Source organism: Natrinema ejinorense (assembly GCF_002494345.1).
GTDB classification, from domain to species: Archaea; Halobacteriota; Halobacteria; order Halobacteriales; family Natrialbaceae; genus Natrinema; species Natrinema longum.
In genome coordinates this window covers 442104-672789 of sequence record NZ_NXNI01000001.1, presented here as the reverse complement: position 1 = coordinate 672789, position 230686 = coordinate 442104, and the positions used below count along the sequence as shown (strand labels likewise).

At 63.2% G+C, this 230686-nt stretch carries 217 protein-coding genes, 4 tRNA genes and 6 pseudogenes (1 of these 227 running past the window's edge); 120 read left to right on the top strand and 107 right to left on the bottom strand.

Annotation, left to right across the window (positions count from 1 at the left end):
- The 11 genes from nuoL to CP557_RS03440 form a co-directional block, all read right to left on the bottom strand.
- A protein-coding gene (gene nuoL, locus CP557_RS03490; RefSeq protein ID WP_211290170.1) for an NADH-quinone oxidoreductase subunit L crosses the window boundary here: on the bottom strand, positions 1-1633 show its 5' portion. The gene continues 416 nt to the left of window position 1, outside the view; only the first 1633 of its 2049 coding nucleotides appear in the window; it begins with the start codon at positions 1631-1633; its stop codon lies beyond the left edge, outside the window.
- A 1-nt stretch (position 1634) separates the two neighbouring features.
- Positions 1635-1940: an NADH-quinone oxidoreductase subunit NuoK gene (gene nuoK / locus CP557_RS03485; protein WP_097378626.1), complete on the bottom strand. Its 306-nt coding sequence runs from the start codon at positions 1938-1940 to the stop codon at positions 1635-1637.
- Positions 1937-2374 (bottom strand): hypothetical protein, encoded by a 438-nt coding sequence (locus tag CP557_RS03480; RefSeq protein WP_097378625.1) that lies wholly within the window; start codon positions 2372-2374, stop codon positions 1937-1939. Before CP557_RS03480 ends, nuoK begins: the two co-directional genes overlap by 4 nt.
- The gene (locus CP557_RS03475; RefSeq protein WP_097378624.1) at positions 2371-2646 is read right to left on the bottom strand and encodes an NADH-quinone oxidoreductase subunit J; all 276 of its coding nucleotides are present in this window, start codon (positions 2644-2646) and stop codon (positions 2371-2373) included. Before CP557_RS03475 ends, CP557_RS03480 begins: the two co-directional genes overlap by 4 nt.
- 39 nt (positions 2647-2685) lie before the next feature.
- Positions 2686-3147 carry a NuoI/complex I 23 kDa subunit family protein gene (locus CP557_RS03470; RefSeq protein ID WP_008009959.1) on the bottom strand — a complete coding sequence of 154 codons (462 nt, stop codon included), beginning with the start codon at positions 3145-3147 and terminating at the stop codon, positions 2686-2688.
- Positions 3144-4223: a complex I subunit 1/NuoH family protein gene (locus CP557_RS03465; protein WP_097378623.1), complete on the bottom strand. Its 1080-nt coding sequence runs from the start codon at positions 4221-4223 to the stop codon at positions 3144-3146. The genes CP557_RS03470 and CP557_RS03465 overlap by 4 nt, the downstream gene beginning before the upstream one ends.
- 1 nt (position 4224) lies before the next feature.
- Complete coding sequence (locus CP557_RS03460; RefSeq protein WP_097378622.1) at positions 4225-5886, bottom strand: NADH-quinone oxidoreductase subunit D; 1662 nt, start codon at positions 5884-5886, stop codon at positions 4225-4227.
- On the bottom strand, positions 5883-6590 hold the full coding sequence (locus tag CP557_RS03455; protein ID WP_097378621.1) for an NADH-quinone oxidoreductase subunit B: 708 nt from the start codon (positions 6588-6590) through the stop codon (positions 5883-5885). Before CP557_RS03455 ends, CP557_RS03460 begins: the two co-directional genes overlap by 4 nt.
- Positions 6587-6991, bottom strand: a complete 405-nt coding sequence (locus tag CP557_RS03450; protein ID WP_097378620.1) for an NADH-quinone oxidoreductase subunit A — start codon at positions 6989-6991, stop codon at positions 6587-6589. Before CP557_RS03450 ends, CP557_RS03455 begins: the two co-directional genes overlap by 4 nt.
- Before the next feature lie 258 nt (positions 6992-7249).
- Complete coding sequence (locus tag CP557_RS03445; protein ID WP_097378619.1) at positions 7250-7888, bottom strand: AIR carboxylase family protein; 639 nt, start codon at positions 7886-7888, stop codon at positions 7250-7252.
- 74 nt (positions 7889-7962) lie between these two features.
- Entirely contained in the window at positions 7963-9177 is a 1215-nt protein-coding gene (locus CP557_RS03440) for a 5-(carboxyamino)imidazole ribonucleotide synthase (protein ID WP_097378618.1), read from the bottom strand.
- Between the two features lie 194 nt (positions 9178-9371).
- Between CP557_RS03440 and CP557_RS03435 the strand changes: the two genes are divergently transcribed.
- From CP557_RS03435 to CP557_RS22070, 10 genes and pseudogenes are all read left to right on the top strand, one after another.
- Positions 9372-10157: a DUF4097 family beta strand repeat-containing protein gene (locus CP557_RS03435; protein WP_097378617.1), complete on the top strand. Its 786-nt coding sequence runs from the start codon at positions 9372-9374 to the stop codon at positions 10155-10157.
- Between the two features lie 128 nt (positions 10158-10285).
- Entirely contained in the window at positions 10286-10720 is a 435-nt protein-coding gene (gene ribH / locus CP557_RS03430) for a 6,7-dimethyl-8-ribityllumazine synthase (protein ID WP_097378616.1), read from the top strand.
- Entirely contained in the window at positions 10717-11862 is a 1146-nt protein-coding gene (locus CP557_RS03425; RefSeq protein WP_097378615.1) for a pyridoxal phosphate-dependent aminotransferase, read from the top strand. Before ribH ends, CP557_RS03425 begins: the two co-directional genes overlap by 4 nt.
- A gap of 87 nt (positions 11863-11949) precedes the next feature.
- A complete protein-coding gene (locus CP557_RS03420) occupies positions 11950-12699 on the top strand; it encodes an HNH endonuclease (protein ID WP_097378614.1) in 750 nt (249 codons plus the stop codon).
- 165 nt (positions 12700-12864) lie between these two features.
- A tRNA-Gln gene (locus tag CP557_RS03415) sits at positions 12865-12967 on the top strand.
- 453 nt (positions 12968-13420) lie between these two features.
- A complete protein-coding gene (locus tag CP557_RS03410; protein WP_097378613.1) occupies positions 13421-13732 on the top strand; it encodes a hypothetical protein in 312 nt (103 codons plus the stop codon).
- A gap of 166 nt (positions 13733-13898) precedes the next feature.
- The gene (locus CP557_RS03405; RefSeq protein ID WP_097378612.1) at positions 13899-14360 is read left to right on the top strand and encodes a DUF7342 family protein; all 462 of its coding nucleotides are present in this window, start codon (positions 13899-13901) and stop codon (positions 14358-14360) included.
- Between the two features lie 177 nt (positions 14361-14537).
- Positions 14538-15068 (top strand): hypothetical protein, encoded by a 531-nt coding sequence (locus CP557_RS03400; protein ID WP_097378611.1) that lies wholly within the window; start codon positions 14538-14540, stop codon positions 15066-15068.
- A gap of 209 nt (positions 15069-15277) precedes the next feature.
- A pseudogene (locus CP557_RS23460) lies at positions 15278-15496 on the top strand (hypothetical protein); the annotation flags it as partial.
- A 274-nt stretch (positions 15497-15770) separates the two neighbouring features.
- Positions 15771-16238, top strand: a complete 468-nt coding sequence (locus tag CP557_RS22070; RefSeq protein WP_143825025.1) for a hypothetical protein — start codon at positions 15771-15773, stop codon at positions 16236-16238.
- A gap of 78 nt (positions 16239-16316) precedes the next feature.
- Here the strand turns inward: CP557_RS22070 and CP557_RS03390 are convergent, their stop codons facing one another.
- From CP557_RS03390 to CP557_RS03370, 5 genes are all read right to left on the bottom strand, one after another.
- Positions 16317-17174 (bottom strand): phospholipase D-like domain-containing protein, encoded by an 858-nt coding sequence (locus CP557_RS03390; RefSeq protein WP_097378610.1) that lies wholly within the window; start codon positions 17172-17174, stop codon positions 16317-16319.
- Positions 17175-17225: 51 nt separating this feature from the next.
- The gene (locus tag CP557_RS03385) at positions 17226-19298 is read right to left on the bottom strand and encodes a hypothetical protein (RefSeq protein ID WP_097378609.1); all 2073 of its coding nucleotides are present in this window, start codon (positions 19296-19298) and stop codon (positions 17226-17228) included.
- A gap of 73 nt (positions 19299-19371) precedes the next feature.
- Positions 19372-23238, bottom strand: a complete 3867-nt coding sequence (locus CP557_RS03380; RefSeq protein WP_097378608.1) for a DEAD/DEAH box helicase family protein — start codon at positions 23236-23238, stop codon at positions 19372-19374.
- A gap of 69 nt (positions 23239-23307) precedes the next feature.
- Positions 23308-25533: a DrmE family protein gene (locus CP557_RS03375; protein WP_097378607.1), complete on the bottom strand. Its 2226-nt coding sequence runs from the start codon at positions 25531-25533 to the stop codon at positions 23308-23310.
- Between the two features lie 52 nt (positions 25534-25585).
- Positions 25586-26545, bottom strand: coding sequence for a DNA cytosine methyltransferase (locus CP557_RS03370; protein ID WP_097378606.1), 960 nt, complete (start codon positions 26543-26545; stop codon positions 25586-25588).
- Positions 26546-26818: 273 nt separating this feature from the next.
- Here CP557_RS03370 and CP557_RS03365 point away from each other — a divergent pair, with 273 nt between their 5' ends.
- Complete coding sequence (locus tag CP557_RS03365) at positions 26819-27661, top strand: DUF2797 domain-containing protein (RefSeq protein WP_245852882.1); 843 nt, start codon at positions 26819-26821, stop codon at positions 27659-27661.
- Positions 27662-27703: 42 nt separating this feature from the next.
- The gene (locus tag CP557_RS03360) at positions 27704-30367 is read left to right on the top strand and encodes a Piwi domain-containing protein (RefSeq protein ID WP_097378604.1); all 2664 of its coding nucleotides are present in this window, start codon (positions 27704-27706) and stop codon (positions 30365-30367) included.
- Positions 30368-30558: 191 nt separating this feature from the next.
- On the opposite strand, the gene CP557_RS03355 is transcribed toward CP557_RS03360, so the two are convergent.
- From CP557_RS03355 to CP557_RS22060, 9 genes and pseudogenes are all read right to left on the bottom strand, one after another.
- On the bottom strand, positions 30559-30999 hold the full coding sequence (locus tag CP557_RS03355; RefSeq protein WP_143825024.1) for a competence protein CoiA family protein: 441 nt from the start codon (positions 30997-30999) through the stop codon (positions 30559-30561).
- Positions 31000-31088: 89 nt separating this feature from the next.
- Positions 31089-31349 (bottom strand): helix-turn-helix domain-containing protein, encoded by a 261-nt coding sequence (locus CP557_RS03350; RefSeq protein ID WP_097378602.1) that lies wholly within the window; start codon positions 31347-31349, stop codon positions 31089-31091.
- Positions 31350-31595: 246 nt separating this feature from the next.
- Entirely contained in the window at positions 31596-32036 is a 441-nt protein-coding gene (locus CP557_RS03345) for a hypothetical protein (protein WP_143825023.1), read from the bottom strand.
- A gap of 320 nt (positions 32037-32356) precedes the next feature.
- Complete coding sequence (locus tag CP557_RS03340; protein ID WP_097378600.1) at positions 32357-33514, bottom strand: hypothetical protein; 1158 nt, start codon at positions 33512-33514, stop codon at positions 32357-32359.
- Positions 33515-33854: 340 nt separating this feature from the next.
- Entirely contained in the window at positions 33855-35459 is a 1605-nt protein-coding gene (locus CP557_RS03335) for a tyrosine-type recombinase/integrase (RefSeq protein WP_097378599.1), read from the bottom strand.
- A 56-nt stretch (positions 35460-35515) separates the two neighbouring features.
- Positions 35516-36067 (bottom strand): annotated as a pseudogene (locus tag CP557_RS03330) (IS6 family transposase); the annotation flags it as partial.
- Positions 36068-36100: 33 nt separating this feature from the next.
- Entirely contained in the window at positions 36101-36931 is an 831-nt protein-coding gene (locus CP557_RS03325; protein WP_097378597.1) for an IS5 family transposase, read from the bottom strand.
- A gap of 78 nt (positions 36932-37009) precedes the next feature.
- Positions 37010-37099, bottom strand: a pseudogene (locus tag CP557_RS23565) (IS6 family transposase); the annotation flags it as partial.
- Between the two features lie 129 nt (positions 37100-37228).
- On the bottom strand, positions 37229-37660 hold the full coding sequence (locus CP557_RS22060) for a hypothetical protein (RefSeq protein ID WP_143825022.1): 432 nt from the start codon (positions 37658-37660) through the stop codon (positions 37229-37231).
- Positions 37661-38133: 473 nt separating this feature from the next.
- Here CP557_RS22060 and glmM point away from each other — a divergent pair, with 473 nt between their 5' ends.
- From glmM to CP557_RS03290, 5 genes are all read left to right on the top strand, one after another.
- Entirely contained in the window at positions 38134-39471 is a 1338-nt protein-coding gene (gene glmM, locus CP557_RS03310; RefSeq protein WP_097378594.1) for a phosphoglucosamine mutase, read from the top strand.
- 251 nt (positions 39472-39722) lie between these two features.
- Positions 39723-41408 carry an alkaline phosphatase family protein gene (locus CP557_RS03305; protein ID WP_097378593.1) on the top strand — a complete coding sequence of 562 codons (1686 nt, stop codon included), beginning with the start codon at positions 39723-39725 and terminating at the stop codon, positions 41406-41408.
- A gap of 107 nt (positions 41409-41515) precedes the next feature.
- The gene (locus tag CP557_RS03300) at positions 41516-42178 is read left to right on the top strand and encodes a helix-turn-helix domain-containing protein (RefSeq protein WP_097378592.1); all 663 of its coding nucleotides are present in this window, start codon (positions 41516-41518) and stop codon (positions 42176-42178) included.
- 427 nt (positions 42179-42605) lie between these two features.
- The gene (locus tag CP557_RS03295) at positions 42606-44126 is read left to right on the top strand and encodes a right-handed parallel beta-helix repeat-containing protein (RefSeq protein ID WP_245852880.1); all 1521 of its coding nucleotides are present in this window, start codon (positions 42606-42608) and stop codon (positions 44124-44126) included.
- Positions 44127-44307: 181 nt separating this feature from the next.
- Positions 44308-45930, top strand: a complete 1623-nt coding sequence (locus tag CP557_RS03290) for a flippase (protein ID WP_097378591.1) — start codon at positions 44308-44310, stop codon at positions 45928-45930.
- A gap of 196 nt (positions 45931-46126) precedes the next feature.
- Here the strand turns inward: CP557_RS03290 and CP557_RS03285 are convergent, their stop codons facing one another.
- Both CP557_RS03285 and CP557_RS03280 read right to left on the bottom strand, forming a co-directional pair.
- The gene (locus tag CP557_RS03285) at positions 46127-47185 is read right to left on the bottom strand and encodes a glycosyltransferase family 2 protein (RefSeq protein WP_097378590.1); all 1059 of its coding nucleotides are present in this window, start codon (positions 47183-47185) and stop codon (positions 46127-46129) included.
- A 70-nt stretch (positions 47186-47255) separates the two neighbouring features.
- Positions 47256-48521, bottom strand: coding sequence for a polysaccharide deacetylase family protein (locus CP557_RS03280; RefSeq protein ID WP_097378589.1), 1266 nt, complete (start codon positions 48519-48521; stop codon positions 47256-47258).
- A gap of 179 nt (positions 48522-48700) precedes the next feature.
- Here CP557_RS03280 and CP557_RS03275 point away from each other — a divergent pair, with 179 nt between their 5' ends.
- On the top strand, positions 48701-49675 hold the full coding sequence (locus CP557_RS03275; RefSeq protein ID WP_097378588.1) for a glycosyltransferase family 2 protein: 975 nt from the start codon (positions 48701-48703) through the stop codon (positions 49673-49675).
- A gap of 148 nt (positions 49676-49823) precedes the next feature.
- A complete protein-coding gene (locus CP557_RS03270) occupies positions 49824-51023 on the top strand; it encodes a PKD domain-containing protein (protein WP_097378587.1) in 1200 nt (399 codons plus the stop codon).
- 182 nt (positions 51024-51205) lie between these two features.
- On the opposite strand, the gene CP557_RS03265 is transcribed toward CP557_RS03270, so the two are convergent.
- Complete coding sequence (locus CP557_RS03265) at positions 51206-52534, bottom strand: polysaccharide deacetylase family protein (RefSeq protein WP_097378586.1); 1329 nt, start codon at positions 52532-52534, stop codon at positions 51206-51208.
- A 223-nt stretch (positions 52535-52757) separates the two neighbouring features.
- On the opposite strand from CP557_RS03265, the gene CP557_RS03260 reads away from it, so the two are divergent.
- Both CP557_RS03260 and CP557_RS03255 read left to right on the top strand, forming a co-directional pair.
- Positions 52758-54461: an asparagine synthetase B family protein gene (locus CP557_RS03260; protein WP_097378585.1), complete on the top strand. Its 1704-nt coding sequence runs from the start codon at positions 52758-52760 to the stop codon at positions 54459-54461.
- A gap of 320 nt (positions 54462-54781) precedes the next feature.
- The gene (locus tag CP557_RS03255; RefSeq protein ID WP_097381511.1) at positions 54782-55177 is read left to right on the top strand and encodes a hypothetical protein; all 396 of its coding nucleotides are present in this window, start codon (positions 54782-54784) and stop codon (positions 55175-55177) included.
- Between the two features lie 66 nt (positions 55178-55243).
- Here CP557_RS03255 and CP557_RS03250 read toward each other — a convergent pair whose 3' ends face one another.
- A complete protein-coding gene (locus CP557_RS03250; RefSeq protein ID WP_097381510.1) occupies positions 55244-55855 on the bottom strand; it encodes a DUF7344 domain-containing protein in 612 nt (203 codons plus the stop codon).
- A 387-nt stretch (positions 55856-56242) separates the two neighbouring features.
- Here CP557_RS03250 and CP557_RS03245 point away from each other — a divergent pair, with 387 nt between their 5' ends.
- Both CP557_RS03245 and CP557_RS03240 read left to right on the top strand, forming a co-directional pair.
- Positions 56243-57232 (top strand): DUF1616 domain-containing protein, encoded by a 990-nt coding sequence (locus tag CP557_RS03245; RefSeq protein WP_097378584.1) that lies wholly within the window; start codon positions 56243-56245, stop codon positions 57230-57232.
- The gene (locus CP557_RS03240) at positions 57233-57811 is read left to right on the top strand and encodes a metal-dependent hydrolase (RefSeq protein ID WP_097378583.1); all 579 of its coding nucleotides are present in this window, start codon (positions 57233-57235) and stop codon (positions 57809-57811) included.
- Between the two features lie 411 nt (positions 57812-58222).
- On the opposite strand, the gene CP557_RS03235 is transcribed toward CP557_RS03240, so the two are convergent.
- The 4 genes from CP557_RS03235 to CP557_RS03220 all read right to left on the bottom strand — a co-directional run bounded on the left by CP557_RS03235 (position 58223) and on the right by CP557_RS03220 (position 63742).
- Entirely contained in the window at positions 58223-60199 is a 1977-nt protein-coding gene (locus CP557_RS03235; protein ID WP_097378582.1) for a hypothetical protein, read from the bottom strand.
- The gene (locus CP557_RS03230; RefSeq protein WP_097378581.1) at positions 60189-61151 is read right to left on the bottom strand and encodes a glycosyltransferase; all 963 of its coding nucleotides are present in this window, start codon (positions 61149-61151) and stop codon (positions 60189-60191) included. The genes CP557_RS03235 and CP557_RS03230 overlap by 11 nt, the downstream gene beginning before the upstream one ends.
- On the bottom strand, positions 61151-62221 hold the full coding sequence (locus CP557_RS03225; RefSeq protein ID WP_097378580.1) for a DUF354 domain-containing protein: 1071 nt from the start codon (positions 62219-62221) through the stop codon (positions 61151-61153). Before CP557_RS03225 ends, CP557_RS03230 begins: the two co-directional genes overlap by 1 nt.
- A gap of 117 nt (positions 62222-62338) precedes the next feature.
- Positions 62339-63742, bottom strand: coding sequence for a nucleotide sugar dehydrogenase (locus CP557_RS03220; RefSeq protein WP_097378579.1), 1404 nt, complete (start codon positions 63740-63742; stop codon positions 62339-62341).
- Between the two features lie 350 nt (positions 63743-64092).
- Here CP557_RS03220 and CP557_RS03215 point away from each other — a divergent pair, with 350 nt between their 5' ends.
- The 3 genes from CP557_RS03215 (at position 64093) to glmS (ending at position 67227) form a co-directional block, all read left to right on the top strand.
- Positions 64093-64740 carry a helix-turn-helix transcriptional regulator gene (locus CP557_RS03215; protein WP_097378578.1) on the top strand — a complete coding sequence of 216 codons (648 nt, stop codon included), beginning with the start codon at positions 64093-64095 and terminating at the stop codon, positions 64738-64740.
- Between the two features lie 532 nt (positions 64741-65272).
- Positions 65273-65416: a hypothetical protein gene (locus CP557_RS22400; RefSeq protein WP_169924331.1), complete on the top strand. Its 144-nt coding sequence runs from the start codon at positions 65273-65275 to the stop codon at positions 65414-65416.
- Entirely contained in the window at positions 65416-67227 is a 1812-nt protein-coding gene (glmS, locus tag CP557_RS03210) for a glutamine--fructose-6-phosphate transaminase (isomerizing) (protein WP_097378577.1), read from the top strand. Before CP557_RS22400 ends, glmS begins: the two co-directional genes overlap by 1 nt.
- 672 nt (positions 67228-67899) lie before the next feature.
- Here glmS and CP557_RS03205 read toward each other — a convergent pair.
- Positions 67900-68844 carry a carboxypeptidase regulatory-like domain-containing protein gene (locus tag CP557_RS03205; RefSeq protein WP_097378576.1) on the bottom strand — a complete coding sequence of 315 codons (945 nt, stop codon included), beginning with the start codon at positions 68842-68844 and terminating at the stop codon, positions 67900-67902.
- Positions 68845-68873: 29 nt separating this feature from the next.
- The gene (locus CP557_RS03200; protein WP_097378575.1) at positions 68874-69083 is read right to left on the bottom strand and encodes a hypothetical protein; all 210 of its coding nucleotides are present in this window, start codon (positions 69081-69083) and stop codon (positions 68874-68876) included.
- 560 nt (positions 69084-69643) lie between these two features.
- On the opposite strand from CP557_RS03200, the gene CP557_RS03195 reads away from it, so the two are divergent.
- The 3 genes from CP557_RS03195 to CP557_RS03185 all read left to right on the top strand — a co-directional run bounded on the left by CP557_RS03195 (position 69644) and on the right by CP557_RS03185 (position 73876).
- Positions 69644-70105, top strand: coding sequence for an SPW repeat protein (locus CP557_RS03195; protein WP_097381509.1), 462 nt, complete (start codon positions 69644-69646; stop codon positions 70103-70105).
- Positions 70106-70294: 189 nt separating this feature from the next.
- Entirely contained in the window at positions 70295-73159 is a 2865-nt protein-coding gene (locus CP557_RS03190; RefSeq protein WP_097378574.1) for a leucine--tRNA ligase, read from the top strand.
- A gap of 114 nt (positions 73160-73273) precedes the next feature.
- Positions 73274-73876, top strand: a complete 603-nt coding sequence (locus CP557_RS03185; protein ID WP_097378573.1) for a DUF420 domain-containing protein — start codon at positions 73274-73276, stop codon at positions 73874-73876.
- A gap of 10 nt (positions 73877-73886) precedes the next feature.
- Here the strand turns inward: CP557_RS03185 and CP557_RS03180 are convergent, their stop codons facing one another.
- The 12 genes from CP557_RS03180 to CP557_RS03125 form a co-directional block, all read right to left on the bottom strand.
- Positions 73887-75029 carry a Gfo/Idh/MocA family protein gene (locus CP557_RS03180; RefSeq protein ID WP_097378572.1) on the bottom strand — a complete coding sequence of 381 codons (1143 nt, stop codon included), beginning with the start codon at positions 75027-75029 and terminating at the stop codon, positions 73887-73889.
- A gap of 112 nt (positions 75030-75141) precedes the next feature.
- Positions 75142-76218 (bottom strand): methionine synthase, encoded by a 1077-nt coding sequence (locus CP557_RS03175; protein ID WP_097378571.1) that lies wholly within the window; start codon positions 76216-76218, stop codon positions 75142-75144.
- Positions 76215-77219 (bottom strand): 5-methyltetrahydropteroyltriglutamate--homocysteine methyltransferase, encoded by a 1005-nt coding sequence (locus CP557_RS03170; protein WP_097378570.1) that lies wholly within the window; start codon positions 77217-77219, stop codon positions 76215-76217. The genes CP557_RS03175 and CP557_RS03170 overlap by 4 nt, the downstream gene beginning before the upstream one ends.
- Before the next feature lie 224 nt (positions 77220-77443).
- Positions 77444-78655: an outer membrane protein assembly factor BamB family protein gene (locus CP557_RS03165; protein WP_097378569.1), complete on the bottom strand. Its 1212-nt coding sequence runs from the start codon at positions 78653-78655 to the stop codon at positions 77444-77446.
- A gap of 69 nt (positions 78656-78724) precedes the next feature.
- Positions 78725-79297 carry a HemK2/MTQ2 family protein methyltransferase gene (locus tag CP557_RS03160; protein WP_097378568.1) on the bottom strand — a complete coding sequence of 191 codons (573 nt, stop codon included), beginning with the start codon at positions 79295-79297 and terminating at the stop codon, positions 78725-78727.
- Entirely contained in the window at positions 79298-80461 is a 1164-nt protein-coding gene (locus tag CP557_RS03155; RefSeq protein ID WP_097378567.1) for a mechanosensitive ion channel family protein, read from the bottom strand.
- Positions 80462-80577: 116 nt separating this feature from the next.
- The gene (locus CP557_RS03150; RefSeq protein WP_097378566.1) at positions 80578-81417 is read right to left on the bottom strand and encodes a 16S ribosomal RNA methyltransferase A; all 840 of its coding nucleotides are present in this window, start codon (positions 81415-81417) and stop codon (positions 80578-80580) included.
- A 139-nt stretch (positions 81418-81556) separates the two neighbouring features.
- Positions 81557-82153, bottom strand: a complete 597-nt coding sequence (locus CP557_RS03145; RefSeq protein WP_097378565.1) for a DUF655 domain-containing protein — start codon at positions 82151-82153, stop codon at positions 81557-81559.
- 202 nt (positions 82154-82355) lie between these two features.
- Positions 82356-82712 carry an RNA polymerase Rpb4 family protein gene (locus CP557_RS03140; protein WP_097378564.1) on the bottom strand — a complete coding sequence of 119 codons (357 nt, stop codon included), beginning with the start codon at positions 82710-82712 and terminating at the stop codon, positions 82356-82358.
- 7 nt (positions 82713-82719) lie between these two features.
- On the bottom strand, positions 82720-83028 hold the full coding sequence (locus tag CP557_RS03135; protein ID WP_006179483.1) for a 50S ribosomal protein L21e: 309 nt from the start codon (positions 83026-83028) through the stop codon (positions 82720-82722).
- 148 nt (positions 83029-83176) lie between these two features.
- On the bottom strand, positions 83177-84538 hold the full coding sequence (locus CP557_RS03130; protein ID WP_097378563.1) for an MBL fold metallo-hydrolase: 1362 nt from the start codon (positions 84536-84538) through the stop codon (positions 83177-83179).
- A gap of 92 nt (positions 84539-84630) precedes the next feature.
- Positions 84631-85626, bottom strand: coding sequence for a hypothetical protein (locus CP557_RS03125; protein ID WP_097378562.1), 996 nt, complete (start codon positions 85624-85626; stop codon positions 84631-84633).
- A 142-nt stretch (positions 85627-85768) separates the two neighbouring features.
- On the opposite strand from CP557_RS03125, the gene CP557_RS03120 reads away from it, so the two are divergent.
- Positions 85769-86446, top strand: coding sequence for an MBL fold metallo-hydrolase (locus tag CP557_RS03120; RefSeq protein ID WP_245852878.1), 678 nt, complete (start codon positions 85769-85771; stop codon positions 86444-86446).
- A 111-nt stretch (positions 86447-86557) separates the two neighbouring features.
- Positions 86558-86992: a hypothetical protein gene (locus CP557_RS03115; RefSeq protein ID WP_097378560.1), complete on the top strand. Its 435-nt coding sequence runs from the start codon at positions 86558-86560 to the stop codon at positions 86990-86992.
- Positions 86993-87055: 63 nt separating this feature from the next.
- Here CP557_RS03115 and CP557_RS03110 read toward each other — a convergent pair whose 3' ends face one another.
- From CP557_RS03110 to CP557_RS03090, 5 genes are all read right to left on the bottom strand, one after another.
- The gene (locus tag CP557_RS03110; protein WP_097378559.1) at positions 87056-87982 is read right to left on the bottom strand and encodes a hypothetical protein; all 927 of its coding nucleotides are present in this window, start codon (positions 87980-87982) and stop codon (positions 87056-87058) included.
- Positions 87979-89046 carry a glycosyltransferase family 4 protein gene (locus tag CP557_RS03105; RefSeq protein WP_097378558.1) on the bottom strand — a complete coding sequence of 356 codons (1068 nt, stop codon included), beginning with the start codon at positions 89044-89046 and terminating at the stop codon, positions 87979-87981. Before CP557_RS03105 ends, CP557_RS03110 begins: the two co-directional genes overlap by 4 nt.
- Positions 89043-89420, bottom strand: coding sequence for a 6-pyruvoyl trahydropterin synthase family protein (locus CP557_RS03100; protein ID WP_097378557.1), 378 nt, complete (start codon positions 89418-89420; stop codon positions 89043-89045). The genes CP557_RS03105 and CP557_RS03100 overlap by 4 nt, the downstream gene beginning before the upstream one ends.
- 95 nt (positions 89421-89515) lie before the next feature.
- Positions 89516-90505, bottom strand: coding sequence for a zinc-dependent alcohol dehydrogenase (locus tag CP557_RS03095; RefSeq protein ID WP_097378556.1), 990 nt, complete (start codon positions 90503-90505; stop codon positions 89516-89518).
- Between the two features lie 141 nt (positions 90506-90646).
- Entirely contained in the window at positions 90647-91516 is an 870-nt protein-coding gene (locus tag CP557_RS03090) for an alkaline phosphatase family protein (protein WP_097378555.1), read from the bottom strand.
- 88 nt (positions 91517-91604) lie between these two features.
- Here CP557_RS03090 and CP557_RS03085 point away from each other — a divergent pair, with 88 nt between their 5' ends.
- The 5 genes from CP557_RS03085 (at position 91605) to CP557_RS03065 (ending at position 96196) form a co-directional block, all read left to right on the top strand.
- Positions 91605-93578 (top strand): aldo/keto reductase, encoded by a 1974-nt coding sequence (locus CP557_RS03085; protein WP_097378554.1) that lies wholly within the window; start codon positions 91605-91607, stop codon positions 93576-93578.
- Positions 93579-93628: 50 nt separating this feature from the next.
- A complete protein-coding gene (locus CP557_RS03080; RefSeq protein ID WP_097378553.1) occupies positions 93629-94012 on the top strand; it encodes a DUF7475 family protein in 384 nt (127 codons plus the stop codon).
- 186 nt (positions 94013-94198) lie between these two features.
- A complete protein-coding gene (locus CP557_RS03075) occupies positions 94199-94984 on the top strand; it encodes a CDP-alcohol phosphatidyltransferase family protein (RefSeq protein ID WP_097381508.1) in 786 nt (261 codons plus the stop codon).
- A 27-nt stretch (positions 94985-95011) separates the two neighbouring features.
- A complete protein-coding gene (locus CP557_RS03070) occupies positions 95012-95485 on the top strand; it encodes a metal-dependent hydrolase (RefSeq protein ID WP_097378552.1) in 474 nt (157 codons plus the stop codon).
- 141 nt (positions 95486-95626) lie between these two features.
- Complete coding sequence (locus tag CP557_RS03065) at positions 95627-96196, top strand: phosphatase PAP2 family protein (protein ID WP_097378551.1); 570 nt, start codon at positions 95627-95629, stop codon at positions 96194-96196.
- 127 nt (positions 96197-96323) lie between these two features.
- Here the strand turns inward: CP557_RS03065 and CP557_RS03060 are convergent, their stop codons facing one another.
- Positions 96324-96590 (bottom strand): elongation factor 1-beta, encoded by a 267-nt coding sequence (locus CP557_RS03060; RefSeq protein ID WP_097378550.1) that lies wholly within the window; start codon positions 96588-96590, stop codon positions 96324-96326.
- Between the two features lie 12 nt (positions 96591-96602).
- The gene (locus CP557_RS03055) at positions 96603-96782 is read right to left on the bottom strand and encodes an HVO_2753 family zinc finger protein (RefSeq protein ID WP_097378549.1); all 180 of its coding nucleotides are present in this window, start codon (positions 96780-96782) and stop codon (positions 96603-96605) included.
- A gap of 288 nt (positions 96783-97070) precedes the next feature.
- Here CP557_RS03055 and CP557_RS03050 point away from each other — a divergent pair, with 288 nt between their 5' ends.
- Together CP557_RS03050 and CP557_RS03045 are read left to right on the top strand one after the other, a co-directional pair.
- Complete coding sequence (locus CP557_RS03050) at positions 97071-98072, top strand: TIGR04024 family LLM class F420-dependent oxidoreductase (RefSeq protein WP_097378548.1); 1002 nt, start codon at positions 97071-97073, stop codon at positions 98070-98072.
- 275 nt (positions 98073-98347) lie between these two features.
- A complete protein-coding gene (locus CP557_RS03045) occupies positions 98348-99358 on the top strand; it encodes an AIR synthase family protein (protein ID WP_097378547.1) in 1011 nt (336 codons plus the stop codon).
- 28 nt (positions 99359-99386) lie between these two features.
- On the opposite strand, the gene CP557_RS03040 is transcribed toward CP557_RS03045, so the two are convergent.
- The gene (locus CP557_RS03040) at positions 99387-100694 is read right to left on the bottom strand and encodes a cobyrinic acid a,c-diamide synthase (protein ID WP_097378546.1); all 1308 of its coding nucleotides are present in this window, start codon (positions 100692-100694) and stop codon (positions 99387-99389) included.
- Between the two features lie 402 nt (positions 100695-101096).
- Between CP557_RS03040 and CP557_RS03035 the strand changes: the two genes are divergently transcribed.
- Positions 101097-101696, top strand: coding sequence for a DNA-3-methyladenine glycosylase family protein (locus tag CP557_RS03035; protein WP_097378545.1), 600 nt, complete (start codon positions 101097-101099; stop codon positions 101694-101696).
- A gap of 190 nt (positions 101697-101886) precedes the next feature.
- The gene (locus CP557_RS03030) at positions 101887-103173 is read left to right on the top strand and encodes a hypothetical protein (RefSeq protein WP_097378544.1); all 1287 of its coding nucleotides are present in this window, start codon (positions 101887-101889) and stop codon (positions 103171-103173) included.
- An 89-nt stretch (positions 103174-103262) separates the two neighbouring features.
- Here CP557_RS03030 and katG read toward each other — a convergent pair whose 3' ends face one another.
- The 5 genes from katG to CP557_RS03005 all read right to left on the bottom strand — a co-directional run bounded on the left by katG (position 103263) and on the right by CP557_RS03005 (position 110192).
- Positions 103263-105404 carry a catalase/peroxidase HPI gene (gene katG / locus CP557_RS03025; protein WP_097378543.1) on the bottom strand — a complete coding sequence of 714 codons (2142 nt, stop codon included), beginning with the start codon at positions 105402-105404 and terminating at the stop codon, positions 103263-103265.
- 462 nt (positions 105405-105866) lie between these two features.
- Entirely contained in the window at positions 105867-106115 is a 249-nt protein-coding gene (locus tag CP557_RS03020) for a PRC-barrel domain-containing protein (protein ID WP_097378542.1), read from the bottom strand.
- A 109-nt stretch (positions 106116-106224) separates the two neighbouring features.
- Positions 106225-107565 (bottom strand): RimK family alpha-L-glutamate ligase, encoded by a 1341-nt coding sequence (locus CP557_RS03015; RefSeq protein WP_097378541.1) that lies wholly within the window; start codon positions 107563-107565, stop codon positions 106225-106227.
- A 92-nt stretch (positions 107566-107657) separates the two neighbouring features.
- Complete coding sequence (locus CP557_RS03010; protein ID WP_097378540.1) at positions 107658-109127, bottom strand: flippase; 1470 nt, start codon at positions 109125-109127, stop codon at positions 107658-107660.
- A gap of 312 nt (positions 109128-109439) precedes the next feature.
- Entirely contained in the window at positions 109440-110192 is a 753-nt protein-coding gene (locus CP557_RS03005; RefSeq protein WP_097378539.1) for a GNAT family N-acetyltransferase, read from the bottom strand.
- 186 nt (positions 110193-110378) lie between these two features.
- Here CP557_RS03005 and CP557_RS03000 point away from each other — a divergent pair, with 186 nt between their 5' ends.
- The 5 genes and pseudogenes from CP557_RS03000 to CP557_RS02980 all read left to right on the top strand — a co-directional run bounded on the left by CP557_RS03000 (position 110379) and on the right by CP557_RS02980 (position 113986).
- Positions 110379-111473 (top strand): succinylglutamate desuccinylase/aspartoacylase family protein, encoded by a 1095-nt coding sequence (locus CP557_RS03000; RefSeq protein WP_097378538.1) that lies wholly within the window; start codon positions 110379-110381, stop codon positions 111471-111473.
- Between the two features lie 163 nt (positions 111474-111636).
- Positions 111637-112065 (top strand): succinate dehydrogenase, cytochrome b556 subunit, encoded by a 429-nt coding sequence (gene sdhC / locus CP557_RS02995; protein WP_097378537.1) that lies wholly within the window; start codon positions 111637-111639, stop codon positions 112063-112065.
- On the top strand, positions 112065-112430 hold the full coding sequence (locus tag CP557_RS02990; RefSeq protein ID WP_097378536.1) for a succinate dehydrogenase: 366 nt from the start codon (positions 112065-112067) through the stop codon (positions 112428-112430). Before sdhC (CP557_RS02995) ends, CP557_RS02990 begins: the two co-directional genes overlap by 1 nt.
- Before the next feature lie 16 nt (positions 112431-112446).
- Positions 112447-112716, top strand: a pseudogene (locus tag CP557_RS22880) (2Fe-2S iron-sulfur cluster-binding protein); the annotation flags it as partial.
- Between the two features lie 259 nt (positions 112717-112975).
- Positions 112976-113986: a methyltransferase gene (locus CP557_RS02980; protein WP_097378535.1), complete on the top strand. Its 1011-nt coding sequence runs from the start codon at positions 112976-112978 to the stop codon at positions 113984-113986.
- A gap of 16 nt (positions 113987-114002) precedes the next feature.
- Here CP557_RS02980 and CP557_RS02975 read toward each other — a convergent pair whose 3' ends face one another.
- A complete protein-coding gene (locus tag CP557_RS02975) occupies positions 114003-115343 on the bottom strand; it encodes an NAD(P)/FAD-dependent oxidoreductase (protein WP_097378534.1) in 1341 nt (446 codons plus the stop codon).
- Positions 115344-115745: 402 nt separating this feature from the next.
- Here CP557_RS02975 and CP557_RS02970 point away from each other — a divergent pair, with 402 nt between their 5' ends.
- From CP557_RS02970 to CP557_RS02945, 6 genes are all read left to right on the top strand, one after another.
- Positions 115746-116660 (top strand): UbiA family prenyltransferase, encoded by a 915-nt coding sequence (locus CP557_RS02970; protein ID WP_097378533.1) that lies wholly within the window; start codon positions 115746-115748, stop codon positions 116658-116660.
- 136 nt (positions 116661-116796) lie between these two features.
- The gene (locus CP557_RS02965) at positions 116797-116997 is read left to right on the top strand and encodes a hypothetical protein (protein WP_097378532.1); all 201 of its coding nucleotides are present in this window, start codon (positions 116797-116799) and stop codon (positions 116995-116997) included.
- A gap of 469 nt (positions 116998-117466) precedes the next feature.
- Positions 117467-117736: a hypothetical protein gene (locus CP557_RS22875; protein ID WP_245852876.1), complete on the top strand. Its 270-nt coding sequence runs from the start codon at positions 117467-117469 to the stop codon at positions 117734-117736.
- Between the two features lie 367 nt (positions 117737-118103).
- Positions 118104-119234, top strand: a complete 1131-nt coding sequence (locus CP557_RS02955; protein ID WP_143825021.1) for a hypothetical protein — start codon at positions 118104-118106, stop codon at positions 119232-119234.
- Positions 119235-119400: 166 nt separating this feature from the next.
- A complete protein-coding gene (locus CP557_RS02950) occupies positions 119401-119841 on the top strand; it encodes an ester cyclase (RefSeq protein ID WP_097378529.1) in 441 nt (146 codons plus the stop codon).
- Positions 119842-120243: 402 nt separating this feature from the next.
- A complete protein-coding gene (locus CP557_RS02945; protein WP_097378528.1) occupies positions 120244-121605 on the top strand; it encodes a cytochrome P450 in 1362 nt (453 codons plus the stop codon).
- Positions 121606-121892: 287 nt separating this feature from the next.
- On the opposite strand, the gene CP557_RS02940 is transcribed toward CP557_RS02945, so the two are convergent.
- The gene (locus tag CP557_RS02940) at positions 121893-123260 is read right to left on the bottom strand and encodes an aminotransferase family protein (RefSeq protein WP_097378527.1); all 1368 of its coding nucleotides are present in this window, start codon (positions 123258-123260) and stop codon (positions 121893-121895) included.
- A gap of 801 nt (positions 123261-124061) precedes the next feature.
- Here CP557_RS02940 and CP557_RS02935 point away from each other — a divergent pair.
- Positions 124062-124958, top strand: coding sequence for an alpha/beta fold hydrolase (locus CP557_RS02935; protein ID WP_097378526.1), 897 nt, complete (start codon positions 124062-124064; stop codon positions 124956-124958).
- A gap of 122 nt (positions 124959-125080) precedes the next feature.
- On the opposite strand, the gene CP557_RS02930 is transcribed toward CP557_RS02935, so the two are convergent.
- Positions 125081-125941: an SAM-dependent methyltransferase gene (locus CP557_RS02930; protein ID WP_169924330.1), complete on the bottom strand. Its 861-nt coding sequence runs from the start codon at positions 125939-125941 to the stop codon at positions 125081-125083.
- A gap of 89 nt (positions 125942-126030) precedes the next feature.
- On the opposite strand from CP557_RS02930, the gene CP557_RS02925 reads away from it, so the two are divergent.
- On the top strand, positions 126031-127371 hold the full coding sequence (locus CP557_RS02925; RefSeq protein WP_097378524.1) for an NAD(P)/FAD-dependent oxidoreductase: 1341 nt from the start codon (positions 126031-126033) through the stop codon (positions 127369-127371).
- A gap of 95 nt (positions 127372-127466) precedes the next feature.
- On the opposite strand, the gene CP557_RS02920 is transcribed toward CP557_RS02925, so the two are convergent.
- Positions 127467-128828: a cytochrome P450 gene (locus CP557_RS02920; protein ID WP_097378523.1), complete on the bottom strand. Its 1362-nt coding sequence runs from the start codon at positions 128826-128828 to the stop codon at positions 127467-127469.
- Between the two features lie 340 nt (positions 128829-129168).
- Here CP557_RS02920 and sdhC (CP557_RS02915) point away from each other — a divergent pair, with 340 nt between their 5' ends.
- The 5 genes from sdhC (CP557_RS02915) to CP557_RS22395 all read left to right on the top strand — a co-directional run bounded on the left by sdhC (CP557_RS02915) (position 129169) and on the right by CP557_RS22395 (position 132924).
- Positions 129169-129597 (top strand): succinate dehydrogenase, cytochrome b556 subunit, encoded by a 429-nt coding sequence (gene sdhC / locus CP557_RS02915; RefSeq protein WP_097378522.1) that lies wholly within the window; start codon positions 129169-129171, stop codon positions 129595-129597.
- Complete coding sequence (locus CP557_RS02910) at positions 129597-129962, top strand: succinate dehydrogenase (RefSeq protein WP_097378521.1); 366 nt, start codon at positions 129597-129599, stop codon at positions 129960-129962. The genes sdhC (CP557_RS02915) and CP557_RS02910 overlap by 1 nt, the downstream gene beginning before the upstream one ends.
- A 1-nt stretch (position 129963) precedes the next feature.
- Positions 129964-130842 carry a succinate dehydrogenase/fumarate reductase iron-sulfur subunit gene (locus tag CP557_RS02905; protein WP_097378520.1) on the top strand — a complete coding sequence of 293 codons (879 nt, stop codon included), beginning with the start codon at positions 129964-129966 and terminating at the stop codon, positions 130840-130842.
- Between the two features lie 2 nt (positions 130843-130844).
- Positions 130845-132683, top strand: coding sequence for an FAD-binding protein (locus tag CP557_RS02900; RefSeq protein WP_097378519.1), 1839 nt, complete (start codon positions 130845-130847; stop codon positions 132681-132683).
- A gap of 91 nt (positions 132684-132774) precedes the next feature.
- The gene (locus tag CP557_RS22395) at positions 132775-132924 is read left to right on the top strand and encodes a hypothetical protein (protein WP_169924329.1); all 150 of its coding nucleotides are present in this window, start codon (positions 132775-132777) and stop codon (positions 132922-132924) included.
- Positions 132925-132962: 38 nt separating this feature from the next.
- Here CP557_RS22395 and CP557_RS02895 read toward each other — a convergent pair whose 3' ends face one another.
- Positions 132963-133157 carry a XapX domain-containing protein gene (locus CP557_RS02895; RefSeq protein WP_097378518.1) on the bottom strand — a complete coding sequence of 65 codons (195 nt, stop codon included), beginning with the start codon at positions 133155-133157 and terminating at the stop codon, positions 132963-132965.
- 270 nt (positions 133158-133427) lie between these two features.
- Between CP557_RS02895 and CP557_RS02890 the strand changes: the two genes are divergently transcribed.
- A complete protein-coding gene (locus CP557_RS02890) occupies positions 133428-133652 on the top strand; it encodes a MarR family transcriptional regulator (RefSeq protein WP_097378517.1) in 225 nt (74 codons plus the stop codon).
- Positions 133653-133940: 288 nt separating this feature from the next.
- Here the strand turns inward: CP557_RS02890 and CP557_RS02885 are convergent, their stop codons facing one another.
- The 3 genes from CP557_RS02885 to CP557_RS02875 form a co-directional block, all read right to left on the bottom strand.
- Entirely contained in the window at positions 133941-134756 is an 816-nt protein-coding gene (locus tag CP557_RS02885; RefSeq protein WP_097378516.1) for an HD domain-containing protein, read from the bottom strand.
- A gap of 76 nt (positions 134757-134832) precedes the next feature.
- Complete coding sequence (locus tag CP557_RS02880; RefSeq protein ID WP_097378515.1) at positions 134833-135312, bottom strand: redoxin domain-containing protein; 480 nt, start codon at positions 135310-135312, stop codon at positions 134833-134835.
- Positions 135313-135515: 203 nt separating this feature from the next.
- Positions 135516-135860, bottom strand: a complete 345-nt coding sequence (locus CP557_RS02875; RefSeq protein WP_097378514.1) for a BsuPI-related putative proteinase inhibitor — start codon at positions 135858-135860, stop codon at positions 135516-135518.
- Positions 135861-135966: 106 nt separating this feature from the next.
- Here CP557_RS02875 and CP557_RS02870 point away from each other — a divergent pair, with 106 nt between their 5' ends.
- Positions 135967-136731 carry a DUF2797 domain-containing protein gene (locus CP557_RS02870; RefSeq protein WP_097378513.1) on the top strand — a complete coding sequence of 255 codons (765 nt, stop codon included), beginning with the start codon at positions 135967-135969 and terminating at the stop codon, positions 136729-136731.
- 128 nt (positions 136732-136859) lie between these two features.
- Positions 136860-137252, top strand: coding sequence for a hypothetical protein (locus CP557_RS02865; RefSeq protein ID WP_097378512.1), 393 nt, complete (start codon positions 136860-136862; stop codon positions 137250-137252).
- Between the two features lie 78 nt (positions 137253-137330).
- On the opposite strand, the gene CP557_RS02860 is transcribed toward CP557_RS02865, so the two are convergent.
- The 3 genes from CP557_RS02860 to CP557_RS02850 form a co-directional block, all read right to left on the bottom strand.
- Positions 137331-139037 carry an ABC transporter substrate-binding protein gene (locus CP557_RS02860; protein WP_097378511.1) on the bottom strand — a complete coding sequence of 569 codons (1707 nt, stop codon included), beginning with the start codon at positions 139035-139037 and terminating at the stop codon, positions 137331-137333.
- A 183-nt stretch (positions 139038-139220) separates the two neighbouring features.
- Positions 139221-140084 carry a phosphatase PAP2 family protein gene (locus tag CP557_RS02855; RefSeq protein ID WP_097378510.1) on the bottom strand — a complete coding sequence of 288 codons (864 nt, stop codon included), beginning with the start codon at positions 140082-140084 and terminating at the stop codon, positions 139221-139223.
- Positions 140085-140092: 8 nt separating this feature from the next.
- Positions 140093-141889, bottom strand: coding sequence for an ABC transporter substrate-binding protein (locus CP557_RS02850; protein ID WP_169924328.1), 1797 nt, complete (start codon positions 141887-141889; stop codon positions 140093-140095).
- A gap of 319 nt (positions 141890-142208) precedes the next feature.
- On the opposite strand from CP557_RS02850, the gene CP557_RS02845 reads away from it, so the two are divergent.
- From CP557_RS02845 to CP557_RS02825, 5 genes are all read left to right on the top strand, one after another.
- Positions 142209-142487 carry a ribonuclease P protein component 4 gene (locus tag CP557_RS02845; RefSeq protein ID WP_097378509.1) on the top strand — a complete coding sequence of 93 codons (279 nt, stop codon included), beginning with the start codon at positions 142209-142211 and terminating at the stop codon, positions 142485-142487.
- Between the two features lie 94 nt (positions 142488-142581).
- Positions 142582-142830: a YhbY family RNA-binding protein gene (locus CP557_RS02840; protein ID WP_097378508.1), complete on the top strand. Its 249-nt coding sequence runs from the start codon at positions 142582-142584 to the stop codon at positions 142828-142830.
- Entirely contained in the window at positions 142827-143750 is a 924-nt protein-coding gene (locus tag CP557_RS02835) for a mechanosensitive ion channel family protein (protein WP_097378507.1), read from the top strand. The genes CP557_RS02840 and CP557_RS02835 overlap by 4 nt, the downstream gene beginning before the upstream one ends.
- A gap of 142 nt (positions 143751-143892) precedes the next feature.
- Positions 143893-144267, top strand: coding sequence for a TlpA family protein disulfide reductase (locus tag CP557_RS02830; RefSeq protein ID WP_097378506.1), 375 nt, complete (start codon positions 143893-143895; stop codon positions 144265-144267).
- A gap of 100 nt (positions 144268-144367) precedes the next feature.
- Positions 144368-145240, top strand: a complete 873-nt coding sequence (locus CP557_RS02825; RefSeq protein ID WP_097378505.1) for a hypothetical protein — start codon at positions 144368-144370, stop codon at positions 145238-145240.
- A 67-nt stretch (positions 145241-145307) separates the two neighbouring features.
- Here the strand turns inward: CP557_RS02825 and meaB are convergent, their stop codons facing one another.
- Positions 145308-146399: a methylmalonyl Co-A mutase-associated GTPase MeaB gene (meaB, locus tag CP557_RS02820; protein WP_211290231.1), complete on the bottom strand. Its 1092-nt coding sequence runs from the start codon at positions 146397-146399 to the stop codon at positions 145308-145310.
- 2 nt (positions 146400-146401) lie between these two features.
- Positions 146402-146818, bottom strand: a complete 417-nt coding sequence (locus CP557_RS02815; RefSeq protein ID WP_097378503.1) for a cobalamin B12-binding domain-containing protein — start codon at positions 146816-146818, stop codon at positions 146402-146404.
- Positions 146819-147061: 243 nt separating this feature from the next.
- On the opposite strand from CP557_RS02815, the gene CP557_RS02810 reads away from it, so the two are divergent.
- The gene (locus CP557_RS02810; protein ID WP_097378502.1) at positions 147062-147736 is read left to right on the top strand and encodes an HD domain-containing protein; all 675 of its coding nucleotides are present in this window, start codon (positions 147062-147064) and stop codon (positions 147734-147736) included.
- Between the two features lie 117 nt (positions 147737-147853).
- On the opposite strand, the gene CP557_RS02805 is transcribed toward CP557_RS02810, so the two are convergent.
- The 3 genes from CP557_RS02805 to CP557_RS02795 all read right to left on the bottom strand — a co-directional run bounded on the left by CP557_RS02805 (position 147854) and on the right by CP557_RS02795 (position 152102).
- Positions 147854-148534, bottom strand: coding sequence for a LysE family translocator (locus CP557_RS02805; RefSeq protein WP_097378501.1), 681 nt, complete (start codon positions 148532-148534; stop codon positions 147854-147856).
- 160 nt (positions 148535-148694) lie between these two features.
- Positions 148695-149342: a class I SAM-dependent methyltransferase gene (locus CP557_RS02800; protein ID WP_097381506.1), complete on the bottom strand. Its 648-nt coding sequence runs from the start codon at positions 149340-149342 to the stop codon at positions 148695-148697.
- Between the two features lie 228 nt (positions 149343-149570).
- On the bottom strand, positions 149571-152102 hold the full coding sequence (locus tag CP557_RS02795) for a DNA topoisomerase I (RefSeq protein WP_097378500.1): 2532 nt from the start codon (positions 152100-152102) through the stop codon (positions 149571-149573).
- A gap of 291 nt (positions 152103-152393) precedes the next feature.
- Here CP557_RS02795 and CP557_RS02790 point away from each other — a divergent pair, with 291 nt between their 5' ends.
- The 5 genes from CP557_RS02790 to CP557_RS02765 all read left to right on the top strand — a co-directional run bounded on the left by CP557_RS02790 (position 152394) and on the right by CP557_RS02765 (position 157811).
- Positions 152394-153857 (top strand): MATE family efflux transporter, encoded by a 1464-nt coding sequence (locus CP557_RS02790; RefSeq protein ID WP_097381505.1) that lies wholly within the window; start codon positions 152394-152396, stop codon positions 153855-153857.
- A 163-nt stretch (positions 153858-154020) separates the two neighbouring features.
- Positions 154021-154950: a sulfide-dependent adenosine diphosphate thiazole synthase gene (locus tag CP557_RS02785; RefSeq protein ID WP_097378499.1), complete on the top strand. Its 930-nt coding sequence runs from the start codon at positions 154021-154023 to the stop codon at positions 154948-154950.
- 17 nt (positions 154951-154967) lie between these two features.
- A complete protein-coding gene (locus CP557_RS02780; protein WP_097378498.1) occupies positions 154968-155732 on the top strand; it encodes a DUF7001 family protein in 765 nt (254 codons plus the stop codon).
- 340 nt (positions 155733-156072) lie between these two features.
- Positions 156073-156483, top strand: coding sequence for an acyl-CoA thioesterase (locus CP557_RS02775; RefSeq protein ID WP_097378497.1), 411 nt, complete (start codon positions 156073-156075; stop codon positions 156481-156483).
- Positions 156484-156941: 458 nt separating this feature from the next.
- Positions 156942-157811, top strand: coding sequence for a universal stress protein (locus tag CP557_RS02765; protein WP_097378495.1), 870 nt, complete (start codon positions 156942-156944; stop codon positions 157809-157811).
- A gap of 79 nt (positions 157812-157890) precedes the next feature.
- On the opposite strand, the gene CP557_RS02760 is transcribed toward CP557_RS02765, so the two are convergent.
- From CP557_RS02760 to CP557_RS02750, 3 genes are all read right to left on the bottom strand, one after another.
- Positions 157891-158178 carry an amphi-Trp domain-containing protein gene (locus tag CP557_RS02760; RefSeq protein WP_097378494.1) on the bottom strand — a complete coding sequence of 96 codons (288 nt, stop codon included), beginning with the start codon at positions 158176-158178 and terminating at the stop codon, positions 157891-157893.
- 204 nt (positions 158179-158382) lie between these two features.
- Complete coding sequence (locus CP557_RS02755) at positions 158383-159069, bottom strand: class I SAM-dependent methyltransferase (RefSeq protein WP_097378493.1); 687 nt, start codon at positions 159067-159069, stop codon at positions 158383-158385.
- A 15-nt stretch (positions 159070-159084) separates the two neighbouring features.
- Positions 159085-159984 (bottom strand): thiamine-phosphate synthase family protein, encoded by a 900-nt coding sequence (locus CP557_RS02750; RefSeq protein ID WP_097378492.1) that lies wholly within the window; start codon positions 159982-159984, stop codon positions 159085-159087.
- A gap of 124 nt (positions 159985-160108) precedes the next feature.
- On the opposite strand from CP557_RS02750, the gene CP557_RS02745 reads away from it, so the two are divergent.
- Genes CP557_RS02745 through CP557_RS02740 form a run of 3 tightly spaced genes read left to right on the top strand, consistent with a single transcriptional unit; the run spans position 160109 to position 162539 of the window.
- Positions 160109-161347, top strand: coding sequence for an HD domain-containing protein (locus tag CP557_RS02745; protein WP_097378491.1), 1239 nt, complete (start codon positions 160109-160111; stop codon positions 161345-161347).
- Positions 161344-161487, top strand: a complete 144-nt coding sequence (locus CP557_RS22390; RefSeq protein WP_169924327.1) for a hypothetical protein — start codon at positions 161344-161346, stop codon at positions 161485-161487. Before CP557_RS02745 ends, CP557_RS22390 begins: the two co-directional genes overlap by 4 nt.
- Positions 161488-161492: 5 nt before the next feature.
- Positions 161493-162539 carry an amidohydrolase family protein gene (locus CP557_RS02740; RefSeq protein ID WP_097378490.1) on the top strand — a complete coding sequence of 349 codons (1047 nt, stop codon included), beginning with the start codon at positions 161493-161495 and terminating at the stop codon, positions 162537-162539.
- A 96-nt stretch (positions 162540-162635) separates the two neighbouring features.
- Here the strand turns inward: CP557_RS02740 and CP557_RS02735 are convergent, their stop codons facing one another.
- From CP557_RS02735 to CP557_RS02720, 4 genes are all read right to left on the bottom strand, one after another.
- The gene (locus CP557_RS02735; RefSeq protein ID WP_394340595.1) at positions 162636-163175 is read right to left on the bottom strand and encodes a gamma carbonic anhydrase family protein; all 540 of its coding nucleotides are present in this window, start codon (positions 163173-163175) and stop codon (positions 162636-162638) included.
- A complete protein-coding gene (locus tag CP557_RS02730; RefSeq protein WP_097378489.1) occupies positions 163172-163456 on the bottom strand; it encodes a DUF3006 family protein in 285 nt (94 codons plus the stop codon). Before CP557_RS02730 ends, CP557_RS02735 begins: the two co-directional genes overlap by 4 nt.
- Before the next feature lie 6 nt (positions 163457-163462).
- Entirely contained in the window at positions 163463-164482 is a 1020-nt protein-coding gene (locus CP557_RS02725) for a ComEC/Rec2 family competence protein (RefSeq protein WP_097378488.1), read from the bottom strand.
- Between the two features lie 202 nt (positions 164483-164684).
- Positions 164685-165080, bottom strand: coding sequence for an OsmC family protein (locus tag CP557_RS02720; RefSeq protein ID WP_097378487.1), 396 nt, complete (start codon positions 165078-165080; stop codon positions 164685-164687).
- Positions 165081-165212: 132 nt separating this feature from the next.
- On the opposite strand from CP557_RS02720, the gene CP557_RS02715 reads away from it, so the two are divergent.
- Together CP557_RS02715 and CP557_RS02710 are read left to right on the top strand one after the other, a co-directional pair.
- A complete protein-coding gene (locus tag CP557_RS02715; protein ID WP_097378486.1) occupies positions 165213-165407 on the top strand; it encodes a hypothetical protein in 195 nt (64 codons plus the stop codon).
- A 12-nt stretch (positions 165408-165419) separates the two neighbouring features.
- Entirely contained in the window at positions 165420-166019 is a 600-nt protein-coding gene (locus CP557_RS02710; RefSeq protein WP_097378485.1) for a metal-dependent hydrolase, read from the top strand.
- A 68-nt stretch (positions 166020-166087) separates the two neighbouring features.
- Here CP557_RS02710 and CP557_RS02705 read toward each other — a convergent pair whose 3' ends face one another.
- Positions 166088-166816 (bottom strand): metal-dependent hydrolase, encoded by a 729-nt coding sequence (locus CP557_RS02705; RefSeq protein WP_097378484.1) that lies wholly within the window; start codon positions 166814-166816, stop codon positions 166088-166090.
- Positions 166817-167140: 324 nt separating this feature from the next.
- On the opposite strand from CP557_RS02705, the gene CP557_RS02700 reads away from it, so the two are divergent.
- The 6 genes from CP557_RS02700 to CP557_RS02675 all read left to right on the top strand — a co-directional run bounded on the left by CP557_RS02700 (position 167141) and on the right by CP557_RS02675 (position 172478).
- A complete protein-coding gene (locus CP557_RS02700) occupies positions 167141-167404 on the top strand; it encodes a hypothetical protein (protein ID WP_097378483.1) in 264 nt (87 codons plus the stop codon).
- A gap of 90 nt (positions 167405-167494) precedes the next feature.
- The gene (locus CP557_RS02695; protein WP_097378482.1) at positions 167495-169702 is read left to right on the top strand and encodes a DHH family phosphoesterase; all 2208 of its coding nucleotides are present in this window, start codon (positions 167495-167497) and stop codon (positions 169700-169702) included.
- Positions 169703-169827: 125 nt separating this feature from the next.
- Positions 169828-170295: an SHOCT domain-containing protein gene (locus CP557_RS02690; protein ID WP_097378481.1), complete on the top strand. Its 468-nt coding sequence runs from the start codon at positions 169828-169830 to the stop codon at positions 170293-170295.
- 338 nt (positions 170296-170633) lie between these two features.
- Positions 170634-171443, top strand: a complete 810-nt coding sequence (locus tag CP557_RS02685) for a helix-turn-helix transcriptional regulator (protein WP_097378480.1) — start codon at positions 170634-170636, stop codon at positions 171441-171443.
- A 121-nt stretch (positions 171444-171564) separates the two neighbouring features.
- The gene (locus CP557_RS23455; RefSeq protein WP_394340594.1) at positions 171565-171942 is read left to right on the top strand and encodes a DUF1059 domain-containing protein; all 378 of its coding nucleotides are present in this window, start codon (positions 171565-171567) and stop codon (positions 171940-171942) included.
- Positions 171939-172478: a hypothetical protein gene (locus tag CP557_RS02675; RefSeq protein WP_097378478.1), complete on the top strand. Its 540-nt coding sequence runs from the start codon at positions 171939-171941 to the stop codon at positions 172476-172478. Before CP557_RS23455 ends, CP557_RS02675 begins: the two co-directional genes overlap by 4 nt.
- A 179-nt stretch (positions 172479-172657) precedes the next feature.
- On the opposite strand, the gene CP557_RS02670 is transcribed toward CP557_RS02675, so the two are convergent.
- Both CP557_RS02670 and grpE read right to left on the bottom strand, forming a co-directional pair.
- Positions 172658-173728 (bottom strand): AI-2E family transporter, encoded by a 1071-nt coding sequence (locus tag CP557_RS02670; protein WP_097378477.1) that lies wholly within the window; start codon positions 173726-173728, stop codon positions 172658-172660.
- A gap of 257 nt (positions 173729-173985) precedes the next feature.
- Positions 173986-175089 carry a nucleotide exchange factor GrpE gene (gene grpE / locus CP557_RS02665; protein ID WP_097378476.1) on the bottom strand — a complete coding sequence of 368 codons (1104 nt, stop codon included), beginning with the start codon at positions 175087-175089 and terminating at the stop codon, positions 173986-173988.
- Between the two features lie 124 nt (positions 175090-175213).
- Between grpE and CP557_RS02660 the strand changes: the two genes are divergently transcribed.
- Positions 175214-175996 carry an NAD(P)/FAD-dependent oxidoreductase gene (locus CP557_RS02660; RefSeq protein ID WP_097378475.1) on the top strand — a complete coding sequence of 261 codons (783 nt, stop codon included), beginning with the start codon at positions 175214-175216 and terminating at the stop codon, positions 175994-175996.
- Between the two features lie 73 nt (positions 175997-176069).
- Here CP557_RS02660 and CP557_RS02655 read toward each other — a convergent pair whose 3' ends face one another.
- The gene (locus CP557_RS02655; protein WP_097378474.1) at positions 176070-176468 is read right to left on the bottom strand and encodes a type IV pilin; all 399 of its coding nucleotides are present in this window, start codon (positions 176466-176468) and stop codon (positions 176070-176072) included.
- Positions 176469-176602: 134 nt separating this feature from the next.
- Between CP557_RS02655 and coaBC the strand changes: the two genes are divergently transcribed.
- The 11 genes from coaBC (at position 176603) to CP557_RS02600 (ending at position 188215) form a co-directional block, all read left to right on the top strand.
- Positions 176603-177775: a bifunctional phosphopantothenoylcysteine decarboxylase/phosphopantothenate--cysteine ligase CoaBC gene (gene coaBC / locus CP557_RS02650; protein WP_097378473.1), complete on the top strand. Its 1173-nt coding sequence runs from the start codon at positions 176603-176605 to the stop codon at positions 177773-177775.
- Positions 177776-177890: 115 nt separating this feature from the next.
- Positions 177891-178535: a DUF7344 domain-containing protein gene (locus CP557_RS02645; protein WP_211290167.1), complete on the top strand. Its 645-nt coding sequence runs from the start codon at positions 177891-177893 to the stop codon at positions 178533-178535.
- A gap of 85 nt (positions 178536-178620) precedes the next feature.
- Positions 178621-179190, top strand: a complete 570-nt coding sequence (hpt, locus tag CP557_RS02640; RefSeq protein WP_097378471.1) for a hypoxanthine/guanine phosphoribosyltransferase — start codon at positions 178621-178623, stop codon at positions 179188-179190.
- A gap of 176 nt (positions 179191-179366) precedes the next feature.
- Positions 179367-181013 (top strand): ABC transporter substrate-binding protein, encoded by a 1647-nt coding sequence (locus CP557_RS02635; RefSeq protein WP_097378470.1) that lies wholly within the window; start codon positions 179367-179369, stop codon positions 181011-181013.
- Between the two features lie 9 nt (positions 181014-181022).
- The gene (locus CP557_RS02630) at positions 181023-181970 is read left to right on the top strand and encodes an ABC transporter permease (protein ID WP_097378469.1); all 948 of its coding nucleotides are present in this window, start codon (positions 181023-181025) and stop codon (positions 181968-181970) included.
- Between the two features lie 3 nt (positions 181971-181973).
- Positions 181974-183026: an ABC transporter permease gene (locus tag CP557_RS02625; protein ID WP_097378468.1), complete on the top strand. Its 1053-nt coding sequence runs from the start codon at positions 181974-181976 to the stop codon at positions 183024-183026.
- Positions 183026-184108, top strand: coding sequence for an ABC transporter ATP-binding protein (locus tag CP557_RS02620; protein ID WP_097378467.1), 1083 nt, complete (start codon positions 183026-183028; stop codon positions 184106-184108). Before CP557_RS02625 ends, CP557_RS02620 begins: the two co-directional genes overlap by 1 nt.
- A complete protein-coding gene (locus CP557_RS02615) occupies positions 184105-185412 on the top strand; it encodes an ABC transporter ATP-binding protein (protein ID WP_097378466.1) in 1308 nt (435 codons plus the stop codon). Before CP557_RS02620 ends, CP557_RS02615 begins: the two co-directional genes overlap by 4 nt.
- The gene (locus tag CP557_RS02610) at positions 185409-185939 is read left to right on the top strand and encodes a hypothetical protein (RefSeq protein WP_097378465.1); all 531 of its coding nucleotides are present in this window, start codon (positions 185409-185411) and stop codon (positions 185937-185939) included. The genes CP557_RS02615 and CP557_RS02610 overlap by 4 nt, the downstream gene beginning before the upstream one ends.
- Before the next feature lie 107 nt (positions 185940-186046).
- The gene (locus tag CP557_RS02605; RefSeq protein ID WP_097378464.1) at positions 186047-187414 is read left to right on the top strand and encodes an alpha/beta fold hydrolase; all 1368 of its coding nucleotides are present in this window, start codon (positions 186047-186049) and stop codon (positions 187412-187414) included.
- A 12-nt stretch (positions 187415-187426) separates the two neighbouring features.
- Complete coding sequence (locus tag CP557_RS02600) at positions 187427-188215, top strand: acetoacetate decarboxylase family protein (RefSeq protein ID WP_097378463.1); 789 nt, start codon at positions 187427-187429, stop codon at positions 188213-188215.
- 260 nt (positions 188216-188475) lie between these two features.
- Here the strand turns inward: CP557_RS02600 and CP557_RS02595 are convergent.
- The 3 genes from CP557_RS02595 to CP557_RS02580 form a co-directional block, all read right to left on the bottom strand.
- A tRNA-Met gene (locus tag CP557_RS02595) sits at positions 188476-188550 on the bottom strand.
- 66 nt (positions 188551-188616) lie between these two features.
- A complete protein-coding gene (locus CP557_RS02590) occupies positions 188617-189063 on the bottom strand; it encodes a GtrA family protein (RefSeq protein WP_097378462.1) in 447 nt (148 codons plus the stop codon).
- A 248-nt stretch (positions 189064-189311) separates the two neighbouring features.
- Entirely contained in the window at positions 189312-189590 is a 279-nt protein-coding gene (locus CP557_RS02580; protein ID WP_097378460.1) for an HAH_0734 family protein, read from the bottom strand.
- A gap of 163 nt (positions 189591-189753) precedes the next feature.
- Here CP557_RS02580 and CP557_RS02575 point away from each other — a divergent pair, with 163 nt between their 5' ends.
- The 5 genes from CP557_RS02575 to CP557_RS02555 are packed head-to-tail and all read left to right on the top strand — an operon-like array spanning position 189754 to position 191964.
- On the top strand, positions 189754-190035 hold the full coding sequence (locus CP557_RS02575; protein WP_097378459.1) for a 50S ribosomal protein L44e: 282 nt from the start codon (positions 189754-189756) through the stop codon (positions 190033-190035).
- A 5-nt stretch (positions 190036-190040) separates the two neighbouring features.
- Positions 190041-190214, top strand: a complete 174-nt coding sequence (locus CP557_RS02570) for a 30S ribosomal protein S27e (RefSeq protein ID WP_097378458.1) — start codon at positions 190041-190043, stop codon at positions 190212-190214.
- Complete coding sequence (locus CP557_RS02565) at positions 190211-191011, top strand: translation initiation factor IF-2 subunit alpha (protein WP_097378457.1); 801 nt, start codon at positions 190211-190213, stop codon at positions 191009-191011. The genes CP557_RS02570 and CP557_RS02565 overlap by 4 nt, the downstream gene beginning before the upstream one ends.
- Positions 191011-191190 carry an RNA-protein complex protein Nop10 gene (locus CP557_RS02560; protein WP_097378456.1) on the top strand — a complete coding sequence of 60 codons (180 nt, stop codon included), beginning with the start codon at positions 191011-191013 and terminating at the stop codon, positions 191188-191190. Before CP557_RS02565 ends, CP557_RS02560 begins: the two co-directional genes overlap by 1 nt.
- A 6-nt stretch (positions 191191-191196) precedes the next feature.
- Positions 191197-191964: a proteasome assembly chaperone family protein gene (locus tag CP557_RS02555; protein ID WP_097378455.1), complete on the top strand. Its 768-nt coding sequence runs from the start codon at positions 191197-191199 to the stop codon at positions 191962-191964.
- A gap of 126 nt (positions 191965-192090) precedes the next feature.
- Here CP557_RS02555 and CP557_RS02550 read toward each other — a convergent pair whose 3' ends face one another.
- On the bottom strand, positions 192091-192870 hold the full coding sequence (locus tag CP557_RS02550; protein WP_097378454.1) for a DUF7839 domain-containing protein: 780 nt from the start codon (positions 192868-192870) through the stop codon (positions 192091-192093).
- A gap of 114 nt (positions 192871-192984) precedes the next feature.
- Here CP557_RS02550 and artA point away from each other — a divergent pair, with 114 nt between their 5' ends.
- Both artA and CP557_RS02540 read left to right on the top strand, forming a co-directional pair.
- Positions 192985-194004, top strand: a complete 1020-nt coding sequence (gene artA / locus CP557_RS02545) for an archaeosortase A (RefSeq protein WP_097378453.1) — start codon at positions 192985-192987, stop codon at positions 194002-194004.
- Entirely contained in the window at positions 194001-194714 is a 714-nt protein-coding gene (locus CP557_RS02540; RefSeq protein WP_097378452.1) for a metallophosphoesterase, read from the top strand. Before artA ends, CP557_RS02540 begins: the two co-directional genes overlap by 4 nt.
- A 38-nt stretch (positions 194715-194752) precedes the next feature.
- Here the strand turns inward: CP557_RS02540 and CP557_RS02535 are convergent, their stop codons facing one another.
- Together CP557_RS02535 and CP557_RS02530 are read right to left on the bottom strand one after the other, a co-directional pair.
- A complete protein-coding gene (locus tag CP557_RS02535) occupies positions 194753-194947 on the bottom strand; it encodes a hypothetical protein (RefSeq protein ID WP_097378451.1) in 195 nt (64 codons plus the stop codon).
- A gap of 152 nt (positions 194948-195099) precedes the next feature.
- Positions 195100-196389 (bottom strand): NAD(P)/FAD-dependent oxidoreductase, encoded by a 1290-nt coding sequence (locus CP557_RS02530; RefSeq protein ID WP_097378450.1) that lies wholly within the window; start codon positions 196387-196389, stop codon positions 195100-195102.
- 254 nt (positions 196390-196643) lie between these two features.
- Here CP557_RS02530 and CP557_RS02525 point away from each other — a divergent pair, with 254 nt between their 5' ends.
- From CP557_RS02525 to CP557_RS02515, 3 genes are all read left to right on the top strand, one after another.
- Positions 196644-197813: a poly-gamma-glutamate biosynthesis protein PgsC/CapC gene (locus CP557_RS02525; protein WP_097381503.1), complete on the top strand. Its 1170-nt coding sequence runs from the start codon at positions 196644-196646 to the stop codon at positions 197811-197813.
- Positions 197810-199375 (top strand): hypothetical protein, encoded by a 1566-nt coding sequence (locus CP557_RS02520; protein ID WP_211290166.1) that lies wholly within the window; start codon positions 197810-197812, stop codon positions 199373-199375. The genes CP557_RS02525 and CP557_RS02520 overlap by 4 nt, the downstream gene beginning before the upstream one ends.
- A 215-nt stretch (positions 199376-199590) precedes the next feature.
- Positions 199591-200067 carry an acyl-CoA thioesterase gene (locus CP557_RS02515; protein WP_097378449.1) on the top strand — a complete coding sequence of 159 codons (477 nt, stop codon included), beginning with the start codon at positions 199591-199593 and terminating at the stop codon, positions 200065-200067.
- Between the two features lie 128 nt (positions 200068-200195).
- Here CP557_RS02515 and CP557_RS02510 read toward each other — a convergent pair whose 3' ends face one another.
- From CP557_RS02510 to gatB, 7 genes are all read right to left on the bottom strand, one after another.
- Positions 200196-200912 (bottom strand): ABC transporter ATP-binding protein, encoded by a 717-nt coding sequence (locus tag CP557_RS02510; RefSeq protein ID WP_097378448.1) that lies wholly within the window; start codon positions 200910-200912, stop codon positions 200196-200198.
- Complete coding sequence (locus CP557_RS02505; RefSeq protein ID WP_097378447.1) at positions 200912-201640, bottom strand: ABC transporter ATP-binding protein; 729 nt, start codon at positions 201638-201640, stop codon at positions 200912-200914. The genes CP557_RS02510 and CP557_RS02505 overlap by 1 nt, the downstream gene beginning before the upstream one ends.
- Positions 201637-202695: a branched-chain amino acid ABC transporter permease gene (locus CP557_RS02500; RefSeq protein WP_097378446.1), complete on the bottom strand. Its 1059-nt coding sequence runs from the start codon at positions 202693-202695 to the stop codon at positions 201637-201639. The genes CP557_RS02505 and CP557_RS02500 overlap by 4 nt, the downstream gene beginning before the upstream one ends.
- Positions 202688-203572, bottom strand: a complete 885-nt coding sequence (locus CP557_RS02495) for a branched-chain amino acid ABC transporter permease (RefSeq protein ID WP_245852873.1) — start codon at positions 203570-203572, stop codon at positions 202688-202690. The genes CP557_RS02500 and CP557_RS02495 overlap by 8 nt, the downstream gene beginning before the upstream one ends.
- Before the next feature lie 15 nt (positions 203573-203587).
- Complete coding sequence (locus CP557_RS02490; RefSeq protein WP_245852872.1) at positions 203588-204886, bottom strand: ABC transporter substrate-binding protein; 1299 nt, start codon at positions 204884-204886, stop codon at positions 203588-203590.
- A 196-nt stretch (positions 204887-205082) separates the two neighbouring features.
- A complete protein-coding gene (locus CP557_RS02485) occupies positions 205083-206048 on the bottom strand; it encodes an MBL fold metallo-hydrolase (protein WP_097378443.1) in 966 nt (321 codons plus the stop codon).
- A gap of 399 nt (positions 206049-206447) precedes the next feature.
- On the bottom strand, positions 206448-207944 hold the full coding sequence (gene gatB / locus CP557_RS02480; RefSeq protein WP_097381501.1) for an Asp-tRNA(Asn)/Glu-tRNA(Gln) amidotransferase subunit GatB: 1497 nt from the start codon (positions 207942-207944) through the stop codon (positions 206448-206450).
- 111 nt (positions 207945-208055) lie between these two features.
- On the opposite strand from gatB, the gene CP557_RS02475 reads away from it, so the two are divergent.
- A complete protein-coding gene (locus CP557_RS02475; protein ID WP_097381500.1) occupies positions 208056-208208 on the top strand; it encodes a DUF2196 domain-containing protein in 153 nt (50 codons plus the stop codon).
- Between the two features lie 145 nt (positions 208209-208353).
- Here CP557_RS02475 and CP557_RS02470 read toward each other — a convergent pair whose 3' ends face one another.
- Positions 208354-208854 carry a hypothetical protein gene (locus CP557_RS02470; RefSeq protein WP_245852870.1) on the bottom strand — a complete coding sequence of 167 codons (501 nt, stop codon included), beginning with the start codon at positions 208852-208854 and terminating at the stop codon, positions 208354-208356.
- A 400-nt stretch (positions 208855-209254) separates the two neighbouring features.
- A pseudogene (locus tag CP557_RS23375) lies at positions 209255-209377 on the bottom strand (PAS domain-containing sensor histidine kinase); the annotation flags it as partial.
- 152 nt (positions 209378-209529) lie between these two features.
- Between CP557_RS23375 and CP557_RS02460 the strand changes: the two are divergent.
- Positions 209530-211920 (top strand): PKD domain-containing protein, encoded by a 2391-nt coding sequence (locus CP557_RS02460; protein ID WP_097378442.1) that lies wholly within the window; start codon positions 209530-209532, stop codon positions 211918-211920.
- Between the two features lie 149 nt (positions 211921-212069).
- Positions 212070-212415 (top strand): annotated as a pseudogene (locus CP557_RS02455) (CBS domain-containing protein); the annotation flags it as partial.
- A 355-nt stretch (positions 212416-212770) separates the two neighbouring features.
- On the opposite strand, the gene CP557_RS02450 reads toward CP557_RS02455, so the two are convergent.
- On the bottom strand, positions 212771-213862 hold the full coding sequence (locus CP557_RS02450) for an AI-2E family transporter (protein WP_097378441.1): 1092 nt from the start codon (positions 213860-213862) through the stop codon (positions 212771-212773).
- A 288-nt stretch (positions 213863-214150) separates the two neighbouring features.
- Between CP557_RS02450 and CP557_RS02445 the strand changes: the two genes are divergently transcribed.
- Both CP557_RS02445 and CP557_RS02440 read left to right on the top strand, forming a co-directional pair.
- Positions 214151-214738, top strand: coding sequence for a hypothetical protein (locus CP557_RS02445; RefSeq protein ID WP_097378440.1), 588 nt, complete (start codon positions 214151-214153; stop codon positions 214736-214738).
- Complete coding sequence (locus tag CP557_RS02440; RefSeq protein ID WP_097378439.1) at positions 214735-215352, top strand: hypothetical protein; 618 nt, start codon at positions 214735-214737, stop codon at positions 215350-215352. Before CP557_RS02445 ends, CP557_RS02440 begins: the two co-directional genes overlap by 4 nt.
- 850 nt (positions 215353-216202) lie before the next feature.
- Here CP557_RS02440 and CP557_RS02430 read toward each other — a convergent pair.
- A tRNA-Ala gene (locus CP557_RS02430) sits at positions 216203-216274 on the bottom strand.
- 168 nt (positions 216275-216442) lie between these two features.
- Here CP557_RS02430 and CP557_RS02425 point away from each other — a divergent pair.
- From CP557_RS02425 to CP557_RS02390, 7 genes are all read left to right on the top strand, one after another.
- Complete coding sequence (locus CP557_RS02425) at positions 216443-217147, top strand: class I SAM-dependent methyltransferase (RefSeq protein ID WP_097378437.1); 705 nt, start codon at positions 216443-216445, stop codon at positions 217145-217147.
- 237 nt (positions 217148-217384) lie between these two features.
- Positions 217385-217455: transfer RNA gene (locus CP557_RS02420), tRNA-Gly, on the top strand.
- Positions 217456-218249: 794 nt separating this feature from the next.
- A complete protein-coding gene (locus tag CP557_RS02410) occupies positions 218250-218828 on the top strand; it encodes a winged helix-turn-helix domain-containing protein (protein ID WP_097378436.1) in 579 nt (192 codons plus the stop codon).
- Between the two features lie 177 nt (positions 218829-219005).
- Entirely contained in the window at positions 219006-219335 is a 330-nt protein-coding gene (locus CP557_RS02405) for a hypothetical protein (RefSeq protein WP_245852869.1), read from the top strand.
- Between the two features lie 424 nt (positions 219336-219759).
- Positions 219760-220416, top strand: coding sequence for a DUF3784 domain-containing protein (locus tag CP557_RS22045; protein WP_143825018.1), 657 nt, complete (start codon positions 219760-219762; stop codon positions 220414-220416).
- Positions 220417-220730: 314 nt separating this feature from the next.
- Positions 220731-223724, top strand: a complete 2994-nt coding sequence (locus CP557_RS02395) for an efflux RND transporter permease subunit (protein ID WP_097378433.1) — start codon at positions 220731-220733, stop codon at positions 223722-223724.
- A complete protein-coding gene (locus tag CP557_RS02390) occupies positions 223721-224476 on the top strand; it encodes a TrmB family transcriptional regulator (protein ID WP_097378432.1) in 756 nt (251 codons plus the stop codon). Before CP557_RS02395 ends, CP557_RS02390 begins: the two co-directional genes overlap by 4 nt.
- A gap of 28 nt (positions 224477-224504) precedes the next feature.
- Here the strand turns inward: CP557_RS02390 and CP557_RS02385 are convergent, their stop codons facing one another.
- Positions 224505-225572, bottom strand: a complete 1068-nt coding sequence (locus CP557_RS02385) for an mRNA surveillance protein pelota (RefSeq protein ID WP_097378431.1) — start codon at positions 225570-225572, stop codon at positions 224505-224507.
- A 210-nt stretch (positions 225573-225782) separates the two neighbouring features.
- On the opposite strand from CP557_RS02385, the gene CP557_RS02380 reads away from it, so the two are divergent.
- The gene (locus CP557_RS02380; RefSeq protein WP_097378430.1) at positions 225783-226202 is read left to right on the top strand and encodes a DUF4870 domain-containing protein; all 420 of its coding nucleotides are present in this window, start codon (positions 225783-225785) and stop codon (positions 226200-226202) included.
- 243 nt (positions 226203-226445) lie between these two features.
- Positions 226446-227063: a hypothetical protein gene (locus CP557_RS02375; protein WP_211290165.1), complete on the top strand. Its 618-nt coding sequence runs from the start codon at positions 226446-226448 to the stop codon at positions 227061-227063.
- Between the two features lie 102 nt (positions 227064-227165).
- Here the strand turns inward: CP557_RS02375 and CP557_RS02370 are convergent, their stop codons facing one another.
- Together CP557_RS02370 and rqcH are read right to left on the bottom strand one after the other, a co-directional pair.
- The gene (locus tag CP557_RS02370) at positions 227166-227459 is read right to left on the bottom strand and encodes a hypothetical protein (protein WP_097378429.1); all 294 of its coding nucleotides are present in this window, start codon (positions 227457-227459) and stop codon (positions 227166-227168) included.
- 154 nt (positions 227460-227613) lie between these two features.
- On the bottom strand, positions 227614-229770 hold the full coding sequence (gene rqcH / locus CP557_RS02365) for a ribosome rescue protein RqcH (protein ID WP_097378428.1): 2157 nt from the start codon (positions 229768-229770) through the stop codon (positions 227614-227616).
- A gap of 254 nt (positions 229771-230024) precedes the next feature.
- Between rqcH and CP557_RS02360 the strand changes: the two genes are divergently transcribed.
- Entirely contained in the window at positions 230025-230669 is a 645-nt protein-coding gene (locus CP557_RS02360) for a hypothetical protein (RefSeq protein WP_097378427.1), read from the top strand.
- The last annotated feature ends 17 nt before the right edge of the window (positions 230670-230686 follow it).

The window sequence follows — 230686 nt, the reverse complement described above, 5'->3', positions numbered from 1 at the left end:
CGAACGCGACCGTCTCGTGGTACGCGTGGTAGGTCAGCCCCTCGACGGCGCCGTACTCGCCGTCGAGCCAGGACTCGAGGAAGGTGATGTCGGCGTGGAGCAGTTCGGCGACGGGTGCGAGGTTCGCGAAGCCGGCGACGGCCGCGAGCGTCCCGAGGGCGAGCAGCGGGACCTTGACGGCCCAGCCGACCGCGTGGGGATCGGCGGCCGTCTCGGTCCGGGGTTCGCCGTGGAAGGTCAGGAAGACCATCCGGAACGTGTAGAAGCCGGTGAAGAACACGGCGAGCAGCCCCATCGCGTAGGCCGCGAGGATGATCGGCTGCTCCAACCCGACGGCCAGGGCATCGAACAGCACCTCGTCTTTCGACCAGAAGCCCGAGAAGGGGACGATCCCCGCGAGCGCGAGCGCGCCGGCGAGGAACGTGTAGTATGTGACGGGCGCTTTGTCTTTGAGGCCGCCCATCTCCCACATGTCCTGTTCGTGGTGCATCAGGATGATGACGGCACCGGCACCGAGGAACAGTAAGGCCTTGAAGAAGGCGTGGTTCATGAGGTGGAAGACGCCGGCGACGTAGCCGCCGACGCCGAGACCGAGCATCATGTAGCCATACTGGCTGATCGTCGAGTACGCCAGCACCTGTTTGATGTCGTCTTTGACGACGGCCATGGTCGCGGCGAACAAGGCGGTGAAGCCGCCGACGAAGGCGATGATCGTCAGCGCGGTCGGACTCAGCGCGTAGTAGCCGAACATCCGGGCGACCAGGTAGACCCCGGCCGCGACCATCGTCGCCGCGTGAATGAGCGCGGAGACGGTGGTCGGACCCTCCATGGCGTCGGGCAGCCAGGTGTGGAAGGGGAACTGCGCGGACTTGCCCAACACCCCGCCGAGGACGAGCAGTCCGGTAATCGTCACCCAGGTCTCGGCGTCGAAGCCGAACAGGGTCGTGCCGTCGTCGATCGCCGTCTCGGCGGCGGTGACGAACGACTCCTCGCCGGCGAAGCCGACCGTGCCGAACGTCGCCGCGATGGCGACGACCCCGATCAGGAAGAAGTAGTCACCGAAGCGGGTGACCAGGAACGCCTTCTTCGCGGCCGAGGGGGCCGATTCCGTCCGGAACCAGAACCCGATCAGCAGGTACGAACAGAGGCCGACGAGCTCGAAGAACATAAACGCCATCAGCAGGTTGTCCGCGAAGACGAACGCGAGCATGCTGAACGTAAAGAGGCCGAGTTCGGCGTAGTACCGCGGCAACCCGGTCTCTCCCTCGGCGTTCATGTAGCCGAGACTGAAGACGTGGACGAGCAAGGCGACGAGCGAGACGATCACCAGCATGAGCGCCGAGAGCGGATCGATCAGGATCCCAAAGGAGAACGCGATCGTCTCGACCCCGGTGGCGCTCTCGGCAGCGCCGGCCGTCCACTCGTAGAGCGTCGTGTGATGGACGTCGCCGCCCGCGACGGCCGCGAACATAACCAGCGAAACCACGAGCGACCCCCCCGTCGCGAGGATACCCGGGATCGCGCCCTTTTTCGGCAGGCGTTTCCCGAAGAGGAGCGCGATTACGAAGGCCACGAGCGGGAACACTGCGATCGCCGGTGCGAATCCGAACGGTCCTGTTGCTGTTGCTGCCATCTTACCACCTCATCGTCCTTGGAACCGTGACGTCGACGTCACGGAAGTTACGGTACAACACCAGGATGATCCCGAGCCCGACGGCGACCTCGGCGGCAGCCAGCGCCATCGTAAACAGCGCGAACAGCTGGCCGGTGAGGTTGCCGTGATAGAACGCGAACGCGATCAGATTGATATTCGCGGCGTTCAACATGAGTTCGACGGACATCAGGAACAACAGTGCGTTGCGACGCGTCAGCACCCCGAACAGGCCGATACAGAACACGGCCATCGACAACAGTACGTAGTACTGTACGTCGACGGTCATCGGCTCTCACCTCCGGTTTCGGTCGAACCGCTGTCCGACCGGGAACCGCCGTCGGCGACGGCCGGCGTTGCATCCTCACTGCCACTCGAGGCCTCGCCGGCGCTCGAGAGCGCGGACACGGGTTCGCCGCCCTCCTCGCGTTTCGCGAGGACGAGCGAGGCGTCGAGTGCGGCGTCGAGTGCGACGGCGACGAGCAAGACGGCGGCGAGGAACGGTTCGGTGCCGCCGATCGTCTGCAACTCGTCGAAGCCAAACAGGGCGTACCCGAGTTCGGCCGTGATCGAGACGTTCTCGGGGAAACCGGCCCCCGCAGCCCGGGTCATCGGCTCGAACGTCGTGTTCAGAGTGATAAGCGCCATCACCGCGAACAGACCGACGGCGAGTAGTCCCGGGACCAGCGTCTTGCCGAGTCGGAGTTTCGGACCGGTCGTCATGCCTGTACCACCTCTGTGTCAGCGTCGGTGTCGTCGCGCTGGGTCAACATGACGGCGAACGTGATGAGGACGAGGACCCCGCCGACGTAGACGAGGACCTGCATCATGGCGACGAACTCCGCCGCCAGCATCACGTAGTGGACCGCCACGCTAAGCAGCGCCACGCCCAGCAGGAGCGCCGAATGCCACGGGTCCTGCATGAGCACGACACCCATCGCGCTGGCCAGCGTCACGAGGGCAAACAGCGCGAACGCGATCAGCTCGTAGTTCATGGTTGTTAGTAGTGCCCGTTTGCGGGACGGGCGGACCCGTTACTGGTAGTCGACCTCTCCCTCGCCTTCACCGACCCACGCGTCCCGATCGGGTTCGCGGGCGGCGAGCGGGTCGATGTCCTTGTACCACGGAACGGCTTTCAGCTGTTCTTTGTTGTAGACGAAGTCGTGTTTCGTGTCCGCGGTGAACTCGAAGTTCTCCGTGAGGAGGATGGCGTCGACGGGACAGACTTCCTCGCAGAGTCGGCAGTAGATACACTGCCCGATGTGGAGGTTGTACTGTTCGCCCTGTCGTTGGTCGTTCGTGACGATCTGGATCGTATCGTTCGGACAGACGTTCTCGCACTGACGACACCAGATGCACCGCTCCTGACTGAACTTGTGGACGCCGCGAAAGCGCGGCGAGACGTCGGGTGCGGTCTCCGGATACTCCACCGTGAAGGTGGAGCCGTCCAGTGCGTGCTTCATCGTCGTTGCCATCGATTTGAGTATCCCGATCATGCTATCAGTCCCACGATTACCGCGGTCAAGACGAGATTGGCGAAGGCCAACACGAGCAGCCCCTTCCAGCCGATCTCGATCAGTTGGTCGATCCGGACGCGGGGAACCGCCGAGCGCAGCCACTGCGTCGCGAAGAACACCGCCCAGATCTTGATGATGAACCAGACGATGCCCGGCAGGACGGGACCGGCGGGTCCGCCGAGGAAGATCGTCGCGATGATCGCACCGCCGAGGAAGATGTGGAGGAACTCCCCGAGATAGATCAACACGAAGTAGACCGAGGAGTACTCGGTCTGGTAGCCAGCGACGATCTCGGTCGGTGCCTCAGGCGTGTCGAAGGGGTTGCGGCCGACCTCCGCGAAGTTCGCCACCAGAAAGAGGACGAACGCGAAGGGATTGACCAGCGCGTACCACCGCGGAACGTCGATCCCCACGATCGTCACGAACGTCTCCCCCTGCGCCGCGACGATTTCGCCCATCTGCAGCGTGCCGGCGAAGATCACGACGGACATCCCGGTGACGACCAGCGGGATCTCGTAGGCGACGTTCTGTGCCACCGCGCGGAGCCCGCCGAGCATCGAGTACTTGTTCGCCGACGCGTAGCCGGCCATCACCAGTCCGAGGCTCGCGATTCCCGACACTGCGAAGACGTAGGCGAGTCCGACTTCGGGGTCCGCGAGTTGGATCCCGTTCCCCATCGGAATGACGGCAAAGCCCAGCAGGGCCGAGGAGACGACGACGATCGGCGCGAGATCCCACGCTGGTCGATCCGCGTTCTCGGGAACGATCAACTCCTTCGAGAGCATCCGAACGGCGTCGGCGATGATGATCCCGATTCCGGCGGGACCGATCTGGTTGATCGAGATTCGATCCGTAAAGGAGGCGGTAATCTTTCGCTTCGCCCACGGGCCAGCGAGAGCGGTCATCGTGAGCATCAGGGAGCCGACGAATATCGCCCCGATGAGAGTCGCCAGCAGTTCGCCGGCGAGCCCGAACTGGTCGAGCCCCGTCAGATTCCCCAATCGTTCGGGAAGTAAGACGGTATCCTGCAGCGGGACCGACGCCATGCCGGACATCTTACCGGTCCACCTCCCCGAGCACGATATCGAGGCTGCCAAGCGACGCGATCAGGTCCGGGATGTACTCCCCTTCGGACAGCTCGGGCAGCGCCGAGAGGTTGTGGAAACACGGACTCCGGATCTTGAACCGACCCGGCTTGTCCGTCCCGTCCGAGCGCATGTAGATACCGAGTTCGCCCTTCGCGGCCTCGACGGCGCGGTAAATCTCCGTGTCCGCGTCCGGCTTGAGCGTCCGTGGTACGTTGCTCTGGACCGTCCGCTCGTCCTCGGGCCAGTCCTCGAGCAAGTCGACACACTGCTCGATGATCTTCGCGGACTCCTCGACTTCTTGCATGCGCACGAGGACGCGGGAGTAGTTGTCGCAGCCGTCCTCGGTGACGACGTCCCACTCGAGGTTCTCGTAGTAGCCGTAGGGGTCGTCCCGGCGGAGGTCGTAATCGATGCCCGAACCCCGGGCCACGGGCCCGGTACAGCCGTACTGTTTGGCCACTTCGGGCTCGAGAATCCCGGTGTCGTGACACCGGATCTGGAAGATCTCGTTGCCGGTCAGCAGATCGTTGTACTCGTCGACCTTCGCGGGGAGCCCGTCGAGGAAGTCTCGCGTCTTCTCGAAGAACTCCTCGCGGGGTTCCGGCAGGTCCCAGGCGACCCCACCGAGCCGGAAGTAGTTGAACATGAGCCGCTGGCCGGTCAGGTCCTCCAGGATGTCCTGGACGACCTCGCGGTCGCGCATGCCATACTGGAAGATGGCGGTGAAGTCGCCGTAGACGTCCAGCGCGAAGGTGGCAAGCGCGAGCATGTGGGAGGCGATCCGGCAGAGCTCGGCCCCCATCGTTCGAATGACCTGCGCGTAGTCGGGGACCTCGATGTCGGCGAGATCCTCCGCCGTCCGCGCGTATGCCCACTCGTTGAGCAGGCCGGCGGAGACGTAGTCCCAGCGGTCCGGGTACGGCATGATCTGGTGCCGGTAGGTCCCGTTCTGGCACATCTGCTCTTCACAGCGGTGCAGATAGCCGATGTCGGGGTCGACGTCGACGACCGTCTCGCCGTCCAGCACCGTCTCGATGTGGAGCACGCCGTGGGTCGCCGGGTGGTGGGGACCGATGTTGAGGAACATCGTGTCCGACTCGTCGTCGTGGTGGTCCGGCTGGACCGGATTGGCGTGCTCCGAGAGGGTCACGAGCTGTGGTTTCTCCTGGTCGTAGCCCCGCGAGAGCGGATGGCCCTGCCAGGTCTCGGGCAGGAGGATCCGGCGGGGATCGGGATGGCCCTCGTAGTCGATGCCGACGAGGTCGAAGGCTTCCCGCTCGTGCCAGTCGGCGGTTCGGAAGACCGGCTCGGCGGTCTGGCTGACCGGGTTGTCGGTGGTCGTCGGGACGACGACCGATACCTCCTGGGTCGGATCGGCGTACTTTCGGAGGTGGTAGATCGATTCGTACCGGTCGGCGTACTCCTGTGCGGTGAGGTTGGCGAGGTGATCGAACCCCGCCTCGTCCCGCAGGTCGCTCAGGACGCTCTGGACGTCGTCCGGCCGGATAACGAACCCCGGTGCGTTCAGGTGATCGTCGCGTGCGAGCGCGCGATCACCGATCAGGGTCGTGAGGTCGTCTGCCGACACTTCAACCGGTGGCTGCTGTCCTCGCTCGAGTCCCGTGCTCATGGCGAATCAGCCCAGTTGTATCGCATGACGAGGTCCTCCTCGTCGATGTCGTCCGCGAGTTTCTGGACGAGTTCGTCCTTGGGCAAATCGCCGAACTCCTCGAGTTCGTAGGGCTTGACGACGACCGGAGTCGACTCGCCGTTGCGGATCCGCTCCTGGAGTTTGACGATGCCGTAGACGAGCGCCTCCGGCCGTGGCGGGCAGCCGGGGACATGGATGTCGATGGGGATGATCTCCTCGGCTCCCTTGACGACGTTGTACCCTTCCTGGAAGGGACCGCCCGAAATCGTACACGACCCCATGCCGACGACGAACTTGGGTTCGGGCATCTGGTCGTAGACCCGCTTCATTCGGGGGCCGAACTTCGAGACGATCGTCCCCGGAACGATCATTACGTCGGCCTGTCGGGGCGAGGCCCGCGGGACCCCGGCCCCGAAGCGGTCGAGGTCGTGTTTGATCGCGTACGTGTGCATCATCTCGATGCTGCAACACGCGATCCCGAACTGGAGCATGAACATCGAGTTGCCCCGCACCCAGTTCATGAACTTGTCGAACTTCGTGAGGATGAACGGGGTCGACCCGAAGGCCTCGCGGAGCTTGGAGTTGAAGCGGTCGTCGGCACCCTCGCCGATCCGCGAGTCGCGGGTGTCCGTCGACGGTGCGGTGCTGTCGTAGATTTGCTTGCGTGGTTGTTCGCTACTCATGATCTGTCAGTTTCCAGCTGGCGGGGTGTCTGTGCCCACTGTACTGCACCCGTGCGCCACGCCCACGCGAGTCCGACGAGCAGGATGGCGACGAACAACAGCATCGGCCCGAGCGCACGGACGAGTGGAATATCCGCCGCGAGCGCATCCTGATAGGCGACCGCCCACGGGAACAGGAGGACGGTCTCGATATCGAAGACGACGAACAGCAGCGCAACCATGTAGTACTGGATATTGAACCGGATGCGCGTTCCGCCGGTCGGAATCTCGCCACTCTCGTAGGTGGCTCGTTTGCTCGTTTCGGGCACGGTGGGCCGCAGGAGATACGATACCGACATCATCCCGACCGGTATCAGTACCCCGACGAGCGCCAGCGCCCCGATGGCGATCCAATCATTCATCTCGGTAACGTTCGAGGCTTCAGACCGCACGCACATAAGGGTTGATTCTTCGTTTTTCGGGGAAACACGGGCCGAGAAGGGAGTTCAGCCCGAGTGGACCCTCGTGAATAATCACCGTATACTATTTGTAAGAGTCCAACCCCTGAACGAATCGGTAAGACGGTGTTACGCGACGCCGAAATACGCCGACAACCGCCGTTCGAGCGATCGAGCGGGGGCTGACCGGCGATCGATCGTCCGCTCGGCGGGAGCCTCGAGCTACTGCTCGCGGTTCCGAAACGCCGGAGTCCCGCCATCGTGGAGGTCTCGAGAAACGGTTCCGACGCCCTCGCGCAGGTCGTCGTGATAATCGACCAGTCGCGCCCGGATCTCGTCGTGTTGCCGCGCGAGGATCTGGGCGGCCGACAACGCTGCGTTGAACGACTTGCCGGCATCGACCGCGACCATCGGTGCACCGGTCGGCATGCCGATGACGCTGTCGACGGATTTCTCCTGGACGGGGACGCCGATGACCGGCAGCGGGTACGCGATCGACGCGGTCATGTTCGGGAGGTCAGCAGACTTGCCGCCCGCCCCGGCGATGAGTACCTCGAGGCCCCGATCCTCGGCCGTCTCGGCGTAAGCCGTCATTAAGTCGGGTGTTCGGTGGGCAGAGGTCACGTAGGTCTCGAAGGTGAACCGCTCGTCGGGTGGACTCTCGAAATCCGTTTGCTCGGCGAAGCCCAGTTCCTCGACGAAGGCGTCGTAGGCACCGGGGCGTTTGCCGCCTGTCATCATCGTCTCGAGGTCGGAGTCGCTGCCCATCACGATGCCGACGTCGGGCGTTTCCTCGGACGGACGGTCCTGCGTCGCTTCGTCGTGCAGGCGGTCGATCAGTTCGGTGATGCTGTCGCTCATAAGTGGAGGTGGTCGGGCGACCGACTTGAAACGGTGGCAAACGAGACGAGCGACTGGTGAACTCGCGGCCGGCGCTACGGTCGGAACGTCACGGCGTCCCCGAGCTCGCGCGCACGCTCGAGCAGCTCGTCGACCGATTCGCTCTCTTCGGCCGCCGAGAGCGTCACGTGCCCCATTTTACGCAGCGGACGGGCCTGCCGCTTGCCGTACCAGTGGAGGGCCGCGCCGGGCGTCTCGAGGATTTCGTCGATGTCTTCCAGCCGTGCGGACTGTTCCGCGTCGACGTCGCCGAGGAGATTCGTCATCACGGTCGGCGAGCGCAGTTCCGTCGAGCCAAGCGGCCAGCCCAGGACGGCACGAGCGTGCTGTTCGAACTGGGAGGTTTGGGCCCCCTCGATCGTCCAGTGGCCGGAGTTGTGCGGGCGCGGTGCGATTTCGTTGAGCAGGATCTCGCCGTCACTCTCTCGCGGGCTTCGCCCGCTCGAGTCATCCGGGGCGCTACGCGCCCCGCTCGTTTCGAAGAGTTCGATCCCGTAGACGCCGCGTCCGTCCATTACCTCGAGGACATCGCGCGCGACCGCGTGGGCTCGCTCGGTGACGGCGTCGCTCGAGCGTGCTGGAACGACGGTCTCCCGGAGGATCTCGTCTTCGTGGACGTTCTCCCCGATCGGGAAGGTCGCGACGTCGTCCTCGCCTTTGACCGCGATGACCGACACCTCGCGTTCGAAGTCGACGAACGACTCGACCATCGCGGGGCCGGCGACCGACTCGAGGGCGTCCACGGCGTCGGCTTTCGACTCCACGGGGACGTTACCCCGGCCGTCGTAGCCGCCGGTCCGGGCCTTGAGCATCACCGGCGCGCCGTAGTCGTCGATCGCCGCCCGAACGTCGGCGGCGTCCTCGACCTCGCGGAACGGCGGTACTGGAACCCCGGCGGCCTCGAGTTCGCGCTTCTGGACGAGTTTGTCGTGGATGGTCTCGAGCGTCGAGGGGTCGGGGTGGACGGGCGTTCCGGTATCCTCGCTCACGCGCTCCATCACGTCCTGATCGGCGAGTTCGATTTCGAACGTGAGCACGTCGGCGCGTGCGGCGAGTTCGCGGATCCCCGCTTCGTCGTCGAACCCGGCGACGATCTGGTCGCGGACGACCGGCGCGGCCGGACAGTCCGGCGTCGGATCGAGGACGACCACCTCGACGCCAAGCGGTGCGGCCGCCTCGGCGAGCATCCGCCCGAGCTGTCCCCCTCCGACTACGCCGATCGTCGGTCCCGGCGTTCGTAACGTCGTCATTGCGTGGCGATTGTCGTCACTCGCGCTTAAGAATTCTCAAATGGCCCGTCGTTCGGCGGGCAATCGAGACGCGATCGACGGTTCGAGCGAACTACCGAACGGGGTGCCGATGTGGTATAAAAACCTTGGGCAGAACACTCGACACGGAAACTGGCCGATGTCGTATACATACCTGGCAACCGATAGACACGCTCATGAAATCGAGCGTCTCGCGGCGGCGAGTGCTTGCTGGAGGGGGTCTCGGCCTCCTCGCATCGCTCGCCGGCTGTCTGGCGACCGGGCGGGGAGAAACGGAGACCGTAACGGAAACGTACGAGACCGCGGACCTCGATGCGGTCTCGTTTTCGGCTGAGAACGGCTCGGTGACCGTCGAGGGGGGACGGGGAGACGAGATCGAGGTTCGCGGCCACAAGGCGGCCCCAACCGAAGACAGCCTCGAGTCCCTGACGCTCGAGACGAGCCGCGAGGGCGGTCGCCTCGACATCGAGGCGCGACAGACGGACGACACGCCGTTTCTGTTCGGTCCCGACCCCAAATTCGACCTCGAGGCGACGGTCCCCGAGGGGGTCCGGGTGGCCAGCGCAGCGACGACGAACGGCGAGATCGCTGTCCGCGAGGTGACCGGCGAACTGGTCGCCGAGAGTACGAACGGCTCGGTACAGGTGGCCGGCGTCAACGGCAACGTTCGCGCGGAGACGACCAACGGGGATATCGAGATCACAGTCGAGAGCGACAGCGACGGCGACCTGTTCGCCCAGAGCACCAACGGCGAGGTTACCGTCGCCATTCCGGCCTCGATCGATGCGACGATCAGCGCCTCGACGACGAACGGGAACGTGTCCCTCGAGGGAGTCGAGGACTCGAACGCCTCGAGCGACGAGTCGATCGACGTGACGCTGGGCGATGGGACGCGTCGCCTCCGAGTCGAGACGACGAACGGCGACGTCACAGTCCGATCCCAGGCCGAAGCGACGGCGTAACACGGTCGACAGTGCTCGTTTCGACGCGGACGACGAGTCGTCTCCGCCGACGGCATGTCGTCGTGCGCATACCGGAGCGGTCACCCGAGAACGGTACCTCTTTTACCCGCCCTCCCCACCGCTCGCCTATGACCACGCTCGGACTGGTGGTCGCGCAGTTCAACCGCCCGATCACCGAGCAGATGGAGCAGGAGGCACTCGAGGCGGCCAACGCCGCGGGTGCGGAGGTGTACGAGACGGTCCACGTGCCGGGGGTGTACGACGCGCCGCTGGCAGCCGACCGGCTCGCTCGCCGCGAGGGAGTCGACGCCGTCGCCGTGATCGGAACCGTCATCACCGGCGATACGAATCACGATCAGGTGATCACCGACGCCACCGCCCAGCGACTCTCCGACGTGAGTCTCGAGCGTGACACGCCCGTGACCCTCGGCGTGACCGGGCCCGGCATGTCCGCCGCCGAATCGCGCGAACGCGTCGAGAACGCGGCCACGGCCGTCGACGGGGCGCTCGATCTCGTCGACGAACTACCCGATCCCACTCCAGCGACCGATTCCCAACAATGACGATGGAATTCACCGACCGCGTCAGCCGAGTCGAACCGTCCGCAACGCTTGCGATCTCCGCACTCGCCACCGAACTCGAGGCCGAGGGCGCAGACGTCGTCGACCTCTCCGTCGGCGAACCCGACTTCCCCACCCCCGAGAACATCGTGGAAGCGGGCAAGGACGCGATGGACGCCGGCCACACCGGCTACACGACCTCCGCGGGCATCCTCGAGTTGCGCGAGGCCATCGCCGACAAACTGGCCGACGACGGCCTCGATCACGACGCCGAGGAGATCATCGTCACGCCCGGCGCGAAGCAGGCTCTCTACGAGATCGTGCAGGCGCTCGTCGAAGACGGCGACGAGGTCGCCCTGCTCGATCCCGCGTGGGTCTCCTACGAGGCCATGGTCAAGATGGCCGGCGGCGATCTCACCCGGGTCGACCTCTCCGCACACGAGTTCCAGCTCGAGCCGGCACTCGACGACCTCGCGGCCGCCGTCTCCGACGAGACCGAACTGCTGATCGTCAACTCGCCGTCGAACCCCACCGGTGCCGTCTACTCCGACGCGGCGCTGGAGGGCGTCCGCGATCTGGCCGTCGAACACGACATCACCGTCATCTCCGACGAGATCTACAAGGAGATCACCTACGGCGTCGAGCCGACGAGCCTCGGCACGCTCGAGGGGATGGCCGACCGCACCATCACCGTCAACGGCTTCTCGAAGGCCTACTCGATGACCGGCTGGCGGCTCGGCTACTTCGCCGGCCCCGAGGACCTGATCGATCAGGCGGGTAAACTCCACAGCCACTCCGTTTCCTCGGCCGTGAACTTCGTCCAGCACGCCGGTCTCGAGGCCCTCGAGACCGAGGACGCCGTCACGGAGATGGTCGAGGCCTTCGAAGGCCGCCGCGATCTGGTCGCTGACCTCCTCGACGATCACGGCGTCGACGTCGCCGTGCCCGAGGGCGCGTTCTATATGATGCTTCCCGTCGACGACGACGATCAGGCATGGTGTGAGGGTGCGATCGAGGACGCCCACGTCGCGACCGTCCCGGGAAGCGCCTTTGGCACTCCCGGCTACGCGCGGATCTCGTATGCGGCGAGCGACGAGCGACTCGAGGAAGGGATCGAGCGGCTGGCCGAGGAAGGCTACCTGTAACGTCTCCCGACCGATCGGACGCAATTTGGCGTTCTCTCGTTCCTGAGCAGCTGCGATTTTATATACGAAGGCGAGGCCACCGCCCGCATGGACTGTCCGACGTGTGGGAAGTCCCTGACTACCGAACGAGGAATGCGACAGCATCACACGAAGGTACACGGCGATCCGCTTCCGAATCGGACGTGTCGCGGCTGTGGGCTCGAGTTCTACGATTCGAAGGCACGTTGTGAATACTGCGACGACTGCGATCCGAACGCCGGCGAACACAACGGGAACTGGCGCGACGCGACGGACCTGACCGACTGCAAACGCTGTGGATCGACGTTCGAGTACTATCCGTCCGACAAACCGGGCGTCTACTGTTCGGACTGCGTCGAAGCCGCCGAGGGACTGCTCCCCGACAACCCGTCGGTAAAAGGGGAGCGAGTAACGGTCAGTTGTCAGTCGTGTGGCGACGACCTCGAGGTGCGGCCGGCACGGATCGACGAGCAAAAGCGGGGGTTCTTCTGTACGCTCGCGTGCTACGGCGACTGGCTGTCAGCGAACGTCGTCGGCCCGGCCCACCATCAGTGGGAGAGCGGACCGATCGAATACGGCCGATCGTGGTGGCGAGTTCGACGACGCGCGCTTGAGCGAGACGACTACGAGTGTCAACACTGTGGCGTCGGCAGAGACGAACTCAAGCGAAACCCGGACGTCCATCACCTCGAACCGGTCCGTTCGTTCGACGATCCCGAGGACGCACACACGCTGGCGAACGTGGTGACGCTCTGTCGAAGCTGTCATCGACGCGCGGAAGAGGGACGGATAGCCGTCTCGCCCGACGGCGAAAAGTAACACTATTGTGCGGCGGTTCCGTATACCGGAAGTGAAGCCCGCGGCGGTGAGCAAATCCGAACGGGTTTGCGAACCGGACGCGGTGACGAGCGAAACGGGAAGTCCCGTGGTGGCGAGTAAATCCGGAGGATTTACGAGCGACACGGGGCTTCGAACGGAGTGAGAAGTCCCGTGGTGTAGTGGCCAATCATATGGGCCTTTGGACGTGTTCGGTTCATTCCGTCACGGAAGCAAGCCCATGACGGCGGTTCGAATCCGCCCGGGACTATGGTCAAAACGGTTCGAATCCTTCTTTCGGACCGCTTCTTATGTTGGAGAACCAACAGCTTCTGCACATCCGAACGACGTCCATCACGGTTCTCTGTACTTTGTCTCAGGCGATATATCCTGGGGTGATAAAGTGTCACTGAATGGAGGAACGAGTGAGTCTGTACTGGTGGGTTGGACCGTTTAGAGTTCACCTCTGGTACGCCCCGGTTGAAGGAGAACCCATCGTGAGGTTAGAGGGTGCGGAGTGCGATTGCGATGCATGGGCCCGTCATCAGGACGTATCACCCGGTGACCGACGCTGCCCTCACATCAACCGTGTTCTTGCCCACGTTGGTGCATATGCAGGCTCTGAACCCCCTCCGAGAACCGAGCAGGACGACCTTGACCTGATGGACATTGAGCGTATTTCGGCTACAGTAGTTTAATTGTCGATTCGCCAGAATAGTGAGTCATGACGCTGGATACCGCAGGTGTCACTGGCCGTGTCTTAGACCACATATTCAGCGACCACATTGTCGACGAGCAGGTGGCTGACCGCATCCACGTTATCGTCTATCGTATTCCAGAGGATGACGAGATGCTCGTTGAGGGCGGGTCAGCGCATGATGTCGTCCTCAGAGAGGCTGAGGACGAGGATGGGCACCGTAAGGTCGTGGAGTCGTGGGGTTCGTTCGGGTCGGCCGAGAAGGCATGTGTTCACGCACTTGACCTCGCTGAGACACACGACGTAGTGGTGTGGGACGACATTGTCGAGCTCAGGTGATAGTCGTGGGTTGGTCAGACGCACCTCTACGAACAAGCTCTGATACCTCGGAAAAGAGGGGTTTTACAACGGAAATGTACGTTCAATATAGCCCTACTTCGTCCATTAGCGCGGGGAGGACGGCGTCTTATAGATATTTGAAGGATAGATGTCGTAGGGTGTGAGTATGACGACCTTCGACCTACGAGCGTGGACTGAGGAGATGACGGCGCATGAGCGAGTGCGCGCCGTGGTTGAGTTACTGGACGAGCCGACGACTGTCGAGGAGGTCGCGGAGCGGGCTGATGTGTCCTGTGAAGAGGTAGACAGCGAGCTGGGCCGCCTGCAGAATGAGGCGTTGGTAAGATTCGAGGAAGTCGATGGCGAGCCGCACGTCCGGCCCGACGTTAGTAACTTGTTCCGCGAGGACATCGAGAGACTCGTCGACAACCACGACCGCGGCGAACTGGAGAGCGAACTGCAGGCAATGTTGGGCGAGCGGGAGGAGCTGCGGGATGTCTATGATGTCGACTCTGCCAGCGACCTCCCGGACGACAAGCAGGAGATGCAGAACGTTGCTTCCACGTGGGAGGCTCTTGAAGCTGATATTCGGCTGTACCAGTACGCACTACGGCGGTACGAGGATTAGCGCAGTCCTGCTTCGTCCATCATCTCTGCAGCGACGTGGTCGGGCTCGCGGCCCAGATAGTTTGCTTCGAAGGTCTGCTCATCGCTCCATCCGCCCTATCGAATCAAGAAAGACTTCGCCCCCGTCCGTTGCCGAGAGCTTCCAGTACGTACTCGTTGCCCACGTTCTCCTGAGGTCGTGGGCCAAGACGTGATACCAGTCCTCGTTACCGGTTTCCTTGGCGAGGTCATCGGCCGCGTCGGTGACCCAATCTGCTCACTCCGCTTTGTCACGTCAACGAGCGACCCGGTCACGTGTACCTTGGACAGTCTCGAAGCTGTAGAGGTCGCGCTTGAGGTCTTTTATGACACGAGGAGCACGTGGTACGTGCTGAATTCCCCTTGGTACGGAGGTATGGTGCAGTCCTGTCTGCGCATAGAACTTATTGCATTGGGACAATTACTGGAGAGTATGACGTACGACGAATCCAAAGAACGCACTGAGGAAGATGTAAACGGTCAGACCATCCGTATTTTCTATGATGATGACCTCGTATACGAGAAACACTATCAGTGCTACAACTGTGGGTGGACTGGTCAAATTGACGACCACGGACCAGGGCTAGAGCGGTGCCCGGAATGCGGCGATAACCGTCATCATGGAGGTCTCTCTGAGGAGGTCTATGAAGACGGGGCATGGGTGGATGCACGGGAGGCGGGGAACAGATAGTTAGCTCGGTATTTCCCCGGGGTGTTTGAGTAGGCAGACCTGAGAAGATGTATCCTGCTAACTGAAGTTGCTCAGCGTGGTGCTCTCGCGGGTTTCGCTGACGCGTTGATGACCTTAGGTAGTCGTGTTGATACACTGGCTCCTTGTAGCTTACTGGGTGTCCGTTTTGTTTGATAACGCTCACGAGGGTGGACTCGAAATACATAGGTTTGGTTCGGTGCTTCGACACCGGCGACCGCGTGCGGGTGGAAATCCCGGATACTGAGGACCCTGACTTCGACCCGTGGCACGGTCGGCACGGTGAGGTCGTAGAGGTTATTGAGGACGACGCGGGCTCGGAGACGGGGGATGAGCGGGACTCGGTTCTCTATCGTGTACAGTTTGACAATGGGGAAGAGATGGACTTTCGCTGGCGCGACCTGCGGCCGAGTGGGCTGGAGAACGCGGCGAGTGACAAAGAAGAGTGGGGCGAGGAGGCATTCCCGAGTACCCGGGAGTCGATGGTCGGCGACCTCAGCGAGGAGGACGGGTAAGTTTGGGAGATGAACACCGGCTCAGGTGGTAAGAAATCAAGCGAATTCTCACCGCCAGTAATAAACAAAGGTCGTTTATGCGTCCGAAGGAAGAGTAACTTCGGATATTTCTATATCACGCCTACAATGAACACAAGATTGAATCAATGAGAATCTGTACAGGTTGGATATGGTTTCAGTTGATGTTCCTACTGCAGTCATTGCGGTCCTCATTAGTGTCATACTTGGCCCCTTTGTGAATCTCCTGGTGGAAGAAGTCCAAACGTGGAGAGAACGCCAAAGGGAGAACGAGGACGCAGTTCAGCAGTGGAGGGAAAAGGCAATCGAGTTAGCTAAAGATGCTGCCCTCACTTGGGAAACACAGTACGAAAACCAGGATGTGTCAACCCACGAGGCTCAGCGTGAATGGGGGCAAACAGTACACAGCAATCTCCGTACAACGAAGACGAAAATGCACAACCGCATACGGGCATCTCCCCCGGATTTAGACGATGATACAGAGGGTAAATTAATTGAATTACTCACACATTGCCAAAGGGTTGAGAACACGAGCTGGAGTACAGATGAGTTTCAACAACATGGGGAAGACATGAAACAGTGTGCAGAAGATGTGGTAGATACACTTAGAACAGCTTAGTTACCTCCATCTGTAGCGACCGCGGGTAGGTCGGGAACCTCCACGCCGTGCTACTCGGCGAGGTTAAGGTACTTCGCATCAGATGCGAATGAACTGCCCGGAGTCACGGGCCACTTGGTGGAGTAACTCGGACTCTTGAAGCGCGTCTACGAGCGCGGCGAACTGCTCGGTGGTGCGGTCGCGGAATATCACGCCGAGTTCGAGGTTGTCGCCGAGCCCCTTGTGCGTGATGTTGGCGGTGCCGAGGTATGCCGTGTGGTTATCCGCAAGGACAAGTTTGGCGTGGAACGTCGTCCACGTCTCGTCATCGATATACTCATAGCAGGTCGTGTAGTCGCCGAGATAACTGTCTTCCAGCACCTTGGTAACGAATTTGCGGTTGTACTCACCGTCATCGCCACCGTAGGTTAGATAGCGCGTGATGACCCTCACATCGGCCCCGTTGTCGGTCGCCGTATGCAGCGCGGGGCGCAGCCGCCGGTAGGCGCGCTCGCTGAGAAACGGGCTCATCAGCACGAGGTCGTCCTCCGCCGACCGGATGAGCGACAGCATATTGTCGTGGAGTGCCTCGAACATCGACTGGTTGAGCGCGCGGTCGTCATACGGGATGGTGGCGACCACGGTGTTCTCAAGCGGCGCGTCCTCGGTGGCGAGCAAGCGGGCGGCTCCGAACACGAGGTGGAGTGCGCAGTCGTCGAGGTGGTCGTCGGTGAGGATGCCCTCGGTCTCCAGCCGCAGGATGACGATTTGAGCCTCCTGTTCGGTGAGCGCGCAGGGGCTAAGGTTTCGGAGAGCCTTGATGGAGATGTTGCGCGGCGCGTGATGGAGGTATTCTAGCGTGGCGCGAACACCGTCGAGATGCTCCACTGGCACCGTCTCCGCGAGCGCTTCCGCCGTGGCGTAGAGCGTGTCCGGGGTGAGGTCTGAGTTGGGCATAGCGTCGGGGTATAAGGACGCCCGTGGGAGGACGTCAGGGCGCGTAACCGGTTAGATGTCGCGGTAGCCAGTGAGGTCGTCGCGCGGCGCGTCGGCGTCGTGCGAGCGGAACCCGTCGAACGGGCCGCCGTAGAACGTGGCGCGTCCAAGATTGTGGTTGGCGTTCTCCGTGGAGATAGCGGCGAGGTACAGGCAGTCCTCGCACGCCCCGTTCTCGTCGTGCATACACACAGGGTCGTATGAGCAGTCGTTGAGTTCGTCGAGATGATTCACGAAGTCGTCGAACTGCTCTTCGAACAGCGTCCACAGCGAGCCGAGCGTGAAGTCGGTGTCAGGCCGCTTGTAGATGATGAACGTCATCGAGTGCGGCAGCAGCCGCTCGACCAGCGACTCGCGCTGGTGGCCTGCGAGCGCGCCCATCGCGTTGATGAATAGGTGGGCGCTGGTGTTCAGCAGCGTGTAGCAGTGCCGTGAGATGGCCTCCGTAGAGTTCTGGATGCCGTGGTCCGGGAGCGACTCGTAGCGGCTGGGCTCGTCGATGTGGGTGAGGAACCAGCGGCGCACGTCCTCGGGGTCGCTCATGTCTGGGCGTTCGTCGGGCGTGATGACCTCGTTCGCTTCAAGCCAGTCGAGGACGGCCTCCTTGTCGAGTTTGACCATCACGGCCTCGGCGTCGTTGGTCTGGACGTAGAGTTGGGGCTCGGCGTCGTCGCCGCGCTTGAACAGGTTGAGTTGAATAGGGCGGTCGGGGCCGTCCTCGTCCGCGTCGTCGCTCGCTCCTTCGCCGTCAGTGACCCCCTCCTCGCCGAGGCGTCCGGCTTCCTCGGTGTCCACCTCGGCGGGGTCGCGCTGCTCTCCCGGCGGCTCGGGCGCGTGGCGGGTGTAGCCGTAGGTGACGGTGGTGATGGGGAAGTTCTTGATGAGCCGCATCTCATCGAAGTTCAGCGACTTGCGGAGGTCGTTGTACTTCTTGACGACCGAGAGGTCGAGGTGGGTATCGGTCGCCCCGTTGTCCACCATTTCCTGATACGACGTGGCCTTGATGCCGCCCTGGGGCTCGTAATCAGGGTGGGTAATGCTGAGGTGTTCGTATACGCTCTCAGCGAGGTCCGTCTCGTCGCCGTCGTACTGGTTGTGAAGCCAGCGGTTCGTCTCGCGGCGGTGTTCCTGCACGTCGATGCCGAGTTCCTCGCGGGCGTCCTCCATCGCCCCGTCAGCCTCGTCCTCGTCGGCGGAGAGTAGACCCGCGCCGGACTCGGTCTGCAGGATTTCATCGGCCTTGCGGCGAATCTGTTGGTCGCTCGGCCCGGTGTCGTCCGTGCCGCGCAGGTAGTCGCTGATAATGCGGCCCCGGTAGTGGTCGCTCTCGTGGAGGTCGTCGAGTTCGGGGCGGACGTTGATGAGGTTGTAGACCTGTGGGTAGAACGCGCGGGAGGCGGTGTGGTTAATGATGTCCATCTCCTCGTTATCGCACTCCCCACGTGGGCAGTGCGTGCCGACGGCGAAGAACGGGATGGTGTTGCGCGACCCGCCGCTACCCTCCGTACAATTGGAGTCGGCGCACTGGAAGTACCAGTTGGCCATCTGGGTGGTCTCGCGGTGGAGTTCCATCCCCACGTCGCAGCAGTCGGGAACGTAGAGTTCGTTGATGCCGCCGCACTCGCAGATGCCGACGAACGGAAGCTGGTCGCGGTCGGACAGCTTCGCGCCGCAGTTCTTGCAGCGGGTGTAGTCGGCACCGTCAACGTTCTCGTCGGCAGTGGGCTCGATGTCGTCGTCCCGGGTGAACGTTGTGATGGAGTCGCAGCGTTCGCACTCGAACGTGCGGGGATAGAGGTGATAGCCCGCGCCGTTGGGGACGACGAGTTCGGTTACGGAGTACGAGAGGTCGTCACGAATCGATTCCGCGTTCGGCCACTTGGAGATGCGCCGGTGGATGCGGTTAATAAGGTAGTTCTTTGGGACGCCGGGGTCCACGTCGCGGCCTCGGTCGTCTTGCTCGTGGTACAGCGTCATAATCCGCCCGCTGATGTTGCAGTGGGCGTGGTTGAACGTGTTGTAGGGCAGGAACTCGTAGATGAACTTCGACTGCCGCCGCGTCATCTTCTTCGGCCCGCTGCTCATCGCACGTCACCTCCGTTGTTGCGGCTGGTCGGCGGGTGGTGCGTGCGTCCGTGGATGTCGTTTTGCTGCATGGTCAGTTCTGAGTGAGTGCCTCGATGAAGTCAGAGTCGCCCGTCTTCGTGTAGGACGTTACGTCGCCGCTGGTGCCGATGTCACGCAGGTTAATCATCGGCTTGTGCTCGTCGCGGAACTCGGGGTAGTCCATCTCGGTGTCGAGACGGTCGTTCCAGTACCGCCAGATGTCGTCGAGGCGGCTGGCCTCCTCCGCCGACCCCTCGATGACGCGTTCGCGGAAGTGCTCGTTCGTGTAGAACTGGTTGTCGAGCCCGTAGGCGTCCGAGAGATGTTCGGCCAGCTTGTCCTTAGTGAGTTTTGGGAACCACCGGTCGTTGTTCATAGCCTCGTAGAGGTGGTCGGCGTTCTGGAGGTTCACCCGCTGCTCATTGCTGCCCGACCCGAGCGTGTATGGGTCGCCGTCGGCGTCCCGCTTGCGGAACAGCAGCGGGCGGTAGTACTGAAGTAGAATGCTCATCAGCACGCCCGAGAACGTCTTCTCGACGGCGAACTTCGCCCAGCGGTCGATGGGGACGGGCTCGACCGTCCGCGAGAGATACTCGTGGAGCTTCTCGAAGTACTTGTAGCGGTGGCGGTCCCGCTTGTCGAACGGGCGGAATACGTCCAGCACGTGACCGGGCTTGTCGTCCTGCCGCCCGACGCGCGAGGACGCCTGAATGTACTGGAACGTCTGGCTGGGATACCCGAAGAACAGCATGAAGTTGAAGCGGTCCACGTCGATGCCGTGGCCGACGAAGCTGGTGGCGGGCACCGTGTCGATGCGGTCGCGCCAATCGCCCTCGGGGTCTTCGAGCCGGTCGAGGACGCCTGTGTCTTCGGTGTCCGCCGTCAACTGCTGTTCTTCAAGCGGCACCTCGTAACCGTCCTCGGTCATCTCGTCGGCAATCTGCTTGCCGATGTTCTTGCGGTAGGTGTCCTTCTCGCGCTTGTTGGTGAAGTAGACGAGCGAGGTTTCGTACAGTTCCAGCACCTCTGCCTTCTCGTCGGCGTCAAGGGCGTCCGTCCAGCCCGCGCGGTCTACGAGGTCGTCGAGGTCGTTCTCGTCCGAGGGGTCGAGCGGCGAGGCATCGGGGTTGCGCTCGTGGTATGCGCGCACCACCTCGCGGGCGAGGTCGCCCGGGTCCTTGTCGTAGTAGTCGCGGATGACCTCGTGGTACCGCTTCACGAGGTCCAGCACCGCGTACAGGTGGGTGCGGTTGTTCGGGGTGAGGCCGTGGTACTCGCGCTCGACCTTTTGTTCGTTGAGTTTGCCGTAAAACGTCTCTCCGAGTTCCGGCCCCTCCTCGGGGAAGCGCATCCCCTCCTTCTGGAAGAGGTTCTCGACCTGTCGCTCGTACTCGGCGATGGTCGCGGTGGACGTGATGACCTTCGGTTGGGCGTCGCCAATCTTCTCGCACAGCGAGAGGTACGTCGTCTCGTAGTGGCTGGCGAACGCGCCAAGCTCCTCGTTGAGCAGGTGAACCTCGTCGATGAGGTGAAGCGTCGGGATGGGGTCGAAGTACTCAACCTCGCCGCGCTTGGCGGGGTCGCGGGTTCCGGGCTCGACCTCAATGAGGTCGTCGGAGCCCTTCTCGAAGTCGCAGACGCTATCGTGTTCCGAGCAGCGGTCGGAGTAGCCCAGTCCGTGAATCGGGCACTCGGTAGTGAAGTTGCCGAACAGGTTGGCGAACCGGGGTTGCATCCCCATAACCGCGATTTTGTCGAGCGACCCGAGCAGCACCGACGGTGTGTAGCGGTAGATGTCGCGGTCAGTGACGTACAGCGGGATGCGGTCGATGCAGTCCTCGCCGTCTGCAAGCGCATTGCCCGAGCAGTGGTGGTAGACGCTGTTGGCTGTCTCATCGTAGTGGACGGTCACCTCGCTGCCGCACAGCGGGCACTCGTCGAGGTGCTGGCACATGTTCTCCAGCGTCTCTTGGGCGGCGTCGCTGGTGTCCGCCGCCGCGAACGTCTCGTCAAAGTTGTTGCTCCGCCCGCCGAGCGCGTTCGGGCTGTCGCGGCTGCCGGGGAAGTAACCTAGCGAGAACGCGGTGCCCGCGTTGCCGAGGCCGCCCTCTTCCTCGGGCGTGGTGCGGATGTCCTCGGCGACGAGCATCGCCTTCATAAACCGCGACTTCTGCTGACGGGACAGCAGACGCAGCGGGAAGCGAATCCACGCAGTGACGCCGTTCTTTTTTCCGCGCAGGCGGTCGAAGAACAGGTTGAACAGGACGAGCCCGAGATATGCCTCGGTCTTGCCCCCGCCCGTCGGGAACCATAGCACCTCCGCCATGTCGTCGTACTTGGAGGCGTACTGCTCGTACTCTGGCGCGGGGTCGCGTGCGACGATGCTGGGGAGGTTCGAGACGATGAACACCAACTGGAACAGCCGCCAGCCGTCGAACCCCTCGTCTTCGGGCGTCATTACCCAATGGACGCGATGGTTGACCTCGTTCATCCACTGGAATGACCGCAGCACATCGGGCTGCTCGTCAAGGACCTCGATGCCTTTGCTGAACCGCTCGACCTCTTCGAGGAAGTTGACGATGGCGCGCGTATATTCGATGACCTCGCCCGGCCCGCTCCACGCGCTGGCGTCGTCGTTCGGGTCCTCCTCGGCCAGCGAGAAGACGGTCTCCAGTCGCGTGTCGTCGCTGTACTCGCGCCACGCGCTCTCAGCGTTGTACTCGGTGAGGAAGTCGTCGAGGTGGTCGGTGTACCACTCCTCGGCGTAGTCCCTCATGTCGTCGGCGATGGCTTTGAGCACGTCAGTGGTGGACTTCTCCGCGACGTTGCCCGCGAGCGCGTCAAACCGCGTGTCGTGGTCCTGGTTGAACTCGAACTCGTAGACCTCGCTGCGCGGCGTGGCCGTGGTCTCAACGTGGTACTCGTCGGCGGCCTCGTCGATGGGCTCAACCGTAGTCGAGCAGTTGTGGCCCTTCGCCCAAATGTGCTGGTCGAAGCGGTAGTCGTCGGGGCCGAGGTCGAACTTGTACTTGTTGAGGCGGGCGTCTACCTCGATTTTCGGGTTGAACACGTGAGGCTCGTCGGCGTTCTCCGTGTCGTCGCCGACACCTACGGGTTCGTTCATCAGGCGGAGAGCCACCTCGTCGTTGTGCTGGACGACGCCGAACGTGACGTTCCACCGGACGGCCTCGGTCGGAGCCTCAGGCAGGTCGTCGATGACCCGTTGGAACTCCGACTCGTCGAGGTCGTGAAGGTCGAGGTTCGGATAGTCTTCGGGGTCGGGCTGTTCGCGCGTCATCTTCACCTCGTTGGTGGCCGAGTCGATGGCGTTCTCGATGGCCTGCTGGATGCCGCGTGTGAACTGGTCAGCCGCGTCAGGGTTGGAGAGGTCGAGGTCATGCTCGTACTCGACCGTGACGCGCCGGTAGAACGACTTGTCGAGCGCGTAGAGGTCGTCTTCGTTCACGGCGTCGGTCCCGGTCCCACCGTCAGCGTCGGACGCGGCGGCTTCCGCGCCACCGTCGGCCTCGACCTCGGCGTCGTCGGCCTCGGGCGAGGTACCGAGCTGGTTAATGTCGGCCACGTGGCGCGACCGTTCGACGAGCGTATCGTACTCGTCGTAGGTCGGGTGACTCGGGTAGTAGAGGTCGAACTCGATGGCCACGGGGAGCGTGGCGTCGGGGTCCTTCGGCTTGAAGTCGAGCGTGATGGCGCTCGGGTTGATTTGGGAGACGAAATCATCGTCATCGTCAGTGCCGTGCGTGGGCGCGAGATTGGAGACGTAGTACGCCTTCTTTGGGGATTCGGCCACGCAGTACGGCTGATGGCGGCCTCGGGCCCGCGTGAGGGCTTCGTTCAGAATCGATGCTCCGATGGCGTCGTAGGGGTTGTCATGCCCCGGTTGTGACGTGCTGAACACGTTTGTGACCTGACTTTTTGTTGGTTCCGTGCCGATGCCACCCTCGGAGGGAGCGGTGAGGCGCCCTGCTCACTCAGTGTATTTGAGTTTGGTAATTTTCGTCACTGTGACTTTTTCTATGTCTCTCGTGACGTTCTTTATCATAGTTTCGTTAACACTTGCGTTGAACTCTGCGCTGGTGGAGGGATTCACCTCGGCTTCAATGGCACGACGCACGTCGCGCCCGAGGCGGCGATGCTCAGTGCGGATGGTCTTCAGCGATTCCCAGACAACGCCGTGAACCTGCTCCAACGTCGCGTCTTCGAGTTGCGGGCGAAATATCTGGAGAGTTCGCCGCACGTCGGCGGCGTCGCCGGGACCGTAACGGTCACCCGTCCTCCAGTCGTGAATCGTGCGGTCGTCTTCGAGGTCGGAGCCTCGTTCCTGCAGCTTGTCCAGTACGTCGTCGTCGTCAAGGTTGCGCGCCTCCATCTCACTGACGAGCATCTCGCGCCAGTTCTCCACGGTATTGAAGTTCTCACGCATTGTCTCACGACTGTCCACTGAGTCCACCAAAACGTCGTAGATGTCGCCCGCGGCCGAATCAACCAGCAGAATCTCGTCGCCTGCGGAGACGTTCTTCCCGACCTTCCGCTTGATGGCCGCCTCTGAACTGTCATATGTGGTAATATGCTGTCGGTCGGTCACGTCGAGCGTCTCGTCGTTGTCGAGGTAGAAGCGGCGCGTCGGACGGGCCTGTCCGCCGCCGTTGCCCCCGTCGTCGCTTTCGCCGCCGGTGTCGTCGGTGATGAGCGAGAGCGGGTTCTGGCGCAGGCGGCGTTCAATGTCGTCCTCGACCTCATCAATGTCGAACACGAAGTCCGTGATTTCGCCGGGACCGCCGTTGCCACCGACCGCTTGCGACTCGTGGGTGGCCTTTCCGTTCATTTTGCGCTTCGAGTTCGTCTGTACGTAGCGGTGCCACATCGCGTTGTGGACGTACGCGATGTGCTTCGACGGCGGGAACTCGTAGATGTACGACTCGGAGTACGGCGGGAACAGGAAGATGTGGTGCTGGTCGGGATTCGGCTGGAGTTGCCCCATCTCCAGCAACTGCACGTTCTCGGGAATCGCGTATCCCTCACTCGTAGCGGCACTCATCAGCGCGTCCCGCTCCGCCGTGTTCGAGACCACAAACACCGTGTCTCGCTCGTCGCGGGCGGCGTTCTGCATCGCGTTGAACACGTTGTTCTGGAGCGCGTGGTGGTCGTTGAGGTGACCCTGCACGGTGTTGGCGACCCGCGCGTAGTTCGAGAGTAGGTCGCCCCCGACGCCATCCGCTTGGTCGGACTTCGTGCGGATGAGGTCGAGGTAGGTAGGCACATCGCTGTAAAAACCGTCGCCCTTGACGCGCTCGGTCCAGTACTTCGGCTTGAATGGCTGCTTGGTCAGCAGGTTGTACACGCGCCCGACCGCGAGTGGGGCAATGTCGCGCTCCTGCAGCTTGTTCTTCAGCATCGTGAAATCCTCTAGCAACTCGCCGAAGTCCTCGTCCACGACGGAGACGTACGTGACGTTCACGCCGCCGTTCGACAAGATTCGCTGCTGGGTGGTCAGGTCGCTCTCGCCGTTCTCAGGGTCGTCAGACACGTTGGCGGTCGAGAGCAAGTCGTTGGTCACGCGCAAGGGTTCGACGCCCAGTCGGTCACATGTGAGTTCGAAGGCGGCGTCCTCCTCGTCGGTGTAGTATACCACGGGCACGTCCGGGTGGTTCTCACAGAACTTCTCGATGCGGTCGAACGACTGCTCTGCCCACCTGGGGCGACGGAAATCGACGAACATCGCTCCGAGGTGGGGGCAGTCCTCATCGAACACGAGCGTGTCGTTGGTCAGGGCCGTGTACAGTCCCCAGCGGTCTTCGACCTCGGACGTGGCGCGCACCACTTCGCGGCGGATGAGCGAGTCCACGGCGTCCGAGTCGGGGTTCAACGTGCGCGAATGGTGGAAATCGTCGAACCGCGTGACGTACCCCATCGACGGGAGGACCAGCATCGGCTGGTTCGGGCCGCCGGTGGTGGGTTTCTGCGAGTAAGCGTAAGCGGCGCAGATGGCGACGGAAAGCGACTCGGACGGGAAGGGATTGTAGATGACGACCGACTTCTGCTGCTCGAAGGCGCGGAGAGCTGCCTCGACGATGGCCAATTCCGTGTCTCCGAGGTGAAATGGGTCGCCGGAGTTTTCGATGGAGCCCTGCAGGAACCCTGCGAGGAACGTCCTCTCCTCACATGCGTTGGCGTAGGGCCTCACCGCGTCCATGCTATATCCCCCACATTTCAGCTAGCTATCAAACACATTAAACAATTATGGTTTAGATTTCGTCAAGAAGGGCAGCGGCGGGTTCACGAATCATGGGTACGGGGACGGTGTTCCCGGTAAGGCGGCGTGCTCGCGAGCGGTTGCTATCATCTATCTTGAACCACTTAGGGAAGCCCTGCAAGCGCAGCATCTCACTCACGGTGGGGTGGCGTTCGCCGTTGATGAGGATGTAGTTCCACGAGGAAGACGCCCGGAGTGCCGAGGAGTACGGGCGTGGTTTGATGCCGCCGTTGCGGTTCTCGTGCCACACCGAGGGCTCGGGAATCGCGTCGGGGTCTTCAACGCTCTCGCGCCGGTCCTGCTTGATTTTCTCGCTAGCCTCGTAGCGGTCGTCGGGGTCGTCCTCAAGCAGTTCAGCGAGAGCCGCGCGCTGCTTCTCTTCGGTATCCAACGGATTACCGTTCTGCGTAGGGATTTCGAAGCTATCCATCGCGCGGGCGATGTCCTCGCGGAAGCCAACGAGGATGAGTCGCTCTCGGTGCTGCGGCAACCCAAAATCCAGTGCGTTCAGCACCTCGTCGGATACTTGGTAGCCTGCCGCAGAGAGATGGGATTCGACGGTCTGGAACGCGCTACCATCGTTGACAGACCGGAGATTCTTCACGTTCTCCAGCAGGAACGCCTTCGGTTGCTTCTTCTTGAGAATGTCTACGATTTCAAAGAAGAGCATCCCGCGCTCGTCTTCGAGGCCGTCCTGCTTCCCCATCTGGCTGAACGAGGGACAGGGCCAGCACGCGAGAAGCACATCGTGGTCGGGTACCGCATCGGCGTCCACGTCACGGATGTCGTGTTCGGTGATGGGCTCCCCCCAGTTGCGTTCGTAGGCGTCCTGCGCTTCCTCGCTGATTTCACACGAGAATACGCACTCTCCTTCGTACCCATTCACTTGGGAGAACGCGGCGCGAGTGCCACCAATACCCGCGAACAAGTCAACAAATTTGTAATCTGTCACTTGTTACCCCTCCAAGGAATGCAGCATCTATCTGGTATGTACAACTGAAAAGAGAATATATAAAAATAGTGGATTAAATTCACTGCGGAATTGAACACGCCGCTGGGTAGCGGAGTCTACAGTATTCTCGTCGCCCTTTCCAACCGGCTCAGTATCAATTGAGCTCGAAGTTGGCAAGTGTACAGCGAAGCGTTTATTATAGGATTCTGAGAACATTTTTGTCACGTGAATCGGTCCACTCCAAATAACACAGATGTATCAGGTCAGCAGACGTTGGACGCATTCCAACAACGAGCGCTCTGCGACGCTCCTCTCTCCTCAATAGCGTGGCATGGGTCATCTCCGACGCTATATCTCACGACGGAGGAGGAAGGTCTTGACCTCGGTGCACTCCTCGGGCACACTATCACCCTCTCCCTCCACGAGGAGCGCGTCTGCACGGCTTGCGGGGTCAAGAGCGAGACCTCTCCCTGCACGGAGTGCCGCGGAACCCCACCACACGCCCAGTGTGTCTACTCGCCAGGGAACGTCTGCACGTATCAGGACTGTCCATTCCCCGAGTTTCGGGAGCAGAACTGTAGCCATGATTTCGAGGTGTACCTCGTCGCAAAGGACCGCGTGAAGGTCGGGATTACTCGGGGCGGTCGCCGGATAAATCGCTTCCGCGACCAAGGGGCGACCCACGCTCTGATTCTCGCCCGGGCGAAGAACCGCAAGCTTGCGGGTATTATTGAACAGTGCTGCACCGAGGCGGTCACCGACCGCGCCCCCAAGGGCTGGTTCGAGCCGCTTGAGAACCCGCAGACCGCGCTGGTTGAGGCCGCCCGCCGCTGTGAGGACCACATCCCAGACCGCGTTCAGTCCTGCAGCGCCACCACTGGTGTCAGTGATGAGCAACTCGCCGACCGAATCATCGACCTGGAGTACCCCGGTTGCCAGCAGCTAAACGATGCCGCCGCCGCATCGCGCCCGCTGCTCGATGCGGGGGAAACCAAGACGGGAACGCTCCTCGCCATCCGCGGTGGAGCTCTCGCGCTGGACACGTTCACGTTCGAAAGCAGTCACCACAAGGGACGGACTTTGACAATCACGGTCGATGACGCAACCCACCCTTGACGCATTGTTTTACGATACCACCCGCTCCGATACCGCCAACGCATGACAGTTATTGACCTCGATTCGACCACCACCGCAGACGAACTGACATCGGGACGCACGTACGACATCTCGGTCACGCTCACCGGCGTCTACGATAACACCGACGAGCAGCATCCTCGCATGTCGCTCGCATTCGAGCAGGAAAACGGCGAGCGGCGCTACATTACCCTGTGGAAGAACGCGACACCCAAAGATGTCTTCACATACGACTACGCCACGGGCTCGACGTACGTCTTCACGAACATTGACTACGAGGTGAAGAACGACTACGAGAATCTGACTGCGACGTACCAGACGACCGTCGAGAACGCTACCGCTCAGGAAGTCGGGACGACCGACGAGGACGAGACGTTCGCGGGCGGCGAGCCGCTCGACCATCACTTGGACGACGCGCTTAACGAGACGCCAGACGACGCGGAGACAGAGAGCGACTCGGGACATGTGATGACATCGTTCGCCTCCCGCGACCAGCTCCCCGAGTGGACGCTGCACACGTATACGCTAACAGCTACGGACGGCGCAAAGACTGACACGGAGTACGCGCGACGAACCCTCGCATACACGGTACGGCGGGAACTCTATACCGAACACAATGCGGCTTCGATTGCAACTGACGGGCTAATGCTTCTCACGCCAGAGCCACTCGGCGAGACCCCGCTTGACCTTGATTGCGGTGTCCGGGTCAAGGCGGACGAGACACAGACACTCGATTACACCACTGCCAAAGACCGGTCCATCGCCCGCGAACTCGTCGAAGAGGGGCTCAAACGCTCCCTCTGGGATGACTACCTCGTTCGCGGCATCGATAAAGTCCTCTCGAAGGAGCCCGTGCTGACTTGCGACGAGTTCGACCTACATGAGCGGTACGACCTCTCTGTCGAAGTCGGTCACAGCGGGCGGGCGTATCTTCATGTCAACTTCCGCCACCGGTTCCTCCCGAAGCTGACGCTCGCAGACATTGATGATGACAACATCTATCCCGGGCTCAGGGTGAAGACGACGTACAGCCCCCGCCGAGGACATATCGTCTGGGGTCTGCGGGACGAGTGCGCCACCGACTCGCTTAACACGCTGGGAAACCAGTCCGTTGTCGCGTACCACCGCAACAAGCAGACACCTATCGACGCTGACCTCCTCAACGCTATTGAGGCCGCGGACCGGCGAGTCGTCGAAACTCGACGTCAAGGACACGGCGATGATGCTGTCTCGTTCCCACAAGAACTGCTTGCGGTCGAACCGAACACGCGCCAAGTCAAGCAGTTCGCCTCCGACGGGTTCCATCAGCAGGCCCGCTCGAAGACGCGTCTCTCGGCCTCCCGCTGCAGCGAGAAAGCGCAAGCGTTCGCCGAGCGGCTCAACCCAGTGCGTCTCAACGGAAACGCGGTACAGTTTTCTTCGGAGTTTTTCACTGGGAACAACGAGCAGCAACTGCGCCTCCTCTACGAGAATGGTGAGTCGGTCCTGACGTTCCGCGACGGGGCGCGCGGCGCGCATCCTGACGAGACATTCTCGAAGGGTATCGTCAATCCACCAGAGCCGTTCAAGGTGGCCGTGGTACTGCCTGAGCAGCAGGCAGATACCTGCAAAGCACAGTGGGACAATATGGCCGACCTCCTCAGCCAAGCCGGCGCGCCACCGACACAGAGCGAGACCGTCCAATACGATGCGTTCTCCTCGCCAGAGAGCATCAGCCTCAACGTGGCGGGAGCCATCGACCCTAGCGAGGTAGACGCGGCATTCGTCGTCCTCCCACCGGACCAAGACGGATTCGCAGACCTCGCCAGCCCGACGGGGACGTACGACGAGCTGAAGAAGTCGCTTGCCAACATGGGCATTTACAGCCAGATGGCGTACTTCGACCGGTTCCGCGACGCGAAAATATTCTATACTCGTAACGTGGCACTCGGGCTGCTGGCAGCTGCTGGCGGCGTCGCATTCACAACCGAACATGCGATGCCTGGCGACACAGATATGTTCATTGGAATTGATGTCTCTCGGAGCTACCCCGAGGACGGTGCTAGCGGCCAGATAAACATTGCCGCGACGGCGACCGCCGTCTACAAGGACGGCACTATCCTCGGCCACTCGTCCACCCGACCGCAGCTCGGAGAGAAACTACAGTCGACGGATGTTCGTGACATTATGAAGAATGCCATCCTCGGCTACCAGCAGGTGACCGGCGAGTCGCCGACCCATATCGTCATCCACCGGGACGGCTTCATGAACGAGGACCTTGACCCCGCCACGGAATTCCTCAATGAACAAGGTGTCGAGTACGACATCGTCGAAATCTGCAAACAGCCCCAGACACGCCTGCTGGCAGTCTCTGATGTGCAGTACGATACGCCTGTGAAGAGCATCGCCGCTATCAACCAGAACGAGCCACGGGCCACGGTTGCTAGCTTCGGCGCACCCGAATACTTGGCGACGCGCGATGGAGGCGGCCTCCCCCGCCCAATCCAAATTGAGCGGGTCGCCGGCGAGACCGACATCGAGACGCTCACTCGCCAAGTCTACCTGCTCTCCCAGTCACATATCCAGGTCCATAACTCGACGGCGCGCCTCCCCATCACCACCGCATACGCCGACCAGGCAAGTACTCACGCAACCAAGGGTTATCTCGTCCAGACCGGAGCGTTCGAGTCTAATGTCGGATTTCTCTAAATATCTATTACATCTTGGCCAGCCCGCTGGTCTCGCACCAAGATGCGGAGGGTATCGCCCTTAGGGGGTACGACCCCGCGCGGCACTCTGTCGCTGTTCATCGCTGACCACTGGCGCGCAGCCGCTCGGCGACCTCGTCGTTGCCTGCGTACTTCGGGCACTGGTCGGGAAAACAGTTCAGAGCGCCTACGTTACTGTGGAGTGATTACCTCCTCAATAACAGTCCCCTCGTCGTCCCGAGTTATCCAGAGCACCGAATACCCTGCATTCAGATATTCTTCTGTTTTTGCGTCTGACCTATGGTTGTAGATTGCGCACTCGACGGCGATTCCGCGGCCGAGACCATCCCGTTCCCGCGCGAAATTGGCGACCGCATCCGGGAATCTATCTCCGATTTGAGGTCGGTTGCCCAGCATGATATTGTCAACCTGAAAATCGACTCCAAGTAGGTCTTTCATCTCCGATGTTATCTCGCGGACTGCTCTCCAATGGTCTGAAGTCTCGACATGCATAAAGTGTCTGTCGCAGCCATCTGGGTCTCTGACGTACATCGGGGCAGTACACTCGGGGCAATAGACTCTCTCCCCTTTGGGGACATCATGTGGTTTTAAAGGCTCCTCGTCCAGTGTCATCGCTCGATATGGCATAGATTATGGAGCGTTTGCTGGCGAAATAGGACTAATCCCCGTGGCAAAAGTAGCGATGCACAGATATGACTAGGTTAGGCGCGCGCCCGTTCGATTGTCTCTTCCGATACGTTGAGCAGCATTCGGCCCTTCCAGCCAAGTCGCCAGATGCTGGACTGCTTACTCTCCCGTTCGAGCCAGCCGTCCTTTTCGAGGGCGTTAAGCGTTCGGCGGACGGTCTGGCGCTGGCTTTCGTCCATATCCAGCTTGCTCATTATGTCGATGGCCTTGAACCGTCCCCGGGCGACGAGTTCTTCGAGGGTAGCGTTCCAGATTTTGTCTCGGTTGGTCTTCATGCCCTATCAGAGAGCACGAGATAACCTCTACATATTGCCTGGGGTCCAGGAAAGGGTCGAGTGAACGGTCACGCGGTCATGTGACCGTGCGGACGGACGGTCGTACGGGGGCGCGGGGAATGGTCATGTTCCTTCCCTGAAAACCCACACCCTAATATGGCACTGGACCCCATCGGTTTTATTATACGATAGTATACCATAAAGTGCTGAAAAACGGGTTAGACGCCCCCCAAAAAGGATGTTCTGCTAATCCCCTTCCATCAGAAGGCGGCCGAGGCGGTCGCGCCATTCTTCTAGCGTGTCCACATCGTCGCGGAGGTCGCGGACCTGCGTCTCCAACATATCTACCCGCTCTTCCAGCTCGTCAACACGGTCATCCTGCTCGTGTTCAGCGATGAGTTCATCCGCCGCGTCAGAAAGGCCCTCGTCTACATGCCGCTCCCCCGCCGGAGTGAGGACTGCCACCTTCGGCGGGTTCGGGCCGTCAAACGGTTCATTCTCATCCATTTTCTCGATGTCGATGAGGCCGTGTCCCTCAAGCTTCCCAAACCGATAATCTCGCTCGCCCTGGTCCATACCGGTCTTCTTTCGGATTTGCGTTGTATCCGCGCGCCCGCCGTCAGCATAGACCACCCGCAGGAACGCCTGAGACTTCACATCCAGAGACCGGCCAACTCTCTGAGTCATACTTGTCCCTGTCTGACAAGACCCCAAAGGAGCTCCCTGCAGCCCGCTCGCCTCACTGGTCGGGACGCGCCAACCGGCCCTCGCACTTACAGTACCCTTCCACTCTTCCCTCACGCACCCAGGGTAACCTGCTCTCTAACCGGTGACCCCACAAGAGGGGTGTCGTTAGCGGGGGTCTCCCCCATGTTTCCCCACGTAGCTCGTATGGGTCTGGTACATGCGACCACCCTGGCGAAACATGGGGGTTGGCGACCCGGGCCAGCCCGCTCCAGACCCCGGGCGGTCTCGACAAAGTCGACCGCGCAATCGCCGACGAGTAGTTAGAACTCGTCCCTGATGTTAACCCGCAGCTGCATCATCTTCTTCGAGAATTCTTCCTGCGCCTCCTCGACCAGCGACCAGTTCGGGTCACTCTCGAACTTGGACTCCAGAAAGGAGATTGCCTGCTTCGCCTCTTCCTCGGTGACCACCGTCGCTCGGTCGACGCGCCGGAGCATAGTCTCTGGGTCACCCGATAGGCCAGCAACCTTCCACGACTCGATTTCTGCGGGCGGGCAGTAGGTTCCCAGCTCGTCGTACGCCTTCTCCTCGTGGAACCGGTCGTCATCCTCAACCGAGGAGACCACCTCCCCAACTTTCTCGTCCACCATCGAGATGAGGTCAACTTCCTCCGGCTCGTAGGAGATGGCTTCGAGGTAACCCTTACGAGTGGACGGGGTCTTCGGCGACCATAGTTCGTCAATGAGGTCGAGAATCTCGTCATCTGTCCACCCTCTCTCCGAGTTCCAGAGCGCGGTCTCCAGCGCGGCCGGCCGCTTGGAGCCCTCGGGGATGCGGTCTGGGTGTTCGCGGAGCATCTCAACCGTGAGGTCATCCCGCTCCCAGAACTCGCGGTCGTGGACGAGGTGGTGCAGCTCGCTAACGTCCCAATGCTCGCTCTCGCCCTCGACGACCGCTCGCAGGAATTCGCTGTCCTCGTACGCTACCGCGTCCAGGCCATCCTCAATCATCTCCCGGAAGCGCTGGAGGTCGTGGATGCGGTCGGAGCGGCTGTTCCACGGGGAGCCGACGAGGCGGGCGAGGGATGTGGCAATGGCATCTCCTAGCCCGCGGCCGTCCGGCATGTGGTCCATGATGAGATAGACAGACACACGCGGTACCCTCTCGTTCGGGTTTTCGAGGGAGCAAGTCCCACGGAGGATTCGCCGGCCGCGCTCCTCCGACTCAATAATTATTTTTTCGAGGAGGTCGCGGAGGGGTCGGCCAGCAGAGCGTTCCATCGACCGGACAGTTTGTTCTTCAACGAGGGTCAGTTCGTCGCTAACCCCGTCGTGTTCTGGGTCGAAGAGAATCGCCTCATTAGCCTTGAGCCCCTTCGTCAGTTGGTTATCGCCGCTGAGAGCGTCGACCGCCCACTTGACCATTGTCGGCTGTTTGCGCTCGGCGTCGTCCTCGACGTACAGTGTCGAATCAATCATCTTTCTGAGATATACTCACCCTTTCCCTAAATGTCTGTTCACGCTACTACGTGAGTTGGCGGCAGTCGGGGGGTAGTAAGTAGAAGGTTTAGTGTTAATTAGTTAGAGATAGGGTATAGTAGGGTAGCGGTGGCGGCGGCAGAGCGGTGCGACCGCAGCCGCTGAAACCGCTGAAAACAGCCCGCTCGTAGGTTGCGACAATCTCCGCGGCGAAACGGACCGCCGTCAACCCGCCGAAAAAACAAATTTTCTATTGCGCCGCTGCCAGTGGGAGCAACTCTCCACCAGCGCCGGTGGGAGCGGGTGTTCCCTCGTTGCTCGGCCCCGCTCCTTGTCTGTCTCAGTCCGCGCCTGCTGGCCGCTCTTCGAGGATGGTAATGACCCGGAGTGCGGACCCGTCCTCACCGATGGCGACGAACTCGGTGTCAGTGACTTTGTTGAAATCCACAATCTCGTCACGGATGTCCCACACATCTTCCGCCGGTACACTGTACGTACAGTTGTCAAGGTTGATTTCTGCCGTCTTGCCGTCAAGGTCTGGGTCGTGCCCCTCCGCCTCGAAGTCGTCGATGGCCTCTTCCAGTCCTTCGAGGACTGCCTCCTCCGGGGCGCGCGAGTGGATGAACGACTCCCCGATTACAGGGTCGCCTGTTTCTTGGACGTGCCGGTCGAGGCGGGTCTGCAGTCGACTGTACAGGTTCGCTGGTAACTCGATGGGGTCCTCTTTGAGTTCGTATTGGTTTTCGAGGAAGTACTGTACGAGGTCGTCGTCGTCTCCAAGTTCCTCTCGGATGTCCTCGAACCATTGCGGCTTCTCACGGATGATGTTGAGGTTTTGGCCGCAATTTGCACAGAACGACATTGCTGGCTCCACCGTCATGCCGCAGGTGGGGCAGTCGGCCAGTAGCGGCATTTCCTCTTCGGTAGGTTCGATACCGTGCGCTCGGAGGATGTTGTCGTTCACATCCTTGTCCGTCAGGTGTTCATATCTTTCGAGCTGCCCCGATTCTCGGCTCCAGCCCGCTCGGTGTACGATTTCTCGGTCTGAGAGTCCGCGTTTGGCCCAGAGCGTAATCGCGGTGTGCCGGAACGTGTGCGGGCTCATCTTGTCGTCCGGTATCTCATCGTGGTCAGCGGTGAGGCGGCGGAGGCGCTTGCGGACGACCGGCGGGTCGAACGACCCGTCGTCATCTGGGTCATCCTCGTCCCAGGTGTGCTTGTGGAGCAGGGGTGCGTTCGGGTTGTTCGGCCGCGGGTGGTCGCCGCTGAGGTAGCGTTGGATGTAGGGCGTCGACCAAGTTGTCACCTGTTTGTTCCCCCCTGCTCCCTTGGTTCCGATGGCATCAGGGTTAATCTCCAGCTTGCCGACCTTGTCGGTCTCATCGAACTCGTAGTCTCTCACCCGGAGGGTACAGATAGCCCCGACGCGGAGTCCCATGTCGAGGAGGAGCCCATACAGCATTCTATCCCGCTCGTTCCGGGCGGTTTCTTCGACCATAATCCGTATCTGTTCGCGGGAGAATACGTCCTCCTCGCCAATCTTACTCTGCGAATTCGAGGACGCGAGGGAGATGTATCCCGGGTTTGCGCTAAAGTCCCATTTGTACTCGTCGTCTTTCTCTGGGACCTTGCCGATGACGGCGCGGGCGGCCTTCCCGTAGTTCCGTTTGGTGCCGGTGGACCAGTCGCGGTCGCGGGCTAACTTCTTGATAACGCGTTCGATGTCACGCGTGGTGGAGTCGAGGAGCGGGCCGTCGATATGTTCCATGATGGTCTTCACCTTCATCGCGTTCCCGTATAGCGTCCCTTCTGCGTGGTCGTCTCTGAGCTTCTCGACGTATGTCTCTATGAGTATCTCGTCCATTTCGTGTTCGAGTTCAGGGATGTCCTCCAACAGGAGTCGGTCGAGGCGTTCGCTGAAATTGTGAGGGTCGTTTACGGACATATCAGCGGCGACGAGATTTCTTTACTTGAATATTTGGTCGGAGGTCTGGGTAGTGTTCAGATAAGCTGATTCCATGCGAAGCTGAACGATCTGAGCCAGTCGTCGGCAGTTTCTGCTTCGGCGTTGCTGAAGCAGTTTGAGAAGCAGAGTGTTCGTCGTTTTATCTCTCTAAAGACACGTTCAACAGCATTTCGATTTCCATGCTTTTCGTATCTGAAATCGAAGCCGTGGCGCTGACATGCATCTTGTAACGAGTGCGACCCATCAACGAGAAACACGGCGTCAGAGACGTTGTGTTTCTCGGATAGTTCCGTAAGAAACGAATGAGCGAGAACCTTCGTTGTTGTCGGTTCAAGCTTTGTATGGAGCAATTCGTTTGTCTCTGGATCGATTGCGGCGTACAGCCAATACTGCTCATCGTTCAGTCGGATCACGGTCTCGTCAACCGCAACGTGATCCGGACACCGGCCAGATTCGGGCTGTAGATCGGCCTTGTGTACCCAATTGTGAACAGTAGACCGAGCGCGTTTGACACCGAATACCTCAAGAACAGAGACAGTATTCGAAAGCGAAAGTCCAGCGAGGTGCAGTTGAATACTGAGCTTCATCGGCTGTGTTGAATCGCCATACAGCGGTGGATTTCACTGTTTGACAGCCCGCTTGATGTTATAGACGATACACATCAGGGTAATTTCACGGAACTCTCGATACCAGGTACGCGCTCGCACGGCGTAGCCGAGCGAGCGCTTGATGGCGGGGTTCACGGTTTCAGTCATTGATCGCTGAGCGTACCGATCTTCGTCAATACGAGCGTTGTGAGCGTGATCGTAGGGAGCGAAGATCCGGTGTTTGATCAGCGGGCGAATGTCGAGTTTGCGGAGCTGGTCGCGGAGCGCTTGCTTATCGTAGCCCTTGTCAGCGGCAAGGGATCGCAGATCGCCCGCGTTCCGGCGGGCGATCTGCTCGGCGAGGTCTGCGTCGCTTCCTTCTAACGTCGTTGAGCAGTGAAGATCGAGAACAGCTTGCGTTGCTGTATCGACGAGTTTTGTAACTTTGAGCGTTTGAACGCGGTAATTGGTTCGGTGGCAGTAGTGGCGGCTCGCACGATCACGTTCGTAGAATGTTGCGTCGATAGCAGCGTGTTCAGAGGGGTTGTGCAACTGCGCCGACTGGTGCAGTAGCACTCGACAGACACTCATTTCGATCCGATCAAACGCCTTACACAGCGTAGATGGAGCGGGGAGATCGGCCACGTCAAGGCCGATATCCCCTGTTATTTGCGGCATTTCCTTCAACAGATCGATCGTCATCCGGTAGGACGTATCGAGGTAAATCCGGAGGCAATGCAGCGAAATGAGGGCATAGTCGGCGAATCCGCCGCCACCAGTCGGGGCGGCGGATTCGCCTCGTTCACCCGTAACTCTTTGTGCAATCGAGACGCAACGCTCGGTGAAGCGGGAGATTTGTGTCATGGACAACCAAATTTTCCCGCTTCAACTCCTTCGATTTACTGACCTTCCCCGACGCCATCTAGTGATTCAACGCAGCCGCTTCATCAGCAATCGCGGTGTCGCTTCTCGTTCAACAAACTCTAAGTTGATCTCGTCTAAACAACCGTTGAGGCGGTCGTTTTCGGGCATAGATCACTCAGAAAACGAACCGCCTCATCCTTCATCCTTATCTGAACACCGCCGAGGTCTGCCAGCTCGACTATTATTTCGAACCTTGCCAATCTCGTGTAAGTCAAATAATAGGCCGGGAGAGGGTTATTATTCTATATCAGAAGTGTCAATTCGAAGGGCGCTCTCTTCGTGCCAGTCTTTGACAAGCGGAACTAGCATTTCGCCTGCAAATGGCCAGTCATCGTCCGACTGAGCCAATTTCTGTGGTTTTGCATCGGCATTGTACAGGGGGACCTCAGAATGCTGGAACTCCACTAACTCCGGGTACTCCACAGTCTCCGTATTATCGTCTTCTGGTCCCAGTTGGTCGGGAGATTCAATGATAGTCTTTTTCTCTGTCACCTGTAGAATAACAGTTGCTGTCTCAGAGTCAGTCTCGTGGATTGTGGTTTCGATTTCCCGACAAACCTTCCATAGTTGACCTTCTTTTTGGCCACCCACACATCCTTCCACTTTGTTTGCGAAATCGTGTTGGTATCCATACTCTGCATCTAGTTCATCTCTTGGGATTTCAACCATGTCTACTGGTTCACTTCACGTGGACTAAAGCCCCGCTATTACTGGACCTATAGGATTCGTACTGTTTTGTCACGAATCCGCCCGGGACTATAATTACTCGAAGTAATACTCTGTTTTCGGCGATACGGAACCCATTCGATCGTAACGTCCCCGGACACAGTCCACTCGAGGCCCGAGTGGACGCGCACGCAGATACGCCGGATCGCAGAGTCTCGTATCTCGAGGCCCGAATGGCTGTTTCTCCCGATCGAACCCCGATCCTCGCCGCGTCCCGACGGCGTGAACGCGTTTTCGTCCTGCGTTCCGTCGGTCGCTGCCTCGAGTCCCCTGTTCACCACCACCGAGTGATCGGCGTCGGACCCGAACCGCTCGAGAGTCGATGAGAGCGCTGGGTCCCGGTCCTGCGGCGAAACCGCCGTTAGACCCGTTCTAATAACTCTATAATAATCAATTCACTATCAGATGCAGCGACCATGTTCGGTACAAGCGGTATCCGAGGAACGGTGGGTGAAGACGTCACGGCTGCGCTGGCGCTCTCGATCGGTCGCGCCGTCGCGTCCGACGGCTACGACCGCGTCGTCGTCGGTCGAGACGCTCGAGAGAGCGGAGCCATGCTGATCGATGCAGTGACCGCCGGGCTCCGAGAGTGTGGCGCGGACGTGCTCGAGGTCGGCGTCGCGTCGACGCCGACGGTCGCGAGGACCGTCTCACGGACGGACGCGGGGGCGGGTATCGTCGTCACGGCGTCTCACAACCCCGCACCGGACAACGGGATCAAACTCTGGTCGTCGTCCGGGAAGGCGTTCGGGCCCGACCAGCGCGACGCGATCGCCGCTCGCGTCGACCGGGACGAGTACGACCTGCGACCCTGGAACGGAGGGGGCTCGATCGAACCGGTTGCGGACGCGATCGATCGGCACGCAACGCAACTGGTCGAAGCCGTCTCGGTGGCCGACCCGCCGAGCGTCGCCGTCGACGTCGGGAACGGTTCCGGCGGGATCACGGCACGCGCGCTCTCGGACCTCGGCTGCGACGTCGTTACGCTGAACGGGCAGCGAGACGGGCGCTTTCCGGGACGGCCGAGCGAGCCGACTCGAGAGACGCTCGGTGATCTCGCGGCGCTGGTCGAGGCGACGGACGCGCGGCTCGGGATCGCTCACGACGGCGACGCCGATCGGATGCTGGCCGTCGACGAGACGGGGACCTTCGTTCCAAAAGACGTGCTTCTCGCCCTGTTCGCGCGCGAAACTGCGACCGACGGCGACAGCGTCGTTGCGCCGGTCGGGACGAGCATGGCCGTCGACGATGCGCTCGCGGCCGTCGGCGCGACGGTGAGTCGAACGCGGGTCGGTGACACCTTCGTGGCCGACCGTACGACGCGGCCGGGCGTCATCTTCGGCGGCGAACCGAGCGGCGCGTGGATCTGGCCGGACGAAGCGCCGTGTCCGGACGGGCCACTCGCCGCGTGCAAGCTCGTCGAACTCGTCGCCGACCGCGGACCGCTGTCGTCGCTCGTCGAGGACGTCGAGACGTACCCCATTCGTCGCACGTCGGTCGCGGTCGAAGAGAAAACTGCCGTGATGAATCGGGTTCGCGAGTGTGCCACCGAGCGATACGACGACGTCGACACGCTCGACGGCGTCTACGTCGACGTCGGCGACGGCTGGGTCCTCCTGCGTGCGAGCGGCACCGAACCGGTCGTCCGCCTCACGGCCGAAGCGCGAGACGAGTCTCGAGCCGAGCGCCTGGAGGCAGACGCCATCGGACTCCTCGAGAACGCGATCGAAACGGTGTCGGGAATCAGACCGTGACCGTCGGTTCGGACGTCGGACCGTTCTCCCGGCTCGGACGTGATCGGTCGCGGGATAGTACCGTCGTGGATCCGGGGGCTCTGTGCCGCGAGTTGGCGGATTACCCGCGTTCCGGCAGCTACGTTTAACGGATCGATAATGAAGTGTTTCGTCCGCTACGCTGGGTGTAGATACGTGGTGCAACGAACGATACCGCTTCCGTGGGCTATCGGTAGCGGTCGAACGAAAGGACTGAGTACACAGATGAACCGATGACTCGGACGTTTCCCCGTGACGGCGCGACATCGACTGGACGTACCGAACGCGAATCGACGGGATTGGAGACACTGCTTATCGGGATCGACGCGGGGTGTCTGCCGGTCTTCGAGCGACTGTTCGAAGCCGACAGGATCCCGACTATCGAGCGGCTCTGTTCGGAGGGCGTAACCGCACCGCTCGAGTCACAGATCCCACCGTGGACGCCGAGCGCCTGGCCGTCGATCTACACCGGGGTCAACCCCGGCAAACACGGCGTGGTCGGCTTCGTCGGCTACGACGGGTACGACTGGCACGTGACGAGCAACGACGACGTCCGCGAGCAGCCGCTGTGGACGCTGCTGGACCACCACGACCGCTCGAGCGTCATCGTCAACGCGCCGGTCACGCATCCCCCGGGCGAGTTCGACGGGGCGGTGGTTCCCGGATTCCTCGGTCCCGAGGACCCGCCGTGTCACCCCGACGGACTCTTGGACGAGATTCGCGACGAGATCGGGGAGTATCGCGTCTATCCGAACTACACGCGGGACGACGATTCGCTCTCCGACGGTGAGAAGATCGAGGAGTATCGGGAACTCGTCCGGCTGCGCGGCGAGACGTTTCGCTACCTCGTCGGCGAGTACGAACCGGAGTTCGGCTTCGTCCAGTTCCAGAAGACGGACACCGTCTTTCACGAGTTCAGCGGCGAGCAACGACACGTCGATCGCGTCTACGAGGCGACCGACGAACAGATCGGGGCGATTCTCGAGGACTGCGACCCGGACCGCGTCTTTCTGGTGAGCGACCACGGAATGGGCGAGTACGAGGGGTACGAGTTCCGGATCAACGAGTTCCTCCGCGACATGGGCTACCTCGAGACGACGACCGGCGGGAAGGGGATGCCGTCGTGGACGCCGATGCGCAGACGCCTCCGCGAGGGCGAGGAGTACGACACGTGGGAGCCGGGGATGGTCGCACGCACAGCGTCGGTCGCCGCACGATTCGGTGTCACCGCCCGTCGAATCCGGACCGTACTCGAGCGGGTCGGGCTGGCGGACCTCGCGATCGAGTACGCGCCAAGCGGCGTCTCTCGAACGGCGAACGAGCAGGTCGATTTCGCCGAATCGGAAGCGTACGTCCGTGCGCGGACCGAACTCGGCGTCCGAATCAATCTCGAGGGGCGTGACCCGACGGGTGTCGTTTCACCCGAGGAGTACGAGGAGGTCCGGGAGGGACTCATCCGGACGCTACAGGCCATCGAGACGCCCGACGGCGAGCCGTTCTTCGAGACGGTCGCGCCCCGCGAGCAGTACTTCCACGGCGACAACATCGACGAGACGGTCGACATCGTCACGATTCCCGCTGACTTCGAACACATGCTCTCCGAGCAGGTAGGCGAGGGTGACTACTTCGGCCCGGCCGAACCCTGGAATCACAAGCTCGACGGCGTCTTCGTCGCGGCGGGCGATGGAATCGACGAGGACGCCGCGCTCGAGCGGGCACACCTCTTCGACGTCGCGCCGACGATCATGGCCGCGATGGGGGTCCCCTACAGCGACCGCATGGACGGCAGCGTCGTTCCCGTCGTCGATTCGATCGAACCGATGTCCTACCCAGCGTACGAGGGGGGTGCCGACGAGACCCGACCGGCGACGGACGAGGACGTCACCGACCGACTGGCCGACCTCGGCTACATGAACTGAACCGCGGACCGCAGGATCCGGATCGGTTCGCGCCGCTGCAATCCGCTTATTCGCGCTATAAGTATGGGCCACCGGTCCCGACGACGGAGTACGACATCGAGATCGCAATGGGATTTATCGCAGCAGTCCACCTCGTCCACGACGAGCTTCCGTTGGTCCCGACGATACAACGCTGTTCGGACGTGACGCTCAGGTACGAATACGGGACGACGACCGCCGAGCGACGTCTGCAGTTCGTATCGGCCTTCAGCGACGAGCACGTGGTCCTCGAGGACGCGATGGCTGCCGATCCGACCGTCTCGGACCCGTCTCGCGTCGCGACGTTCGAGAACCGGGCGGTCTATCGCGTCGCCGTCGATAGCGACCTCGAGATCGTTCCCGATCGGTGTGTCGAGTACGGGCTGTTCGTCTTCACGGTAACGAGTTGCGACGGGGGCTGGATCGCACGGATCCACCTCCCCGATCGAGACGCGCTGTCCGCGTTCCGGACGCACTGTCGCGACCGCGGCATTTCGTTTCACGTGACCCAGCTGTACGACTCGTCGGCGACCGACGACCGGACCTACTCCCTGACCGAACGACAACACGAGATCCTCACGATGGCGTACTATGCCGGCTACTTCGAGGTGCCGCGGCGAGTCACCCAGGACGACCTCGCGGATCGGCTCGGGATCTCGGATTCGGCGGTCTCCCAGCGGATTCGGCGGGCCGTCTCCGAACTGATCGCCACGACGCTCGAGAACGATCGCACACCCGACGAATACGGGTAAGTCTGACCGACTCGCAACTCCCCTACCGGCCGCCCGAATCTCCCGGTAGGTGACTCGCTCGAAGGACGGTTGAGTCCGGATACGAGGGTTTTAACAGGCTACTAAGCTCACGTCTGGAACGCAGAAAAACCGACGATACTGTGGTCGAAGCAGCCGATTGTGATTCGTGCAACCGTTCCGTCAATCGGGAACGTGGTGGCCACCCTGGCCGCGCCGTCCGGCGATTCGAACTTAAAAGCTTGCTATCCGAATCCATAGATACTGGACCCCATCATCACTCATATTGAAACGAATCTCAATGTCGGAACGAAGTGGTATGCAGCGGTCGAATCGCGACGTTTCTCGTCGTTCTCGGACGATCGGTGGGAACGCGGATCGATCATCTCTCGACGAGTCGGCTTCGAAGACGCGATCGCGACGGACGTTCATGGGAGGGGCTGTGGCCGCGTGTGCCGCCGGAATCGGACTGACCTCGACTGCCAGTGCATCCTCGGAGCCCTACGGGAACTACTACGACGACTACGAAACCGTCGTGGACGTCACCGAGGCGGGAGCGGACGATACCGGGACCGAATCGATCACCCCCGTTCTCGAGGAACTCCGCGGTGACGAGACGCTGCTCGTGTTCCCCGAGGGGGAGTATTACATGGACGAACAGTTCAGGTTCACGGGCTTCGATAACTTCGGCGTCGTCGGCGAGAACGCGACGCTGATCCCGGCGAACTACCACGAGTTCGACGGCCCACAGTATCGACTGTTCCGCCTCGGTGTCTCGTACAGCCCCGGGGGACGTCTCCGCTTCGAGGGGTTCGACGTCGATCAGACGGCACCCGACACCGGGATCAGGACGATCGAGGCCTACGCCGACGACCGACTCGAGGTCCGCGACGTGACGATCAACGGCTACCACGACAGCGGGACCTGGGGGCCGGGACTGTTCAACGTCACCGACCCCGACGGCCGAGGCATCGTCGAACGGTTCCGCGCACCGGACGGCGGCGCGTGGGTGAACGATACGCCGAACGCGGGCAACCGCTGGCGCGGCCCGATCGGCATCGAAGCGAATCAAAACGCGGGAACGCTCGAGTTCAGGCGCTGCTGGCTCGGTGGCTTTCCGAACAACGGTCTCTACGCGGCGGGCGGCGACGGGACGATCGTCGTCAACGGGGGCCTCTACCGGAACAGCAACGGTGCGAACGTTCGCGTCGGCGGCCGGGACAGTGAAATTCGGTGGCCGACGGTCGAAGTCGATTCGACCCGACCGGAGGACGAATCCCAGCGCGGCATTCGGATCGAAAACGGCCGAAACATCGACGTCTACGGTGCCGCCGTCGAGATCACCTCTCCCAAACCGACCAGCCACGCGATCTCGGTGATGAATACCTGCGAAAGCGCTCGAATCGAGAATACCCGCCTGCAAATCACGGGAGGAGAAGTGAATCACGGGATCGTCCTCTCGCCCGAGTGCGGCGAGGCGACGATCGTCGACACGGAGATCACCCACGAAACCGCGGGCGGCTATCCGCTCTGGATCCGGGACAGCGACAGCGCCGGACAGGTGCTCTGCGAGCACCTCACGATTTCGGGGCGTGCTGGCGATGCCAGCGGCTTCCGCGACGGCATTCGCTGTGAACGGGACGACTGTCGGTTCAGTCACGTCGACATCACGCAGCGCGGGCGCGACGGCGTGGATCGAAACGCCATCGTCAACACGGGCGCGGATCTGACCGTCTACGAGGGCGAACTGCGGGCCAGTCAGTATCCGTACGTCGACCTCGGGTCCGGCACGCTCGTCCGTGACTCGACGCTCGAGTCGTCGGCCGGCCACGAGGCCGTCTGTCTCTACTCGTCGTCGACGAATCCGAGCTTCAAGAAGAACCGGCTGGTGAACGGGATTCGCGACCTCGGCGCGAGCGGCGTCACGACCTGGGAGAACACCTACGAGTAGCCCACAGCGTCGTCGATATCGGAGACTGCGCTCCAAAGATTCGTCTTTCGGACCCGTTTACCCTCCGTATAATAACGCCACGCTGTCCGCACCGTGTTGCTACAGTGAGTACGTCGGATCGTGACCGATCGTCGGGGATGAACGCTGTCGATTGGCAACTCGACCAGTTCGGGGTGAACCCGTGAACAGAAGTATCGCGAGCGGCGTCGTCTCGGTAGTCAGCGCAAAGGTCGTCGTTCTCGTCGTTACTGCGCTCTCGACGCCGCTGCTCTACCGGTTTCTCGGCGCATCGGCGTTCGGCGAGTACGCGTTTTTGCTGTCCGTCTTCGCGATTTACATGATTTTCGTCAGTTCCGGAGTTACAGACGGAGTACGGAAATTCCTCGCGGAGGACCGCGCCGCGGCGAACTGGAGCGAGCACGTCGTCGGCTTCTACTTCCGGCTGGCGGTCTCCCTCGCCGTTCTCGGCGCGCTCGTGCTTGTCGTCGCGACCCGATTCGGGATCGTCTCCCTCGTGTTCGGGTCCGAACTGACGACGTATTTCTACGTCCTCGCCGCGCTCGTGGTTTCGGCCCAGTTTCGCGATTACGCACGGAAGACGCTCATGGGGTTCGGACTCGAGCGGTACTCGGAACCGCTCAAGGTCCTCGACAAACTCGGCTTCGTCGCGGTCGCGATCCCGCTGACCTACGTCGGCGTCGGCGTGATGGGGGCGCTCGCGGGCCACGTGTTCGCGAGCGTCCTCGTCGCCGCGGTCGGACTCGTCCTCGTTCACCGACGGGTTCCGCTGTCGTGCGTGTTCACCAAGCCGTCGGCGCGGTTTCCCCGAAAGGAGATGTTCGCGTTCAACTCGATGAGTATCGCGCTGATCTTCCTGCTGATGTCGCTCTACCACATCGACATCGTGATGCTCCACCGGTTCCGGACGGACGCGGCGGTCGGGAACTATCGGGCGGCGCTGACGCTCGCCGAGTTCCTCTGGTTCGTCCCGATGGCGATTCAGACGGTCTTCGTCCACTCGACGTCGGAGCTGTGGTCGCAGAACCGCTACGGGAAGATTTCGGCGCTCGCCTCGCGGACGACGCGCTACACGTTTCTGCTGACGGCCGTCATGGCCGTCGGGCTCGCAGCGCTGGCAAACGTCGCCGTCCCGATCTACTTCGGAACCGAGGCCGAGCCGGCGATCACGCCCCTGTTGCTCTTGCTCCCCGGAGCGCTCGGTTTCGCCCTCGCACGACCGATTCTCGCGGTATCGCAGGGGGAAGGGACGCTCCGGTATCCGGTCGTGGCTACCGGCGGCGCGGCGCTGATCAACCTGGTACTCAACGTCGCCCTCATTCCGCGCTACGGGATGCAGGGTGCGGCCGTCGCGACCAGCGTCGGATACGGGTCGATGTTCGTCTTCCACTGCTGGAGCGCTCGACTCGTCGGCTTCGATCCGCTCGACGACGCCCGAATCGGACGCTCGGTTCTGACGACCGTCCTCGCGGCCGTTCCCATCGTCGCCCTCTCGACGGCGATCACGAACCCGTGGCTCGCGCTCGCGGTCGTCCCGCCCGTCGGGTTCGCGATCTTCGTCGCGTTCGCGCTCCTCATCGGTGCACTGGATCCCGCCGAACCGTTCGAGGTGCTGTCGGCGTTTCCGGACCCGATCGGGTCGACGGCGGACGTGATCGCCAGTCGAATCGCGGGTGCCGGGAGCGATGGATCCACTCGTAATTGGTTGCAGGTCCTCCTGTTCGTCGCCGGGCTGTCCCTACTCGTCTCGGGGCTCGCACTGGGAGTACTCGACCCCGGCGTGTGAGCACCGCTCCCCGACGCGAGACGGATCGAGGGTCGTCGTTCTTCGGCCGGGGGACACTCTTTTTTCGCAGCCGTCGCTCGAGCGAGACGAGATCACACTCATCACGACATCGCGACGCGGGCTCTCACCGCTGCTACGTCGGGGTGAATTAGGGGGAAAAGCCGAACGGAACACGCGACGGCTGCGACCCACGACGCTATCGTACCTGCGTCTCGAGGGATTCGCTCTCAGCCATGTCGAACACCATCGCGAGCAGGAGGAACGCGGTTCCAGCGACGAACAGCACCAGACTCGTCGCGCTCCGAACGGGCGGAACGTCGCCACTCGAGAGCGCGGAAACAAGCGACGTTCCCGCGCCGAGAACGGCGCTCGCAGCCGTCCCTGCGCCGAACAGGTAGAGCAGTGCGAGCGGGTGGAAGTCGAGCACGAGATACTTCGTTTGCAGCCGCCACAGGAAGTTGCGTAGCAACATCAGGGACACCTTCGGAATGTATCGCGAGTACGTGATACTCGACTCCTCTTCGCCGTAGACGGCCGGCATCGCCACGTCGGCGACGCGCATTCCGTGGACGTTCAGTTTGACCAGCAGGTCGTTGCAGTAGCCATAATACTCGTAGAGGGCCGGCACGTCGATCGCCGCGAGCGCGTCGTGCGAGATCGCCGTGTACCCGTTCTGGGGGTCCATCGTCTTCCAGTACCCGGACGCGATCTTCGTCAGGAACGTCAGGGTCGCGTTGCCGACGAACCGAAACCGCGGCATGGCGGCTCGGTACTCCCGGGACAGGAGCCGGTTCCCCTTCGTGTAATCGGCCTCGTTCTCCACGATCGGATCGAGGAGTCGCTGCATCCGCGAAAGGTCCATCTGGCCGTCCGCGTCGACGGTGACGGTCGCGTCCACCCCGTCCGCAAGCGCGGCGAGATAGCCGGTCTTGATCGCGCCGCCGGCACCGCGGTTCTCGCGGTGCTCGATCGGGACGACCCGACCGATGGCGTCGCGGACCGTGGCCCGACTCGCCAGTGCGGACGCACCGCCGTCGGCCGCGAGCCGCTCGACGGTCTCGCCGGCAGGGCCCTCGTTCTCGCTCGCGTCCGTCCGCGCGGCCTCGAGGATTTCGTTCAGTGTGCCGTCGGTCGACCGGTCGTCGATCGCGTAGATCCGATCGACGTACGCCGGCATCCCGCGGATCACGTCGCCGACGAACCCCTCCTCGTTGTAGGCGGGTATCACGACGCCGACGCTCGCGCCCCGGTACATCAGCGGTCACCCCCGATCACGGCGGCGCGATCGACGACGCTGGCATCGACGGCGTTCGGATCGGTCGCGATCATGCGACCTCCAGCAGTTCGGTGGCGGTGACGACATCGACGTTCCGGCCGTCGATGTACTCGAGCAGGGCCGTGAACGCTCGCTCGCTCATGCCGTCCCCGCCGATGTGTTCGAAGTGCAAGACGGCGAGCTGGTCGTACTCGGCGGCGTAGTCGACGTACGTTTCCGTCTCGTCGCCCGCATCGCCGGCGAAGAACCCGACGTTGTGCGGGTCGGTCAGCGGCAACCCGTTCGGGCCGCCGCCGAACCGGAAGGCCTGGTCGTGATACTCCCGGACGAGGTCGTTGGCCGTCGACCCGAGCACGTTCCGCGGCGTGACGAAGTGCCTCGCGCCGTCCTCGAAGCCGCGCTCCTCGAGGAACGCTTTCGTCCGCCGAATCAACTCCGCCTGCCGTTCGGGCGGAAACTCGTGGAGGAACCGCGAACCGGTTCGCGGACGGGCCGCCAGGTCCCAGCCCGCATCGTCCAGTTCGCCGAGTTGCTCGAGCGAGAGCCTGCCGTCGCCGTCGATGGCTTCGGGGATGACTGCTTCGACGCCCGCGAAGCCGTACGCGTCCATGCGTTCGAACGCGGTGGCGTGATGGCTCTCGAGGGTCCCGTCGAACAGCAACACGATCTTCCCCGTTTCGGGCCGATCGACCGCCCGGAGGTCGTCGACCCGGCAGTCGATCGGTCCGGTCATGTCACCGCGTCGGCGGGCGATCAACCGGATCTGACGCACGTCCGTGAGATCCGGCTGGGCGTCGATCCGGTCGGTACCGAAGTCGACGCGTACCCACCGATCGGTCGGTCCGGTGAGCGTCCGCTGCATGGCGTGTACGTTGCGCGAGTTCGGCGCGAACAACTCGAGCGTAAGATGAAGCTGGTCGCGACCGTCGAAGGCGACGGCCAGCGAGAGGGCCCGATCGCTCAGATCCAGTCCGTCAGGAACGGTCCTGTAGACGGCCGCGTAGTCGGTCTCGTCGGAGGCGGTGAGGCGAGCCGACTGCGACCCGGCGTAGGGGTCGTCCGTCCCGACCTCGAGTTCGCCGGCGTCGATCATCGCCGTCCATTCGTCGAGGTCTTCGAAGCGGTCGATCGATTTCCCCGGCCCGTCCGGACGGCTGCCGGTTCCGGACGCGGGGGACTCGTCTCCCGCCCGGACCGATGTCGGCTCGCCGCCCGCACCGCGCCATTCGCGCACCTGCGAGAGACAGCCGGCGAGACCGAGCGTTCCCGCCGCTGCAACCGCGGTTACGAACGATCGTCGGTTTCGATTCGTCATCGACCGCGTCGACGAACCGTCCGCCCTTTCTTATACGGGCGTTAGTGCGTTCGTCGCTGCTCTCGCCGTGTGGCTCGAGAACGCCACGGCGGCGACCGGTCGGGTCGTCGGCCGGTGACGCCGGGACGTGACGCTTATTCAGGCGATAATAATCCTTGACGACCCGGAAGTACCGGGAAATGACTCGCGTCAGCGTCATCATCCCGACGTACAACAGAGCGGCGACGCTTCCGATCGCGATCGACAGCGCGCTCGAGCAGACGGTCGACGACCTCGAGGTGGTCGTCGTCGACGACGGCTCGACGGACGACACCGACTCGGTGCTGGCGGCCTACGATGACCCACGGGTCCGACCGGTCGTGCACGCCACCAATCGGGGCGCAAACGTCGCTCGGAACACGGGACTGGAGTACGCACGCGGGGAGTACGTCGCCTTTCTGGACTCCGACGACGAGTGGCACCCCGAGAAACTCGAACGCCAGCTTGCGGCCCTCGAGGATCGCTCGAGCGACTGGGTCGGGACCTACTGTGATTCGGCGTACGACCTGTCCGGAACGACCGGTCGGCTCCGTTCGACCGCCGCAGCCGTCCTCGCTCGAGGTGACGACGAACCGACGCGGGAGGGGAACGAGGAACTGATCGGCGAGATCCTCGCGGACAACGTCCAGCCGGGAGCCGGCTCGACGCTACTCGTCCGGACCGAGGTCGCCAGGGACGCCGGCGGCTTCGACGAGGACCTCGACCGGTTCCAGGATCCGGAGTTCTGTCTGCGCGTGCTCGAACAGGGGAAACTCGCCTACGTCGACGAGGTGCTCGTCCGGCGCGAGGATACCGGTCACCCGTCGGCGGCCGTCGTCGCGAACGCGAGCGAACGGTACCGCTCGGCGTACGCGGCCGAGATCGATCGCTTCGAGGACCGGGGCTACGAGATCCGCTCGAGCCACGAACTCGTCCTCGCGAAGCGGTATTTCGCGGCGGGGCGGTTCCTGCGTGGCGCGTGGCACTTCCGCAAGGCCGCAGCGTCGCCGCGGGCGTACCCCGGCGTCGGCTGGGTCGCCGGTGTCGGTGTTCGACGGCGGCCACGTCCGGTCGTCGCGACGCTCGTCGTCCTGCTCGTCGCGACGGCGGTCGGTCGGCGTGTACTCTCCCGGTGAGTACACCGATTCGCCGCCGATCGGTTCCGATCCGAAACGCCCGGTGAGCGGGTTCTCGCGGCGCAGATCGTTGCAAAAGCGGAACGAGACCGTTTCCGCCGGTTATCGTATCGGTAGTAAAACCGACCGGCACCGACTGAACTGACGGATGAGACGCGATACACTCTCACGACGATCTCTATTGGCCGCCACAGCCGGTTGTACGCTCATCAGCACCAGCGTCGCCAGCGTCGTTGGCAACACGGCGCAAAACGACGGCGAGGGCGTCAATCGGGACTCCATCCTCGTTCGCGAGGGAACGGACGAAGAGACCACCGTGTCCGTGACGACCGGGGGCGCGGACGGTCCGACGGCCGTCGTCGTCGGCGGCATGCACGGGAACGAGGTCGCGGGCTACGCGGCCGCAGGTCGGATCGCTGATCTGACGATCGACGCCGGGACGCTCGTGACGGTTCCCGAGGCCAACGCCGTCGCGATCGAGCGTGGGACCAGAAACGACGACGAGGGGACCAACCTCAACCGCCAGTTCCCCGAGGGGGAGACGCCGGACACACGGCTCGCGCGGGAACTCTGGGACGTCGTCAGCGAGTCCGATCCCGACATACTGATCGATCTCCACGAGTCGACGGGTATCTACGCGGGCGATCCCGCGGACGGCGTCGGACAGGCGATCTTCCACTCGAGCGGCGACGAAGCGGCCGACGCCGCGACGGACGCCGCCGACTTCGTCACCAGAAATCACGTCGACGATCCCGCTCTCGCGTTCCAGACCGGTCCCTTCTCCAAACCCGACACCGACCCGGCGGGCCTGCTCGCCCACAAGGCCGCCCGCGATCTGGACGCCGATGGGTTCCTGGCGGAGACCCTCTCGACCGGCGTCGAACTCGAGACCCGCGTTCAGTGGCACACGGCGATCGTCGAGCGGCTCCTCGAAGACGAACTCCTGCTCGACGCCGACGACGGCAGTCCGTCCGAAGAACCGGTCGACGAGGAGCCGGCGGACCCCGAGCCCGAACCCGAAGAGCCGGTCGACGACGGTGCGGACGGTGACGAGAGCCCCGAGGCGGAGTCGCCGATCGCACGGATCGGGACCCGTCCGGCGTCGGCGACGGAAACGGTTCTCGAGCCGGGTCAGACGGTCACCCTCGACGCCTCGAAGTCGCGCGATCCGGACGGCGAACTGGTGGCCTACGAGTGGTGCGTCGGTGCCGACGGCTCGTTCGAGGCGGCCGGCGAGACGATCGAAGTGACGATCGGTGCGAACGGCGATCATCCGGTCGCGTTGCGCGTCGTCGACGACGACGGATCGACCGATATCGATCGGATCACGCTCTCGGCGAACTGCTGACTCGATCGTCGAGTCCTGCCGTCCACCGTGGCGACACTCACCGGTACCCACCGACGCTCCCAGCTCGTGAACGGAGCCCCATCGCTTCTGGTTCGTGAGCGGGGAGCCGTCGCTACCGGAGCGTCGGTCGTTTCGGGGAGTCGTCCACGGACTGCAAGCGAGGCGCCGACGGGAACCGAAAATCAGCGGTCGCCCGCTCGCAGTCGCCAGAGGTCGTCGAAGGTAATGACCTCGACGTCGGCGCTGTCGATGTGCTCGAGTAGCGTCTCGTAGTCGCCCTCGGGCATCGTGTTGTCGGCGTCGAACGTGTGGAAGTTCAAGATCGTACACTGGTTGTGCTGGGCGGCGAGATCGACGCTCCGTTTCGAAATCCCGAGGTCGTGTCCGATCGTCCGCGGCAACGCCAGGGGATCGAAGCCGTAGACGCTCGTCGTGTTGACGCTCCCGGACTGATTGAAGCCGCCACAGTAGTGGTAGGCGGTCGTCTGCTCGAGGCTCGTCTTGTCGAAACTGTTGTGGGGATGGACGATGTAGTTCGCCCCTTCGAAGCCGTTATCGATGTACCACCGTTTGTCGTTCCTGAGCCGTTCCTCGAGTACGTCTTCGTCGTCGAGTTCGTGAATCGGATCGTGCGTCCCGTGGACGACGATCTGATCGCCGGCTTCCTGGCGCTCCTGCAGTTCCGAGAGCGACATGACTCCCGCTCGTCCCTGTTCGACCCACCGCGGCACCGGTGCCTGGACCGCCGGGAACCCGTACTCGTCGTGGAGCGGCGCGGCGGTCTCGTAGTAGTCGAGCATCCCGTCGTCCCAGCTCAACATGACGTACCCCTGGTCGGGCGTCTCGTGGGTCCGCAGATCGTCGACCCAGACCTCCGCCTCCGGCATGGAGTGGAGCACCTGAATCTCGAGCCGATCCAGATAGTCCAGCGACGGTCCGACCTCGTCCTGCTGGAAGACGCCGGGACTCGTCCGGAACCAGCCGATGTCGGGAGCGCGGTACCTGATTTCCCGAAGCGAGTACACCTTCTCGGTGCCGAACTGGTCGACGAGACGCAGGTTGATCGCGATGCTCTGGGGCGTCGTCGTCCGGACCATCACGGAGAGGTCCGTTTCCGTCAGGTCTTCCCCCTCGAGGCTCCGCTCCGCGACGATATTCTCGCTGCCGTTCGACTGGAGCTTGAAGCTCTGCTCACCGTCGAACACGACGTCCGTGTCCGCTTCGCCGGATCCTCGACTGACGGTCCAGGCATCGAGATCACCGAAATCGTCGAGCGCTTCGCCCGGCTGGCGATACCGTTCTCGACTGTCGAATTCGGTCTCGAGCGGCGGCATCCCGTCCGTGAGTCCGGGCGTCGAGCCGTCCGAACCGGCCGGGGGTTCGTCCGCTGAATCGCCGTTGATTTCCTCGGACGCCGACTTGAGCCGATCCGCACAGCCGGCCATACCGGTGAGTCCGGCCGCACCCGACAGTGCGAGGAACCGACGTCGCGTCGCGCGTTTCCGTGACATTGACGATCCGAAGCTACCGACAGCGATCCCATTATTATAGATCCGATAGTCCGGAGCGACAGTCGTCCGACTCGCCTCGAATCCGTCGCATCGACGCTTAAGGGTAGCATAGTAATTGAGTGCTCGTCCGAAGGTGGCCCACGGAGGCGTACGGACACGAAGATCGGTTGGAACGCGATTCTTCCCCGCGGGACCGTACGCCGTCTGTGAGGACGTTTCGACGATGAACAGGGAACTCTTCGGCGTATTCGGCGGTATAGACGCGTTCGAGCGGTTCAGATCCAGCGACGAATTCGACGAGGTGCTCGCTGGATCGATGCTTACGGTCGGAATCAGCGATTCCGATCTCGGCGCACCCGGCTGGAGCGCCGCGTACACCGGCGATGAGGGGTGCTGTCTCGTCTGGGGCGAGGCGTACGTCCCTGGGGACGAACCCAACGCCGCACGCTGGCTTCTCGAGCGCTACGAGACGGACGGACGGCATGCGCTGACGGCGCTCAATGGGTCGTATCTGGCCGTCGTCGATGCCGAGTCGAGCGATGACGCGTTCGTCGCTACTGACCCCATTCGATCCCGGGAGTGCTTCTATACTGACGATTCGGGGACTCGCGTCTTCGGAACCGACGCTGCTGCGATCGGCCGCACCATCGCGGAGCCGACGCTCTCTCGGGACGGCGTCCTCGAATTCCTCCACCTCGGGGTTGTCCTCGGCGAGAAGACGACCGTCACGGAACTCCATCGGCTGCCGATCGACAGCCGTCTCACGCCCGCGTCGATCGACTCGCTCGATCGATTCGTCTACGACCCACAGCCGCCACAGGAATTCGACGCTGTCGACGAACTCGCCGATCGACTCGAGCGGGCACTCCGACGGCGATCGTCGCTCCCGGGGCGAAAGGGCGTGCTCCTCTCGGCCGGCTACGATTCGCGAATCCTCCTCTCGCAAGTCGACGACATCGGCTGCAGTTATACGGTGGGATCACTCGAGGCACAGGAGGTCCGTGGCGCGCGATCGCTCGCCGCTCAGTACGGCGCGAGCCACACTGCCTTCCCACCGGACGAGCGCTACCTCCGGCCCGACGAGTCGAAGAGTCGCTACTCACAGGGGATCAAAGAGTCCCTGCACATCCACCACGCCGGCTACACGGACGACATCGAGGTCGACACGATGTATCACGGCCTCCTCTGTGACACGTTCTTTCGCGGCCATTTCACCGCCTCGGAAACCATCGACCTCCTCGATAAACGCATTCCGACCGGCCGGCTCGATCCGGATCCCGACCCCGTCGAGGTACTCCTCGAGAAACTGGGCTACAGCCGCGAGGCCAGCCTCGAACTCGCCGAACAGACGGCATTCGACGTGGCTCCGGACGCGTTCGTCAGGGACGCTATCGGCGACGAGTTCGCGGCCAGACGGGGCCGCGCGGAGACGGTCCAGAACGCGCTCACCTGCTGTGGCATCGCAAATCAGCCGTCGATGCCCTTCCACAATCACCTGTCCGATCACTTCGTGACCTCGTTTCTGGCGACGGATCGCGACCTGATCGATTGGCACCTCCTGACACCACCGGAAGACCGAACGACGGGCACGTTCCTCCAGGCGTGTGAGCAAATCGACGACGACATCCTGCGACACCGACCGCCCGATCGACCGCACGATGCAACGCTGCTCAACGAGGTGGAAGGCTTCGTTCGTCGGAAGACACCGGTTCTCTCGTCGTTCGAACCGCCGTGGCCGGACCGCAAGACGCTCTTCGAACGACACGACTTCGACCGACGGCTGTTGGGTGACCTCGAGCACGTCCATCACCTGCCGGCCAGGCACAAACTCAGACTCACCGATCTCCGCGGATGGCTCGAGTGCTGGTCGGGATCACGGGACCAACTCCAGTCGTGGCTGTGGCCACCGGAGCGGACGGTCACGTAACGCGCTCGGTCCGATCCGGCCGGAGAGAGAATAGAGTACCAATTGATCCGATTGACACACCGATCGAACAGCCGTCGCGCGATCGTCTGCATCGACTTTCAGTGAGTACGATCGTTGCTGGGGTCTCACGGTGGCGATCATCCGTGAAAGTCACTCTACGTGCTATTTATTCCGTTCACGGGGAATAAACCGTGAGAAGCCTTATATACCACGCCGTTTAAGCGCGGAATATGCGTCTGACGCCGTCTTGGTTGCGTTCTTCGTCCAACGAATCCGACGAAGAGCGGTCTGGGGCTTCGGATACGTGTTCGGGCGTGACGATGATCTACGCTCCAGGGAGTGATTTCTCGTCGGGCCGAGAAGCCGATACTCGAGTCGAGCGGTTCCTTCCGGAATCCGATGACGCGCTCGTGGACGTCATCAACGAGATGAACACACCCGTGACCGTCGACGAAGTCGCCGATGCGTTGATCGAACCGGCCTACACGTCGATCGAAACGTGGGCATCCATCCACGAGCGACTCCATCAGGAGCGCCTGCCAGCACTCGACGAGTCGGGTGCCATCGAGTTCGACGAGACACAGGGGCTGGTCGAGCGGTCCGTTACTCACACGGGCGGAGGTCAGCGATTCTCACCGGCCGTGCTCGCAACGATTTCGATCGGGTTGTTGCTCCTGTTCATCGCGCTCGTCTCGGTTTCCGTCCTGATTTCGTAACGAGCAGACGGATACTGTCTCCGGTCGTCGGTTCGGTCTGCGTCGGGACGTGCGTGGGAGTCAACATCAGTTGACGAGTCGCTTGATCGTGACCATCGTAAAGACCGTGAGGATGAGCGCGCTCAGACCGATCCCCGAGAGGAGCGAGGCGAACGGCAACTCGATCACTGCACCGAGGAGAATCGCGTAGGAGACGACCGTTGCACCGAGATAGTAATCGTCCCACTGTGGGCTCTCGGAGCGTTGCTCATCGGTCGAGACCTCGGTCGAGTCCAATTCGAGGTATCGGTCGACTCGGTCAGCAGGGGGCTTTCGCTCGACGAGTCCGCGGTTTTGCTGGTACTCGATCAGGCCCGCCTTGTCGAGTTTCGAGAGATGGGACTGATAGAGGGGGATGTAGACGCGCTGACGCTGTGTCGACGTGAGGTTTTCGACGGTAGTATCGTGTTCCCACGCGGCGACCTGCTCTGCGACATCGCGCATGCGTACGGGCCCTTCAGTTCCTCGGAGATACCGAAGCACCATCCGACGGCGTTCGTTCTGCAGGAGATGAAAGATTTCGTCCTTCGAAAACGCAGGCTCCTCGGAGAGGCAATCAGCGTCCTCATCCGCACCCTGACGGTCGTCGATCACACCGGCCTTATCCTTCTCTTCGGAGCTGATATGTTTCGCTTTCATTGCGCCAATCACCCCTATTCAGGAGAGGGTAATAAAGTATGGATACCGTGTATCCCTGAATTTCATACTTTACGTATTTTCACGAACTCCTATATCATTTTCCGCCATTTTTATACCGAAATATCGGGCACCAGAGGCCCAAATACCCGAGTACTGGAATTGTCTACGGATATTTATTTCTAGAATAATAGCGCGCATATTTTTTACCTTCGTTCAGAATTTACGTTCATTCACGGTTCTATGACTCTCAAGAACGGACGGAAGTGACTTAAGCAAATTCGGTGTCGAGATCGTTATACTTCGATGGCGGACGACCGCCGGACTACCCCGTGGAATCGGGGCTTATCCCGGCGATAATAAACCGCTACTGTCCCTCATGATGAGGAAATGAGCGACACTCACTGGTGGTTTTTCGATCTCGCAGTCGTCATCGCGGTCACTGGCGCCCTCACGTTCGGCATTGTTTCAGGCATAGGCGGAGCTGTCAGAATCGCGCTGACGATTCCGCTCGTTCTCTTCCTTCCCGGGTATACGCTCGTCTCGGCCCTCTTTCCGGACGAGCCAAACGACGACTATCGGACCTTCGACGACGAGAAATCCGGACTCGGCAGTCCGTTGCTAGTCAGTGGTGGACTCGAGCCGATCGAACGAGCGGTCCTGTCAGTCGTGTTTAGTGTTGCGATCGTCCCCGCGATCACCCTTTTCGCGGCCGTAACCCCGGGGGGATTGACGCTAGAACCGGTACTCTCGGGGCTGGCAGTGATCACCGTCGTCCTCGCACTCTTCGCGATCGGTTCTCGATACCGCTGTCCGCCCGATCGGCGGTTCACACCCTCGATATCGTCGGTCTCACCGTTCTTTGCTCGGGATCGTCCGAGTCCGTACGAGCGAATCAGCTACCGACCGTACAACGTGGCCGTCGGGATCGGGCTGCTCCTGTTGCTCGCGAGCGGTGGCTTCGCCCTCGTGAACCCGCCGCAGCACGACGGGTTCACGGAACTATCGGTCGAATCGGAAAACGTGACTGGAGAAACAGGAACGATGTACGAGTCGACCTATACCGCGGGAGAGCGTCAGGAGCTACAGGCGACGATCACGAATCGGGAACACGAACAGCGGACCTACACGACCGTGGTGCTGCTCCAGCGGGTGAGCGACGACGGGACCAACGTGACCGTCGGCGAATCGGCCGAGCTAGACAGGAAGACGGCGACGGTTTCCGATGGCGACACGCACCGGCAGACCCTCGAGATCACGCCGACGATGCGAGGGGACGACCTTCGGTTGCTGCTGTTGCTATACGACGATGAACCGCCGGCGGAGCCGACGACCGACAACGCCTATCGCGTCGCCCGTCTTCCGATCGAGGTGGAATAGATGTGGCCATGGGAGCACTTCGCGTTCGCGTACGTCCTGTACTCGCTGACGACGAACGTGATCTTTCGGACGTCGCCCTCCGCTCGCGAGACGGTCGCCGTCGCCGTCGGGTCGCAGCTACCGGACCTCATCGACAAACCGCTCGCCTGGACGGTCGGTATCACGGACGTCGGCTATTCGATCGGACACTCGATGTTCGTCGCTCCGTTCGTTTGCCTCGCGGTGTACGCGATGGCCGTCCGGCGGGGGGAGCGAGCCCTCTCGGGTGCGTTCGCACTCGCGTACGTCTCACACCCGCTTGCCGACCTGTTCAGCCAGTTGCTCAGGGGACGGGTGGTCGACCCCCGAATCGTCCTCTGGCCGATTGCATCGCCGCCAGCGACCTCTCACGGCGGATTCCTCGACCACTTCGCTCGATACTTCGTCCGATACGTGCACCAACTCCTTACCGGCGGGCTGACGGTACAGATCGCGTTCCAGTTCCTGCTGGGTCTCGCCGTGCTGGCGCTCTGGTTGTTCGACGGTGCGCCGATCGTCGGTGATGTCTGGCGGCTGCTCCGCGCACAGCGACATCGCTGATCGTCGATCAACCGCTAAAGAAGCGGGTCTGCACGGACACTACGAGAGTAATCTACTTCGCCGGTCGCAAACGTCTGAGTCCTCACTGTGTGCTTCTCGTAACCGTTCTGCGTGATGTTCTCCAGTCGAAGGGTGGTGTCCCATTCGGGGCACAGAGCGTGACTCGAGTCACGGGTACGTCGAGGATCGCACAGAGAACGGTGTCGATCGTCGTAATCGAGTACAGGGACCAACGGTCGTGTCCGCCTCGAGGAGCCGCTGAGATCCGGGGACGGTCGTCAGAGACCCAGCCGATGGACGACCGGTGGTCGACTACACCATCGCCGAATGGAACGAGATCGACGGGTCCACGCACAGTCAGCCCGTTCCAGTGGTTCGAGAAGAAGCGGACGGTCGACGACGGCGGGACGATCAGCTACTCGACGGAGCGGGCGTACACATCGTCACATCCCCGTTCGTGTAGACCGTGGCCTGGTCAGGCCGACAGAGTTGCCCTCGAGCGAGCTGTGCGATCCGCGCCTCGCCGTCACTATCCGTGACGTACGTCGCGTCGGTCGATTGTGCCGATCGATAGACCGTGTAGTCGTGGTCCGCGACGCCGTCCTCGGGAACCGTCGCGGTCGTCGTCGACGGATACGCGCCGGTCCGACTGAACAACGTCTGATAGGGATGATCGGTGTGGAGTTGCTGATCGGGACGGATCTCTTCACCCCGGGGCGAACCGGTCAGCTCGCCGATCGACTCGGCCGCGGTGAGTTCCGATTCGTCGTACGCGAGGCGCTCGTGCTGGTTCGCGAAGACCGGGTTTTCGGCGTTGCTCTCGGCGGCGAGGACCATCGCACCCGGATAGACGAGCACGATGACGAGTAACACGGAAACGACCAGTGCCGGCGTCATGTTCCCTCTCAGCGTCCGTACTCCGATCGCGCCGAGGACTGCCATCGGCGCGTAGAGGAACGCGAACCAGCGCGTCGGAATGAAGCTCCGAATGCCGAACATCGGCAGTCCGAGGATGAACACCAGCATGAACGCCGCCGCCAGCAGGAGGGTGAACACCGACTGTTCGGCGCGTCTCCTGTGGACGACGTACAGACAGCCGACGAACGTGACACCGAGCAGGAGCAGGAATCCGAGGTTGTCCACATAGGGTACGAGCTGTTCGATCAGCGTGGGCGCAGCCTCTGCCCCCGCTTTGGCCCCGTCGGACGAGTCACCCGCGGTATTGAGGAATCCGGCGCTCTCCTCGAGCGTCTGCGTGAAGTAACTCAGGACCGTCGCGAGGAACGACTCCTGACGATACGGTGTCAGCGACCACACGAAGATCGTCAGTCCGAGGTTGAAGACGACGAGCCCGACGAGATTGACCGGCTTTTTCGTCCGGAAAACGCTCGTGTCGAGCCGGGTGAGCCCGAGCGGCCCGATCACGAACACGAGCTGTGCGAGAAACGCCGCGAGCAACAGGACGAGCATGATGAACGTCGACACCTGATGGGTGAGGATAACGGCGACGCTCAACAGGAGCAGGAGCGAGAAGTCCCGGATCGTGTACTCGATCCGCATCACGCGGATCAGCGCGTACAGCATCGCGAGGAAGAAGACGAGCCCCAGACTCGTGGGGATGAGCTGCATTCCCCACCTCGCGACGTGGCTCGCGAAGGCGTAGAACGCGGTCGCCAGCACCGCCCATCGCGGCGAGACGAGCAGGTTCGTGGTCGCGTAGACGAGCAAGGTCGACAGGGGCATCACGAGCCCGACGGAGAGGTACAACGCGGCGCGAATCGGGACGTCGTACAGCAGCGACGAGGCGGCGACCAGCAGGTGGTAAAACGGCGATCCGTAGTGTTTGTCGTGGGAAATCGCGCTGAGGGATTGCTCCGCGAGAATCGCGTCGACGAACTCCTGGTGCGTCCAGATATCGATCCCGATGTATCCCGGCGTCGCGTACAGCGCGGTGAACCGGAAGACGAACGCGAAGCAGACGATCTGGAGGAGCAGCAAGCCGGGGTGGAGGTCGCGATCGCCCGCGAAGATGATCTGGCCGATAACGAGCGTCCCGACGACGCTCGCCAGTCCAAAGAAGAGGTGCGTTCGCGCACCCTGAACGACCGCCAGCACCACGAGCCCCGTGAGTCCGACCAGAACGGCACTCGGGAGCGCCATCGACACCGCCGACGGAAGGGTCGGGAACGCCCGCGAGTCGTCCCGCTGATACAGGGAGAGGAGATACAACGCACACGCGGTGCCGAGGATCACCGGAACGGTATTGAGGTAAATCTGCGACATGAGAAATCGCAGCGGAAACAGCACCGCCGCGAGCAGGAATCCGCCGATCGCCGCGACGGTGTCGAGTCGCAACGGTCGCAGTTCCGACAGCGATCTATACGTCATGACTGACCCCCGTCGGATGGCTCAGCTCTTCGTCCCGGTCCACTAATCGGCCGTACAATCCGTGGAGACGCTCCCCGAGGGACTCGACGGAGAGTCCGTCGATCGACTCGCGACCGTCGGAACGCCCCTCATCTTCGATGGCCCGCTCGAGCCCGCCGAGGAGCGCCCCGTCGTTGTCGCTGACGACGCAGTTGGTCGCGCCGCGGACCGTCTCGCGGACGAATCCGACGTCCGTCGAGACGACCGGCAGGTTACACGCGGCGGCTTCCTTGACGACCATCGGGCCGCTTTCGCGTTTCGACGTGACCAGCAGGACGTCGCTCGCGTTCATGTAGTAGGGCATCGCCTCGTGAGCGACGCCGGAGACCGTTCGGAGTTCGACGTCGACGTCCGCGTGCTCGACGAGCCGACGGGCCCGTGGGAAGTCCTTGACCGAGCGGGTCCGGTCGTACGGGAAGAGCGCGACCGGTCGGTCGATCTCCCAGCCAATGTATTCGCGCGCCTGGGCTCTCGACATCGGTCGAAACAGTTCGGTGTCGACGCCGAAGGGAATCAGTCGGTGCTCGGTCTCGAGTTCGCGCGACATGGTTCGACTCGGGACGATCGCGGCGTCCGATCGGCGGGCACTGTGGCGACTGACTGATCGGAGCCACGACTGCTCGCTCATGAGATCGGTTCCCCACAGCGTCACGACGACCGGCCGCGTCGGCTGGGCGAGCGCGAAGGGGGCGACGAGCCCGTAGTTCGCGTGCACCAGGTCGTACGACGTCGATCGGACCGCCGAGAGTAGTTTCGGGTAGAATCGGGCGTAATCCACCGCCGACCGGCCCGCATCCCCGCTGTGTTCGCCGGGAACCGCCAGGACCGTACAGTCGACGCCGCGGTCCTCGAGGACCGACACCTGCTGGTCGAAAAACGGCCGCGGCGACGTGACCAGTTGGAGTACCTTCATCAGTGGCTAACATCGGCTGCAGGAGTCGATCGTCCCGCCGTACGTGCCCGTGCGAGCGTTTCGATTCGTCGGACGACGTAGTCCGTAACGTCGATCCGATCGGCGAGCAGGCGCTCGCGACGCCGTGCCCACGTGTCGGCTGGCTCCTCGACGACCGAGCTGGCCCGCTCGAGCCCGCGTGCGTGTCTCCCGTCGCCGTTGTATTCGAACAGCAGGCCGTACTCTTCCTCGAGCTCCGTCGTGTAGCCCAGCGAAAGCGGATTCACGTAGATCGCGGGCGTGCCGAGCACCGCGGCTTCCGCCGCGGTCGTCGCCCCCTCGCTCAGGACGACGTCGGCGTATGCGAGCAGGTCGTGCATCCGGTCCGGCGACGTCTCGAACTGATACGATTCGAGGGCGGCCGGCGGCTCTCCTTCGGCCGTCAGTAGAACCCGGACGCCCGCGTCCTCGAGTCGGTCGACGACCTCGCGGGGGTCGTCGAAGCCGCCGTGGCCGACGTCGTGGGAGGCGTCCCAACTGCTGAGTCGAACGACAGCAAACGACTCCTCGGGGCTGATCCCGACGTCGTCGAGTACCGTCGAATCGGGGTCGAACCGCTCGGGGTGGAGATAGGCGAGTTCGTGATAGCCCGGGTACGTCACTTGTTTCGGGCCGATATCGTCCCGATAACACGCCGGCGTGGCGATCACGTCCGCGAACGGATAGCCGAGGGTCGTGATGAGAGTCGCGTGTTCGGTGTCGTAGAAGACGAGACTCTTCGTTCGTACCATCGACGCGACGTGAGCGGCAGCGACGCCGCCGATCGCCGTGATTACGTCCGGATCGATCCGATGCGCTCGCCGCAGCAGTCGCCACTCGTACGTCGCCTGCACTGCCGCCAGCGAGACTAGGGAGTCGGATTCGCCGGCCAGTACCTCGTGATCGATGTCGTACGCCTCGAGGAGTCGGACGGCGACGCCGCTCTCCCGAGCGAAGACGTAGACGTCATGGCCTCGCGCTTCCAGTTCCGCGATCGGATTCCGGAAGAAGTGGACGTGGCCGGGGTGCTGGATCGTTATCATCGCTCGCATCGTCGATCTACCTCCGCGATCGGCCGGCAGTTCGAGACGGAGACTGCTCCCGACGGTGATCGGCCCACCGCCCGGACGACTGGTTCATCGAAGACGGACCGCTGCTCTCGCATCGTATCACAACCTCCGGTAGACGAGTCCTGCATCGGCGGCGATGTCTTCGTCGACCGTGCCGGTCACGTCGATCAGTGCGGGATCGTCGGCGAGTTCGCCCGCCACCGCTTCGAGGTCGAGTTGTTCGAACTCCGCGTGCGGCGTCGCGAGCATGACGGCGTCGAAGCCCTCGAACGAGAGTCGCTCCTGAACTTCGATGCCGAACGACTCCCGGGCCGCATCGTCGTCCGCGAACGGGTCGAACCCCTCGACGTCGATGTCGTACTCCCGGAGTACGTCGATGACGTTGCCGATCTTCGAACTTCTGATGTCCCCGACGCCCGGTTTGTACGCCAGCCCCAACACCAGGACGCGACTGTCGCGGAGCGTCTTGTGACACTGGTTGAGCGCCTTGATCGTCTGCTCGGCGACGTGGTCGGGCACCGATTCGTTGACCTGCCGGCTCGTTTGCATGAGTTCGGGGTCGAACCCTTCCCGGGCCGATCGGTACGCGAAGAAGTACGGATCGACCGGAATGCAGTGGCCGCCGACCAGCCCCGGCCGATAGTCGTGGAAGTTCCACTTCGTGCCCGCGGCCTCGAGGACCGCCTGTCCGTCGACGTCCATGTTGTCGAGGGCCATCGAGAGCTCGTTAACGAACGCGATGTTGAGGTCCCGCTGGGCGTTCTCGACGACCTTGCAGGCTTCGGCGACCTCGATCGACGGAGCGCGATGGACGCCCGCGTCGACGACCGACTCGTACAGCGTCGCTACGTCCTCGAGGACCGACTCGTTCTGTGCGCTGACGACTTTGACGACGTCCTCGAGGCCGTGTTCCTCGTCGCCCGGCGTGGCCCGTTCCGGAGAGTACCCGACGAAGAAGTCCGTGCCAGCGGTCAGACCGGAGGCGTCTTCGAGTACCGGAACGAGCGTTTCGCGCGTCGTGCCCGGATAGACCGTCGACTCGAGGACGATCGTCGTCCCGGGATCCATCTTCGAACCGACGGTGGTCGCCGCGCTCTCGACGTAGCCGAGGTCCGGCCGATCGTCGTCGTCGATGGGCGTGGGAACGGCGATGATGACGTAGTCAGCCGCACCGATCTCGGTCGGGTCGGTGGTATACGAGATGTCACCGTCCTGGATCGCGTCGTCGGAGAGGTCGCCGGTCGTGTCGACACCCTTCTGGAGTCGATCCACCGTCACGCCGTCGACGTCGTAGCCGATGACGCGGTAGTTCGACCGGGCGAACCCGACTGCGAGCGGGAGGCCGACGTATCCCAGTCCGACGACACAGATCGTCGCCGCACGCGTCGACTGTGCGTTCGAGTGCTCGAGGGCGGTCCCGTCGTGACTACTCGATTTTCGTGCGTGCTGGTCGCTCTCCCGATCGTCGGCTTGCGTCTCCGTGTCGCTGATTATCGTGGTCATGGGTGATGCGTTGTCGCTGACCCGTCGCACAACCGCGTGCAACGGTGACTCCGGAATCCGTGCACCCGCAATTCGCGGGGCGTCCCGTAGAATCGACGAGTCGGTTGAGGGGGTTTACTATACCTCGAATAAACCAGTGTAGACGCGACAACGAGCGGGCGTCGACGGTCGGGAACGCTGCTGACGGATTGAGCGGACCGGGAGTCGCTCGTCCGAGCCCTTAAACCATTGTTAAACCCACCTGTATTGCTCTATAATGAAGGAGGCGTGGATCGGATATCCGATGCAGTCGGCGAGGTCACGACGCTCGTGACTCGGTCTCGCACCGACTGCAATCAGAACCGCGAATCATGGTGTCCACGCCCCAGATCGGAGTCAGAGCACGGTTCGCATCGATGCAGAGCAGCATCTCGATCGACATGGCTCCGGCTTCGATACAGCGGTACGACGTCCACGCGATCGCATCGGGACCGGCCGTTTCACAGATCGGCGACCGGTCCGGTGGATCGTTGTCTGGGGTACAACTGCTTCGAGTGACGTCAGTCTGGGAATGGGCCCTGATCGCGGTTCTCTTCCTGTTGATCACCGGACTCGTCGGTCTCCGCATGGCCGACGTGCTATCGGAGCGCGATATCGACGTTTCGTCGCTCGTGCTGGTGCCGGAGACGGGAGCTGACGAAGACGACTCGGGCCGCACACGAGCGAGCGACCGCGGGGCCTACGAGTCGTATCTCTCACCGGACACGCCGCCACAACTCCTGAGCGACGAAGGAAGAGTGGTCCGGCTCCTCGTCGCGAATCACGGCCAGATTCGTCAACATCGGATCACCGAAGAAACCGGTTGGTCGAAGTCGAAAGTGAGCCGGATCTGCTCGCAGATGCACGCCGACGGCACGATCGAGAAGCAATCCGTCGGTCGGGAGAACGTCATCACGCTGGCCGATCGACCGCCGAGTCGAGAAGGGGAGTCCGACGAAGTCGATAACCCCCTGCCGTAGGCACGTACCGGATCCCAGTTCTTACCCACCAGTCACCCCCTCCCCGTTTTCACCCACTAGTTACCCGCTCGAGGCCGATCAGACGTCCGGCTGCGACGACCCCCGTCTCGAACTCGAGACCGCACGTCCGAGCGACAGTTCGGAGCGGAGATGGGAGCCGTCACGGCGTCCAGCGGGTTCGTCAGGACACGATCCGATCGGTCGTTGCCGAACGATCGGCGGGAACATTCGAACCGGGTTACATACCGATCGCGAAGCCGTCGTGCGATCGGGTGTGCAGTGACGTTCAGTGGCTACTATCGGTACCGTTCCGATAGCCGGAACCGGACAACCCCCAGGGGACGTCGGGATTGCAACCCGGCTGAGACGAACAGAGACGGTTTCGAGGGCCGAATGGGGAATTAGACGGCCGATAGGGCCGGTCGTATTCGCAGTACTGACTTATTCGTGCTATAGTAATGGCCGCTGTCACACGTGGTGAGAGTGAAGCCCCGGCCGTCGCCGGTACTGGCGGACGGGGTCGGAACTACCCATGACACGAACCAGTACTGCAGTTCAGGCAGCGGTCTCGGATCGGCTCGAAACGACCGACGCGACCATCGTCACCCGCGTCGCACGGCGGTCGTCAGATGGGACACCGTGGTCGATGGCCGCTGCTCGGGAGGTGTTGGGCTGATGTGCGGTATCATCGCCCGTATCGGCCACGGAAGTGCGGCGGAGACGCTCCTCTCGGGTCTCGAGAACCTCGAGTACCGCGGCTACGACTCGGCGGGGATCGCCGTCCAGAACGGATCGGGTGTGAAAGTCCACAAGACGTCCGGCGAAGTGTCCGACCTCAAATCGTCGCTCGATAGCGACCCGCACGGAAACATGGGGATCGGCCACACCCGCTGGAGCACGCACGGGCCACCGACCGACGAGAACGCCCATCCGCATACGGACACGGCGGGTGACGTGGCGGTCGTCCACAACGGCGTCATCGACAACTACGACGAGCTCAGGACGGAGCTCACGGCGAGGGGCCACGAGTTCGAGAGCGACACCGACACGGAGGTCATCCCGCATCTCATCGACGAGTGCCTGGCGACGACCGACGATACCGAACAGGCGGTCCGCGAGGCCGTCGACACGCTCGAGGGGAGCTACGCGATCGCCGCGATCGTCGACGGCGAGGAGCGAGTCTACGCGGCGCGAAAGGGCTCTCCGCTGGTCCTCGGTCTCGACGAGGAGGAGTGGTACCTCGCCAGCGACGTGCCGGCGTTCCTCGATCACACCGACGAAGTGATCTACCTCGAGGACGGCGACCTCGTCGTTCTCGAACCCGACTCCTACCGGATCACCGACCTCGACGGGACGCCGATCGAACGGTCCGTCGACACCGTCGACTGGGACCCGGCGGACGCGGGGAAAGGCGAGTACGACCACTACATGCTCAAAGAGATCGAGACGCAGCCGACGGCCCTCTCGAACACGATCGAGGGTCGGATCGAGGACGGGGACGTCGCCTTCGAGGACCTCCCACCCGGCTCGTTCGACGGTATCGAGTCCGTCCAGTTCGTCGCCTGCGGGACGTCGTATCACGCGGCGATGTACGGCGGGCAGTTGATGCGGGAGGCGGGCGTGCGGGCCGACGTCCTCCGCGCGAGCGAGTACGAATCCACGTCCGGGCCGGTCGACGAGACCACGCTCGTCGTCGCGGTCACCCAGAGCGGCGAAACCGCCGACACGCTCGATGCGGTCCGGAAAGCGGCCGCACGCGGCGCGCGGACGCTCGCCGTCACCAACGTAGTCGGTTCGACGGCTGCACGCGAAGCCGACGACGCCGTCTACATCCGCGCCGGCCCGGAAGTCGGCGTCGCGGCGACGAAGACCTACTCCTCACAGGCGGTCACGCTCGCCCTGCTCACCCAGCGCATCGCCGGAGACGTTCCGGACGCGACTCCCGTCGCGGACCGATCGGCGATGCTCCAGGCGCTCGAGAATCTCCCACAACACGTCGAAGCCGTCCTCGAGACGGTGCGGGCGGAGACGCTCGCTCGGGAGATGTTCGACAGCAATTCGTACTTCTTCATCGGGCACGGGCTCGGGCATTCGGTGGCGCTCGAAGGCGCGTTGAAGTTCAAGGAGATCACCTACGAGCACGCGGAAGGGTTCGCCGCCGGGGAACTCAAACACGGCCCGCTCGCGCTCGTGACCGAGGAGACGCCCGTATTCGCGATCGCGACCGGCGGTGACGACGACGACAAGACGAAGACGAACGCGATCGAGGCTCAGTCCCGTGGTGCGCCGATCGTCGCCGTCGGACCGGACGAGCAGCCCCTCGTCGACATCGCCGACGCACACCTGTCGGTCCCCGAAACCCATCCCGTCTGGGCGGGTCTGCTCGCGAACGTCCAACTCCAGTTGCTCTCCTACTACGCCGCGAAGCAACTCGACCGCCCGATCGACAAACCGCGTAATCTCGCGAAGAGCGTCACGGTCGAATGATCGGCTCGGTTTTCAGGTAACGCCTTTTTGACGCGTCCGTTCGACACCGCCCGTCCGTTCTCGAACCGGTAGGGGGAGGACGGTACTGTGACCCGGCGAACAGTGATAGTCTGACCCGGCGAACGGTCAGTCAGAGCCCTCGAGAAGCGAGGGCATCGCAAGCGACCGGTCGCTCGTCCGTCCGAGCGACGCCGCACCGTTCTCGCTCGAGCGCGTCAGCGATCTCCGTAACCGCGCCGAGGCCGGCCTGTCACGCGCCGAGTACACGATGGCACACCGCTGGAGCGGTCGCGAGCAACGATCCTCGCGACCGTGCTATTCCGGTCACGGATGCTCCCTCGGGGCCGATAGGGGCACCCGTTTGCACTGCCGCTGCGATGCTTCCGACCAACGACGTCTAGATTCGGTCATCGACGGTCCCGATAGTGATCGGACGACGAACCGGAGGGCCGACGGAACGAGTGCCGCCTGGGCTTTGCGACGCTTCGAGACTCTGCTCGCGTTCGACCTCCGATCAGCGACCGAAGTGCCAAGCGATGCTCTGCCGGCACGAGAACGAGTCCGGAGGCGCATCGACGCTCGAGCAGGTGGTCGGTCGACGACCCAGAGGGAACGATCAACTCCGGGAACCGCGGAAAAAGAGCAGGAGAACGCGACCGGCCAGAACCGTCTCTAGCCGTCAGTCGTCTCGTACGTCACGGGCTGTCTCGTGTCGCCATCGACGTCGACGGTCTGTTCGTTCGACTCGTTCCCGTCTACGGTCACGGTGAAGGAGTACTCGCCGTTCTCGCGCTCGAAGTCGACCTCACCGTCCTGATCGACGGGTTTCTCCTCCTTTCCGCGAATGCCCCCCAGCGTTTCCCGCTCGAGTGCGACGGTCGCATTGTCGAGCGTGTCGCCGTTCTGGTCTTCCACGACGAACGTCACCGTGTTACCGTCGTCGCTCGAGTCGTTGCCCGCTTCCGCCTCGAGCCTCAGCGTGAGCGGCTCGTCGCCGCCGTCGATCTCGACGCTATCCTCCGCGGACTGGTATCCGTCCGCATTCGCGGAGACGCTGTAGGTACCGTTCTCGACCTCCCACTCGACCTCGCCGTCTCCGCTGGTCGTTTTCTCGTCGCCGAAGGACTCGTTGTGGCTGACGGTGGCCCCTTCGATCGTGTTGCCGTCCTGATCTTCGACGGTCACAGTCAGCGAGTGTGGTCCGTCGCCGCCGTCGCTGCTGTTTCCGTCGCCGCCGTCGCTGCTGTTTCCGTCGTCGCCGTCGCTGTCATCTCCGTCCGTATCGTCGCCGTCATCGTCGCTATCGCTGCCATCTCTGGCGTCAGCGGTGGCTCCATCGTCGCTATCGCTGCTCTCTCCGCTGGTATCATCGGTCTCGTTTCCGCTTCCAACGTCCGTAGCGTCGCCATCCGACGAATCAATACCGTCGTCAGCCGGTTGGTTCGAGCCGTCAAATCGGTCAGTGACCGACCCGATGGCGCTACCGACAGAGGCTCCGCTCGCAGCGAGAACCAGCCCCGCCAGGAGGAAGACGATGCCACTGACGGTGAGCAACACCTGAACGCTACGCTGAATCGATCGGGTCTTCGTCCGCTGTCCTTGGACATTACGACGCATGATTGAGAATTGTGAGTCGAAAATTGCTGTTACGTGCGCGCCGTCTCGTTTCCGTTCGATACCGCCGCTTTCGGTCGGGTCGTGATCGACTGGCTGTCAGTCTCTCCGTTCTCGGTCGTGAACGCTATCTCGTCCGGCGGCGCTCGAGCCAGGGCCTGCCCCGAGGTGCGCTGCCGGCCCCGCTGCCTGCAGCGACCGGTCGCCCAGGAGTTCGATCGATCACGTACGAGCGTTTTCATTACGAGATAGTTTCGCCGTTCGGCGTTCACTATACGGACGATAAAACCGTTTCAGCAGGGGAAACCGTCTGCCGCGGCGATCCGAGCACGAGAGCGGGAGAGCGCGCTCGGTATCCGTCGTTTATGACGGGAGAAACAGCGGGAACCACTCCTTGCGTGTGAAATCGACGACTCTCGAGGACGCTCCATCGGTGGGGCATCCCGAATCGAGAGGTGCTATTCGACGCCTCTCAGCCCGCGGATATCGACTGTCGGACACCGTGGGTGCCATCGCTGATGCGCGAGAGGAAGGGGCGACCCGCCCGCGGACGGCGAACGGCAGGGAGGCGGTCCCGGCAGGATACTCGGCTGTGCGAGCAGGCGTACGGTAATACTCGTTTACACTCTCTGACGGGGTCTCGCCAGTCGCCGATTGGGGATCGTAAAGACGGTTTTGGCCCCTCTCACCTGTCATTGACGGGTTCAGGAACGGGCTGTCTCGGAGCCGATTTTCCGGCGGCTAGGTGGAACAGTCGTCGCGCTTTATCAGCGCGATCGGAGTAGTGACGGTCGAGGACAGCATGAGCCAATCCACGACCAACGACCCGGCGACCGGTGAACCGCACGCTCGCGAGCAGGGCGAGCCGGCGGGGCAAAAGTGGCTGAGCGGCGTCGTCTCCCTGATCGGCCTGTGGCTGGCCGTCTCGCCGTTCATCTACGAGGCGGCACAGTCCATGCTGTGGAACAACCTGCTGATCGGCGGCGCGATTTTCCTGCTCGCGGGATACAACTACTATCGGATCACGAACGGGTATGCGACCAGTGCCGGCGTCATGTCCCTCGTCGCGCTGTTGGCGCTGTGGATGATGGTCTCGCAGTTCGCGATAGACGGCCAGTTCGCGATGGACGGCCTCGAGGCCGCCAGCCAGGGACTTGCCTGGAGTAACGTCGTGTCGGGACTTCTCGGCGCGGCGCTGTCGGCGTACATCGCCTACACTGCGGGCCGCGACGTGCCGCGAGGAACGGCTGCCGGAACGCGATAAGCCCGATCCGCGGAGGGTTCTTTGAATACCGCACGGCCGGTTCGTGACTGGGGTACGAACCACGTGTCGCTCGAGGCGGCATCGACCGGCAACCCGACGGTGCGTTCCGTAGGGAGCGGAGAATCACGTGGACGGCCGAACAATGATATAGCCGGCCCACAGAGTGGGACCCAACGGACCTCGCCGACAATGACGAGTCATTACGATCACGCGCAGATACAGGAGTTTTGGCAGTACGTCTGGGAGCGCGACGACGTCTACGAACTCGACGAGGACGCCGCCGATCCCACCTACGTCCTCGGGATGTTTCCCTACACGTCGGGCACGCTCCACATGGGGCACGTCCGCAACTACGCGATCACGGACGCCTACTCGCGCTATCGTCGCATGCAAGGCGACGACGTCCTCCACCCGATGGGGTGGGACGCGTTCGGGCTGCCGGCCGAGAACGCCGCCTTCGAGCGCAAAACCGACCCCGAGTCCTGGACGCAGGCGTGTATCCGGCGCATGCGCGAGGAACTCGAGACGATGGGCTTTGGCTACGACTGGTCTCGAGAGATCACGACCTGCGAGCCCGACTACTACCGGTGGAATCAGTGGCTGTTCAAGCGCCTCTACGAGGCGGGGCTCGTCGAGTACGAGGCGGCGGCGGTCAACTGGTGTCCCGACTGCGAGACGGTGCTGGCCGACGCCCAGGTCGTCGATCGCGAGGACGAGCGCAGCGAGTCCTCGGATCGGGCGAGCGGCGACGCCGCGAGCAGCGAGGACGAACAGGGAGCGTCCTCGGATGGGGAGAGCGGCGACGCCGCGAACAGCGACGGCGAACGGGTCTGCTGGCGGTGTGAGACGCCCGTCGGCCGGCGCGAACTCGACCAGTGGTTCTTCACGATCACCGACTACGCCGAGGAGCTCCACGACGGACTCGACGAACTCGAGGGCTGGCCCGATGGCGTCCGCGAGATCCAGCGCAACTGGATCGGCCGGCAGGAAGGAGCACGGATCACGTTCGAAGTGACCGGGGTCGGTGACGCTGCCGGTAGCGACGAGGGCGACCTCGTCGACGTGTTCAGCACCCGCCCGGAGACGATCTACGGCGCGACCTACCTCGCGGTGTCGCCGGGACACGAACTGGCTCGATCGCTGGCCAAGGGCGACGAGGAACGGACGGACAGCGGGTCCGCGGACGAGTCGAACGGGCCGGCGGCCCGCGAGACCGTCGCCGAGTACGTCGAGACGGTCCGCGAGCGGGATCCGGACGAGGTCGGTTTCTCGGGCGTCGAAACGGACGCGACCGCGATCCACCCGCTGACCGGCGAGGAACTGCCCGTCTACGTGGCCGGCTACGTGCTGGACGACGTCGGTACCGGTGCCGTGATGGGCGTTCCCGGCCACAACGAGCGCGACCACACGTTCGCACGCGAACACGGGCTGCCGATCGAGCGCGTGATCGTCCCCGAGGACGAATCCGTCGAGACCGACGTCGAACGCGAAGCCTACACCGGCGAGGGAATCCTCGAGAACAGCGGCGAGTACGACGGCCTCGAGAGCGAGACGGCCGGCGAACGGCTCGTGACAGCCCACGACGCGCTCGAGGACGACGTCACCTACCGGCTCCGGGACTGGCTGATCTCCCGGCAGCGCTACTGGGGGACGCCGATCCCGATGGTCCACTGTGAGGATTGCGGGCGCGTTCCGGTGCCGGACGAGGACCTCCCGGTCGAGCTTCCGGAGTTCGTCCGGACGACGGGGAACCCGCTGGACGCGGCCGAGGAGTGGAACCGAACGACCTGCCCCGAGTGTGGCGACCCGGCACGCCGCGAGACGGACACGATGGACACGTTCGTCGACTCCTCGTGGTACTACCTGCGCTTTCTCTCGCCCGACCTCGCGGACGCCCCCTTCGACACCGACCTCGCGAACGAGTGGCTCCCCATCGACGTCTACGTCGGCGGCGACGAACACGCCATCCTCCACCTGCTGTACACCCGGTTTTTCACGAAGGCACTGGCCGATCTCGACCTCCTCGAGCGACGGGAGCCCATTCGGGAGCTCATGAGCCAGGGGACGGTGCTCTACGATGGCGAGAAGATGTCCAGTTCCAGGGGGAACGTCGTCGCGCCCGAGGAGTACGGTGCGGAGACGACGCGGCTGTTCGTGCTTTCGGCGGCCCACCCCGAACAGGACTTCGAGTGGACCGCGAACAACGTTCGGGGCGCGTACGACCTCCAGCAAACCCTCTACCGGATGGCGACCGCCTTCGTCGAGGCGGGCGACGCCCGCCTCGAGCGGCGCGAGCACGACGACTACGTGGCCCGAGAGATCGACCGGACGATCGCTGCAGTTACCGACGAGTACGAGCGATTCCGCTTCCACCGCGCCGCGACCGAGATTCAGGAGCTCGCCCGCCTGCTCAGACGGTATCGCGAGTACGACCGGCCACAGGGAGAGCTCTACCGGCGCGGCCTGTTGACGCTCGCTGCGTTGATCGCCCCCATGGCACCCCATCTCGGCGAGGAACTCTGGAACAAACTCCGGGGTGAGGGCCTCGCCGTCGAAGCCGACTGGCCCGAACCCGACCGCGACGCCTCGGCCTACCAGCGCGAACGCCAACTCGTCGATCGGACCCTCGAGGACGTCCGGGATATCGTCGACGTGGCGGCGATCGACGAACCCGAGCGGATCGAACTGGTCGTCGCTCGCGAGTGGAAATACCGGGCCGCCGAACTGGTCGACGAGGCCGTCACCGCCGACGATGCCGACGGAGCCGGCACCGTCGACGTCGATGCGATCGTCGATCGCGTGCTCGCGGACGAGACGCTCGAGATCGATGCCGACCGGGCCGCTGTCGGGGCCTTCGTCGGCGAACTGGCGGCCCGCGATGGCGGGGACAGCGGGCACGCGCTCGCGGCGGATCGCGAACGTGCGATTCTCGACCGCGCGTCGTGGCTCGTCACCGACGAGTTCGGTGCCGAGGTGACGGTCCGCCGGGCGACCGACGACGGCGAGCAGGCGACCAAAGCCCGGCCCGGCAAACCCGCGATCCAGATCAGTTGACGCCGTCGGGCCCGTGTTCGACGACGGGATCGCTCGAGGAGTCACCGGTGGCGGATTCGGTTCTGCGGGTGTCGAACAGTAAGGATGATACGATGGTACTCCTAACGGCCGATAATGGCAACCGCTGACGCGAGACGGCGGCTTCGGGAGCGACCGGTGGGTACAACGATCGTCCTGACGATCGTCGGATACGCGCTGGTGCTGGGGACTTTCCTGCTCGACGTCCCGATCTATCCCGACCTGACGAACGCGCAGGTCAATCTGCTCTCACACGTGATCGCGGTCATCAACACGACCGCGACGGTCGTGTTGACACTGGGCTGGTACTGGATTCGCGCCGGCGAGGTCGAGAAACACCGGCTGGCGATGGTCAGCGGGTTCGTGTTGATCCTCGGATTCTTGGTCGTCTACCTGCTCAAGGTCGGCGGCGGCGGCACGAAGGAGTTCGTCGGACCTGACTCCGTCTACTACCCCTACCTCGTCATGCTGGCGATCCACATCATCCTCTCGATCGTCTCGGTCCCCGTCGTCCTCTATGCGCTGGTGCTGGGACTCACTCACACCCCTGCGGAGCTCCGGAACACCGCCCACGCGAGGGTCGGCCGGATCGCCGCCGGCGCGTGGATCCTGAGTCTCTTCCTCGGCGTCGTCACCTACGTCCTGCTCAACCACGTCTTCACCTACGAGTTCGCTTCGATGCTCGTGCCGGTCCTGTAACTCGGCGCGATCACTCGAGTCCGACCCACGTGCCCCGGTCGTCGCTGCGTTCGATCGCGTCGAGGACTCGCTGGGCGGCGAGTCCGTCCTCGAAGCTGGGTTCGAACGTTCGGTGCGTCTCCGACGCCCCGCTGGCGACCGCGCTGAGGAACTCGTAGTTCTCGTGGACGAACGTGTGCTCCCAGCCCAGCACGTGGCCCGGCGGCCACCAGTGGTCGACGTAGGGATCGTCTTCGTCGGTGACCAGGATCGTCTCGTAGCCCCGGTCGCCGTCGCGGTGGACCTCGAGTTCGTTGAGCCGCTCGAGGGAGAACCGCAGACTCCCCTCGGAGCCATGAATTTCGATCGTGTGGTCGTTCTTGTGGCCCGCAGCGACGCGGGAGGCCTCGAGGGTGCCCATAGCACCGTGTTCGAACGCGAGCTGTGCGGAGTAGGCGTCGTCGACGGTGACGGGACGCGTCTCGCCGTCGCTTCCCTCGACCGGTCGTTCGTCGACGAACGTCCGCAGGTGGCCGCTGACCCGTTGGATGTCGCCCGCGAGGTCGTCGGACCCGACGAGGAATCGCAGGAGGTCGACCGTGTGCGCGCCGAGGTCGCCCAGCGCGCCCGATCCGGCCAGCTCCTCGTCGTTTCGCCACGACCACGGCGCGTCGGGATCGACCAGCCAGTCCTGGAGGTAGCGCCCGCGAGCGTGGCGGATGGTACCGAGTTCGCCGGCCTCGAGAAACTCCTTTGCGTACTGGATCGCCGGCACGAATCGGTAGTTGAACGCACAGCCGGCGGGGACGTCGTCGCCGGCGTCGCGGGCGGCCGCGGCCATCGCCTCGGCCCCCTCGAGCGTCGGCGCGAGGGGCTTTTCGCAGAAGACAGGCGTTCCGGCCTCGAGGGCCGCGATCGACGGCTCGGCGTGGACGTGGTTCGGACCGAGATTGTAGAAGACATCGACGTCGTCGACGATGTCGGCCCAGTCGGTCGCGGTGGCGTCGAAGCCCAGACGATCGGCGGCATCCGAGAGCGCGTCTTCGTCCCGACCGACGAGCACGCTGCGTTCGACCGCGGGCGCGTCCGGGAAGAACATCGGGAGCCGCGCCAGTGCGTTCGCGTGTGCTTTCCCCATGAACCGATAGCCGAGAACGCCGACCTCGAGTGGCATGGACGGTCGTTCACCGGCCCCGCAGTTATCCCTTTGTGGTGCGTTCGTGTGAGCCGCGTTCGTGATCGGACGGCGAGAGCGAGAACGGGGTCGCGCCGCCGGCTCGAGCGGTTCAGTCGTCGGCCGGCGTCGGCGCACCGCGCTCGACGTCGATGTTGCCCGCATCGAGATCGGCTTCGACGTTGCGGGCCGCCTCCACCATGTTCGCCATCTTGCCGTAGGCGACCTCGCGGGGGAGCAGCTTCACGCCGCAATCCGGCGAGACGACCAGCTGTTCCGGCGGGACGACCTCGAGGCCCTTCTTGATGTTCTCCTCGATTTCGTCGACGGACTCGGCCTCGGCGACGTGGACGTCGGTGACGCCGAGCGCGAGGTCCTTCGTGAACTCGGGGTCTTTGAAGACGTCGAGCTGATCGTAGTCGCCGTTGGCGAGTTCGAGGTCGAACTCGTCGACGGGGAACTCCAGAATCTCGGGGTAGATCCGGGAGTAGTCGCCGTAACAGACGTGGAGACCGATGCGGACTTCCTCGGGGATGTCGGCGACGATGCGCTCTAAGGCCTCGCCGACGATCGCGTGGTCGTCGGGCGTGGTCGCGAGCGCGGGCTCGTCGATCTGGATATACCGTGCGCCGGCGTCGACGAGCTTCTCGATCTCCTCGTTGACGAGGTCCGCGAGGGCGTAGGCGAGTTCCCCGTCGTCCTCGTAGGCCTCGTTGAACGCCCAGCTCGCGAGCGTATACGGACCCGTGATCGGGACTTTTACGGGGCGGTCGGTGGCGCTGGCGGTGAATTTGTACTCGTCGACGAGCCAGCTATCGTCGTATTCGACCTCGCTGACGACGCTTGGCTTGTCGAAGTAGTTGTGGCCCCAGACCTTGACGGGACCGTTGAACTCGTAGCCCTCGATGCGGGCGGCGAAGAACTCGACCATCTCGTTGCGCCGCATCTCCCCGTCGACGACGGCGTCCAGGCCGGCGCGTTCGTGTTCGTTCGTAATGAGTCGGGCGGCGTCGTCTTTGGCCTCTTGCCAGTCGTCTTCGTCGAAGTCGTGATCGTCGTCCTGATAGAGCTCCTTCGCACGGTTGAGCCACTTGGGCTTCGGGTAGGAGCCGACGACGGTCGTCAGCAGGAAGTGGTCGTTCTCGTGGTCGTCCGGTCGGAACTGATCTTTGTTGTCGTTCGTGCTCATGCTGCTTTCACCTCCGCGAGTTCCGCGGCGTCCGCAAGGACCTCGAGTTTCTCCTGATACTTGTTGTAGGGCAGGTAGAACGTCTCGGTGTTGGTCGTCAGGTAGACCGTCTCGAACTCGGTGACGCCGAGTTGGCCTTCGACCCAGTCGACCCGGTCGCGGACCGCTTCCGGATCCTCGACGAGGGTACTCTGGCCGTCGGCGAGGCCGAGCGCGACGTCGTCGGTCGCGCCGTACTCCTGAATGTTGTAGAGGTTGTCGTCCTGGTTCGCGACGAAGTCGAAACCGACCGCGTCGATATCGGCGTCGAGCAGGTGTGCGTAGACCTTCTCCTCGAGTGCGCCCCAGTAGGGCTGGACGACCACGTCGGCGTCGGTCGCGCCCGCGACCCGATCGATCGCTTCGCTGGCACGCTCGTCTTCACCGTCGTCGGGTGCCGACTCGACCAGCGAGGGCTCGAGCAGGAACAGCGTTTCGTGCTCGGGGAAGGCGTCGACCTCGCCCGCGAGGAAGTCGGCGATCGCACCGAGGAAGTCGGCCTCGTCACCGTAGTGGTCGTCGGTGGCGAGGTCGGCGAGCGAGTAGGGACCGGGGAGGACGGCCTGCAGGTCGTCCCCGTCGGTCAGCGCCGTGGCGGCCTCGAGTTCCGCGGCGACGTCGCCCGTGGGCTCGAGGTCGTCGGTGACGACCGGCTCCCGATAGAAGTTGTTGTTGTCGTAGTAGCGGACGATGCCGTGGGTCTCGACGGCGTCGGCGACAGCGAGCGGGTGTGCGAGCATGTCGTCCCACCGCAGTTGGCCTTCGACGATGCGGTCGAGGCCGGCATCCTGCTGGACGGCGATCACGTCTTCGCGGGCTTCCTCGTAGGCCGCGGTAATCTCGTCGCTCTCATCGCCGCTGATGAGGTCGTGCTTCTGGTGGCCCTTGAGGTCCGAAAGGTCGTCTTTCGCCCAGTCCGGGAGCGGATACAGCCCCGGCGTGGTCGAAACGTACTCAGTCATCGTGTCCCCGGCTAGGCTATACCGACGCTTAATATTTTCCATCCGTACTAATACACTGCAGTAATGTTCCCGGGTAGGGATCGATTCCGAGAGGGGGGTTTGCGATGAATGTGAACGTACGTCACAGGCCGCCTCCGCCGCGATGACCCGGCAGAACGAAACGGAGGCGGATCGCTCTCGATCACTGACTCGACTCGAGTGGCTCGTGACTCGACGGTCTCCTATCAGTCCAGCGCCAGCAAGGCGTACGTCTCGTCGTCGACCTGTGCGACGACGTAGATCGTTCCGTCGTCGAGGACCGGTCCCGGTCCCACGCGACCCCCAAACTCGCGCTCGAACCGCACCGCGGGACCCCCGTCCGGACTGTCACCCGGCGTCGGGTCCAGCGCCTGGAGGCGGTCCCCGCCGACGAAGACGGTGTCGCGGCCGTACGCCGGCGCGGTGTGTCGCCAGTCTCCGATCTCGTGTTCCCAGGGCCGGTCGCCGGATTCGGTATCGACGGCGTGGAGTCCCTGCCCGTTCGCGACGAGTACGAGCCCGTCGGCCACCGCGATACCGCGGTCCGCCCAGCCGGTATCGACCGCCCAGTGTCGCGTCGGATCCGAGAGACCGTCGTCCATCAGTGCGTACGTAGTCCCGTTTCGGCAGTTGACGTAGACCGAGTCAGTGTCCGCGCTGGGCGGCGCCGTCGGCTCGGCAGGTAGTTGCCACCGACGTCCACCCATTCCCTCTCTGTCCAGCAAGTAACCCATCCCAGCCTGGGTGGCAACGACGAACCAGTATCCCATGAAAACGGCAGGGTGGTCGAGTACCTGTCCGAACACCTCTCGATCCCACCGAATCGCTCCATCGGCAGGATCGAGCGCGACGACGCGTTCACCCACACCACAGATCAGTTGCTCCCCGCTATGAGTCGCCGGCGTCGTCACCTGGCCGGGCCTCTCGAATCCTCGTTCCCACAGCCCCTCGCCCGTCTTAGCCTCGAGCGCGCGAATGGCGGTCCCGGTCGAAACGTAGGCGGCGTCGTTCCAGACCAGGGGCACCCGTTCGACGTCCTCGGCCGTCCACAGCTTCGACCCATCGGCGGCGTCGAGGACCCGGAGCGTGTCCACGTCGAGTTGATACACGCGACCGTCGGCGACGACCGGTGCCTGATACGCGGTCTGTGCGACCTCCACGCGCCAGCGCTCGGTAACGCCGTCGACCGGTGCCTCACCGTCGCCGACCGCGCGGGTGTTGGCCGCGTTGCAGCCGAACGTCGACCACTCACCGTTCGCCCCGCGGGCGCTGTCCTCGGGGTTCGGAAAGTCGTCGACGCCCGACGGCGGCGGCTCGTCGGGATCCCTGGCTCGCGAGAGCAGCGAACAGCCAGCGACGGCGACGCTCACACCGGTCGCGCCGACGCTCCTCAGCAGCGTTCGTCGGGTAGAGGGCATCACTCGATGCCTCTCACTCGTTCGAAAAGAACCTTCGGACGACGTATCCCGTCACCCGAATCTCGGCCGCTAGCGGAGCAACTCGAGCACCGTCAGCGTCTCGAAGGGGAACGACTCGTCGGCGACGGCCACGGCGCTGAATCCGCGTTCGCCGGCTTCTTCGACCACCTCGTCGACCCCCGTCAGGCTGCTGACGAGCAGGTAGACGCTGCCCTCGGGCGCGAGTACGCGGCCGACGTGCTCGAGGAAGGGATCGATGACGGCCCGGCCGTCCTCGCCGCCAGACAGCGCGTGCTCCATCCAGTCGTCCCACTCGTTTTCGGGATCGGTCGGCAGATACGGCGGGTTGAACACCACCGCGTCGAACGTCGCGTCCCGAAACGGCGAGACGAGATCCGCCCGCACCGTCTCGACGCCCGCCCCGCGGGCCTGGCGGACGGCATGGGGGTTCAGGTCCGAGGCGATCACGCGAGCGTCCGTCCGGTCGGCGATCCGGCCGGCGACGTAGCCCGAGCCGGTTCCGACCTCGAGGACGCGCTCGTCCCCCTCGAGGCGCTCGCAAGCCGCCTCGGCCAGCAGGTGTGAATCTTCGGCGGGTTGGTAGACGTCCGGTTCCTCGTCGCGTCGTTCCTCGAGTCCCATCTAGTTCTCCTCCGGTGTCGTCATTCGGTGTTCCGTACCGCCGGCGTTCCGGTCGTCCGACGGCGGACTGCGGTCCTCGTCGGCGATCCGGAAGCCGCCGGTTTCGGCCCGATCGGACAGCTCGCGCTGCGGGAACGGGATCTTGATGCCCTCGTCCTCGAACGCCCGCTTGACCGCGTCGATCGCGGCGGTTCTGGCCTTCCAGTAGCGTCTGGCGCTCGGTTTGTCGATCCAGAAGCGAACGCCCAGCAAGACCGCCGAGTCACCGAAGGACTTGCCGACCACCTGTGGCGACGGTGCGGAGAGGGCCTCGTCGACCTCGTCGATGGCCGTTTCCGCGAGTTCCGCCGCGCGATCGACATCCGTCCCGTAGTCGACCCCGACCTCGACCTCGAGTCGCAGGCGACCCCGTTTCGAGCGGTTCGTCACCATGCTCGAGGCGATGACGTCGTTGGGGATCATGATGTACTCGCCGTCGAACGAGCGGACGCGAGTGTTGACGATCGAGATGTCCGTGACGATGCCCTCGTTGTCGTCGACCTCGATCCAGTCGCCGATCTCGAAGGGGCGGGCGAACATGAGGACGAAGCCGGCGAGCATCGTCCCCAGCGTCTGGCGGGCGGCCATCCCCAGCACGATCCCGAGGAAGCCGGCCCCGACGAGCAGGCTGCCCAGATCCTCGATCCAGATCCCCAGGATGACCACGACCGAAACGGACCAGATGATCACCTGCGACAGCCGCTGGGTGACCTGGCGCTGATGTTCGGTGACGGCCGCCGTCGAATCCATCACCTCCGTGATGATTCGGCGAACGAACCGCCTGACGATAACCGTCACGACGACCAGTATGAACGAAAAGACCGCGCGCGGAACGGCATCCCTGTTCAGATCGAGTCCGGCGTAGAACTGCTGGATTTCGTCCGTCCGTCCCCAGATCCCCGTCACGACGGCGGCGCTCAGCAGACACGCACCAACGAGGACCGCCACCGCAACGATGTCGGCGTACAGCGGCCGCACACGGTCGGCCACCCACTCGTGAAGCCGCCGGTAGGAGAGCAAGACGACGACGACGAGCCCGACCGCCATGAACGACACCGCGAGCTTGTGGGCCGCCGTCGGAGCCACCTCCGACAGCCAGTCCAGCCCCGTCAGTAGTCCGGACATGCGTTCGTCTCTGAGCCCCTCGGCCGTGCAGCTTTGAGTATCCGTTGGTTGTGTCGCTGCCCGGCACGCGCGACCGCGGCTCGAACGCCAGTCAGCCGAGTACCTCGAGTCGCGGGTCAGGAGTCGTCGGGATCACCGACTTCCCAGGCGAGCTGTGCCAGGGCGGCGAACTCGGAGGGGGCCATCGCGCCGGCTCGCTTCCGGAGCACCGCCTCGTCCGCCGCGTCGACGACCGCCTCCGGCTCCGCGAGTCCGGAGATGTGGGCCGTGTTCCGGATCGCGTTCCGGATCGTCTTCCGGCGCTGGGTGAACAGCGCCTTGACGAACCGCAGGAAGAAGTCCTCGTCGGCGACCGTGTAGTCGGGCTCGCGTGGCACCGCTCGAATCACCGCGCTCTGGACCGCCGGCGGCGGCGAAAACGCCTCTTTCGGGATCGATTCGACGAGTTCGATCTCCGCGTAGTGCTGGCTCGAGACCGAGAGCCGGCCGTACTCCGAGGTGTTCGGCTCGGCGACCATCCGCTCTGCGAACTCCTGTTGGAACATCAAGACTAGCGGCTTCTTCTCGGGAAAGAGTCGAAAGGCGATCTCGCTCGAGACGCCGTAGGGGAGGTTCGACACGGATGCCGTGAAATCGGGCAACTCGACCTCGAGGGCGTCGCCCTCGACGACGGTCAACTCGCCGGCGTCGATCTCCGCGGCGAACTCCTCGCGGAGGAACGCGGCGAGGTCGCGGTCCCGCTCGACGACCGTGACCTCGTCGCCGACCGCGAGCAGCCGATCGGTCAGCGCGCCCGTTCCGCCGCCGACCTCGAGGAGGTGGCTCGTGTCGGCGTCGATCTCCTCGAGGTAGGTCGGCAACCGATCGAGCACGCGGTCGTCGACGAGGAAGTGCTGGTCGCGATCCGGATCGCCGCGGACGCCGGCCCGGGCGATCAGTCCGTCTGGATCTCTCATTGCCGAGGATTTGGCCGGGGTGCGTGTAAACGCACCGTCTCGTGCGCTCGATGTCCCTCGCCGGGCCCTCGAGGACGCCTCTCAGGGCTCCGTTTCGACGACGCCTCCCCACCGCTCGACGGCCGGACTATCGTGATCGCTACTGGTTCTGTTCCTGTTCGCGTCGCCCGACGAACGTCTGGTACTTGAGGTCGTCGTCGCGAAGCTCCTCGAGGATCCGATCGACGAGGATCTGGTCGGGGTCGTGGAGCCCGGAGACCCGCTCGGAGAGTTCCTCGAAGCTCTCGAAGGGTTTGCGCTTTCGCTCGTCCAAGATGCCGTTCCGGAGTTTCTTCCCGATCCCCGGCAGCAGGTTCAGTTGGTGGAGCCGCAGCGTGATCGGCTGGGCATCGTTGTAGAAGTCGACGAACCGCTCTTCGTGCTCCTCGACGAGATCTTCGACGACGTACTCGAGTTCCGACTGCGCGCCCGAGGAGAGATCGTCGTACTCGACGCGGTGGCACTCGGTGACGATATCCCGTTCGGCCGACGGCTCGACGACGACCTCGCTGCCGATGGTCAGGCGCTCTTCCTCGTCGAACGCGACCTGATAGAGCTGGAAATCCTCGATGCCGACAGCGTAGCCTGCCGGTGACTTCGCGTACTGTGGTCGGCTGTCGTCGGACAGCCCGTGTGCGAGATAATCCAACACGACCGCGCGTCGAACGTCCGTCTCGTCGCCATCGGCTTCGCTCATTACGTCCCGATACGGCAACGGCGTACTTAAAGAGTCGCCCCGCTCTCAGGGGACCGAACAGACGCCAGTGGGGCGTCGACGAGCAGTTCCCCTGCATCGCGTCGAATCGGCCCGGTCGATCGTCTCGTACGGACGCAGTCGGTGTCGGCCCAGCGGCGACCCGCCCTGCGGGTGTGCCGGGACCCAGCGACGGCAGCCCGTCTCAGGCGTACTGTGCGACGACGTTGAGAATCTCGTCGAGTTCGTCTCCCGACAGCGAGTAGCGCTGCTGTGCGTAGACCGACCGAAGCTCGTCCCGGTCCCGCGGCAGGAGGTTGGCGATCTTGTAGGCCGTCGCTTCGTCGACCTTCTCGAGCGCCAGCAGGTCGTCGACGAGCGCCTGGGCCTCCTCGGGCTCGAGGACGGCGAACCGATTGGCGTGTTCGATCGCTCGCGCGAGCTCGTAGCGCAACTCGCGATCCTCGTCCATCGCGCGTTCGGCTTCGATGTCGGCGAGCAGCTCCTTCGTTTCCGAGACCGTCAGGAACTCCTCGTCGACGATCTCTTTGAAGATCGTCATCCTGCGGTTAGATCCGGCTCTTTTCCTGATTCTGTGCGCGCATGTGGGCCGCGGCGACGAGCAGGGTCTTGTCCTTGCCGCCGTCGTTGATCGCGACCTTGAAGACGCTGCCCTGTTTGCCGACGACTTCGCCGGTGCGACCGTCGAATCGTGGGTGGAAGCGACCGTCCGCAACGCTTGGGTCGATCTTCAGATGGACTTTCTCACCCTCCTCGTACTCCTGAATCGCACGCTGTGGCGGCGAGGTACCGCGGTCTCGAGGATCGTTCGCGAGCTTCTTCCGGGTTCCCTGACGAGGGCCATTAGATTTCGGCATAGTCGTACGACCGCTTTGTCCGGTGACGGTTATAAAACACACGTATTCCACCCACCGGTTTTCACGGGCTCTTCGGGCGGCAGTGTCGCCCTCGAATCTGCCACAAAACCCGTCCAGCGGGGGCGACGATGCTCGGCCCGCGGCCTGCTCAGGCGTGCAGGAAGCTCATCGAGTAGAACAGCGACCGCTCGTAGACGTCGGGTTCGATCGAAAAGCCGAGATGGGACCCGATGTAGGCGTTGTTGAAGTGGGCGTACCGCGGCCCCTTCAGGATTCGCAGCGTCAGTCGGGGATCCATTTCCATTCGAACCCGTCGGCGATCGGTTCGGTCCGGTAGCCCGTCGACGATCTCGTGGCCGCCGCCGTCCGCCGTAAATCGCATGTAGTGGTCGTCGACCAGCGAGAGGAGGACTTCCGTTTCCGACTCGAACCCGATCCCGCGGCGCTTGGCGTCGAAGTTCTCGTAGGCCGTCGGGACGTACTCCTCGAACGACTCGAGCGTCGGCATCGGATCCGACTCGTAGGTAAACTCCCGGTCTGCGAGCTCGGTTTCGATGTATTCCCGGCGCTGCTCCTGATCGACGGGCGAGAACGGCGCGGACTGCTCGCCCGTGGCGACGTCGAACCACTCCCCGCTGTTGAGGAGGATACACTCCGAGCCGTCGGCGACCCGCTCGTCGTCCTCGAAGTAGTCTCGCGCCTCCGATCGCGTCGACCGCGCGACGTACTCGTTCAGGTCCGCGAGATCGCCCGCGAGCGTGTAGCTGCCGGCGAAGGGCATGTAGTAGTCGGGCTCGAGGAGCTCGAGGAAGCCGACGGCGTTTTCCAGCGACTGGAGCCGGCGGTCCTCGCGTTCCGCGAGCAGTTTTTCGTGGGAGTAGTCGATCCGGCCCTGGGGATACCCCCCCGCGAAGGTGTACTGCAGCATGGCCAGATCGATCTCGCCGTACTGCTCTTTGACGCGGCCGGCAGCGTGCTGGGACATCGGCCAGCGACAGTCGTTTAGATTGAGCACGGTGTGCTCGCCGTCGTCGAAGACCGCCATGGAATCGATCTGCGTCGAGCCGTCGATCCCCTGCGTGCTGGCGTCTTCGGCCATCCACGGGCAGGCGAAGTGATTGCCACACACCGCCGGGTCGCAGTCGTCCGACGCGAGCACGTTCACGGACAGGTCGTCGCCGAGGTGAATCCGCTCGTCGTGGGGCAGTTCGCGGACGTCGAATCCGGCGGCCTCGACGTTGTGTCTGAGGAAGTCCCAGTTGTAGTCGTGGATGAGGACGGGAACCTCGGAGTCGAGTCGCTCGAACGTCTCGCGGTGGCAGTGGTCGGGGTGAATGTGGGAGACGTAGATGTAGTCGACGTCGTTGAAATCTTCGGGCTCGAACTCGACGGGCGGGTAGTGTGCCCAGGCACCGTAGAACGCGCCGTCGAGGATCCAGGGGTCACAGAGGACGGCGGTCTCTCCTGATTCGACGAGGACCGTCGACGACTTGACGTGTCGAACACGCATGTTCGGAGCCACGATAATAGCAGATATATGTTCTCTCGAGAATTACGCAGCGTGAGAACGGTTCAGTTTCGGTCGCCGACGATGAGGCGTGCTTACTTTTTCCCCTCGCTTGCGATGTGGTACTGCAACACCGTCTCGTATCCCTCGAGATACGCCCCGATATCGACGCTCTCGATCTCGGACTCGAGCCGGCTGGCTTCCTCGTATTCAGTTTGCCAGCGCTCCAGGAAGTAGTCCTCGACGCCGGATTCGCTGATGGCCTCGACGACAGGGGAGACGGCTTCGTCGGTCGGAGTCCGTCGAATCCGCCGTACCTGCTTGTCGGAGATAATATCGGCCTCGAGCGCGTGGACGACGACTCCGGCGCTACAGTCTCCCTCGGCGAGTTCCCGCTTCCAGGTCGAGATCCAGTTGCCGATCCGGGCCATCCGCTGGCCCCGATCGCAAACCTCCCGCAGCTTCGATAGCTCCGTCGAGTCGAACGACCGGGCGTTCGCGAAGTCGATGTCGGCACAGACGAGTATCAGCATGTTGTGCACGTCGTGTTGCCAGAGCTCGTGTTCGGAGACGAGGTCGGGAGACTGGTTCGCGAGATACGAGTACTCGATCGCCCGCAGGGCCTGCTTGAGATCGAACGCCAGGAGGTCCGCGAACTCCGCCGATCGGGGACCGGCGTCGTATATCGTCGAGAACCGTTCCCAGACGTCCTGCAGGTAGCGGACGACGGCACCGTCGACGGCGGGTCGGTCAGGGTGGGAGCGTCGATGATCGAACGGGATCGCAGCCAGTTCGTCGAACGTCGCCCGATCCCCGTGTCGTTCGGCGACGTCGTCGGCCACGACGATGAATATCGACGCGAGCAGTTTCGCGTCGTGAACCGCGCGCTCGCGATCGACATCGACACAGGAGAGTCGAACCGACGGAAACAGGTATGCGAGCCAGTGCCAGATGAACCGATCCCTGTCACCGACGATATCGTCGTATGCGTCGATCAGTGGATCGATCGTCTCGGAAAGTTCCTGTTCTCGGACCCGGGCAAGCGACTCGTCGGTAGCCTCGAGGGCTGCGAACTGACGCTCAGTTCTCATCAACGTACTTTTACTATTCCTTTGTAATAAACCGTTGGTAATTATTATATATAGTCCTAGATGAGTATCAGTACACGGTTTCAGCTGCGGACGACGACCGGGATACCCAAACCCTTCGTGAATGGCAGGGAATGGGCGTCATATGCAGGAAGACGCCGGCGTTCACGTGCTGCCGATTCCGGTCGAGTACGGCGGCAAGCAGTTGACGGTAACGCCGACGATCGTCGAAAGCGACCGTGGACTCGTACTGCTCGACGTCGGTCCCCCGGGTGCCGTCGACGGGCTCGAGACGCACCTCCGGGCCCTCGAGTACGACCTCGATGACATCTGGCTGGTCCTCCTGACCCACCACGACGGGGATCACGCCGGCGGGCTCGCGGAACTGCTCGAGCGAGTCGACGCGGTCGTCGCGACCCACCGCGAGGAAGCGCCGTACGTGTCGGGCGAGCGGGAGCCGATCAAAAGCGAGGGGAGCCGGTATCCACCCGTCGATATCGATATCGAACTCACCGATGGCGTTCGATTCCCGACGGTCGCAGGGCCGATGGCGGTCGTCGCCACGCCGGGCCACGCGCCCGGCCACGTCTCGCTGTATTTCCCGACGGGAAAGCTGCTCGTCGCCGGCGATGCGCTCGTCGCGGACGGGGAGAAACCGCTCGAGGGACCGAAACCACGCTTCACGCCGGAGATGGAACGCGCGGTCGACTCCGTCGACACTCTGGCAGCACTCGAAATCGAGCACACCGTGTGCTATCACGGCGGCTACGTGGATCGCGGGACCGAGCGGATTCGGGAGCTTCACGAGCAGTTGCGAGCTTAACTCGAGGCAGTCGGGCACACCGGTTTCGCCGTCGTGGATCGCGACCGTGCGTTCCAAAACGGACGGGCAGAAGCGGAATTCTCATCGGTATCCAACCCCAATCGAGGGCTAATGCGAATCGAACTCCGCGTCTGTCAGCACTGTCTCGACGGCGATCACGGCAACGAGCGCCGCACCGCGCTCCTCAACGACATGGTCGACTGTGCCGAACGGATCAAGGAGTACAAGGAGGTCATCGACCTCGATGCGGTCCACATCCGCAAAGTCAGGGACGACGAACCGGGGAAGCCGGCGGCGCTCCCGGTCGTCTCGGCGACGATCCAGAACGACCAGGTCGTCCTGAACGACACGCAACTCGTTGCGGAAGGCCAGGACGGGAACATGCTGGTCTACACCAGCCCCGACGACGTGCTGACCGTGCTTGCGGGGAACCTGGACGAGATCAGCAAGGCCGTCACCGACGACGTGACGATCGACCTCTCGCCCGTCGGCGCGGAGATCGTCTCCCAGGCCGATCTGGGTGCAAACCGCGATCGCGATCGATAACGCGCTCCGAGACCACCTCCTGTAGCGAACGGCGACTCGCTCGAGAACCAGTCGAAACCGCCGTCACCGTCGGGTATCGGTGACACCACTCGGCTCGTCGACACGCCCCAGCACGTCCAGTTGATGCGTGAGATAGAGCAACTCCCCGGCGTCGACCTGGGCCCGGCGACGGGCCAGCCACTCCTCGAGTCCCTCGAACTCCTCGCCGGAGATCTCGCCGACCGCTTCCTCGACGGTAGCGAGGATGTGACGGAGGAAGTACGCCTCGTCTCCGGGATAGCTGCCGTCGACGGGGCGGACGACCCAGTCCGAGCCCGCGACCCCGAGAAGCGAGACGCCGTCCATGCCCTGGAGTCGGACGAGGACGTCCTCCCCGGCCCGACTGCTGCCGCCCGGTTTCGCATCCATGTGGTCGTGGTAGTATCGTTCGACGTCGGGATCGGCGGGATGGGGCGGCCGGAATCGGGTCGCCCCGTCGAACGTGATGGGGAAGTAGTAGAGTCCGCCGGGAGCGAGCGCGCCGAGTAGCGGTCCCAGTCCTTCCAACTCGAGAATATCGAGCACGGCCGCGCCGACGAGGAGGTCGGACGCCGTCGCCGCGCGATCGGCGTAGGTCACCGCCTCCGCGACGACGGGCTCGACCTCGATGCGTCGATCGGGCCCCTCGAGCGTGAGCACGTCGGTCCCGGACACCGAGACGGGGCGGTCGTCGGCCCACGTGCGGAGCTGCCGGCGAAGTTCCGTCACGTTGTCCGACTGCAGGTCGACGGCGGTGTACCGGATCTCACCCACGGGGAGCACGTCCCACTCGAGGAATCGAGTCACCATCGTCCCGATTCCGGCACCGATCTCGAGGACGCACAAGGGACCCTCGCGGGCTTCGTTGCGGATCGCCAGCCGTTCGCGTAGCTGCTCGACCAGCCGTCGATCGAGCGCACGGTCGTCGACCGTGCGTTTCGCCCGGAGGTAGCGCTGAAACCCGTCGGTCACGTCACCACCTCCGCGGTCGGGGCGACGTCGGCGAGCAGGCGACGGACGCGAGCGGTCGTCTCCTCCCAACCCGGGTGGCGTTCGTAGCGCCGTCTGGCGGCCCGCCCCATCGCGGCCAGTCGGTCGGGATCGTTCGCGAGGGTCCGCAACGCGGCTGCGACGGCCGCCGGATCGTCGGGATCGACCAGCAGGCCCGTTTCACCGTCGGTGACGACATCGGTCGCGCCGCCGGCCCGCGACGCGAGCGCCGGAAGCCCGAAGCTCATCCCCTCGAGATAGACGATGCCAAAGCCCTCGTATCGCGAGGGCACCGCGAGGACGTGGCTCGACCGGAGCGCGGCCTCGAGTTCCTCGTCGGCGAGTTCGCCGGTCATCGACACGCGGTCCTCGAGGCCGTGCGAGCGAACGCTGCGACGAACCGACGCGGCGTACTCCTCGTCGACGGGTCGGCCGACGACGGTCAGTTCGGCGTCGAGTTCGGCGGCGGCCAGTCCCTCGACGAGCGTGTCCAGTCCTTTTCGGGGAGCGATGTTGCCGACGAATATCACCCGTAACGGCTCCGCTCGAGCGCGGCTGTCGATCGTCTCGGCGTCGACGGACGGGTCGAACCGGTCACCTGCTGGCGGTGCGACGACGGTCCTGTCGGGATCGACCCCGAGGTCGGTGACGACCGCGCGCGTGACGGCGCTGTTACAGACCACGCCGTCGACGGTCGCGAGGTACCGGCGTTCGATCGTGCGGTACAGCGGGGCCAGCCACCGCGGTTCGCTCGCCCGCAGGTGGTGGACGATGCTGACGACGGGATAGGGGAGCTGCCGATTGGTGTGAACCAGCGAGGGGTGAGCGAGTTCGTCCTGGAGCATGACGTCGACGTCGACGTGGAGCCGGTTTCGAAGCGTCCGGGAACCGTTGTCGAGCAGGCCGCGATGATACGCCCGCCAGGGGAGTTCGACGAGTTCGATGGCGTCGCCGGCTCGTCGGAGCCCCTCGACGAGCTTCCGGTCGTAGCGGAACCCGCCGGATCGCTCGTCGATGCTCCCGTACAGCGTCAGCCCCACCCTCATACGGCGTCGTCGTAGGTGGCTGCGGCCTCCTCGTCCTCCCAGATCGTGACGGTCAGTTCGGTGACGGTGTCGTCGGTGACGGCGTCGGTCACGCGCTCGAAGACGACGCGAGCGAACCGCTCGACGCTGGGATTGTCCCCTTCGAACTCCCGCAAATCGTTGAGCAACTCGTCGCGGTAGCGGTCGGCCAGCGATGCGAGCGCCGCGTCCGCGTCGTCGATATCGACGAGGTAGTCGTACTCGTTCAGTTCGGGGCCGCTGAACGTCAGTTCTACCTCGTAGTGATGGGAGTGGGGCTCGCCTTCCGGACCCGGGTTCGGGACGGTGAGGTAGTGCTGTGCCACGAAATCGGTCGCGACCGTGGTCGAGTACACAGCCACAGTATCGGTCGACAGTCACCTAAATCCAGAGGGTGCTCGCGGCTTGCCGTCCTCCCCCGGCGAACGCCGTGGGCGTCCGCTACGTGCAGTCACTCGTAGGTGAACGCGACCTGAACCGCCTCGTTTCGACGCTCCGCGAGCAGGCGGTAGGCCTCGGCCGCCCGATCGATCTCGAAGCGATGGGTGAGCAGCGCCGAGAGGTCGGTCTCGGCCAGCCAGGACCGGACGTACGCCATCCGCCGGTCCTTGTCCCAGCGGTCGGCGTGGTCCGGATCGAGGCGGCTCACCTGGCTGCTTCGAACCCGGACGTGGCTCCGGTGGTAGCTCTCCCCGAGCTCGAGCTCGACGTCTTTCGTCCCGTACCACGAGCCGACGATGACCTGCCCCGCGAAGCCGGTCGCCTCGATGGCGTCGTCGAGAGCGACCGGGTTTCCGGAGAGCTCGAACGTGATGTCGGCACCGTCCGGGACCGCGTCGTCGATGTCTTCGGGAGCCACTGCCCGGTCGGCACCGAACGACCGCGAGAGGTCACGGCGGTTCGGGTACTGATCGACCGTGACGAGTTCGGAGAGGGGAAACTCGGCGAGCAGAGCCGTCGTCAACAATCCGACCGGCCCCTGTCCGAAGACGACCACCTGCGCACCGACCCGCGGCCGTGCGTCCATGACGAAGTTGACCGCTGCCTCCGTGTTCGGAATGAAAAGTGCCCGTTCGGGCTCGAGCGTGGTCGGGACGAGCGTTTCGGGCTCCGCGACGAAGTGGCTCTCGTGGGGATTGAACGCGAACACCCGTCGATCGAGCCACTCGTCGTCGACGGCGTCTCCGGCGGCCGTCACGCAGCCGACGGCGGCGTAGCCGTACTGGAGCGGATAGGAGAACGTCCCCTCGAGTGCGTCGATCGTCTCGTCGGCGGACATCTCCGGCGACAGCTCGCCGCGATACACCAACAGCTCGGTTCCCGGACTGATTCCGGAGCGTTCCACGCGAACCCGTACCTCCTCGGGACCCGGGACGGGGACCGACTGCTCGCGGACGGCGACGGACGTGGGGCCGGTGAAATACAGCGCCCGACCGGTCATGGCTCGAGCCGGCGTCTCCGGGGTAGTGTCGGCGAACCGAACGGGGGGCCGATGCCGCACGGGTAGCAGCGCGAGGGGCTCAGCTGGCGTTGCACGTCTTGTACGCAAGATTTTCCCAACTAAAAGCGTACTCCCTGCTTACTATAAATATCCAAGTGCGTCGAGTCGGTCGCGGTCGGTCTCGGCTCCGTAGATCCGCGAAACCGGCAACGGTTCCGGCGGGGAACGCGTCGGCTCGCGGGTCCCGCGGTCGGTTCCCGTCGTCTCCGCCCACGGGACGGCGAGCAACGCCGGCACCGGGGTCTGCATCGGGTGGCCGTACAACCCCCACTCCCCGAAGAGGTTCCCGTGGTCGGCGGTGATCGCGACCCGGCCGTCGACGTTTGCGACCAGCGTCGCCACCTCCGGGAGGACGTACCGGAGGTTGGCCTCGTAGGCCTCCCAGACCCGCTCTCTCGTGACCGCGTCCCGGCGAAGCAATACCCACGGATTCTCGTCGTTGCTGTGGCTGCCGGTACGGGCCATGCCGTCGTCGCCCGTCAGCGGGTCCGGGACGAACGGATGGTGGGGTTGCATGTAGTGGACGACCAGCCGTTCGGGATCGCGGTCGCGTGCGAGCGCGACCGCCCGGTCGGTGATCGCCGCCGCCGGGACCGTCCCGAGGTCGTCGTCCCAGGCGTACTTCCAGACCTCGTCGAGCGCGGCGAAGGCGTCGGCCTCGAGATACCGATCGGTCCACGTGTTGCCGGTTACCATCGCCGTTCGGGACGTCCCGGGATTCCCCCGGAACGTGTTCTCGAGCCACTCCGAGGAGGAACTGCCGACCGAACGCATCGATGCCACGTCCTCGAGAACATCGGTCTCGGCGGCGACCGACTGCAACAGATCCGCCCGGCAGGCGTCGAGGACGACGAGGACGTCCCACTCGCGGTCGTAGACGTTCGTCCCGTACGCCAGCCGACGGCCCACCGCCTGCAGACACCGCAGGTAGGCCGTTCCGAGCCGGCTCATTCCCGGTTCCGTCACGCCCGTCGTTCGGGCCGGGCGGACAAAACGGCACCGCCGGGAGACATATGTGGATCGCCGTCCCGGTAGGATTGTGAACTGTCTGTTCGTGGGAGCCGGTGCGATCGCAGCCGAGTACGCGGCCGGTCTGGCGACGCGTCCGCTCTCGCTGGCCGGCGTCTGCGACCTCGACGGCGAACGGGCAGCGGGCCTCGCGGAGGAACACGGCTGTCCGTCGTTTACGGATCTGGAGACGGCGATCGCGGCGGTCGACGCGCCCCTCGTCGTGAACCTGACGAGCCACGCCGCCCACGCGCCGGTGACGCGGACGGCGCTGTCGGCCGACCGCCACGTCTACTCGCAAAAGCCCCTCGCGCTCGAGGCCGACGTCGCCGAGGAACTGCTGGCGATGGCACGGCGGCGGACCCTCGCGCTGGGCTGTGCACCCGGAACGCCGCGGGCACCGTCTCAGCGGCGAGCGGGGCGACTGCTCGCGGACGGCCGACTCGGCCCCGTCCGACTCGGCGCTGCACACGCTCACGTCGGCCGCGTGACCGACTGGCACGACCGGCCCGACTCGTTCCTCGAGATCGGTCCGTTGTACGACGGCGGCGTCTACCCGCTTGCGTTGCTCGTCTCGTGGTTCGGTCCCGTCGAGCGCGTTCGCATCGCCGACAGCCTCGACGTCTGGCCCGACCGCGAATCACGGGTGCCGGCGGCCCCGAGTCACGTCGAGGCGACGCTCGAGTTCGCCGCGGGACCCATCGTCCGGCTGACCGCCAGCTTCTACGCGCCCCATCGCAGCCGCGAGTTCTACGGGCTGGAACTCCACGGCGACGATGGATCGCTGTATCTGCAGGGCACCGGCGCGATGGACACCGCGATCGACGACGTCCAGTTCGGCCGCGCGGGGCGAGACTACACGAACGCACCGCCACAGTCGCCCAGCCGGCCCTACGCCTACGTCGACGCCCTCGAGGGGCTCGCGGCGAGCGTCGCGACCGGGGAGCCGACTCGGGACACCGGCTGTCGCGGTGCACACGTCGTCGCGGTCTGCAACGCGATCGAGGCGGCCGCCGACGCTGGCGGCCCGATCGCCGTTCCCGACTACGGGGCGACGAGCGCTCCCGTTCCCGAGCCGACCGTCGCGCCGTCGGACCGCGTCCGGCGCGCGACGGGACGCCACTCGCTTCGACTCCCGCCCATCGGCTTCGGCTGTTCGCGCTACCGCGACGGGGAGTACGTCGACCGGGTGGACTCCATCGCGACGGCGCTGGACGCGGGCTACCGGCTGCTCGACAGCGCCGAACTGTACGGCAACGAACACCGAATCGGCGACCTGCTGGCCGCGCCGGGATCCCCCGACCGCGAGACCCTCTTTCTCGTCGGGAAAGTCTGGCGCACCAACCACCGCCGCGAACATCTCTTGGACGCGTGTGCGGGCAGCCGGGCAGAGCTGGGCATCGACGCCTTCGACTGCTACACGCTCCACTGGCCCGACGCCTGGGAGCATCGGGGCCGATTGGACCGACTGGCCGAGAAGCCGGTCGAGCGCCAGGAGTCGCTGACGTTTCCCGAGGACGACGACGGCGAGATTCGGACGACGGAGATCCCCCTCGAGACGGCCTGGGAAAACCTCGAGGCAGTGTTCGACCGCGGCTGGGCGCGTCGCCTCGGCCTCTGTAACGTCTCGCGGGCGCAACTCGAGACGATCCTCGAGGCGGGAACCGTCCGGCCCGCACTCGTCCAGATCGAACGCCACCCCTATCAGCCACAGAGCGACCTCGTTTCGTTCTGCCACGAGCGTGGGATCCGGGTCGTCGCCCACTCCCCGCTGTCCGCACCCGGCCTGCTGGACGAGCCCGTATTGCAGGAGATCGCGGCGGATCGTGACCTCTCGCCGGCCGGGGTCGTCCTTGCGTGGAACGTGACCCGAGGCGTCGTTCCTATCCCCGCCAGCACGACGCGGGCACACGTCGTCGCGAACCTAGCCGCGGCCGCCCAGAGACTGAGCGACGAGGAGTGTGTTCGTCTCGAGACGCTCCGGAAGCCGGATTTCGAACGGTAAGTGAGGTGTGGCAACAGTACACCTATGTGACCAAAACACAAAGGCACTGTATGGGAACGGCGGAGACACAGCGGACGGCGCTTCACACGGAGTCGTTGAGTGGGCTACACTGGATCGGCGTCGTCGCGACGCTCGTCACGGCCGCTGTACACCTCTTCCTCGGCGTCCGAATGCTTCCGTCCGCGATGGGAGGGAGCTTCGTCCTCGCGGGACTGGGCTTTCTGGGTGGGATCGGCCTCCTGCTACTCGACTACCGGCGGCGAACGGTCTACGCCGTGGGGGTGGTCTATACCCTCGTTCAGATACTCCTCTGGTACTGGGTCAACTTCGCAGCCGGGTCGAAATCGTTCCCGGCCGACGTCGGGACGCTCGGTGCCGTCGATAAAGTCGCACAGGGAGTGCTCGTCGTGATTCTCGTCGTACTGTTGCGGTAGCGAGTCAGAGCGGTGGGAAAACCGCTGCGTAGTTTGGTCGTGTTTTTAATGCGATACGGTCACAATCCACGAGACGAGTCTTCTGAATGAGCGATTCGAACGGACTCCGTGCAAGGACCCGGTTCGGGCCGGCGAACGCGCGCCGCCAGTACCGACACCGGGGGCGATACGGATCAGGGGGCATCGATGGCCGGCCGGCAGCGTGACCAGTCGCCACACGGGTGGCTCCGTCTCGGTTTTCCGCTGGTCGGTGCGCTCTGTCTCGCCGCCCTGTTTCGGGAGCTGTTTCCCGCCGCCGGGATGACCCGCTGGGTGTTCCACCCGGCAGCCGTCGCCGGACTCTGCTGGACGGGCCAGCTCTGGTACGTTGGTCGGAGCATCGACGCGAACCGGGTCGCCCGCGATCCGTGGCGTCGCCCGTTCGGACTGGCAAATACGCTGACGCTGCTCCGGGGCGGGCTCTACGCGGTCGTCGCCGGGTTCGCCGTCGTCCCGGCGACCACCGATCTCGCGTGGATGCCTGCGCTGTGCTACGGTAGCGGGGTCGTACTCGACAAACTCGACGGCACCGTCGCCCGGACGGTCGGGCGAGAAACCGCCCTCGGCCGTCGCCTCGATATGGCGTTCGATACGTTCGGCTTCGTCGCCGCACCGGTAGTGGCAGTGCTGTGGGGCCAACTGCCCGTCTGGTACCTCTCACTGTCGGCAGCCCGCTACGTCTTTCTCGCCGGCGTCTACTGGCGACGAATACGGGGTCGACCGGTGTTCGACACGCCCGACAGTAACCTCGGGAAGTATCTGGCCGGCGGACAGATGGTATTCGTGACGATGGCGCTCGCTCCCGCGGTGCCGGCGGCACTCGTCTGGGCCCTCGCGCCCGTCGTCCTCGCGCCGTCGCTGGCGGTGTTCGCTCGAGACTACCTCACCGTCAGCGGCCGACTCCCCCACGAGATCCCGGGCGGACAGAACTGATATGCGACCGCGACCGTAGTGACACTCGTGCTCTTCCCGACCCACCTCGTCGCGGCCGCACTCGTCGGGAGAGCGACGACGCTGTCGTCCCGCTGGCTGGTCGTCGGAGCGGCGCTTCCCGATATTGTCGATAAACCCCTCGGGATGGTCGGCGTCGTCGAGCTCTATCACTCGATCGGCCACAGCGCCATCCTGGTGATCGTGGCGCTCCCGCTCGCACTGCACAGCCGAGCCGGGGCAGCGGCGACGGTCGGATGGGGGTCACATCTCCTGCTCGATGCTCTCCACGTCGTCGTCAACGGCCGCCCCGGGGATGCCCTCTTCGTCGCCTGGCCGATCGTCGTCCCGTCCGATCCGCTGGGGATCCCGCCCGGCTCGTTCGTTCTCCACTACCTCTGGACGCCGTCGTTTTTCCTCGAGATCGGCGTCTGGCTCGTCCTGGGAGCGATCCTCCTCGAGGAACGGACCGCCGGACGGCGGCTCGTCGGGCAGGGCCGCTGATCGGGGTGGGGCGCCACCGCTTCGGAGACGGATCGCTGGATGGAGGGTGCCCCGTCGTCCCGAAACGCCCATATTATGACAATGGCCAACATGGGCCAGAGGGACCATGTATCGTCGGTCGGTATCCTCCGGGAGACGCACATGGAACACGTCATCGGCGAACTCGTCGATCAGGTGCTTCGGATCGACGACCGCACGGTCGAGTTCGTCCTCACACTGCGACATCCGATCACGACGAAACTACTTACGTCGGTTACCGGTCTCGGCTCCGCCTCGGCCGGGCTCGTCTTCCTGAGCCTGTTCTATCTGGCGGGCTGGACGGAGGAGTTCCTGCAGACGCTGGGAGCCCTGTCACTCGCTGGCATCGTCGTCGGTACGCTGATGACCGCGGTCCAGCGACCGTTCCCGCCATACCCAGTCTGCATGACGGGCGGGGCGGAAACGGTCGCCCACTCGTTTCCGTCCGGCCACGCGGCCGCCGTCGCGACGTATACGATGACTGCCCGTCACTCGGAGACGCTCCCGTTCGAACCGGTCGCCGTCCTCGCCGCACTGATCGCGTTCTCGCGGATCTACCTGGGAACGCATTACCTCTCCGATACTGTGGTGGGCGTGGTGATCGGGTTCCTGGCGTTCGTGACCGCCCGGACCCTCCTCGAGCGCCTCGAGTCGACGGCGGTCGGTCGGGACGCCCTCGAGCGGTTGCAGTGAAGCGGGCCTCGAGTGCCGACGTGACTGCGTTCCGACCTCGATTCGAAGGCCGTAAGAGCGACAGTCGATCGCACGGAGCAGGCTCTCGAGCGATAGCGACCGACTGAAAAACGCGAAAACGGCCGTCTTATATCCGGCCGACGTTCTCGACTTCGACGCTTTCGACGCCGTCGACGTCGCCGAAGCTCTCCTCGACGGTCTCCGTCCCGCCCGTCCCGTCGGGGACGATCACGGTCGGGTAGAGCGCGACGAGCCCGAACGCGACTTCCTCACGTTCGACGCCGTTGATCTTCGCACCTTCGGGGAGGGCGCTCTCGAGGCGCTCCTGGAGCGCATCGAGATCGATTTCGGGGCTGTCCGGCATGACCTTGATTTTGGCAGCTACTTTTCCCATGGTTGTCGTGTATTAGGGTCCGGTGAACCCGCAGTCGGGGCACTCGTAGAGGTTGCTCTGTTTGCGACACTTGGCACAGCGGTAAATCTGCTGGCCACAGTCGGGACACTTGAACGCGGCGGCGTTCGTGCCCGCGATATTGAGCCCGCAGGAGACACAGGAGCGTGTCTCTTGTTCCTCGATCGTACTCATACCCCCTCTTTCCCGCCCGCCGTTTTTAAACTACTCGATAACGGAATCCGACCGGGAGGATGCCGCCATCGCTCGCCAGTAGCCGTTCGAGCAGGCTGTCAGCGAACTATCCCGTTCCCGTGTCCGGGAAGTCACCGAATCGCAGGGTCCGGACGACTCATCGCCTCCAGCGTCGGAAAACCGGCGCGTGCCACCACAGCGGTGCGTCTCGAGCCCACGTATAAACGATCGTAATCCTGCCTCCGGTTCCCATACACCCAAAAGGGCCCGTTTCGTCTGTGTCTGACGATGACTGACAGAGATGTCCACCTGCCGGTGGCCGCACAGCCGACGATCGACTCGATCGTCGACTACGCACAGACTGCCGAAGACGGCGGCTACGATTGCGCCTGGCTCCCCGAGACCTGGGGTCGGGACGGCGTGACCGTGTTGACGGCGATGGCCGAACGAACCGAGTCGATCGACATCGGCTCGAGCATCCTCAACACCTACTCGCGGTCGCCGGCCCTGCTGGGACAGACCGCGGCGACGCTCCAGGAGGTTTCCGAGGGGCGATTCCGACTGGGACTGGGCCCGAGCGGCCCGGTCGTCGTCGAGAACTGGCACGGCGTCGAGTACGGCAACCCGCTCAGGCGCACCCGCGAGACGGTCGAAATCGTCCGGCAGGTGCTTTCCGGCGAGACCGTCGACTACGACGGCGACGACTTCGACCTCTCGGGGTTCCGGCTGCGCTGTGAGCCGCCGGAGACGCCGCCGCCGATCGAGGTCACCGGCATGGGTCCCAAAGCGGTCGAACTCGCGGGTCGCTTCGCCGACGGCTGGCACGGCATCATGCTCACCCCCGAGGGAACGAACGACCGCCTCGAGGACATCGAGCGCGGTGCCGAACTCGGCGACCGCGATCCCGACGACATCCAGATCACCACCGGCGTCACCTGCTGTGCGCTCGACGATCCCGAGGAGGCCCGGCGACTCACCCGCCAGCACATCGGCTTTTACGTCGGCGGGATGGGGACGTTCTACCGCGATGCGCTCGAGCGACAGGGGTACGACGAGGCTACCGAGATCTACGATTCCTGGCAGGACGGCGACCGCGAACACGCCCTCGAGCTGGTCGAGGAAAACATCCTCGACGACCTCTGTGCCGCGGGCGATCCCGAAACCGCTCGCGAGAAACTCGAGCGCTACGAGGCGGTCGACGGCCTCGACGCCATCGCGGTCAGCTTCCCGCGTGGCGCGAGCGAGGAGCAGGTTCGACAGACGATGGAAGCCGTCGCGCCCGACGCCTGAGACGGTTTGCTGTCCCGATGTGCCGGCCCGCCCGCGACGGGTCGTGGCTGGGCCGGCACTGACTGACAGGAGTCCGTCTGACCGGGCTCGAAATCGGTTCCGTTTCTCCGTCGCGGTCCTTGCCACTACGATAGCGACCCCGACAACCCACGTTCGGGTGAAATACAAGCGACATCGGGGCTTTCAGGCGATTCTGCTCAGCGTCTCGTTGTGCGTCCGAAATCCTGTACCGATCCTTCGACAGCTACAAACGGCGCATCGTCCCAGTTCGTGGTATGCCCGGCAAGGTGAGTCCGGACGACCTCCTCGCGCACGTCTTCGAGCGAACCGGGGCGGCCGAGACGGACGAGACAGTACTACAGGGCCCGGCTGACGGCGAGGACGCCGCCGCGATCGACTGGCCCGACGGCGAGGGGACGCTCGTCGTGAGTTCGGATCCGATCTCCCTGGCTGCGTCCCAGGTCGGCACCCTCGGCGTCGCCGTCGCCACCAACGACGTGGCAGTCTCGGGGGCCGACCCGCGCTGGCTGACGGCCGTCGTCTTGCTGCCGAGCGACGAGGGCGGACCGAGCGACCGGCTCCTCGAGGAGATCTCACACGACCTCCACGAAGCCGCCCGCGAGATCGGTGCGTCGATCGTCGGCGGCCACTCGGAGTACGTCGACCAACTCGAGCGCCCGATCCTCTCGCTGACGGCGATGGGGGCGACCGACCGATTCGTCCCGACCGGCGGCGCGGAACCTGGCGACGCCGTCGTCCTCACCAAGGCGGCGGGGCTCGAGGGATCGGCCATCCTCGCGGCCGACTTCGGCGAGGAACTCGGGGTCGACTCCGAAACCCGCGAGCGCGCCGAGGGGTTCCTCGCGGAGATCAGCGTCGTTCCCGAAGCCCGGATCGTCCGCGAACACGCGACGGCGATGCACGACCCCACGGAGGGCGGCGTCGCCGCCGGCTTGCTCGAGGTCGCCCGCGCGTCGGGCGTCCGACTCGAGGTCGATCGCGACGCCGTCCCGATCCGCGAGGAGACCGCGACGCTGTGTGCCGCGGCGGGCGTCGACCCGCTCCGGATCTTCGGCTCCGGCGCGTTGCTCGCGACCGTCCCCGAAAGCGTGGTCGACGACTGTCTCGGGGCGCTCGCGGACGCAGGACTCGAGGCCGCGGTGATCGGAACCGTTCGGGACTACGACGGCGGCGACGGCGAACTCCGTCTCGACGGTGCATCGATCACCGAGCCGATCGAGGACGACCTCTATCCGCTCTGGGAACGGGCGGACGCCGACGGCTGATTCTCGTCGGCTTCGATCCCGAGTCCGGTCAGGAAGAGACCCGCTCGAGGAACCGATCGAAGGCCCCGCTCTCGGGATGGACGTGGACGTAGGTGCCGAGCGATTCGTGTGCGGTCAGGCCGTCGTGGTCGCCGTCGATGCCGTCGCCCCGAACCGTTTCGAACGCAAAGCGGGCGTCGCCGTCGACGTCGGCGCTCGAGTAGTGGAACTCGTGACCGCGGATTTCCTCGCCGGCGGCCGCCGTCAGCGTCCCCTCGGTGGCCGCGAGTTCGACGTGATCGAGCGCCTGGTAGCGGTCGTGCATGGTCACGTCCGCGGGCAAAACCCCGGCCATCTCGCTTCGCGTTCCGTCCGTGGTCGTCAGCGATCGACTCATCGCCATCAGCCCGCCACACTCGCCGAGAACGGGCAGTCCCTCGCTCGCCAGCTCCCCGAGATCCGCGAGCGTGCCGGCTGCCTCGAGGGTCTCGGCGTGGAGTTCCGGGTAGCCACCGGGGAGATAGACGGCGTCGCACGCGGGAACGGGATCTCCCGCGACCGGCGAAAACGTGACCAGCTCGGCACGCTCGCGGAACCGCTCGACCGTCGCCGGATACCGAAAGCAAAACGCGGCGTCGCTCGCGACGGCGATCGTGGCGTCGACCGGCGCTCCGGGCTCGAGCGAGGAGTCGGGAACGGGCGGTTCGCGCGCGATGTCCGCTAACCGATCGGCCTCGAGCGACTCGGCCGCCTCCCGGAGGGCCGCGGTCGGCAACGCCGCCTCCTCGCCCATCTCGAGTCCGAGATGGCGGTCGGGAATTTCGAGGTCGTCGTCCGGCGGGATTCGGCCGAAGAACTCGAGCCCGTCGGGCAAGGCGTCACGGATGCCCTGTGCGTGGCGACCGCCGTGAGCCCGCTGGGCGACGACGCCGGCGACCTCGATATCGCGGCCGATGGCGTCGGCGTACTCGCGGAACCCGAGCGCGGTCGCCGCGACGCTCTCCATCCCGGCCTTCGCGTCGACCACGAGGACGACCGGCAGCCCGAGCGATTCGGCGACCATCGCGGTGCTCGAACCGTCGCCGTCGTAGAGCCCCATCACGCCCTCGACGACGCAGATGTCGCCCTCCCCGCGTCGGTAGTTCCGGCGGAGACCGTCCTCGCCACAGAGCCAGCTATCGAGCGTCCGGGACGGACGACCCGCGATCGCCTCGTGGTGGCTCGGGTCGATGAAGTCCGGACCCGCCTTCGCGGGCTGGACCGCGTAGCCGGCATCCTCGAGTGCCTGCACGATCGACAGCGTCGCGACCGTCTTCCCGACGCCGGAACTGACGCCTCCGAGGACGAACCCCCTCATGGCCGTCGTGATGGGGCCCAGGCGACCGTCCCGGAAGCCAGTCGGTGTTCGATGGCAGCCGTCTCCACTAATCTCATTGTACTTGCGTTCGTACAACTCGACTTGAATCCGTCGGTAGCGCCGACGCGAGCGGGGTCGCCAAGCACCAGTTCTCGAGCCCGGTCCGTCGGACCCGCCGTTCCGATCGCCGGCGACGGACCGCGAGCGGTCCCTATGAGACCACGTCGGGGCGCTCGAGGGCGGCGATGAGGGAAATTCACACCACAGCGTATTCGGATCGAATCCGACTGTACCGCGATCGAATTCAAAGCTGTGCCGCCACCCCCTCGGCCCTCGAATGTGTGAACGCGAACCACTATCGAGATGCCTTTCCCGTCTCGGTCCTATCGTTCGTTCCACGAAATGATAGACGAGGCCGAACCTGTCCTGCAACAGGATCCCGTGATGGCGCGACTGATCGAGACGCACGACCCGTACGTTGAGGCGGAGTGGGACGAGTTCGAGCGACTCTGCATTTCCATTATCAACCAGCAACTCTCGACGGCGAGCGCCAACGCAGTTCGGGAGCGGGTATTCGAGTTGTTCGGCGGCGAAGTCACTCCGGAAGCCGTCCTGGAGACAGCGGACGAGCCACTCCGCTCCGCCGGCCTCTCCCGGAGCAAAATCGAGTATATCCGCAACGCCGCTCGGGCGTTTCAGGAACAGGACCTCACTCGGGACGGGCTTGCGGAATACTCCAACGACGAAGTCGTCGACACCCTCACCGAAATCAAAGGCGTCGGGGACTGGACGGCGCGTATGTTCTTGGTATTCGTACTCGAGCGTGAGGACGTCCTCCCCCTCGGAGACCTCGCCGTCCGCCGTGGGATCGAGCAGTTGTATGGAGACGGTCACGAAACGGGGGAGATGACACGTGCCGAGATGCGGGAGATCGCCGAGTCGTGGCGTCCGTACCGATCGGTGGCGACACGGTACATCTGGGCCGAGTACGAGTCCGATTGAGCGACCGCTCTGCCTGCGTAATAGCCGATTGCAACCGCTGCCGGCCCCCATCGAAACGGACGGATCGGTCACAATACCGGATTACCCCCCGGAGTATGCAGGTAATACGCGGCGACTCGAGAAAGGAGACACTGACCGGATGAGATGACCCCGACGACTGAAGTACAGGTCGGTCGCAAGACCGACCGAGATGGCAAACGACAGATCCTCGAGTGAGACGGACGCCGCCGAGCAGCGACGAATGACCGCCGATCCCGAACGAATCAGGGAGTGGGCCGAGGCTCGCGATGCCGTCCCGGTCAGGATCAGCGACAGCGAGGGCCACGGTCACACGTTCGCTCACCGGGACGAACTGGGTGCGGATCACGAGGAGTATACCTGGGAGGAGTTCGAGGACCGGTTCGACGACGAGGACCTCGTGTTCGTCTACCACGAGGAGGAACCGACCGGGGAAGGGCTGGGCTTCTTCGAGATCGTCGACCGAGAGCGGGCCTTCGATCGGGCGGATCTCGGCCAGGACGAACTCGAGGACTCGCTGCGCCGCGGCGAGACGGTAACGACCGAAATCGTCGAGACGCAAGTCGTCGAGCGGGAGATCGTCGAGCGGGACACGATCGAGAGCGAAGTGATCGACACGGATCTGGTCGAACGGGAGGTCGTCAACTCCGAACTGCTGAGCCGTGACATCGTCGAGACGGAGTTCGTCGCCGACGACATAATCGAGGTCACCGTCGACGAGACTCGCCTGGACACGATCGAGGAGATCGAACGCTACACCGTCGAGAGCCGCGTCGTCGACGTCGACATCGAACAGGACGAGCAACTCGAGCGCGACGAACTCGAGACGAATATCGAACTCGAGAGCGTCCAGCGGTCGATCCTCGAGAGCGACATCATCCGCTCGAGCGTGACGCCCGACGACGTGGTCGAACAGGAGGTGATCCAGAGCCAGCGGGCCGAAGGCGACGCCGTTCACAGCGAACTCATCGAACGCAGGACGATCGAAGAGGAGCTACGCGAGCAGCTGCGGATGCAATACGTGCTCGAGGAGTCCGAACTGATCGAGTCGGAGGTGATCGCCAGCGAGGTTCTCGAAGGCGAGATCATCGACATCGAGGAGTACGGAGCGATGGCGGGGGGCGACATGGACGCCGGCTCCACCGAAGCCATGGGTGGCGAGGCGACGACGAGTACCGGATCCGACGCCGAGATGGAAGCGACGGAGGAACCGATGGCGTCGTCGGTCGAACTCACTCACGAGGATCAGGGAAAGGACGTCGTCGACGAATCGGGCCAGCAGATCGGAATGGTCGCCGAAGTCGAGGGCCAGACGGCCTACATCGATCCCGAACCCGGGCTGACCGACCGCCTCAAAGCGCGGCTGGACTGGGGCAGCCACGGTGACGACGACTATCCCGTCGACTCGGCTCAGATAACCGAAATCACGGACGACGAGATCGTCATCCGAAGCGAGTAACGCGAGACTCCGGTCGGGCCGACCGTTCGACCGATGGGGCAGCGAAAGCGGTCGGCGGCCCCTCGATCAGCCTCGTCGCGGCACCTCGATTACTCGAGGTCGAAGCGGTCGAGCCGCATCACTTTCTCCCAGGCGTCCACAAAGTCGTGGACGAACGTCTCCTCCTCGCCCTCGGAGCCGTAGACATCAGCGATGGCGCGCAGCCGGGAGTTCGACCCGAAGATGAGGTCGAGGCGGGTGCCCCGCCACTCGACCTCGCCCGTCTCGCGGTCGCGGGCCACGTAGACGTCCTCGGACTCCTCGGACTGCTCCCACTCCGTCTCCATGCTCAGGAGGTTCACGAAGAAGTCGTTGGTGAGCGTCCCCGGCTCGTCGGTGAAGACGCCGAGGTCGGAGTCCTCGTGGGTCGCGCCCAGTGTGCGCATCCCGCCGACCAGCGCCGTCATCTCGGACGCGGTCAGGTTCAGGAGCTCCGACTCGTTCACGAGGTGTCGCTCGGGTTCCTCCTCGACGTCGTCGGCGATGTAGTTGCGGAACCCATCGACCGTCGGTTTCAGCGCCTCGAAGGAGTCGACGTCGGTCTGCTCGGGGCTGGCGTCGACGCGCCCCGGCTCGAAGTCGACGTCGACGTCGTAGCCAGCGTCGGCCGCCGCCTGCTCGACGGCTGCGCTGCCGCCGAGCACGATGAGGTCGGCCAGGGACACGCGCGTGCCGTCGGACTGCGAGCTGTTGAACTCCTCCTGGATCCCCTCGAGTGTCTGCAGGACGGTCGTCAGCTCCTCGGGCTCGTTGACCTCCCAGCTCTTCTGGGGCTCGAGGCGGAGACGCGCACCGTTTGCGCCACCGCGTTTGTCGCTATCGCGGTACGTCGACGCCGATGCCCACGCGGTCTTGACGAGTTGCTGGACGGTCAGGTCGGAGGACAGAAGCTCCTCCTTGAGGTGGGCGGCGTCCGCGTCGTCGATCTGGTCGTAGTCGGCCGCTGGCAGCGGGTCCTGCCAGACCATCTCCTCGTCGGGAACCTCCGGGCCGAGGAACCGCTCGGGCGGCCCCATGTCGCGGTGGGTGAGTTTGTACCAGGCTTTCGCGAAGTTGATGCCGAACTCCATCGGGTTGTCCTGGAAGCGCTCGATGATCTCCCGGTAGTCCGGGTCGCGCTTCAGCGCGATGTCCGTCGTCAGCATCATCGGCGTCACCCTCTCGTCGTCGTCGTGGACGTCCGGCGCGGAGTCCCGAAGGTCCTCGTCGACCGGAATCCACTGCCAAGCGCCGCCGGGGCCCTTCTGGGCCGCCCACTCGTACTCGAGGAGGTTGTCGAGGTAGCCCGTGTCCCATTGGGTCGGTGCCTGGGTCCAGGGCCCCTCGATGCCGCTCGTGATGGTGTCTTTGCCCTTGCCGGTGCCGTAGTCGCTCTCCCAGCCGAGACCCTGCGCCTCGATGGGGGCGGCCTCGGGCTCCGGGCCGACGTGCTCGTCGGGGTCGGCGGCGCCGTGGACCTTCCCGAACGTGTGTCCGCCGGCGATGAGCGCGACCGTCTCCTCGTCGTTCATCGCCATCCGGCTGAACGACTCCCGGATGTTCTCCGCGGACGCCTCGGGGTCGGGGTTACCGTCCGGACCCTCCGGGTTCACGTAGATGAGCCCCATCACGGTGGCTCCGAGGCCCTTCTGCAGTTCGCCGTCCTCGTCGAAGCGCTCGGAGGCCTCCCACTCGTCCTCGGGCCCCCAGTCGACGGCCTCGTCGGGCTTGAACGCGTCCTCTCGCCCGCCGGCGAAGCCGACCGTCTTCGCGCCCATCGACTCGATGGCGACGTTCCCGGCCAGGATGATCAGGTCGCCCCAGGAGAGATTGCGGCCGTACTTCTGCTTGACCGGCAGGAGCAGGCGGCGTGCCTTGTCGAGGTTCGCGTTGTCGGGCCAACTGTTGAGCGGCGCGAGCCGCTGTGCGCCCTCCGACGCCCCGCCGCGCCCGTCACTGGTGCGGTAGGTGCCGGCGCTGTGCCACGCCATCCGGATGAACAGCGGCCCGTAGTGGCCGTAGTCGGCCGGCCACCAGTCCTGGGACGTGGTCATCACGTCCTCGATGTCAGCCTTTACCTCCTCGAGGTCGAGTTCCTGGAACTCCTCGGCGTAATCGAAGTCATCGCCGTACGGCCCGAGGTCGTGGGCGTTCTGGTCGAGGATCTTTACGTTCAACTGATTCGGCCACCAGTCGTGAGTGCGTTCCTCCATTATCGGCCCCCCTCCGAGAGTTCGGCGTTCGTCGCTAGCGCTTCGCAATCGCGTTCGGCATCCGTGGTGGGCGAGTCGGGATCGCCCGTGATGTGGTTTGGTATGTCGTCGGACATGAACAGTTGCCTACGATGGGAAGATTGGATTGTGGAATAATAGATGTATCGATGGGAACCTCAGTTTTGGGTTTGGGATACTATATTTTCGATATGGGAAACAGAGCCGGTCGATCACGGCCAGCGATCCGCTCGGATTCGTCGCTGGTACCGCGCGGTATGAGACGAACGAGGGCAACGGCTGGCCGTCTCTCGACAGTCCGCTGCTACGTTTTCACCACCGCCACCGCTCTCGAGTGGGCCGACCATCGTCTAACTCGCGTTCGACGCGACCGTCAGCGCGACTCGACGGGTCGATTCGACGGGAGTCCGAGGCGGGTGGCTCGGAGTCGAGCCCCGAGGCAATTCAGTCGCGTTTCGTCCGGTCGACGATCAGGTAATCGTCGATATCGCTCAGACAGTGGGCGGGGACGACGATCTTTCCGTCGTCGTTCCTGTCGAACCCGCCGACGGTATCGGCAGTTGGGGTAACGAGTACGTGTCGGAGCGCTCCGGTTTCGACGTTCATCGTCACGTTGTGAACCGTACCGATCTCCGTTCCGTCGGCTCCCATCACTGGCGTCTCGGAGAGCGTGGAGGCGAGGACCGTTGTCATGCGAGTACACGTTCGGACAACAAGTCAATAAATTAATCGGATCCGGGACCCTCGGGCGTCGGTTCGCGAGCCGCCGTTCCGAAATCGGCTCACCGATCAGTCCAGCCGATTACTCTTCTTCTTCCGGCGTGTCGGCTGCCTCGCTGTCGATCCGACGGCTGACGTCGACCTGGTAGTTCTCGAGGATATCCCGGCCGAGCAGGACTGGGTAGTCCATGTGGCTGCGGTCCTCGACGCTGGCCGTGACCGTGTGCTGGTTGCCGCCGACGCCGACGACCACGTCGACGACGGGGCGGCTTTTCGATTGCTTGCTGCTACCGGATCTGATGCGGGTGATGGATTTGATCGGGCCGGCACCGATGTCGGCTGCGAGGCCGGTGTCGATACTCGTCCGCGTCGCACCGGTGTCGGACTTTGCGAGCACCGATTTCGAGCCGCTGGTTCCCGAGAGGACGACCTCTTCGGTGTAGCCGATCACCGCGTGCTCCGTCTCCGTGGTCATCGCTGCGGGCTGGGCGGTCGGTCGGGAGTCGTCGAGGACGGTCGAGATATCCCGTACTCGAGAGTCGTCGACTTCGCCGCCCGCACGTTCGATCGCCAGCTTCGCGATGTAGGGTGCCGGGCTTACCTGTGTTGCCTCGTAGAGCCCCTTGAACCCCGCCGTCGGGTTGACCTCGAGGACGAACCAGCCTTCGTCCCCTTCGACGAGGTCGACCCCCGCGTAATCGAGACCGACGATGTCGGCCGCCTTGCGGGCCATCTCGCGGGCCTCCTCGGGGAGCTCCTCGGTCGCGTCCTCGACGGAGCCCCCGAGTGCGACGTTGGTTCGCCAGTCGTTGTCCGGCGCGTAGCGATACATCGCGGCGACGACCTGGTCCCCGACGACGTAGACGCGCAGGTCGCGGTGGCGGACGTCTTCCATATCGACGAGTTCCTGCAGGAAGGCATAGCGGTTGCCCACCTTCGCGTTGATGGGATCGTCGGGGCCGACTTTCCACGTCCCGCCGCCGTGGGTCCCGATCGCAGTCTTGTACACCGCCTCTTCGCCGTACCGTCCCCGTGCGGCGTTCAATCGATCGCCGCTGAGCGCGAGCGTGACGTCGGGCGTCCTGATATCGTTCGCCGCCAGTGCGGTCGCCGTCGACAGCTTGTGAATCGCGGTCAACACCGCGTTCGGTTCGTTGAGCGTCGGCACCAGCTGAGAGAACGTGTTGGCGAGCCCGAGTTCCTCCGCAGGCTGTTCGGTGTTCGACAGCAACATTCGATTCGCGATCACGTCGACGTCGGGCTCGAGGACGGGGCTTCCGTCTGCGACGCTGACCGACGTGTTCTCGTTGCGAAGCCACTCGGTGTCGTGTCCGAGTTCTTCGACGGCGTTGAGAATCGCCTTGGTTTCCTTACTTGTATGAAGACTCAATACCCCGACGGTTACGGGATCGGCACCGGCCATACGGCATAAACGCCAACCCGTCGGATAAGTATTGGCAGTTCGGTCGGTTGTGACAGTTGCTCCCACCGAGTAAGTGTAATACGTCGTATGTGTCAGCTGATGACGGATCGAACCTGTCCCGGATCGACCAACCCGCTCAGCACGGCCAGGACGGCCCAGGTGATCGCGCCGACGGCGATCGCTCCGGACAACATGAGCAGGTTCGAAACCAACGGCGTCACCACGAGTACGGAGACGGCCATCACGCCAGTGATCCCACAGATAAGTCCCGTCCTGCGGGCGATCCGCGCGACGTTCAGGCCGAGTTCGGTGTGGACGATATAGAGGTTGACCGCCACGTAGACCGAGTGTGTCGCCACCGTAGCGATCGCGGCGCCGACGACCCCGATCGTCGGAATCAACACCACGTTCAACCCGAAGTTGGCGATTGACGTCCCGCCTTTGGCTATCGCGCGTGCTCGAGCGCGCCCCAGGTAATCCAGGCTATCGCTCGTCAGGTTCGTGATCGCCTGTAAGACGACGAACCCGGCGAGGACCTGCAACACGGGTACCGCGGTCGCGTAGTCGGTTCCGAAGACCAGCGTCAGGAACGGCCTCGCGACGATCGCCAGGCCGACCGCCGCGGGGATGTAGAGCAACAGGATGTTCGTCAGCGAGGTTTGGTAGATCTGCCGGGCGCTTTCGAGCTCCCCGGCGGCCTTCTGTTCGCCGAAGTTCGGTGAGATCGTAAACCCGAGCGATTCGGCGGGTGCGAGGACGAAGTCGGTGATCTGCTTCGCGAGGGTGTAAAACGCGACCGCCGCGGGATTGATGAAGAAACCGACCAGAACGATATCGATCTGTTTGTCGATGACGTTCGCGCTCTGTGTCGCCGTCAGCGGGACGCTGTACTCGAGCAGCCTGCGCGAGAGGCCCTCCTCGTATTCCTCGGCCGTCTCGTACCGTCTGTAGAATCCATAGTAGAGGATTCCGACTCCGATAGCTGCGGCGATGGCGTAGCCGACGATGTACCCGAAGAACGCGCCGAGCGCGCCGAGGCCGGCGAGGACGAACGCGACGGCGAAGACGAGCCTGCCGATCCCGCTGACGGCCTGAACGATGGCGCTGTAGCCGAGGTGATTGAATCCCTGGAGTGCGACCTGCGAAAACGTGCTCGCGGAGAATGCCAGGAGATAGAGGGCTCCCGCTGCGAGAAACGGGACAGCTCCCGGCTCACCGAGCGCGAGCGCGATCCGCTCGTGGAAGAGCACCAGCACGTACCCGACGACCGTGATCAACACGAGCTTCGCCGTAACCGTCGTCCTGAGCAGGTGTGGTACCTGTCCGGGATCCTCCTCCCGGTATTCGGAGATGTACCGCGCGACGGACCGCGAGAGCCCGAGATCCGCGAACAGCCGGACGATCGCCAACACGCCGATGGCCCAGTACAGCGTGCCGTAGCCGTCCGGATCGAGCAGATACCGTGCCAGGACGAAGAGTAAGAGCGCGCTCGAGAGCATGTAGGTCGCGCGCGCAATGAGCGTTGCTTTGAAGCCGTCGACGATGTGGTCCTCCCTGTTCATAGTTCGGCGATGGGACACTCGTGACTGTCGACGCAGCGGTCGAAAGCGGCCAACGTACTCGTAGAATCGGGCGATCGATCAATTGTAATGGGGGGACAACAGCGCGAAGGCACACGTAACAGGACCGAGGACGGCTGGCCACCGAACGGGCGGTTCTACCGGGGAAATCCCGGTACGAGTGGGAGCGAACTGGGTCGTAGCCTCACCTAGCTAGCCGAACGGCGTCCGTACAGCAGGTAAACTGCCCGTACGGAGGGGGAAACTGGCACACCGAACGACGAGAAAGAGGGGGGGGAACGTGGCGGCTCGACCCTACAGGTACGACGAGTCCCACCGCGTCGCTTTCCGCCGGTTGCCGCAGTTGTTACACTCGATTCGGCCCATCGCGTCCATCGCGTTGTCGATCGAGTCGCAGTTGCCACAGAACCAGGCGTACTGGTCGTGTCGGTCCTCGCTCTTGTAGGCCGTGTAAAACGGCGATCGACTCCCGCGGGCGGCCTCTCCGTAGCTCACGTAGATCGTCTCGCCGTCGACCGTGAGCTCGTCAATCGCGCCCCACTCGCCGTCGTCCTCGAGGTCACGCTCGACGTAGACGTTCTCGGTAAACGTTTCGTCGCCGATCTCGACCTCGCGCTGGCCGGCCTGCTCGAAACCGTGATTTCGGTAGAACTCGTTGCCGCCCTCGTTGTCCGCGAGGACGAAACACTGGATCCCCGTTGCGCCCTCCTCGAGCAACCGCTCGCGAGTGCGAACGAGCAGTCGCACGCCCGTTCCGCCGTCGCGGTGGTCGGGGTGGACGTGCAGCCAGAGGAGGTGGCCGGTGAGAGCCGGCTGGCCGACGAGTTCGCTCTGGGAGAAGCCGGCGATTTCGCCGTCGCGTTCGACGACCAGAAAGAGCGACCGGTCGTCGGCGAGTTCGTCGGCGATGGAGTCACCGTACCACTGCTCGATCGCATCGTCGATGGTCGCTTCCTCGAGGAAGGCCGTGTACGTGGAGTTGAGCGAATCGTGAGCGATCGAGCGAATCGCTTCGACGTCGGCGTCGGTGGCCTCTCGAATTTCCATGGGTGAGTGTAACACTGCCAGATACAAAACGTATGCCCACAGTCCCAGATTTTGCTTGCCGGTGTTCGATCGAACGCGGCGTTCTCCGGAAAAACCGACATGTTGACGATGCGAGCACGCGTAACGGGCCACTCTCGGAGCTACTCGAGGGAGAAGATTCACGGTGGTTGCCCCGGAGAAGTGTATATGACCGACAACGCGGCGAGCGAGCCGCCCGATCAGTCTGATAGCTCCGAACCGATGGCGGAGGCGTTCACGTACAACGGGGGTCGAGTCGACCCCGGCGAGTCGGCGAACATCCGCTATGGGATCAGCGAAACGTATCTCGGCGATCCCGTCAGAATTCCCGTGACGGTGATCAACGGCGAGCAACCGGGACCGACCGTGTTCCTCTCCGCGGCGGCCCACGGCGACGAATTGAACGGAATCGAGGTCGTCCGAGAGGTCGCCCACGACTGGGATCACTCGATTCTCCACGGGACGCTCGTTTGCCTCCCCGTGATGAACGTCCCCGGATTCCTCGCTCAGGAGCGGTATCTGCCGATCTACGACCGGGATCTGAATCGATCGTTCCCCGGCCGCGAAGGGTCGACCAGCGCCAGGCGGATGGCCCACCAGATCTACACGAACTTCATCGAACCCTGTGACATCGGGCTCGACTTCCACACCTCCACGCGCGGGCGAACAAACATGATTCACGTCCGGGCGAACATGGAGCGCTCCAACGTGGCCCGCCTCGCCAAGGCGTTCAGCTCCAACGTCATCATCGCGGGCGAAGGGCCCTCGGGCACGCTCCGCCGGGAAGCGACCGAGGACGGGATCCCCACGATCACCATCGAGATGGGCGAAGCCCACCGGTTCCAGCGACGCCTGATCGATCAGGCACTCACCGGCGTCGCGAGCGTGCTCGCCGAGTTCGGGCTCCATCGGGACTCCTCGGTCCACTGGCCCGGCTGGCGAACCGTCATCGACGACGACAACGAGAAGACATGGCTTCGCGCGGACGCGGGCGGCATCGTCGACATGAAACGCGGCCGCGGTGCACTCGTCGAGGAGGGAGAAGTCATCTGTACGATCACGAACCCGTTCAAAGAGGAGGAGGACATCGTCACCGTCGAGGCACCGTTTACCGGTCTCATCGTCGGCGTCCTCGAGAACCCCGTCGTCTACCCGGGGAACCCGCTCTGTCACCTCGTCGGCCTCTCGCCGGATACACTCACCGCCCTCGAGCGCGAGCGGCTGACGGAGCGATCGCGGTCGGAACTCCGGCGAAACGACTGACCGATCGCTGGGTTCCCCCGCTCGGTGGCTGCCTCCCGAACGAGTTCGGGTGCCCGTGGCTCGAACTGATTTCTTTCTGTAGCGATTCAGCGGGAGGGAAATCGGGTGAAGTGAGATAAGAGGAACTTCTATACCGCCCCGGTCAAACGGTCCACACGAGCGCATGAGTCAGTCTTACAATCGCGGTCTCATCGAGGACTTCGGTCGCTGGAAGGAGTTCTCGGCCGGCATGTGGGCGTGGATCCTCCACAAGTTCACCGGGTGGATCCTGATCGGCTACCTGTTCACTCACATCGCCGTGCTGAGCACGTCTATCAGCGCATCAAGTCAGAGTACCGGAGTCATCCAAGCACAAAACGACGTCTACACCACGACGCTACAGGGGCTCGAGGGCCTGTTCCTGATCCGGCTGCTCGAGATCGGCTTGCTCGCGGTGGCCGTCTTCCACATCCTGAACGGCCTCCGCCTGCTGATGGTTGATCTCGGGATCGGACTCGAGTCACAGGACAAGAGTTTCTACGCCTCGCTGGTGTTGACGGGCGCGATCACCGTCGCGAGCGTTCCGACCTTCCTCGCGGGGGTAACGCTCTAATGGCGGAACGCTACTCCTCGTTTACGCCCGGCGGCACGCGCTGGTTCCTCCAGCGGGTCACGGCGGCGTTTCTGGTGGTCGTTCTCGCCTTCCACTTCTTCCTCTTACACTTCGTCAACCACGCCTACGAGGTAAGCTTCCTGGGTACTCAGGCCCGAATGCAAAACGTTGGGTACCTGTTGACAATGGTGTTGTTCCTGATCACCGCTACCTTCCACGGTGTCAACGGCGTCTACAACGCGCTGGTCAACCAGGGGTTGGAGGGAACGCAAAAGAAGGCCGTTCTGGCAGTGCTGGTCGTTGTCAGCGTCGGACTCGTCGCGCAGGGAACCTACGTCGCACTCACGATGAACGGGATGATCTAATACGGAGGGCCCTCGTCAACTGTTCCGCTATGCCCCCGAAGTGGCGGACAAGCAGAAACCGCTTCGACGACTTCCACGTGCCCTTCGAGAAGGAGATGGCGTCCTCGACGCGGTCACGTACGCCCGCGACGAGTACGACTCCTCGCGTACTTCTGTCGTTCCTGTCGGCAGGCCGTCTGTAGCTCCGACGCCCTTCTTCGTCAACGACAAACGGCGACTCGGCTGCAAGACGCAAATCGCGGACCGTGAGCGGGAGCCCTCTCCCTCGTCGGTCGAACTCACGGACCATTCCTGACTCGAGTCGGGCCCCACCGTACGGGAGAGAGCGCGGTCGTTACGGGCCTCCTGTTTTCGCCGCCTTAGTAACAGAGACAGTGAATCGGTCACACGACACGTCCGTCGATGCGTCGAGATAATCAGGGGACAACCTAGTTATTCGATGAAGGCGGGAGTGGGATCGCGCTCTGCATATTATGTAGCGATAGTATAAGTAAATATTATATACTTCAGTAAATTATTAATGGCTTCGATAATTTGTTGTGTTTATGTCTGGGGACGTCACGCCGAATCGTATCATTCAGACGGGATTCAGATTCCTCGCATCAAAAGCGCTCTTTGCCGCCGTCGAACTGGGGGTATTTACCGAGTTAGCGGAAGAACCGCTGACGCGAGAGGCGCTCGAAGAGCGGCTCGATCTCCATCCGCGAGCATCGGCCGATTTTCTCGATGCCCTCGTCGCGTTGGGCTTTCTCGAACGTGACGACGGACTGTACCGAAACGCGCCCGATGCCGATCTGTACCTCGACCAGAACAAGGAAACCTACGTGGGAGATGCGCTCGCTCTGGGAAACAATCGAATGTATCCGGCGTGGATGAACCTCGCGGACGCAGTTCGAACCGGGGAACCTCAAGTCGACCTCGATGACGACGACGAGTATTTCAACGCGCTCTACGAAGCGGACGAGCGTCTCGAGCGGTTCGCCAGTTCGATGACGGGATTCAGTCTCGCGGTCGCCACCGTTATCGCGGAAACCTTCGAGTGGGAAGAGTACGAGACGGTGTGTGACCTCGGAACTGCCGAGGGGCAGGTGCCGGTGACAATCGCTGAGAAAAATCCCCATATAGAGGCGACCGCGTTCGACCTTCCGAAACTCGAACCGATATCGATGGAGTTCATCGCGGAACGCGGAATGGACGACCGGGTCTCGTTTCACGGCGGTAACTTCCTTGAGGACCCCCTCCCGGAACACGACGTGTTCATTTTGGGCCGTATCATCCACGACTGGGGACTATCTGGTAAAAAAGAGATACTCGAACGTGCCTACGAGGCCCTGCCGGAGGGCGGTGTGCTCCTCGTCTACGGGACCATGATCGATAACGAACGTCGCGAAAACGAGATGGGGCTGCTGGTGAGTCTGAACACGCTCGTCGAGACGGCGGATGGCTTCGATTACACGCCACAGGAGTGTGAGACCTGGCTTCGAGAGGTGGGATTCTCGAAGACGGAAGTGCGGGACCTTCCGACCCCCGAAACGATGGTGGTCGCGACGAAGTAGCGATACTGAACGACGTCTACGTCAAGACACGCCACAAGATACCAGGGCGTAGCAGTAACGTAGGGGAGTGTTGCATCGCGAGTACCCGATAGAACGCGTCAGCTACCGTCGGGTCGGAGTGAGCGCTACGGATTACTCGAGAACGGTATCGGTTGCGGAACCCGGAACCTCTGGGCGACGGACCGGATGTCTGGGGGAACCGGTGGTCGCTGTCGACCGCCAACTGCCACGCGATATCGACGACCGCCGTGACCTGCTCGAAGAATCGAAGCCCGATGTCGTCAGGTATCCCGTCTGCGAGGAGGTGGTGTAACAGTAGCGCTTCGAGCGCCGCCACTGACATGCCTTGTGCGTAAATAGGGTTGAAGCTCGCTATCGCATCGCCGACGACGACGAGATTGTCGGGAAACGAATCGATATCCTCGTAACGCCAGCGAACGTTCGACGGGAAGAAGTAACTCCGGACCTCGCGATCTATCCACGGCTGGGTAGTGAGGAGTCGCTCGACGTGAGGGATTGGGAGATTCTCGGCGATCGACGTGATCGTCTCAGCGTTCGGCGGTGGCCCGTCGGAATGCATCTCTCCGAGGATCGCAAGCCACCGACCGTCCTCTACGGGAAAGAGTCCGCCGTAAGAGGTTCGGGACGGGGAGGGAGAAACGACGAATAGTCGGCGGTCGGTCGGCGGCCGTTCGATCGCGACCGTGTTGTAAGAGACGTCAACGCGAATCTCCTCGGCAGGTGGCGATGGGTAACCGTGGTTTTCCAGCCATGTGGGTGTCTGGGACGTGCGGCCGGTGGCGTCTGCGACGAGAGCAGCGGATAGTGTAGTTTGCCCACATTCGTCCTCAACCACCACCCCCGTGACTGCCGTTGCATCGTCGCTGAGCAGGTACTCGACGAACTGGCAGTTCGACCATACTTCTACGTCATCTCGTGCAACAACACGCCGGCGGACGAGATGTTCGAAGAGCGGCCGGCTCGCGGCGTACATCGGGAGGCTGCTTCGCCCGTCTGCAACGAAACCCTCTTCGATGTAATAATTGAAATCAGTAGTAACGTCGATGAACAGCCCGCCGGCGGAGACGAGTTCTTCCCCGTACCCTGGGAAGAAGTCCTCCAACGTCGCCCGTCCCGCTTCCCAAAGCACGTGTGGATGAGCGCTCTGAGGAACACCTCCGCGTTTCACCGCGTTCTCAGGCAACGAGTCGCGTTCGACGAGGATGACCTGATCGAACGCATCGGCTACCACGCGGGCCACGCACAGTCCGGCGATACCCGCGCCGAGAACGACTGCCTTCCCACCACTCTCGTCGACGCGGTTGCCGTCATATCGCCCGAATTTCGATAGCGTCATCCAGGGCAGGTATAAATTCTAGAGACTAAAATTTAATTAATACATCTCAGAATAGTACCCTTCCCGTAGCAGTATCTCGTCTTCAATTGCTGCAGGTTGAGCTACCCACGGCTAAAGCCTTCGGAGAATCCATCGGTCCCTGAGCTGCATTCCATTTTCCTTTACCATAACACATATATTATAACGCAATAAAATTTTAGATGTGATGGGGAGAAATCAAATCCTAAAGCGAGCCTCGAGTCGAGTTGCAGTTGAGCCGAAATACCGGGCGCTCGATTGCGGCAGCTACCACGGTCCCTATCGACGAATCGGGTCGGTCAAGCCTGTACTCGACACGGGAACGACCGCAGAATACGATGATCGCTCGGACGGCTGTCGGTCACAGCGAGGGGTGAACGTGAAATGAGTTACACAAACGAAATTCTAGCCCAGGATGTTAGTACAGTCAAACAGTTATCGTTATTTCTCAAAAACGGAACGTTCATCGTATCGTTAGCAGCTATCGCACAGGTATACGTCATCAGCGTCTTTCTTTCGATCCAACTCAACGCCGCCGTCGGTATCGCTCCGCTGCTAGCGTTTGGGGTCTATGGGATCAACAACCTCACTGACAGCGAAGAGGACTTCGTGAATCAACCGTGGAACTCACAGTACTCCCGCCGCTGGAATCGATTCATTGGGGTTCTGAGCGTTGTCCTCCACTTCGTCGGCGTCGGAATCGCGTTCTACTACGGCAGCCTCGTCGCTGGGTTGCTCAGTCTCATCCCGCTGACCGCACAGCTGGTTTATTCGAGCGCCTGGCTTCCGTTCAAGGAAATAAAACGCTTGAAGCAAGTGCTCGTACTCAATTCGTTCATCGTCGCCGGGGCGTGGGTAGTGAAAGTCGTTGCGCTCCCTATCGCGCTCACGACCAATCACGTACCACTTGACACCGCTATTGCCGCCGGACTGTTCATTTTCGTCAGATGGTTCATGTCCGTGGAGGTCGCGAACGTTCCCGACATACACGGCGACATTTCCGCCAACGTCGATTCGGTTCCGATCAAGTACGGAATCGATGGTACTCGACGGATCATGTACGGCCTCGAGATACTTTCGGCACTCGTACTTTCGTATCTCCTCGTCACCGTCGAAACCCCAATCGCAGTCCTCGTGGTGCTGCCGATACTGGTTTATACAGCAACCGCCGAGTACCTGTTCTGTCGCGAAGGGTGGGCAGAATATCTCAGCATCTCCTGGGACGTATCGTTCGTCCTGATGGGTATTGTGGTCGCCGGAGCCGACTTCCTGACCGGATTACCTGGCGGGTTCTTCTGACTACCCAAAGGTGGCACCAGCGAGGTTAAACTGATCGACGGAATAGCCGCTGTTTTGATCCGGTTTGGCTCCTCACTGGCGAACCTTCGTTCGCAAATCCAAAATATATAAACCATGTTGTACCGAACTGAATATTATGCCCGGCCAGTGGAAATTCGGTCTGAATATTGTCGTCGAGAACATCAATGACTTACGCGAACTGTTGTGGGACGTGGCGACATTTTTACCGAGCTCTGCGATCTTTCTCACAATCGGTGTGTTACTGGTTGCAGTAGCCACGGGCTTGCTCGGGTTCCTCTCGCTGAGAGCGGCCCTCAATCCCCTGTTGTCAGAATGAGCTGTCGGAGGAAAAAACGCCGACAGAAATCAGTATGGATCCGTACGTAAGGAATCGTTCGGACCGCTATCAGGTGATCGATCAATGGCCAGAGGGGTTCGGATGGATCGCTCATCCAGAAGAGTTGACACAAAGAGCGAGTCACGCACTCCTGGGTGACGACGGCGTCTGGCTCTTCGATCCGATCGACGCATCGGGGATCGACGAAGAGATCGACGAACTCGGAGACGTAGTTGGCGTCGCTGTCCTCTCGAACTACCACTCTCGTGACGCCGACATATTTGCACATCGATATGATGTCCCGGTCTACCTTCCGACGTGGATGAGTCGTGTCGAACCACGCATTTCTCACTCTATAGAGAGGTACGACGCCCGACTCGGTAACTCGGGTTTTATCGTAGATGGGTGTCAGCCACTCCCGGGCTGGCGGGAGGGGATCGCGTTCCGAAAATCAGATAGGACGCTCTACGTGCCGGACGTTCTGGGAACGGCGACACTGTACACGGTTGCGAAAGAGCGAATCGGAATGCACCTGCTGGTCCGATTGCGAAAATGGTTAGAGCCGCTGGCTGATGTCGAACCTGCTCGAATCATCGTCGGTCACGGTCGCGGGATTGACTCCCGCGCGTCCGCCGAACTGTACCATCTCCGAGCGAACGCACGCCGCAATTTCACGCAAGCGCTTCGCACGAACGGATGGGCCCAGTTACGTTCGTTTCTCGGTGCCGTCCTGTACTGATTTCCGGGATTCGGTTTACGTCGTCTCCGACCGATTCCGTTCCAGTCTCCGACGGTCACTCCCGTTCCGTAGCCGCAAGGAGAGCATTCGAGCCGGTTTCGGATCCTCACGAATGCAAACTGACGCCTAACCGCAAACCTCACGCTCGCTGGAACACATCCGACGCCGTTCCAGGACCGGAGCGCCAAACATCAAATTTCCGAACTATAGATTCACCGGTATCGTCGGATATCCGGCAACACGGGCTAGTGCACATCACCCACCTCGTCTTTTGCGCTCGAGAACCGAGATTACGGAACTGTCGAGTCGCTATGGTAGCTGCTGAAACGAGTGACACACTGATCGCGACGCTGCCCCGCGATCAGGTGTGCAATGCCTTTCAGGCACTCCTATAGAACAGCACCAACTATGTCACAGACTGACACACTACCATCAAATTTATATCCATTACTGGGTAATAAATACTATGGATGTACATGAATTAGAGGAGGCTGATAGAAAGACACCAACCGTATTATTAGAATGTTTATATGATTCTGTCGACGAGAACGCGGTTGATACGCTAGATCCCGACACAGTTATAGACAGAATCAATAACACTACGCTTCCATCGCCGGTCGAGTCACTTGCGGCGGAGTACGACGACCGGATCGGAATCCGAAACGAATTCGTCTGGAAGTGGATCTACGAATTGTTCCCATACTGTACGCTAGATACCGTATCCGAGGAACTGTTCGAGGCCACACGGACGCGAAAGACCCTCTTCACGATGTTCATCACGATCCTCGACGACATCGCAGAGGTAAATCACGATCGGACGACATTCAGACAGGCGCGAAAGATTCCGTTTCCTGACGAGACTGTCACTACTGACGGTGTCGACTCGGCATCGGTGTCTATGGCACGGAACGTTTGGGATGAGTTACGTCGAGAGATTCACGACGCGCCACGTGCCGACGAGTTTACCGAACTCTTCCGTTACGACACGAGGCAGTCTATTAATTCGATAGACTACTCACGGCTTCTTATCGAACAGCCGGAAACGGCGACACGGAGCGGTGCCATTCATTACGGCCCCCATAACATGGTCGTCTTTCCGTACATCGGCATCGATCTGATGGCTTCGCCGACATTCGAACGAAGCGATCTCGCACCGCTCCGGGAACTCCTCTGGAAGATCCAACGATTGGCACGGATCGGAAACTGGGTCTCTACATGGGAACGCGAAATTCGGGAAGGTGACTTCTCGTCGGGAGTCGTCGTCTGGGCGCTGCGAGACGGAATCGTCGAGCCGGAGGACCTCAGAGAACGGCCCGAATCCGCGATCGAGGCGATTCGTCACAGCGAGGTCGAAACCGAGTTGATGGATCGGTGGATCTCGTCGTACGAAGAACTCACGGACAACGAGCTAACGGCCGCCTCAGTTGACCTCGACGAACTCCTCGAGGGAATGAAGATGGTAATGATCTACCATCTAATCAGCGAGGGCTATAAGTAAAGTGCGGCCGAGCGACGAGTTTCTTCGGTGCCGCTTTTCGGGTTCGGACGAACCCCGACCCTCCCGCGAATGGATGTCTCAGCAACCTCCGAGATTACTACCGCTTCAACAATATATTAACTATAGAAAAACTTTTAATTATTAACGTAGTACTAGAGAATGGATCATGTCAGAAGCTGATTCAGCCCTCGAAGCGACAGAGCGATGGTTTGTCGAAGTGTTCAACGAGAACAACCCCGACGTAATCGACGAAATAATCGCAGAGGATTGTACGTTCCACGGCCCCGAAAGCCTCGGTGCGAGCGATAAACAGGGGCGTGAAGGTGCGCGATGGTTCGCGGAATCGTTCAACAGTGCATGGCCCGACGCCGAATTCACCATCCACGATATCTTCACCGAGGATGATCTTGTCGCAGTCCGGTGGACCATGACTGCCACGCACGAGGGCGAATGGCTTCCGAACGAGATCGATGGTGGAACGGGTGCCGAGATTGAACTCCGAGGAAACAACATCCACAGAACCTCCAACGGGAAACTCGTGGATATCTGGCCCCAGCAGGACACACTGAAAATGGTCACTGCTATCGATGCAGTTTCGTGGGGGTAACCGCCCCACACCGGGAGGATAGCCCTCTCGGTGCATCACAACCCGGGTGAGCTACCCTACTCAACCGTTACTCCGGTTTTGTACAACGTTCTTAGCAGAGTATTCCCTCTCATCGACAACTCGTAGCTCACGTTCTGCGCTGAAATCATCACAAGAGCCACCGGTTCGAGTTTCTGTTCAGAGACTGGAAAACACACCGGAGATAGCTCGGGATCCTCGGACCGATCCTCGTCTTGACGTAGACGTTCTATTTCCTAGAGATCAGTGGTAGATCTCCCTTCAGAGTTTACTCGGCTACGGATCTCGCTACTATGAATCCTATCGTCTCAGTATTTATTTTATATTGCTAAGCACATTTATTATACGAATAGGTTTTTATTTTATGAGCACAATAGCACTTTCATGGCACTTAGTAATTCGAATTCGAGTGCTCTCCCCGAACCGCCACAGCCCGACGGACATCCCGTCATCGGAAATGCACTTACCTTTGTCGGAGCGAACGATCCAGTCCGATTCTTGAACAAAATGTGCCAAGAGCACGGGGACATACTCAAAATGGAAATGTTTGGGTCCGAATACTACATCACGCGTAATCCAGACGATGCCCAACGCATATTCCACGACAACAACGACAATTATATGAAGTCCGAGAGGCAAAAGAAAGTCTTCGAAAATTTCTGGGGAGAGGACATATTGAGTAGCGAGGACGACCTCTGGCAACACCAGCGAGACGTCCTCACACCGCTTATTTCTAAAGGAAAGGCGAAGTCTATCGGCCCCCATATAATGGAATACACGGAAGAAATGACGGCGTCATGGAACGATGGGGAAGTCGTCGATATTCACAAAGAGATGATGGCGCTGACTATTCGAGTAGTGTGTAAGGCGGTTTTCAACTGGGATGCCAGTGAGTATGGCGAATCCATCGGACACAACCTGAAAGTCGCGACTAGCCATCTATTCAGGAACTCTATGGGCGTATCCGTTCCGGAGTGGGTTCCAACACCACAGAATCGACGGTATCAGAACGCTGTTGAGACGTTGGATTCGATTGCCGACGAAATCATTCGAACTCGCAAGTTGGCCGACGACGACGCCGACGATCTCATCACTCGGAGTCTCGACATGCGAGACCAAGTGGACCGAAATATCAACCACAACGTGCTACGGGAAAAGGTCAAAACGATGCTCTTTGCCGGTCACGAAACGACGGCACAGGGGCTGACGTTTTCGCTCTATCTTCTGGCACGTCATCCGAAAGTGGTACGAAGGCTCCGAAACGAATTCGACGAAGAGATCGACGGTCAGGAGCCGTCACCGGATGATCTGCCGAATTTAGAGTACCTCGATGCCGTTTTCAAAGAAGTATTGCGATTGTATTCGCCGGCGTACAGCGTGAACAGAGAGCCGCTCAACGACGATGAACTCAGCGGCTACCACATCTCCGCAGGCAGACCAGTCATCGTCTTCCAGTGGGGGATTCAGCGTAATCCACGCGTGTGGGACGACCCCTACGCGTTCGACCCAGATCGGTGGATGAAAGAAAGCAATCCGTGCGATCACGAGTACGGCTATGTGCCGTTTGCCATGGGTCCGCGCCGCTGTCTGGGCCAAGGGTTCGCAGAAGTCGAATCGAAATTGATTCTGGCAAAAGTTCTACAAGAGTACGATCTGGAACTCGACACGGAGCCTCCGATCGAGTTAGACTGGGCTGTCACGACTCGGCCGAAAAACGGTATCGATATGATCCCATACCGGCGCTGAATAGCGTTTTGATCGATTTACCCCCTCGAACTATAGGAAGAGGCGCTGGGGCCGCTTCGAAGTCCGTTTTCGGGCGAACGACGACAGTGACGGACATCGGATAACGTCTGTCCGGTACGAGATCCTGATCAGCGAAGAGCGTGTCCCTCCCACTCGGTCGTTCAGTGTCGACATTGGTCGGCGGAACCGACTCGTAGGCAACTGTCCGCTGCTCACCGAACGAAACAACTGCAGAGAAGTAGCCGTCTTCCGATTCTACCGAGTCGTTGCTGTCTCCGACTGGTCGGTTACGCAACACCGACTCGAGCTAATGCGTCGCCGACGGCGGTATAGATCCGGTCGACCATGTCATCTACCTGCGTTTCTTCGATCGTGAGTGGTGGGGCGATAACGAGGAGATCCCCGTTCTTTCCGTCGAGGTGGCCACCCTCGGTCGACAACAGGACGCCGTTGTCAAGACCTGCTTCAACGAGCGCCTGTTGCAACTCGAAATCAACATCGAGTGGCTCTTTCGTTTCTCGGTCCGCAACGAACTCAACCCCGTGTAACAGTCCAACGCCACGGACGTCACCAACCGCATCATAATCGTAGAGCGATGTCAATCGCTCACCCAAATAACTGCCCACAGTAGCGGCGTTCTCGACGAGTTCGTTTTGACGAGTGAATTCGAGAACGGCTTTGGCGATTGCGGCGGTTCCCGGATGGAAACAATTCGTGTACCCGTGTGCAAATCCGTGCGGGATTTCTCGGAACACTTCTACAACTCGGTTGTGGGGCATAACGACACCGGCAGGGGCGTATCCTGCTGTTACCCCCTTCCCAGTGACGATAATATCCGGAGTGATATCGTACTGCTCGATCGCGAAATTGGTTCCGGTTCGCCCGATACCGGTGAGAATTTCGTCGACGACGAACAATATATCGTACTCGTCGCAGATTTCTCGGACCCGTTCGAAGTACTCCGGGTGGGGCCGTTCACCCTGACTCTGGCTGCCACCGACCGGTTCGGCCATGAATGCGGCTACGTTTTCCGGTCCGTGTTCCAGTACGAGCTGTTCGAACATGTCCGCACATCGTCTTCCACATTCGCTTCCGCCACCACCACCACATAGCGTACATCGATACTGGTTGCCTCGAGGAGCTTTTGGGAAATCCTGTAGCAATGGATCCATATGAGTGGTATACATCTCGAATCCCGTCGCAGACAGGGCACCGAGTGTAGTTCCGTGATAGCTCCCTCGCCGAGTAATGAATTTGTGCTTCCGTTCGTTTCCTCGTTCTGTGTGATACTGTCGAACCATCGCAATCGTACTTTCGACCGCGAGCGATCCGCCTGAAACGAGCCACGCACGTTCGAACCCGTCGGGCATGAAACCCGTTATCGTCTCACCGAAGGAGCGAACGGACTCCGTGGTTTGCTGCATCGGTATGTACTCGAGGCTGGAGAGTTGTTCGTATGCGGCTTCTGCGATTTCTTCTCTCCCATGTCCGATAGTGACGTTCTGGTTACCGGAGGCAACGTCGATGTACGTGTTGCCGTTAGCATCGATTATCGTTTCTCCCACTCCCTTCTCGAAATCTATATTTGGGGTGTGGAAATTCTGTGGGAACAATCCATCGAAGTGTGGTTCCGTGTACGCCGGTTGTTGTCCCATAACATCAGATCGTACCCTATCTATTTCAACTCTTTGTTCATATAAAAAGTACGTAGAGATGTTAAATAAGGGAAGCTAGTATTGATGAGAGTTGGCAGGCAGCAGCCTTTTGAGATGGCGGTAGGGAGTACGATTACCGACCTGTCCTCGTTGATTGTCGCTTCCCACTAGCCAGAGCGCTCGAATCTCAGGTGCTGTGGGCAGGCCGTTCGAGCTCGAGGAGTGCGTTCGGTTCTTTCGCCGATCAGACCGTTTGGATCTGGCATCGCTATAGTACTCACTGGAAGTCATTGCACGGCGACATCGCGGTCAATGTATCACTCGTTTCAGCGATTACGATACCACAGTGTCGAACGGTACCTATCCGTTGACGCGGCGCTCTCTCCCCGGCGAACGAGCTATGTTTTCCAATTCTCTATTAATAATATCTTTATGATATTATATATGAGTTTAAGTAGGATCAAGATGAGGTTTTTGGCAGAGACCAATGATCCCGATACCGGACTTCGCGTGGTGGACGACAGACCTCGGCTCTGGAGACAGTGAGTTGCAGGACGATACGTGTTCTATACACTGGCACCGTCTAACGCTGGTCGATAGCCCCTTTCGTCCCGGGCTAGATAGGGACGTCTTGGAAAGAGCCAACTCGGAAGCGTCATCACTTCGACCGGAATGTGAACGTTCTCTGAAAGAAGTCGGCACCGGCGGCTCGTCACCGGTCAGAAACGGTACCGTTCGAGACGGAAACGGATTCGTCCGAAGAAATGATACCGACGGTAGAGGACTGGGGCGGTGACTACGATGGCTGATCACCCATCGGTCGACGCATCGTTGGTGGATACCCGCTCAGCCGAATCCACATACAGGGATGTCAACGGTACCACGTTACATGTAGTCACAGCAGGACACCAAGAGGATCCGCCCGTCGTACTCCTTCACGGATTCCCTGAATTCTGGTACTGCTGGCACCGCTATGTTGACCCACTCGTCGACGCTGGATATCGAGTGCTCATCCCGGATCAACGGGGATACAACTTGAGTGAAAAGCCACCACGTGTCCGATCCTATCGACTCACGGAACTCTCACGGGATATCCTGGGGCTGATCAAGTCGACGGGGCATCGATCCGCTCACGTCATCGGACACGATTGGGGCGGGATGGTAGCATGGAACGTCGCACATCGATATCCGGCCAGCGTCGATCGGCTCGCTATTCTGAACGCGCCTCACCCAGCCGCGTACTGGCAACACCTCCGTTCGAACGTCCGACAGCTCGGTAAGAGCTGGTACGTCTTTTTTTTCCAGTTACCCCGACTCCCCGAATGGATCGGACGGCGAAACGATTACCGGATGTGGAGTAACGCGATTCGTGACGACCTCGGCCCGGAGGAGTTTACCGACGCGGACGAGCGGTTGTACCGTGTCGCGTGGAAGCAAGATGGAGCCCCCACAGCGATGATTAACTGGTATCGTGCATGGATACGCCACGATCAAGGGTCACCTCGCGATCGAATTTCGAATCAGACGCTGGTAATCTGGGGAAAAAACGATCGGGCATTGCTACCAGAACTGGCTTCTAAAAGTATCGAGTACTGCAACAACGGTTCTCTCGTCCGAATCCCCACTGCGACGCACTGGCTCCACCACGAAATCCCAGACCGCGTCACCGACCTTCTTTTAAGACACCTCGAGAACTGAGTCGAGGCGGGAGGAGCAATGGACATCTCATTCCAAATCGGAACAGGTCCCCGTTCGCTCGGGACGAATACGCGATTCGGAGTTGAACGGGACACGAAAGCTAGATTGAACTGTCATCCGAACTAAACTGTAGCCGAGACGATATTGTACGTCAAGATACGTCGCCTGAAGACGTGATACTGGTTAGCAAGGTTTAGGAGGTGGTTCGCCTTCTTTTCCGGCATCAGGTTGAGTTTCTTCTGTAACTTTATCAAGTAGAGATAGTGACGACCGAGGGCGTTCGATTTTGCGAACGGCATGATGTTTTCCGTAATGTCCTCGACCTCGACGTTCTGGAGGCCCTTGGATTCCATATCTCGAGTGAAGTCGTCGATGTAGACGATATTTGGGACGGACCATCCCTCTTCGAGTTGTCTCAACATCTGTTCTTCCTCGGTTGAGGGATATCGCTTCGCTTTGAACCCCTCGGCGATCACGAGGCGACCATCGTCACCGAGAACGCGCCGTGCTTCCGTAAGGAAATCCCCCTTGTTTTCGGCGTATACGACGGCTTCGATCGCCCAAACGACGTCGATCGAGTCGTCCTCGACGGTCTGCATTTTCGTTAGATCGTCGTACCGAAACTCCGTCCGGTCCGCGACACCTTCTTCCCTCGCATTCTCCCGGGCCTGTTCGAGTTGGTGTCCGACGATGTTGATTCCGATCGACTCAGTTCCGAGGTTCTTCGCGGCCCAGATCGCGGGTCCGCCAACGCCACACCCGCAGAATAGCACTCGGTTATCGGCGCTGATATCGACCGTTTCGGCGAGTTTCCTGTTCAACTCGTTCGTCCCATCACCGTCGGTCTTCGCATTGCCGTTCTCGGCGGCGTAGCCGTAATGAATGTTGCTATGACCCTTCTCCTCCATATACGTGTCAAATACGTCACCTGCATCAGTGAAGAATTTCTGTATCTCTTCGTTCGTTTTTTTCGAGTTTCCCATATTAGTAATATCATATAGAGACCATTTAAAATTTTCCATCAAAAGTTATGGTTGGTTTTATAATACAACCGCGAATACAGTGCGATTTAATGGTACTGGAAGCCGTTACTCGGTACGATGATAGTCGGGTTTCTCAGAAACAGGGGAGAGCAATCGTCGTCGGAAGCGGTGTCGCCGGGCTGTGTGCGGCCCGCGTTCTGGCCGACCGGTTCACGGAGGTCATCGTCATCGAACAGGATCCGCTACCCGACGAGCCAAGCACACGACGGGGCGTCCCTCAGGCGAGCCAGCCTCACGTACTTCAAGAGGCAGGTCGAGCCACGCTCGAAGATCTGTTTCCAGACTACGGTGAAGCGTTACTTTCGACCGGCGGACTATTGATCGACGCAGCCAGTGACCTCTCTTACTACTACGACGGTGGATATCTGGCCAATGGACCGAAGCGAATACCGATGTACTGTGCAAGCCGACCGCTGTTCGAACGGACGCTTCGCACCCGCGTCACGGCCATCGACGAGATCACCGTCCGGACCAGGACGACCCTCATCGACTATCTCACCGAAGATACGACGAGAATTCACGGTGTCGAAGTACGCGGCCAGAACGCCGAGAAAACGGAACTCGACGCCGACCTGATTGTCGACGCAACTGGACGAACGTCCCGAACACCGAATTGGCTGAAAGAGCACGGCTACCGTCCCCCGCCAGTCGAGGAAATACAGGTCGACGTGACCTACAGCACCGTCGTCATCGACCGGCCGACCGATGAACGACATGCCATCATCGTTCCTCCGTCCCCACCTCGCACTCGAGGTGGGGCCGTTCTTCCGATCGAAGACGGCCGGTGGCTCGTGACCGTTCAGGGAATACACGGTGAGAGAGCCCCGACCGATCCCGACGAGGTCGTGTCGTTTGCGAACAGCCTGCCGAACGACGAAGTGGCACAACTGCTCGAGACCCACGAGTGGCTCGGCGACGAAGTCCGTCACTATCCGTTCCCATCGAACGTTCGGCGGCGATACGAAGCGCTCGACAGGTTTCCGGACGGCCTTCTCGTTACCGGGGATGCGATCGCTAGTTTCAATCCGCTCTACGGCCAGGGGATGTCAGTAGCCGCTCTGGATGCGTTGGAACTTCACCACGCGCTCGCTGCAGGCCAGCGTGAATCGCTGTCATCCCGTTTCTTTCGCCGCGTCGCGTCAGTTATCGACACGGCTTGGACGATCGCGATCGGTGCCGATCTGGAGTATCCACAGGCGAACGACCCAACGCCCCGGAAAGCGAAACTACTCGGCTGGTACCTGTCTCGATTACGGCAGGGAGCGCAATCGGATGGGACGTTGACCGACGCCTTTCTGCGGGTATCGACGATGGAGAAAGACCCGCTCTCATTGGTACGCCCCAGCGTGATCCGACGAACATTGTTCTAGGCTCTGACAGCCATACATCGAGTTAGCGACTACCGCATCGGCCGTGATTCGGACTGTTCCGTATCCAGACGGGCGTCTGGGACCCGTTTGCGGGATCACCGCGAGTGCGGAATCATATCGATTCCGTTTTTCGGCCGGGTCGTGACGGCGAGGTCGAAATCGATCGGGGGTTCCGTGACGAGTTCGAGATCGCACTCCTGAAGGATTGTCGCAAGAACCAGTTTCGATTCGAGGAGTGAGAACTGTTGTCCCGCACAGCGTCGAGGACCCGCTCCGAACGGTATATAGGCGAACTCGTTATCCGCCGGCTGACCGTCTTCCAGCCACCGATCCGGATCGAATGTATGCGGTCTGTCCCACACGCGGGGGTTCCGGTGAATTCCCCACTGGTAAACGATGACCATTGAACCTGCGGGGATGTGGTAGCCGCTGAGTTCGTCGTCGTTGATCACCTCTCGATTTATGCTGTACCCCGGTGAATACACCCGGAACGACTCTTTGATAACGGCTTCGAGGAAGTCCAACTCGGAGAGATCCTCCGCTGTCGGACTTCGACCATCGAGCTCGGCATCGAGTTCCTCCTGGAGCCGCTGGCGTATGTGCGGATGTTGCGAGAGCAAATAGAGCGTAAACGTCAGCCCCTGTGCCGTCGTTTCGTGTGCCGCGAAGGACATCGTCATCACTTTTCCCCGCAAGATGTCGTTCGTAAGTTCCCTGTCGCTGTCGTCTCTCATCTCGAGAGTTCGAGTGATGAGGTCGTCGACGTCGTCGTCGGCGTGGCGACGAGTCGCGATGATCTCGTCTGCGATAGCGTTCAACGTCTCGAGTGCGTCCTTGAAGCGGCGGTTCTGTGGCGTTGGGAGCCACTCTGGCGCAGTGACTCCAACTGAGTCCTTGAACAGATAGGTAGTTACGGTTCGCAGGTTCTCACTTATCGTCTCGCCGTAGCCGTCGGCTTCCCAGTTGAATATCACCTTACACATTACTCGAGCGGTGAGTCCCATCATCTCCCTGTTTACGTCGATTACCTCCCCCTCCGTCCAGGAGTCCAACATCTCTTCGGTGTAGTCGGTTATATCGGGACTGAAAGAGGCGACTCGGTCGCGGGAAATTACCGGTAAGAGGACGTTTCGCTGGTGTCGCCAGAGCTCTCCTTCACTGATAATAATGTCTTCCCCCATAATCCGCTTGAACCCTTCCTGCTGTGCAGACGATTTTTCATAATTGGCGTTGTTCGTGTCGAATACCCGTTTAGCGTCCTCAGGACTGCGAGTGATGTAGACTTCGTTGCCGAACATCTCTAATTTGACGAGATCGCCGTGATCTCTGCACGCGTCGTTTAGGAACTGAATCGGATCGCTTGCACCGACAAAATCAAGCGCATTTCCGATCACAGGATAGCCGTTCGGTTGTGGTGGTTCGGGCAACGTGCTGGGGTTCGGTATCTCGTTACGCATTCTGTTAACACATTGTACTGATTGAATAAATAAATATTTGGCCTAGTTTATTTATTAGGGGAGGAGTACAATATGTGGCAAGCCGGCTGACCGATACGCGCTCGACCCCACGAAAACGACCGGTCTCGCCCGAACCGTTCGAACGAAATTGAGTCACCGAATCAGTGAAAGTTCCGACCGGTTAGCCCGTGGAAACCGGCCTCGAACAGGCAGACAAAACGAGTTTAATCCGATGCTGCTAGATGGGCGCTGGCGGTCGATATTCCGATAGTAACGTCTTTACGAGTAGTGCGAACAGTAACTACTATACTACTTCCACGCCAAACCCCGGATAGAGCGCATGAGTAATTCTTACAACCGCGGAGTGGTTGAGGACTTCGGCAGGTGGAAAGAATTTTCCGCTGGAATGTGGGCATGGATTCTTCATAAGTTCAGTGGGTGGATTCTCATTGGTTATCTTTTTATGCATATTCCAGTGTTGAGCACGTCTATCGGCGCTGTAAACGGCGATCCAGCGGCGATCCAACAGCAGACTGACGTCTACACGCAGACAGTCCGGGGACTCGAGGGCCTCTTCATAATCAGACTGATGGAGGTCGGGTTACTCTCTGTCGCTGTTTTCCACATCTTGAACGGTGTCCGGTTGTTGATGGTCGACTTAGGTGTCGGTCTGGACAGTCAAGACAAGAGTTTCTATGCCTCGGTGATGCTGACGGGTGCGATTACCGTCGCGAGCGTCCCGACCTTCGTCTCCGGGGTGGGAATCTGATGGCGGAACGCTACTCCTCGTTTACGCCCGGCGGCACGCGCTGGTTCCTCCAGCGGGTCACGGCGGCGTTTCTGGTGATCGTTCTCGCCTTCCACTTCTTCCTCTTACACTTCGTCAACCACGCCTACGAGGTAAGCTTCTTGGGTACTCAGGCCCGAATGCAAAACGTTGGGTACCTATTGACAATGGTGTTGTTCCTGATCACCGCTACCTTCCACGGTGTCAACGGCGTCTACAACGCGCTGGTCAACCAGGGGTTGGAGGGAACGCAAAAGAAGGCCGTTCTGGCAGTGCTGGTCGTTGTCAGCGTCGGACTCGTCGCGCAGGGAACCTACGTCGCACTCACGATGAACGGGATGATCTAATATGAGTACACAACAAGCCGAACCCGAAAGCCAAGAAGCACCGGAAGACCCGGAGATGAAAGGCGCGGAGTCGCCCCAGGAGCGGCGACTCGAGGAGAAAGACGACGGGATGATTGACGAACGCGCCGAGAAAACGGCCGAACTCGAGGGGGAGACGGTCCTCATCAAGGTGTTCCGCTACGATCCGGAGGTCGCGGACAAGCAAGAGCCCCGGTTTGACGACTTCCACGTCCCCTTCGAGAAGGGGATGACCGTCCTCGACGCGGTCATGTACGCGCGTGACGAGTACGATTCTTCGCTTACCTTCCGACACTCCTGTCGGCAGGCCGTCTGTGGCTCCGACGCCTTCTTCGTCAACGGCAGGCAGCGGCTGGGTTGCAAGACCCAGATCTCGGACCTCGAGCAGCCGGTTCGCATCGAGCCGCTTCCCCACCAGGAGGTCGTCAAGGATCTGGTCGTCGACATGGACCACTTCTACGATCAGATGCATACGGTCGAACCCTACTTCCAGGACGAGGACACCCCCCCGACCGATGATCTCGAAGAGCAGCGCCAGACCCCGGAAAACCGCGAGAAGATCAAGATGTCCTCCCGGTGTATCTGGTGTGGCGCGTGTATGTCTAGTTGTAACATCGCGGCCGGCGACAACGAGTATCTGGGCCCCGCAGCGATCAACAAGGCCTACAAGTTCGCGATGGACGACCGCGAGGGCGAAGAGATCAAAGAGCACCGACTCCGCATTCTCGAGCAGGAACACGGCGTCTGGCGGTGCCAGACCCAGTTCTCCTGTACCGAGGTGTGTCCGAAAGACATTCCGCTCACCGAGCACATTCAGGAGCTCAAGCGGGAAGCAGTCAAGAAGAACCTGAAATTCTGGTAACTATGCACGAACACGACGTTATTGTGGTCGGCGCCGGCGGCGCCGGCCTCCGAGCCGCGATCGCAGCGCACGAAGCGGGAGCCGACGTGGCGATGGTCTCGAAGCTCCACCCCGTCCGCAGCCACACTGGCGCGGCCGAAGGTGGCATCAACGCCGCGCTCCAGGAGGGCGACGACTGGGAACTCCACGCCTACGACACGATGAAGGGGTCGGACTACCTCGGCGACGCGCCGGCAGTCGAGACCCTCGCCCAGGACGCCCCTGAAGAGACGATCAACTTAGAGCACTGGGGGATGCCCTTCTCCCGCGAGGAGGACGGCCGGGTCTCCCAGCGACCGTTCGGCGGCCTCTCGTACCCGCGGACGACCTACGCCGGTGCGGAGACGGGACACCACCTGCTACACACCATGTACGAGCAGGTCGTCAAGCGAGGCATTCAGGTCTACGACGAGTGGTACGTAATGGACCTCGCGACGACCGACGAGGCGGACCCGAACGACCGCGAGTGCCACGGCGTCGTCGCCTACGACGTTCAATCCGGCAACATCGAGGGCTTCAAAGCGAATCAGGGCGTCGTCCTCGCGACCGGCGGCCCCGGGCAGGCGTTCGATCACACTACCAACGCCGTCTCCTGTACCGGCGACGGCCACGCGATGGCCTATCGGGCGGGTGCACCGCTCGAGGACATGGAATTCATCCAGTTCCACCCCACTTCGCTGCCGTCGACGGGCGTCCTCATCTCCGAGGGGGTCCGCGGGGAAGGCGGTATCCTCTACAACAGCGAGGGCGAGCGGTTCATGTTCGAACACGGCTACGCGAACAACTCCGGGGAACTCGCCTCGCGGGACGTCGTCGCCCGCGCCGAACTCACCGAGGTCGACGAGGGCCGGGGCGTCGAGGACGAGTACGTCCACCTCGACATGCGCCACCTCGGCGAGGAACGCATCATGGACCGCCTCGAGAACATCCTCCACCTCGCGGAGGACTTCGAGGGCGTCGACGGCCTCGTCGAGCCGATGCCGGTCAAGCCCGGCCAGCACTACGCGATGGGCGGCATCGAAGTCGACGAGAACGGCCAGACCTGCGTCGACGGCCTCTACGCCGCCGGCGAGTGTGCCTGCGTTTCCGTCCACGGCGGCAACCGACTCGGCGGGAACGCCCTGCCGGAACTGATCGTCTTCGGCAAGCGCGCCGGCCGCCACGCCGCCGGCGACGACCTCGGCGAGCCGAAGATTCGGACCGGCTACGGCGACGACGTCGAGGACGAAACGGAGACCGAACTCCCCGTCGCGCCCGGCGAAGCGGGACTCGGAACGAGCGGTGGCGTCGCCGCGGACGGTGGCGTCACTGCCGACGCCGAGGGGATTCTCGAACGAACCGTCGAAACCGCACGTCAGCGCGTCGACCGCCTGATGGACAAAGACGACGGCGTCCAACACGCCGAGATCCGCGCGAAGCTCCAGCAGGCGATGACCGACTACGTCAACGTCTTCCGGACCGAGGAGGGCGTCAAGAAAGCCTTGCGGATCATCCGCGAGTGCCGCCAGGAGTACCAGGACGTCTACGTCGACGACCCCTCGCGGACCTTCAACACGGACCTCCAGCAGACGATCGAGACACGGAACCTGATCGACGTCGCGGAGTCGATCGCACTCGGCGCGCTCGTGCGCGACGAGTTCCGCGGCGCACACTGGCGCAAGGAACACCAGGAACGCAAAGACGAGGAGTGGCTCAAGCACACGCTCATCTCCTGGGACGACGGCGAACCCTCGATCTTCTACCGCCCGGTCATTCTCGAGGGCCAGAACAAGACCTACGAGCCGAAAGAGCGCAGCTACTGACGACGGCGCAGCCGTTTTCGTTTTCCAGTAATCGAACCGGTGCTCGCTGCGAGTAGAATCCCTTAAACCGTTCCCGACTCATGCCATCCGTATGAGTACCGTCTCACTGCTCGTCGTCGCGTCTTTCCTGGGCAACTCCGTTCTGGCCGGCCCGCTGCTGTTCATAGCGGTAGTGTTCTCGCCGGCGGCGGTCCTGCTGACGCTCTGGATGCTCATGCAATTCTTTTTCAGTAGCGAGTAAGCAGCCTGAGGACGCGGCCAGCGGACACCACTCGATCCCTACAGTCCGAGCACCTCGAGCAGATCGACGCCGATATCGAAATACTCGATTATCCTGTAGCCGACGTAGATCCCGACGATACCCATGATTCCGGGGAGTTCAGGTGGGGCAGGGATCGGAACGTTGAAGAACCGGAACAGTGCGCCGGTCAGCAACCCAGTCAGCAGCGCGAGAACAGTGATTTGGGTCGACATTGCGTGCGCTAGTGTTCTCGAGTGAGTCCACAAAAGCAGTCCGTCCGAGTCACCCCCGTACAGTGGGATTGTGATGAGTTAGCACGAATTGCCTCCTCACGACGATTGCCTATACCCGAGACCGGCCACTCGAGAGGCCCGCTCGCAGTTCCGGCGGACATTCGACGATTGACGCATCTCGTATCGACGCGCGAAGAAGCCGTTGTCCTGCCCGGTTTTCGACGATCGTTGTAGATGACTTTTATTATCGTCGAAGGACAGGCGTGGAGTATGAATCGAACAGCGACGACGGACCTCGACGTATCGATTCCAACCGATCTCGATTCCGCACGAGCGAAACTCGTCTACCTGTACGTGGCTGCAGGAAACGGTGCAACCGCGGACGAGCTCCGTGACGATCTGGCGGTGACGAAGGGAACCGTCCTCTCGATTACCGGCACGCTTCGGGACCACGGGTATCTCGAGCGGCAAAACGGGCGATACGAGATCGCCTGAGAGGAAAGTACCCACGCCGAACGGCCGGGTGCGAGTTCCGAGCAGTGCGAGGAACTCGCGACTCTACGGAAGAGCAAGCCCTTCCGAACATCGCGGAAACGAAGTGTCCGCTCAACGGGGGAGGGCAGGCATCTACCATTACCGCGAGCGACCAGAGGGGAGCAAGCGGGCCGACGACTGATGTGGAAGGCGCTCGACGAGCGCCTGGAACGGAAGGAGGAGTGCTTTTGATCGAAATTTTACGCTGCGAGCGCGACTACGTCGCGCTCTCGGTATAATTTCGTTGCTTTAGAGTTCGATCCGCTCGACTAACTGCTCGTGGTTTTCGTTCGTGTTGAGCGCGACGATGCGAATCTGGTCTTCGAGCCCGGAGTCCTCGAGTTTGGCCTTGAGGAGGTTGTCGACCTGGTAGACGCCGGCGGCGTTGGTCATCGCGATCTCGACCATGACGGGGGTGGTGTCGCCGGGCTGGAGCGAGACGCGCTTGATCGCCTGACTCGAGAGGGTGTTGATGCCGCGACCGCCGTACTCGTAGGGGATCCGCGAGCGACCGCTTTCCATGTCGAGGGCGTCGGCGACGCGGATGACGCCCGCCTCGGTGGTCAGTGGCGTCTCGGCCGTGTGATGACAGAGGATGGCGTGGAGGACTTCGCCTTTCATTCGGACGGTCTCGGCGACGTCGTAGAACTCGGGGAGGACTCGATCGAGGATGTCCGCAGCCAGCGGGATCGAATAGTACGCGTGGCTATCGCGGTGGACGACGTGGCCGACATCGTGCAAGGTGGCCGCGAGCGCGATGATGACCGATTCGTCCTCCTCGTCGAGCCCCTGCTGGCGCGCGCCGTTGAAATCGACGTCGCCCGCCTTGAGCAGGTCGTAGAGACACAGCGCCCGGTTGCGGACGATCTCGATGTGTTTCGTCCCGTGATCGTTGTACTGCATCCGATCGACCGCGTTGACGTTCTGTGCCTCGAGGTAGGTCGCGATCTCCTCGTCGTCTTCGATGAACTCGAGAACGGTATTCAATTTGTCGTCGGGAAAATTGTGATCGGCGTCGGGAGCATAGACGCGGCGGGAGGCCTCATCGGCGGCAGAGTCGCTCATACGTGACCCTCGGTTGCTGACTAAAAAAGCCCTGCGACGGGGGCGGGGAAAGGTGGTCGTCGGTATCGGTGCTGCGTTAGGAGAGGTCCTCGACTGCAGCCTGGACCTCGTCGTACTCGGGTTCGACGCCGGGGTCGTCGCTGACCCACGAGTACGCGATCTGGCCGTCGCCGTCGACGACGAACACCGATCGCTTGGAGACGCCGTAGACGCCGAGATCGGCGAAGTCCATCGCGATCCCGTAGTCGTCGATGACGTCCTGGTTGTAGTCGCTGAGCAGGCCGAACTCGAGGTCGTTTTGCTCGCGGAACTCGTTGAGCGTGAACGGCGAGTCACGGCTGACGCCGTAGACGGTGGCATCGAGATCGTTGAAGCCGGTCAGTCTGTCCTGGAACGCACACATCTCGGTCGTACAGACGCTGGTGAACGCACCGGGGAAGAACGCGAGGACGATCGGTGCTTCCGCCTCGAGGCGCTCCGACAGCGAAAACTCCTCGATGTCGCCGTTTGCGAGCGGTACGGTGAAGTCGGGGGCAGCGTCTCCAGTTGTTACCATCGACCGATCGTTGTGTGCAAGCCGGAAAGACAGTTTCGTTTGCGGAACAGTTCGGGGCTCGACGAGACACCTGTCGGTAGAGTTGACTGGAACCGTGACGGGACTCGCGCCAGATCCACTGCCCCGTGACCGTACTCCCTGTGGGCCGTCGAGACGCGACGACGTGTGTGCGTTCCCCTGACGGGTGCGTGCAAGCGTCGATACTACGACGGGACGGACACGTCGGTCCTCGCCTCGCAGGTCCCGTCTCGCGCTCGCAACGCCGCGACGGCGGTATACTCCCCTGGCACTGGATCGGACCACTCCGCCTCGTAGGTCGTCTCGTCACCCGGCGCGAGGGTTTCGGAACTGAGCATCTGTGCGAATACTCGCCCGTCGCTGAACCGCCAGATTTCCTCGTCGCCGTCCTCGAGTACGAACTCCGCGTTGCAAGCGTCCGAAAACTGGAGCGTGACTCGTTCGCTGCCCGAGTTGGTGACAGTGAAGACGAACAACACGGCGTCTCTGGGATCGTCGCCGGCCGTCTCGAGCGTTCCCTCGAGAGTCATATCGGGACGTTCGACTCCCTCGCGGATAGGTCTTCCCTCGGCCGTGATCGGCCAGCCGTCGCTGGAGAGCGCTACGTCTATCCGTCCCTGGTCCCTACCTGCCCCCGTGCAACTGGTCGGCTACGAGCCGAGCGGTCGGGGATCGTCGCTGCTGACGAGCGCCGGCAGTGGCGACATCGACCGCCGCCCGCTCGAGCCCGGAAACGACCTCGCCTACGCCTTCGGGGACCGTCACTGTGCCGGGACCATCGACGACGGCGAACACGTCTCCTGTGACCGGCCGTCGACTCCCTACTGTGAGTATCACACGAGCACGTGGGTCTGTGCCCGGTGTACCGGCACCTGCCTGAAAGACGAGATGGACTGTTACGAGGACCACGCGGTCTACATCGCGGCCTTCGCACCCGACACGTTCAAAGTCGGCGTCACGAAGCACCGGCGCCTCGAGACCCGCTTGCGTGAACAGGGAGCGGATCGTGGAGCCCACGTCCATACCGTCTCGAACGGCCGAATCGCCCGGGAACTCGAGGGCGAAATCGCGACGCGGCTGACCGACCGCGTTCGAACGGGCCCGAAGGTCGCGTCGCTCGCGGCGACGGTCGACGAGCCCGCCTGGACGTCCGTTCTCGCGGAGTTCGACGTGATCGAACGGTTCCGATTCGATTACGGGATCGACCTCGAGGCTCGGCCGGTCCGTGAGACGATCGCGTCGGGACGGGTCGTCGGCGTCAAGGGACGGCTGTTGGTCCTCGAGAACGGCGGGACGACCTACGCCGTCGACATGCGGGAGCTGGTCGGCCACGACCTCGAAGCGGGACGGACGGATCGCGACCTCCAGTCGTCGCTGGGATCGTTCGGATCACGGCCATAGTCCGAGGAGTCGACTCGTGCCGATCGTTTCCGACGGCGGTCCCCGACGGCCATCGTGTCACGATAGCAACCGTCACGGTCATCTAAGACATGGCAACCCTTTTCCCCGACGCAACAGAATCCGTTGGTATGACGGACGAAAACGAATCCACCGACGAAGACGCAGGCGACGACAGCGAGGAGAAATCCTTCCGCGAGCGAGTCGAGGAAATCCGCGAGAAGCGAGCCGAAGAAGGAGAGGGCGAGGGAGAGCCTCCCGAAAGCCCGTTCGGCGGCGGCGGTGGCGGCCCCGGTGGCATGGGTGGGAACCCGTTCGCTCAGATGATGGGCGGGATGATGGGCGGTGGCCCCGGTGGTCCGGGTGCGGGCGGTCCAGGCGCGGGCGGCCCGGGTGCGGGCGGTCCCAGCGCTCAGGAGGAGAGCAACGAGGAACTCGTCCGCGAAGTCCGACAGCTCCGGGACGAAATGCGCGACCAGACCCGCGCGCTAAAGCGCATCGCCGACGCGCTTGAGGATCAGTAACGACGACCCGTTCCGTTTTTCAGCGTTTTCGCTCACGACCAGTGAGACAGCCGGGGTTCGGTGCGGGATCGACGGGACTCACTGTCTGGCCCGAAGCCGGCCCCGATCGTCGTATCTGAACCCCGCCGCTTCGAACGCGGCTTTGGCCGAACTGACGTCGACCTCCCCATCCGAGCCCAGAAACGGCGTTTCCGGGTCGTATCCATCCCACTCGAGCTCAGCCGGCGTCCACTCGTCGGGGACCGGGCTCGCGATGGGGCGGGCACGACCGTCGAATATCTCGTTGCAGAGCCACTCCTTGTCGATCAGTTGTGCGACGACGCGACGGAACTGAAAGTTCCCGAACGGCGCTTTGCGCGTGTTGAACCCGAGGAAGTAGAACGTCCACGAGGGGGACTCGAGCAACCGAACGTCGTCCGATTCGGAGACGGTATCGACGAGGGACGCACGCAGCGGCAGACTCGTGACGTCGGCAGTACCCTCCTGGACGACCCGAGTCGCCCCCGTGCTGTCCGGATGTATCCTGAAGCGGCACTCGCCGACCGTCGGCTCCGGAAGATCGATGTCCAGGCGGCGGGTGAAGTGGTCGTCGAACCGCGTGAGTACCAGCAAGTCACCCTCGGTTCGCCGTTCGAATCGGAAGGGGCCGCTCCCGATTGGGGGAACGTTGTTGGCAACGACGCCTTCGGTAGTGCCCTGGGCAATAGTCGGTCCACCGGGACCCATCACGTCACTCGCCCGCTCTCGCCAGACGTGTGCAGGCAGGATCGGCACCAGAAACGCGCGTTCGCCGACCGTGTGGTTCGTATCCATCGTCATCTCGAGGCGGTTGGCATGAACGACGTCGATCGTCTCGATCGCGTCGGCTTGGGCTCGGAACCGAGGGGCCGGAGAGGGAACTTCGTGATTCCCGAGGGAAATGTCCTGCAGGAACTGATAGGTGAAGGCGACGTCGCCTGCAGTGACGGGTTCACCGTCGTGGAACGTACAGTTCTCGCGCAGGTCGATACTAACCGTGTTGCCGTCCCACTCCCAGGAACTGGCCAGCCACGGCTGGAGTGCGTTCGTCCCGTTTTGTGTCGCCACGGAATCGTAGAGCAACTCGATGATCGTCCCGCGACCGCGGTAGTCGGCTGCGATCGGATTGAGGTTTTCAGTCGGTCTCGAGTCCGTATGTGCAACGTTCAGTTGTTCGGCGGCCGCTATCGAGTCGAGGCCGAGATAGCCGTGGCGTGTCGCGAGATGACCCGCCTCCCAGTCGTCGAATCGATCCGTTCTGACCACCCGATGTTCTTCGGGGATGCAAATCGGAACGAACGGCTGGTCAGTTGCGATCGCGTCGAGAACCTCGGTGACGACCTTGCGACGGTCGTCCCCGTCGGCGTTCCGTTGTGCATCGAGGAGTTCATCGACATCCTGATCGGCGAATCCGAAGGGGTTTTGCCACCCCGATTCGTCGGCATACCGGGAGTACAACGCTTCGTAGAGGAAGTCGGGATCGGTTCCTCCCGGATGACAACCGACGCAGATGTCGAACTCGTGGTCGTACAGGACCGTGCGACGAAATTCGATTTCCGAGCGGACGTCGATGGAGACGTCGATTCCGACCGCTTCGAAGGCGTCCTCGAGTCGACCGGCGATCCGAACGCCCTGTCTGTCGGCATCCGCTGGAAGCGTGGTGATCGTCACGGAGAGCTGTTTGATATTGTCCGGCACGACGACGTCTCGAACCTGTCGAAGGCAGCCACTGGTCGAGAGTGTCGCTCCGGCCGTCGCCGCCAGCATCGCCCGCCGACTGAGGGGGCCGCGGTCGTCGCTGCGACTACGGTGGCTCGGGGCGACCCGTCTCCTGTTCATTTCGTTCGTCTATCATAGTGATGTGCCGCGATATAACAGTATTGCGCTCGACTCGAGGTGCCCTCGCTCGAGTCGACGGCCGTAACGGACGCCGATGGTGAGGCTCGGTCGTCACTCGTTTCCGTTCAGCCCACGTATCCGATCCTCGAACTGCTGTAACCGGTCCCTGAGCAGTTCCGACAGCGACCAGCGACCGACGAGTCGATCCGAGAGCACGACACAGAGCGCCGCAAGCAACAGTCCTGCGACCACGTCGATCCCCCAGTGAATCCCCAGGAACATCGTCGAAATCGCGACGCTGGCTGCCAGTACGACAGCGAGCAGGAACCACTTCGGGAACGTCGATCGGGTGATCGCTGCGAACGTCGCGACCGTCGCCGACAGCGAGGTGTGCAATGACGGGAAGACGTTGGTGTTGCTGTTGACTTCCCGGGTCAGGTACTGATATTGCGGATTCGTATCGTATAGCATCGTTTCCGCGACTTCGGATGGCATTACGTTTCGGGGACCGTACGCGATGACGAGAATATAGAGGACGAGCCCGATTGCGTAGTTGAGCGCGTATGCCGTCAACAACCGCCGGAATATCCGTGTATCGGAGAGGGTAAAGTAGAGGATGATCGGGAAGATCAGCAGGAACGTATAGCCATAGACGTAGATACTCGAGAAGTATGCGGTCGTCTCCGGGTTCGCGATCGACTGGAAGATCAGGATGAACTCCCCCTCGATATTGTAGAACGTCGCCGTCAGATGGCGTCCGATCTCTCGGGAGAGTCGCGGCGCTCGCTGTCTGGCGACCCGATTGATCAGCAAGACCACGAGCAACACGGCGATCGTCGGCGCGGACGTCCTGAGTCGGCTTCGCCACTCGGCGTGAGTCCGGACGAGGCGCTCACGACCGATGAAAACGGCGATCGAAATCGGGAGCAGTAGCCCGATAACGATAACGAGCTGAGTCAGCACCTCGGCGAGCATCGCATCTACTAGTCCTCAAGCAGCCGCCCGTTATCATCGTACCGAAACCCGGCGCGCTCGAACGCTGCCTTCGCTGCTTCGACGTTGAGGTCGCCATCCGAGCTGGGGAACGGCGTCACCGGATCTTCACCGCCCCATTCGAGACTCGACGGGATCCACTCGCCGGTGACCGGCGTCGCGGCGGGGGTCGCGTTCCCGTAGAACACCTCCTCGACGATCGCTTCTTTGTCGATCAACTGTGTGATCGCCCGGCGGAAATGCGAGTTACTGAACGGCGCATTGCGAACGTTAAATCCGACGTGATAGAACCGTCGAGACGGCGATTGCAGTCGTTTGACGGCCGGTGAATCGGGGATTGCAGGGAGCGAGTGGGTACTCAGCATCGATGCGGTCACGTCTGCATTGCTGTCCGCTACCCGACCGATCGAAGCGGCGCTGCCCGGATCGACCGTAAAGCGCAGTTCGTCGACGGTTGCCTCGGGCAACGCGACGTCGTCCCGTTGCGTGAAGTGATCGTCGAATCGCGTGAGAACGAGGGACTCCTCTTCGGTCCGCTCGTCGAACTGGAAGGGGCCGCTGCCGACGGGCGGAATATTGTCCGCAGTAACGACGGCCCACTCCCCCTGCGGTGCGGTGAATTCGCTGTCACTGGCGTACTGATCGACTCGCTTCCTCCAGACGTGTTCGGGCAAGATCGGAACGGTAAATGCCCGTTCGCCGACCGCTTGCTCGCCGGCGATCGTGATCGTCAACTCGTTGTCGCTCTCGACCGTGATCTCGTCGACGATGTCGACGTGACCCCGATACCGCGGCGCTGGTGACTGGATCGGGGCCCGTCCCAGCGACGTGTCCGCGAGGAATCGGTACGTGAACGCAACGTCGTGGGCGGTCACGGGTTCGCCGTCGTGGAACTGACACCCCTCGCGAAGCGTGATCGTCGCCGTCCGCGTTGCCGCTCGATCCGGTGTGGCGGTTGCTGCGTCCCTCGACTCCTCGGTCCACTCCCAGGACGTGGCGAGCCACGGTGTCACCTCGCCGCCGTGTTCGGTTCCCAACGAATCGTAGAGCAAGTCGATGGTCGTCCCACGGTTCCGGTACGGCGCCGAAAGCGGATTGAGGTTCGTCGTGAGCCGGCTGTCGGTCACGAGCGCGTGGAGGTCGTCGACGTCCTCGGCCGGCTCGAGCCCCAGATAGCCGTATCGGGTGGCGAGATCACCGTCTTCCCAGCCCTCGAACCGATCGGTGCTGGCGACGCGATATTCGTCGGGAACGCAGATCGGTTCGAACGGCTTCTCGCGTGCCAGTCCCCACAGGATCGACTCGATGCGTCGGTTCCGTTTCTCGCCATCGAGTTGGCGCTGTTCCTCCAGGAGCCGATCGAAGTACAGACGGGTGAAGCCGAAGGGGTTTTGCCACCCGGCCTCGCTGGCAAACGTCGAGTGGAGGGCCTCGTAGAGGAAGTCGGGGTCGTAATCCGCCGGATGGAGCCCGACGTAGATATCGAAATCGTGGTCGATCAGGACCGCGCTCAACATCTCCGATCGGGACCGCATATCCATCGAGACGCCGATGCCGACCTGCTCGAGGTGGTCCTTGAGTCGATTGGCGATTCTGACGTTCTGTCTGTCCGCGTCCGCCGGAACCGTCGTGATAGACACCGAGAGTTGATTGCTCCCGGCCTGACCGACGACGCTTTGGACGCGATCGACACAGCCGCCCGCGGTAACGGCGGCTCCCGTCGCTCCGGCAGCGAGGAACGAGCGTCTGCTGATACCGGCATCAGGTGGAGAGGGGGTCCAATTCATAGCGGGTTGTAGCACCTCCATTCATATTATATATATCAATATTGCGTACTACGAACAGCGACGTATAGGGTAATGAAAGTTTTCACTCACTGATGACATCGCCTTAATACCGACTACCGCCTGATATTAGGTCCCACGGCACCTACCGTCCTCGAACCGCCCGGCGGAAAGGCGTAATAAACGAAGCGGGGCGAACGGCGCCCGTTGCCGACGCTGCCGGTTACGGGGAGACGCTTGCTCCTCACCGTCGGTTCTCCACAGCGATCCGATTTCGTCCCGGGAGCGCAACATCAATACGGGGACCGACGAAAAGACGGGTATGGAGGTTGCCGCCGAGCGAATCGATCGGCTTCACGACCTCGCTCGAGCGGCGGCAGCCGACGGCGCGGACGATCGGGCTCGCTACTACGTCCGTCTCGCGCGGCGAGTCGCGGAGCGAAACCGGCTGACGCTCCCACGGGAGTTCCGCCGATTCACCTGCGATCGGTGTGATGCGTACCTCCGGCCGGGAGCGAACGCTCGCGTCAGATTGCAGGACGGCCACGTCGTGATCACCTGTGACTGCGGTGCCCACGCCAGATACCCCTACGAGGAGTGAGCCACGCGTCCGGTCGGTGTCGACGTGATCGGTCTCTCGAGTTGAAGCGTCCGAATCGGGAAGATTGAAGCCGCTTGATTCGTTACTCGGGGCCATGGATACACAGGAGCGCAAGCAACGAGCACACGATCTCGATGTGACCGTCTGGGTCGGGAAAAGCGGCATCGAGTCGGTGGTCGACGAGCTCGACGCTCAACTCTCGGATCGGGACCTCGTCAAAGTAAAATTCCTCCGTGCCGCTCGAGCGGGAAGTTCGACCGAGGAGAAGGCGGCCGACCTCGCTGACCGCGTCAATGCCGAACTGTTCGAGACGCGCGGCCACACGGCAGTGGTCTACCGATGAGCGTCGGGGCCGGGTCCGCCCCGCTGCAGGCGACGGAGCTCGGTCCGATCGGCAGCGCACTCGAGAACGCGGGGCTGACCGCAGCACAGGCCGGAACGGCCGAGGGAGCGATCCGGTTCGTCATCGCGCTGGTCGCGATCTGGGTCGTCGGCCGGCTCCTCGTCGTGCCACTCGTCACGCGGGCCATGAACAGGCGGGAGCTGGACGAACACGCCCAGAACCCGCTGTTGATGCTTACCAAGTTCGGCATCGCGTTTCTCGCGTTCGCGGTCGCGTTCAGCTTCGCTGGCTACGGGAACTTCCTCGTCTCGATGGCGGGCATCGCGGCGGCCGGGGCGCTCGCGGTCGGGTTCGCCATGCAGGACGTGATCGCTAATTTCGTTGCCGGCGTGTTCATCTACACCGACAAGCCGTTCCGCATCGGCGACTGGATCGAGTGGGACGACGGCACGTACTCTGGCACCGTCGAGGACATCAGCCTCCGCGTGACCCGCGTGCGAACGTTCGACAACGAACTGCTGACCGTCCCGAACTCGGCGCTGACCGACGGCGTTCTCAAGAACCCCGTCGACGCCAACAAGCTCCGTCTGAAGTTCGTCTTCGGGATCGGCTACAACGACGACATCGACCGCGCAACCGAAATCATCGTCGACGAAGCCAAGCGCCATCCGGATATCATGGACGATCCCGCACCCTCAGTCCGGCTGACGGAACTCGGCGACTCCGACGTCGGCCTCCAGTCGCGGTTCTGGATCTCGAATCCCTCCCGCGCCGACTTCGTTCGGACACGCGGGGAGTACGTCACCGCAGTCAAACGCCGGTTCGACGAGGAAGGAATCGACATCCCCTACCCCGTCCGGACGCTCGAGGGAGGGCTCGCACTCGAGAGCGGCCAGAGCATCATACAGCCGGCCGAATAACGCGACGAAACGGTTTTTCTCCGTCGACGGGGCGTGCGTTCCCGGTGCGTGCCAAGGGCTGGAGGCGACCGTCCGAAGACGTACAAGAATACGAACGGCCCGGAACACGGTTGTTAAGCCCGTCCGTCCGTAACGACGCCGTATGAGTCTCGAGACGATGCGGCCAAACCCGACCTGGGACGCGGCGTCCTACGAGGCGGCGGTCGAGACGCTCACGGCACACAACGACGAACTGCGATACAAGATATGGGGCGGCGACTGGTGTAAGGACTGTCGCGCCCTGTTACCCGATTTCGGCGCTGCCCTCGAGGCGGCCGCCGTCCCCGACGACCGAATCGAGGAGTTCGCCCTCGACGAGGACAAACAAGGACCCGGCGTCGAGGAGTACGACATCGAGTTGATCCCGACGATCGTCGTCGAAGACGACGACGGCCGGGAGATCACTCGCTTCGTCGAGGAGGAGGACGTACCTCCGGCCGTCTGGATCGCAGCGGAATTCGAGTCGACGCTGTCATAGCGGAGCCGATCCGCGAGGTGCCGGCTGTGTCCCGCTGAGGGACTGTCAGTCCGACCGGCAACATGGTTTCATGCCGGTCGTCGGTGTGGGACGTGCTGGTATGTACGACAGCGGCGACGATTCGATCGTGTCCCGACGGGCACTGTTGCGGGCGTCGGCGGGAACGGCCGCACTTGGGGCCGTCGACAGTGTCCGGGCCGACGACGGTGCGGGCCGAGGTGAGACGGCCCGACGGTTCGATGGGGACTGCCCGGACGCGACCATCGAGCCCGGAATGACCCACTGCGAGGGGGCGAGCATGGACGGCTGTGCGGACGACCACCCGGCGACGGTCGAACTTCAGTCGGCGGTCGCCGACGCACTCGAGCGTCGGTACCCCGACGCGGACGCGCTGATCGATGCGGGGTTCAAGCCGTATTTCGACACGCTCGAAACGGGGGACGACAGCTGGTCACACTGGCTCAGTCCGGAGTACATCGGGGACGACGCGGTGCTCGATCCCGAGCGGCCGGAGTCGGTCCTCGTCGACAACGACTCCTGGCGATCGATCGGCGTCATGTTCATTGCGACCGATGGCGGGGAGCCGGTCGAACCGCCGGCGGTCTACGGTACGGACGAGTCCGAAGAGCTGTGTTCGCCGTGGCACGCACACACGGGCCTTCCCGGACGGTTTGCGTGGTGGTACTACCGACAGGCCTACGAACGCGATTTCGAGGAGGGCGACCTCGAGTTTCCCTGTCGGACGCCCTGTATGTTACATGTCTGGACCGTCGATCACCCAGCGAGCATCTACGCACACGACGCACCCCCGACGGACGCCCGCGACCTGCCGCCTGCGGACGACCCCGCGTTCGAGACCGATGGGGTCCCCGGCGAGGACGAACTCGACTGGGACGTCCTGCCGGACGAACTGGTCCCGGAACGAACATCCGAGTCCATCGCCCGCCCGTTCGGGCTCGATCTCGGACGATAACGGCAGCGAAAACAGCAGGGCACGCTCGAGCGCGTGATCCCCGGTGATCGATGTCTGGACGGGACCGTTACTCCACGCTCGAGCCGTCGACGCCGGTCTCGAGGCGCTCGACGCAGGCCTCGACGGGTGCGAGTACGTCGCTGGCGATGGAGTACGGGTCGGTCTCGCCTTGGCGGACGGCTTCGGCGAGTTCGTCGACGCCGCCGCTGTCGGCGAGTTCCGTCTCGAGCAGGGAATGGACGTCCTCTCGCAGCAGCGTGCGGATCTCCTCGGCGTAGCGCTGGCGGACCTTCTCCGCGCGGGTGCCCGAATCCACGAGGTACGTTCGGTGATTCGCGAGTTCGTCGATAAAGTGCTCGACGCCGGTCCCCTTCGTCGCGACCGTTTCGACGATTGGTGGGGTCCAGCTCTCGTCTTCGTCGTCTCCGTCGGTGGCTCCCCAGTCGTCACCACCGCCGCCCATCGCACCGACGCCGTGGTGGCCGCCACCGCCACCGCCGGGACCGCTTTCCTCGCCCAGGTGGACCATCTCCCGCAGTTCCTGGACGGTCCGGTCGGCTCCATCGCGGTCGGCCTTGTTGACGACGAAGACGTCGGCGATCTCGAGGATGCCCGCTTTCAGCGTCTGGATGTCGTCGCCCGACCCCGGCGGAACGAGCACGGCGACGGTGTCGGCGGTCCGGACGATGTCGATCTCGTTTTGCCCGGCACCGACGGTCTCGATGATGATCTTGTCCTTGCCGAAGGCGTCCATCGCCTTGACCGCGTCCGCCGTCGCCGTCGAGAGCCCGCCCAAGGTGCCTCTGGCGCTCATCGACCGGACGAAGACGTCCATGTCACCGACCGTGGAGGCCATCCTGATCCGATCGCCGAGGACGGCCCCGCCGGTAAAGGGTGAGGAGGGATCGATCGCGATGATTCCGACCGTCTCGCCGCGGTCGCGGTACTCCTCTGCGAGCTTGTCGACCAGCGTCGACTTGCCCGCACCCGGCGAGCCGGTAATCCCGATCACGTCGGCGTCGCCCGTGTGGGCGTACAGTTCCGAGACGAGGTCGCGGTATCCCGGCGCCCGGTTCTCGATCTTCGAAATGACGCGGGCGAGCGCGCGGTGTTCGCCCGTCAGTAGCGCCTCGAGCAACGATTCGTCGTCCGAATCCATGCTCATCGCTGGGGCGCGTTCTCGCGGACGAACTCGATGGTCTCCTCGATCGAGGTGCCGGGGCCGAAGATAGCCGAGACACCGGCTTCCTTGAGCCCCGGACGGTCCTCCTCGGGGATGACGCCCCCGGCGAGGACGAGCGTGTCTTCTTTGGCACCGTACTCCTCGAGTCCGTCCATGATCTTCGGGACGAGCGTATCGTGGGCACCCGAGAGAATGGAGATGCCGAGCACGTCGACGTCCTCCTGGACCGCGGCCTGGACGATTTCGTCGGGGGCTTTGTGCAATCCGGAGTAGATGACCTCGAACCCGGCGTCCCGGAACGCTCGAGCGATGACGTGGGCACCGCGATCGTGACCGTCGAGACCCACTTTGGCGACGAGACATCGGATCGACTCCGCTTCCTGTTCGCTGCTCATACCTCTCCGTTCCAGAGCCGACTGTTTGACTTTAACGGAAAATGGTGGGATTGCGACGGTCGGACCGCGGGTTTTCGAGTGCCAACCGACAACTGGACGGCGAGTGGCTGTCGGTCGGCCACGTCACATATTCATACGTGACTATCACGTCTCATCGAAACCGGCCCGAACCAAAGGCTAAAGAACGAAACGACCGAACATTCCGTTAATGACTATCGTTCGTCTATTGCGGAGGGATCTATCGTGGGCGTTGAAATAAAGGAAACCCGAGTGACCGACGCGGAGTTCGAGGAGATGCAAGGGTTCGTCTTCGAGTATCTCGCCGCCAGCGTCGAAAAGGAAGAGGAAGGCGGTCGCATGCGCTGGTACCCCTGGCACTCCGCGGAATACCGGCACAACCACATCCTCAACGTGGTCGATCTCGCGACGGAGATCGCCGAGAAGGAGGGTGCCGACGTCGACGTCACCCGCGTCGCCGCCCTCTTCCACGACGTCGCCAAACTCGAGACCGATCAGGAACTCCACGCCGAGGCCGGCGCTCGCGTCGCCCGCGAGTACCTCGAGTCCCGTGCCAACTACCCCGAATCGTTCATCCAGCAGGTGTGTCGCGCCATCGAACACCACTCCTATCAGGGCGATCTGACCGACGTCGCACTCGAGACGCAGTGTCTCATCGAAGCCGACATGCTCGACAAGGTCGGCGCGAACGGCACCGCACTGATGCTGTTGCGGATGGGGTATGAGTCACGCACCCACATGGACTGCGACGAGATGATCGAGCGGGTCCTCGAACGCGGGTACGACGCCGCCTCGCGCGTCCAGAGCGATACCGCCGAGAGCATCGCCCACCAGCGCCTGAAACGCGTCAAGTGGTTCCGCGAGTGGCTCGAGGACGAGATCGCCGCGCTCGGCGAGTAGCCGCCGGACGCAGTCGGTCGTGCCATCGGTCCCGCTCATACGGTTTGCTGTCCCGATCGACCGGTGGGACCGCAGGGCGGTCGCGGTCCCACTGGCACTGACTGACGGGAGACCGTATCAGAGGAGTCTGAGCGTCCCCAACGCGAGAAAGAGGAGACCAAAGCCGACGAGGACGACCGCGCTCAGTGCGGCAACGGCCGGCGCAAAGGCGTCGACGCGTCGACCCGCCGCGTCCAGGGCGGCCGGATAGGTGACGATCCAGACGGCGATCCCGCCGAAGAAGCCGATCAGTAGCGCCGGCGACCCGGTCCGGACGACCAACGTCCCGGCGAGCGCCTGCCCCACGGCCGGTGCGTACGCAAGGACGTCGAGGGTTCCCGGCTCGAGGAGGCCGACGCCGACGGTGAGCCAGAAGCCGATCTGGTAGGGGTTGGTCAACGAGAGGACGAACGTCTTGCGAAACCCCGTCGCTGCGGCCCGGCTGGCGTCGGTAAACGACGTGGCAGCCCTCGCGTCGCCGATCGCACCGACCGCGAAGTACAACATGAGACAGCCCCCGGCCAGGTAGAGCGCGGGTCGAACGGCCGGAACGCGATCGAGGACGGCCACGATGCCGGCCAGCGCGAGGACGAAGAAGATCGCGTCCGCGAGCATCGCACCCAGCCCGGCCCGGAAGCCGGCCCGCCAGCCCCGGACGACGCTTTCCTCGGCGATGATCGCGTTCATCGGCCCCGGCGGGGCCGCGAGTGCGAGGCCGAAGATCACGCCAGCCAGTGCCGTGACGACGAGGGACGCCATGGGATCTCGATCTCGGCACCGGTGTGTGAAAAACGCAGCGAACTGCCCTGAGAACGCCATTAGGGGCGGAAATATCGTCGCGTCTCCGCTCGTGAGAGCGCTCTCGAAAGAACGGTCCAGCGCTTCGCCGTCCGGAAACTGGTTCGTGGAACGGCGTGTCTCACCGGGACGTGCCGTCCGAGTCAGCGACGGACTCGTTCGGATACGACTGCCGACCACCGCTCGAGCGTCGCGCGACGAGCGTCGCCACGGCGACAGTCTCGTCGGCGTCGTCCCCGTCGCCCGCGATCGGCCGCCGTCGTTCCTCGTAGGAGAGGACCGTCAGGTCGAGACACGCCCGCAGCAGGTCGTTCGATCGATACCGGTAGCGATCGCTCGAGGGGCCGGCGACGGGGTCGCTCGAACGGAGGTGGTGTTCGGTGAGCAAGACGCCGCCGGGGGCGAGCGCGTCCTTGAGATCGGGCAGCCACTCGAGGGCGGCGAAGAAACTCACGGTGATCAGGTCGTAGCGCTGGCAGCCGGGATCGAAATCCGCCACGTCCGCACGGATCCAGTTCACGTCGACGCCCCGGTCGGCGGCCCGATCGCGGGCGCGCTCGAGTGCCACGTCGGACACGTCGACCGCGTCCACCACGTAGCCGTGTTCGGCGAGGAAGACGGCGTTTCGGCCGGTTCCCGTCGCGACGTCGAGCGCGCGACCGTCCGGAAGCGTCGACACTCGGTCCTCGAGTTCCGGAACGGGATCGTCGGGAAGTTCGGCGATGGGCGCTTCGTATCGCTCGTTCCACCGGTCGCGTGGGTCAGTCACGGGTCCGAACACGGCCGAGATCCGCTTAGTTCACCCGGCTCGAGTCACGGCCCAGCGATCCCGTTGGGTTCGCGCGCCGATCGACTCGCATCCGGCGAGACACCGTCGAGGCGCTCGGAGTCGTCGGCTCGGCCGCGTTCCTCGTCATGGTGACGCGGTCCCGCTACTCGCAACTGCCCGCCGTCTTCTCCTAGAGAGGGTGCAAACCGTCAAAACGCGGATCCGAACCTACGCCTTCGCCTGCCAACTGCGAATGCGATCGGCGCTGACGCCCTCGACGTCGTCCGCGACTGCGTCGGGGTCGGCGTCGGTCAGATCCTCGAGGTCCTCGATCCCCGCGTCGGCGAGTTTTTCGACGGTCTTCGCGCCGACGCCGTCCAGCGCCTCGAGATCGGAGCCCGACTCGCTCTCGCGGGCCTGGAACTCCTGGTAGTTACAGATCGGACAGCCCAGTTCCCAGGGCTCGTCGCCGCTGTGGACGACGAGTTCGGGCAAGTCGTGTTCCTCACAGTACTCGTCGGTGACCTCGATCTCGCCGCGCCGGGGCAGGGGTAGCGAGTACTCACAGTCGGGGTAGCGCGTACAGCCGACGAGCCGCGACCCGCTCTGGAGCGTTTTGACCGCCAGTTCGCCGTCGTGCTCGTCGCCACACTCCGGACATGTGCCCAGCACCGGCCCCTCACCGGCATCCTCGGCCTTACAGAGCGGGCAACCGTGGACGAACGTCTGTCGACCCGCGAGCATCTTGACCTCGTTCAGGCCGTGTTCCTCGCACTCCTCCTCGAGGATGAGCGGTTTGCCGGTCGATGGCAGCGGCAGCGTGTTCTCACAGTCGGGATAGCCGTCGCAGCCGATGAAGTAGGAGCCGTGGCGGCTCCGGCGCACGAGCAGGTCCTCGCCACACTCGGGACAGGGGCCGAGTCGCTTGTCGTCTTTCAGCGACTTCCGGAGGTGGTCGCCGATCTCCTCGCGGGAGTCCGCGAGGTTCTCGAAGATCTCCTCGAGCATCTCGCGCGATTCGTCGGTCACATCGTCGAGCGTCGCCTCGCCGTTCGCGATGGCGTCCATGTCGGCCTCGAGTTGTGCGGTCATCTCCTCGCTGACGACGCGGTCGGCGTAGTTCTCGGCCGCGTCGACGACGGCCATCGCGAGTTTGGTCGGGCGCGGCGGATCGCTCTCGATGTAGCCCCGATCGTAGAGCTTCTCCAAGGTGTTGTGACGGGTCGACTTCGTCCCGATCCCCATCTCCTCCATGGTCTCGATGAGCCGCGACTGGCCGTAGCGACGGGGCGGCTGGGTCTGTTTGGCCTCGAGTTCGACGTCGGAGAGCGTCAGTTCCTCACCCTCGTCGACGTCGGGGACGTAGTTCTCAGTCGTGGAGAAGTACGGATAGACGTCGTGGTAGCCGGGCTCGACGAGGCGCTTGCCGTTCGCTTTGAGCCGGTAGTCGTCGACCTCGGCGACGACCTTGAGGTGTTCCCAGACCGCAGCCTCGGCGACGGTCGCGTAGAACCGCCGGACGACGAGTTCGAAGACCTCCCACTCGTCGTCGCCCACGTCGCCGCGGCTCGGGATCTCGCCCGTCGGGTGAATGGGCGGGTGGTCGGTCGTCTCCTCGTCGCCCTCCGTCGGAACGATCTCGTCGGCCTCGAGCAGCGACTCGGCGGACTCCCCGAGCGAGGAGTGGCCGACGAACTCGTCTAAGAGCTCCTCGGGGTCCAGATCGTCGGGGTAGACGGTGTTGTCGGTCCGCGGATACGTGATGTAGCCGGCGGTGTAGAGGTCCTCGGCGATCGACATCGCCCGCTTGGCCGAGTAGCCGATGGCACCGGCCGCGCGGATGAACTGGGTCGTGTTGAACGGCTCCGGCGGCGTGTCGGTGCGGGTCCGCCGATTGACGTCGACGACGGTCGCGGCCTCGCGGTCGGCGAGCGTCTCGTAGACCGCGTCCGCGGTGGCTTCCTCCCAGACGCGCTCGGCCTCGTTGTCGTCCTCGTCGCGGTAGAAGTACTGGGACTCGAAGGGCGTGTCGTCGTCTCGCGGTTCCTCACCGCTCGACGTCTCCGAGGCGCGTTGCGCCTCGCTCTTCGCGAGGTCCGCGAAGATCTCCCAGTAGTCCTCGGGATCGAAGGCTTCGATCTCGCGCTCACGGTCGACGATCAGCTTCAGCGTCGGCGACTGCACCCGGCCGACGGAGATGAAGTCGTTGCCCAGCTGGCCCGCGGACAGTGAGAGATAGCGAGTCAGCGCGGCCCCCCAGATGAGGTCGATGATCTGACGGGCCTCGCCGGCGGCCGCGAGGTCGAAGTCGAGTTCGTCGGGTTCGTCGAACGCGCTCTGAACTTCGTTCTCCGTGATCGAGGAGAACCGAACCCGGCGAATGGGGACGTCGTCGTCGACGTTCCGAACGATGTCGTAGGCCTCCTTGCCGATCAGTTCCCCTTCGCGGTCGTAGTCAGTCGCGATCGTCACGCGCTGGGCGCGACGGGCAAGCAGCCGCAACGTCGCGACGATGTTCTCCTTCGTCGCCGTCTTCTCGACGTCGGCGTCGATCAACTCGACGGGCTCGACGTCCCGCCAGTCGGAGTACTCCGAGGGGAAGTCCACGCCGACGACGTGCCCCGACAGCCCCACGCATCGCTTGCCGCCCCACTCGTAGACGTTGACGCCGTTCTCGCGGCTCGAGTCGTAGGTCCCGCCGCTCAGGATGTCGGCGATCCGGCGGGCCGCGTTGTCCTTCTCCGTGATTATCAGCTCCACCGCGGCTCACCTCCCGGGCCTCGAGTCTGCGGTCGCAGCGACAGCGGGCGAGTGTCGGTCATCGTGGCCCGTTACGATTGAGTTATTGATAACGTTTTCGCCAAAACCGGCAGACAGCGCGGGTGTGCGTGCGGTCGCGGGCTCGCGTGAGCGGGTGCGGTCGCGTGTACGCGAGGACCGTGCGGAGCCGGCAATCCACGCCAGCGGGCCGAGCCCTTTTACTGCGTGCGATCGAGGTTCGACGGAGAGTCACTCGTGGCAGCGCCGAATCGGGACCGCACGCGCGTCGACATGACGACGGGGGCGATCTCCCCCAAACTCCTCCGCCTCGCGTGGCCGCTGGTCCTGGGGAACCTCCTCCAGACCGTTTACAACCTCGCCGATATGTTCTGGGTCGGCCGCGTGAGCAGCGACGCCGTCGCCGCCGTCTCCCTGATGTTTCCCCTCTCGTGGCTGTTCGTCTCGACCGCGATGGGGATTACCGCCGCCACCATCGCGCTGGTCTCCCAGTACGTCGGTGCCGGCGACGATCGGACGGCCGACCGCATCGTCGCCCAGACGATCCTCCTCACGCTCGCCGTCTCGATCGTCCTCGCCCTCCTCGGGTTCGCCGCCCGACGACCGCTGCTCTCCCTGATCGGCGCTCGAGGCCCGGTCTTCCTCGAGGCGCTCGCCTACATCGAAGTGATCTTCCTCGCCTTGCCCTTTACCTTCCTCTTCTTCGCCTTCCGGGCCTCGCTGCAGGGCGCGGGCGATACGAAGACGGCCATGTGGCTCGTCTTCGTCTCGGCGGGATTCAACGTCGTCTTCGATCCGTTCCTCGTCCTCGGTTGGGGCCCGTTCCCCGCGATGGGGACGCGGGGCGCGGCCATCGCGACGTTCCTCTCGCGCGGGCTCGCGACCGCCGCGGGGATCGCGATTCTCCTCGATGGGGGATTCGGCGTTCGGCTACGACTCGGGGATCTCACGCCCGATCGAACACTTCTCACGCGACTGGTCGACATCGGCTACCCGGCCACGCTCGACGGCTGGGCCCGCAGCTTCGCGGCGGTGGCGATGGCCGGATTCGTCGCCCGCTTCGGGGCCGCGCCCACCGCGGCGTACGGGATCGGCATCCGGCTGATGTCGGTGACGTGGGCCGTCGCCGGAGCCGTCGGCCAGGCGACCGCGACCGGCGTCGGCCAGAACCTCGGCGCGGAGACGCCCGATCGAGCGGTCGCCGTCGCGCGAACGGCCACCGCGGCGACGATGGCGTTCATCTTCGTCGTCGCGGCCGTTCTGTACGCGTTCCCGGCGGCAGCTCTGCGACTCTTCGTCGCCGACCCCGCCGTCGTCACCGAGGGGATCGACTTCCTGCGAATCACCGCCCCTTTCTGGGCGCTGTTCGCCGGCGTGATGGTCATCCAGGGCGCGTTCCGCGGTGCCGGAAACACCCGCGAGGCCATGGCCCTCTCGATTCTCTCGCGGTGGGTCTTCCGGATCCCCCTCGTCGTCGTCCTCGCCTTTTCGTGGTCCGTGACGCTCCCCGGAACCGGCGTGACGGTCGCCGCCCTCGGGTGGGGCGTCGCGGGGATCTGGTGGGCCTTCGCCGTCGGCATGGTCGCGGCCTTCGTCGTGGCCGTCGCCTGGTTCCGGCTCGGAACGTGGAGCGAAGGCGTCATCGACGATGGCAGCACCGAGCCCCCCAGTGGTGACGGGACTCGAGACGGGCCGGCCTCCGGCACCGAGCGCGAGACGGATTTCGTCGACGACTGAACCGTCGAGTCGGTCCTCGGACGGCGGAACTCGGGTCTCCGACGACGATGCCGACGCGGTCATCGCCGAACGTATTCCCGCGCGAGAAGCCCACGAAAGTTGATTATATCTCCGATACTGGCTACGATAGACTTAACACTACTGAGTAATACCACCTAGTTGTATGAGCGAATTCGAGCAGTTCAGCCAGGTCGGCGAAGCCGACGTGACTCGTGCGATCGGACAGGAGTGGACCGAGGAGTTCATGGACTTCTCGGACTCGGACGTCATCATCGTCGGCGGGGGTCCCTCAGGGCTGACCGCAGCGAAGGAACTCTCCGAACGTGGCGTGAAGGTGATGGTCGTCGAGAAGAACAACTACCTCGGCGGCGGGTTCTGGCTCGGCGGCTTCCTGATGAACAAGGTCACGGTCCGGGATCCCGCCCAGCAGGTCCTCGACGAACTCGACGTCTCCTACAAGGAGTCCCAGGACAGCGAGGACCTCTACGTTGCCAACGGCCCCGAGGCCTGTTCCGGCCTCATCAAGGCCGCCTGTGACGCGGGCGCGAAGATGCAGAACATGACCGAGTTCACGGACATCGTCATCCGCGAGGACCACAAGGTGTCCGGTATCGTCATGAACTGGACGCCGGTCCACGCGCTGCCCCGGGAGATTACCTGCGTCGACCCGATCGCCGTCGAGGCCGATCTGGTCATCGACGCCACCGGCCACGACGCGATGGCGGTCAAGAAACTCGACGAACGGGGCGTCCTCGACGCGCCGGGCATCGCCGACGCCGAGGAATCCGCGACGGGAATGGACCAGACCGACGCCGATACGTACGGCGCACCCGGCCACGACTCGCCCGGTCACGACTCGATGTGGGTCGGCAAGAGCGAGGACGCCGTCGTCGAGCACACCGGCCTCGTCCACGACGGCCTCATCGCGACCGGGATGGCGACCGCGACGACCTACGGGCTTCCGCGGATGGGTCCGACCTTCGGTGCCATGCTCGTCTCGGGCAAACGCGCCGCGCAGGTCGCACTCGACGAACTCGAGGTCGACGCCGATCCCGTCGAGTTGACGTCGCGGGCCGCACCGGCCGACGACTGAACACGGTACCGTTTCGCATGGTCGAGCGAATCATCTGCTATCGCGCGCCGTCGACGGTCGCCGAGGTCGACGAGGTCGCCGACTGGCTGGGTGCGCGGATCGACGCGGACGTAGCCGTCCGCGACCGGTTCCTCGCTGTCCACCGCACCGACGACCTCCCGGAACGCTTCGCCGAGGCGCGCGTCCCCTCGCCCTACGAGCGCGAAACCGGCACCACGATGCTGGGGACGATCCGGTACGAGGAGCGCGCCCTCGAGCACCCCGAACGGGAGGGCGGCGTCCTCTACGACGGCGTGGGGATCCAGCGGGCACTCAACGCCGCACTCCCCGAAGACGAACGGGGCCTCGAGACGCTACACGTCCCGATCCTCGATCGGGCCATCGGAACGTGGGGCGACCACGACGGCCGCTGGCACAAGCGCGTCACCGTCCTCGGACAGCCGGGACTCGTCTCGGTGCCCGGCCTCTACGAGGCCCCCGCGAAGCCCGAGGCCTACTACAAGGAAAAGCAACGACACGCCCTCCTCTCCGGCGACGCCCCGCCGCGGGAGGTCCTCGAGAATCAGGTCGAGGGCGACTTCCTGGTCGAGGACGACCCGCGAACGACCGACGCGCTGAAAGGCTACGTCCTGCAGACGTACCACTACCTCGAGACGGGCGAGGCGTTCTGTGATCGGGAGGTGTGTCGGCTGTTCAACGCCCACTACCACGAGGAGTTGATCGACGCACAGCTTCGCGAGCCGGCGTTTTGCACCGAGCACGCGCGATTATACGAGGTGTAAGTCGCACCGCTGGATCGCTCGAGTCCGGTGGCGTGCGCTGAATCGCGGCGGGCGACGGCTCGGAAGACGCGTCACGTCTTTCGGTGGATGAGAGCGCGACGAGTGGGGGTAAACGGCGTGAATCCCCTCGAGTCGCGAACGAATCGGCTGGGGAGGACGCGGCACGCCCCTGTTGCCACGAGAGCAGGGCGCTCGTTCCATTCGGTCCCGTTCTCGCTCTCTCCACTCCGTTCTCGTGGCTCCCCCGAGTAGCGCCCGCCTCGCCCAGCGTACGCCCGAGCAGCGTCTCCACAATGGAATCGGTGCGTACTTTTGTCCCACTCGTCTTCGACAACGTACAATGAGTGCTGAGTTTACCGTCGACGTACCCGTTCGCTTCCGCGATCTCGATCCGATGAACCACGTCAACCACGCCGTCTACGCGAGCTACCTCGAGGCCGGCCGGACCGCCTACCTCCGGGACGTGGCTGGACTCGCCGAGGAGGAGATTTCCTTCGTCATCGTTTCCCTCGAGATCTCCTACGAGCGGCCGATCACCAAGGGCGACGACCCCACGGTCGCGCTCTCGGTCACCCGGCTCGGCGACTCGAGCTGTACGATGGACTACGAGGTCCGCGTCGACGGCGACGTGGCGGCGACGGCCGAGACGACGATCGTCCACATCGACCCCGAGACGGAGCGTCCGAGCCCGATTCCCGACGCGATGGCCCAGCGGATTCGGGAGTACGAGGGGCTCGAGGTCGTAGCGTGATCGGTCAGAACGGCGGGATACCGCTCGTAGTACTCGGGTCGACCGTCGGGGGTGTCGTAAAACGAACTGAAAGTAACAACTGCAACGGTTTACACACTGATCGCACAGCCGTCGTGCGATCAGGTGCACAGTGGCCTGCGGTGGCTACTATAACCGGCTCGTCTCGTCCGGTTTTCGGAGGACCGACCGATACGTAGGCGTGCAAGCCAAACGCCAGAGTTTCTGGCAGATATTGGTTAGATTCGCCGAGCCGTGTGAGATATGCGCTGTGTATCTCGCGCGGACACAGGTCACGATTGTGGATACGCATGGCGAGACGGATTTCGACCGAGACATGACGGGTGGCGTGGGTATGGAGATCGCTCAAACGGTTACCAGTTCCGGTGGTGTGTGTTCGTGAGCCGAAATCCGGTGGGTGACAAACCATTTGACGGTGATTCACGTAGTTACTCGTACATATGTACGAGGACATTCTGCTCCCGTTCGACGGAAGCGATGGTGCTGCGGAGACGCTACATCACGCTGCTGAGATCGCACACTGGGCCGACGCCACGATCCACGTTCTGTTCGTCGCGGATACGACACGCGATAGCGTCACCGTCGTCGAAACACGGGTCGTTGACGCACTTGTTCGGGAAGGCGAGGGCATCGTCGAAGAAGCAGAAAAGACACTGGACACACTCGGTGTAGACTACGATTCCGACGTCGTCCAGGGGAATCCAGCGCCGACGGTCGTCGAATACGCTGAGCGATACGACCACGACCTGATCGTAATGCCGACGCACGGTCGGGAGGGAGTGTCACGATACCTCATCGGAAGTGTCACGGAGAAAGTCATCCGTCTGTCTTCCGTCCCCGTTCTGACGGCACGGATGCAGCCCGATGAACGATTGGCGTTCCCCTACGAGGACATCCTCCTACCGACCGACGGGAGTGCTACTGCAACTCGTGCCGCCGAGCATGGACTCTCGTTCGCAGCGGCTCTCGATGCGACTGTTCACGTGCTGTCTGTCGTCGACGATACGTCGCTGGGACTGGACGTTCGCTCGACTGTTTCGGGACGGAACAGTGAACAGGCTGGGACCGATGCCGTTGACGAGCTCGTGTCCGAGGCGGAGACACGCGGCATTTCGAACGCTGTCCGGTACGTCGAACGCGGATCCCCGATCGAGGTGATACTCGACACTATCGAATCGAACGATATCCACGCCGTCGTGATGGGAACGACCGGGAGGCGCGGAAGTGATCGAATACTACTCGGGAGCGTCGCCGAAAAGACCGCCCGCTCAGCGCCGGTTCCCGTCATCACAGTTAGACACGACGAGTAACTCGAACGGAATGGCGTTATTTGGATCCTCAGTCCGTGTTCGGTTTCAGCGGCTCTGCCCCGTACACGGCGCTCGTTTGTTACTCGATTTCTAGCTGGCCGCTCCCGCTATCACCCTCACTGCCGTTCTCGTCCCACTCGAGTTCGAACTCGATACTCAATGCACCGGATCCTCCTGTCGGCCCCTCACGTTCGGCTTTAACCTCGAACGTCGTACGAGCCGGTGGCTCCATCGTCACGGACTCGGCCCCCGATGTTAGCGTGATCGGTTCCCCTTGTTCCAACTTCTCGGCGACACGGCGAAGATACGCGGCGATCTCCTTTCGACTCTGATCGCGTTCCGATTTGAACAGCACTTCTTCGGGCATGGATCGATACACACTGCCGATACTGATAACTGTACTCTACTGTCGGAATCGTTCCGCTGAATAGCCGCTCTGTGTTCAGCACGCTGTTTTTGCCGGCTATCGGAGAGGGAGATCGCCACTCGAGTAACGCCGTCGTCTGTACTGACCGACTCTCTGAGAGCACGACGGGAACCGAGAAGCGTTCGATGACGGTCCGAGGACTCGTTACTCGAGTCGCCCGCCGGTCAGCCGGACGACGCCGAAGACGTGGGTTTCGTCCGCGACGGCGACGGCGCGCTCGCGGAGGCGGGCGTGTGCGGCGTCGATCTTCTCGTCGAGACGCACGTGGGGGGCGTCCGTGTAGCGAAGTTTCGCCGTCGGCGGCGTCGAAAGGACGACGATCGCCCGGAAGACGGCGTTGACCGGCGGTGCGTACCACGCCTCGCTTCGGGCGGCGTTCGCGAGGACGACGGTGCCGTCGGGACCGACGAGGTCACACCAGTCGTCGACCGCGCCGGCCGGGTCCGCGAGCATCCCCACGACGAACGTCGCCAGCACGGCATCGATGGCTCCGTCCGTTGCCGTCGAGACGGACGCATCGACCGGCGGCCGCGTCGCGTCCCCCTGCAGGACGTGGACGTTGTCGTCGTCGGCAGTCGCGGCTCGCGCCCGCTCGAGCACGGGTCGGGTGAAATCGATCCCGATCACGGTCCCCGCTGGGCCGACCTGCTCGCGGAGATACGGAAGGTTCGCGCCGGTCCCACAGCCCATCTCGACGACGGTGTCGCCGGGCTCGAGGCGGCAAGCGGCAGCCGCCCGTCGACGCAGGCGGGCGATCCCCGGCGTCTCGCGCGCGATCAGGTCGTAGAGGCGGGCCCAGCGGCCGTAGAACTCCTGTGTGGATTCGGCCATCGAGTACTCACCACATTAGACGAGCGAGCGAATCGTCTCCGCGACCGACTCCGCGTCCGGCCCGAGGACGTAGATCAGCGGCTCGATCCCAATCCCGCCGGTCTGGTAGAGCACCGTCGCGTCGCGTTCGTCCTCGATCGCCGCGCCGACGCTCGAGGCGACGTCCCCGGACTCGTCGAATTCGGCAGCGACGTGGCCCCGCTCGATCAGTTCGTCGACCAGTTCGGGCTCGTAGGTGATGTTGATCGCCGCCGTGGCAGCCCCACCGTGTCGGCGCGCAGCCAGCAACACTCGAGCGACGTGTTCGGAGACGCCGAACTCGGGATCCGCCGGGACGGTCGTCCGACCCTTGACGTCGAAGATCCGCCCGGGGACGCCCGCGACGTCGTCGACGTCCTCCGCATCCGGGATGCAGGCGACCAGGTTCGATCCGACGGCGGGGATCAGCCCCGTAAATCCGCTCGTGGTCTCGAGCATGCCCAACCCGCGCCGGAGCGAGGAGAGGACCCGTTCGCTGGTCCGGAGGTCGCTCTCGGGGTCGTGCACCCGGAAGCTCGAGCCGTGATCGGCGAGTTCCGGCACCGCCTCCTCGTGGAGCTGTGCGAGGAGGTCACCGCCGGACTCGAGGTCGCGGATCAGGATCTCGAGTTCGATCAACGCCTGGACCGGCGAGACCTCGCCGGCCGCTAGCCCCGTTCCGAGCGCGTCGACGAGGTCCTGGACGCGCTCGTCCGCGGCGATGCGATCGTTGACGGTCACCTCGCCGTGGGCGTATTTCGAGACGGCACTCTGGCTGATTCCGAGCACCTCGGCGACCTCGCTCTGCGTGAACCCCCGATCCCGGAGATCGCCGGCGAGGAGCGACCGGACGGTCGGAAGGAACTCGTCTACGACGATTTCTTCGACGAATTGCATTCGTTGCTCGAGCGTACGGCAGGCGAGGGGATAACTTGTCGGGGCCGACGATCGACCGCTCTCCCGACCCGGAGACGCGGCTCTCGGACGACGGTTTTTGTGGGAACGGGCCCAATGGCGACCAATGAAGATTATCAAGGACAGCGTCCACGACCACATCCAGGTCGATGGCGTCGCTCGCGACCTCCTCGATACGCCGGCGGTACAGCGGTTACGCCACATTAGCCAGCTCGGCACCGTCTCGGTGGTGTATCCCTCCGCGAACCACACTCGCTTCGAGCACAGTCTCGGCGTCTATCACCTCGCCTGCGAAGCCCTCGAGCAACTCGGGGTCGAGGGGAAGCGAGCCGAGCGCGTTCGCGCTGGGGCCTTGCTCCACGACGTCGGCCACGGCCCCTTCAGCCACAACCTCGAGTCGCTGACCTACCGCCGGACGGGACGCTACCACGACGACGTACACGACCTGCTCGCGGACGGGGCGGTCGGCGACGTGTTGCGAGCGCACGACCTCGAGCCGGCAGCGGTCGCGGATCTGGTCGCCGGTGAAGGCCGGTTCGGCCAGCTCGTGTCGGGCGAACTCGACGTCGATCGGATGGATTACCTGGTTCGGGACGCCCACCACACCGGCGTTCCCTACGGAACGATCGACCACGGCCGACTCGTCCGGGAGCTCACGTTCGCCAACGGCGAACTCGTTCTCGACGAGGGGAACGTCCAGACCGCCGAGAGCCTGCTGGTCGCGCGGGCGCTGATGAACCCGACCGTCTACAGCCACAGCGTCGCCCGAATCAGCAAGGCGATGCTTCGGCGAGCGTCCGAACGGCTGCTCGACTCCCCTGCCGCGGCTCCCGACGCCGAGACGCTCCAGCGGATGGACGACCCGGATCTGATCGTCGCGTTACGGTCGTGTGACGCGACCAGCGAGTTCTCCCGACGGCTGGACCACCGCGACCTGTTCAAACGGGCGGTGTGGGCCGAGATCGACGACGTTCCGGGCGGAATCATCGAGTCCGATCACGGGACCATCCGCGAGTTCGAACGCGAGATCGCTGCCGCGGCGGCGGTCGATCCGGAACACGTGATCCTCGACGTGCCGAGTCGCCCGTCGATGACGGAGTCGACCTCGCGCGTGATGGTCAACGGCGAGATCCGTCGGCTCGACCAGCAGTCGCCGCTGGTCGAGGCGCTGCGTGCAGCCCAGTACTCCCAGTGGCGACTCGGCGTCTACTCGCCGCCCGACCTGCGCGATCGGGTCGGCCGAACAGCCGTCGACACCCTCGGCCTGGATATCGACGGTGCGCTGGTCAGCGACGTCCGAAACGGGCTCGACGCCACGCTGGATCAGTTCCTCGAGGACGGATGACGTCGCCACTCGAGCTCGTTCGCCCCCGCTCCCCGGATCGCCGTCCGTCCGAACTGCTCGAGATCGCCGACGGTTCGGACCGCGTTCTCGTCCGGGATCGACCTCACCCCGAACGGTTGAAGGGACTGACCGCGAACTGACGCGTATGGAACGAACGGGGACCATTCTCCGGGGCCGCGAGTTCGAGCCCGTCGAGGGGCGAGTGGTCATCGACGACGACGGCCGCATCGAGGCCATCGAAGAAGTAGCAGTCGAGAGCGACGACATCGTTCTCCCGGCGTTCGTCAACGCTCACACCCACATCGGCGACTCGATCGCCAAGGAAGCCGGCGGCGGCCTCACGCTCGAGGAGCTCGTCGCCCCGCCGGACGGGCTGAAACACCGACTGCTCCGGGATGCGTCTCGAGACGAACTCGTGGACGCGATGACCAAGTCACTGCGGTTCATGCAACGCGCCGGCACGGCCGCCTGTCTGGACTTTCGCGAGGGCGACGTCGCGGGCGTTCGCATGCTTGAGGACGCCGCTGACGGGCTCGGGATCGACTCCCTGTCGTTCGCTCGCGGATCCGTCGACGCGATGTATGCGGGCGACGGGTTCGGCGCGAGCGGGGCGAACGATGCGAACTTCGATCGGGAACGAGAGGCGACCCGCGAGGCGGGGAAACCCTTCGGCATCCACGCCGGCGAGGTCGACGAAAGCGATATCAATCCGGCCATGGACCTCGACCCGGACTTCCTGGTGCACATGGTTCACCCCAAACGGGTCCACTTAGGGCGGCTCGCCGACAGCGAGATCCCGATCGTCGTCTGTCCGCGCTCGAACCTCGTGACCGACGTCGGACTGTCGCCGTACGAGGAACTCCACGAGCGGACGACGCTCGCGCTGGGGACGGACAACGTGATGCTCAACTCGCCGTCGATGTTCCGAGAGATGGAGTTCCTCGCGAAGCTCTCGACGCTCCCCGCCGACGAGATCCTCCGGATGGCCACGATCAACGGTGCCGAGATCGCGGACCTCGAGTACGGGCTGGTCGAACCCGGACGGGAGGCACGGCTGCTCGTCCTCGATGGCGACTCGAACAACCTCGACGGAGCACGGGATCCGGTCCGGGCCGTGGTTCGCCGAGCGGGCGTCGACGACGTTCGCGAGGTCGTCTTCGGTGCGGACGCCGCCGGCGAGCACGTCGAGTGAGCCGATCACGGCGTCAGACGGACTCCTGTCAGTCAGTGACGGCACAACCGCAGGGCGGGTCGCGGGTGCGTCGGTTCGTCGGGACAGGGGACCGTCTCAGTCGATGCGTTCCGACGTCTCCGCGTGTTCTTTCGCGAGTTCGACGTAGCGATCGGCCGTCGCCTCGAGGGCCGGGTCGTCGATCTCGGTTTTCGGTTCCGCGGGCGTCCCGGCGACGAGCGTGGATGCCGGGACCTCGGTGTCTTCGGTGACGACGCTGCCGGCCGCGACGACCGCCCCCTCACCGACGTGAGCGCCATCGAGGACCACCGCGTTCATGCCGATCAGCGCGCGCTCGGCGACGGTGGCGTTGTGGACGATCGCGCTGTGACCGACCGTCGCGTGGGGCTCGAGTGTGGCCGTCTCGTGGAGGACGGCGTTGTCCTGGACGTTGGCTCCCTCGCCGACGACGATCCGCCCGTGATCGCCACGAAGGGTAGTGTTTGGCCAGACGCTCGCGTCGGCTTCGACGACGACGTCGCCGATGACGACCGCGGCGTCGTCGACGTACGCGGAGTCGGCAACCTGGGGTTCGGTCCCGTCGAACGATCGTAGCATAACCGTTGGTGGCTCGAGAATCGTCTTGAAACTGCTCATTCGTCGGTTCGATCCCGATCCGACAATCGCTCGGAAAGTCGGTCGAACCGCTCCCGGGTCGATTCCCGCCGCTCCCGTTCGATGTCCGCGCGATAAGTCGTCTCGCGTACTGTCCCCGCGTCGGTGACCGTCTCGAAGACGGCACCCTCGTGTCGGCCGTCTTCGGGCAGGCGCTCGAGGGCGACGAGTTGCTCGTCGATCACGTCGCCGTCGTCCTCCAGCAGGAGGACCGCCGTCTCGTCGATGATGCGATCGACGACCCCGATGTGAGTGTCGCTCATCGGTTCTCACCCCCCAATAGGAGTGGCAGCGCCATCAATCGATGGCCGGTCGCGGTCGACCGCTGGCCCCTCGAGTGCGGACTGCGTCTCCGTTCGCTCGAGCAGGGCACCCGGGTCGGTCGGCGCGTCGCGTTCCGTGTCGACCGAGATATCGCTCCCGTCGCTCGTGAGGACGATATCGCCGTGAACGCCCGTCCAGTATGTCTCGATCCCCCGGTCGTCGAAGGCCTCGAGGACCTCGTCGTGTGGATGGCCATACTGGGAGTCGTGCGCGCTCGAGACGATCGCAACGGCGGGATCGACGGTCTCGAGGAACGGTGCGCTCGAGGAGGTCGACGAGCCGTGATGGCCCGCCTGGTAGGCGTCGGCCGCGAGGTCGTCGCCGTGGTCCTCGACTACCCGTCGTTCAGTTTTCGCGCCGATGTCGCCGCTCGTCAGGTACGTGAACCCGCCGAACGCAACCGACAGCACGACGCCGTTCTCGTCGACGCCATCTCCCTGCCCGTCCTCGGGCGGGTTCAGAACGGTCGCCTCGAGGGCGTCGTCCTCGAGAGGCAGGGTATCGCCCGCGACGACCTCGAAGAGCCGGACGTCGTAGGCCTCGATCGTATCGAGATAACTGTCGTAGGTCGCCGTCGTGTGGGGAACGCCGGAATCGTAGGCCGCGCCGACTCCCTCGCCCTCTTCCTCGAGATATTCGATGACCTCGGGGTGGCCGCCGATGTGATCGGCGTGGCCGTGAGTCGCGACCAGATGATCGATCCGCTGGATATCGCGGCTCTCGAGGTAGTCGATGACCGCCTGTCCGTCGTCGCGGTACGAACCCGTATCGATCAGGATCGTCTCGTCGGCGGGGGTAACGACGAGCGTCGAGTCGGCCTGCCCGGCGTCGATGTGGTGGATCTCGAGGTCACCGCTGACATCGCTCGTCGGCGAGGCGGTGCCGCTCGAATCGTCGAACCCGCTGCTACAGCCCGCGAGGACGAGTACTCCGGCGACCGCCACGACCAGCGCGGTTCGTCGCATCGTGTTCCGGCCCGAGGCACCCTGTGGATATGTTCGTTTTGGCCCACACGAGGGTCTGAAAGTGCTTTTTTCTAACACATTGCGGCCGGGTCGATGGGCATCATTGGAAGCCGGCCGACGGTGCCCAGTGGGTGAAAAAGGGACGGGACCCACCACCCCCCATCGCAGGTATCCGGACCGCTCGGAGTCGGCGTCGCCGCTCTCAGAACGCGTTGCCCTCGAAGCTCGCGTCGGCGTGGAGGCTCTCTTTGAGCGCGTCGTGGACCTTGCAGAGTTCGAACGCGCGCTCGAGGATCTCCTCGCCGGTCTCGTCGTCGACGTCCGCCTCGACGCGGATGTCGAACGCGACCGACTCGAGTTTGTCGTCGTCGTTGAGTTCGCCGCTGGTTTCGATCTCGATCCGCCCGAGGTCGTCGGCCCCGCGCTGTTGGCCACCGACCCGCAGCGCGGGTACGTAACAGGAGCCGTACGCCGCCAGCAGCGTCTCGAGCGTGTCGGGAGCGTCCTCGCCGTTGGCGTCGATCGTCGTCTCGAAGTCCCGAATCTCGTTCGTCGCGCTGTACCCCTCGTCGGAAACGGTAGTGACCTGTTTCGCCATGGCAGTCGAGACGTCCACGAGCGGTGCTGTAAACGTTTGGTGGCGAGCGCCGTCCTCGGAATGGCACGGGTACCACGCCCTGCGTTTGCAGCGCGATCCGATTTGTCGGTCCCGACGGAACCCTCGTGGACGATGACGACTCTCGACAGGCAGTCGGCGACCAAGCTCAGCATGATTTCGACGGTGATAGACGGCGTGATCGAGTTCCGGCGCGGGCATCGAAAGAGCGGCGTGTTGCTCCTCGGGGCAGCCGCGCTCTCGTCCCGAATTCCCGGTCTCGGGACGGCCGCCTCGCTATTACTCCGACTGATTCGGCGACTCCGCTAGCTCGAGCGATCGATGGTCGACGTCACTGGCCACCTCGGGATGGCGCTGTTGTTCGCCGCGCCGGCGTGGATGGTCTGGGGGCGACGCGGCTCCCTCGCATTCACGGGATTTGCGTTAGCGACGGCGATGCTCCCGGATACCGACTTGGTCCTCCAGGGGTACCTCCCGGTCACCCACCACGGGGTGACCCACACCGTCCTGTTCGTCGTTCTGATGAGCATCCTGGCGGGGGTACTCGCTGCCAGGTACCTCACCGACTGGTTCAACGCCAACCGCAGGATCCGAAGCTCCGAAATCGCGGGCGAGACGGTGTTCGTCTTCGCGACGGCGGGATTGATCGTCGGCGGAATCAGCCACCTGTTTGCTGACATCCTGTCCGCACCCGATATCGCGGCCCCGCTCTCGCCGTTCTGGCCCGTCTATTCCGAGGCGATAATCGTCGACGTCATCTACTACGACTCGCCGATCTGGAATTTCGGACTGCTTGCCGTCGCCGTCGGCCTCCATCTGATGCTCGCTCGACACGAGCGGTACCCACTCGAGACGCGCTATCGGATCGGTGCCCGAACGGAGACCGGCGAGCGCCGGTACAGTGCGCCGAGTGAAGAGTAAGGCCCCGCGGGAGACGCTTTCGTCCGCTCGAACCGTCGAAAGCCGTCCGTTCTATCCGATATCGACGCTCAGGACTCGAGTTCGAACGGCTCGTCGGCCTCGAGGGCGTGGACCGCGGCGTCGCTGCCGGTCCCGCGAACCTCGCTGGCGAAGTCCTCGGGATCCTGCTCGATCGGCGGGAACGTATCGTAATGCTGTGGGAAGGCGTGATCGACGTCGAGCCAGTCGACGGCGATGGCTGCCTGCATCGGCCCCATCGTGAAGTGGTCGCCGATCGGCACCGTGGCGGCATCGGGCTCGAGGTACGGGCCGATGACCTCGCGCATCTCGGTCATGAGGGACGTATCGCCCGCGTTGTAGAACGTCGTCGACTCCTCGTCGCTGACCTGCGTCGGTTTGGTGTCCGAGATGACGAAGCCGGCCGGCATCCCGCCGCTCGCATCGTTTTCGGTCATGATCCCGTTCGTGTGGTCGGCACGGGTCATGGTGACGTAGGCGTCGCCACACTCGACGGTCCCCCCGAGGTTCATCCCCATCCCGCCGACGGCGTCCTCGAAGCCGAACTCGTCTTCACAGTAGGAAACCAGCTCCGGCGTCGCGACCAGCGTCGCGTCGGCAAACTCGCCCGCGTGAGCGATGTGGTCGGCGTGGCCGTGTGTCAACAGGACGTAGTCGGGCGTCTCGAGGTCGGCCGGTTCGAGGTCGGTCTGTGGGTTGTCGAAGAACGGGTCGATCAACAGGGCCGTTTCCCCAACGGTGACGTGCCACGTCGAGTGGCCGTGCCAGGTGAGTTCCATAACCACCCGTGCGTTTGTGCGAATCCACCATAAAAGTGAGCGGGGTCGTCGACCTCCGATCTGCGGCCGCCAACCCGGTTTCTGACGCACTCGTAGTGAAATCAATGATCGATTGTCGGTCCAGGGCGGACGTGTACGATCACCAATATTTATACGTTCGTACTCGGTACGACCGGATGCCGCAAGCGCCCTGACACATCACGCATGCGGTCCGGGATCGCATCCCGTTTGGCGACCCACCACTGCGGGACTCGCGTCCGCGCGCAGTCGCCGCACTGGCCGGCGATGCCGTGCCGTTTTTTACCCGGGGTCCGTACGACACCCATGCTCGCACTCACGCTCGAGGAGTTCATGGTAGAGCTAAACGACGGCGCGATCAAGAACGTCGGTCCGAACAACAAGGCGGCGACGGTCAAACTGTTCGACGTCGACTCGGCCGAGGCCAGGGAGTTCGGCGACAAGCGACTGAAACTCGTCTTCGAGGACGAGGACGACAACGAGATCCAGGTGTCGCTGTTCCCGGAGGACGTTCGGGAACTCGTCGACGATATCGAGTCGCTCGAGGAGGATTCGCCCGTTTTCGACTGACGGCGGCGCTCTTTCGCGGGTGGAACCGTGGCTCGTGTGGCGAACGCATTTCGACAACAGTTTTAGGGCGAAACCGCTTGGTTCGAGTAGATGGGTAACTGTATCATCTGCGGCACACCCGTTGACGGCGAGATCTGTGAGAGCCACGAGGAGGATGCCGTTTTCGAATTTCGCGGCACGTCCGCCTCGCAGCTTACGCCCGGTCGCTACTACCGGGGAACCGTCGACGGCTACGCCGACTTCGGTGTCTTCGTCGACATCGGAGACCACGTCACCGGCCTGTTGCATCGAAGCGAACTCGACCAACGACTCGAAAGTCTCGACTGGGAACCGGGGGACGACGTCTTCGTCCAGGTACTCGACGTTCGGGACAACGGCAACGTCGACCTCGGCTGGTCGATCCGCCAGCGCGAACGCGAGTTCCGCGGCCACCTGATCGAAACGGCCGACGACGAGCACCGTCCCGAGGACGTCGACGACGAATCGACTGACGACGAGTCGGCGACGGAGACGGCCGACGAAAGCGACCGGGAGCCGACCGACGACCGCGCGGCCAAAGCCGGCGAGTTGCAGGCGGCCGCCGAGGAAACCGAGCCCGCGTCCGAACCCGAGACCGAGTCCGTCGACGAGGGACAGCCTGCGGCCGCGGAACCCACCGGGACAGTGACGAGCAGCGGCTCCGTCGCGACCGGATCCGCCGCCGCCTCGGCGCCGGCAACCGACGATGCCGCCGACGCCGAATCCGAGGCCGAATCGGAACCCACGCTCAAGCGGACGACCATCGACGCCATCGAGAATCAGGTCGGCAGCGTCGTCCGCCTCGAGGGCGAGATCACCGGCGTTCGCCAGACCAGCGGCCCGACGGTCTTCGAACTGCGCGACGAGACCGCGACCGTCGAATGCGCGGCCTTCGAGGAAGCCGGCGTTCGCGCCTACCCCGACGTCGAACTCGACGACGTCGTCGCCCTGGAGGGCGAGGTCGAACGCCACCACGGCGACTTGCAGGTCGAAACCGAATCCCTCGACATCCTCGACGGCGAGGAGCGGGAGACGGTCGTCGACCGCCTCGAGAGCGCGATCGAACGAGAGGCTCGCCCGGCCGAGGTCGCGTTGCTGGCCGACCACGAAGCGGTCGCAGCCGTCGAAGACGGCATCGCCGACGCGGCGACCGCGATCCGACGGGCCGTCATGGAAGCACGGCCGATCGTCGTCCGCCACGGTGCGACCGCGGACGGCTACGTCGCCGGGGCGGCCATCGAGCGCGCCGTCCTCCCGCTGATTCGCGAAAAACACACGCGCGAGGACGCGGAGTACCACTACTTCGAGCGCCGCCCGCTCGACGGCCGCGTCTACGACATGGACGCCGCCACCGGCGACGTCACCTCGATGCTCGAGGCCCGCGATCGCCACGGCGAACAGCTGCCCCTCGTCGTGTTGGTCGACGCCGGTTCGACCGTCGAATCCGTCGACGGCTACGACCTGCTCTCGGTGTACGACGCCGACTCGCTCGTCATCGACGACAGTCGCGCCGACGAAGAGGTCGCCGACGCCGTCGACGTCGCCGTCGCACCGTCGCTCGCCGGCGCTGACGTCACCGACGTCACCTCGACCGCACTGGCTACCAACGTCGCCGCCCACGTCAACGACGACGTCCGTGCCGATCTGGAACACCTCCCCGCGGTTAGCTACTGGGAGAACACGCCCGAGGCGTATCTCGAGCTCGCAACCGAGGCCGGCTACGACGAGACCGGCGTCTCCGAGCGCCGCGAAGCCGTCGCGCTCGAGGCCTACTATCAGTCGTACAAGGACAAACGCGAACTCGTGATCGACCTGCTGTTCGGCGACGGCGAGGAGTCGGATCGGCCGCGAAACGGCGACCTGGCCGCCCACGTCTCCGAACAGTTCCGCGACAAGCTCGAGACCGAACTCGAGACGGCTCGCGAAAACCTCACGGTGGAAGGCGTCGACGGCGTTACCGTCTCCGTGCTCGACACGGACGCCTTCACCCACCGGTACAACTTCCCGACGACGATCCTGCTGCTGGACGCGCTCCACCGGACCGAACGCGACCGGGCGGACCCACCCTACGTCACGCTCGGCGTCGGCGACGACGAACTCCACGTCCGCGCGACCGAACCCGTGAACGTGCGCGACCTCGGTGACGCGATCGCCGAGGGCGTTCCCAACGGCGGGGTCAGCGTCGTCGGCGGTCAGGACGGCCACGTCGAGTTCCTGCCCGGCAAACGCGATGCCGTTCGGGAGGCCGCACTCGAGGCGCTCGGCGAGACGCTCGCGTAGGGCTCGCTCTTCTCCGTCGGCCGCTGGGTGCCAAGCGACAGCGCCGTGGGTCGTCGGCGGCCGGGACCGGTGAGCCAACACCCCGGACCATCAACGTCTTTCCACGTCCGAGCGAAAGGAATCGTATGAGTGCAAGCGAGGGAACGGATCACCGACGAGATGCGGACGATCCGTGGACGCGACTTCGCGAGAACGTGGTCGGCATCGTCTCCCTGCTCGTGACGGCGATCTGGCTCGGGGGGCTGCTTACCGGTCAAACGTGGTGGCTCCCCGTACTGGTCGTCGGCTACGCCGTCGTTCTCCCGGTCGTCGCAATTCTGTTTGGCGACGAGACGGAGGGCCACGAATGGAGCGACGAGTCGGAGAGGACGGAATCCGACCCGACGAGGACGGATTCCCCCAGCGATGCGGGTGGCACGCGCGACGCGCTCGAGACGCTCCGCGAACGCTACGCTGCGGGCGAGTTGACCGACGAGCAGTTCGAACGGAAACTCGAGCAACTGCTGGGGACGGAAACCGTCGAGGACGCCCGGGAGTGGACCCGGGAGGGCAATCGGGAACGCTCCGACGATCGGGAGCGCGAGTACGAGTGAGCGAGTCCCCGCTGATGCGGACGCCCGAGGCGTTCGTGGTGGGTGCCCAGTACCCCCCGATGGGGCGATCCAACTCGTCGTCGGCGAGTCGGCGACCGTCTTCCAACGATGAGGCCCGTTCGGTGGCATCGAAACGGCACGATCGCTCACTCGCGTCGCGACGAACTGTAGACCGACCGAGGTTCGATGGACGCGATAGTTTCGTCGCCGTCCTCGAGCGCGTCGACGATATTCGAGGCGTCGTCCGAAGCCCGCCGCCGATTCGGCGCCTTTCGGTCACGAGCGGACGGCCGACGGCGGGGGAGCATAGCTATAGTGCTGGCACGTGTACGATTACCATGCTTCTAGATACCAAAGGCTCGCCCCTCGACGACATCGAGTTCCTCGCACGGTCGGAGCACCGCGTGACCACGCTCGAGACGCTGGCGAGGAGTCCCCAAAGCCGGGCGGACCTCCGGGAGCTAACCGATGTCTCCCAGTCGACGATCGGGCGAACGCTGCGCGAGTTCGAGGACCGCCACTGGATCCGCCGGGAGGGACACCAGTACGAGGCGACACAGCTTGGAGCCTTCGTCGCCTCGGGAATGCGAGAGCTAGTCGAACGGATCGAGACCGAACAAAAGCTCCGCGACGTCTGGCAGTGGCTTCCGGCCGAGGCGAGCGGATTCACGATCGAAATGGGATCCAACGCGGTCGTGACGGTCGCGGAGGCAGACGATCCGTACCGCCCGGTGAACCGGTTCGAGTCGCTGCTCCGGGAGACGGACCGGTTTCGGTTCGTCGGGTTCGACCTGGCCTTGCTCGAACCGTGTAAGGAGGAACTCGCCCGCCGAATCGTCGACGGGATGGACACGGAGATCATCGACCCACCACACGTAGCCAGGCACATCCTCTCGACGTACCTAGAACACCGTTCCGAACCCCTCGAGAACGGGAATGTTTCGGTCTGGCTACACGACGAGCTGCCCCCCTACGGGATCGGGATCTTCGATCGGCGAATCGGAGTCAGCGGCCACGATCCCGAGAGCGGAGCGGCTCGCGTGCTGATCGATACCGACGCGCCGGCGGCCCGCGAGTGGGCGGACTCGACCTACGAGTCGTATCGCAGTGAGGCCCGGCCGCTCCGGGTCGAACGGATCGGAGAGTGAATCGGACGGCTGTCGTCGACGTAACCGATACCTTCCCGGCGATTATTCAGTCACGGTGGCTCTGTTCGGTAGCTGTGGTGCCGTCAGTGGCACCCGACGACGTCACCGTCCCGGTGACGCGATGATCCAGGACGCGAACGGGACGCTCGATTGCAGTCGACGACCACGTTGCAGCCGTTGCACGACTGACAGCGATTGCGCAGATATCACTAGATGCTTACACAACCTCCCGTCCCGTATCCTCTCTCGCCGAGCGGGGAACGAAACCATGACGAACGACGGACAATCCGAAGAGAGGAGGACAGCACTACAAGTCGCGTGTGATACAGCCGTTTCCGGGTGCGTCTTCCGCATGCGTACCGAGGAAGACGACAAGGACCGCCTGTTGGAGATCGCGCGCGAACACGTCAAAGAACAACACGGCCAAGAATACTCCCTCGAGGAAATCGACGACCGACACGTGACCGAGATCGAGGTCGAAGCCGGGACGGGCGAATGAGCGTCGATCGATCAACGACGGACCGGCACGGGACTGCCCGGGAACTCGAACGGGGAGGGCGAATCGGCTCGCTCCTGATGGCGCTTGCGGGCATCGCCTTCGTCGGCTACGGGATCGTCTTCCTCGCGAGAACGTTCTTCGGCACCGGCTTCGAACTCGGCGTCGCGACCCTGAACGGGGTCACCCCGGCGGATCTCAACGCGGTCGATCCAGCCGTCGTGCACTATATCAACCACCTCCACGTCGCTACTGCGGGGTTTATTATCGCCACCGGGATCGCCATCACGGCGCTTGCATGGTACGGCGTCCGAAGCGGGCAACTGTGGGCGTGGACGACGGCGATCGTCGCTGCCGTCGTCGGGTTGGTAATCGCACTTCCCATGCACTACGGCGATCTCTTCGCTCACAACTGGGTGACACACCTCGGCCCCATCTACCTCGCAACGCTCGTGTTCGTGGTCGGGGCCGCACTGGCCTACCGGGGCATCCAATCCGAGTCACGGAGCGCAGAAACCGACGGGAGGGCCGGCGCCTAGTACCGTTCCACCCGTCGACTGCAGGGTCGAATCGAATCACACCACCGGATTCGACCCTACAGTGGAGGCGTGGGCCGCCGCTAGTGGTCCGTCCGACTCTTTTGTGTACTCGTGGGACCGATTCCAGTGGACCGAGGGGAAGCGTGGTGGATTACGCCGGTTCCCTTTTTGCGCAGCGATTACTCCGTTTCCGCGAACGCGTTCGCTCGCTCGAGACTGGCGTCCCCCTCCGGGCCGAATCGCTCAGTGCGATAGAAAACCGTCAGGGTGGCTTTGAGGACCGCGAGCACGACGGGGCCGACGAACAGGCCAATTACCCCGAACAGGGAAAGACCGCCGATGACGCCGAGCAATGCGAGCGCCGGATGAAGGTCGGACCCCCAGTTGACCAGAACAGCCCGGAGGTAGCTGTCGGCGACGGTGAGGACGCCGATCCCGTATCCCAACAGGAGAACGCCGCGCACGGGATCGCTCGCAGCCCCGTGAGCGATCGTCACCGGTCCCCAGACGAGCCAGACGCCGATCGTCGGGAGAAACGCGGCGAACACGAGGATCGCTGCCAGCGTGGTCGCGTACGGGACGCCGAGCAACGCGAGTCCGACCCCGCCGAGTACGCCCTGGACGATCGCGACGAACACGTGACTGCGGAGAACCGCCCAGATGACGCCGTGGACCTCCGCGAACAGGACCTCGAGCACACGTGACTCGAGCGGCGTGACCCTCCGCAGCCAGTCGACGAGCGCTGGGCCGTCGACCAATAGATAGTACAGCAGGGCGACGAGGACGACCACCCCGACGACGACGTCGATTCCGATCGCCACGACATCGACCGTCCGGGCCAGCGTCAGCTCCACGGCGTTCGAGAGCGTCCCGTCGAGTTCCGATCGGGCGGCAGCCTCGACGGCAGCGATCGACTCGTCGGAGACGCCGAGGTCCTCTCGAGCGATCTCGTAGCCGTTCGCGAGGAGCTGACTGCCGTCGACCGACTCGATCGCCGAGACGGCCGACCGGTGGACGACCAGCGAGATGAGAACCAGCGGGACGATCCCGGCAGTGACAGTACTCCCAGTCAGAACGAGGGCAGCGATCCGCGAACCGAGCCATGGCTCGAGTCGGTCGTACGCCGGTCGGAGGACGACTGCGAACAAGCCGGCAGCCAGTACGTACTCGAGCAGCGGGAGAACCAGGAGGGCAGCGAGCCCGCAAAGAGCGGCCACGGAGAGGGCGAAAAACGCAGCCCGATCATTCATATCTCGACGTTTTCCCTCGAAAACATAAGTGTTAACATTCATAACAGAACGGCCGTTCGGATTCGAACTGGTGGTCCGCGAACGCGGGAACGATCGAGCACAAGCCGTCGGGTCGGAACCGAATTCGATCGCGCTATCGTAGCCACTGAACGTCACTGCACACCTGACCGCAGGCCGTCGTGCGGTCAGTGTGTCAATCGTTTCAGTGGTTACGATATCCGCTTCGTCGGCGAGAATCGGAGAGCCGACTGTGACGATCAGTCGTCCGTTTCGTCCGCCGGGGTGTCGACGCTCTCGTCGTCGCTGTCGACTTCGCCGCCGAGTTCGATCGCCGCGTCGTCCTCGTCGGCCGTACTGTCGTCGGTCCCAGCACCGCCGGCATGGTCGGTCGATTCAGCAGCGTCCTCGTCGTCCCCGCTCGAGTCGGCGTGTTCGCCGTTCGAGACGGTCACTTGTGCGTTCTGGATGACCTTGTCGCCCATCTCGTAGCCGGGCGTGTACACGTCCGCGATCGTCCCTTCGGGCTGGTCGCTGTCGACCTGCATCATGACCTCGTGGCGCTGCGGGTCGGTTTCGGTACCCGGCTGGGGATCGATCTCGGAAACGTTCTCGTCCTCGAGGATGCGGTCGAACTCCCGGAGGGTCATCTCGACGCCCTCCCGCAAGCTCTCGGCATCGCCGCTGTCCTCCTCGAGTGCGCGTTTCAGGTTGTCGCGAACGCCGATGAGCCGTTCGACGAGGTCCTCGGCGGCGCGGTCTTTGATCTGCTGTTGGCGCTTTTTCGCACGCTTCTTGTAATTCTGGAAGTCCGCTTGTTTGCGTTTGAGCCGGCTCTTCAGGTCCTCGACCTCCGCTTCGTACTCCTCGAGTCGGTCGTCGCGGTCGGTCAGTGCCTGCTCGTACTCCTCGAGTTCGTCCTGGAGTTCGCCGATGGTCTCGGCCTGGGACTCGATGCGTTCCGTGAGATCCTCGAGTTCCTCGCGTTGGTGGGCGACGGTCCCGTTGAGTGCTTGGGCTTCCTCGACGATCGAGTTGACCTTGTGAGCGAGTTCGTCGTCGTACTCGGTGACCCGATCGAGCACTCGCTGGACGTCCTCGCCCGTTTCGGGTCCGTCACCGGACGCGCCGTCGGCCGGCGCCGGGTCACCCGTCGCTTCCGCCTCAGCACCCCCGGCCGTGTCGCCGCTCGAGTCGGTATCCGGCGCGGGCGATTCCGAACTCGAATCGTCGGTTTCGGGGCTCGGGTCCGATTCCCCAGCCGTCGATTCCGCGGAGTTCACGTCGGCCGCTTCGCCGTCGTCGGATTCCTCCTCGGACGGGACACCCTGGGCGGACGTGTTCGTGCCCTCGTCTTCGCTCATGTCCCAGTCAACGAACAGCGGTAATAAAAGGGTTGAGGTACCCGGGTCGACGTGGACGGTGGTAGCTGGCGGTCGGGGCCCGGCGACGGCAACCTTCTATACGGGCGCTGGCAAACCACGACCCATGCGAGACGTCTGTATCGTCGGCGGGGGCGTCGCTGGCCTCGCCGCCTCGATCTTTACCGCCCGTGCGGGACTGGATACCCTCGTCATCGACGCCGGGGGACAAAGCCCTCCGAGCAGCCGGACGCAGTCCGGCGACGGCGGGGAGTCCATCCTCGCGCGGAACGCCAGCCTCGAGAACTACCCCGGCTTTCCGTACGGGGTCGACGCCCGCCAGTATCTGCGATTGACCCGCGAACAGGCCCGAACCGCGGGTGCCGAGTTCGAACTCGGGCGAGTGACGAGTACCGAGCCCATCGACGAGACGGCTCTCGAGGCGGGGTTCGTCCTCGAGACGGCGGGTGGCGATCCACTCGAGGCCCGGCGGGTGATCGCGGCGTCGTGGGCCGACAGCGAATATCTCGTCCCGCTGGACGTCGGGCGGATCCAGCGTGGGAGCAAACACTTCGTCTCGGTCGACGGCGGGGGACGAACGGCCGTCGACGGCATCTACGCTGCGGGCCGACTCGCCGACGAACCCCACCAGGCGATCGTCGCGGCCGGCCACGGGGCGACGGTCGGCCTCGCGGTCATTCACGATTCGGACGCGAACTTCTATCACGACTGGGTCGCCCCCGAGGGCTACTTCACCGGCCGCGGCCGCGAGGTGCCGCCGGGCTGTGAAGAGATCGGCGAGGCCGAGCGACTCGAGCGCGACGAACGGGCGAGAGCGCGCCTGCTCGAGGCGTTTTCGGAGCCGCTCGACGAGGAACCGACGATGCATCCGAGCGTCGAGGGGAAATAGCTCGTCTCACGGATGCAGTCGGGCACGTAACTGACGGTGTTCGGCCCGTCAACTTCCGCGTTCGTCGACTTCGTTACGTACCGCGCACCTCGTAGGTGTCGAGCAGTCTGTCCGGGGTGACTATCTGAATCACGTCGCCGTTGCTGAACGAACAATCGGTACTATCGATCTCCGTCACGTCGCCCTTTTCGATCGAACCGCTCCCGTCCCACGTGCCACAGCTAGGTCCACCCTTTATCCGGATCTCGGTGTCGTCGGCCGACAGGCCCCGAACGTCGGTTACGCCGATTTTCACCGTTCCCGACTCCGTCTGGTACGTGAACTCGGCGCTCGACGATTGTTCGAATAGCCCGCCGCCGAAAAGCGCCGTCCCGAGAAGTGTCATGGTCATGGCGACGATCCCCACGAGTAGTACCGTTCCGATCACTGGTGATACCGCACGCTCGTCCCACGGGAGGCGACGCGACTGCATTGCTGATAGGTTCGCTCACAGCAACTAACAGTTTACGGTGAGGGGTTCGAGTACCGTCCCGTGGCGAGCGGAGACGCCCCGCGGACGCCGGCCGACAGTAACCCTAAAAGGTCCCCATCCGAAGTGAAATCCATATGCTCGAGGGAGTCAACGTCGCGCTCGGGATCACGGGGTCGATCGCGGCCGTCAAGACGGTCGAATTGGCCCACGAGTTGCGACGGCAGGGGGCCGACGTTCGCGGGGTGATGAGCGACAGCGCACGGGGGATCGTCCACCCGTGGGCCGTCGAGTTCGCGACCGAAAACGAGGTCGTCACCGAGATCACGGGCGGCGTCGAACACGTCGAACTCTGTGGGAACGACGGCTGGGCCGACGTCCTCCTCGTTGCGCCCGCGACCGCGAACACCGTCGGCAAGATCGCGGGTGCGATCGACGATACGACCGTGACGACGTGTGCGACGACCGCGCTGGGAGCGGGGACGCCGATGGTCGTCGCCCCTGCGATGCACGAGCCGATGTACGACCATCCCGGCGTGCTCGAGGCCATCGAGACCGTCGAGGAGTGGGGCGTCGAGTTCGTCGATCCGCGCGTCGAAGAGGGGAAGGCCAAGATCGCAAGCGAAGAGGCGATCGTCTGTGACGTCGCCCGCACGGCCGGCGACCGCCCCCTCGGGGGAGCCCACGTCGTGGTCACCAGCGGTGCGACCAGCGAGTCGATCGACCCGGTCCGCGTGCTGACGAACCGCTCGTCGGGGACGATGGGACGGGCCGTGGCGAAAGCCTGCTACGTCCGTGGGGCGGACGTGACGCTCGTCCAGGACGGACCGGACGTTCCCTACGCCACCGTCCGGGAGGTCGAGAGCGCCCGCGAGATGCTCGCGGCCACCAGCGCAGCCTGCGAGGACGCGGATGCGCTCGTCTCGGCGGCGGCGATCAGCGACTACACCGTCGCGGAAAGCGACGAGAAGATCCGATCGGGACAGGAGCTCACGCTCGCGCTCGAGCCGACGCCGAAGCTCATCGACGAGATCCGCTCCCAATACCCCGAACTGCCGATCGTCGGGTTCAAGGCCGAAACGTCCGGCGACGAGGCAGCGATGATCGAGCAGGCGAGAAACACGCTCGAGCGGGCCGAGCTGGCCTTCGTCGTCGCCAACGACGCGATCGTGATGGGTGCAGAGCGGACGAGCGCCCTGCTGGTCCACGCGAACGACGCCGCCCGCTACGAGGGGACGAAAGCTGGGCTGGGCGGGGAAATCGCCGATTCGATCGCAACAATACTCGAATCAGAGATGACGGCGGACTAATACAGCGACGAGTCCGTCAGGAGAGTTATATGGGTGGGGTTCATTCGACTGAACTAATGGGTGTCCGACTGGATTCGAACACGACCACAGTATTGGCCGTAGCCGGTGTCTCGAGGTGATTTCCGTGGCGCAACAACAGCACGCCGACGACGGGGCCAAGGGTGACCAGGCCGACGCGGGTGACGACGCCGACGTGGATGATGACGCGGACGAACGACTCTCCAAAGGCGAGATATTCGAACTCCTGCGGAACCAGCGACGGCGCTACGTCCTCCAGTATCTCAAGCAAGACGAGCGGCCGGTCGAACTGGGCGATCTCGCGCAGCAGGTCGCCGCCTGGGAGTACGAGACGACGCTCGATGGCGTAACGCCCGAACAGCGCAAGCGAGTCTATACGACCCTCCAGCAGACACATCTCCCGAAGATGGACTCGTCGGGGATCCTTCGCTTCGACTCCGATACGGGCGTCATCACCGTGACCGAGCGAACGCGAGACATCAGCGTCTATCTCGAGATCGTCCCCGGTCGAGAGTTCGCGTGGCGAGAGTTGTACCTCTCGCTGGGTGCGATCAGTTGCGCGCTCGTTGCCGCGCTGTGGCTGGATATCTATCCGCTGACGTACCTGTCGAACCTGGTCTGGATGGCCATTATCGCGGCGACGGTCACGATTACCGCAGTTGCACACATCTACCACGAGCGGAACATGCGGCTGGGGCACGGCGATCAGCCGCCCGAACTCAGCTACGGCACCGACGACTGACGGAATGATCGAGTGACGGACGGGATTGCTCCGTTCGCCCCGGTCGTATCGTCAACTTTTACTCCCTTACCCTCCGACCGTCGACATGGATCAACTAAAGCAGTCTCTCCTCGAGGCTCCGATCATCGAGAAGAACGGATACCATTACTTCGTTCACCCCATCAGCGATGGCGTCCCGAAGCTGGATCCGACCCTGCTGCGCGAGATCGTCATCCGAATCATCCGCAAGGCGAAACTCGAGGAAGTCGACCGGATCGTCACCCCCGCAGCGATGGGCATTCACATCTCGACTGCCGTCTCGCTGATGACCGACATTCCGTTGACCGTCATCCGCAAGCGCCAGTACGGCCTTGACGACGAGGTCGCGATCGCCCAGAAGACGGGCTACTCGGAGAACCAGATGTACATCAACGACGTACGCGAGGGCGAGCGCGTGCTCGTCCTCGACGACGTCCTCTCGACGGGTGGCACGCTCGCGGCGGTCCTCGACGCGCTCGGCGAGATCGGTGCCGAAGTCGTCGATACGGTCGCAGTCATCAAGAAGGTCGGCGGCGAAAACAAGGTCGACGACGCCGGCTACGATGTCAAGACGCTGATCAACGTCGATGTCGTCGACGGCGAGGTCGTCATCATCGACGAGGAAGGCGACCAGTAACCAGCCCGGAACCGAGACGGGTTTCCCGCCGGAGTAGTTTCACGAACGTATTGCTATTGGGATTTGGGCGAATATTGCAAAAAGATGCCGTCTCCGGGACGGAGCGGCCGGTTTCCGAACCGGGCAGGGTCGATTCAGCACAAGGAATATGGTGTCAGGATCTAAACCACACGGCTATGGCAGGGAATAGTGTCGGACTGGGGGGACGAGGGTGCCGCCGGCGTTCGGTTTTGCGAGGAGTCGGCGCGGCCGGGATCGGTGGACTGGCCGGCTGCATCCGTTCCACCGACGAGATCAAAGCGGAGGGGGACGCCGAGGAGTTGATCCAAGCGGGGTTCGCGGAGACGGGGGTCGAACCGCCGTTCCGGACGACGATCGCGATCACCGAGAACGACGAGCGAGAGCAGTTCGCACAGCTGTTCAAGGCGACGCTCGACGAAACCGGCTTCTTCGACGTCTCGATCGACAGCCGGGAGTTCCGATCGCACGTCGATCTGATGCGGAACGCGGCCTCCAACGACGTAAACGCCTTGTTCGTCGCTAGCTGGACTGGCGGGTGGGACCCGGACAGCTACGTCAACATGCTGTTTCACTCCGACAACCATACCCCCGACGGGTTCAACGTCGGCCACTACGCAAACGAGGCCGTCGACGACGGCATCGACGCGGGCCTCGTGGAAACGGACCCCGACGAACGGATCTCCGTCTACCGGGGACTACAGGAAACCCTGGTTGCCGACTCGCCGATATCGTTCGTCCGGTTTAGCGAATCCACACACGTCTGGGACGCTGACACCGTCAGCGGCTGGCAGACGTATCCCCTCGAGCCGGGCGCGTACTACGCCGTGTACGCCCCCTGGGCCGGGACCTACACGGAACTCGACGAGGGCAGCGAGTTCGTCGGTGATCTCGGAAGCGACATCGCGACGACCGATCCGGTCTCGATGACCGACACCGTGTCCAGTCACGCGACGGCACTGGTCTACGAGGAACTCGTCGCCGTCGATTTCGACGGCGAGAGCCAGCCGCTGTTGGCCACCGACTGGGAACGACTCGATGGGACGACGGTTCGGGTGCACCTCAGGGAGGGCGTCCAGTTTCACAACGGCGAGGAACTCACCGCAGCACACGTCGCGGGCTCGTTCGACCGTTACGAGGGCACGATCCGGGAGACGGACGTCTACGACTGGTACGAGCGAAGCGAGATCGTCGACGAACACACCATCGACATCGAATGCTGGCGGGAGTATGGGCCCCTCGAGACGGCGCTTTTCAACGTCCCGATCGTCCCGATGGCGGCGATCGACGGCGAGTACGACCTCGAGTCGGAGCCGGTCGGAACCGGCCCCTACCGATTCGGCGACTACGACAGCGGCAGCCACTGGCGACTGGAACGGTTCGACGATCACTGGTTCGAGGGAGACGACACGGTTCCGGCGACGGCACCGGTCGAAACCGTTACGCTCGAGATCATCACGGAGACGGCGTCCCGACAGGCCGCACTCGAAGCCGGAAACATCGACTTCAGTTACGGTCTCCCGTCGGCAAACGTGTCCGAGTTCGAAAACGACGACGCGTACGGCGTCGGTCGCCACATCGGCGGCGGGTTTGATATGGTGATCTATCCCTGTTACCGGGCACCGTTTACCAGCGCGAAAGTCCGGCGGGGCTGTAATATGTTGCTCCCGCGTACGGAAACGCTCGAGACCGTCTACGACGGGTTCGGTCAACTGGCTTATACGCCGATCTCGCCGCTGCTCGAAGCGTACAGCGACGAAGCGTTCCAGGAGACGATCGCCGACGAATACGTCCGTCCGAACTAATCACAACTAATGTCGCTCGGTAGATACGTCTGTAAACGGCTGTTGGTCACGGTTCCGGTCCTCGTCGGCGTCACGGCGCTGACGTTCTCGTTCGTCCACGTCCTGCCGGGCGATGCGGTCGACGCGATCGTCGGGTACCGAGACGTCGCAGCCGGGACCGAAGCGTCGATTCGGGCCGAGTATCGCCTCGACCGACCGGTGTGGGAACAGTACCTGCTGTGGCTGTGGGACGCCCTCACCCTCGAGTTCGGGCGGTCACCGATCACCGGCCGGCGCGTCGCGGCGACGATCGGCCGGCGGCTTCCCGCGACGCTCGCGCTCGGAGGAGCTGCGTGGCTGCTCGCGCTCGCGATCGGCGTGCCGGCCGGTATCGTCGCCGCGGTCAGACAGGGCGAGCCGGCCGACGAACTGAGTCGGCTCGCTGCACTCGCGGGCATCGCGACGCCGAACTTCTGGCTCGGCCTCGTCTTGTTGCTGGTCTTTAGCGTCCGGTTGGGCTGGTTCCGGGTTATTCCTCCCGACGCGCCGCTCGTGAGTCTCGCGATGGCGAAATTCATGATTTTACCGACGCTCACGCTCGGAACGGCCTCGGCCGCGTTCGTCACGCGATTGCTTCGATCATCGATGCGACGGGAACTCGACGCGGCGTACGTCCGGGCCGCACGCGCGAAAGGATTACGCGAGCGAACCGTGATCCTGAAACACGTGCTGCGAAACGCCCTGTTGCCGGTCGTGACGGTCACCGGGATCCAGTTGGCGTTCCTGATCGACGGTGCGGTCGTCGTCGAGCAGATCTTTTCCTGGCCCGGCATGGGACGGCTGCTGGTCCGATCGATCCTGCAGCGAGACTACCCGGTCATCCAGGCCGGGGTTTTGCTCATCGGCGTCACGATCGTCCTCGCGAACCTCCTCGTCGACGTCGTCTACGCGGTACTCGATCCACGCATTCGATACTGAGCTATGAGTGACCGACAATCCACCACCGAACGCGGCCGGATCCGCATCGTCGGCTTCGATAACGCGGAGTCGCGTTCGGCGACGACAGCAACGACGACCGAGACTGACTCCCCGGAAACGGGACACGGTCGCCTCGAGAAAGCATGGGTTCGGTTCCGGCGGAATCGCGCGGCGATGGGTGGGCTGGTCGTGCTCGGCGTGATGGCAGTGCTTGCGATCTTCGGCCGGCCGATCGAGGTGTCGACGGCGGAGTACACGCTCACGCTCCAGCCGTTCGCGCTGGCTCCCCACGACCCCCACGAGCCGTTCGTCGGGCCGGCGAACGCGCCCCCCTCCTGGTCGCATCCGTTCGGGACCGACTGGGCGGGACGCGATCAGTTCGCCCGCGTACTCGTCGGCGGCCGCTACACCCTTGGAATCGGCCTCGTCGCCGTCGCGGTGGCGCTGTGTATCGGGATTCCCCTGGGTGCGGTCGCGGGCTATTTCGGCGGCTGGGTCGACGACGTCATCATGCGGCTCGTCGACGTGCTGTACGCCTTCCCGTTTCTGGTCCTGGCGATCGCGATCGTCCCGATCCTCGAGCCGGTGCCGATCATCGGCGGGGGTATCTGGACGGTGGTGATCGCGCTCGGGATCACCGGCTGGCTCAGCTACGCGCGACTGTTACGCGGCGAAATCCTCTCGGTGCGGGAACGCGAGTACGTCACGGCTGCCAGAGCACTCGGCGTCCCGGATCGGCGGATCATTCACAGACACGTCGTGCCGAACGCGATCGCGCCGGTCGTCGTGCAGGCGACGCTCAACGTCGGCACGGTCGTCCTCACGGCAGCGGCGCTTGGCTTTCTCGGCCTCGGCCTCGAGCCCGGGAGCGCGGAGTGGGGTGCGATGCTCTCGCGAGGTCGTGACACGCTCGTGCAGGGGTACTGGCACGTTACCGTCTTCCCCGGCGCGGCGATCTTCTTGTTCGTGCTGGCGATCAACCTCGTCGGCGACGGGATCAACGACGCGCTCGATCCGGATCGAGACGGCAGCGACGACCGGAGGCGGATGCGCTGATGGCGCTGCTCGAGGTCGAGGATCTCGTCGTCCAGTTTTACACCGACGACGGCGTGGTTCGGGCGGTCGACGGGATCAGCTACGAGATCCGGGCCGGCGAGACGGTCGGGCTGGTCGGCGAGAGCGGTGCCGGCAAGAGCGTCGCCAGCCTCGCCTTGCTTCGCCTGATCCAGGCCCCCGGCGAGATCGTGAGCGGCGAGATCCGATTCCAGGGACGGGACGTCCGGGAGTGCTCGGCCGAGGAGCTCAGAGCGATTCGGGGCAACGAGATCGCGATGGTTTTCCAGGACGCCGAGGCGGCGCTCGATCCGGTCTACACGGTCGGCGAACAGATCGCCGAAGCGATTCGTGCCCACGACGACGTTACCGACACCCAGGCCCGCGAGCGGGCGATCGATCTCCTCGAGCGGGTCGGCATCCCCAACCCGGCGACGCGGTACGCGGACTACCCCCACGAGTTCTCCGGGGGAATGCAACAGCGAGTCGTCATCGCGATGGCGCTATCCTGCGATCCCGCCCTGCTCGTCTGTGACGAGCCGACGACCGGGCTCGACGTCACCGTCCAGGCCGGCATCCTCGAGTTGCTCGACGACCTCGCCCGGGAGTCCGAGACGGCGATCCAGTTGGTCACCCACGACCTGGGGATCGTCGCCGAGCTGTGTGACCGGGTGGTCGTCCAGTACGCCGGCGAAATCGTCGAGCGCGCACCGGTCGAAGCGCTGTACTACGATCCGAAACACCCCTACACCGTCGGATTGCTGGCCTCGATCCCCCGGCTGGGCGACGACAGCGAGCGTCTCACGACGGTGCCCGGAACGACGCCATCCCTCGTCGATCCGCCGACCGGCTGCCGGTTCCACCCCCGCTGTCCCTACGCCGAGACGGCGTGTGCCAGACGCACGCCGCCGCTCATCGAGACCGACTCGGGAACGCCAGCCGCCGACGCCGGTCCCGAGACGCACCTCGCCGCCTGCCTCGAGTACACCGGCGACCTCGAGGAGGGGCTGGACTACGACGTTCAGGTCCGAGACGAGGGCGGCGGAACCGATACCGGCCCGGAACGGCGGGGTGAGTCGGGATGACGGCGACAACCGACGAGACACTCGTCCGAGCCGAGGGGCTCGAGAAATACTATTCGTCGACCGACGGGGTCCTCGATCGGCTGCTCGGCCGCGGCGAGACGGTCCGGGCGGTCGACGGCGTCGACCTCGAAATCCGCGAGGGGGAGACGCTCGGGCTCGTCGGCGAGAGCGGCTGCGGGAAGACGACGCTTGGCCGAGCGCTCGTCGGACTGCTCGAGCCAACTGGCGGCACGATCTCCTATCGCGGGACCGACCTCGCCGACCGTTCCCGGTCGGAACGCCGGGCGTTGCGGACCGAGATCCAGTACGTCTTCCAGAACCCCATGGCGAGCCTGAACCCACAACTGACGGTCGACGAGATCGTCGGCGAGGCGCTCGCAGTTCACGACATCGTTCCTCCAGAGGAACGTGACTCGCGCGTGCGCGAGTTGCTCCAGACGGTCGGGTTGCAGGCCGACCACGCGACTCGATACCCACGCGAGTTCTCGGGGGGCCAGCGCCAGCGGATCGCCATCGCGCGTGCACTCGCCGTCGAACCCGAATTCGTCGTCTGTGACGAACCGGTCTCCGCGCTCGACGTCTCGGTGCAAGCGCGGATCCTCAACCTGCTCTCCGACCTGCAAGCGGAGTTCGGGCTCTCGTATCTGTTCATCGCCCACGATCTCTCCGTCGTCGAGCACATCGCTGACCGGGTCGCCGTCATGTATCTCGGTGAGATCGTCGAAACCGGGACGACCCCCGAAGTCTTCGACGAGCCGTCCCATCCCTATACCGAGGCGCTGCTGTCGGCGATCCCCGAGCCCGACCCCTGCTGGGAGGGCGACCGGATCGTCCTCGAGGGGGCGGTGCCGTCGCCGACGGATCCTCCCTCTGGCTGTCGGTTCCACACGCGCTGTCCGAAGCTCGTCCCGCCGGCGGCGTACGATGTCGATGGTGAGACGGTCCGTTCGATCATGGCGCTTCGAACCCGACTCGCCGAGGCGGATGCGGACGGTGACCTCGACGCACTGTACTCGAGATCCGACGGCCCCGAGGACCGATCGGCGGCGCTCCGGGACGCCACCGGGATTCCCCGGCGGCTCTCCGACCCGAACGCGGAGGTCGCCCTCACGAACGCCCTCGAGCCCGCGATGGACGGCGATCTCGAGGCCGCACGACGGCGTCTCGCCGAAGCGTTCGAGACGCCCTGCGAAACGACCGAGCCGGAGCTAACCGCGGGGGCGGCCCAGCACCCGATCGCCTGCCATCGGTTCGACGAGCAATTCGAGGGCGACAACCGGGGCGGGGGAGACGGCCGACGATGAGACGGATTTACCAGTCTCGCGCGCTCGAGCGCGCGGACGACGAGCCGTTCACCCCTGGGGGCCTCGAGGACGATGAGCCGACCGCTCGAACGATCGACTGGGCGGCGTTCAGCCACGCGATCACTCCGACGGCAGTTCGCCACCGGGCGATCGACGTCACCGTCTCGACGGAGAGACGCCGGTACGAACCCGGCGACCCAGTCGAACTCCGCATCGAGTTTCGGAATCGGCTCCCGATCCCCGTCCGAATCCGGACCGAGTCGCCGAACCGCTGGCGGTGGCGGGTCGACGGGCTTCGCGAAGCCTCCCGGGTCCCGCGGGCCGTTCCCGATCGGCCGGCGACCTTTTCGTTCGCACGAAACGAACGGAAACGCTTCCGACGCCGGTGGCCCCAGCGGATCCAGGTCGCCGACGACGAGTGGGAGCCCGTCGGTCCCGGCACCTACACGATTACCGTCGGTGTGACCCGCGCGGACGCCAGCGCTCGGGGACTCGTCGATCGCACCGAACTCGAGATCATCGAGTGAGTAGCCGTCCACCGTTCCTGGAATAGGGACAGCGGCGGCGCGGATCCCACCAATATAGTTGATAGTTACCATACTACACTATTAGGGAGAAGACCGAAGACCGATCGATGGCAGAGAACACGCTAGCCAGCGACGCGTGGTGGAGCGAGTATCGAGAGACCGTCAACGCGGATCCGGAGCTGAAACGACACGGCAGGGACGCGTTCGACGACGACTTCCTCGTCGGGATCGGTGACGAGCACTTCTTGCTCGAGATGCAGGGCGGCGAGATACAGGACGTTCGGACGCCGGGGCTGGACGACGCGTGGTCGTTCGGCGTCGTCGGGCCACGAGAGGCCTGGGAGCAGTTCGTCAGCGAGGTCCCACCGGCCCACCACAACGAGGTGTTTGCCTCCTTCTACCGGACCGCAGTCAAGGGCGAGGAGGGCTACTTCGACCTGATCGGGAACCACAAGAAGATCTTCCAGAACTTCCGGGCGTTCCAGCGGACACTCGACCTGATGCGGACCGCACACAACGGGGACGAACCGCGTACTGCAGGCACCAATCGGCCACAGGAGGCGACGGACGAGCCCATCACGGGCAAGTACGTCACCGTCGACCTCGACGGCGTCGACCACCGCATCTACTACGAGGCGGCCGGCCCCGAAGACGGCATCCCGCTGCTCTGTCAGCACACGGCCGGCTGTAACAACCAGCAGTGGCGGCACGTGCTGAACGATCCAGAAATCACGGAGCACTTCCGGGTGGTCGCCTACGACCTGCCCCGCCACGGAAAATCGGTGCCGCCGTCGAGCGAATCCTGGTGGGCCGACCAGTACGACCTCACCGCCGAGCGGTTTACCGACACCATCGTCTCGATCGCCGACGCGCTCGAACTCGAGGAACCCGTGTTCGTCGGCTCGAGCATGGGCGGGACGGTCACGCTCGAACTGGCCGACTGGTACCCCGAGCGGTTCCGGGCGCTGATCGGCCTCGAGGCGGGGCTATTCACGCCCGGCTTCTACATCCAGTGGCTCGATCACCCACACGTCAACGCGAACGACGTCAACTCCCACGCGACGTGGGGACTGATGGCCCCGCACGGACCGGAGTGGGCGCGCCGCGAAACGCTGTACCTGTACGAACAGGGTGCCAACGGCGTCCTCAAGGGGGACCTCCACTACTACTCGATGGACCACGACTATCGCGACTCCGCCGACGACATCGACGCCACACAGGTCCGAATGTACCTCATGAACGGCGAGTACGACTACCTGACCAACCCCGACGACGCCCGCAAGGCCGCCGCGGCCATCGGCGACGGCGCGACCGCCCACGAGATGACGGCGACGGGTCACTTCCCGATGAGCGAGCGCCCGGAGCTGTTCCGGGCCTACATCAAGCCCGTCCTCGACGACATCCGCGGCGTCCGAGACGAACCGGTTCCCGAGGTCTTCGCGCCCGAGGACTTCGGCGTCGAAGCGAACAAGTAGCCTGACACACCCATGACTGACCACCAGTTCACTCCGGAGACGTACACGGGAATGCCGGACGGAACGGCCGTCTCGCCGCCACAGCTGATCAAGGACGCTCGCATGCTCATCGTCGGCTACGAGGCCGACCCCGATGTCCTCGAGGCCGCGCTGCCGCCCGGACTCGAGCCCCACCCGAACACGCTCGTGCAGCTGAACATGTATCAGGTGCCGTCGGCGGATCGGACGAGTCACCTCGATCCGTACACGCTCACCTACCTGACGGTCGAAGTCGCCGATCACGACAGCCGCGCGATCAGTAGTGCACAGGGCGAGGTTCCCGTCCCCGGCCGGTTCTGGGTCGGCTACTGGACTGACTCGGCGCAGATGCAGCGCTACACCCGCGAGAACGGTGGCGTTCCAGCTCTCGACGGGTCGTGTACCTGGGACGAGGACGGCGACGAACTCGTCTCGACGCTCTCGGTCGACGGCGAGCCGGTCATCGAGGCCGAAGCGAGCGTCGGTGACGACCAAATCGACACGCTCACCGGCCACCTCCACTACTACGCACACCGCCAGTTCCCGGACCCGGCGGGCGGCCGGGCACAGGTCAGCGAACTGCTCGAGTTCCCGATCCCCTTCGTCAGCGAACTGTACGAGGCCGAGGTCGACCGCGTCGACTTCGAGTTCCCCGAAGGGTCGCGGTTTCAGGAGTTCGCACCCGTCGAGCCGCTCTCGACGCCATCGATCCTGCACGGAACGGTGACGTTCACCTATCCGCAGGGACGACGGCTGCGTGACTATCTCGCTGCGGACGCGTAAACGGCTCTGCGGGCCGTTTTGTCGATCGAATCAACGTTCCTGAAAAGTGGCAGGAGGGAGACTTGAACGACGCCGACTTCGGTCCCTCGTCGTCTCCTTCACAGCGACTCGAGACGATTTTCGAGGCACTCCTCACTCCGTTCCTCGTTGGTGTGCGCCTCGAAAACGGTAGGAAGTAGATTTGAACCACGGTCGCAGCGAAGTTGCTCCCTGGTTCGGATGCTATGGATGGCGCTCACGGATTTGTTCGCGCCAAAACATAGCGGGAGGTAGATTTGAACTACCGGTCTGCGGGTTATGAGCCCGCCGGAATCTCCTGGCTATCCCATCCCGCTACCACATCATACCCGAGTGTGCTAGTTAAGGGTTGTGATTCGGGTGCCGTATGCGGATTTCTACCGCTACTCCTGGTGGACCTGCCAGGTGTAGAGACTCTCACAGGTGTAGTTGACGAAGAAGCCGATGCCGATCCCGATCACGTTCGCGGCCACGTACCAGACGTCGAACCGTCTGACGAGCACGGCGAGTACCCCCAGCGTTACCAGGAACCCTCCGAATCGGACCAGGTTCGACCGCAGGAATCGGCTGCCCAACGACCGTATACCACCCGTCCCGTACTCCGCGAACGTCCAGCGTTCGTTGATCGCGAAAATGATCACGATACCGAGTTCCCAGGAGAGTACCTTGGCGACGATCGGCCCGAGGACCGTCGCCTCGACCAGCACCACGAGCACCGCGTTGTCGACGGCCGCTCCGACGGTCCCGACGCCGGCGAACTGGCCAAACCGCGTCGTCGAGAGCAACGCACGTGCTCGCATCCGGACCGCCTCTGACAGGGAATCACTCATCGTCGTGGTCGTACTCGAGCGTATTCGTCACTCTCGGCGGCTCGAATTTCCCGTTTGTGGTCGTCACGTGTGATGACACGTCGATTGTCGGCTGCTGGGCTCGCTGTCCGCTCAGTGGCGTCTCCGGTCCCCAGAAACGGACGCCGTCTGAAAACCCCGCCAAGCTAGTACCGGTCCACCAGTCGACTGCAGGGTCGGCGGGGAGCACACCGCCGGATTCGATCCCACAGTGGAGGCGTGGACCGCTACTAGATCGCGAGATCGCTCTTCGCCCGGACGACCTCGACGTCCTCGGCGTCGACACGGTCGACGTCGAGGAAGTGGGGCGTGAAGTTTCGCTTCTCGTAGTCCTCGTACTCGTCCTCGCGACCGACGGTACACCACAGCTGGACCCGATCGGGACCGTGATACTCGCCGTTTCTGTTGATCCCGAAACAGACCACCTCCGCCTCCCCCTCGTCGGCCTCGTATCGGATGATGGCCCCGTTGCGAATCCCGGGATCGCCGTGGATGATGAGCTGCTTCATGGCCGGTGATTCACAGGAGAGCGGATTAAACGCTTCGGAGACCCCGGCAGTGTCGGCCGAGTGCGATCCAGACGACCGTCGTCCCGCGACTCGGGGCGGTGGAAACCGCCGATCAAACGCTTTTTAAACAGCGCTATCTTAGCCCACAGCAAGTGAGATAACCATGCAGATGCCACGCCGATTCAATACGTACTGTCCGCACTGCAACGAACACCACGAACACGAAGTCGAGAAGTCCCGAACCGGCCGCTCGAGCGGCATGAAGTGGGACGCTCGCCGAACCCGACGGAACAGTTCGACCATCGGGAACTCCGGTCGCTTCTCGAAAGTGCCCGGCGGCGAAAAGCCCACGAAGAAGACCGACCTCAAATACCGCTGCAGCGAATGCGGCAAGGCCCACCTCCGCGAGGGATGGCGCGCCGGCCGACTCGAGTTCCAGGAGTGATACCAATGGCAGGAAATTTCTACAGCGTTCGATGCAGTGACTGCGAGAACGAACAGACCGTCTTCGGCAAGGCCTCCTCGGAGGTCGCCTGCGCCGTCTGTGGGACGACGCTCGTGCGACCGACCGGCGGCAAAGCCGAGATCGAACACGAGATCCTCGAAACAGTCGAGTCACGATGAAGTACAGCGGCTGGCCCGATCCCGGCGAACTCGTCGTCGGCAAGATCGACGAAATCGAGGACTTCGGCGTCTTCGTCGATCTCGAGGAGTACGAGGACAAACGCGGTCTGATCCACATCTCGGAAGTCGCGAGCGGGTGGATCAAGAACGTCCGCGATCACGTCCGCGAAGGCCAGATCGCCGTCTGTAAGGTCTTGGACGTCGACAAGGGGTCCCAGCAGATCGACCTCTCCCTGAAGGACGTCAACGACCACCAGCGCTCCGACAAGATCCAGGAGTGGAAAAACGAGCAGAAGGCCGACAACTGGATGGAACTGGCCTTCGGCGAGGAGATCGCCGACGAGGACTACACCGCCATCGCCAACGAACTGATCGCCATCCACGGCGGGCTCTACGAGGGCTTCAAGCAGGCCGCGATCCACGGCGAGGAAGCCCTCGAGGACACCGATCTCGACGACGACGAGGTCGACGCGATCGTCGAAACGGCCCGCGAGAACGTCTCGGTGCCCTACGTCAACGTCACCGGCTACGTCGACCTCGAGAACCCGTCGCCAAGCGGCGTCGACGGCATCCGCGAGGCGCTCGAAGCGGCCGAAGGCAACGGCGAGGTGCCCGAAGAAGTCGACCTCGAAGTGAGCTACGTCGGCGCGCCCGAGTACCGCATCGAGGTGCAGGCACCCAACTACAAGACCGCCGAATCAGCGCTCGAGGCGAGCGCCGACCGGGCGATCGCCGCGATCGCCGGTCACGGAGGCAGCGGCGAGTACCACCGCGAACGCCGCACCGACGACGAGTAATGAAATCCGACATCCGGGTGTGTTCGGCGTGGCGCGAGGCCCACGACCGTCCGGTGTATTCCCTTTCTGCGACCTGCCCGTCGTGTGGTGCGGAGACGGTAAACAGCGCCCCGGCACCGCTGGATCCGACCGACCCACACGGCGAGTACCGACGCGCTCTTAAACGTCGCAACCGCTGATACGGTATGGACGAACTCGAGATCGACGTCGTCGCCGAGGTCGAACTGGACGACCCCGTTCTCGTCGAGGGGTTGCCGGGGGTCGGTCACGTCGGCACCCTCGCCGTCGAGCACTTGCTCGAGGAACTCGAAGGGGAGAGCACGCTCGTCCGGCGGCTCTATTCCCGGGAGTTCCCGCCGCAGGTAAGCGTCGAGGACGGCGTCTCGGAACTGACCTGTGCGGAGATGTACGCCATCGACGTGCCCGAGGGCCGGGATTTGCTGCTCCTGACCGGCGATCATCAGGCCCAGAGCAACGCGGGTCACTACACGCTGACCGACGCCTTCCTCGACATCGCCGAGGAGTTCGGCGTGAGCGAGGTGTACGCGCTCGGCGGCGTTCCGACCGGTGAACTCATCGAGGAGTACGCCGTCGTCGGGGCCGTCAGCGACGAATCGATGCTCGAGACGCTCGAGGACGCGGGCGTCGAGTTCCGCGAGGACGAGCCCGCTGGCGGTATCGTCGGCGTCTCCGGGCTCCTGTTAGGACTGGGCGATCGACGCGGGTTCGAGGCGGCGTGTCTCATGGGCGAAACCAGCGGCTACCTCGTCGACCCGAAAAGCGCTCGGTCGGTCCTCGAGGTGCTCGAGGCGGTACTCGGCTTCGATCTCGACTACGAGTCCCTCGACGAGCGGGCCGACGAGATGGAGGAAGTCATCGGCAAGATTCAGGAGATGGAACAACAACAGGCGATGGACGTGCCGACCGACGACGACCTGCGGTATATCGGTTGAGATCGCCGCGACGACGGGTCGTGTCGGTCACGAGGGACGCGAGCTGTTTTCGGCTTTCCGTCGAACGACGAGCGGTGGCTCGTGAGGACGTTCTGGAGGCGACCAGTCGGAGTGCCATGGGTGGTCTCAGCCCTCGAGCACTTCGTAGGAGACGTCGGCGTCCCGGAGTGCATCGGTGACTCGGCCGACGGCGTCGGTCGTGGCGACGGCGGTGACCGCGAGGCCGTGGCTCGCGGCGTCGGCTGCGACCTCGCCGACGGCGAAGGTAACGTCGGGATCGGTCCCCGCCTGTCGACAGGCGACGACGGCCTCGACGCCGGCGGCGACCACGACATCGGCCCCGTCGCAGGCCTCGGTGACAGTTCCGGCGTCGATCGCGCGGCTCCCGCCGGTGCGGATCGAGGGGACCTGTAGAACGGTCACGGAGCCGGGATCGAGTTCCATGACGCCCTCGAAGCTGGTGACGCCGACGTCGGTACCGGCCTCGGCGTCGGTGGTCGCGATACCGGTTGCCGGGCCCTCGCTGCCCGGCGTGGCATGGAGCAATCCGTCTTTGACCGTCAGTGAGACGGTCTCGCCCTCTTCGATGTCCTCGGTCGCGATGTAGGCGTCCTCGCTCATCGCTCCCAGCACGTCTCCGGTGACGTGGTCGGCGAACCGGCGGACGTCGTCGGCCGCGCGGAAGAGCCAGTCGACACCCTCGCGGGTGACGCGATAGCGCGACCGCCCTTCCTTTTCCACGAGGCCGTCGTCGACGAGTTCGCGGATGTATTCGCTGACGGCCTGGCTCGTCACGCCGACTTCCCCGGCGATCTCACCCTGGCTGACCGCGGGCTGGCGCTCGGCGATCTGGACGAGGATCCGGAATCGCGTCGCAGCCCGCTTGTTGTCGAGGACGTCGACCATGTGGCTAGCCTTTTCGAGGGCGTTGCAAAAAGGTACGCGGTCGTTCGGTCGGCGACTCCTCCCGTCTCGAGGCGTCAAGTTGATAGCCGGAGAGTCCGTCGGAATGACGTGAGTATGCCGGCCCTTCCAGCGACGGTCGCGATGACTATCGGTTCGATTCCGCTCGGAGACTCGCTCGCGTGGATCGCGATCGGCGTGTTCGTCGTGGCGATGATCCTCGAGTGGTACGGTGCCGTCGATCCGGCGCGATACCTCGCCGCAGCGGCGTGGGTCGTCTTCGGGGTTTTCTGGCTGAAGATGGTGCCCCACTACTACCTCGAGATCAAGAGCCCGATCGAGACCCTGCTGACGCTCGCGGCGCTGCCGTTGTGTGCCTACACCGGCTACCTACTCGTCCAGGGGCGCGAGTCGCTGCTCCTGTTGTCGAAAGCGGTCGCGTTCATGGGGCTGATTTACCTGCCTGCCGAGACGATTCCGTTCGTCCGAACCTGGCTGATCGAGACGACCGCGGCGCAGACTCACTTCGGGATGGAGCTGCTGGGACACAGTCCCGGTATCAACGAGGGGGCAAACGGCTACCAGAGCCGGTTTGCGTTCGATTCCGACGAGACCGTCACCGGCCGAACGACGTACATCGTCATGTCCTGTACCGGCATCGGCAGCATGGCGATCTTCGGGGGACTCATCGCCGCGGTCAAAGCCCCGCTCAAGCGGAAGGTCGTTCCCTTCGTGATGGCCATCGCCGTCATCTGGGTTCTCAATCTCGTCCGGAACGTCTTCATCGGCCTGGCATCCCCGTGGGGCTGGTTCCAGCAGGACGCGCTCGTCTACGTCGCCACGGAGTTCATGGGGGCCCCCGCGGATCGAACGTCCTACATCGTCGCGCACAATTTCATCTCCCAGGCGCTGGCGATCGTCGCCCTGCTGGGGATCACCTATCTCGTCGTCCGTCGTCTCCCCGAAGTCCTCGAGCCCCTCGAGGACGTCCTCTACATCCTGACGGGGTCGGAGTACGACCTCGCCGACGCGCTCGGCCAGGAGACGAGAGCCGACGGCGGGACGGCGACGGCCGCGACCGGGACGGAATCGGGCGCCGGTCCCGACGCGTCGTCCGACCCCGAGACCGATCGATGACCGCTGTCGACGTCGACGTTCCGTTTCTCCTTTACGACCGCGCCGTCTTCGTTCCCGCCGCCGAGACGCTCGTCCTCGCCGATACCCACCTCGGGAAGGCGGCCGCCTCGCGGGTGGACGTCCCACTCGACGACGGTACCGACACCCTCGAACGCCTGGAGGGGCTCCTCGCGGACACCGAGCCGGCGACCGTCGTGATCGCGGGCGACCTGTTACACTCGTTTTCGCGGATTCCACGCGGAGTGGAACGCGACGTGGACCGACTCGTCGACGCCGTCGACGGGGCCGGTGCCGACCTGCTCGTCACGCCCGGCAACCACGATACGATGCTCGAGACCGTATTCGACGGCGAGACGACCGCCGAGTACGCGCTGTCCGACGGCGAGACGGTGGTCTGTCACGGTCACGCACAGCCCGAGGCGGCCGCCGATCGGTACATCGTCGGCCACGACCATCCGGCGATCTCGATCGACGGTCGCAAGCGACCGTGTTTCCTCTACGGGCCGGCGACCGACGACGGAACGGACGTGTTGCTGCTCCCCGCGTTTACCAGCCTTGCCGCCGGGTCGACCGTCAACGGGAAAGACGGCAGTGACTTCCAGACGCCGCTCGTCCGAAACGCCGACGCCTTCCACCCCGCAGTCAGGGACGACTCGAGCGGCGAGGTCCTGTGGTTCCCGCCGCTGGGAGCGTGTCGACGACTGCTGTGAGGTGGCGGTATCGACGGCGATCGCGAGGACAGTCCTCGCTACAGGACAGCGACCACCCGACGGGGGTCGACCGTCCGCAGGGAACCATCGATCGCGATCAGCCCCCTGAAGAAGTCGCTGAAGACGATGAGCAATATCGCAGCGAGAAAGATCAAACAGAGAAAACTGAAGAAGATGATCGCCGCCTGTCGACCGGTAAGCGCTGTCCCCTCGAGGAGTTCGTCCATAGCCATAGCTGCTCTCCGTATCCCGACCAATGGCTCTCGTTGCGGTTAGTGTTTCTCCGTGACTCGCGGGACTGTCCTCGTCTCGAGACAGTGTCGCGATCGAGCGGATCGCCACGATCGGACGACCCGAGGGCTCGAGTCGCCGTTTCGAGGACTGGTTACCGCGACAGGTCCTCGATGGCGGCCTTCGCCGCTTCCTGGCCGCTTTCCATCGCGCCCTGGATCGACGACCACTGCGTGTAGTCGCCGGCCAGATAGACGGGGCCCGCGGGATCGCGAGCGTCGGGAAGCCGGTCGTGGATCCCAGGCGGCTGCTCGAACTGTGCGAACGGCACGCGCTCGGTATGCAGCGCCTCGAGGTCGTCGAACCGCCGATCGGGGTACCACGACTCGAGGGACCGGCGGGTCCGATCGGCCAGTTCCGCGTCGCTCTCCTCGCGCTCGCCCAGATAGGTGGCGCTGATCAGGGCCGTTCCCGCGGGGGCGTACTCGGGTGCGACGACGCTGTGGGGAACGACGTGGTTTGGCCCCCCTTCGCTCCCGTTCAACAGGAGCCGTCGGCCGGTCTCGAGGTCGGCATCCGCAGGGAGCGCGTAGTACTGAGTAACGCAGCCCCGCGCATCGGCCGGGATCGTCGACACGCCGGTGAGGTCGCGAGCGGTCGGCGGATCGGTCGCGACGACGACGGCGTCGGCGTCGACGCTCCCGTCGTCGGTGTCGACCGTGACGGGGGTGTCGGTACCGTCGTCGCCGGGCGTCACCGACGTGACCTCGATTCCCGGTTCGATCGTCCCGCCGGCCTCGCGAACCCGGTCGGCGAGTTGGGACGGGATCGCTTCCATCCCGGCCGCCGGAACGGCGATTCCGCCCGCCGCGAGGGTCCGGAACGTGTACTCGAAGACGTGCCTGGACGTCGACAGCGACCGATCGAGCGTGATCCCACCGTAGAACGGAGCGATAAAGCCACGGATGAATCCCTCCGAAAAGCCACGTTCGCGGAGGAAGTCGTCGATGCGTTCGTCGTCGCCGGTAAAGATCTCCGCCGGATCGGTCCGCCGAAGGTCCCACCACAGCCGGGCGACTCGAAGCGCGTCCCCGAGCGAAACCGACGGACTCGACAACGTCGACGGAATCGTCCCCGGTTCCCGAAGCGGGTCCGCGAGCGTCGACCGGCCGTTCGGGCCGGCGATGGTGGCACCTGGGGCGAACCGACGTAACTCGAGGGGCTCGAGGTCGAGTTCACGCTTGACCGCGGGATAGGCCGTAAAGAGGACCTGAAAGCCGCGATCGAACCGATAGCCGTCGCGCTCGAGGGTTCGGACGCGGCCACCGACCGTCTGCTCCCGTTCGAACACCGTCACGTCAGTGCCGCCGGCGGCGAGGTGACGCGCGGCGACCAGTCCGGCCAACCCGCCACCAGCGACGACGACCTGCGGAGTCGATCGCATAGTGGAACGTCGGTCGGTGACGTATAAAGGAGCTGTCCTAACTGTGCAGAAAGGAGTCTCACTCGATGGTGTCCGATAATCATTAGTATCACATAACGACGATTTATCGCTCTCATTACGATGTGGTTGGCCAACCGAACCTGCGTAGAGCGCGATTTGACCGGCATCAAACGGAGAGATTCCGCCTCGACTTCCGCCTTCGCAACTCGTTTATAATGGGCATTAGAATGGATCTCTCGGAACGTTACATAGAAATGATCATTGCTGTCACCGTTACTGCACTCGGTGTCTTCGCCGTCGGACTCATCACGCAGTTGTTTGGCTACCGGACCGGCGGGACGATCGCAGTTCCGGTTCTCGCCGTGTATACGCTAAAAAATGCGCTGATGTTGCCGATTTTCCTCATCAGCACGCTCATCGCGTATATCGGCCTCTACGCCGTCAAGCATCGCACCCTCATCTATGGACGCGACGAACTCCTCGTGGCGATGGCGATCGGCAGTGGTGTCCCCCTCCTGGTGTTGCTCGCTGTCTGGCATTTCCTCCCGGAATCGCTCCGAAGCGTGGTCTTCATCGGGAGCATCCTTCCCGGACTGGCGGCGTACAATTACCACCAGATCAAACCACAGTACCGCAGCCGTGATCTACTAACGACGGCGGTTTTGCTCGTCGTTCTCGTCGCGATCGGGTGGCTCCTGGTCGCCCCATCGCTTACGGAGACGCTCGGTACCCTCACCCCGCCAGTTCTATACAGTCCGACGGCCGACGTGGCCGTCCTGAAAGGCGCGGTCGTGTTCGAGGAGTTGGACCCGACGATTCTCGCACGCCCGGTCGCAGTCGTCGTGTTTCTGATCGGTGTTGTGCTCGCGGAACGCGTTCGGAACCGGTACGGCGTCCGGACGGGTCTCGTTGCGATGGCGCTGCTCTCGCTGTATGCACTCGCCAACACGTGGTTGCTCGCGTTGTATCTCGCCGTTCTGGTCGTCGCGTATCTCGGGCTGAAAACCGTCCACTACGTCACACTGTTGTACGGGCGCGTTCTGATCTCCGTGGCGACCGGCACGGCGCTGATCGCCGTCGTCCCGCTTGCACTTTCGCTCCCGATCACTCGCGGGTTATCGGCCTACTTCGTCGCTATCCTGGCCGGCGTAAACGCTTACAGTTGGCACGTCACCGCTCCCGCACAGCGGGCGCTATTCGTCCCGTTACAGATCGGATCGTTCCTCCTATTACTCGCCACGACGCAACTCATCGGCCTGGTTCGTCCGACGCTGATTCCACAGGTGTTCGGGATCCCCGCCATCGTCGCGATGATCGTCGGCGTCGTCGCGTGTGTGGTTTTCGTCGAGTGGCGGACCGTCGACCGTCCGGATCAGGAGGCCGTGTTCGAGGCATCGATCCTTTCGGGAGGCGGTGACGCGTGATCGAACAGGGCCACTTCGAAGTCATCGCAACGTCTGATGGATGGATTTGGGAGTTCTACGACGGAGATATCCCACTCGCAGTCGCTCCAGCCCCATCCGAAACGTCACAGGAAGCACGGAACGCAGTCGATGCGGTTCGAGATGCCGTCGCCGAAGTCCAACAGCTCGACGCGTTCGAGTTCACCGTCGACCCGACCGATCGCGCACGCTCTCGGATTCACATCCGAGGGGAGGAACGCAGCGGCATCTTCGAATGGGCACTCGAGCAAGGAGCGGAGACGCTCGCGGTTCCGAGCTACACCTACACGACGCGGGACAACGTAGTCGACGCAGCACGGCGGTTCCGCGAGCTCGCAGTCGGGTCGATGTCCGTTTACCTGACTGGAGCGAAGGACGAATCGGTCTCGTATGAGCCGTTCTCCGTTGGGCGTGGCACCCTTCGAAACCGGCTGTGGTCACTTCTCACCCGAGGGCGGCACCATCGAACGTTCATCGAGGACACCGATATTCGGATCGTCGTGTCCGGCATCCGTGGCAAGTCATCGACGGTCAAACGGCTCGACGACGTGTTCAATCGGCGTGGCTACGACGTGCTGACGAAGATCACGGGGAATCAGCCGGCGCTCATCCGAAACGGCGACGTCATCCCGATCGATCGACCGGGGCCGTACACCACGCTCTATGAAAACATCAACGTGCTTCGGGAGTTCAGCCCGATTCTCGAGTCGTATACGCCCGAGAACGTGGCCATCTTCGAGAACCAGGGGATTACCGAATACACGACGCGGCTGTTCAATCAGCGGTTCGTCAAACCCCACGTCGTCGTGATCGCGAACATCCGACAGGATCATCAGGATACGCTCGGGAAGACCCGACGCGACATCGCACGTGCTTTCGCTCGGACGGTCCCACCGGGCACGGACGTCGTGAGCGGGGAACTCCATCCCGTTTTGCACGAGTATCTGTCGGCGGAGATCACACGGGCAGGCGGAACGTTCACACAGGTCACGATACCGGACGACCAGCGCGGGCGGATCGGTGCCGAAACGGTCTACGCGGTCAACGACGTCCTGCGTCTGCTGGACATGACGCCGGTCCCCGAGGAGCAACTCAACGAGTATCTCGATGCGATCCAACCCGAATGGGTTCGTCTCCCCGGCGGGCAAGTCTTCAACGGAGCGGAGATCAACGACATCGAAAGTACGGAGGCGATCCGTCGGTCACTCGCCGGGGAGAATTACGTTCTCCCGTTCGTCTACCTCCGGGCCGATCGGCGGAGTCGAACCGCCTCGTTTGCGGACTACCTGAATACGCTCGCAGACCGGGACCTGATCCAGCGGGCACGGGCCGGTGGGGCGTTCACGGACATCTTCGCGGCGAACGTGGACGTTCCCGTGACGACTCACGATCGGGACGAAAACGCGGGTGCGGTTCTAGACGAGATGCTGGCTGGGGAGTACCCGGTCATGCTGATGGGAAATACGGTCGATGCGTTCATGCGAGACATGGAAGCCGAGATTTCCGAGCGCGCCCAACAGGTCGCTATCGGCGACGCGGACTGAGACGGTCTCCTGTCCGTCAGCGCCGGTGGGACCGGGATCGTCCTGCGGTCCCACCGGAACATCGGGACAGCAAACCGTATGAGTCGTGCGTCCACCGACTGGAGACCGTCACGGGGTCGCCGGTGGGAAACCGAGTTGTCTCCGAGGCGAGAGATGGTGCCCCGACCGTTTGCCGTGGCCGGTACGGTTTTGCTCGTCGCGACGGCGTTGCTGGTATGGGACATGCCGACACGACCGATCCGGAGCACGAACCCGACGGGCCGACCTTCCAGCCCGTCTTCGAGAACCGCGTCCGGTTTGCCGAGACCGACCAGCAGGGGATCGTCTTCTACGGCGAGTACTTCACCTTTCAGGACGAGGCGATCTCCGCGTTCTTCCGGGAAATCGACTACAGTTACGGACAGATGCACGACCGCGGCTGGCAGACGCACGTGGTCAACGCTGAACTGAACTACCGTGCCGGTGCCGAGTTCGGAGACACCATCGTCAACGAACTGGCGGTCACCGAGATGGGAACGTCGAGTTTCACCTCCGACTACCGCGCGCGACGGAAATCCGACGGCGAGCCCCTCGTCGAGGGGTCGGTCACCCACGTCGCCGTCGACCTCGAGACCGAGGAGCCGATCGCCATCCCGGACGAGTTCCGGGACGCGGTCGCGGCGTTCCAGGGCGGTCTCGAGTCGAGCGACTGAGACGGTTTGCTGTCCCGATGTCCCGGTGGGACCGCAGGGCGGTTCCCGTCCCACCGGCACTGACGGACAGGAGACCGTATGCGGAGTGGTCGCCACTCCGTCGAAAAAAGCTCGAGGGGCGGGGAACCTCAGTGGACCCCGACGTACGCTTCGCGAACGTACTCGTTGCCGTGGAACTCCTCGGACGTGCCCGCCAGTTCGATCTCACCGGTTTCGATCAGCGAGAGCCGTTCGGCGTGGCGCAGCGCGAACGTCGAGTTCTGTTCGGCGAGCAGGATCGTCAGCCCCTGATCCGAGAGTCGCTCGAGCGCGTCGCTGATGTCCTGGATGATGACCGGGGCGAGCCCGAGCGTCGGTTCGTCGAGCATCAGCATGTCGGGATCGCTCATGAGCGCGCGGCCGACGGCGAGCATCTGCTGTTCGCCGCCGCTCATGGTCTCGGCTTCCTGCTCGCGGCGTTCGTCCAGCCGGGGGAACAGGTCGTAGACCATGTCGAGGTCCGCCTGCACCGCATCGCGGTCGTTGCGGAACTGCGCACCCATCAGGAGGTTCTCGTGGACCGAGAAGTACGGGAACAGATCCCGGTCCTCGGTACAGTAGATCAGGCCCTCCCTGACGATCTCCTGTGGACTCACGGTCGCGAGGTCGGTTCCGTCGTAGCGGATCGACCCGTCGTAGTCGACGAAGCCGGCGATTGCGTTGAGCATGGTCGTCTTGCCGGCCCCGTTGGGCCCGATGACGCCGTAGATCTCGCCCTCGTCGATCGACAGCGAGACGCCTTTCAGTGCGTGTGACTTCCCGTAGTAGACGTTGAGGTCCTCGATCTCGAGTAGTGGATCGGTCATTACAGTCCCTCCCCAGCGAGGTATGCCTCCTGGACGTGTTCGTTCTCGGCGATCTCCTCGGGCGTTCCCTCCGCGAGGAAGTCGCCGTTGTTGAGGACGACGATTCGATCGACGAGGTCCATCAGGCCGCCCATGTTGTGGTCGACGACGACCATCGTCATTCCTTCCTGACGGAAGCGTTCGATCTGGTCCGCCAGTTCCGTGATTTCGGCCTGATTCATCCCGGCGAACGGCTCGTCGAGCAACATCAATTCGGGTTCGGTCGCCAGCGATTTGGCGATCTCGAGCCGGCGGACGTCCGCGTGGGGCAGTTCGTCCGGCATCTCCTGGAGTTTGTCCTCGATGTCGATTCGGGCGGCGTATTCGTAGATCTCCTCGTCGGTCGCGCCGCCGTAGAACGAGGTGAGCTTGTTCGGGAGCGTGAACAGTTTGATGTTGCCCGCGACCGGCATCTCATGAATCGGGTTCGACTCCTGTGAGACCCGCGAGAGCCCCTTGTTGACGACTTCGTGGGTCGCATCGTCGGTGATGTCGCTCCCGTTGAATCGGATCGAGCCCTCGGTGACATCGTAGCGGCCCATGATACAGTTGAAGACCGTCGACTTCCCCGATCCGTTCGGTCCGATGAGGCCGACGATTTCGCCCTCGTCGGCTTCGAACGAGAAGTCGTCGACGGCGACCAGGCCGCCGAATTTCTTGGTGAGTCCGTCGACCTCGAGCAGGCTCATCGGCGATCACCTCCGAATCGATCGAGGCCGTGCCAGAGTTTCCGGAACAGCCCGTCGCGGACGAACACGAGCACGACCAAGACGAGCCCCCAGAAGACCGTCCATCGAATCGGGGACGAAAAGCCCGCGATCTCGGTGAGGACGTAATCCCGGAGCACGATGAGGAAGAAGGCCCCGCCGAGAGGCCCGAGGATCGAACTCATCCCACCGAGGACGGCGATCGCGATCATTTCGATACTCCGGTCGACGACGATGAACGTCGTCGGATCGACGCCGCCGCCGAAGTGAACCAGCAACACGCCGCCGATCCCCATCGGGATCGAACTCAGTGCGAACGAGAAGATCTTGAATTTCGTCGCATTGATCCCGGCAGCGTTGACTGCGGCTTCGTTTTCGCGGATCGACATGAGGATCAATCCGATGTTCGAGCGAGCGATCAGCGTCAGCACGATCGCGATCAGGAACATCGGGATGATCATGTAGTAGTACCGGGCGAACGGATCGTACGTGAAGACCTCCACCGACTGGATTCCCGTTTCTCCGCCAGTGTATTGGCTGAAGGAGGGGATCAATCGATAGAAGATCAACACGGACACGAACGTGATCAACGAGAAGTACGGTCCCGCCAGCCGAAGCGACGGCAGGGCAACGAGCAGCCCGACCACGAGTGCAGCGAAGACCGACACCGGGATCGTGATCATCATCGACAGCTCCGGGTTCACGTTGTGAATGAGCATCGCGGTCGTGTATCCCGCGGCACCCGAGAGGACGGAGTGACCGAAGCTGATGTAGCCGGTGTAGCCGCTCTGGATGTCCCAGCTCATCGCGAAGATCGCCCAGATCGCTGCGACGGTCATCGCCCTGACGAGCCCGAAATTCCCCCACAACGGCGCCGTCAACAGCGCGGCGGCCGTTCCGAAGATCAACACGAACTGGAGCCCGTTCATTTCACCGAAGTAGTCACCGAACAACCGGTTGTAGACGCCCGCAAGCGGCTGTAGTGACCGATCGATACGGCCCGTCGCAGTGCTCAACCGATCCGTCGCACTACTCATGGACGAGCTCCCTCCCGAAGAGGCCGTTCGGTCTCATCAGTAAGATCGCGACGAGGACGACTAACGACAGGACCCCCTGGAAGCTCGGGCCGAGGATCTCGACCGACGCCGTCTCGAGGTAGCCGATCAGGTACGCCGCGATGACGGACCCCTTGATGCTGCCGATGCCACCGATCACGACGATGATGAACGCGAGTGCGAGCGGACTGAGCCACATCTGGGGCGACGTCGACTGCAGCGTTCCGATGAACACCCCGGCGATCCCGGCGAACGCGCCGGCGATCAGCCAGGTCCGAGACTTGACTTTCTGGAGATTGACGCCCGTAAGCTCCGCACCGCGCGTGCTCATCGAGGTCGCGAGGATCGACCGTCCCTCGTCGGTTTTGGTCACGTAATACCACAGCGACCCGATCGCGATCCAGGAGACGCCAAACGCCAACAGCTGGACGTACCGGAGCCGTGTCCCGACTGCGTCGAGATAGATCGTCCCCGACACCACCGGAATGAGCTGTGACGGCGCGCTGCCGAACTGGATGATGATCAGTTCGGTCAACAGGAGCGCCACGACGACCGTCGCGAGGAACGTGATCACGATGTTGTCCTCGATGTATTTGACGAGTCCCGCGTACAGCGCGTACGATGCGGCGGCTGTGACGACGACCGCGATCAAAAACCCCACGATCGGTGGCAGTGAAAGCGCGCCAGCGGTCGACGTGAACGCGAGATACGTGAAGGCACCGAGCATGATCAGTGCGCCGTGTGCGAGATTCAGGACGCCGCCGACGCCGAAGATCATGGTGAACCCGATCGCGATCAGTGCGTAGACGGCACTGATCATCGCCCCTAACACCAGTATGGAGAGTAGTTGTCCTATCATTCGTTCGGGGCCCGCTTAGATCCACTCGGGAACGACGTGTTCTGCAGTCGCGTCCGGCTCGGGGTAGACGCACTCGACGACGCCACCATCCCCGTCTTCCTGCCACTGCGTGATCGGGAAATTCGAAATGATGTCGTCGTCGTTTCTGGTCTCCCTCACGTCGTTCGGGTAGTCCGAGTCCTCGCCGTAGAGCGAGATTTCGCCCGCAGCGCCGGTGAACTCGAGGTTGAGCATGGACTCGACGATGCCGTCCAGATCGCTCTCGTAATCGGCAGTGCCGGCGTCTTCGGCCGCCTGCGCGTAGAACAAGATCCCGTCGTACGAGTTGAATCCCATGTACATCGGTTTGCTCGGTGGGTCTCCGCTACCGAACTCCTCTTCGTAGGCATTGATGAAGGGCTCCGTCCGGTCGGTCAGATCTGCGACGCCACCTGCACCGGACTGGGACGTCGTCTCGTACAGACAGGCACCTTCGGTCGCGCCCCAGAACTCGGGGGACATTCCCGGCACACTGATCCCCTCGAGGGCGAACGGGTACTCGTTCTGTGCCCAGGTACTGGTAAAGGCCGCCGCACCGCCGTGTGCGATGAATCGCATGACGACGTCGGCGTCCGCCTCGGCGGCGGCGTCGAGGAACGGGTTGAAATTGGACGTCTCGACCGACATTCTGTCCTGATGAACGACGGAGAGATCGCTGTTCGACTCGATTTCGCCGGGAAGGATGTCACGGAACGAGCCGGTCCAGGCGGCGTCGTCGGCCAGAATCGAGAAGTTCTCGAAGCCGTGTTGCTCGTTGAGGTAGCTCGCGTACCCGCCCATCCCTTCCGCCTGTAGATCGGAATTGATCGGACCGGTCCGGACGATATTCTTATACTTTTCGTAGTCTTCGCCGTGATTGTCCGTGATCGTCGCCGGATCCGCGGAGCCGGTGATGACGAACGGCACGTTCATCTCCGCGACGAAGTCGATGATTCCCTGGGTCACCTCGCTGACGAAGGTACCGACGAGCAGGTCGACCTGTTCGGACTGAACCAGGTCTTCGGTCACCCGTTCGCCCTCCGACGGTGCGCCGCCGGTGTCTCGCGAGAGGAGTTCGACGTCTCGATCGAGAATACCGCCGTTGTCGTTCAGTTCGGAGACCGCGAGCTCCGCGCTCCGTTCGGCCCCGCGCCCCATTTGGAGTTCCGTCGGGCCGAGGTGGCCGATTTTGAACGTCCCGTCGCCACTGCCACCGCCGACGCCACCCATACAGCCGGCGAGCGTCGTCGTCAACGCACCCGCACTCGCAGCACCGAGAAATGTTCGTCGTCCCACAACCCCGTTTCCAGATGTACTCGTTTCGAGAGTATCGTTATCTTCGTTAGCCATTGTAAGTCAGTGAGTTACCGATTCTCATCCCTCCCTTTCGATTCCCACTTAATAAAGATGAGGGAAGTTAGCAAGGCACCTGTGAATAATACACGCATGAAAAGTTCCACCGTGCGGTCGATCGATTCGAGGCCGAGAACCCCTAGAAGAGGTCCGTAACTGCCACCGAACCGTCTTGAAGTCGATACTGGCCGTTTTCGTACGCGACGATCCCTTCGTGCCGGAGATGATCGAGATGGGCGAACGCCTCTCCGGGGCCGTGGACGATGTGAATGCCCTCGAGGGCTCCGAACAGTCGTTCGCTGATCGTCCAGGCGTCGGCCGGGCCGTGCTTCCCCAGCAATTCGAGGATCGTGTCCGCTCGCTCCCGGTGGTGCTCGAGGATCGTTTCGGCCCGGCCGGTCGGTTCGTCGATGGGATCGCGATGTCCGGGCCAGACGCGATCGTACTCTCGATCGACGAGCCGTTCTAACGTGGCGACGTACTTCTCGAGGGGCCGCTGGACCCGCACGTCCGCACCGCCCACGTTGGGAGTGTACACCGGCAGAACGGCATCGCCGACGACCGCCTCGTCGCCGGACTCGGTTTCGAAACAGCACAGCCCCGCCGCGTGGCCCGGTGCGTGGACCGTCTCGAGGGTTCGACCTCCGACCTCGAGAACGTCACCGTCCGCGATCGGCGTCGGATCGGCCGGCTGCCCTTCGATGTCGGCCGACTCGAAGAAACCGAGGAGTTCGTCCCGTGCAGCCTCGGGGACGCCCCACTGCTCGAGGAGCTCGCGGCGGCGATCCTCGACGGCGGCGACCGCGTCCGGGTCCTGGGCGACCAGTGGCGCGTCGGCCTCGTGGACGAAGACCGTCGCGTCGCTTTCGGCCTGGATCTCGCCGGCGAGTCCGGCGTGGTCGACGTGAAAGTGCGTGAGGACGATGTCGTCGACGTCGGCGAACTCGTAGCCACGCTCGGCGAGGCCCTCGCGGAGGTCCTGGCGGACTGGATCGATGGCAACGCCGGTATCGACGAGCGCGAGTTCGTCGTCGGTGTCGTCGGCGAGGACGTACGCATTGTTTCGGCCCTCGAACTCGTCATTGCCAAGTGAAATGCGGTCCATGTCGGCTACCGACATGCTACCCGCTAATAATTGACGCGATAGCGGACGGGACGGCAATCGGGCGATGGAACGACAGCGGGCAATCAGCTCGTCCATCCGTGAGCATCGCTCAGTACAGGGCTGACGTATCGCGCCGGGCAAAATAACCGGTATCTGGTGGCGCGCGCTGTGACGGGGGTCGCCATCGGCGAACTGCGGAGGGAAGTTCTGCGAGGTCGTCGGTTGGCCACATCGTCGTTCGGCCAGCGACACCGAGCGCTACCGCCTGCCACCGTCTCACTCCGCGATCAGACAGCAACCGCGACAGGTTCCGATCCGAGTGCCAGCACACGTCCCGTAGATTTTAACCAGCGACGAACGGCTGTGCTCCGGTCACTCGAGACGACCCGCGAGCACCGATCAGCCCTCGAGTTCGGCCCGCAGAAGCTGATTTACGTCACCCGGGTCCGCACTGCCGCCGGTCTTTTGCATGACCTGCCCGACGAGGAAGTTGATCGCGCCGTCGTCGCCGCTCTCGTAGTCGTCGACGGCGTCGGGGTTCTCGTCGATGGCTTCGACGACGGCCTGCTGGACTTCGTCCTCGCCGGTCTTACCCAATCCCTCCTCGGCGACGACCTCGTCGGGGGTCCGGCCGTCGTCGAGCATCGATCGCAGAACCGTCTCACGGGCGTTCTTCGCCGTGATCTCGTCGTCTGCGACGAGTTCGACGAGCCGTTTGATCTCCTCGAGTCGCCCCTCGATCCCGGTAATCGCGATGTCGCGGTAGTTGAGTTCGCCCAGCAGGTTGTCGGCGACCCAGGTCGCGGCGAGGTCAGGGTCGAACTCGCCGGCGACGTCCTCGTAGAAGTCCGCGACCTGTTTCGTCGAGGTGAGCTTCGAGGCGGCCTCTTCGCTGAGACCGTACTCCGCCTGGAATCGCTCGCGACGGGCGGACGGGAGTTCCGGAATCGCGATCTCGTCTTTCCAGCCCGAGACGCGCAGGGGCGGCAGGTCGGCCTCCTCGAAGTACCGATAGTCCTTCTCCTCCTCTTTCGAGCGCATCGAGACCGTGATCCCGCGGGACTCGTCCCAGTGACGGGTCTCCTGTTCCACCGCGCGCCCGCGTTGAATCGCGTTCTTCTGTCGGGTCTCCTCGTAGGCTAGGGCCTTCTGTGCGCCCTTGTGGCTCGAGATGTTCTTGACCTCCGTGCGGTTCGCGGCCTCGAGGGCGTCCATCCCGATCTCGTCGGAGTCGTCGCCGTCGATATCCCCCTCGGGAATGATCGAGAGGTTGGCGTCGATCCGCAGGCTGCCGTCGCGTTCGGCGTCGAAGACGCCCAGATACTCGAGGACTTCCTCGAGTTCGGCGAGGAACGCTCGGACCTCGCCCGGACTGCGGAAGTCGGGCGCGGTGACGATCTCCATCAGCGGCGTGCCAGCACGGTTGTAGTCGACGAGGGTGTACTCCGCCGAATCGATGCCGCCACCGCCGCCGACGTGCTGGAGGCTGCCCGGATCTTCCTCGAGATGGGCGCGCTCGATTTCGATCGTACGGCGCTGGCCCTCGACGGCGACCTCGAGTGAGCCCTCCTGGCAGATCGGCTCGTCGTACTGGGTGATCTGGAAGTTCTTGGGCAGGTCGGGGTAGTAGTAGTTCTTCCGGTGGAAGCGAGTCTCCTCAGGAATGTCTGCGTCGATCGCCTTCCCGATCTTGACGGCGGCCTCGACGGCGGCCTCGTTCAGTACCGGCAAGGCACCCGGCAGGCCGAGACAGACGGGACAGACGTTGTCGTTTGGCTCGTCGCTGGGCTCGGTCGAACAGCCACAGAAGATCTTCGTGTCGGTCTCCAGCTGAACGTGGACCTCGAGGCCGATGACGGTCACGAGGTCGCCCTGCTGGACGGTCTGGGCAGTCATTGGAGACCGATTCGGCCCCACGGGGGTAAAACGTAACGGGACGGGCTCGCTATCGTCGCCACTGCAGGCACCACGTTTTTCCAGAGACCCGATCCACCTCCAGCCACGTCCATCGTTCAGGACGACGCTGATCCCCACTCCGAGGATACGGAACCGAACGTCGGCGAGGTCGGAGCGATCTACGGCGACGAACTCGAGGGCCCGCACGTGAAACTGAAAAGCGACGTCGTCGGCCACGTCCAGTCGGTCGCCCACGACGAGTAGTCCCCGATCGCCGGGGGCCGAAGACGCGGCGACCGCGGTGCTGTCGCTGGACGTTCCGTCCGGTGTCGATGCGACGACTGGCAACAACCCCGGTGGCGTGATTGGCCGCGAATCTCGCCGTCGGGCGCAACGAGCGCCTTCGGGATCAGTGTTTGGAGGCTTCGATCTCCGCGTAGTACTCTTCTTTCGACCAGTCACCGTCGAGATACGCGGTGGCCCACTCGGGTTCGAGAAAGACCATGGAATCCGGGATCTCGTTGTCGTCGAGTAGGGTCGGCATCGCTCGACGGTCGAACCCCTGGTCGACGATATCGGCGTAGGCGTCTCCGAGAATCGGGATATCACTGTCCATACCCGCGCTGTCGGTGTACTGCGGGACGAACATATCGTGTAGTTGCCACTTGAGTACCGAGAGATCGTCGTCGATCGCTTCGACCATCTCCGCCGCGAGCGCGCTCGTTTCTGCACTGACGTCAGCTCCGACGTCGCCCCCGTGATCGTCGTCGGCCTCCCCTTCCGCGTTCTCCCCACTCCCACCCGTCTCACCGAGACAGCCGGCGACCGTTCCGATGCTGACGGTAGCCCCTATCGTCAACACTGATCGTCTCGAGACGCTATCGATCGTCTCGGATATAGCCCGTTTCATAGTATTTCCCCGTTCGATCGGTTCTTACGAGGAGACGAGCACCGGCCCGTAAAAACGTGTGCTCGATCGTGTGCTGTCGACGAACGACCGAGTAGTGAATGGGAGTATAGTAGCCACGGGATCCCCCACCGCATGATATCGAAAGCGGCTCTCCTCGACCAAGTTCCAGACCTCGAGCGAACGTAACGCCGCGTTTCAGCCCATTGCGCCTCGAACCGCGGTGGCTCTTTCGTCCAGTCGTATTCCAAAAAGCGAAGCGATGGCGACGACCCCGGCGGGATCTGCTGGTCGATACTCCGGGAATCAGTCAACCCAGGGCGCTCATCCATCACTCGAAGATCTCGATCCCAGTGATTTCGAACCGTGCTCTACCGTCGTCGCTGTCGGCAACCTGTACCACTCAGCCGTGATCGGTAACAATCTGCTTGACGAGTCGTAGTTCGAAGCCCGTTCCGTCCGCGCCAGTCGAGTACCCCACCTCGAAGCTGTCGTCACGCTCACCATCGGGTATCCTCACACCATTATCTACGACGTAGAACCCGCTTCAGTCGCGTTACTGGACCTACAGACGTGTTTCAGCGTCCTTCGAGAGTTTCGCGGAGAGGCCACTGCTGTCCGTTACCCCATAGAAATATATACTAGATAGTTCGACACAGTATAACATTTGAACAATACATGAACAGCCTATTTCACGCCACGCTAACACTCCTGTTCGTCGTCATGGTCGTTTTCGCCGCCGGCCCAGCGATGGGGGCGACCATACCGGCACCTCGTCCCGCTGATCAACAAGCGTCACTGGAGACGGTCCCTCCTGTAGACATGGGCGGAGCGGTGTCGTCGACTGCGCAAGTCGAGTTCGAGACGGAAGGCTCGGGAGCGGTAGAGGAACTGGTCGTTGTCGAGCGTATCGACCGTGATGGCGACGGCTACGCCTCGGGATTCCAGCTCAAGGTGGTTAGCGACACGCGCCCGAAAGACCCGAAGGAGAACAGCAAGGCCGGACGATCAACGGCCAAACTGTTCTCGGTCCTCGTCGGCGGCCCATTCAAGAAGGTGCACAATTTCTTCACCAAGGAAGCCTCGGACGAGTTCTTCACTCCCGGGCAGGTAATGAGCGCGACCACCGCGGATGGAACCCGCGACGTCGGGACCTACCGGCCGATTGGGCCAAAGCGGTACTTCGGCCCCGGCGAAGAAGCCGACGAGACACCGCTGTACGTCGGGACCGCACGCGAGGGCGAGGTGTGGGCACACGAGAGTCACGCCGTCGAAATGTCGCGGTTCCTCGGGCCGGACGAGGAGCGAACGACCATCGAACGCATAACGCTCGAAGCCTGCTGGGACCCCGAAGCGAGAGGGTCGCTGACAGGCAAGGACTTCGACGCCTGTCTCCAGCCGACGGATATCCCCGACGAAAGCTTCGCTGCTATCTTCGATTCACTCTACGGGACCCCTCCGTTTATTTTCACGCCCGACGAACCACTGAAAGTCGAGTCCCCGGAACAGGACCGCACCGAGACGATGACCGTCACGTCGAACGTCGACGGAGCGGTTGTCACGATCGATAGAGAACGGGTCGGGACAACGCCGTGGACTGGCGAGGTTCCGACCGACGTGGGTAGAGACGGCTCGGTTCGCGTCACCGTGGCTGACCGGGGATACCTCCCGGAGACGCGCCGCATGGCCGAGCCACGCGACATCGACACGCGGCTGACGAAGATCGAGCAGCCGATAACGGTCCGCACTGCGACGCCGGGGGCGACCGTCTTCGTCGACGGCGAGGTCGTTGGAGTGACGCCGTGGAGTGGAGAGCGGTGGGTCGAAGGGTCGTACGACGTGTTCATCAGCGCCGATGGGAAGGCCCCACGCCAGTTCACCGGCGTCAGGGCCGGCGATACCATCTCGACTGAACTCGTGAACGATAGCCTGATTACTGGCGTCACTGAACCGTCATTCGACGACACATCGCCCAGCGGATCGACCGACACGTCGACTGAGACGACGGGTAACAACAGTTCTGAGCCAGAATTGATTGTCACGAACACAGATCTGACCGACGCGGCACTCGAAACGGAGCTGCGCCAGATACAAGATGTCCAGCTCGTGGCCTCGCGGTTCGAGACGAGCGAGTCGGCCGTCGCCGTCGGCGAACCGATGACGCTGACTGCGGGACAATCCTACAGTCTCCTCGGTAACATCACGACTTACGAGTGGTCCTTCGGCGACGGCAACACGACGGGTCGACTCTCAACCTCGAGTCGGACACACGCCTATGCCAGCCCGGGGACGTACACCATCGAGCTAACAGTCCGGGATAGCGACGGCAACACCGATACGTCGACGAGGACGGTCACCGTGAGAGACACGTCACCGCAAGCCGCGTTCGCCCCAAGCACGTTCGATTCGCAGACTGGCGAGCCCGTGTCGTTCGACGCCAGCGGGTCGACCGACGCCGAAGGGCCGATCAGTTCGTATCGCTGGGAGTTCGGGGATGGGTCGAGTGCAAGTGGGTCGACGCAGACACACACTTACGCGAGTGACGGGAACTACACCGTTCAGTTGACTGTCACCGACGGCGGCGGAAATACCGCCGTTCGAGAAAAGACCGTCACCGTCACTACTCCGAACGCGCGGCCGACTGCCTCGTTCACCTCATCGGTCGACCGGGAGGCCGGTACCGTGACGCTTGACGCGACCGATTCCACCGACGAGGATGGAACCATCACCCAATACGTCTGGTTCTTCGAGAACAAGACGGTGATGACGGGAAAGCGAGTTACCTACGACGCTTCAGGGACGGCCTCACGCGACATCGAACTGCTGGTCGTCGACGACGCGGGTGGTTCTGCGACGGTAACCAAGAGGGTCGATAACGTTGCCAAAGCACGGAGCGAGACAACGACACCAACAGCGAACACGGCTGCTCCCCCCACCGCCAGTGGGACGCCCACCGAAGGGACAACCACGGCGACTGACCCCTCACCCAATGAGTCGGCCGACGGGATACTTGATGCGCTGGGTGGTATTCTCCGGGAGATCGCCGATGCAATCGGGTGGGACGACTAATCTAAGAGGGACAGCAACGGGCGGTTCGCAGTCTCGTTCTAACGGTCGATTCTGGAGAGGCAATTCGGAAGTAAACAGACATGCTATGATCGAGGCACCCTCTCTATCTTGCACGGCCGTAGGAGCGTGTCATCAGTTGACGATGTCAACAGAGGATGGAGGGACGCCCGAAGATGCGGTATCCACTGGTCGGAGGCGAACTGACCGATTTTCGGGGACAGTCTCTATACGCCGATCCTCGTCAGACGCCGCAAGCAACTGCCCACCGGCGATCTCGACATCGCCGAGTTGGCGGCCCCGGCGATGACGCGCTCCCCCGACACAGATGTCAGCGATGCAGTCGACCAGTTTGAGGCGGAGAATCATGAACACACACTGGTGATCGAAGATGGCAAGGTCGTCGGACTCGTCACCATGACCGACTTGCTCGAGGCGATGATGGGCGATCTCGAGGGTCCGATCGACCGGAAACAGCGAGAAGCAACTAATCGGTGACCGGAACGACCAATCGTTCGTCCGCGTCGCATACGAACCGGACGAACCCGCGCGGGAACCCCGGATCTGCTTCGGCTCGCTACTCGGCCGCTCGACGGTACGAGCAACAGGGAGTGTACTGTCGGGACGCGGGGGACTGCCGGCTCGAGATCGTGGTATCCCAACTGATCGAGTCGGCGCTCTATGACCCGCGGGACGGCCTACGCACCACGAACGCGGTGTCTGCACACACTCCCAGTCCCGTTGTCTTCCGGCGTGACGACCGCTCGGCGAATGAGACGGTCACTGACGCAATGACCGTGACTCACGTTACGAGTGACGGAATCGACGGGCCAGGGCGTTCCGTCGGTCGCGGTCACTCTCCGAGGAGAGCGCTACCGAGGGTGGGGAAGATCATATGCGCGAAGTGGACCGTAATGACGACGACGATTGGGCCGAGGAAGAGTCCGTACCAGCCGAAAGCGAGGGTCCCGAGGAAGTACCCAAGGAGAACTAACCCCATGTGGACGCCGCTTCGCGCGGACAGGTACGACCGTGCGAAGAAATCGGGGATCGTGTCGACGACGACGAACGTGAGAACCAAGAACGCGATCGGGTGCCAGAACGGCGTTGACGTCGTCACTGCGAGTCCAGCCAGAACCAGTCCGTACGGGACATAGACGAGTTTCATCCCGACGGCCGGTATCAGTGTCCCGATTCCGATAAGTAGTGAGAGTAACACCGGCGTTGCAACGACAGTCCCACTCGGTGCGAGGTAGTTGAGAGCGGTGTACGTTGCTGCGGCGGTTACGGCTGCGACCGCAATGACCGCGAGGTTACTGAGAAAGACCGTTTCGAGGTCGTCGTCGACAGACTCGATGTACGAGACGATCTCGTCGTCGTGGTCGATGCTCTCGTAGAACCACTGTCGTAACTTCTGGTCGTCACGCAAGAGATAGAAGAGAAACGTGAGCATGAGAAAGAATCGAGCGAGAACTGAGAAGACGAATCCGGCGAACGACTGTAGTCGTCCTAGTGCGCTCGGAACGCCTTGGCGGAGGGCGCCAGTGATCGGGGTGCCGGAACCAGCTGTGAGTGCGTCTCGGAGTCCGTCGACGTTGCCTTCCCTGACCAATCGCAAATACGGCTGGAAGAGCGATCGATACGTCTCGAGTTCGTTCGAAGCGAGGAACTGATCCAACTCCCGGAGTGCGACGACGCCCGCGTAGGCGATGACGGCTACCATGGGGACGACGACGAATAGTATCGTGACCGTCGCCGTCACGTTCGGGTGGTCGATGACGCGATCGAGTTGGCGATACAGTGGACGCGTCGCGTAGTAGACGAATATCGCGAAGAGTAATGTCCCCACGTATCTGAAGAGTGCGATCCCGATCAGTGCCGCGATAATCAAGCCGAATCCAACCCAGAGGAGTCGCTCGCCGTCCCATCCGTCGAAAACGGCCATGGTCAATTGCACGGGTACAAATCGGAAAAATGTCGGTCTTAAAAGAGATGACTGTAATCATCGCGTGGTCGTCGCAGAAGCGAGTGGTCGGCGCAGCGCTCGAGGAGGACTGGATCGGAGTCGAGGAGTGATGAACGATCAATTGGTTCGTTCTTCTCGAGAACCGAGAGCGGACCTGTTGACCAGTGGCCCCTGATCACGTCTGTCGGTCCATACAGCCTTTCACCCCTTTGGATAGCTGCAAATTCGGTTGTGGGTTTTAGTGTTCTCGAACCTAGTTACTGCTCTGTGACGCTCGAGCAACTCGTCCGCGACGAGCGGATGAACGCCATCATCGGATGGTCGTTGATGGGCATCGTGGCGCTGGGTGCCATCGAGAGTGTTCTTACGGGCGTTCTACTCTGGGGTGGGTTCGAGCTAGCCATCGTCGCTACGGTATCAGCACCAGCGCTGATCACCGGCGACTGGACGGCGATGGTTTCCTGGCCGCTCTTGGCAGTCGCTACGCTCTCTGTCGTCGCCGGTGTTGCCGGATTTCCGTCCGAGACCGTTGTGTATCTTGCCGTTGCGACGCTCGCGCTCGTCGTCGTCGTCGAGCTTGAGACGTTCGCCTCGGTCGAACTGAGTCGTCGGTTCGCCGTCGTCTTTGCGGTGCTGACGACGATGGCGCTCCAGGCGCTCTGGACCGTCGCGCAGTTCTACTCGGATCGGTGGCTCGGGACCGAGTACCTGCGCTCGCAGACCGAACTCCAGTGGGATTTCGTCATCGTCACCGTCGTGGGACTCGTGCTCGGCGGACTCTTCCAGTGGTACGCCGGCCGATTCGAGCCGGCGGGTGCCGTCGCTCGAGCCGCGAACGGAGCGGACTCACCATGACGCTCGGCGACGCGCTGGGGCTGACGGATGCTCGGGAGCGCCGTCTCGTTCGAGGCCTGCAACTTGGACTCGTCGCGCTCCTCGGTTACGGGGTCGTGACGTTTCAGTTCGGAATCTCCGGAACGGCGGGGTTTGCCCTCGGGATAACGCTCCTGCCGGCGTGGTTGCGCCGGGAGTACGGGTACTCGATGGACGCCGGACTCGTCCTCTGGACCACCACCGCCGTGATCCTTCACACGATGGGATCGCTCTGGCTCTACGAAGCGTACCAATGGTACGACGAGATCGCACACACCGTCTCGGCGTCAGTCATCGCAGGACTGGGGTATGCGGCCTTCCGGGCGTTCGAACTCCACACCGACGAGATGAACGTCCCGTCGACCTTTCGCTCCGTGTTCATCGTCGTCTTCGTCCTCGCGATCGGTGTCATCTGGGAGGTTCTGGAGTTCGCTCTCGGCGGCACGGTGGTCACTGTCTATGGCATCGACGACATCGTTACCGACTTCGTGTTCAACGCAGTCGGCGCAGTGATCGTCGCAATCTGGGGAACCGGCTACGTGAGTGAACTCGTCGAATTCTTTCGGCGACGACTTCGTTCCAGACCCGAGAACTAGGCCCCGACAGGCGTGTTCGATCGATGGTGCTGCTAACGGTCGCTCGAAGCAGTAGTCGGCGTCGGCAAAAAGACGATCGCTGTGATCAGCAGGCAAGTCCGTAGCCAGTAACCGTTACAGCAGCTTGGCATGCGTTTCATGTGTCGGGTTGCCAATTCCGGCCCTCGTTTTACGCCGCAGATGGTCGAATGGTGAGCGATGACAGTATCCGATGCAGATGATCATGACCGAACTCGCAGCGAGAACGATGTGTAGAACGAGTGAGGCGTAAGTTATGGCCCGTGAGACGGCGTCACCCTCTCGAGAGGAGATCGAAAAACGGATTCAAAAGATTGGGAAGTACTCCCGGGCAGTCCGTACAGGATTGGTGATCATTCTAAGTGCGTTTCTATTAGCCGTTAGTGTCGTCCTTCCCGCAAACCTCGACAGTCCATCACAGGCGATCGAAGCGATACTGATGCCGCTCACGTTCGTCGGACTAGGTACCATCCTGTACGGAATCGGGATGCACCTTCACCTCATGCATTTGAATCTCGTCCGCCAGTTACAGCCAGAACCGGCGGACGACCAGCCATCGGCCCCCGAGCCAGATGATTGATTGTGAACCCGAATTCACCCGACTGTGAGTCGCTATCTTCGGGTAGCGGAAGTTTCAGAACGGAACGGACGGTCAGTCCACACGCCTGCCCACCTCCCTCTATTGACCGCCGGACAGCGGCGGGGTCCGAACGGAGCCGTGGTGAACTCTGTCGAAGATGGACGGCTCGAAAAACGCGACTCCTCCGATATCTGGACGGACAGCGTTGTTACTCGAGTTTTGGAAACCCTCGAGATAACAGTTAATTTCGAGTGGACTCGCCGGGATTTGAACCCGGGGCCTCTCCCATGCCAAGGGAGTGATCTACCCCTGATCTACGAGCCCTCGTACGCATCCCACAGTTCCCGTCGGGAATAGATAAACCCCTCGAATTCCTCGAGTCCCCGTCACGGTGCCACATTCTCACCGTCGACACGCGACCGTGACCGATCGACGCGGGGCCCTCGAACGGGTTGCGAACGCTTTTTGCGCGTTCCCCGCCGACACCAGACGATGGCCGAGGACCGGAATCGGGCTCGAGACCGAACGGAGAGCCGAGACGAGGGAACCCGTCGCGCCGACGTACGCGACACCTACGATCGAATCGCGGACCACTTCGCGTCCACGCGAGAGTACGCCTGGCCCGAAGTCGAGGCGTTCGTCGAGACCCACGCGAGCGACGGCACAGGCGTCGGGCTCGACCTTGGCTGTGGCAACTGCCGCCATGCCGAACTCCTCGCTGCCGACCTCGAGTCCGTCGTCGGTCTCGACGTCAGCCGCGGCCTACTCGAGACGGGGCACGCACGGGCCCTCGAGCGTGGCTTCGCCGTCGACCTGATTCAGGGGGATGCCGCGGCGCTTCCGTTGGCGACGGACAGTATCGACGTGGCGGTCTACGTCGCGACGCTGCACCATCTGCCGACGCGGACCGCCCGCACGGCCAGCTTAGACGAACTCGCGCGCGTGCTCAGTCCGGGCGGCCGTGCACTCGTTAGCGCGTGGTCGACTGCCCACGACAAGTTCGAGGAGACCGAGGGGTTCGACACGACGATCGAGTGGACCCTTCCCGGCGGCGAGACGGTCGACCGGTTCTACCACATCTATGCTCCCGACGAGTTCGAGGCCGAACTCGCCGGCAGCACCCTCGAGTGTTGCGAGGTGGAACTCTCGAGTGGGAACTGTTACGCGACAGTGACCGCCACCGGATCGAACGCGTAGCCACCGTCTCGCCACAGGGGTCGGATCGCTGTTGGACGTCCGACCGTGGCTCGAGCGGTGAGCACCGCCGACTGATCGACGTCGTCGGGCGCTCGTGCCCGCTCGATCCGAATCGGCTGTCGAGTACTGCGTCCGTTTTTTCCCGCGTCGTTCGAGGTCGCCGGTGGCGCTGATCGCTAGCGGGGGATCGAACCGAAAAGGAAGAGCCTTAAACGTGGAACGAAAATCCGGAACTGCGCGCGGATGGTCTAGTGGTAGGACCTGAGCCTTCCAAGCTCATGGCCCGGGTTCAAATCCCGGTCCGCGCATCACCGTTCTCCGCATCGTCAGCGCCCATTCGAGCGAAGACCATCTCAGTGCAGTAAGCCAGCGACCAACGAACAGGGTTCACGCGAAACTGGACGAGACGTAACTCGTGGCTTCCGGGTTTCCTCACGTAGACAGTACGCGGTCCATCGACCTATGAGTGAAAAAACCGAGAACATCGTCCTCGTACCCGAACCGTCAGCGAAACACCTCAACCCTCGACAGTGCGTCTCCTACCGAGACCACCGGAATAAAAACCATCGTTTGCATCGCGACCGCGCCACAGTCCGCGCGATTTTCTCACACGTGGCGAACGAGAGCATGTCCGGGAGGCCGCGCTCGAATATAGAGGGATTCCCAACTACGACACCGTCACGCCGGATGAGCGCGAGCGCTGGCGGCGGTATCTCGCGCAGCGATTGGGCAAGGCGAAGGCAGACGTGACGGTAGACGACTGGAAAGCCACGAACAGTTGGAAAATACCGTCCCTTCTGTGGACGACCTTGGACGTCGGACTGCGTCCGATCGAAGTGCGGCGAGCGACAACATCGTGGATAGACGCGTCGAACGGCGTAGTACGGATTCCGAAAGAGGACTCGGCGAAAAGCGGCACTCGAACGGATGGGTTGATTACTATTCAAATAAGGCGAACCGAATCGATGGGATTGACATTCGCCTATGTAGGGTTCGCGGACACAGTACCCGCGAGTAGTTAGCAGTCAAAAGACATGTGGAGAGCATATAATTAGTGTACACACAAGGCTATTGTTCTCGAGACCAAATAATAGACCAAGATATGGCTGACGACGAATCTCTGGCACCGCCCGAAGCGATCGAAATCGGGGACGAGGCAAAACATACCGACGAATGGACGGACGAGATGCCGGGAGTCGACCGCGTGATTTCGGTTTCGTTGACGGTCGAACAACCGCGGACGGCGGACTGGATCGCGGAGCGAGCGGAGGTATCACCGACGACGGCACGGAGTCACCTCGAGCGGTTGGTCGATCTGCATATCCTGAGTGCGGTCGAACAGCGAGGTGCGAAGACGTACTACCCCGATGCCGCGTACCAGCGGTTCAAAGAAGTGTCACAGCTGATCGAGGAACACACTCGCGACGAGATCGAGACGATAGCGGTCACCGCAAAGGAGGACATCGAGGAACTCAGGGAAACGTACAGTGTTGAGAGCGCAGATGAGTTGCGGAAACTCGCGACGGCCGAAGACACATCCTCGAGGGAGGCGCGGAAGTACTTCAAAAGGGCCTCCGAGTGGGACACGCACGCACACATGGTCTCGATAGCGGAGGAAGCGCTCGAGCGATACGAAAAATTCAGTCACCGCTACCGACCGCCGGTCGATTCCGCCGTATAAATGTATCTCGGCGCTTTGCTGGCTGATGGCGGATCCGACCCGAGCGATTTATCCGGTCGTCGGGGGCGAATCTTCGAGCAGTTACGGATCAATCTGAACCACCATCCTGCGACTGAGACGGTAGTCGTCAGACCGACACGCGACCAGAAAGACCGGAAACTCGTCGCTCGCTTCGATATGCAGATCTTGGTCGATGGACTCGTCGATGCGGACGAAGCCAGACTCGAGATCAACTGGTGGACGCACCCTGACGGGATCGGCGACCAGTTCAAATTCCACTACGTCGAGTCGTCGGGCTACGACTGCGGCTGGCACCGACAACCGCATCCGGAGGAATCGGACATCCCGTTCGACCACTTTCAGCAGCGGGCCTCGCCGGAGAGCGACTATCAGTACCAGGGCGTCGACTTTCTGGAAAAAACTCCCGTCGGACTACTGTGGGAAGTGACGCGAACGCGACTTCCGAGGATCATCCGGGCTCGGTACGATCCTGACACGGAGTTTTAATATTCGTCAGCTATTGCGTCGTAGATCTCCTAGTGACTGTCCATCTCGCGTCTCCCGATGAACCGCAGCAATCGCTCACGAACCGCATCAGATGTCATTTCCTCGAGTTCGTCGTCGGGCGGGAAATCAGGATCAGCGATCACGTACTATGCCTCCGCGTTCGGGTAATCGTTCGGATCGATCACTGAGAACCACCCGTAGCGGTGAGAAATCGTGACCGACTGAAAACAGCGGTAGACCGAATGGTACGTGTTATAGATGTAAGCCCTGAAGCTCACGACACGGGTATTTATAATATTCTAGATAGTATTACGAGATGAGGAAACCGGGAACGTTGACGAGAGAAAATGCAAGACGGAGACGGGGTGGCTGTCGAAGTCAGTATTGAATCTGTGTCATTCTGTGATGAATTGAACCCTGTTTGATGGATGAAATCACACGGATTGTGAGAGAAGCCTTCCAAGCTCATGGCCCGGGTTCAAATCCCGGTCCGCGCATTTCTGTTGCGAGCAATACCGCGAGCAACAGCAATCGCAAGAGGGAGGTGAATGAGAGGAGACGCACGCTCGCGAGTGAAACGAGCGAGACCGTCTTCGCGTGGTTCAAATCCCGGTCCGCGAACTCCACACGCCTTCTTTCCGTTGGTTCCGGGTTTCCAGCAACGGCAAGTCCATGCCGTTCGAAGCTTACGCGGACAGTGAATAGTCCGTTCGAATTGTTTTCTAGACAGTTTTACGTCGCAGGTGAGTGTACTAACACGTATGACGAGTCACTGGCCGAATCGCCGGAAACGGTGATCGTCGGACTCGGGACCGCCCTCCTCGGGTATCTGATCAAGTATCGTGAATGGACGTTCCTCATCGCTGGATACGATACATCGACGGACGTCCCGAAAGAAGTCGCAGCGAATATCGTCGGCAATCTCGCGATCCGAGTGGGAGTTGCAACGATCGTATTCGGGCTGTTTGCTGCCGTTACATCGTTGCCCGAGACAGTCACGCTCGCGTTCGCCGCCATCGTCCTCCTCGGAGCAGGCCGCACTATCTACCGACTCCAGACGTATCAGAAAACGCCGACGTGAGATCTGACGCGGGCCTCCGGGCTATGACCAATCCCGAGTTGTCGATCGACTCTGTGAACCCAGTCGCCGAATAGTGGGTCACATCAACGGTCGCGGTGGTGCTTCTCGTTTCACAAAACCGCGGTACCTGCAAGGGCGACTGCTATGGCTGCACCGTGCGTTCGCGTCCGATTCGTGAGCTCCGGGCCTCGAGCGAGATCCGAACGTTTCAAAAAGCCAGCCATTCCGAACACGTAAATACGAGCCTGTTTGTAGGAACATAACAACAGAATGGTCCCGCACGACGACTCCGATACGAACCCGGTGGTGAACGGATGAGCGGCCCCGAACGGATCGCACGCGCCATCACCGCCCACTCACGGATCGTACTCGTGATCCTCCTCGTCTCGACGGCGCTCGTCGGGGCTGGCGCACCGATGGTCGATGACGATTCCTCCCTCTCCCAGTTCGAGACCGAATCCGAGGAAGCGAAGGCTCTCGAGCGGATCGACGGGAACTTTACGAGCGATCAACAGGAGAACACGACCCGCGTCCAGGTAATCGCACGCGGTGATGACGTGCTTACGAGAGAGTCGCTGCTCGCGTCCCTCGAGTTCCAGCAGGAACTGCGAGCCAACGAGTCGATCAACGCGACCCTCGCCGAGGAGCAGCCGATCACTGGCATCGAGAATCTGGTCGCCATCACGGCGATCAGAACGGAAGACGCCCAACGGGTGAACGAAACCAGCGCACGACTCGAAGACGGGCTCAACGAGACGGCCGGACTCCAGCGCCAGTACGAGCAGCTCAACGCGTCCCTCGAGAGCGGCTCGATCAACCGGTCGGAGTACCAGCCACGGGCGGCCGAACTCGAGGGACAGTTCGACGTCGTCTCCGAGCGCTCGACGAGGGGACTCAACGAGACCCAGACGGCCCGCTACGAGTCGGCACTACAGCAGGTCAGGGAGATCGAATCCCAGCGCTACGAGATCGAATCCCTGTCGGCGAACCCACGCGAGAACCCCGACTACCAGCAACTCACCGCCGACCTCGAGGAGGCGTATCGGTCGGGAACGGCCGGCGTCCTCCAAGCGGAGTACGCAGCCCTGGAGAGCAACGATCGACCGCCACTCGACGAACAGATCGCGGCCATCGAGGAGCTCGACGACGCGGCGTTCGAGCGGACGCTCGAGCGGACGTTGTCGACGAACGACTCCGAGGACAACGCCGCGCTCGCGCTCCTGTCGGCGTCCTACGAAGAGGGCAGTACCGACGCCGAGGCACGGGTAACCTCGGTCGTCCAGTCGACTCCCGACGACGGAACGGGTGGGGTCGGCGGCGCGGTCAGCGATCGGATCGTCGACAGCCAACTCCAGATCCGTGAGCTGGCAACCGACTACGACGATTCGTATCTCGTCTTCGGGAGCGGAATCATCACCGACGAGATCGACCGGTCGATGGCCGACAGCCTCGCCATCGTCGGCCCGCTGGCGTTGCTGTTCGTCGTGATCGCGCTGTTGATCGCCTACCGCGATCCGCTGGATATCGTCCTCGGCGTCGCCGGCATCGTCGCCGTCCTCGTCTGGACGTTCGGCTTCATGGGCTGGACCGGGATCGCGTTCAACCAACTGTTCGTCGCAGTGCCGGTCCTCCTGATCGGCCTGTCGATCGACTACGCGATTCACGTCTTCATGCGCCACCGCGAGCAACGCGAGGCGGACGGCGCTGGCGGGACCGTCCGCGGCTCGATGGGGATCGCACTGGCCGGCGTGGGTACCGCCCTCGTCTGGGTGACGGCCACGACCGTGATCGGCTTCCTTTCGAATCTCGTCAGTCCCATCGGCCCCATCAGGGAGTTCGGCATCGTCAGCTCGGTCGGGATCGTCACCGCACTGATCGTCTTCGGTGCGCTGATCCCGGCCGCCAAGGTCGAGATCGACGAGTTCCTCGAGTCCCGCGGCATCGATCGACGGAAACGTGCGTTCGGGACCGGCGATGGGCGCTTCAGCGACCTTCTGACGGTGGGTTCGACCGCCGCCAGACGGATTCCCCTGGTCGTCTTCCTCGTCGTCGCGTTGCTCACTGCGGGCGGGGTATACGGTGCGACCCAGGTCGACACCAGCTTCCAGGAGGAGGACTTCCTCGCGGACAGTCCCCCCTCGTGGACCGAAACCCTCCCGGGCGGGATGAGTCCCGGCGAGTACCACGCCAAGGACGACCTCGAGTACGTCAATCAGAACTTCCAGCGAGAGGACCAGCAGGCACAGATCCTCGTCGAGGGCACCGTCACCGACCCCGCCGTACTCGAGGAAATCGACGACGCCCGGAACGATGCCGCCGACAGCGAGATCGCGTACACGCTCGCGACGAACGAGGCCGACGTACAGGATCCGCTGACGACGATGGAAGGGATCGCCGCGCAAAACGAGTCGTTCAACGAGTCGTTCACTGCGGCCGATACCGACGACGACGGCGTTCCCGAACAGAACGTCTCGGCGCTGTACGATCAGCTCTACGAGATCGACGAGGACGCCGCGAACCAGGTTCTCTACCGGTCCGAGGGCGGAGCGTACGAATCCGCACGGTTGGTCGTCGCCCTGGGCGATGCCACGACGAGCGAAACGACCAGCGAGATGCGGACGATCGCCGGCGACATCGAAGACGGCAGCGACGGCCGCTGGAGCGCGATCGCTACCGGCGATCCGATCGTCAATCACATCGTCGAACAGGACCTGCTCGATACCGTCCTCGAGAGCTTGCTGATTACGCTCGTGGCGGTGTTCCTGTTCCTCACCGGTTCGTACTGGGTGACCGGCAACAGTGCTTCGCTGGGTGCCGTGACCCTGTTGCCGGTCGCGTTCTCCGTCAGCTGGATTCTGGGGACGATGTACCTCATCGGGATGCCCTTCAACGTGCTTACGGGGATGATCACGAGTCTCACCGTCGGACTCGGCGTCGCCTACAGCATTCACGTCAGCGCCCGCTACACGCTCGAGCTCGAGCGCCAGGGGAACGTCTGGTCGGCGCTACGGACGACCGTCACGGGGACGGGCGGCGCGTTGCTCGGCAGCGCGGCGACCACCGTCGGCGGCTTCGGGACGCTCGCGTTCGCGATCCTCCCCGCACTCCGCCAGTTCGGGATCATTACCGCGCTGACGATCACGTATGCCTTCCTGGCCAGCGTCGTCGTCCTGCCGACGCTGCTGGTCATGTGGACGCGGTACTTCGGGCCGGACGTCTCGTTCGACACCCCCGGGAGACGGACGGGGACCTCAACTGCGAGCGATGGAGGGACCGACGCCGACTACCAGGGAGGTGACGAGAAGTGAATAGCGACGAAGCCGAGGCCGTCGACGCCTTCGAGCAGCTCGGGCTTACCAGCTACGAGGCCAAAGTGTTCATCGCACTGCATCGGCTGAGCACAGGAACGGCACGAGACGTCGCAGACGGCACCGACGTCCCCCGATCGCAGGTTTACAGCGTCGCCGACAGCCTGGAGGAACGGGGGCTCCTCGAGGTCCAGCAGTCGAAGCCGATCCGGTACCGACCGGTCAGCGTCGAGGAGGCACGAGAGATTCTCCGGGAGGAATTCGAGCACGAACAGGACCGAGCGTTCGACTACGTCGAAACCGTCAAGAGCGAACCGGCCGGCGAAGAGACCCAGGAAGACATCTGGACGGTTCGCGGCCGCGACCGCGTCGACGACCGGACCGTCGATATCCTCTCGCAGGCGGAGGAACGGATCGTCTTCGGGACCCGCCGCACCGATCTCCTCACCGACGCGATCGAACGGACCCTCGCCGAGCGGGCACGAAACGGTGTCGCGGTGATCGTCGTCAGCAGGGCGCCGGGAGTTCGAGATCGGTTTGCCGACGTCGAGGGCGTCATCGTCGAACGCCCGCCCGGCCATCGGGCGGACGAGCAACAGTCGGGGCGGATCATCATCGGCGACGACGATAGTATCCTCGTGAGCGTTCTCGGTGGTGGGGACGGCGAGACGGCGATCTGGAGTTCCGGATCGTTGTTTGCCACCGTCCTGATCCAGTTGATCGAAGCCAGCGAGGAACTGCGCGTCGAGTGACCGGGACGGCGAGCCGTCTGCAGTCGGCTCACTCGAGTCGATACCGCAACAGCGCCGCGATCCCGCCGAGATTCGAAAGCTGCTGTCCGGGCGGGAACTCGCTCGAGAAGACGGTCACGTCGCCACCTTTCTGCTCGGTCGTGCGGACGATTTCGTCGACGCTGATCGCCCACTCGCCGTCCGGACCGCGTTCACGCTGTAATCGATCGTCGAGCACGAGCAGGCGCTCGATCGCGCCGAACTCCGCGGCCTTTTTAACCTGTTCGGGACCGTACGCCGCCTTGGCGCCGTCCGCGATGCGCCGCGTGAGTTCGTCGATGTACTCGGCCTCGCTTTCGATCCGGGTCTCCTCTTGGACGTCCGCGACTGCGCCGCGTTTGAGCACCTCGTGGACACCCCGGTCGCCGACGGCCGCCGTGTCGACCATCGTGATCAGATCGGCCACCTCGGGCTCGTTGTCTTCGAGGTACTTGTAGGCGTCTTGCTTCGTGAAGCCGGGCCCGGCGAGGATGATCGCGTCGACCTCGAGGCGCGTGAGGACCGTCGCGAGCTCTTCGAACAACTCCGAGCGCCCGCGGGCGTACTCGCCCTTGCCGGTCGTGCCGGTGATCGTCGCTCGTTCTTCGGTACCGTACTGGGCGACGGTGTGAACGTGGGCCTGTCCTTCTTCGACCGTAGCGATCGCGACGTCGGGATTCTCGGTTGCTTCCTCGGCCTCCTCGAGGCGGGCCACCTGATCGGGCTTGAATCGCTTTTCGATCGAAATCTCGTCGCGCGCTTCGACGTTGAGCGTGTGGTGAAAGTCGAGTTGGTCCTCGCGCGAGCAGGCGACGATTTCGCCGCCGACCCGCAGCCGGTTGGCGAACTTGTGGAACTCGATCGTCTCGACGGCGATGGCGACCCACATGTGTTCGCGCTCCCCGCCCGTGTCCCGCATCTGGTCGTCGTTGCGCTGGATCCGTCGAGTCGTATCGCCCGCGACGCGATCGCCGGGCTCGAGGACGTACTGCAGGTGCCAGAGGTCGTCGACGCTCTCGGGGACGACGGTGACCCGCTCGCGGCCGCCCTCGACCTGCTCCCGGTCTTTGATCTGCATGGACGTTCGTTTGCAGGGTGGCGGTAAGTGGACTGCGATCCGATCGACGGTCGCTCGTGCTCGGGGTCGCGGTCAACCGATTGGTAACCCCTTCGCGGACAGTGATCCGAGATCCGCATACGTTTGATTTTACGACGGTAAACGGTATTTTTATGTAAGGCCTATCCAATACAGGGAAGTACTCATCCCGGTCTATGGGGTGGATCACCGATGTCAACGAGAAACGAATCAGCAACCGGAACGACAGCAGCCGCATCGTCAGCAACCAGCCTCGGTCCCGACGGGAACGTACTGGGTGCGATCGCGTACCTGTTCTCGCCGCTGACGGGGATCCTCATTTATCTCCTCGAGGACGAAAACGAGTTCGCCCGCTTCCACGCTGCCCAGAGCATCGTCTTCGGGGTCGCCTCGACTGCGATATACATCGCGCTCAACGTCTTCACGACGGTCGTGGCGATGCTCGTCGGCGACGTGCTGGGGTTCCTGATCGGGATCCTCTCGTTCCTCTCGCAGATGGGGATCGGGTTCGCCCTCTTGCTCATCTGGCTTTACCTCTTGATCATGGCGTTCCAGGGGAACCGGACGAGTTTCCCCGTTATCGGTCCGATCGCTGAAAACAACTTGCTCTAACCCGACCGGGTCCTGTAATCGGCGGGAACCGATCGAAATCGTCGGGTCCGCGTGGTTCCGACGACAGCACGGCGTGTGTACCCCCGCCGAAGTCGCGACTCGTGGCCGAACTGAGCGACGCTTCGCGCTCGAGCAGCCGGCTACCCGATCGAATCCGTCCGTCGAAGCCGACAGTCGTGATAGTTGTAAACAATTGACATACGTAGGGACCAACGCTATCCTCGTCGCCCCCCTCTGCTAGGCATGAACATGGGACACCTCGCACAACTCGAAGACTTCGGCACTCGGTCGCTCGTGACCCACGCGATCATGGCGGTGACGTTTACCGGCGCGATCGTGTCGGGACTGTTCGTCGACGGCCAGATCGGACTCGTCTCGTTCGTCGCGTTCCTCAACTTCACGGCGGGCGTCTGGGTCGCACAATCGACGCACTCGCTCGGGAACGCCCGGACCGACGATTCCTACAATGGGATCCTCACCGTCCTGTCCGATACGACCGGTGAGAAGACCTATCGCGGCCTCGATACCGGTCGACTCGCGCGACTACTCGGATTGATCGCAGCCGTCACGGCAGTCTCGTTGCTGGTTTCCGGACAGGTCCTCTCGGGGACCGTGGCCTCGATCGGTGCCGTCGCGATCGGCGTCATCGCGCTCGTGACCGCGATGGTCGGGTTCCTGATCGCCATGGGGTCGTCGTACGACGCCGCGGAGCGCCGCGTGACTCGCAACGTCGAACGCGACAGTGAGGGCGGCAGGCCCGACCGGTCCAGTCACCCGACGGCCGAGTACGACGAGGGGTCCGACATCCGCATCTCGATTCCGGAGATGCACGCCGACGACACGACCGCCGAACGTCGATAGCACCACGTTGGCCACAGCGCTACTCGAGTGTGGTCGTCCCGCTCGAGCCGTCCGACTCGAGGCCACCCCTCCTGCCTCCCGTCTCCACGAATACCCCGAGCCTCACTCGCGGAGGTCCTCGAGTTTCGCCTTCGCCTTCTCGAGGCCGGATTCGAACGTTTCGGTGACCTCCTCGACGGACCGTTCGACGAAGTGGACGCGTGCTTTGGGAACGCGGCGAACGACGTCGTTACCGTCCTCGTCGGTCCCGTACGCGAACAGCCAGTGGTCCTGGAAGTAAGCGATCCGGTCGTTGTCGACGGTGACGCGTTCGACGTCTTCTCCCGGCAGCTCGTACACGATCGTGGCGGTGCCCAGCTCCGGCTCCGTCTCGGTGTCGGCATCAATCTCGACCATACGAGCGCGTCCACGAGCCGCCGTGTAATCGCGGCCCCGGCAGATGCAGCCTCCCCTCGAGCAGCGAGCCGACGACTCCGCCGATGGCGGCCAGCGATCGCGCCGCGGTCGTCAGCCGGAGCGGGACGAGAGTCAGCCCGGACAGGAGGCCGTCTCAGTCGTCCGTGATCCGGCTGCCGCCCGGTGGCATGAAGTGCTGGATCCGGTCGGGGCTCGCGATCTTTCGGACGAACGACTCGTCGGCGAACCGCTCGCGGAAGCGTCGATAGAGACGCTTCGCCGCGTCGGCCTGAGCGTATCGGCCGGGCTCGAGTTCGATCGTCGTCTCCGCTTGCGTCTCGATCGCCGACGGCGGACCGCCGATCACGCGCGTGTAGGGCTCACACTGGATGCCGACCGCGACGCCGACCGGCGTATCGCGGTAGTACGTCCGGTCACCCCGGATCGCGAACCCGCCTTTCTCGAGGTACTCGCCGCTCTCGGGGGTCTTCGAGACCTGATCGGAGTCGACGGCATAGACGTCGCCCGCGTAGCGACCGTCTTTCCAGACCGACGAGTAGGAAACGGCAAACTGGGCTGCCTCCTCGATGCTCGAGTCGGGCAGTTCGATATCGCTCGAGGAGGCCTCGCTCGGGTCCGTCGCTTTCAACACGGTAACGGGACCGCCGTGGGCCTGCGTGTGGAGCACCACGTCGCCCGGCTCGAGGTACTTCTTGACGAGTTCCTCGTTCTGGTCGGCGTTGCGGCCGCCGATCACGAGGAAGCCGTCGCTGGTGTGGAACCAACGGAACCGATCGAACCAGGGCTCGTTGTCGCGGATCGGGATGGACGGCGCTGCGAGCCAGTCGCGTTCGTCGTCGTCCTCCCCCTCGGACTCGTCCTCGTCCGCACCGTCGCTCTCGTCGGCCTCCCACTCCTCGCGGCGGCGCTTTGCCTCCTCGAGGTCCTCGCGAGTGTTTTCGATGGCCGCCAGCGCACCCTCTTTTTTCTCCTCGACGCGCTTTGCCTCGGTGTAGAGTCGGTCCGCGTTCTGTTCGACGCCCTGCTGGGCGTCGAGGTCGATCCGCTCACCGTCGATTCCGACGGTGACGGTGCCGTCGCTGCCGTCGACGTCGACGACCGCTTCCGCCGCGTCGATACCCTGCTTGGCACCCTCCTCGAACCGGTCCCTGATCTCGTCCCAGGAGCGGTCCTGTTCGCGGGCCCCCTGAATCGTCGAGAGGATGTCGTCGACCAACCCGTACTCGGCGTAGAGCAGTTCAGCCTGTTCGCGCAGCGAATCGGCCTCCTGCTCGAACCCCTCGATCGCGCCCTGCTGTTGCTCGATGATCCGCTCGTGTTTGGCGATCTCCGACTCGAAGTCCGGACGCTGATCGGTCGGATCCGGCTCCTCCTCCTCGGCGAGTTCGAGCCTGAAGAAGTAGTCGTCCAGCGCGGAGAGAAACGAGTCGTAGGCCTCGCCGTCGAGGTCGTCGTGTTCCTCGAGCGGGAACGGCGTCACGTCGACGGCCTGCCCATCGCTTCCGCCGTCATCGCCCTCTTCGGAGTCGCCCTCGTCGTCGCGCTCGACGTAGAGTCGCGGGTCGAAGTTCCCGTTTCGGATGTCGAGTGCCAGTCGCTCGATGGTCTCGTAGAGTCGGTCGTAGACGTCCTCGTCGGCGTCGTCGATGTCCAGCCCCTTCTCGATGCCGGCACGGGTACAGACCTCCTCCGCGTAGAGCCCGCCGAAATTCAGCTGGGTCGCGAGCGTTCGGACCACGTCCGTATCGGAGTCGTCCATCTCGTGGTCGAAGGCCTCCCGGGAGACCGTCAGCGGGTTCGTCCGGGTGTCGGGGAACTCGTAGCGCGAGCCCGGAACGACGGTACGGGACTTCAGGCGCACGGTCTCGAGACAGTCGATCACCTCGTACTCGCCGTCGGTGACCGCGACGTTCCCCTGGCCGAACAGTTCGACGATGATCCGCGTCGTCCCGTCGTCGCGCTCGAAGACGAACTCGAGGATGCGGTCGAACTCGTACTGCTCGACGCCGGCGAAGTCGGCACCCGACAATCGATTTCGGAGCATCATCGCGAACTGCGGCGGCCGCCCGGGGGCGTCGGGCACCCGCTCGGCGGCGACCGTATGGGCCCGCTTGACCTCGCCGACCTCGAGGATCAGTTCCATGCGGCCCCGATCGAAGTCCCGCATCTTGAGCCGGACGAGGTCGTCGCCGTAGAGGTAGGCCTTGTCGACCTTCGCCCCCTCGTAGGTACCGAGTTCCCCGACGAGGGCCGCGAGGTCGACGCTGGTGAGTTCCCGCTTTGAATCCATACCTCACACTGCCCGGCCCGGTCAAAAAGACGTGTCGCTCCGACACCAGCGCCCGAACCGACCGGATCCCGGCGGCCGTGACTCGACGCCCGACTCGCGGGGTACCGCCTCGAGGTCGGAAAGCCTAATCCGCGCCACCACCCAGTAAGACCTATGGACGAGGCTACCGGGAACCCCACGGCCGATGTGGGCAGGCCGCTGTCGTGTGTCGGGGACCAGTGTCGATCACACACCGCCTGCGGAGGGCACGAAGTATGAGCGCGAACGACGAGCAACCCTGGACGGACGTCTCTCGATTTCCCGACTTCCTCGAGCACCTCGAGCAGCAGGGCGGCGCGACGGTCCGCGGGATCGTCGATCGGATCGACGCGGGGATCGATATGGACGGCGTCGTCTATCACGACCGCGGGATCCGATCGCCGGGCTACGACGCCACCTTCGTCCCCGAACCGGAGGGTGATCGACTGCGGCCCGCGTTCAGCGTCGAGCTCCACACCGTCGGCCCGCGCAGCGTCTGGGCGGTGTTCGACGCGACGCTCTCCTGGGACTTCTACCTCCTCCAGGCCGAGGGCATCGCGGCGATCGCCTGGGTGAGCGACGAGGAGTACAACGCCGAGGAAGCCGGACTGTTCCTGTCGAAACACGACGCGCTCGCCGCAGGGCGGTTCTCGTTTGGCACCTTCATCTACGCCGACGAGGACTGGCAGGAACAACTCGAACTCATCGAGGGCACCGACACCCCGGCGTTCCTCCAGCGCGACGACGGCAGTATGCTCGTCCCGACCAGCCAGTCGGACTTCTACAACGTCGTCAACTCGACGCCCGAGGAGTTCCGCACGAACGGCGGCGGTGCACCGCCCCACCTCGGCCTGCTTGAACTCGAGGTCACGATCGACTGACGCTCTCGCCGGTCGTG

Coding starts and splice junctions, on each gene's coding strand:
- CP557_RS22060 (WP_143825022.1), bottom strand. CDS start 37,660: ATGGTTGAAATCCCAAGAGATGAACTAGATGCAGAGTATGGATACCAA.
- CP557_RS02635 (WP_097378470.1), top strand. CDS start 179,367: ATGGCAGGGAATAGTGTCGGACTGGGGGGACGAGGGTGCCGCCGGCGT.
- CP557_RS03240 (WP_097378583.1), top strand. CDS start 57,233: ATGTGGCCATGGGAGCACTTCGCGTTCGCGTACGTCCTGTACTCGCTG.
- sdhC (WP_097378522.1), top strand. CDS start 129,169: ATGAGTAATTCTTACAACCGCGGAGTGGTTGAGGACTTCGGCAGGTGG.
- CP557_RS02865 (WP_097378512.1), top strand. CDS start 136,860: ATGACGGACGAAAACGAATCCACCGACGAAGACGCAGGCGACGACAGC.
- CP557_RS02510 (WP_097378448.1), bottom strand. CDS start 200,912: ATGACCGATCCACTACTCGAGATCGAGGACCTCAACGTCTACTACGGG.
- CP557_RS02470 (WP_245852870.1), bottom strand. CDS start 208,854: ATGAAACGGGCTATATCCGAGACGATCGATAGCGTCTCGAGACGATCA.
- CP557_RS03095 (WP_097378556.1), bottom strand. CDS start 90,505: ATGACCGGTCGGGCGCTGTATTTCACCGGCCCCACGTCCGTCGCCGTC.
- CP557_RS02370 (WP_097378429.1), bottom strand. CDS start 227,459: ATGGTCGAGATTGATGCCGACACCGAGACGGAGCCGGAGCTGGGCACC.
- CP557_RS02690 (WP_097378481.1), top strand. CDS start 169,828: ATGAGTGCAAGCGAGGGAACGGATCACCGACGAGATGCGGACGATCCG.
- CP557_RS03355 (WP_143825024.1), bottom strand. CDS start 30,999: ATGACACTGGACGAGGAGCCTTTAAAACCACATGATGTCCCCAAAGGG.
- CP557_RS03040 (WP_097378546.1), bottom strand. CDS start 100,694: ATGAGGGGGTTCGTCCTCGGAGGCGTCAGTTCCGGCGTCGGGAAGACG.
- CP557_RS03335 (WP_097378599.1), bottom strand. CDS start 35,459: ATGTCCGTAAACGACCCTCACAATTTCAGCGAACGCCTCGACCGACTC.
- CP557_RS03435 (WP_097378617.1), top strand. CDS start 9,372: ATGAAATCGAGCGTCTCGCGGCGGCGAGTGCTTGCTGGAGGGGGTCTC.
- CP557_RS03295 (WP_245852880.1), top strand. CDS start 42,606: ATGGGAGGGGCTGTGGCCGCGTGTGCCGCCGGAATCGGACTGACCTCG.
- CP557_RS23455 (WP_394340594.1), top strand. CDS start 171,565: ATGATCCAGGACGCGAACGGGACGCTCGATTGCAGTCGACGACCACGT.
- CP557_RS03410 (WP_097378613.1), top strand. CDS start 13,421: ATGACGCTGGATACCGCAGGTGTCACTGGCCGTGTCTTAGACCACATA.
- CP557_RS03250 (WP_097381510.1), bottom strand. CDS start 55,855: ATGAAAGCGAAACATATCAGCTCCGAAGAGAAGGATAAGGCCGGTGTG.
- CP557_RS02710 (WP_097378485.1), top strand. CDS start 165,420: ATGGTCGACGTCACTGGCCACCTCGGGATGGCGCTGTTGTTCGCCGCG.
- CP557_RS02860 (WP_097378511.1), bottom strand. CDS start 139,037: ATGCTGGCGGCGACGGCCGGAGCGACACTCTCGACCAGTGGCTGCCTT.
- CP557_RS02660 (WP_097378475.1), top strand. CDS start 175,214: ATGCGAGACGTCTGTATCGTCGGCGGGGGCGTCGCTGGCCTCGCCGCC.
- CP557_RS03080 (WP_097378553.1), top strand. CDS start 93,629: ATGGGAACGGCGGAGACACAGCGGACGGCGCTTCACACGGAGTCGTTG.
- CP557_RS03225 (WP_097378580.1), bottom strand. CDS start 62,221: ATGCGAGCGATGATAACGATCCAGCACCCCGGCCACGTCCACTTCTTC.
- coaBC (WP_097378473.1), top strand. CDS start 176,603: ATGCTCGAGGGAGTCAACGTCGCGCTCGGGATCACGGGGTCGATCGCG.
- CP557_RS02485 (WP_097378443.1), bottom strand. CDS start 206,048: ATGGACCGCATTTCACTTGGCAATGACGAGTTCGAGGGCCGAAACAAT.
- CP557_RS02740 (WP_097378490.1), top strand. CDS start 161,493: ATGGAACGAACGGGGACCATTCTCCGGGGCCGCGAGTTCGAGCCCGTC.
- CP557_RS02695 (WP_097378482.1), top strand. CDS start 167,495: ATGGGTAACTGTATCATCTGCGGCACACCCGTTGACGGCGAGATCTGT.
- CP557_RS02575 (WP_097378459.1), top strand. CDS start 189,754: ATGCAGATGCCACGCCGATTCAATACGTACTGTCCGCACTGCAACGAA.
- CP557_RS02845 (WP_097378509.1), top strand. CDS start 142,209: ATGGAGGTTGCCGCCGAGCGAATCGATCGGCTTCACGACCTCGCTCGA.
- CP557_RS03460 (WP_097378622.1), bottom strand. CDS start 5,886: ATGAGCACGGGACTCGAGCGAGGACAGCAGCCACCGGTTGAAGTGTCG.
- CP557_RS02385 (WP_097378431.1), bottom strand. CDS start 225,572: ATGCAGATCAAAGACCGGGAGCAGGTCGAGGGCGGCCGCGAGCGGGTC.
- gatB (WP_097381501.1), bottom strand. CDS start 207,944: ATGACTGCCCAGACCGTCCAGCAGGGCGACCTCGTGACCGTCATCGGC.
- CP557_RS02380 (WP_097378430.1), top strand. CDS start 225,783: ATGTCAACGAGAAACGAATCAGCAACCGGAACGACAGCAGCCGCATCG.
- CP557_RS02440 (WP_097378439.1), top strand. CDS start 214,735: ATGACGCTCGGCGACGCGCTGGGGCTGACGGATGCTCGGGAGCGCCGT.
- CP557_RS02570 (WP_097378458.1), top strand. CDS start 190,041: ATGGCAGGAAATTTCTACAGCGTTCGATGCAGTGACTGCGAGAACGAA.
- CP557_RS03475 (WP_097378624.1), bottom strand. CDS start 2,646: ATGAACTACGAGCTGATCGCGTTCGCGCTGTTTGCCCTCGTGACGCTG.
- CP557_RS03360 (WP_097378604.1), top strand. CDS start 27,704: ATGACAGTTATTGACCTCGATTCGACCACCACCGCAGACGAACTGACA.
- CP557_RS03090 (WP_097378555.1), bottom strand. CDS start 91,516: ATGAGCCGGCTCGGAACGGCCTACCTGCGGTGTCTGCAGGCGGTGGGC.
- CP557_RS02855 (WP_097378510.1), bottom strand. CDS start 140,084: ATGCTCGCCGAGGTGCTGACTCAGCTCGTTATCGTTATCGGGCTACTG.
- CP557_RS03045 (WP_097378547.1), top strand. CDS start 98,348: ATGCCCGGCAAGGTGAGTCCGGACGACCTCCTCGCGCACGTCTTCGAG.
- CP557_RS02550 (WP_097378454.1), bottom strand. CDS start 192,870: ATGGTCGACGTCCTCGACAACAAGCGGGCTGCGACGCGATTCCGGATC.
- CP557_RS02610 (WP_097378465.1), top strand. CDS start 185,409: ATGAGACGGATTTACCAGTCTCGCGCGCTCGAGCGCGCGGACGACGAG.
- CP557_RS02785 (WP_097378499.1), top strand. CDS start 154,021: ATGAGCGAATTCGAGCAGTTCAGCCAGGTCGGCGAAGCCGACGTGACT.
- CP557_RS02540 (WP_097378452.1), top strand. CDS start 194,001: ATGACCGCTGTCGACGTCGACGTTCCGTTTCTCCTTTACGACCGCGCC.
- CP557_RS03465 (WP_097378623.1), bottom strand. CDS start 4,223: ATGTCCGGCATGGCGTCGGTCCCGCTGCAGGATACCGTCTTACTTCCC.
- ribH (WP_097378616.1), top strand. CDS start 10,286: ATGACCACGCTCGGACTGGTGGTCGCGCAGTTCAACCGCCCGATCACC.
- CP557_RS02895 (WP_097378518.1), bottom strand. CDS start 133,157: ATGTCGACCCAAATCACTGTTCTCGCGCTGCTGACTGGGTTGCTGACC.
- CP557_RS03235 (WP_097378582.1), bottom strand. CDS start 60,199: ATGACGTATAGATCGCTGTCGGAACTGCGACCGTTGCGACTCGACACC.
- CP557_RS03165 (WP_097378569.1), bottom strand. CDS start 78,655: ATGCCCTCTACCCGACGAACGCTGCTGAGGAGCGTCGGCGCGACCGGT.
- CP557_RS02890 (WP_097378517.1), top strand. CDS start 133,428: ATGAATCGAACAGCGACGACGGACCTCGACGTATCGATTCCAACCGAT.
- CP557_RS03155 (WP_097378567.1), bottom strand. CDS start 80,461: ATGTCCGGACTACTGACGGGGCTGGACTGGCTGTCGGAGGTGGCTCCG.
- CP557_RS02980 (WP_097378535.1), top strand. CDS start 112,976: ATGTCTGGGGACGTCACGCCGAATCGTATCATTCAGACGGGATTCAGA.
- hpt (WP_097378471.1), top strand. CDS start 178,621: ATGGATCAACTAAAGCAGTCTCTCCTCGAGGCTCCGATCATCGAGAAG.
- CP557_RS03275 (WP_097378588.1), top strand. CDS start 48,701: ATGACTCGCGTCAGCGTCATCATCCCGACGTACAACAGAGCGGCGACG.
- sdhC (WP_097378537.1), top strand. CDS start 111,637: ATGAGTCAGTCTTACAATCGCGGTCTCATCGAGGACTTCGGTCGCTGG.
- CP557_RS02600 (WP_097378463.1), top strand. CDS start 187,427: ATGACTGACCACCAGTTCACTCCGGAGACGTACACGGGAATGCCGGAC.
- CP557_RS02580 (WP_097378460.1), bottom strand. CDS start 189,590: ATGAAGCAGCTCATCATCCACGGCGATCCCGGGATTCGCAACGGGGCC.
- CP557_RS03130 (WP_097378563.1), bottom strand. CDS start 84,538: ATGCGTGTTCGACACGTCAAGTCGTCGACGGTCCTCGTCGAATCAGGA.
- CP557_RS02990 (WP_097378536.1), top strand. CDS start 112,065: ATGGCGGAACGCTACTCCTCGTTTACGCCCGGCGGCACGCGCTGGTTC.
- CP557_RS02675 (WP_097378478.1), top strand. CDS start 171,939: ATGAGCGTCGATCGATCAACGACGGACCGGCACGGGACTGCCCGGGAA.
- CP557_RS03205 (WP_097378576.1), bottom strand. CDS start 68,844: ATGCGTCGTAATGTCCAAGGACAGCGGACGAAGACCCGATCGATTCAG.
- CP557_RS02450 (WP_097378441.1), bottom strand. CDS start 213,862: ATGGCCGTTTTCGACGGATGGGACGGCGAGCGACTCCTCTGGGTTGGA.
- CP557_RS03470 (WP_008009959.1), bottom strand. CDS start 3,147: ATGATCGGGATACTCAAATCGATGGCAACGACGATGAAGCACGCACTG.
- CP557_RS02745 (WP_097378491.1), top strand. CDS start 160,109: ATGAAGATTATCAAGGACAGCGTCCACGACCACATCCAGGTCGATGGC.
- CP557_RS03300 (WP_097378592.1), top strand. CDS start 41,516: ATGGGATTTATCGCAGCAGTCCACCTCGTCCACGACGAGCTTCCGTTG.
- CP557_RS02705 (WP_097378484.1), bottom strand. CDS start 166,816: ATGGAACTCACCTGGCACGGCCACTCGACGTGGCACGTCACCGTTGGG.
- CP557_RS03125 (WP_097378562.1), bottom strand. CDS start 85,626: ATGAGAACTGAGCGTCAGTTCGCAGCCCTCGAGGCTACCGACGAGTCG.
- CP557_RS02515 (WP_097378449.1), top strand. CDS start 199,591: ATGGGACATGCCGACACGACCGATCCGGAGCACGAACCCGACGGGCCG.
- CP557_RS03035 (WP_097378545.1), top strand. CDS start 101,097: ATGATAGACGAGGCCGAACCTGTCCTGCAACAGGATCCCGTGATGGCG.
- CP557_RS02750 (WP_097378492.1), bottom strand. CDS start 159,984: ATGCAATTCGTCGAAGAAATCGTCGTAGACGAGTTCCTTCCGACCGTC.
- CP557_RS03450 (WP_097378620.1), bottom strand. CDS start 6,991: ATGAATGATTGGATCGCCATCGGGGCGCTGGCGCTCGTCGGGGTACTG.
- CP557_RS02840 (WP_097378508.1), top strand. CDS start 142,582: ATGGATACACAGGAGCGCAAGCAACGAGCACACGATCTCGATGTGACC.
- CP557_RS22395 (WP_169924329.1), top strand. CDS start 132,775: ATGAGTACCGTCTCACTGCTCGTCGTCGCGTCTTTCCTGGGCAACTCC.
- CP557_RS02395 (WP_097378433.1), top strand. CDS start 220,731: ATGAGCGGCCCCGAACGGATCGCACGCGCCATCACCGCCCACTCACGG.
- CP557_RS03065 (WP_097378551.1), top strand. CDS start 95,627: ATGGAACACGTCATCGGCGAACTCGTCGATCAGGTGCTTCGGATCGAC.
- CP557_RS03060 (WP_097378550.1), bottom strand. CDS start 96,590: ATGGGAAAAGTAGCTGCCAAAATCAAGGTCATGCCGGACAGCCCCGAA.
- CP557_RS02925 (WP_097378524.1), top strand. CDS start 126,031: ATGGTACTGGAAGCCGTTACTCGGTACGATGATAGTCGGGTTTCTCAG.
- CP557_RS03445 (WP_097378619.1), bottom strand. CDS start 7,888: ATGAGCGACAGCATCACCGAACTGATCGACCGCCTGCACGACGAAGCG.
- CP557_RS02905 (WP_097378520.1), top strand. CDS start 129,964: ATGAGTACACAACAAGCCGAACCCGAAAGCCAAGAAGCACCGGAAGAC.
- CP557_RS03305 (WP_097378593.1), top strand. CDS start 39,723: ATGACTCGGACGTTTCCCCGTGACGGCGCGACATCGACTGGACGTACC.
- CP557_RS02930 (WP_169924330.1), bottom strand. CDS start 125,941: ATGGGAAACTCGAAAAAAACGAACGAAGAGATACAGAAATTCTTCACT.
- CP557_RS02880 (WP_097378515.1), bottom strand. CDS start 135,312: ATGGTAACAACTGGAGACGCTGCCCCCGACTTCACCGTACCGCTCGCA.
- CP557_RS02780 (WP_097378498.1), top strand. CDS start 154,968: ATGGTCGAGCGAATCATCTGCTATCGCGCGCCGTCGACGGTCGCCGAG.
- CP557_RS02405 (WP_245852869.1), top strand. CDS start 219,006: ATGCAGATCTTGGTCGATGGACTCGTCGATGCGGACGAAGCCAGACTC.
- CP557_RS03190 (WP_097378574.1), top strand. CDS start 70,295: ATGACGAGTCATTACGATCACGCGCAGATACAGGAGTTTTGGCAGTAC.
- CP557_RS03175 (WP_097378571.1), bottom strand. CDS start 76,218: ATGAGCACGAACGACAACAAAGATCAGTTCCGACCGGACGACCACGAG.
- CP557_RS02560 (WP_097378456.1), top strand. CDS start 191,011: ATGAAATCCGACATCCGGGTGTGTTCGGCGTGGCGCGAGGCCCACGAC.
- CP557_RS02935 (WP_097378526.1), top strand. CDS start 124,062: ATGGCTGATCACCCATCGGTCGACGCATCGTTGGTGGATACCCGCTCA.
- CP557_RS03010 (WP_097378540.1), bottom strand. CDS start 109,127: ATGAACAGGGAGGACCACATCGTCGACGGCTTCAAAGCAACGCTCATT.
- CP557_RS03345 (WP_143825023.1), bottom strand. CDS start 32,036: ATGACTCAGAGAGTTGGCCGGTCTCTGGATGTGAAGTCTCAGGCGTTC.
- CP557_RS03325 (WP_097378597.1), bottom strand. CDS start 36,931: ATGACACAAATCTCCCGCTTCACCGAGCGTTGCGTCTCGATTGCACAA.
- CP557_RS02630 (WP_097378469.1), top strand. CDS start 181,023: ATGTCGCTCGGTAGATACGTCTGTAAACGGCTGTTGGTCACGGTTCCG.
- CP557_RS03135 (WP_006179483.1), bottom strand. CDS start 83,028: ATGCCGAAATCTAATGGCCCTCGTCAGGGAACCCGGAAGAAGCTCGCG.
- CP557_RS22070 (WP_143825025.1), top strand. CDS start 15,771: ATGGTTTCAGTTGATGTTCCTACTGCAGTCATTGCGGTCCTCATTAGT.
- CP557_RS03015 (WP_097378541.1), bottom strand. CDS start 107,565: ATGGCCGGTGCCGATCCCGTAACCGTCGGGGTATTGAGTCTTCATACA.
- CP557_RS03230 (WP_097378581.1), bottom strand. CDS start 61,151: ATGAAGGTACTCCAACTGGTCACGTCGCCGCGGCCGTTTTTCGACCAG.
- CP557_RS02970 (WP_097378533.1), top strand. CDS start 115,746: ATGAGTTACACAAACGAAATTCTAGCCCAGGATGTTAGTACAGTCAAA.
- nuoK (WP_097378626.1), bottom strand. CDS start 1,940: ATGACCGTCGACGTACAGTACTACGTACTGTTGTCGATGGCCGTGTTC.
- CP557_RS02525 (WP_097381503.1), top strand. CDS start 196,644: ATGATCATTGCTGTCACCGTTACTGCACTCGGTGTCTTCGCCGTCGGA.
- CP557_RS02760 (WP_097378494.1), bottom strand. CDS start 158,178: ATGCCCGAAGAAGTGCTGTTCAAATCGGAACGCGATCAGAGTCGAAAG.
- CP557_RS02625 (WP_097378468.1), top strand. CDS start 181,974: ATGAGTGACCGACAATCCACCACCGAACGCGGCCGGATCCGCATCGTC.
- CP557_RS02875 (WP_097378514.1), bottom strand. CDS start 135,860: ATGACTCTCGAGGGAACGCTCGAGACGGCCGGCGACGATCCCAGAGAC.
- CP557_RS02755 (WP_097378493.1), bottom strand. CDS start 159,069: ATGGCCGAATCCACACAGGAGTTCTACGGCCGCTGGGCCCGCCTCTAC.
- CP557_RS02360 (WP_097378427.1), top strand. CDS start 230,025: ATGAGCGCGAACGACGAGCAACCCTGGACGGACGTCTCTCGATTTCCC.
- CP557_RS02505 (WP_097378447.1), bottom strand. CDS start 201,640: ATGAGCCTGCTCGAGGTCGACGGACTCACCAAGAAATTCGGCGGCCTG.
- CP557_RS03425 (WP_097378615.1), top strand. CDS start 10,717: ATGACGATGGAATTCACCGACCGCGTCAGCCGAGTCGAACCGTCCGCA.
- CP557_RS03195 (WP_097381509.1), top strand. CDS start 69,644: ATGAGCCAATCCACGACCAACGACCCGGCGACCGGTGAACCGCACGCT.
- CP557_RS02410 (WP_097378436.1), top strand. CDS start 218,250: ATGGCTGACGACGAATCTCTGGCACCGCCCGAAGCGATCGAAATCGGG.
- CP557_RS03245 (WP_097378584.1), top strand. CDS start 56,243: ATGAGCGACACTCACTGGTGGTTTTTCGATCTCGCAGTCGTCATCGCG.
- CP557_RS02715 (WP_097378486.1), top strand. CDS start 165,213: ATGACGACTCTCGACAGGCAGTCGGCGACCAAGCTCAGCATGATTTCG.
- CP557_RS02765 (WP_097378495.1), top strand. CDS start 156,942: ATGTACGAGGACATTCTGCTCCCGTTCGACGGAAGCGATGGTGCTGCG.
- CP557_RS03005 (WP_097378539.1), bottom strand. CDS start 110,192: ATGGAAATTCGAGAGGCCACCGACGCCGACGTCGAAGCGATTCGCTCG.
- CP557_RS03440 (WP_097378618.1), bottom strand. CDS start 9,177: ATGACGACGTTACGAACGCCGGGACCGACGATCGGCGTAGTCGGAGGG.
- CP557_RS02620 (WP_097378467.1), top strand. CDS start 183,026: ATGGCGCTGCTCGAGGTCGAGGATCTCGTCGTCCAGTTTTACACCGAC.
- rqcH (WP_097378428.1), bottom strand. CDS start 229,770: ATGGATTCAAAGCGGGAACTCACCAGCGTCGACCTCGCGGCCCTCGTC.
- CP557_RS03105 (WP_097378558.1), bottom strand. CDS start 89,046: ATGAGGGTGGGGCTGACGCTGTACGGGAGCATCGACGAGCGATCCGGC.
- CP557_RS02375 (WP_211290165.1), top strand. CDS start 226,446: ATGAACATGGGACACCTCGCACAACTCGAAGACTTCGGCACTCGGTCG.
- CP557_RS02940 (WP_097378527.1), bottom strand. CDS start 123,260: ATGGGACAACAACCGGCGTACACGGAACCACACTTCGATGGATTGTTC.
- CP557_RS03020 (WP_097378542.1), bottom strand. CDS start 106,115: ATGACAACGGTCCTCGCCTCCACGCTCTCCGAGACGCCAGTGATGGGA.
- CP557_RS02775 (WP_097378497.1), top strand. CDS start 156,073: ATGAGTGCTGAGTTTACCGTCGACGTACCCGTTCGCTTCCGCGATCTC.
- CP557_RS02615 (WP_097378466.1), top strand. CDS start 184,105: ATGACGGCGACAACCGACGAGACACTCGTCCGAGCCGAGGGGCTCGAG.
- CP557_RS02885 (WP_097378516.1), bottom strand. CDS start 134,756: ATGAGCGACTCTGCCGCCGATGAGGCCTCCCGCCGCGTCTATGCTCCC.
- CP557_RS03050 (WP_097378548.1), top strand. CDS start 97,071: ATGACTGACAGAGATGTCCACCTGCCGGTGGCCGCACAGCCGACGATC.
- CP557_RS02655 (WP_097378474.1), bottom strand. CDS start 176,468: ATGCAGTCGCGTCGCCTCCCGTGGGACGAGCGTGCGGTATCACCAGTG.
- CP557_RS02730 (WP_097378489.1), bottom strand. CDS start 163,456: ATGAGCGACACTCACATCGGGGTCGTCGATCGCATCATCGACGAGACG.
- CP557_RS03270 (WP_097378587.1), top strand. CDS start 49,824: ATGAGACGCGATACACTCTCACGACGATCTCTATTGGCCGCCACAGCC.
- CP557_RS03220 (WP_097378579.1), bottom strand. CDS start 63,742: ATGACCACGATAATCAGCGACACGGAGACGCAAGCCGACGATCGGGAG.
- CP557_RS02590 (WP_097378462.1), bottom strand. CDS start 189,063: ATGAGTGATTCCCTGTCAGAGGCGGTCCGGATGCGAGCACGTGCGTTG.
- CP557_RS02720 (WP_097378487.1), bottom strand. CDS start 165,080: ATGGCGAAACAGGTCACTACCGTTTCCGACGAGGGGTACAGCGCGACG.
- CP557_RS02825 (WP_097378505.1), top strand. CDS start 144,368: ATGTACGACAGCGGCGACGATTCGATCGTGTCCCGACGGGCACTGTTG.
- CP557_RS03215 (WP_097378578.1), top strand. CDS start 64,093: ATGGTGTCCACGCCCCAGATCGGAGTCAGAGCACGGTTCGCATCGATG.
- CP557_RS02495 (WP_245852873.1), bottom strand. CDS start 203,572: ATGATAGGACAACTACTCTCCATACTGGTGTTAGGGGCGATGATCAGT.
- CP557_RS02555 (WP_097378455.1), top strand. CDS start 191,197: ATGGACGAACTCGAGATCGACGTCGTCGCCGAGGTCGAACTGGACGAC.
- CP557_RS03390 (WP_097378610.1), bottom strand. CDS start 17,174: ATGCCCAACTCAGACCTCACCCCGGACACGCTCTACGCCACGGCGGAA.
- glmS (WP_097378577.1), top strand. CDS start 65,416: ATGTGCGGTATCATCGCCCGTATCGGCCACGGAAGTGCGGCGGAGACG.
- CP557_RS02500 (WP_097378446.1), bottom strand. CDS start 202,695: ATGAGTAGTGCGACGGATCGGTTGAGCACTGCGACGGGCCGTATCGAT.
- CP557_RS02975 (WP_097378534.1), bottom strand. CDS start 115,343: ATGACGCTATCGAAATTCGGGCGATATGACGGCAACCGCGTCGACGAG.
- CP557_RS03285 (WP_097378590.1), bottom strand. CDS start 47,185: ATGTACCGGGGCGCGAGCGTCGGCGTCGTGATACCCGCCTACAACGAG.
- CP557_RS22390 (WP_169924327.1), top strand. CDS start 161,344: ATGACGTCGCCACTCGAGCTCGTTCGCCCCCGCTCCCCGGATCGCCGT.
- CP557_RS03340 (WP_097378600.1), bottom strand. CDS start 33,514: ATGATTGATTCGACACTGTACGTCGAGGACGACGCCGAGCGCAAACAG.
- CP557_RS03115 (WP_097378560.1), top strand. CDS start 86,558: ATGCGAATCGAACTCCGCGTCTGTCAGCACTGTCTCGACGGCGATCAC.
- CP557_RS03200 (WP_097378575.1), bottom strand. CDS start 69,083: ATGAAAACGCTCGTACGTGATCGATCGAACTCCTGGGCGACCGGTCGC.
- CP557_RS03265 (WP_097378586.1), bottom strand. CDS start 52,534: ATGTCACGGAAACGCGCGACGCGACGTCGGTTCCTCGCACTGTCGGGT.
- CP557_RS02535 (WP_097378451.1), bottom strand. CDS start 194,947: ATGGCTATGGACGAACTCCTCGAGGGGACAGCGCTTACCGGTCGACAG.
- CP557_RS03255 (WP_097381511.1), top strand. CDS start 54,782: ATGATCTACGCTCCAGGGAGTGATTTCTCGTCGGGCCGAGAAGCCGAT.
- CP557_RS02725 (WP_097378488.1), bottom strand. CDS start 164,482: ATGCGACGAACCGCGCTGGTCGTGGCGGTCGCCGGAGTACTCGTCCTC.
- CP557_RS02950 (WP_097378529.1), top strand. CDS start 119,401: ATGTCAGAAGCTGATTCAGCCCTCGAAGCGACAGAGCGATGGTTTGTC.
- CP557_RS03480 (WP_097378625.1), bottom strand. CDS start 2,374: ATGACGACCGGTCCGAAACTCCGACTCGGCAAGACGCTGGTCCCGGGA.
- CP557_RS03385 (WP_097378609.1), bottom strand. CDS start 19,298: ATGAGCAGCGGGCCGAAGAAGATGACGCGGCGGCAGTCGAAGTTCATC.
- CP557_RS22045 (WP_143825018.1), top strand. CDS start 219,760: ATGGATGAAATCACACGGATTGTGAGAGAAGCCTTCCAAGCTCATGGC.
- CP557_RS03185 (WP_097378573.1), top strand. CDS start 73,274: ATGGCAACCGCTGACGCGAGACGGCGGCTTCGGGAGCGACCGGTGGGT.
- CP557_RS03350 (WP_097378602.1), bottom strand. CDS start 31,349: ATGAAGACCAACCGAGACAAAATCTGGAACGCTACCCTCGAAGAACTC.
- CP557_RS03150 (WP_097378566.1), bottom strand. CDS start 81,417: ATGAGAGATCCAGACGGACTGATCGCCCGGGCCGGCGTCCGCGGCGAT.
- katG (WP_097378543.1), bottom strand. CDS start 105,404: ATGGAGGAACGCACTCACGACTGGTGGCCGAATCAGTTGAACGTAAAG.
- CP557_RS02850 (WP_169924328.1), bottom strand. CDS start 141,889: ATGAATTGGACCCCCTCTCCACCTGATGCCGGTATCAGCAGACGCTCG.
- CP557_RS03280 (WP_097378589.1), bottom strand. CDS start 48,521: ATGACGAATCGAAACCGACGATCGTTCGTAACCGCGGTTGCAGCGGCG.
- CP557_RS03260 (WP_097378585.1), top strand. CDS start 52,758: ATGAACAGGGAACTCTTCGGCGTATTCGGCGGTATAGACGCGTTCGAG.
- CP557_RS02425 (WP_097378437.1), top strand. CDS start 216,443: ATGGCCGAGGACCGGAATCGGGCTCGAGACCGAACGGAGAGCCGAGAC.
- CP557_RS02835 (WP_097378507.1), top strand. CDS start 142,827: ATGAGCGTCGGGGCCGGGTCCGCCCCGCTGCAGGCGACGGAGCTCGGT.
- CP557_RS02670 (WP_097378477.1), bottom strand. CDS start 173,728: ATGAATGATCGGGCTGCGTTTTTCGCCCTCTCCGTGGCCGCTCTTTGC.
- CP557_RS02815 (WP_097378503.1), bottom strand. CDS start 146,818: ATGAGCAGCGAACAGGAAGCGGAGTCGATCCGATGTCTCGTCGCCAAA.
- CP557_RS03160 (WP_097378568.1), bottom strand. CDS start 79,297: ATGGGACTCGAGGAACGACGCGACGAGGAACCGGACGTCTACCAACCC.
- meaB (WP_211290231.1), bottom strand. CDS start 146,399: ATGGATTCGGACGACGAATCGTTGCTCGAGGCGCTACTGACGGGCGAA.
- CP557_RS02685 (WP_097378480.1), top strand. CDS start 170,634: ATGCTTCTAGATACCAAAGGCTCGCCCCTCGACGACATCGAGTTCCTC.
- glmM (WP_097378594.1), top strand. CDS start 38,134: ATGTTCGGTACAAGCGGTATCCGAGGAACGGTGGGTGAAGACGTCACG.
- CP557_RS03140 (WP_097378564.1), bottom strand. CDS start 82,712: ATGACGATCTTCAAAGAGATCGTCGACGAGGAGTTCCTGACGGTCTCG.
- CP557_RS02460 (WP_097378442.1), top strand. CDS start 209,530: ATGAACAGCCTATTTCACGCCACGCTAACACTCCTGTTCGTCGTCATG.
- CP557_RS03075 (WP_097381508.1), top strand. CDS start 94,199: ATGGCCGGCCGGCAGCGTGACCAGTCGCCACACGGGTGGCTCCGTCTC.
- CP557_RS03030 (WP_097378544.1), top strand. CDS start 101,887: ATGGCAAACGACAGATCCTCGAGTGAGACGGACGCCGCCGAGCAGCGA.
- CP557_RS03455 (WP_097378621.1), bottom strand. CDS start 6,590: ATGAGTAGCGAACAACCACGCAAGCAAATCTACGACAGCACCGCACCG.
- CP557_RS03375 (WP_097378607.1), bottom strand. CDS start 25,533: ATGGACGCGGTGAGGCCCTACGCCAACGCATGTGAGGAGAGGACGTTC.
- CP557_RS03145 (WP_097378565.1), bottom strand. CDS start 82,153: ATGAGCGAAGCCGATGGCGACGAGACGGACGTTCGACGCGCGGTCGTG.
- CP557_RS02920 (WP_097378523.1), bottom strand. CDS start 128,828: ATGCGTAACGAGATACCGAACCCCAGCACGTTGCCCGAACCACCACAA.
- CP557_RS02910 (WP_097378521.1), top strand. CDS start 129,597: ATGGCGGAACGCTACTCCTCGTTTACGCCCGGCGGCACGCGCTGGTTC.
- CP557_RS02900 (WP_097378519.1), top strand. CDS start 130,845: ATGCACGAACACGACGTTATTGTGGTCGGCGCCGGCGGCGCCGGCCTC.
- CP557_RS02945 (WP_097378528.1), top strand. CDS start 120,244: ATGGCACTTAGTAATTCGAATTCGAGTGCTCTCCCCGAACCGCCACAG.
- CP557_RS03405 (WP_097378612.1), top strand. CDS start 13,899: ATGACGACCTTCGACCTACGAGCGTGGACTGAGGAGATGACGGCGCAT.
- CP557_RS02565 (WP_097378457.1), top strand. CDS start 190,211: ATGAAGTACAGCGGCTGGCCCGATCCCGGCGAACTCGTCGTCGGCAAG.
- CP557_RS03120 (WP_245852878.1), top strand. CDS start 85,769: ATGCAGGAAGACGCCGGCGTTCACGTGCTGCCGATTCCGGTCGAGTAC.
- CP557_RS02700 (WP_097378483.1), top strand. CDS start 167,141: ATGCTCGCACTCACGCTCGAGGAGTTCATGGTAGAGCTAAACGACGGC.
- CP557_RS03055 (WP_097378549.1), bottom strand. CDS start 96,782: ATGAGTACGATCGAGGAACAAGAGACACGCTCCTGTGTCTCCTGCGGG.
- CP557_RS02790 (WP_097381505.1), top strand. CDS start 152,394: ATGACGACGGGGGCGATCTCCCCCAAACTCCTCCGCCTCGCGTGGCCG.
- CP557_RS22400 (WP_169924331.1), top strand. CDS start 65,273: ATGACACGAACCAGTACTGCAGTTCAGGCAGCGGTCTCGGATCGGCTC.
- CP557_RS02735 (WP_394340595.1), bottom strand. CDS start 163,175: ATGAGCAGTTTCAAGACGATTCTCGAGCCACCAACGGTTATGCTACGA.
- CP557_RS03420 (WP_097378614.1), top strand. CDS start 11,950: ATGGACTGTCCGACGTGTGGGAAGTCCCTGACTACCGAACGAGGAATG.
- CP557_RS02805 (WP_097378501.1), bottom strand. CDS start 148,534: ATGGCGTCCCTCGTCGTCACGGCACTGGCTGGCGTGATCTTCGGCCTC.
- CP557_RS03000 (WP_097378538.1), top strand. CDS start 110,379: ATGACCGACAACGCGGCGAGCGAGCCGCCCGATCAGTCTGATAGCTCC.
- CP557_RS02965 (WP_097378532.1), top strand. CDS start 116,797: ATGCCCGGCCAGTGGAAATTCGGTCTGAATATTGTCGTCGAGAACATC.
- CP557_RS02605 (WP_097378464.1), top strand. CDS start 186,047: ATGGCAGAGAACACGCTAGCCAGCGACGCGTGGTGGAGCGAGTATCGA.
- CP557_RS02530 (WP_097378450.1), bottom strand. CDS start 196,389: ATGCGATCGACTCCGCAGGTCGTCGTCGCTGGTGGCGGGTTGGCCGGA.
- artA (WP_097378453.1), top strand. CDS start 192,985: ATGCCGGCCCTTCCAGCGACGGTCGCGATGACTATCGGTTCGATTCCG.
- CP557_RS02830 (WP_097378506.1), top strand. CDS start 143,893: ATGAGTCTCGAGACGATGCGGCCAAACCCGACCTGGGACGCGGCGTCC.
- CP557_RS03180 (WP_097378572.1), bottom strand. CDS start 75,029: ATGCCACTCGAGGTCGGCGTTCTCGGCTATCGGTTCATGGGGAAAGCA.
- grpE (WP_097378476.1), bottom strand. CDS start 175,089: ATGAGCGAAGACGAGGGCACGAACACGTCCGCCCAGGGTGTCCCGTCC.
- CP557_RS03170 (WP_097378570.1), bottom strand. CDS start 77,219: ATGACTGAGTACGTTTCGACCACGCCGGGGCTGTATCCGCTCCCGGAC.